The 230,686-nt window shown below is 41.1% G+C and carries 221 protein-coding genes, 4 pseudogenes, 5 riboswitches and 4 other annotated features (2 of these 234 only partly in view); of the genes and pseudogenes, 72 read left to right on the forward strand and 153 right to left on the reverse strand.

Features of this window, described 5'->3' with window-relative positions:
* From phnH to ABC374_RS18430, 4 genes are all read right to left on the reverse strand, one after another.
* On the reverse strand, positions 1-12 hold the 5' end (the start) of the coding sequence (gene phnH / locus ABC374_RS18415) for a phosphonate C-P lyase system protein PhnH (RefSeq protein WP_413019355.1). Its footprint begins 606 nt before the window's first position; the window shows 12 of its 618 coding nt (coding positions 1-12); its start codon is at positions 10-12; its stop codon lies beyond the left edge, outside the window.
* 14 nt (positions 13-26) lie between these two features.
* Positions 27-452: a phosphonate C-P lyase system protein PhnG gene (gene phnG / locus ABC374_RS18420; protein WP_350299774.1), complete on the reverse strand. Its 426-nt coding sequence runs from the start codon at positions 450-452 to the stop codon at positions 27-29.
* Positions 453-733: 281 nt separating this feature from the next.
* Complete coding sequence (locus tag ABC374_RS18425; RefSeq protein ID WP_413019356.1) at positions 734-1,435, reverse strand: GntR family transcriptional regulator; 702 nt, start codon at positions 1,433-1,435, stop codon at positions 734-736.
* A gap of 251 nt (positions 1,436-1,686) precedes the next feature.
* Entirely contained in the window at positions 1,687-2,544 is an 858-nt protein-coding gene (locus ABC374_RS18430; protein ID WP_413019357.1) for a PHP domain-containing protein, read from the reverse strand.
* Positions 2,545-4,251: 1,707 nt separating this feature from the next.
* Here ABC374_RS18430 and guaC point away from each other — a divergent pair.
* Positions 4,252-5,235, forward strand: coding sequence for a GMP reductase (gene guaC / locus ABC374_RS18435; protein WP_034309334.1), 984 nt, complete (start codon positions 4,252-4,254; stop codon positions 5,233-5,235).
* A gap of 53 nt (positions 5,236-5,288) precedes the next feature.
* Here guaC and ABC374_RS18440 read toward each other — a convergent pair whose 3' ends face one another.
* Positions 5,289-5,630 carry a zinc ribbon domain-containing protein YjdM gene (locus ABC374_RS18440; RefSeq protein WP_350299778.1) on the reverse strand — a complete coding sequence of 114 codons (342 nt, stop codon included), beginning with the start codon at positions 5,628-5,630 and terminating at the stop codon, positions 5,289-5,291.
* A 145-nt stretch (positions 5,631-5,775) separates the two neighbouring features.
* Here ABC374_RS18440 and ABC374_RS18445 point away from each other — a divergent pair, with 145 nt between their 5' ends.
* The 4 genes from ABC374_RS18445 (at position 5,776) to ABC374_RS18460 (ending at position 10,265) form a co-directional block, all read left to right on the forward strand.
* Positions 5,776-6,465, forward strand: a complete 690-nt coding sequence (locus tag ABC374_RS18445) for a response regulator transcription factor (protein ID WP_054400643.1) — start codon at positions 5,776-5,778, stop codon at positions 6,463-6,465.
* Positions 6,462-7,466, forward strand: a complete 1,005-nt coding sequence (locus ABC374_RS18450; protein WP_413019358.1) for a sensor histidine kinase — start codon at positions 6,462-6,464, stop codon at positions 7,464-7,466. Before ABC374_RS18445 ends, ABC374_RS18450 begins: the two co-directional genes overlap by 4 nt.
* 101 nt (positions 7,467-7,567) lie before the next feature.
* Positions 7,568-8,329: an ABC transporter ATP-binding protein gene (locus ABC374_RS18455; RefSeq protein WP_413019359.1), complete on the forward strand. Its 762-nt coding sequence runs from the start codon at positions 7,568-7,570 to the stop codon at positions 8,327-8,329.
* The gene (locus tag ABC374_RS18460) at positions 8,319-10,265 is read left to right on the forward strand and encodes an FtsX-like permease family protein (protein ID WP_413019360.1); all 1,947 of its coding nucleotides are present in this window, start codon (positions 8,319-8,321) and stop codon (positions 10,263-10,265) included. The genes ABC374_RS18455 and ABC374_RS18460 overlap by 11 nt, the downstream gene beginning before the upstream one ends.
* Before the next feature lie 60 nt (positions 10,266-10,325).
* On the opposite strand, the gene ABC374_RS18465 is transcribed toward ABC374_RS18460, so the two are convergent.
* The gene (locus ABC374_RS18465) at positions 10,326-11,390 is read right to left on the reverse strand and encodes an NAD(P)/FAD-dependent oxidoreductase (protein ID WP_350299781.1); all 1,065 of its coding nucleotides are present in this window, start codon (positions 11,388-11,390) and stop codon (positions 10,326-10,328) included.
* Positions 11,391-11,812: 422 nt separating this feature from the next.
* A complete protein-coding gene (locus ABC374_RS18470; protein ID WP_413019361.1) occupies positions 11,813-13,453 on the reverse strand; it encodes a PucR family transcriptional regulator in 1,641 nt (546 codons plus the stop codon).
* 400 nt (positions 13,454-13,853) lie between these two features.
* On the opposite strand from ABC374_RS18470, the gene ABC374_RS18475 reads away from it, so the two are divergent.
* The 4 genes from ABC374_RS18475 to ABC374_RS18490 all read left to right on the forward strand — a co-directional run bounded on the left by ABC374_RS18475 (position 13,854) and on the right by ABC374_RS18490 (position 16,683).
* Entirely contained in the window at positions 13,854-14,480 is a 627-nt protein-coding gene (locus ABC374_RS18475) for a Rossmann-fold NAD(P)-binding domain-containing protein (protein WP_413019362.1), read from the forward strand.
* Between the two features lie 26 nt (positions 14,481-14,506).
* Positions 14,507-14,974: a hypothetical protein gene (locus ABC374_RS18480; protein ID WP_413019363.1), complete on the forward strand. Its 468-nt coding sequence runs from the start codon at positions 14,507-14,509 to the stop codon at positions 14,972-14,974.
* 112 nt (positions 14,975-15,086) lie between these two features.
* Positions 15,087-15,353 carry a hypothetical protein gene (locus tag ABC374_RS18485; protein WP_413019364.1) on the forward strand — a complete coding sequence of 89 codons (267 nt, stop codon included), beginning with the start codon at positions 15,087-15,089 and terminating at the stop codon, positions 15,351-15,353.
* Positions 15,328-16,683: an APC family permease gene (locus ABC374_RS18490; RefSeq protein ID WP_413019365.1), complete on the forward strand. Its 1,356-nt coding sequence runs from the start codon at positions 15,328-15,330 to the stop codon at positions 16,681-16,683. Before ABC374_RS18485 ends, ABC374_RS18490 begins: the two co-directional genes overlap by 26 nt.
* A gap of 243 nt (positions 16,684-16,926) precedes the next feature.
* Here the strand turns inward: ABC374_RS18490 and phnX are convergent, their stop codons facing one another.
* The 5 genes from phnX to ABC374_RS18515 are packed head-to-tail and all read right to left on the reverse strand — an operon-like array spanning position 16,927 to position 22,226.
* Positions 16,927-17,742, reverse strand: coding sequence for a phosphonoacetaldehyde hydrolase (gene phnX, locus ABC374_RS18495; protein ID WP_413019366.1), 816 nt, complete (start codon positions 17,740-17,742; stop codon positions 16,927-16,929).
* Positions 17,739-18,833: a 2-aminoethylphosphonate--pyruvate transaminase gene (gene phnW / locus ABC374_RS18500; protein WP_413019367.1), complete on the reverse strand. Its 1,095-nt coding sequence runs from the start codon at positions 18,831-18,833 to the stop codon at positions 17,739-17,741. The genes phnX and phnW overlap by 4 nt, the downstream gene beginning before the upstream one ends.
* 25 nt (positions 18,834-18,858) lie before the next feature.
* Positions 18,859-19,851, reverse strand: coding sequence for an extracellular solute-binding protein (locus tag ABC374_RS18505; protein WP_413019368.1), 993 nt, complete (start codon positions 19,849-19,851; stop codon positions 18,859-18,861).
* A gap of 13 nt (positions 19,852-19,864) precedes the next feature.
* Positions 19,865-21,481, reverse strand: coding sequence for an ABC transporter permease subunit (locus ABC374_RS18510; RefSeq protein ID WP_413019369.1), 1,617 nt, complete (start codon positions 21,479-21,481; stop codon positions 19,865-19,867).
* Positions 21,474-22,226: an ABC transporter ATP-binding protein gene (locus tag ABC374_RS18515; protein WP_413019370.1), complete on the reverse strand. Its 753-nt coding sequence runs from the start codon at positions 22,224-22,226 to the stop codon at positions 21,474-21,476. Before ABC374_RS18515 ends, ABC374_RS18510 begins: the two co-directional genes overlap by 8 nt.
* 228 nt (positions 22,227-22,454) lie before the next feature.
* On the opposite strand from ABC374_RS18515, the gene ABC374_RS18520 reads away from it, so the two are divergent.
* The gene (locus ABC374_RS18520; RefSeq protein WP_413019371.1) at positions 22,455-23,213 is read left to right on the forward strand and encodes a DeoR/GlpR family DNA-binding transcription regulator; all 759 of its coding nucleotides are present in this window, start codon (positions 22,455-22,457) and stop codon (positions 23,211-23,213) included.
* 652 nt (positions 23,214-23,865) lie between these two features.
* Here ABC374_RS18520 and ABC374_RS18525 read toward each other — a convergent pair.
* The 4 genes from ABC374_RS18525 to ABC374_RS18540 all read right to left on the reverse strand — a co-directional run bounded on the left by ABC374_RS18525 (position 23,866) and on the right by ABC374_RS18540 (position 26,267).
* Complete coding sequence (locus ABC374_RS18525; protein ID WP_413019372.1) at positions 23,866-24,342, reverse strand: methylated-DNA--[protein]-cysteine S-methyltransferase; 477 nt, start codon at positions 24,340-24,342, stop codon at positions 23,866-23,868.
* A gap of 29 nt (positions 24,343-24,371) precedes the next feature.
* Positions 24,372-24,944, reverse strand: a complete 573-nt coding sequence (locus ABC374_RS18530) for a bifunctional transcriptional activator/DNA repair enzyme AdaA (RefSeq protein WP_350299791.1) — start codon at positions 24,942-24,944, stop codon at positions 24,372-24,374.
* Between the two features lie 24 nt (positions 24,945-24,968).
* Positions 24,969-25,739 carry an isocitrate lyase/PEP mutase family protein gene (locus ABC374_RS18535; RefSeq protein WP_413019373.1) on the reverse strand — a complete coding sequence of 257 codons (771 nt, stop codon included), beginning with the start codon at positions 25,737-25,739 and terminating at the stop codon, positions 24,969-24,971.
* 177 nt (positions 25,740-25,916) lie between these two features.
* Positions 25,917-26,267, reverse strand: a complete 351-nt coding sequence (locus ABC374_RS18540) for a hypothetical protein (RefSeq protein ID WP_101223034.1) — start codon at positions 26,265-26,267, stop codon at positions 25,917-25,919.
* A 525-nt stretch (positions 26,268-26,792) separates the two neighbouring features.
* Between ABC374_RS18540 and ABC374_RS18545 the strand changes: the two genes are divergently transcribed.
* Positions 26,793-27,014 carry a DeoR family transcriptional regulator gene (locus ABC374_RS18545; RefSeq protein WP_034309346.1) on the forward strand — a complete coding sequence of 74 codons (222 nt, stop codon included), beginning with the start codon at positions 26,793-26,795 and terminating at the stop codon, positions 27,012-27,014.
* 84 nt (positions 27,015-27,098) lie between these two features.
* Here the strand turns inward: ABC374_RS18545 and ABC374_RS18550 are convergent, their stop codons facing one another.
* A complete protein-coding gene (locus tag ABC374_RS18550) occupies positions 27,099-27,821 on the reverse strand; it encodes a pseudouridine synthase (protein ID WP_350299793.1) in 723 nt (240 codons plus the stop codon).
* 124 nt (positions 27,822-27,945) lie between these two features.
* Positions 27,946-29,547, reverse strand: coding sequence for a putative polysaccharide biosynthesis protein (locus ABC374_RS18555; protein WP_350299794.1), 1,602 nt, complete (start codon positions 29,545-29,547; stop codon positions 27,946-27,948).
* A 205-nt stretch (positions 29,548-29,752) separates the two neighbouring features.
* On the opposite strand from ABC374_RS18555, the gene ABC374_RS18560 reads away from it, so the two are divergent.
* Positions 29,753-31,018, forward strand: a complete 1,266-nt coding sequence (locus ABC374_RS18560) for a BaiN/RdsA family NAD(P)/FAD-dependent oxidoreductase (protein ID WP_144477186.1) — start codon at positions 29,753-29,755, stop codon at positions 31,016-31,018.
* Positions 31,019-31,264: 246 nt separating this feature from the next.
* On the opposite strand, the gene ABC374_RS18565 is transcribed toward ABC374_RS18560, so the two are convergent.
* The 3 genes from ABC374_RS18565 to ABC374_RS18575 all read right to left on the reverse strand — a co-directional run bounded on the left by ABC374_RS18565 (position 31,265) and on the right by ABC374_RS18575 (position 32,570).
* Positions 31,265-31,579, reverse strand: coding sequence for an MGMT family protein (locus ABC374_RS18565; protein WP_413019374.1), 315 nt, complete (start codon positions 31,577-31,579; stop codon positions 31,265-31,267).
* A 19-nt stretch (positions 31,580-31,598) separates the two neighbouring features.
* Positions 31,599-32,159: an MEDS domain-containing protein gene (locus ABC374_RS18570; protein ID WP_413019375.1), complete on the reverse strand. Its 561-nt coding sequence runs from the start codon at positions 32,157-32,159 to the stop codon at positions 31,599-31,601.
* Between the two features lie 240 nt (positions 32,160-32,399).
* On the reverse strand, positions 32,400-32,570 hold the full coding sequence (locus ABC374_RS18575) for a hypothetical protein (protein WP_170971649.1): 171 nt from the start codon (positions 32,568-32,570) through the stop codon (positions 32,400-32,402).
* 148 nt (positions 32,571-32,718) lie between these two features.
* On the opposite strand from ABC374_RS18575, the gene ABC374_RS18580 reads away from it, so the two are divergent.
* A complete protein-coding gene (locus ABC374_RS18580) occupies positions 32,719-33,648 on the forward strand; it encodes an SDR family oxidoreductase (protein WP_413019376.1) in 930 nt (309 codons plus the stop codon).
* A 116-nt stretch (positions 33,649-33,764) separates the two neighbouring features.
* On the opposite strand, the gene ABC374_RS18585 is transcribed toward ABC374_RS18580, so the two are convergent.
* The 6 genes from ABC374_RS18585 to ABC374_RS18610 all read right to left on the reverse strand — a co-directional run bounded on the left by ABC374_RS18585 (position 33,765) and on the right by ABC374_RS18610 (position 39,254).
* Entirely contained in the window at positions 33,765-33,950 is a 186-nt protein-coding gene (locus ABC374_RS18585; protein WP_048682016.1) for a sporulation protein Cse60, read from the reverse strand.
* Between the two features lie 64 nt (positions 33,951-34,014).
* Complete coding sequence (locus tag ABC374_RS18590; RefSeq protein WP_350299799.1) at positions 34,015-35,097, reverse strand: tartrate dehydrogenase; 1,083 nt, start codon at positions 35,095-35,097, stop codon at positions 34,015-34,017.
* Between the two features lie 265 nt (positions 35,098-35,362).
* Positions 35,363-35,674, reverse strand: coding sequence for a rhodanese-like domain-containing protein (locus tag ABC374_RS18595; protein ID WP_034309364.1), 312 nt, complete (start codon positions 35,672-35,674; stop codon positions 35,363-35,365).
* A gap of 161 nt (positions 35,675-35,835) precedes the next feature.
* Positions 35,836-36,864, reverse strand: coding sequence for an NADH:flavin oxidoreductase/NADH oxidase (locus ABC374_RS18600; RefSeq protein WP_413019377.1), 1,029 nt, complete (start codon positions 36,862-36,864; stop codon positions 35,836-35,838).
* A 166-nt stretch (positions 36,865-37,030) separates the two neighbouring features.
* On the reverse strand, positions 37,031-37,873 hold the full coding sequence (locus ABC374_RS18605) for an aldo/keto reductase (RefSeq protein ID WP_413019378.1): 843 nt from the start codon (positions 37,871-37,873) through the stop codon (positions 37,031-37,033).
* A gap of 175 nt (positions 37,874-38,048) precedes the next feature.
* Entirely contained in the window at positions 38,049-39,254 is a 1,206-nt protein-coding gene (locus ABC374_RS18610) for an MFS transporter (RefSeq protein WP_413019379.1), read from the reverse strand.
* Positions 39,255-39,442: 188 nt separating this feature from the next.
* On the opposite strand from ABC374_RS18610, the gene ABC374_RS18615 reads away from it, so the two are divergent.
* Both ABC374_RS18615 and ABC374_RS18620 read left to right on the forward strand, forming a co-directional pair.
* Positions 39,443-39,814, forward strand: a complete 372-nt coding sequence (locus tag ABC374_RS18615; RefSeq protein ID WP_063232600.1) for a winged helix-turn-helix transcriptional regulator — start codon at positions 39,443-39,445, stop codon at positions 39,812-39,814.
* 504 nt (positions 39,815-40,318) lie between these two features.
* Positions 40,319-41,470: a CAP domain-containing protein gene (locus tag ABC374_RS18620; protein ID WP_413019380.1), complete on the forward strand. Its 1,152-nt coding sequence runs from the start codon at positions 40,319-40,321 to the stop codon at positions 41,468-41,470.
* Positions 41,471-41,560: 90 nt separating this feature from the next.
* Here ABC374_RS18620 and ABC374_RS18625 read toward each other — a convergent pair whose 3' ends face one another.
* Positions 41,561-42,754 (reverse strand): nucleoside transporter C-terminal domain-containing protein, encoded by a 1,194-nt coding sequence (locus ABC374_RS18625; RefSeq protein WP_101223498.1) that lies wholly within the window; start codon positions 42,752-42,754, stop codon positions 41,561-41,563.
* Between the two features lie 165 nt (positions 42,755-42,919).
* Positions 42,920-43,020, reverse strand: a riboswitch (purine riboswitch).
* A 255-nt stretch (positions 43,021-43,275) separates the two neighbouring features.
* On the opposite strand from ABC374_RS18625, the gene ABC374_RS18630 reads away from it, so the two are divergent.
* A complete protein-coding gene (locus ABC374_RS18630) occupies positions 43,276-43,980 on the forward strand; it encodes a DUF421 domain-containing protein (RefSeq protein ID WP_413019381.1) in 705 nt (234 codons plus the stop codon).
* Between the two features lie 103 nt (positions 43,981-44,083).
* On the opposite strand, the gene ABC374_RS18635 is transcribed toward ABC374_RS18630, so the two are convergent.
* Entirely contained in the window at positions 44,084-44,830 is a 747-nt protein-coding gene (locus ABC374_RS18635; protein WP_350299804.1) for an alpha/beta hydrolase, read from the reverse strand.
* Between the two features lie 310 nt (positions 44,831-45,140).
* On the opposite strand from ABC374_RS18635, the gene ABC374_RS18640 reads away from it, so the two are divergent.
* Positions 45,141-45,461: a PadR family transcriptional regulator gene (locus ABC374_RS18640; protein WP_413019382.1), complete on the forward strand. Its 321-nt coding sequence runs from the start codon at positions 45,141-45,143 to the stop codon at positions 45,459-45,461.
* 361 nt (positions 45,462-45,822) lie between these two features.
* On the opposite strand, the gene ABC374_RS18645 is transcribed toward ABC374_RS18640, so the two are convergent.
* Both ABC374_RS18645 and ABC374_RS18650 read right to left on the reverse strand, forming a co-directional pair.
* Positions 45,823-45,972, reverse strand: a complete 150-nt coding sequence (locus ABC374_RS18645; protein ID WP_413019383.1) for a hypothetical protein — start codon at positions 45,970-45,972, stop codon at positions 45,823-45,825.
* Positions 45,973-45,993: 21 nt separating this feature from the next.
* A complete protein-coding gene (locus ABC374_RS18650) occupies positions 45,994-46,536 on the reverse strand; it encodes a VUT family protein (RefSeq protein ID WP_413019384.1) in 543 nt (180 codons plus the stop codon).
* A 50-nt stretch (positions 46,537-46,586) separates the two neighbouring features.
* Positions 46,587-46,629: riboswitch (PreQ1 riboswitch) on the reverse strand.
* 284 nt (positions 46,630-46,913) lie between these two features.
* Between ABC374_RS18650 and ABC374_RS18655 the strand changes: the two genes are divergently transcribed.
* Together ABC374_RS18655 and ABC374_RS18660 are read left to right on the forward strand one after the other, a co-directional pair.
* Complete coding sequence (locus ABC374_RS18655) at positions 46,914-47,363, forward strand: SRPBCC domain-containing protein (RefSeq protein ID WP_413020393.1); 450 nt, start codon at positions 46,914-46,916, stop codon at positions 47,361-47,363.
* A gap of 28 nt (positions 47,364-47,391) precedes the next feature.
* Positions 47,392-47,832: an SRPBCC family protein gene (locus tag ABC374_RS18660; RefSeq protein ID WP_413019385.1), complete on the forward strand. Its 441-nt coding sequence runs from the start codon at positions 47,392-47,394 to the stop codon at positions 47,830-47,832.
* 179 nt (positions 47,833-48,011) lie between these two features.
* Here the strand turns inward: ABC374_RS18660 and ABC374_RS18665 are convergent, their stop codons facing one another.
* On the reverse strand, positions 48,012-48,983 hold the full coding sequence (locus ABC374_RS18665) for an HD domain-containing protein (protein WP_350299808.1): 972 nt from the start codon (positions 48,981-48,983) through the stop codon (positions 48,012-48,014).
* A gap of 45 nt (positions 48,984-49,028) precedes the next feature.
* The gene (locus ABC374_RS18670; protein ID WP_350299809.1) at positions 49,029-49,313 is read right to left on the reverse strand and encodes a hypothetical protein; all 285 of its coding nucleotides are present in this window, start codon (positions 49,311-49,313) and stop codon (positions 49,029-49,031) included.
* A 237-nt stretch (positions 49,314-49,550) separates the two neighbouring features.
* Between ABC374_RS18670 and ABC374_RS18675 the strand changes: the two genes are divergently transcribed.
* A complete protein-coding gene (locus ABC374_RS18675; protein ID WP_413019386.1) occupies positions 49,551-50,120 on the forward strand; it encodes a TetR/AcrR family transcriptional regulator in 570 nt (189 codons plus the stop codon).
* Between the two features lie 50 nt (positions 50,121-50,170).
* Positions 50,171-50,518 carry a DUF4260 domain-containing protein gene (locus ABC374_RS18680; RefSeq protein WP_413019387.1) on the forward strand — a complete coding sequence of 116 codons (348 nt, stop codon included), beginning with the start codon at positions 50,171-50,173 and terminating at the stop codon, positions 50,516-50,518.
* A gap of 44 nt (positions 50,519-50,562) precedes the next feature.
* Here the strand turns inward: ABC374_RS18680 and queE are convergent, their stop codons facing one another.
* The 3 genes from queE to queC are packed head-to-tail and all read right to left on the reverse strand — an operon-like array spanning position 50,563 to position 52,419.
* The gene (gene queE / locus ABC374_RS18685; RefSeq protein ID WP_350299812.1) at positions 50,563-51,291 is read right to left on the reverse strand and encodes a 7-carboxy-7-deazaguanine synthase QueE; all 729 of its coding nucleotides are present in this window, start codon (positions 51,289-51,291) and stop codon (positions 50,563-50,565) included.
* Complete coding sequence (gene queD / locus ABC374_RS18690; protein WP_101223055.1) at positions 51,284-51,754, reverse strand: 6-carboxytetrahydropterin synthase QueD; 471 nt, start codon at positions 51,752-51,754, stop codon at positions 51,284-51,286. The genes queE and queD overlap by 8 nt, the downstream gene beginning before the upstream one ends.
* Entirely contained in the window at positions 51,754-52,419 is a 666-nt protein-coding gene (gene queC, locus ABC374_RS18695; RefSeq protein WP_350302923.1) for a 7-cyano-7-deazaguanine synthase QueC, read from the reverse strand. The genes queD and queC overlap by 1 nt, the downstream gene beginning before the upstream one ends.
* Positions 52,420-52,474: 55 nt before the next feature.
* Positions 52,475-52,517: riboswitch (PreQ1 riboswitch) on the reverse strand.
* Between the two features lie 185 nt (positions 52,518-52,702).
* On the opposite strand from queC, the gene ABC374_RS18700 reads away from it, so the two are divergent.
* The 8 genes from ABC374_RS18700 (at position 52,703) to ABC374_RS18735 (ending at position 61,368) form a co-directional block, all read left to right on the forward strand.
* On the forward strand, positions 52,703-54,382 hold the full coding sequence (locus ABC374_RS18700; RefSeq protein WP_413019388.1) for a methyl-accepting chemotaxis protein: 1,680 nt from the start codon (positions 52,703-52,705) through the stop codon (positions 54,380-54,382).
* Positions 54,383-54,823: 441 nt separating this feature from the next.
* On the forward strand, positions 54,824-55,039 hold the full coding sequence (locus ABC374_RS18705; protein WP_214770800.1) for a hypothetical protein: 216 nt from the start codon (positions 54,824-54,826) through the stop codon (positions 55,037-55,039).
* A gap of 789 nt (positions 55,040-55,828) precedes the next feature.
* Positions 55,829-57,010 carry a poly-gamma-glutamate synthase PgsB gene (pgsB, locus tag ABC374_RS18710; RefSeq protein WP_048687556.1) on the forward strand — a complete coding sequence of 394 codons (1,182 nt, stop codon included), beginning with the start codon at positions 55,829-55,831 and terminating at the stop codon, positions 57,008-57,010.
* Positions 57,011-57,025: 15 nt separating this feature from the next.
* Positions 57,026-57,475, forward strand: coding sequence for a poly-gamma-glutamate biosynthesis protein PgsC (gene pgsC, locus ABC374_RS18715; RefSeq protein ID WP_048687555.1), 450 nt, complete (start codon positions 57,026-57,028; stop codon positions 57,473-57,475).
* 10 nt (positions 57,476-57,485) lie between these two features.
* A complete protein-coding gene (locus tag ABC374_RS18720; protein ID WP_413019389.1) occupies positions 57,486-58,769 on the forward strand; it encodes a CapA family protein in 1,284 nt (427 codons plus the stop codon).
* A 74-nt stretch (positions 58,770-58,843) separates the two neighbouring features.
* Positions 58,844-60,427 carry a gamma-glutamyltransferase family protein gene (locus tag ABC374_RS18725; protein WP_413019390.1) on the forward strand — a complete coding sequence of 528 codons (1,584 nt, stop codon included), beginning with the start codon at positions 58,844-58,846 and terminating at the stop codon, positions 60,425-60,427.
* 69 nt (positions 60,428-60,496) lie between these two features.
* Entirely contained in the window at positions 60,497-60,646 is a 150-nt protein-coding gene (locus ABC374_RS18730; protein ID WP_157831026.1) for a CapE family protein, read from the forward strand.
* Positions 60,647-60,729: 83 nt separating this feature from the next.
* Entirely contained in the window at positions 60,730-61,368 is a 639-nt protein-coding gene (locus ABC374_RS18735) for a poly-gamma-glutamate hydrolase family protein (protein ID WP_413019391.1), read from the forward strand.
* Here ABC374_RS18735 and ABC374_RS18740 read toward each other — a convergent pair.
* The 5 genes from ABC374_RS18740 to ABC374_RS18760 all read right to left on the reverse strand — a co-directional run bounded on the left by ABC374_RS18740 (position 61,365) and on the right by ABC374_RS18760 (position 68,431).
* Positions 61,365-62,567 (reverse strand): C40 family peptidase, encoded by a 1,203-nt coding sequence (locus ABC374_RS18740; RefSeq protein WP_350299817.1) that lies wholly within the window; start codon positions 62,565-62,567, stop codon positions 61,365-61,367. The two genes, ABC374_RS18735 and ABC374_RS18740, sit on opposite strands and share 4 nt — an antisense overlap.
* A 687-nt stretch (positions 62,568-63,254) precedes the next feature.
* Entirely contained in the window at positions 63,255-63,920 is a 666-nt protein-coding gene (locus tag ABC374_RS18745; protein ID WP_413019392.1) for a DUF2642 domain-containing protein, read from the reverse strand.
* Positions 63,921-63,943: 23 nt separating this feature from the next.
* The gene (locus ABC374_RS18750) at positions 63,944-65,299 is read right to left on the reverse strand and encodes an arsenic transporter (protein WP_413019393.1); all 1,356 of its coding nucleotides are present in this window, start codon (positions 65,297-65,299) and stop codon (positions 63,944-63,946) included.
* A 249-nt stretch (positions 65,300-65,548) separates the two neighbouring features.
* Positions 65,549-67,630 carry a methyl-accepting chemotaxis protein gene (locus tag ABC374_RS18755; protein ID WP_413019394.1) on the reverse strand — a complete coding sequence of 694 codons (2,082 nt, stop codon included), beginning with the start codon at positions 67,628-67,630 and terminating at the stop codon, positions 65,549-65,551.
* Between the two features lie 282 nt (positions 67,631-67,912).
* Positions 67,913-68,431: a DJ-1/PfpI family protein gene (locus ABC374_RS18760; protein ID WP_413019395.1), complete on the reverse strand. Its 519-nt coding sequence runs from the start codon at positions 68,429-68,431 to the stop codon at positions 67,913-67,915.
* A 136-nt stretch (positions 68,432-68,567) separates the two neighbouring features.
* On the opposite strand from ABC374_RS18760, the gene ABC374_RS18765 reads away from it, so the two are divergent.
* Entirely contained in the window at positions 68,568-68,963 is a 396-nt protein-coding gene (locus tag ABC374_RS18765; RefSeq protein WP_350299822.1) for a winged helix-turn-helix transcriptional regulator, read from the forward strand.
* A gap of 248 nt (positions 68,964-69,211) precedes the next feature.
* Here the strand turns inward: ABC374_RS18765 and ABC374_RS18770 are convergent, their stop codons facing one another.
* From ABC374_RS18770 to ABC374_RS18790, 5 genes are all read right to left on the reverse strand, one after another.
* Positions 69,212-69,409 (reverse strand): hypothetical protein, encoded by a 198-nt coding sequence (locus tag ABC374_RS18770; protein WP_350299823.1) that lies wholly within the window; start codon positions 69,407-69,409, stop codon positions 69,212-69,214.
* Between the two features lie 126 nt (positions 69,410-69,535).
* Positions 69,536-70,786, reverse strand: coding sequence for an MFS transporter (locus tag ABC374_RS18775; protein WP_413019396.1), 1,251 nt, complete (start codon positions 70,784-70,786; stop codon positions 69,536-69,538).
* Positions 70,787-71,400: 614 nt separating this feature from the next.
* Entirely contained in the window at positions 71,401-71,886 is a 486-nt protein-coding gene (locus tag ABC374_RS18780; protein WP_413019397.1) for an SRPBCC family protein, read from the reverse strand.
* A 23-nt stretch (positions 71,887-71,909) separates the two neighbouring features.
* Positions 71,910-72,446: a GNAT family N-acetyltransferase gene (locus tag ABC374_RS18785; RefSeq protein WP_413019398.1), complete on the reverse strand. Its 537-nt coding sequence runs from the start codon at positions 72,444-72,446 to the stop codon at positions 71,910-71,912.
* Positions 72,447-72,448: 2 nt separating this feature from the next.
* Positions 72,449-72,967 carry a YfiT family bacillithiol transferase gene (locus ABC374_RS18790; protein ID WP_413019399.1) on the reverse strand — a complete coding sequence of 173 codons (519 nt, stop codon included), beginning with the start codon at positions 72,965-72,967 and terminating at the stop codon, positions 72,449-72,451.
* 254 nt (positions 72,968-73,221) lie between these two features.
* Here ABC374_RS18790 and ABC374_RS18795 point away from each other — a divergent pair, with 254 nt between their 5' ends.
* From ABC374_RS18795 to ABC374_RS18810, 4 genes are all read left to right on the forward strand, one after another.
* Positions 73,222-74,322, forward strand: a complete 1,101-nt coding sequence (locus ABC374_RS18795) for a GerAB/ArcD/ProY family transporter (RefSeq protein WP_413019400.1) — start codon at positions 73,222-73,224, stop codon at positions 74,320-74,322.
* Positions 74,297-75,781, forward strand: a complete 1,485-nt coding sequence (locus ABC374_RS18800) for a spore germination protein (RefSeq protein ID WP_350299829.1) — start codon at positions 74,297-74,299, stop codon at positions 75,779-75,781. Before ABC374_RS18795 ends, ABC374_RS18800 begins: the two co-directional genes overlap by 26 nt.
* Positions 75,782-75,784: 3 nt before the next feature.
* Positions 75,785-76,930 carry a Ger(x)C family spore germination protein gene (locus ABC374_RS18805; protein ID WP_350299830.1) on the forward strand — a complete coding sequence of 382 codons (1,146 nt, stop codon included), beginning with the start codon at positions 75,785-75,787 and terminating at the stop codon, positions 76,928-76,930.
* A 326-nt stretch (positions 76,931-77,256) separates the two neighbouring features.
* Positions 77,257-77,694: a GNAT family N-acetyltransferase gene (locus ABC374_RS18810; protein WP_350299832.1), complete on the forward strand. Its 438-nt coding sequence runs from the start codon at positions 77,257-77,259 to the stop codon at positions 77,692-77,694.
* Positions 77,695-77,753: 59 nt separating this feature from the next.
* Here ABC374_RS18810 and abrB read toward each other — a convergent pair whose 3' ends face one another.
* Positions 77,754-78,038 carry a transition state genes transcriptional regulator AbrB gene (gene abrB, locus ABC374_RS18815; protein ID WP_350299833.1) on the reverse strand — a complete coding sequence of 95 codons (285 nt, stop codon included), beginning with the start codon at positions 78,036-78,038 and terminating at the stop codon, positions 77,754-77,756.
* A 490-nt stretch (positions 78,039-78,528) separates the two neighbouring features.
* Between abrB and ABC374_RS18820 the strand changes: the two genes are divergently transcribed.
* Positions 78,529-79,500 (forward strand): DMT family transporter, encoded by a 972-nt coding sequence (locus tag ABC374_RS18820; RefSeq protein ID WP_350299834.1) that lies wholly within the window; start codon positions 78,529-78,531, stop codon positions 79,498-79,500.
* Here the strand turns inward: ABC374_RS18820 and ABC374_RS18825 are convergent.
* The gene (locus tag ABC374_RS18825; protein ID WP_413019401.1) at positions 79,424-79,831 is read right to left on the reverse strand and encodes a sensor histidine kinase; all 408 of its coding nucleotides are present in this window, start codon (positions 79,829-79,831) and stop codon (positions 79,424-79,426) included. The genes ABC374_RS18820 and ABC374_RS18825 overlap by 77 nt on opposite strands.
* Positions 79,832-80,833, reverse strand: a complete 1,002-nt coding sequence (locus ABC374_RS18830) for a tyrosinase family protein (RefSeq protein WP_413019402.1) — start codon at positions 80,831-80,833, stop codon at positions 79,832-79,834.
* Between the two features lie 179 nt (positions 80,834-81,012).
* A riboswitch (guanidine-I (ykkC/yxkD leader) is annotated at positions 81,013-81,117 on the forward strand.
* A gap of 72 nt (positions 81,118-81,189) precedes the next feature.
* On the opposite strand from ABC374_RS18830, the gene ABC374_RS18835 reads away from it, so the two are divergent.
* Entirely contained in the window at positions 81,190-81,531 is a 342-nt protein-coding gene (locus ABC374_RS18835; RefSeq protein ID WP_063232562.1) for a DMT family transporter, read from the forward strand.
* Positions 81,531-81,845 (forward strand): DMT family transporter, encoded by a 315-nt coding sequence (locus ABC374_RS18840; RefSeq protein ID WP_350299841.1) that lies wholly within the window; start codon positions 81,531-81,533, stop codon positions 81,843-81,845. The genes ABC374_RS18835 and ABC374_RS18840 overlap by 1 nt, the downstream gene beginning before the upstream one ends.
* Positions 81,846-81,937: 92 nt before the next feature.
* Here ABC374_RS18840 and ABC374_RS18845 read toward each other — a convergent pair whose 3' ends face one another.
* The 18 genes and pseudogenes from ABC374_RS18845 to pruA all read right to left on the reverse strand — a co-directional run bounded on the left by ABC374_RS18845 (position 81,938) and on the right by pruA (position 101,358).
* Complete coding sequence (locus ABC374_RS18845; protein ID WP_350299842.1) at positions 81,938-82,735, reverse strand: DUF817 domain-containing protein; 798 nt, start codon at positions 82,733-82,735, stop codon at positions 81,938-81,940.
* Positions 82,736-82,814: 79 nt separating this feature from the next.
* Entirely contained in the window at positions 82,815-83,036 is a 222-nt protein-coding gene (locus tag ABC374_RS18850; RefSeq protein WP_377437659.1) for a helix-turn-helix domain-containing protein, read from the reverse strand.
* 10 nt (positions 83,037-83,046) lie between these two features.
* The gene (locus ABC374_RS18855; RefSeq protein ID WP_350299843.1) at positions 83,047-83,529 is read right to left on the reverse strand and encodes a DUF2975 domain-containing protein; all 483 of its coding nucleotides are present in this window, start codon (positions 83,527-83,529) and stop codon (positions 83,047-83,049) included.
* Positions 83,530-83,737: 208 nt separating this feature from the next.
* Complete coding sequence (locus tag ABC374_RS18860) at positions 83,738-86,944, reverse strand: SNF2 helicase associated domain-containing protein (protein ID WP_413019403.1); 3,207 nt, start codon at positions 86,942-86,944, stop codon at positions 83,738-83,740.
* 169 nt (positions 86,945-87,113) lie between these two features.
* A complete protein-coding gene (locus ABC374_RS18865) occupies positions 87,114-87,344 on the reverse strand; it encodes a YczF family membrane protein (protein ID WP_413019404.1) in 231 nt (76 codons plus the stop codon).
* Positions 87,341-88,480, reverse strand: a complete 1,140-nt coding sequence (locus ABC374_RS18870) for a GerAB/ArcD/ProY family transporter (protein WP_413019405.1) — start codon at positions 88,478-88,480, stop codon at positions 87,341-87,343. Before ABC374_RS18870 ends, ABC374_RS18865 begins: the two co-directional genes overlap by 4 nt.
* Positions 88,481-88,501: 21 nt before the next feature.
* Entirely contained in the window at positions 88,502-89,728 is a 1,227-nt protein-coding gene (locus tag ABC374_RS18875; RefSeq protein ID WP_413019406.1) for a Ger(x)C family spore germination protein, read from the reverse strand.
* A pseudogene (locus tag ABC374_RS18880) lies at positions 89,718-91,428 on the reverse strand (spore germination protein). Before ABC374_RS18880 ends, ABC374_RS18875 begins: the two are co-directional and overlap by 11 nt.
* Positions 91,429-91,609: 181 nt before the next feature.
* Positions 91,610-92,221: a DedA family protein gene (locus ABC374_RS18885; protein ID WP_413019407.1), complete on the reverse strand. Its 612-nt coding sequence runs from the start codon at positions 92,219-92,221 to the stop codon at positions 91,610-91,612.
* Between the two features lie 83 nt (positions 92,222-92,304).
* Positions 92,305-92,955: a phosphatase PAP2 family protein gene (locus ABC374_RS18890; protein ID WP_413019408.1), complete on the reverse strand. Its 651-nt coding sequence runs from the start codon at positions 92,953-92,955 to the stop codon at positions 92,305-92,307.
* A 319-nt stretch (positions 92,956-93,274) separates the two neighbouring features.
* Complete coding sequence (locus ABC374_RS18895; RefSeq protein ID WP_413020395.1) at positions 93,275-94,510, reverse strand: cytochrome P450; 1,236 nt, start codon at positions 94,508-94,510, stop codon at positions 93,275-93,277.
* Between the two features lie 781 nt (positions 94,511-95,291).
* The gene (locus ABC374_RS18900; RefSeq protein WP_350299851.1) at positions 95,292-95,471 is read right to left on the reverse strand and encodes a DUF4083 domain-containing protein; all 180 of its coding nucleotides are present in this window, start codon (positions 95,469-95,471) and stop codon (positions 95,292-95,294) included.
* 124 nt (positions 95,472-95,595) lie between these two features.
* Positions 95,596-96,267 (reverse strand): DUF975 family protein, encoded by a 672-nt coding sequence (locus tag ABC374_RS18905; protein WP_350299852.1) that lies wholly within the window; start codon positions 96,265-96,267, stop codon positions 95,596-95,598.
* A gap of 457 nt (positions 96,268-96,724) precedes the next feature.
* A pseudogene (locus ABC374_RS18910) lies at positions 96,725-96,901 on the reverse strand (amidohydrolase); the annotation flags it as partial.
* A gap of 117 nt (positions 96,902-97,018) precedes the next feature.
* Positions 97,019-97,273: a biotin/lipoyl attachment domain-containing protein gene (locus ABC374_RS18915; protein WP_063232537.1), complete on the reverse strand. Its 255-nt coding sequence runs from the start codon at positions 97,271-97,273 to the stop codon at positions 97,019-97,021.
* 37 nt (positions 97,274-97,310) lie between these two features.
* Positions 97,311-98,576 carry a Glu/Leu/Phe/Val family dehydrogenase gene (locus ABC374_RS18920; protein ID WP_260358427.1) on the reverse strand — a complete coding sequence of 422 codons (1,266 nt, stop codon included), beginning with the start codon at positions 98,574-98,576 and terminating at the stop codon, positions 97,311-97,313.
* Positions 98,577-98,598: 22 nt separating this feature from the next.
* Positions 98,599-99,792, reverse strand: a complete 1,194-nt coding sequence (locus ABC374_RS18925; RefSeq protein ID WP_034309472.1) for an ornithine--oxo-acid transaminase — start codon at positions 99,790-99,792, stop codon at positions 98,599-98,601.
* A gap of 18 nt (positions 99,793-99,810) precedes the next feature.
* Complete coding sequence (pruA, locus tag ABC374_RS18930; protein WP_413019409.1) at positions 99,811-101,358, reverse strand: L-glutamate gamma-semialdehyde dehydrogenase; 1,548 nt, start codon at positions 101,356-101,358, stop codon at positions 99,811-99,813.
* A 384-nt stretch (positions 101,359-101,742) separates the two neighbouring features.
* Between pruA and ABC374_RS18935 the strand changes: the two genes are divergently transcribed.
* Complete coding sequence (locus ABC374_RS18935) at positions 101,743-103,155, forward strand: sigma-54 interaction domain-containing protein (protein ID WP_350299855.1); 1,413 nt, start codon at positions 101,743-101,745, stop codon at positions 103,153-103,155.
* Between the two features lie 487 nt (positions 103,156-103,642).
* On the opposite strand, the gene ABC374_RS18940 is transcribed toward ABC374_RS18935, so the two are convergent.
* The 18 genes from ABC374_RS18940 to ABC374_RS19025 all read right to left on the reverse strand — a co-directional run bounded on the left by ABC374_RS18940 (position 103,643) and on the right by ABC374_RS19025 (position 125,422).
* The gene (locus ABC374_RS18940) at positions 103,643-104,329 is read right to left on the reverse strand and encodes an FMN-dependent NADH-azoreductase (RefSeq protein WP_413019410.1); all 687 of its coding nucleotides are present in this window, start codon (positions 104,327-104,329) and stop codon (positions 103,643-103,645) included.
* A gap of 32 nt (positions 104,330-104,361) precedes the next feature.
* A complete protein-coding gene (locus ABC374_RS18945; RefSeq protein ID WP_413019411.1) occupies positions 104,362-105,210 on the reverse strand; it encodes a VOC family protein in 849 nt (282 codons plus the stop codon).
* Between the two features lie 4 nt (positions 105,211-105,214).
* Positions 105,215-105,619, reverse strand: coding sequence for a DoxX family protein (locus ABC374_RS18950; RefSeq protein WP_413019412.1), 405 nt, complete (start codon positions 105,617-105,619; stop codon positions 105,215-105,217).
* Positions 105,620-105,757: 138 nt separating this feature from the next.
* On the reverse strand, positions 105,758-106,576 hold the full coding sequence (locus ABC374_RS18955; protein WP_413019413.1) for a nicotianamine synthase family protein: 819 nt from the start codon (positions 106,574-106,576) through the stop codon (positions 105,758-105,760).
* Positions 106,554-107,891, reverse strand: coding sequence for an MATE family efflux transporter (locus tag ABC374_RS18960; protein ID WP_413019414.1), 1,338 nt, complete (start codon positions 107,889-107,891; stop codon positions 106,554-106,556). Before ABC374_RS18960 ends, ABC374_RS18955 begins: the two co-directional genes overlap by 23 nt.
* Before the next feature lie 73 nt (positions 107,892-107,964).
* Complete coding sequence (locus ABC374_RS18965) at positions 107,965-108,729, reverse strand: ABC transporter ATP-binding protein (RefSeq protein WP_413019415.1); 765 nt, start codon at positions 108,727-108,729, stop codon at positions 107,965-107,967.
* Positions 108,726-109,523: an ABC transporter ATP-binding protein gene (locus ABC374_RS18970; protein WP_413019416.1), complete on the reverse strand. Its 798-nt coding sequence runs from the start codon at positions 109,521-109,523 to the stop codon at positions 108,726-108,728. The genes ABC374_RS18965 and ABC374_RS18970 overlap by 4 nt, the downstream gene beginning before the upstream one ends.
* Positions 109,520-110,359 (reverse strand): nickel transporter permease, encoded by an 840-nt coding sequence (gene nikC / locus ABC374_RS18975; RefSeq protein ID WP_413019417.1) that lies wholly within the window; start codon positions 110,357-110,359, stop codon positions 109,520-109,522. The genes ABC374_RS18970 and nikC overlap by 4 nt, the downstream gene beginning before the upstream one ends.
* The gene (gene nikB / locus ABC374_RS18980; protein WP_413019418.1) at positions 110,350-111,303 is read right to left on the reverse strand and encodes a nickel ABC transporter permease; all 954 of its coding nucleotides are present in this window, start codon (positions 111,301-111,303) and stop codon (positions 110,350-110,352) included. The genes nikC and nikB overlap by 10 nt, the downstream gene beginning before the upstream one ends.
* The gene (gene nikA / locus ABC374_RS18985) at positions 111,304-112,833 is read right to left on the reverse strand and encodes a nickel ABC transporter substrate-binding protein (protein ID WP_413019419.1); all 1,530 of its coding nucleotides are present in this window, start codon (positions 112,831-112,833) and stop codon (positions 111,304-111,306) included.
* A gap of 709 nt (positions 112,834-113,542) precedes the next feature.
* Entirely contained in the window at positions 113,543-114,685 is a 1,143-nt protein-coding gene (locus tag ABC374_RS18990) for a mannitol-1-phosphate 5-dehydrogenase (protein WP_413019420.1), read from the reverse strand.
* 5 nt (positions 114,686-114,690) lie between these two features.
* Positions 114,691-116,781 (reverse strand): BglG family transcription antiterminator, encoded by a 2,091-nt coding sequence (locus ABC374_RS18995; protein WP_350299866.1) that lies wholly within the window; start codon positions 116,779-116,781, stop codon positions 114,691-114,693.
* An 86-nt stretch (positions 116,782-116,867) separates the two neighbouring features.
* Positions 116,868-118,811, reverse strand: a complete 1,944-nt coding sequence (locus ABC374_RS19000; protein ID WP_350299867.1) for a PTS mannitol transporter subunit IICBA — start codon at positions 118,809-118,811, stop codon at positions 116,868-116,870.
* 201 nt (positions 118,812-119,012) lie between these two features.
* Positions 119,013-120,305 (reverse strand): CitMHS family transporter, encoded by a 1,293-nt coding sequence (locus ABC374_RS19005; RefSeq protein ID WP_350299868.1) that lies wholly within the window; start codon positions 120,303-120,305, stop codon positions 119,013-119,015.
* 216 nt (positions 120,306-120,521) lie between these two features.
* Positions 120,522-121,403, reverse strand: a complete 882-nt coding sequence (locus ABC374_RS19010) for a helix-turn-helix transcriptional regulator (RefSeq protein WP_413019421.1) — start codon at positions 121,401-121,403, stop codon at positions 120,522-120,524.
* A gap of 132 nt (positions 121,404-121,535) precedes the next feature.
* Positions 121,536-122,225, reverse strand: a complete 690-nt coding sequence (locus ABC374_RS19015) for a response regulator (RefSeq protein WP_350299870.1) — start codon at positions 122,223-122,225, stop codon at positions 121,536-121,538.
* Positions 122,219-123,814, reverse strand: a complete 1,596-nt coding sequence (locus tag ABC374_RS19020; RefSeq protein WP_350299871.1) for an ATP-binding protein — start codon at positions 123,812-123,814, stop codon at positions 122,219-122,221. The genes ABC374_RS19015 and ABC374_RS19020 overlap by 7 nt, the downstream gene beginning before the upstream one ends.
* A 681-nt stretch (positions 123,815-124,495) precedes the next feature.
* Positions 124,496-125,422, reverse strand: coding sequence for a DNA-3-methyladenine glycosylase family protein (locus ABC374_RS19025; RefSeq protein ID WP_413019422.1), 927 nt, complete (start codon positions 125,420-125,422; stop codon positions 124,496-124,498).
* Positions 125,423-125,601: 179 nt separating this feature from the next.
* Between ABC374_RS19025 and ABC374_RS19030 the strand changes: the two genes are divergently transcribed.
* Both ABC374_RS19030 and ABC374_RS19035 read left to right on the forward strand, forming a co-directional pair.
* Complete coding sequence (locus tag ABC374_RS19030; protein WP_413019423.1) at positions 125,602-126,198, forward strand: bifunctional transcriptional activator/DNA repair enzyme AdaA; 597 nt, start codon at positions 125,602-125,604, stop codon at positions 126,196-126,198.
* Complete coding sequence (locus ABC374_RS19035) at positions 126,188-126,712, forward strand: methylated-DNA--[protein]-cysteine S-methyltransferase (RefSeq protein ID WP_350299873.1); 525 nt, start codon at positions 126,188-126,190, stop codon at positions 126,710-126,712. Before ABC374_RS19030 ends, ABC374_RS19035 begins: the two co-directional genes overlap by 11 nt.
* A gap of 61 nt (positions 126,713-126,773) precedes the next feature.
* Here ABC374_RS19035 and ABC374_RS19040 read toward each other — a convergent pair whose 3' ends face one another.
* The 5 genes from ABC374_RS19040 to ABC374_RS19060 all read right to left on the reverse strand — a co-directional run bounded on the left by ABC374_RS19040 (position 126,774) and on the right by ABC374_RS19060 (position 129,043).
* Positions 126,774-127,217, reverse strand: a complete 444-nt coding sequence (locus tag ABC374_RS19040; protein ID WP_350302927.1) for a DUF2690 domain-containing protein — start codon at positions 127,215-127,217, stop codon at positions 126,774-126,776.
* An 82-nt stretch (positions 127,218-127,299) separates the two neighbouring features.
* Positions 127,300-127,761: a DUF2690 domain-containing protein gene (locus tag ABC374_RS19045; protein ID WP_350299874.1), complete on the reverse strand. Its 462-nt coding sequence runs from the start codon at positions 127,759-127,761 to the stop codon at positions 127,300-127,302.
* A 372-nt stretch (positions 127,762-128,133) separates the two neighbouring features.
* Positions 128,134-128,322, reverse strand: a complete 189-nt coding sequence (locus ABC374_RS19050; RefSeq protein WP_413019424.1) for a hypothetical protein — start codon at positions 128,320-128,322, stop codon at positions 128,134-128,136.
* Positions 128,316-128,618 (reverse strand): NUDIX hydrolase, encoded by a 303-nt coding sequence (locus tag ABC374_RS19055; protein WP_413019425.1) that lies wholly within the window; start codon positions 128,616-128,618, stop codon positions 128,316-128,318. The genes ABC374_RS19050 and ABC374_RS19055 overlap by 7 nt, the downstream gene beginning before the upstream one ends.
* A 158-nt stretch (positions 128,619-128,776) precedes the next feature.
* Positions 128,777-129,043, reverse strand: coding sequence for a transporter suffix domain-containing protein (locus ABC374_RS19060; RefSeq protein ID WP_230176643.1), 267 nt, complete (start codon positions 129,041-129,043; stop codon positions 128,777-128,779).
* A gap of 261 nt (positions 129,044-129,304) precedes the next feature.
* On the opposite strand from ABC374_RS19060, the gene ABC374_RS19065 reads away from it, so the two are divergent.
* Positions 129,305-129,985 carry a copper homeostasis protein CutC gene (locus ABC374_RS19065; RefSeq protein ID WP_413019426.1) on the forward strand — a complete coding sequence of 227 codons (681 nt, stop codon included), beginning with the start codon at positions 129,305-129,307 and terminating at the stop codon, positions 129,983-129,985.
* A 201-nt stretch (positions 129,986-130,186) separates the two neighbouring features.
* Here ABC374_RS19065 and ABC374_RS19070 read toward each other — a convergent pair whose 3' ends face one another.
* The 9 genes from ABC374_RS19070 to ABC374_RS19110 form a co-directional block, all read right to left on the reverse strand.
* Complete coding sequence (locus tag ABC374_RS19070; RefSeq protein WP_413019427.1) at positions 130,187-130,609, reverse strand: UPF0715 family protein; 423 nt, start codon at positions 130,607-130,609, stop codon at positions 130,187-130,189.
* Between the two features lie 148 nt (positions 130,610-130,757).
* Positions 130,758-131,612 (reverse strand): putative protein N(5)-glutamine methyltransferase, encoded by an 855-nt coding sequence (locus ABC374_RS19075; protein WP_413019428.1) that lies wholly within the window; start codon positions 131,610-131,612, stop codon positions 130,758-130,760.
* Positions 131,613-131,749: 137 nt separating this feature from the next.
* The gene (locus ABC374_RS19080) at positions 131,750-132,487 is read right to left on the reverse strand and encodes a MerR family transcriptional regulator (RefSeq protein WP_413019429.1); all 738 of its coding nucleotides are present in this window, start codon (positions 132,485-132,487) and stop codon (positions 131,750-131,752) included.
* Positions 132,488-132,778: 291 nt separating this feature from the next.
* Positions 132,779-133,627, reverse strand: a complete 849-nt coding sequence (locus tag ABC374_RS19085) for a pentapeptide repeat-containing protein (RefSeq protein WP_350299881.1) — start codon at positions 133,625-133,627, stop codon at positions 132,779-132,781.
* A gap of 54 nt (positions 133,628-133,681) precedes the next feature.
* A complete protein-coding gene (locus tag ABC374_RS19090; protein ID WP_350299882.1) occupies positions 133,682-134,137 on the reverse strand; it encodes a VOC family protein in 456 nt (151 codons plus the stop codon).
* Positions 134,138-134,313: 176 nt separating this feature from the next.
* Positions 134,314-135,303, reverse strand: coding sequence for an ABC transporter substrate-binding protein (locus ABC374_RS19095; RefSeq protein WP_413019430.1), 990 nt, complete (start codon positions 135,301-135,303; stop codon positions 134,314-134,316).
* 29 nt (positions 135,304-135,332) lie between these two features.
* A complete protein-coding gene (locus tag ABC374_RS19100) occupies positions 135,333-136,100 on the reverse strand; it encodes a heme ABC transporter ATP-binding protein (RefSeq protein WP_413019431.1) in 768 nt (255 codons plus the stop codon).
* Positions 136,097-137,170 carry a FecCD family ABC transporter permease gene (locus ABC374_RS19105; RefSeq protein ID WP_413020396.1) on the reverse strand — a complete coding sequence of 358 codons (1,074 nt, stop codon included), beginning with the start codon at positions 137,168-137,170 and terminating at the stop codon, positions 136,097-136,099. Before ABC374_RS19105 ends, ABC374_RS19100 begins: the two co-directional genes overlap by 4 nt.
* A gap of 192 nt (positions 137,171-137,362) precedes the next feature.
* Positions 137,363-137,549: riboswitch (cobalamin riboswitch) on the reverse strand.
* 106 nt (positions 137,550-137,655) lie between these two features.
* Entirely contained in the window at positions 137,656-138,165 is a 510-nt protein-coding gene (locus ABC374_RS19110; RefSeq protein WP_350302928.1) for a GNAT family N-acetyltransferase, read from the reverse strand.
* Positions 138,166-138,455: 290 nt separating this feature from the next.
* Between ABC374_RS19110 and ABC374_RS19115 the strand changes: the two genes are divergently transcribed.
* The 3 genes from ABC374_RS19115 to ABC374_RS19125 all read left to right on the forward strand — a co-directional run bounded on the left by ABC374_RS19115 (position 138,456) and on the right by ABC374_RS19125 (position 141,780).
* Entirely contained in the window at positions 138,456-139,022 is a 567-nt protein-coding gene (locus tag ABC374_RS19115) for a sigma-70 family RNA polymerase sigma factor (protein ID WP_413019432.1), read from the forward strand.
* A complete protein-coding gene (locus ABC374_RS19120; protein ID WP_413019433.1) occupies positions 139,019-140,158 on the forward strand; it encodes a DUF4179 domain-containing protein in 1,140 nt (379 codons plus the stop codon). Before ABC374_RS19115 ends, ABC374_RS19120 begins: the two co-directional genes overlap by 4 nt.
* Positions 140,159-140,391: 233 nt before the next feature.
* Positions 140,392-141,780, forward strand: coding sequence for an L-cystine transporter (locus ABC374_RS19125; protein WP_072273439.1), 1,389 nt, complete (start codon positions 140,392-140,394; stop codon positions 141,778-141,780).
* A gap of 139 nt (positions 141,781-141,919) precedes the next feature.
* On the opposite strand, the gene ABC374_RS19130 is transcribed toward ABC374_RS19125, so the two are convergent.
* The 3 genes from ABC374_RS19130 to ABC374_RS19140 form a co-directional block, all read right to left on the reverse strand.
* A complete protein-coding gene (locus ABC374_RS19130; RefSeq protein ID WP_413019434.1) occupies positions 141,920-143,122 on the reverse strand; it encodes a hypothetical protein in 1,203 nt (400 codons plus the stop codon).
* Positions 143,123-143,276: 154 nt separating this feature from the next.
* Positions 143,277-143,933 carry a phosphatase PAP2 family protein gene (locus ABC374_RS19135; RefSeq protein WP_413019435.1) on the reverse strand — a complete coding sequence of 219 codons (657 nt, stop codon included), beginning with the start codon at positions 143,931-143,933 and terminating at the stop codon, positions 143,277-143,279.
* Between the two features lie 227 nt (positions 143,934-144,160).
* Positions 144,161-145,510, reverse strand: coding sequence for an amino acid permease (locus ABC374_RS19140; protein WP_413019436.1), 1,350 nt, complete (start codon positions 145,508-145,510; stop codon positions 144,161-144,163).
* Between the two features lie 60 nt (positions 145,511-145,570).
* Positions 145,571-145,807 (reverse strand) — a binding site (T-box leader).
* A gap of 385 nt (positions 145,808-146,192) precedes the next feature.
* Between ABC374_RS19140 and ABC374_RS19145 the strand changes: the two genes are divergently transcribed.
* Positions 146,193-146,570, forward strand: a complete 378-nt coding sequence (locus ABC374_RS19145; protein WP_350299892.1) for a hypothetical protein — start codon at positions 146,193-146,195, stop codon at positions 146,568-146,570.
* Between the two features lie 394 nt (positions 146,571-146,964).
* On the opposite strand, the gene ABC374_RS19150 is transcribed toward ABC374_RS19145, so the two are convergent.
* The gene (locus ABC374_RS19150) at positions 146,965-147,198 is read right to left on the reverse strand and encodes a hypothetical protein (protein WP_350299893.1); all 234 of its coding nucleotides are present in this window, start codon (positions 147,196-147,198) and stop codon (positions 146,965-146,967) included.
* A gap of 200 nt (positions 147,199-147,398) precedes the next feature.
* Between ABC374_RS19150 and ABC374_RS19155 the strand changes: the two genes are divergently transcribed.
* On the forward strand, positions 147,399-148,562 hold the full coding sequence (locus ABC374_RS19155) for an MFS transporter (RefSeq protein WP_350299894.1): 1,164 nt from the start codon (positions 147,399-147,401) through the stop codon (positions 148,560-148,562).
* Between the two features lie 485 nt (positions 148,563-149,047).
* Here ABC374_RS19155 and ABC374_RS19160 read toward each other — a convergent pair whose 3' ends face one another.
* The 6 genes from ABC374_RS19160 to ABC374_RS19185 all read right to left on the reverse strand — a co-directional run bounded on the left by ABC374_RS19160 (position 149,048) and on the right by ABC374_RS19185 (position 153,961).
* A complete protein-coding gene (locus tag ABC374_RS19160; RefSeq protein ID WP_413020397.1) occupies positions 149,048-149,686 on the reverse strand; it encodes a response regulator transcription factor in 639 nt (212 codons plus the stop codon).
* Positions 149,679-150,725, reverse strand: coding sequence for a sensor histidine kinase (locus tag ABC374_RS19165; RefSeq protein WP_413019437.1), 1,047 nt, complete (start codon positions 150,723-150,725; stop codon positions 149,679-149,681). The genes ABC374_RS19160 and ABC374_RS19165 overlap by 8 nt, the downstream gene beginning before the upstream one ends.
* Positions 150,722-151,468 (reverse strand): cell wall-active antibiotics response protein LiaF, encoded by a 747-nt coding sequence (gene liaF, locus ABC374_RS19170; protein ID WP_350299896.1) that lies wholly within the window; start codon positions 151,466-151,468, stop codon positions 150,722-150,724. The genes ABC374_RS19165 and liaF overlap by 4 nt, the downstream gene beginning before the upstream one ends.
* A 157-nt stretch (positions 151,469-151,625) precedes the next feature.
* The gene (locus tag ABC374_RS19175) at positions 151,626-152,261 is read right to left on the reverse strand and encodes a PspA/IM30 family protein (protein WP_137018631.1); all 636 of its coding nucleotides are present in this window, start codon (positions 152,259-152,261) and stop codon (positions 151,626-151,628) included.
* A 19-nt stretch (positions 152,262-152,280) separates the two neighbouring features.
* Positions 152,281-152,628: a lmo0954 family membrane protein gene (locus ABC374_RS19180; RefSeq protein WP_063232490.1), complete on the reverse strand. Its 348-nt coding sequence runs from the start codon at positions 152,626-152,628 to the stop codon at positions 152,281-152,283.
* A gap of 718 nt (positions 152,629-153,346) precedes the next feature.
* Complete coding sequence (locus ABC374_RS19185; protein ID WP_350299897.1) at positions 153,347-153,961, reverse strand: TetR/AcrR family transcriptional regulator; 615 nt, start codon at positions 153,959-153,961, stop codon at positions 153,347-153,349.
* 171 nt (positions 153,962-154,132) lie between these two features.
* On the opposite strand from ABC374_RS19185, the gene kynU reads away from it, so the two are divergent.
* The 7 genes from kynU (at position 154,133) to ABC374_RS19220 (ending at position 161,223) form a co-directional block, all read left to right on the forward strand.
* On the forward strand, positions 154,133-155,410 hold the full coding sequence (gene kynU / locus ABC374_RS19190) for a kynureninase (RefSeq protein WP_350299898.1): 1,278 nt from the start codon (positions 154,133-154,135) through the stop codon (positions 155,408-155,410).
* Positions 155,411-155,499: 89 nt separating this feature from the next.
* Positions 155,500-156,921 (forward strand): amino acid permease, encoded by a 1,422-nt coding sequence (locus ABC374_RS19195; protein ID WP_413019438.1) that lies wholly within the window; start codon positions 155,500-155,502, stop codon positions 156,919-156,921.
* A gap of 60 nt (positions 156,922-156,981) precedes the next feature.
* A complete protein-coding gene (gene kynA, locus ABC374_RS19200; RefSeq protein WP_413020398.1) occupies positions 156,982-157,827 on the forward strand; it encodes a tryptophan 2,3-dioxygenase in 846 nt (281 codons plus the stop codon).
* A 39-nt stretch (positions 157,828-157,866) separates the two neighbouring features.
* Positions 157,867-158,493, forward strand: a complete 627-nt coding sequence (gene kynB, locus ABC374_RS19205; RefSeq protein ID WP_413019439.1) for an arylformamidase — start codon at positions 157,867-157,869, stop codon at positions 158,491-158,493.
* Between the two features lie 164 nt (positions 158,494-158,657).
* On the forward strand, positions 158,658-159,290 hold the full coding sequence (locus ABC374_RS19210) for a LysE family translocator (protein ID WP_413019440.1): 633 nt from the start codon (positions 158,658-158,660) through the stop codon (positions 159,288-159,290).
* 750 nt (positions 159,291-160,040) lie between these two features.
* Positions 160,041-160,703, forward strand: a complete 663-nt coding sequence (locus ABC374_RS19215) for a hypothetical protein (RefSeq protein WP_350299901.1) — start codon at positions 160,041-160,043, stop codon at positions 160,701-160,703.
* A 175-nt stretch (positions 160,704-160,878) separates the two neighbouring features.
* Positions 160,879-161,223 (forward strand): hypothetical protein, encoded by a 345-nt coding sequence (locus ABC374_RS19220; protein WP_350299902.1) that lies wholly within the window; start codon positions 160,879-160,881, stop codon positions 161,221-161,223.
* A gap of 97 nt (positions 161,224-161,320) precedes the next feature.
* On the opposite strand, the gene ABC374_RS19225 is transcribed toward ABC374_RS19220, so the two are convergent.
* Both ABC374_RS19225 and ABC374_RS19230 read right to left on the reverse strand, forming a co-directional pair.
* Positions 161,321-162,172, reverse strand: coding sequence for an MBL fold metallo-hydrolase (locus ABC374_RS19225; RefSeq protein WP_413019441.1), 852 nt, complete (start codon positions 162,170-162,172; stop codon positions 161,321-161,323).
* A gap of 131 nt (positions 162,173-162,303) precedes the next feature.
* Complete coding sequence (locus tag ABC374_RS19230; protein ID WP_413019442.1) at positions 162,304-163,731, reverse strand: phospholipase D-like domain-containing protein; 1,428 nt, start codon at positions 163,729-163,731, stop codon at positions 162,304-162,306.
* A gap of 222 nt (positions 163,732-163,953) precedes the next feature.
* On the opposite strand from ABC374_RS19230, the gene ABC374_RS19235 reads away from it, so the two are divergent.
* Positions 163,954-164,400, forward strand: a complete 447-nt coding sequence (locus tag ABC374_RS19235) for a hypothetical protein (protein ID WP_413019443.1) — start codon at positions 163,954-163,956, stop codon at positions 164,398-164,400.
* A gap of 496 nt (positions 164,401-164,896) precedes the next feature.
* Here the strand turns inward: ABC374_RS19235 and ABC374_RS19240 are convergent, their stop codons facing one another.
* From ABC374_RS19240 to ABC374_RS19260, 5 genes are all read right to left on the reverse strand, one after another.
* Entirely contained in the window at positions 164,897-165,457 is a 561-nt protein-coding gene (locus ABC374_RS19240) for a peptidoglycan-binding domain-containing protein (protein ID WP_413019444.1), read from the reverse strand.
* A gap of 273 nt (positions 165,458-165,730) precedes the next feature.
* The gene (locus ABC374_RS19245) at positions 165,731-167,242 is read right to left on the reverse strand and encodes a PH domain-containing protein (RefSeq protein ID WP_413019445.1); all 1,512 of its coding nucleotides are present in this window, start codon (positions 167,240-167,242) and stop codon (positions 165,731-165,733) included.
* Positions 167,239-167,673 carry a PH domain-containing protein gene (locus tag ABC374_RS19250; RefSeq protein WP_413020399.1) on the reverse strand — a complete coding sequence of 145 codons (435 nt, stop codon included), beginning with the start codon at positions 167,671-167,673 and terminating at the stop codon, positions 167,239-167,241. The genes ABC374_RS19245 and ABC374_RS19250 overlap by 4 nt, the downstream gene beginning before the upstream one ends.
* Before the next feature lie 120 nt (positions 167,674-167,793).
* Entirely contained in the window at positions 167,794-168,699 is a 906-nt protein-coding gene (locus ABC374_RS19255) for an ABC transporter ATP-binding protein (RefSeq protein ID WP_413019446.1), read from the reverse strand.
* Positions 168,699-169,388: a hypothetical protein gene (locus ABC374_RS19260; protein ID WP_413019447.1), complete on the reverse strand. Its 690-nt coding sequence runs from the start codon at positions 169,386-169,388 to the stop codon at positions 168,699-168,701. Before ABC374_RS19260 ends, ABC374_RS19255 begins: the two co-directional genes overlap by 1 nt.
* A 157-nt stretch (positions 169,389-169,545) precedes the next feature.
* Between ABC374_RS19260 and ABC374_RS19265 the strand changes: the two genes are divergently transcribed.
* Both ABC374_RS19265 and ABC374_RS19270 read left to right on the forward strand, forming a co-directional pair.
* The gene (locus ABC374_RS19265) at positions 169,546-170,244 is read left to right on the forward strand and encodes a response regulator transcription factor (protein ID WP_413019448.1); all 699 of its coding nucleotides are present in this window, start codon (positions 169,546-169,548) and stop codon (positions 170,242-170,244) included.
* Positions 170,231-171,955, forward strand: coding sequence for a sensor histidine kinase (locus ABC374_RS19270; protein ID WP_413019449.1), 1,725 nt, complete (start codon positions 170,231-170,233; stop codon positions 171,953-171,955). The genes ABC374_RS19265 and ABC374_RS19270 overlap by 14 nt, the downstream gene beginning before the upstream one ends.
* A gap of 182 nt (positions 171,956-172,137) precedes the next feature.
* Here ABC374_RS19270 and ABC374_RS19275 read toward each other — a convergent pair whose 3' ends face one another.
* Positions 172,138-172,308, reverse strand: a complete 171-nt coding sequence (locus ABC374_RS19275; protein ID WP_413019450.1) for a hypothetical protein — start codon at positions 172,306-172,308, stop codon at positions 172,138-172,140.
* A 192-nt stretch (positions 172,309-172,500) separates the two neighbouring features.
* Between ABC374_RS19275 and ABC374_RS19280 the strand changes: the two genes are divergently transcribed.
* Positions 172,501-173,274 (forward strand): alpha/beta fold hydrolase, encoded by a 774-nt coding sequence (locus ABC374_RS19280; protein WP_413019451.1) that lies wholly within the window; start codon positions 172,501-172,503, stop codon positions 173,272-173,274.
* A 55-nt stretch (positions 173,275-173,329) separates the two neighbouring features.
* On the forward strand, positions 173,330-173,962 hold the full coding sequence (locus ABC374_RS19285; RefSeq protein ID WP_413019452.1) for a DUF2238 domain-containing protein: 633 nt from the start codon (positions 173,330-173,332) through the stop codon (positions 173,960-173,962).
* A gap of 28 nt (positions 173,963-173,990) precedes the next feature.
* Here the strand turns inward: ABC374_RS19285 and ABC374_RS19290 are convergent, their stop codons facing one another.
* The 4 genes from ABC374_RS19290 to ABC374_RS19305 form a co-directional block, all read right to left on the reverse strand.
* Positions 173,991-174,443, reverse strand: a complete 453-nt coding sequence (locus tag ABC374_RS19290) for a DinB family protein (RefSeq protein ID WP_413019453.1) — start codon at positions 174,441-174,443, stop codon at positions 173,991-173,993.
* A 450-nt stretch (positions 174,444-174,893) separates the two neighbouring features.
* Positions 174,894-175,043 (reverse strand): FbpB family small basic protein, encoded by a 150-nt coding sequence (locus tag ABC374_RS19295; protein WP_095393069.1) that lies wholly within the window; start codon positions 175,041-175,043, stop codon positions 174,894-174,896.
* A complete protein-coding gene (locus ABC374_RS19300; protein WP_084786080.1) occupies positions 175,036-175,203 on the reverse strand; it encodes a Fur-regulated basic protein FbpA in 168 nt (55 codons plus the stop codon). The genes ABC374_RS19295 and ABC374_RS19300 overlap by 8 nt, the downstream gene beginning before the upstream one ends.
* On the reverse strand, positions 175,124-175,735 hold the full coding sequence (locus ABC374_RS19305) for a flavodoxin domain-containing protein (RefSeq protein WP_413019454.1): 612 nt from the start codon (positions 175,733-175,735) through the stop codon (positions 175,124-175,126). The genes ABC374_RS19300 and ABC374_RS19305 overlap by 80 nt, the downstream gene beginning before the upstream one ends.
* Before the next feature lie 348 nt (positions 175,736-176,083).
* Between ABC374_RS19305 and ABC374_RS19310 the strand changes: the two genes are divergently transcribed.
* A complete protein-coding gene (locus ABC374_RS19310; protein ID WP_413019455.1) occupies positions 176,084-176,446 on the forward strand; it encodes a hypothetical protein in 363 nt (120 codons plus the stop codon).
* A gap of 218 nt (positions 176,447-176,664) precedes the next feature.
* Positions 176,665-177,303: a hypothetical protein gene (locus ABC374_RS19315; RefSeq protein WP_413019456.1), complete on the forward strand. Its 639-nt coding sequence runs from the start codon at positions 176,665-176,667 to the stop codon at positions 177,301-177,303.
* Between the two features lie 150 nt (positions 177,304-177,453).
* Here the strand turns inward: ABC374_RS19315 and ABC374_RS19320 are convergent, their stop codons facing one another.
* From ABC374_RS19320 to ABC374_RS19350, 7 genes are all read right to left on the reverse strand, one after another.
* Entirely contained in the window at positions 177,454-178,104 is a 651-nt protein-coding gene (locus ABC374_RS19320; protein ID WP_413019457.1) for a DsbA family oxidoreductase, read from the reverse strand.
* Between the two features lie 247 nt (positions 178,105-178,351).
* Positions 178,352-181,387: an efflux RND transporter permease subunit gene (locus ABC374_RS19325; RefSeq protein WP_413019458.1), complete on the reverse strand. Its 3,036-nt coding sequence runs from the start codon at positions 181,385-181,387 to the stop codon at positions 178,352-178,354.
* Between the two features lie 725 nt (positions 181,388-182,112).
* Complete coding sequence (locus ABC374_RS19330; RefSeq protein ID WP_413019459.1) at positions 182,113-182,811, reverse strand: polysaccharide deacetylase family protein; 699 nt, start codon at positions 182,809-182,811, stop codon at positions 182,113-182,115.
* Between the two features lie 102 nt (positions 182,812-182,913).
* Positions 182,914-183,363 (reverse strand): ASCH domain-containing protein, encoded by a 450-nt coding sequence (locus ABC374_RS19335; protein WP_350299923.1) that lies wholly within the window; start codon positions 183,361-183,363, stop codon positions 182,914-182,916.
* A 44-nt stretch (positions 183,364-183,407) separates the two neighbouring features.
* Positions 183,408-183,878, reverse strand: a complete 471-nt coding sequence (locus tag ABC374_RS19340) for a VOC family protein (protein WP_350299924.1) — start codon at positions 183,876-183,878, stop codon at positions 183,408-183,410.
* Positions 183,879-183,936: 58 nt separating this feature from the next.
* Positions 183,937-184,257 carry a hypothetical protein gene (locus ABC374_RS19345; protein ID WP_350299925.1) on the reverse strand — a complete coding sequence of 107 codons (321 nt, stop codon included), beginning with the start codon at positions 184,255-184,257 and terminating at the stop codon, positions 183,937-183,939.
* A gap of 122 nt (positions 184,258-184,379) precedes the next feature.
* A complete protein-coding gene (locus ABC374_RS19350) occupies positions 184,380-184,832 on the reverse strand; it encodes a GNAT family N-acetyltransferase (RefSeq protein ID WP_350299926.1) in 453 nt (150 codons plus the stop codon).
* Between the two features lie 192 nt (positions 184,833-185,024).
* Between ABC374_RS19350 and ABC374_RS19355 the strand changes: the two genes are divergently transcribed.
* A complete protein-coding gene (locus tag ABC374_RS19355) occupies positions 185,025-185,597 on the forward strand; it encodes a hypothetical protein (protein ID WP_413019460.1) in 573 nt (190 codons plus the stop codon).
* A 98-nt stretch (positions 185,598-185,695) separates the two neighbouring features.
* Here the strand turns inward: ABC374_RS19355 and garD are convergent, their stop codons facing one another.
* The 5 genes from garD to kdgD all read right to left on the reverse strand — a co-directional run bounded on the left by garD (position 185,696) and on the right by kdgD (position 192,760).
* Positions 185,696-187,231, reverse strand: a complete 1,536-nt coding sequence (gene garD / locus ABC374_RS19360; RefSeq protein WP_413019461.1) for a galactarate dehydratase — start codon at positions 187,229-187,231, stop codon at positions 185,696-185,698.
* A 144-nt stretch (positions 187,232-187,375) separates the two neighbouring features.
* Positions 187,376-188,695 (reverse strand): MFS transporter, encoded by a 1,320-nt coding sequence (locus ABC374_RS19365; RefSeq protein WP_350299928.1) that lies wholly within the window; start codon positions 188,693-188,695, stop codon positions 187,376-187,378.
* Positions 188,696-188,907: 212 nt separating this feature from the next.
* The gene (locus ABC374_RS19370) at positions 188,908-190,257 is read right to left on the reverse strand and encodes a glucarate dehydratase family protein (protein ID WP_413019462.1); all 1,350 of its coding nucleotides are present in this window, start codon (positions 190,255-190,257) and stop codon (positions 188,908-188,910) included.
* 88 nt (positions 190,258-190,345) lie between these two features.
* Positions 190,346-191,809, reverse strand: a complete 1,464-nt coding sequence (gucD, locus tag ABC374_RS19375; protein WP_413019463.1) for an alpha-ketoglutaric semialdehyde dehydrogenase GucD — start codon at positions 191,807-191,809, stop codon at positions 190,346-190,348.
* Positions 191,810-191,827: 18 nt separating this feature from the next.
* Positions 191,828-192,760 carry a 5-dehydro-4-deoxyglucarate dehydratase gene (gene kdgD, locus ABC374_RS19380; protein ID WP_413019464.1) on the reverse strand — a complete coding sequence of 311 codons (933 nt, stop codon included), beginning with the start codon at positions 192,758-192,760 and terminating at the stop codon, positions 191,828-191,830.
* A 319-nt stretch (positions 192,761-193,079) separates the two neighbouring features.
* Between kdgD and ABC374_RS19385 the strand changes: the two genes are divergently transcribed.
* The 3 genes from ABC374_RS19385 to ABC374_RS19395 all read left to right on the forward strand — a co-directional run bounded on the left by ABC374_RS19385 (position 193,080) and on the right by ABC374_RS19395 (position 196,683).
* Positions 193,080-194,441 carry an MFS transporter gene (locus tag ABC374_RS19385; RefSeq protein ID WP_413019465.1) on the forward strand — a complete coding sequence of 454 codons (1,362 nt, stop codon included), beginning with the start codon at positions 193,080-193,082 and terminating at the stop codon, positions 194,439-194,441.
* A gap of 31 nt (positions 194,442-194,472) precedes the next feature.
* On the forward strand, positions 194,473-195,831 hold the full coding sequence (gene gudD, locus ABC374_RS19390) for a glucarate dehydratase (RefSeq protein WP_350299933.1): 1,359 nt from the start codon (positions 194,473-194,475) through the stop codon (positions 195,829-195,831).
* Between the two features lie 150 nt (positions 195,832-195,981).
* On the forward strand, positions 195,982-196,683 hold the full coding sequence (locus ABC374_RS19395) for a FadR/GntR family transcriptional regulator (protein WP_063232459.1): 702 nt from the start codon (positions 195,982-195,984) through the stop codon (positions 196,681-196,683).
* Positions 196,684-197,073: 390 nt separating this feature from the next.
* On the opposite strand, the gene ABC374_RS19400 is transcribed toward ABC374_RS19395, so the two are convergent.
* Positions 197,074-197,832, reverse strand: coding sequence for an SDR family oxidoreductase (locus ABC374_RS19400; RefSeq protein ID WP_350299934.1), 759 nt, complete (start codon positions 197,830-197,832; stop codon positions 197,074-197,076).
* Between the two features lie 190 nt (positions 197,833-198,022).
* Here ABC374_RS19400 and ABC374_RS19405 point away from each other — a divergent pair, with 190 nt between their 5' ends.
* Positions 198,023-198,637 (forward strand): TetR/AcrR family transcriptional regulator, encoded by a 615-nt coding sequence (locus ABC374_RS19405; RefSeq protein WP_413019466.1) that lies wholly within the window; start codon positions 198,023-198,025, stop codon positions 198,635-198,637.
* A 681-nt stretch (positions 198,638-199,318) separates the two neighbouring features.
* Positions 199,319-200,527: a glycosyltransferase family 2 protein gene (locus ABC374_RS19410; protein ID WP_413019467.1), complete on the forward strand. Its 1,209-nt coding sequence runs from the start codon at positions 199,319-199,321 to the stop codon at positions 200,525-200,527.
* Positions 200,528-200,793: 266 nt separating this feature from the next.
* Here the strand turns inward: ABC374_RS19410 and ABC374_RS19415 are convergent, their stop codons facing one another.
* Complete coding sequence (locus tag ABC374_RS19415; protein WP_413019468.1) at positions 200,794-201,705, reverse strand: LysR family transcriptional regulator; 912 nt, start codon at positions 201,703-201,705, stop codon at positions 200,794-200,796.
* Between the two features lie 120 nt (positions 201,706-201,825).
* Here ABC374_RS19415 and ABC374_RS19420 point away from each other — a divergent pair, with 120 nt between their 5' ends.
* The gene (locus ABC374_RS19420) at positions 201,826-203,829 is read left to right on the forward strand and encodes a YhgE/Pip family protein (RefSeq protein ID WP_413019469.1); all 2,004 of its coding nucleotides are present in this window, start codon (positions 201,826-201,828) and stop codon (positions 203,827-203,829) included.
* 332 nt (positions 203,830-204,161) lie between these two features.
* Here the strand turns inward: ABC374_RS19420 and ABC374_RS19425 are convergent, their stop codons facing one another.
* Entirely contained in the window at positions 204,162-205,610 is a 1,449-nt protein-coding gene (locus ABC374_RS19425; protein ID WP_350302931.1) for a DHA2 family efflux MFS transporter permease subunit, read from the reverse strand.
* A 254-nt stretch (positions 205,611-205,864) separates the two neighbouring features.
* On the opposite strand from ABC374_RS19425, the gene ABC374_RS19430 reads away from it, so the two are divergent.
* Together ABC374_RS19430 and ABC374_RS19435 are read left to right on the forward strand one after the other, a co-directional pair.
* Positions 205,865-206,764 (forward strand): TetR/AcrR family transcriptional regulator, encoded by a 900-nt coding sequence (locus ABC374_RS19430; protein ID WP_413019470.1) that lies wholly within the window; start codon positions 205,865-205,867, stop codon positions 206,762-206,764.
* 146 nt (positions 206,765-206,910) lie between these two features.
* On the forward strand, positions 206,911-208,584 hold the full coding sequence (locus ABC374_RS19435) for a ribonuclease J (protein ID WP_413019471.1): 1,674 nt from the start codon (positions 206,911-206,913) through the stop codon (positions 208,582-208,584).
* A gap of 58 nt (positions 208,585-208,642) precedes the next feature.
* Here the strand turns inward: ABC374_RS19435 and ABC374_RS19440 are convergent.
* The 4 genes and pseudogenes from ABC374_RS19440 to asnA form a co-directional block, all read right to left on the reverse strand.
* Positions 208,643-209,979, reverse strand: a pseudogene (locus ABC374_RS19440) (amino acid permease).
* A gap of 183 nt (positions 209,980-210,162) precedes the next feature.
* Positions 210,163-210,794, reverse strand: a pseudogene (locus ABC374_RS19445) (LysE family transporter).
* Positions 210,795-210,939: 145 nt separating this feature from the next.
* Positions 210,940-212,172 carry an MFS transporter gene (locus ABC374_RS19450; RefSeq protein WP_413019472.1) on the reverse strand — a complete coding sequence of 411 codons (1,233 nt, stop codon included), beginning with the start codon at positions 212,170-212,172 and terminating at the stop codon, positions 210,940-210,942.
* A gap of 397 nt (positions 212,173-212,569) precedes the next feature.
* Positions 212,570-213,565 carry an aspartate--ammonia ligase gene (gene asnA / locus ABC374_RS19455; RefSeq protein ID WP_434547798.1) on the reverse strand — a complete coding sequence of 332 codons (996 nt, stop codon included), beginning with the start codon at positions 213,563-213,565 and terminating at the stop codon, positions 212,570-212,572.
* 257 nt (positions 213,566-213,822) lie between these two features.
* Between asnA and ABC374_RS19460 the strand changes: the two genes are divergently transcribed.
* Both ABC374_RS19460 and ABC374_RS19465 read left to right on the forward strand, forming a co-directional pair.
* Positions 213,823-214,449 (forward strand): LysE family transporter, encoded by a 627-nt coding sequence (locus tag ABC374_RS19460; RefSeq protein WP_350299944.1) that lies wholly within the window; start codon positions 213,823-213,825, stop codon positions 214,447-214,449.
* Positions 214,450-214,598: 149 nt separating this feature from the next.
* Positions 214,599-215,051: a hypothetical protein gene (locus tag ABC374_RS19465; protein ID WP_413019473.1), complete on the forward strand. Its 453-nt coding sequence runs from the start codon at positions 214,599-214,601 to the stop codon at positions 215,049-215,051.
* A 178-nt stretch (positions 215,052-215,229) separates the two neighbouring features.
* On the opposite strand, the gene thrS is transcribed toward ABC374_RS19465, so the two are convergent.
* Positions 215,230-217,137, reverse strand: coding sequence for a threonine--tRNA ligase (thrS, locus tag ABC374_RS19470; RefSeq protein WP_413020400.1), 1,908 nt, complete (start codon positions 217,135-217,137; stop codon positions 215,230-215,232).
* Between the two features lie 61 nt (positions 217,138-217,198).
* Positions 217,199-217,420: a binding site (T-box leader), on the reverse strand.
* A 31-nt stretch (positions 217,421-217,451) separates the two neighbouring features.
* Positions 217,452-217,673: a binding site (T-box leader), on the reverse strand.
* Positions 217,674-217,702: 29 nt separating this feature from the next.
* Positions 217,703-217,924: a binding site (T-box leader), on the reverse strand.
* Between the two features lie 121 nt (positions 217,925-218,045).
* Here thrS and ABC374_RS19475 point away from each other — a divergent pair.
* Positions 218,046-218,321: a hypothetical protein gene (locus ABC374_RS19475; protein WP_413019474.1), complete on the forward strand. Its 276-nt coding sequence runs from the start codon at positions 218,046-218,048 to the stop codon at positions 218,319-218,321.
* 44 nt (positions 218,322-218,365) lie between these two features.
* Here the strand turns inward: ABC374_RS19475 and ABC374_RS19480 are convergent, their stop codons facing one another.
* The 12 genes from ABC374_RS19480 to ABC374_RS19535 form a co-directional block, all read right to left on the reverse strand.
* Positions 218,366-218,968 carry a DUF7010 family protein gene (locus tag ABC374_RS19480; protein WP_413019475.1) on the reverse strand — a complete coding sequence of 201 codons (603 nt, stop codon included), beginning with the start codon at positions 218,966-218,968 and terminating at the stop codon, positions 218,366-218,368.
* A gap of 409 nt (positions 218,969-219,377) precedes the next feature.
* Complete coding sequence (locus ABC374_RS19485) at positions 219,378-220,874, reverse strand: amino acid permease (protein ID WP_413019476.1); 1,497 nt, start codon at positions 220,872-220,874, stop codon at positions 219,378-219,380.
* A gap of 98 nt (positions 220,875-220,972) precedes the next feature.
* Positions 220,973-222,298 (reverse strand): peptidase, encoded by a 1,326-nt coding sequence (locus tag ABC374_RS19490; RefSeq protein WP_413019477.1) that lies wholly within the window; start codon positions 222,296-222,298, stop codon positions 220,973-220,975.
* Positions 222,299-222,309: 11 nt separating this feature from the next.
* Complete coding sequence (locus ABC374_RS19495) at positions 222,310-223,491, reverse strand: thiolase family protein (protein WP_413019478.1); 1,182 nt, start codon at positions 223,489-223,491, stop codon at positions 222,310-222,312.
* Between the two features lie 19 nt (positions 223,492-223,510).
* Positions 223,511-224,173, reverse strand: a complete 663-nt coding sequence (locus ABC374_RS19500; RefSeq protein WP_350299951.1) for a 3-oxoacid CoA-transferase subunit B — start codon at positions 224,171-224,173, stop codon at positions 223,511-223,513.
* Entirely contained in the window at positions 224,158-224,856 is a 699-nt protein-coding gene (locus ABC374_RS19505) for a CoA transferase subunit A (RefSeq protein WP_413019479.1), read from the reverse strand. The genes ABC374_RS19500 and ABC374_RS19505 overlap by 16 nt, the downstream gene beginning before the upstream one ends.
* Before the next feature lie 10 nt (positions 224,857-224,866).
* Positions 224,867-226,234, reverse strand: coding sequence for an aspartate aminotransferase family protein (locus ABC374_RS19510; RefSeq protein ID WP_413019480.1), 1,368 nt, complete (start codon positions 226,232-226,234; stop codon positions 224,867-224,869).
* A 75-nt stretch (positions 226,235-226,309) separates the two neighbouring features.
* Positions 226,310-226,540, reverse strand: coding sequence for a ferredoxin (locus tag ABC374_RS19515; RefSeq protein WP_061464616.1), 231 nt, complete (start codon positions 226,538-226,540; stop codon positions 226,310-226,312).
* A 13-nt stretch (positions 226,541-226,553) separates the two neighbouring features.
* Positions 226,554-227,417, reverse strand: a complete 864-nt coding sequence (gene ablB / locus ABC374_RS19520; RefSeq protein ID WP_413019481.1) for a putative beta-lysine N-acetyltransferase — start codon at positions 227,415-227,417, stop codon at positions 226,554-226,556.
* A gap of 65 nt (positions 227,418-227,482) precedes the next feature.
* The gene (locus ABC374_RS19525) at positions 227,483-227,749 is read right to left on the reverse strand and encodes a YokU family protein (protein ID WP_063232442.1); all 267 of its coding nucleotides are present in this window, start codon (positions 227,747-227,749) and stop codon (positions 227,483-227,485) included.
* Positions 227,750-227,751: 2 nt separating this feature from the next.
* Positions 227,752-229,194 carry a lysine 2,3-aminomutase gene (gene kamA, locus ABC374_RS19530; RefSeq protein ID WP_413020401.1) on the reverse strand — a complete coding sequence of 481 codons (1,443 nt, stop codon included), beginning with the start codon at positions 229,192-229,194 and terminating at the stop codon, positions 227,752-227,754.
* A gap of 509 nt (positions 229,195-229,703) precedes the next feature.
* Positions 229,704-230,686, reverse strand: the 3' portion of a protein-coding gene (locus tag ABC374_RS19535) for a sigma-54 interaction domain-containing protein (protein WP_413019482.1). Its footprint extends 499 nt past the window's final position; the window shows 983 of its 1,482 coding nt (coding positions 500-1,482); its start codon lies off the right edge, out of view — the gene reads right to left on this strand; it ends in the stop codon at positions 229,704-229,706.

A 230,686-nucleotide genomic window follows, 5' to 3' on the forward strand; every position in this document is an offset into this window, starting at 1 on the left:
ATCCAAATTCATTGCTTTCCCCCCTCTTATTGAACATCCATTGTTTCAAAATTAACCTTGGTTCTTAAGATTGATCGATTCAGCTCTTGAAGATTTTTCTGTATATTCTTCTTCTCATTTTCTAAAACATGTGACCATAATCTTGTTTCGCCAAGGTCAGCCTCATAAGCGGCATCAATGATCGCTAAACTATGCGCCAGTTCTTCCCGATGTCCCTTAACGATACCAATCCCGATTGAATCCTGGATTTGTACCGTGCATTCAGTCACCAGCATTTCCCCTAGATAAAACAAGCTCTTTTTTGCCGTTTCCCTTGTCTTTAGCAACACGAGGGCACTCTCTGGCTTTTGAATGACGGTAACTTTATATTTCATTGCTATTTCCTTGGCAAATTCCTTCGCAATGTCCTCAGAGCCTTGAATCAAAATCTCGGTTCTTTCCCTTCTTCTCATTCCAATGGCCTCCAAATGTTTTAGTTTCAAGCTAACATCTTCACTGTATCTTGTTGCCAAGTGAACGTACGTTAAGAAAGAGTAAATCTTTGTATGAAATTTGTTAAAGCCGGGCCTGCACTATTCAAATTTCGTGCTTCACACGTGAATTCGGAGCATTTACTCGTGAGTTCCGTACCTTTACTCGTGAATTCGGGACATTTACTCGTGAGTTTCGTACTTTTACTCGTGAATTCAGGGCATTTACTAGTGAATTCGACCGATATCTAGAATGGAAGTTTTTATATAACATATGTGAAACAATTGCTCCGATAGATTATGTTCGTGTGCTCAAGGACTTGATTGCTCCGCTTATCCCGGCATAATGATTCCACTTCCAAAAGTGGAATTAAACTTGAACACTGCAAAATATCCCGTTCGAATAGTGTGGGAAAAATCACATTCAGCGTGCTCCTGCTGGATCCGAATTCTACAAAGCCACGCTGCCGATAATATTGAAACATGGAGGTTATATCCGGACCGTCCTTTTCTATTTCAGGAAATGTTGATTTTGCTACAAAAGATGTATGAAGAGCAATCGGGAAATCGTCCATTAACCTAAGCCTGCCAATTTTAAAGACCTTGTCATCACTTTCCACCCCAAGGCTTTGAAAGATCTTCTGATCATAAAAAATTTCTTCGCAAAAAATAGTACTCGTTTGAAAGGAAAACTGAAATTCTTTCATTTTCTCGGTGAAACTAACATCTCCGGATAGAATTAACGGAATTTGTTTTTTTGTTTCCTGGACATAACTTCCCTTACCTTGCTTTGAATAGATAAAGCCTAAATCTTGAAGCTGCTCATATGCCTTCCTGACAACCATTCTTGGTACATTAAATTGATCGGCGAGTATATGCTCTGAAGGTAACTTTTTATCCAATTGAAAGGTCCCACTCTTAATTTCAGATATCAAATGATCCACTAAAAAGTTTTTTTCCGCCAACAGAAATCCCCCTTTACATATTCGATCTGCATAATACCCATTTTTCCTTGTTAATGTCAGTGTAATGAGAAAATATGAAGCTACCATGATTTTCTTGTAAAAAAAAAGTCCTGGTCAATTACCAGAACAAAAGAAATACTTATCATATGAATCTTTTCAATACATCCTCCTGCATTGTTCAGTCTTTCAAATGGCTTATCCAGCATATTTAGCAGGCCGCTTTCACAGCAAGATTCCTGGTTTAATGAACATCATTTAATGGCCATGCTTTTTTTCCTTAATTTCAAAGCATCCACACATTCCCTTCCTGGGCTCATACTGCCAAGACGAATCGACTTCTCCCCATAATCCCCATGAAAATCCGAACCACCTGTCTTAATGAGATTATATTGATCTGCATATGAAATCGCTCTTTCCTCTTCTGCATGCCCATGATGAGGGTGAAGAACTTCAATCCCTTCAAGCCCTGCTTCTACAAGCTCAGGAATAATTTCGAAGCTCCCGTATTGACCAGGGTGAGCAAGGACCGGCACGCCTCCGGCAGCACGAATCGCCTTTACAGCAAGAATGGCATCCACATACTCCATAGGAATGAAGGCAATGCCTGGCTCTTCTCTATTTTGGCCGCGACTGAAGATCTTCTTATACAAATCTCCATAGATGGAATCCGTATACCCCGATTCCCGCAGCGCTAGCATAATATGCTGTTTATAAACACCGGTTCCTCCCCTGAATTTAGTAACCTGATCCCAAGTTATTCGATAGCCTGCATTGATTAGTCGTTCCACCATTTTTTCAGAAGCTGCATTCCTTTTTTCAATCAATGGACTACAAAGCTCCTCAAGTGCCTTATGACCAGGCTCAACAAAATAGCCCAAAATATGTACACGCCTGCCTCTTGCAAAGTCATAACCAGAAACTTCTATACCAGGGATGATTTCAATTCCTATTTCCTTTCCCCGTTCCACCATCTCTTGCAATCTTATCGTTGTATCATGATTTGTAATTGCTAAATGACCAATGCTCTCCCTTTTTGCCACCTCCAATAGTTCTTCAAAAGAACTGGAACCATCTGAAATGTTCGTATGACAATGCAATTCAACCTTCATGCCAATCCCCCCATTCTTTTTTGTTGCCCATTATCATTTTAACTTAGTGCCATGTCGGTCTCGTTAAGAAGATGTAAAAAAACGTAAAGGTGTAAACGTCATACAAATTGGTGAAAATACTTAAGTATTTCAGGCTGTAGACAAAAAAATCCAGTTGATTTCAGAAATCCGCTCCCTTACCGCCGACTGTCTGCCAAGCCGCATCAAAGTAAACGTCTCCGGGGTCTCGGCTAGCCAGTTATTCGGCAGGAGTGTCGCGAATTTCTTCCATCCATTAAGGAGTACAGGAAAAAAACATGAAGGATAAACTAGTCTTAAACATGGTTTAGATGAGCCCGGCCTGCAGTTTTTTCTTTTAAAAATTCCAGTTGATTTCAGAAATCCGCTCCCTTTCCGCCGACTGTCTGCCAAGCCTCCTCGACGCAAGCGTCTGTGGGGTCTCGGCTAGCCAGTTATTCGGCAGGAGTGTCGCAAATTTCTTCCATCCATTAAGGAGTACAGGAAAAAAACATGAAAGATAAACTAGTCTTAAACATGGTTTAGATGAGCCCGGCCTGCAGTTTTTTCTTTTAAAACACAAAGTTGATTGGAACGTAAGGCGCGAGACTCCTGCGGGAAAAGCGTGGCATGGGAGACCCCGCAGGCGCGCGCCGAGGAGGCTCCCGCCCGCCCGCGGAAAGCGAGTGCCTGAAGTGGAAATCAACGTTCCCATTTTACAAACCCAAAAAAAACTTTTGGCAAACAAATATTATCTAGTTTGTAGACAAAGAAGACCTATCTTTTTACACAAAGTTGATTGGAACGGAAGGCGCGAGACTCCTGCGGGAAAAGCGTGGCATGGGAGACCCCGCAGGCGCGCGCCGAGGAGGCTCCTTCCCGCCCGCGGAAAGCGAGTGCCTGGAGTGGAAATCAACGTTCCCATTTTACAAACCCCAAAAAAACTTTTGGCAAACAAATATTATCTAGTTTGTAGACAAAGAAGACCTATCTTTTTACACAAAGTTGATTGGAACGTAAGGCGCGAGACTCCTGCGGGAAAAGCGTGGCATGGGAGACCCCGCAGGCGCGCGCCGAGGAGGCTCCCGCCCGCCCGCGGAAAGCGAGTGCCTGGAGTGGAAATCAACGTTCCCATTTTACAAACCCACAAAAAAATGTTGGCAAACAAATATTATCCAGTTTGTAGACAAAGAAGACCTATCTTTTTACACAAAGTTGATTGGAACGTAAGGCGCGAGACTCCTGCGGGAAAAGCGTGGCATGGGAGACCCCGCAGGCGCGCGCCGAGGAGGCTCCCGCCCGCCCGCGGAAAGCGAGTGCCTGAAGTGGAAATCAACGTTCCCATTTTACAAACCCACAAAAAAATGTTGGCAAACAAATATTATCTAGTTTGTAGACAAAAGGGTTCTAAATAAAACAAAGTTAATTGGAACGGTAGGCACGAGACTCCTGCGGGAAAAGCGTGGCATGGGAGACCCAGCAGGCGCGCCGAGGAGACTCCCGACCGCGGAAAGCGAGTGCCGGAGTGGAAATCATTTTCGTTGTCTATTTCGCTTCCTATCCTGTTACGGATTTTCCATCTAGCTGAAATAAAATCAAAATAAAACCAATAAAAATTTTGACTTACTGTCAAAAATGATGTACATTACCTAATGGGCGAACAATTTTTATTAAAAAAGACAAAAATATTCGTATATAGAGGTGCATAACATGGAAAACGTGTTTGATTATGAAGATATTCAATTAATTCCTGCAAAATGTGTAGTAAATAGCCGTTCTGAGTGTGATACATCCGTTACTCTAGGTAAACATACATTCAAGTTACCTGTAGTACCTGCCAATATGCAAACGATCATTGATGAAAAGATTGCCATTTACTTGGCTGAAAACGGTTACTTTTATGTAATGCATCGTTTTGAGCCAGAAAAACGACTGACTTTCATTAAAGACATGCATTCAAGAGAATTGATCGCTTCAATCAGTGTCGGCGTTAAAGAAGAAGAATACGGATTCATCGAACAATTATCGAATGACAACATTGTGCCTGAATACATTACGATAGATATTGCACACGGACATTCCAATGCCGTGATAAAGATGATACAGCATATTAAAAAACATTTACCTGAAAGTTTTGTCATTGCAGGAAATGTGGGAACTCCTGAAGCGGTACGTGAATTGGAACATGCCGGTGCAGATGCTACAAAGGTGGGCATTGGACCAGGGAAAGTATGCATCACTAAAATCAAGACTGGATTTGGAACAGGCGGCTGGCAATTAGCTGCACTTCGCTGGTGTGCAAAAGCGGCAAGCAAGCCAATCATTGCTGACGGCGGCATTCGCACAAACGGTGATATTGCCAAATCAGTTAGATTTGGAGCTTCGATGGTCATGATCGGATCACTATTTGCCGGACATGAAGAATCTCCAGGTCAAACGATCGAGAAAGATGGAAAAGCCTTTAAAGAATACTTTGGTTCAGCTTCTGAATTCCAAAAAGGTGAAAAGAAAAACGTTGAAGGCAAAAAGATGTTTGTCGAGCACAAAGGATCTTTGGAAGATACGTTGAAGGAAATGGAACAAGATCTTCAGTCTTCCATTTCATATGCAGGCGGAACCAAGTTGGAAGCCATCAGGAACGTGGATTATGTGGTCGTAAAGAATTCAATCTTTAACGGTGACAAAGTTTATTAAGAAGGAACGTAATAAAGAACGGCCTAATCAATGGATTAGGCCGTTTTTTATCATTATACCTTTTTAACAAATTGGGATTTTAATTTCATTGCACCAAAACCATCAATCTTGCAATCAATATCATGATCTCCATCAACTAGACGGATGCTTTTGACTTTAGTGCCCATTTTTAAGACGGATGAGCTCCCTTTCACTTTAAGGTCCTTGATTACCGTAACGGTATCACCATCATTCAAGGTATTTCCATTAGCATCTTTGATAACCTTCTTTTGATCACCATTTTCGTTTTCCGCTTCCATCGTCCACTCATGGGCGCATTCCGGGCAAACAAAAAGACTTCCGTCTTCGTATGTATATTCTGAATCACATGCAGGGCAATTAGGAAAATCAGGCATAAATTCACTTCCTCCATTCATTATGCCAATTTTAATATAATAATGGTTTACACACAACCAGTAGTCTATTACCTCCCCTCCTCTAGAACCTATAAAGGTTTTACTATATACTTTTAAGAAAAAGCTGGAAAGTGCGGTGAACCCATTGTTTAAACTTCTTTTGATAGAAGATGATACGACGTTATTCAATGAAATTAAAGATAGATTGGCGCAATGGTCTTATGATATTTACGGAATCGGCGATTTTAGTAAAGTGGTTCAGGAATTCACGGACATAAAACCTGATTTGGTCATCATTGACATACAGTTGCCGAAGTTTGATGGATTTCATTGGTGCAGAATGATCCGGGCCCATTCCAATGTTCCCATCATCTTTTTATCATCACGCGATCATCCAACCGACATGGTGATGTCCATGCAGCTTGGAGCCGATGATTTTATCCAGAAGCCTTTTCATTTCGATGTACTCATCGCGAAGATACAGGCCACACTTCGCCGTGTCTATAATTACAATACCGAAAAGATCGAGTTGAAAACCTGGTGCGGCGCAACTGTGGATTATGAGAAGAACACGGTATCGGCCGAGACGGGCACAATCGAATTGACGAAAAATGAAATTTTCATTTTGAAAAAGCTCATTGAACAGAAAAACAAGATCGTAAGCCGCGAAGAATTAATCAACAGCTTATGGGATGACAAACGTTTCATAAGCGATAACACCCTTACAGTGAATGTGAACCGTTTACGAAAGAGGTTGGATGAACTGGGCTTAGGGCATTTTATCGAAACGAAGGTCGGACAGGGCTATATCGCCGTGGAAGAGGCAAATGCATGATCAGAAAATATCTCGTGGAAAGGTTCAGCTGGATCACATTCTACATACTTCTTCATCTATTCATTATCTTTGTCGCCTATCTTGATTCAGCCATTCCGTTAAGGCCAATACTGTATATTGTTTTTTTATCGTTGCTCATATTCAGTATGTTTCTGATATTCCGCTATAAAAAAGAAACATTTTTTTATAAAAGTTTAGAAGCGCGGGAAGACAACCTGGATATTACGAATATAGCCGAACCAGAAAGCCCTTTCGAAAAAATCATAGAAAACAGCATCATTAACCAAACCGAAATATTGAAGCAATCCGCAGCAATCGGCCGAATGACTTTAGAGCAGGAGAAGGATGAATTATTATCTTGGATTCATGAAGTGAAGACACCATTGACGGCGATGCATTTAATGATTGACCGCTTGGATGATGAATTGCTGAAATCACACTTGACTTATGAGTGGCTGCGCATTCATCTTCTTCTTGATCAGCAGCTCCATCAAAGGCGCATGCCTTTTATCGAAAATGATTTGTATATAGAGAAAAACGATTTGGAAACAATAATCTTTGATGAGATTAAAACGCTGCGATCATGGTGCATTCAAAAAGGGATTGGCTTCGACATCCAATTGGACGTAACCGAAGTGCTTAGTGATGCCAAATGGCTGGCCTTCATCATGAGGCAGCTCTTGACCAACTCCATTAAATACAGTGAAAACTCAGATATCACGATTTATAGCCATGAGCGAGCCGGACAAACGGTTCTTGAAGTGCAGGATTCCGGACGGGGCATTGACCCAAAGGATTTATCCCGCATATTTGATAAAGGATTTACATCCACGACCAACCATCGTGACAATGCGGCAACCGGCATGGGGTTATATTTAACCAAGAATGCGGCAGAGTCCCTATTCATCTCCATTGATGTGAAATCAGAGCTTGGAACCGGGACGACCGTTACCTTGACCTTCCCAAAAAGAAATGATTTCGTGAATATCACAAGCATGTGACAAAAGTGTCACATGCTTTTATTCTTTGTTCGTCCAAACGAAGGAAAAGAAATACATGGCCTTTTATAATGAGGATATAGAAAAAAAGGAGTGTATCCAAAATGAATATATTAGAAGCGAAAAAAATCCATAAAAGCTATGGTAATAAATTCAATAAACAAGAAGTATTAAAGGGTCTTGATATAAGCATACAAGAAGGTGAATTCGTAAGTATCATGGGTGCTTCCGGTTCAGGAAAAACGACTTTGCTGAATGTCCTTTCCTCGATCGATAAAATCAGCAACGGCACCATTACGATCGATGGTAAAGAGATTTCAGGGATGAAAGAAAAGAATTTGGCCGAATTCCGTAAGAACCACTTGGGCTTCATCTTCCAGGAATATAACCTATTGGACACACTGACTGTCAAAGAAAATATCCTTTTGCCCTTATCCATTACAAAAACGCCCGCTAATGAAGCGGCACAAAAGTTTGATAGCGTGGCGAAGGAACTGGGCATATATGAAGTGAAGGATAAATACCCAAATGAAATTTCCGGTGGTCAAAAACAGCGTACTTCTGCAGCACGGGCTTTCATCCATGATCCAAGCATCATATTTGCGGATGAACCGACTGGGGCGCTTGATTCAAAATCAGCTTCCGATTTACTGAACAAACTGAGCGAAATGAATAAAAAGCACAAAGCGACCATCATCATGGTAACCCATGATCCCGTGGCCGCCAGTTATTGCAGCCGAGTCATTTTCATTAAAGATGGACAAATCTATACACAATTGAATAAAGGTGAAGAATCCAGACAAACCTTCTTCAAGGACATCATGAAAACACAAGGTGTATTGGGAGGGGTTCAAAATGAGCATTAATCAACTCATCTTGCGAAATCTGAAGAAGAATCTGAAGAACTATTATCTGTATGTGTTTGCCCTGGTCTTCAGCGCTTCCCTTTACTTTGCTTTTGTCACCTTGCAATATGACCCATCGCTGGATGAAGCGGAGGGTACGGTGAAAGGGGCCGCCTCCATCAAGGCTGCATCAATCCTGCTTGTTGCGATTGTTTCCATATTCCTTTTATATGCCAATAGCATTTTCATAAAAAGACGCAGTAAAGAAATTGGCTTATTCCAATTGATAGGCATGACGAAGAACAGGATATTCCGTATTCTGAGTGTAGAAAACCTGATCCTGTATTTCTGTTCCGTATTCCTGGGAATCTTTGTAGGGTTTGCCGCTTCAAAATTGATCATCATGATACTATTTAAAATAATGGGTGTCGAGGCAATCGCGACTCTTAAATTCTCTTTTCAGCCGCTAGTGCAAACCGTGCTCGTTTTTAGCGCCATCTATCTTTTAATCATGTTGATGAATTATGCCTTCATTAAGAGGCAAACGATTCTATCATTATTTAGAGTGACTTCAATGACGGAAGGAAAAGTGAAAAAGGTTTCGATGTTCGAAATGATCATCGGGATATTCGGGATCATCCTGATCATTGCTGGCTATGTCGTTTCATCCAAATTATTCGATGGAGCTTTTACAGAGATGACTGAGCTTTTTATGGCCATGATCTTCATTCTGGCAACTGTCATCATCGGTACCTACCTATTCTATAAAGGATCTGTAAGCTTCATCTTTAATATCATCCGTAAAAAGAAAAATGGCTATTTGAACATCAATGAAGTATTGTCCCTTTCATCCATCATGTTCCGGATGAAATCGAATGCGATATTATTGACGATCATCACGACCGTTTCCGCACTAGCGATTGGATTATTATCATTAAGCTATATCTCCTACTACTCAGCGGAGAAAATGGCACAAAGCAGTATCCCCACCGATTTTTCGATGACGGATAAGGGAGATGCGGATACATTCAAAGAAGCTTTATCAGACAGTAAAATTGATTATGACGAAAAGGTGATCGATGTCATTCAAGTGGATGTCAATGTAAAGGAAATAATGGAAACGAGCCTCGAAGGAATGAACTTCGATCCGGACATCATGACCGTTCCCGTCATCAGTGATGAATCCGTTAAAGGAATCAACCTCGCTGAAGATGAGACCCTTTTCAGCGGATACAGTAGTATGATGGAGAAGGTCATATCCTTAAAGGATTCCGGAAAGATTGAACTGAAGGGCAAAAATGAAGTGATTCCACAAACATATATGGGTTTGAATGATGATACCTTCCTGTCCTATTACTTCACGAGTGGCGGATTGCCCGTTGCCATTGTAGACCAAACGATATTCGACCGTTTGAAAAAGGATGTCGACCCGAAAATCCAAAAAGTATCATCCGTTAATATCGGCATTGATGTGAAGGATGAAGCTGAACTTGAAAAAGCGAATGATCTATTCAGTAAAATGAATTTTAAAGAAGAACATGTAAATGATTCCCAATTAGAAAATTTCACCAACCAGAAGAAGAATATGGGGCTTATGATGTTCATCGTCGGCTTCTTGGGATTAACTTTCCTCATCACATCCGGATGCATCCTTTATTTCAAGCAAATGGATGAAAGTGAAGGGGAAAAATCCAATTATACGATTTTAAGAAAACTGGGATTCACGCGTGGTGACTTACTAAGAGGAATCCAAGCAAAACAAGTTTTCAATTTCGGCATTCCTTTAGTCGTCGGGCTGCTTCACAGTTATTTCGCAGTCCAATCAGGATGGTTCTTTTTCGGGACCGAAGTTTGGACACCGATGATCATCGTCATGGCATTATACACGGCATTGTATTCGATCTTCGGGATCCTATCCGTATTTCATTACAAGAAGGTCATCAAAGAATCTCTATAATTTCGAAGATACTAAAAGCTCCAGGGCCAATGAGGCCCTGGAGCTTTTTTCCGTTTCCCTTTAAAGTACCCCAGCCGGTTTCATCATTTCCTTGATCAATTCCCTATTGCGCTTTTTAAAGATTTCATTATGGGAAGAAACCATTCCTACTCCGTGAGCGTCAGGCTGGATATATTGTTTTGCCTTGTTTACGGCATTTGCTGCATCTTGAAAAGTGCCTGCTATCAGGTTCAATTTACCTTCATGCTTTAAGATATCACCGGCAGCGTATATTCCATCCATCGAGGATTGACTTGCAGAAGTACCTTCAATATAATAATTGTCGGCAATGGCAATGTCCACTTTACTATTTCGAAGCAGCGATGTATCACGCTCATAACCATGATTGATGATGACCTCATCGATCGGTAAGTAAGAAACCTCTCCCGTTGCTTGATTCGTCAGTTCAACATGTTCAATTGATTCATGATCATCGCAGGCGATCAATTTTGTAATCGTCGTATTCAAGAAACAAACAGCAGAGCTTTCCATCAATTGCTTTGCTTGTGATTCATGTCCTGCTAAACTATCTTTCCTGTATGTCAGATACACCTTTTTGGCGATGGGCTCCAATTCATTTGCCCAGTCTATTGCAGAATTCCCGCCGCCTGAAATGATCACCGTCTTATCCTTGAAACGATTGAAGGACTTAACAGTATAGTTTAAATTGGAGACTTCAAACCTTTCTGCTCCGTCTATTTCCAACTTTTGCGGATTCAGGATTCCCCCGCCAACCGCGACAATGATCGTCTTGGAATAGTGCGTTTGACCTGAAGCCGTATGTAAAACGAAGATCCCCTCTTCATTACGTGTGATTGATTCCACTTTTTCATTCAAGACAACTGTTGGATTGAATGTTAAACCTTGCTCCACTAGCTGCTCAATTAATTTTTCCCCAGTAGTGGGTGTCAGCCCTCCAACATCCCAAATCATTTTCTCCGGATAGACATGAATTTTCCCGCCTAGCCGTGGCTGGTATTCAATCAGTTTAACTTTCATTTCTCTAAGTCCGCTATAAAAAGTGGAGTAAAGGCCTGCTGGCCCTCCTCCAATAACCGTTACATCAAATAAATCTTGCTGTTCCATTTCCGTCCACTCCCCGGTAATCAAGTGTGATTGATTATCATTCTCATTTAATCGTACACCCTTTTCTCACTTTTTACAATATGGATTTATTAAAAAACTCTGTTCATTTTAAAAATCAACAGAGTTTTTTATTTCCAATCACTATAACTTACCATTCATTAAGTGCGTATGAATGATAAACTGAATATTGGAGTACGGGTATGGACATTGATGAATATTATTCCTAAATTACTTTTATCCTCTGTCTTAACCTAATTATTGATAGTATTAATAAGGGAAATAAAACTTGCAAGTGATGGCTGCTACGAAATACTCCTGCTTGTAAGTATCATTATGCCTTTAAACGTATCACATCAGCTGTTATCTCAAAATAACGTATTAGATTTTATTACTGTAGGTGTAATGTGGTTGGCGGTTGATAACTACTTCGTAGCTACTTCCCCTTGCTGTATGAGTTGATATGCTTTCAAAGCCATTTCAACGTTTAATCTGTTCTCCGGCATATCAAAATCAAGATCAAGAATCTTTTTTATTTTTTCCAGCCGATGATAGAGTGTTTGTCTTACAACATGCAATTTTTGAGCAGTAAGCTTCTTTGAGCGATCAAGCTCAAAGTATTTTGCTAAAGTCAAAAGCAATTCCGTTCCATATTCCTTATCATAGGATATTAAAGGAGAGAGATAGTCTTCAATAAAATGGACTGTATCTTGATCATGCTGAATTAATTGTATCAGCCGAAAGATGCCAAGGTCTTCGTAAAAGGCACTTGTTGAAAACGTACGATAATTTAAAGCTAACTGCGCTTCTCGATAACCAGTATGAGCATCCAAAAGTAACTGGTATTGTCGCCCAACGCCTATACGGATTTGGCTAGATTCACCTTCTTTAACATATAGCAAGGCATTGATCACTTTCAAGAAGCGGGCCTTAGAGGAATCGGCAGTTCCAAGATCAATAGCTAATACAATAATCTGGTTTCTCACTGATGTGATATAGGGTGTAAAAGAATGTTTTGCGAACCCAGATCGAATTTTTAAAGAATAATGATAAATAGCGGATTCATTTTCTTCATCCGATAAACTTAATGTAGACGGATGAAAAACACCTTCGATATCAACGATTACAATTCGATAACGTATAGAAGCGCGCTTAGATTTTAACGAAATAAATCCCCTTGCTTGTTCCTCATTATTGATGCGTCTATAAAGTAAATCATTTAGCCATGTAGATTCTAACCGTAATCGTTTTTCATCCAAATAATGTTTGCGCAATAAGTCTTGTGAGATTGCTAGAGAAGCACGATCAAGGATTAGGAAATCAAATTCATCCGATTCACGATCTAAAACCATAACAAGGTACGCCCAGATTTGATCCATTGCTCCGATCGGTTGGAGAAGAATAGTATGGTTTAATGCCTTCCATTCAACGGGCGAATCATTTGTAATTCGGTCATGCCAGTGTTCTTTATCTTCATAAATGGTTTGAAGTAGCTTTTCCATGAATTCATTTTTCAATCCTGGAATCGAAAAAGGTGTTCCATCTATAGGAAGATAGATAATTGGTGCTTCTGTCTTCTGTTGCAACAACTTTAAAATATTGGATAACCCATGAGTTGTGAGTGACAATGAATGGAACTTTCTTGAAATAGAATCTAATGTAACCAACTTCTCATGATGAGCATTAATGATATACGAATGTAGATCCTGTGCTATTTCGACGAAATTTATGAATTCTTTGAAAATAATAATCGGAAAGTTATACTCATTTGCCATCTCGATCATTTCTTTAGGCACCTTTTCGAAGTGGTGTCCAAGTTCTATACATAAACATGAAGCGTTGCGTTCAATAAGATTTAACAAAAATGAAGTATTAGAGGAGTCTCTCCATTCAAACCCAAATCCGGTGGAGAGTATTAGTTCCCCTCCCTGAAAGATGGTATCATCAAAAAACGGAATTTCAAGGACATGTGTCCATTTGACTTGACGATGCAACCCGTTTGTCCCCGCAACTACCTCCGTCTTTGAAAAGAGTGGGCGCTTAAGAACATCTTGTACTGTAAGCATATGTACCTCCTCATTTTATAATAGTTAGCTGTATCATCTTATTATAACTATACTAGAAAGTCTAAGCCCATAAAATATGGAACCCTATCTCTGTTTAACCCCAAGTTATGCGTTCTTTTACGTGCTTTGATGAAAGACCTTAATCAATTTCATAATTCACACTATATTTCATCAGTTATATGTGTGCAGTACTGAAACTTAAAATGACCAATAGAAAACAATGGAAAAATTATTATTTTTCCCCAATGCTATATTCCTAAAAGTTCAAGAAGACCAAAAGTGCTTGGTTAAAAAAAAACTAATATAAATTTAACCCCGTGTCTAATGAAAGGGCTATCATTTCCCTGTAAGATTTTAGAATGTTCAATAAATTAAATGCAATTAAAAAGGAGAATGAACAATGATAGTAGGAGTTCCTAAAGAATTAAAAACTGCAGAGACTAGAGTGGGATTAAATCCAACATGGGTAAAAAAATTAACAGCTTACGGTCATGAAGTACTAATACAAAGCATGGCAGGTGAAGCTAGTGGTTTTTGTGACGAGAAATATGTTTTGGCTGGAGCAAAAATAGTAAACACGATTGACGAAATTTATGAGAAGGCAGAATTTGTTGTTAAAGTGAAGGAACTTCAACCCTATGAATACGGCCTTCTTAAAGAAGATCAAATGATAATGGCATGGTTTCATTTGGCGGAAGATGTAAATCATGAAATGACACAGGCATTACTAGATAAAAAAGCAATTTCATTATCAATGGAATTAATCGTTTTACCTGACGGGACAAGACCTACGATTAAACCAATGAGTGAAATTGCAGGAACATTAGCAATGCTTGAAGCAGTCAAATATGCTCAATATGGTTATGGCGGAAAAGGAATACTTCTCCGGAAACTGGCCGGTTTACCTTCGAGCAATGTACTCATACTTGGTGGTGGCAATGCTGGACTCAATACTGCGCAAGTTGCTGTGGGTCTTGGATTGAATGTAACAATCATGGAAGCATCAATGAAACGCATGATTATTTGAACAATCAGTTGCCACAGGTGGACATTTTGGGTTGGGATAAAGATATGATGTTCGAAGAACTTATTCAAAGTGATGTTTTAATTAATACAATTTATCCGATGCCAGGGGTAACCGAGCCTCTCATTACACGAGAGATGGTCAGGAAGATGAAACCTAATTCCATTATTATTGATATTGCAGGAACGGGTATAATTGAAACCTCACGTTATACGACTTTAGAGGATCCAGTTTACTACGAACAAGAAGTCCTACATTACTGTGTCCCGAATATGCCGGCTCTATGTCCACAAACCTCGACAAACATGATGCTGATGACAACCGGCCCATATATTATGAACATTGCGAATAATGGTTTGAAAGAGGTTGTAGAAAATGATGTAATAGTAAGAAATTGTATCAGCACTTTGAACGGTGAAATTGTTCATCACGAAGTTGGGATCAATCATAACATGCCTTATACAGATATAAAAACGGAGTTACTATTGTCAAAATAATAAAGCGTCCTTAGAGTCATCTCATATTCTACGTTTCATTTCGATTGATTAGAAATTGGTGTACACGTTATTGAACAGGTCGCTATTAAAGAAATTCCAGGAGTCAGTAAAGATGCCGGCGAGAAGATTTTTGCAGGAATTATCTTTGTTATTCTGCAGACGGAATTCCTTACGAGGAATGGGGAAACAAGACAACAAATTCATGGATAATTCAAAGCAGGCTCCGCATCTTACTGACTTTTTTATGATTTCTAGAAAACCACGTATTAAAAATAAAAATAGCTATGGAAGTAAAAATTCAGATCCCATTTCTTGTGAAAGGTTAAATCAGGTAAAAGAGGAGAGTATTTTACATGTCAAAGCTAATGAAAACAGATAGAACACTGACACTCATTCCAGTTGTGTTGTTTGGTTTTTCATTTATGGGGTTAACCACAGCTTTTACTACATATGGTATTGCGACTAATATTTCTCACGGTATGGTTCCGGGAGCAATGATAGTTGCTCTAGTGGTAATGATGTTTACTGCTTACAGTTATGGGAAAATGGCAATTGCGTTTCCATCTTCCGGTTCTGCTTATGTTTATACGCAAAAATCGATCAATCCCTCTGTTGGATTTCTTGTCGGATGGGTGATCTTAATGGATTATTTATTTATGCCAATGGTGAATTATTTAGTATTTGGTATTTTTTTCTCAGCAGCCTTTCCAACAATTCCAAGTTACATCTGGATTTCAGGTATGCTGGTGCTCGTCACTTTTATTAATATTAAAGGATTGAAGTTTGCCACAAATGTAAACGCATTCATAACGATTTTCGCTTTACTTTTTATCCTTATCTTTATAGGTTTTTCTATTAAGGAAATTTTTATGGGCGAAAGCACAGCAACTCTTTTATCTCTTGAGCCATTCTATAATTCGAAAGAACCCTTTTCTTATACAATAGCTGGAGCAGCATTATTATGCTTTTGTTTCCTTGGGTTTGAATCAGTTACAGCGTTTGCGGAAGAAACAGTCAACCCTAAGAAAACAATTCCCCGAGCAGTTATTTTAATTACTCTTGGTGGTGGTTTAATCTTTACAAGTGTTTCATATTTCTCGTATCTAGTATGGCCAGAGTATAACACATTTAATAATCCTGATTCGGCTGCCTACGAAATTATTAAACTTGTTGGTGGAAAGGTGATGTACTCAATATATCTTGCGCTTTACGCATTAGCTGTATTGGGTAGTGCCATGTCGTCCCAGGCAAGTGCGTCACGAGTCCTCTATACGATGGGGCGAGATGGACAGTTTCCTAAAAAGTTCTTTGGCACCCTGCATCCGAGATATAAAACACCCGTAAATAATATACTGATCATTAGTTTTGTCTCTTTGCTTGCTTTATTTTTAAGTTTAGATCTTGTAGCATCATTTATTAATTTCGGGGCTTTTCTAGCTTACACTTGTGTTAATATTGCCGTAATTGCTCATTATTATATTAGAAATAGAGAACGTTCGGTAAAAGGAACTGTCTTATATTTATTTGTTCCTATTATTGGAGCTGCTCTTGATATTTTACTTCTTGTGAATCTTGATGCGCACTCAAAAGTGCTTGGAGTAAGTTGGTTAATAATAGGCTTCATTTATTTACTTGTATTGACAAAAGGACTTAAAAAACAGCCGCCAGTATTGAAAATCGAAGAAAATTATAGTGTAGATTTAAAATAAAGTCACGATGTTTATAAAAAAGATGAAAAACGGATTTAGACACAAACTATTGTCGGTATGAGACCTACAGGTCATTACTGAATTAATCTATCGAATGGTTATCTAACGAAATTGATGTCGTAAGTCAATCCTCAAAATTCTAATAAGAAATAAAGAGAATCGGGATAGAACTCAGTGAAAAAGTGCAGCAATCCTTCATCCCTACTCAAGGATGAAAGATTCTGCACTTTCTTCGGATGAAAGTTAGCTTGAACGAGGTCTTTTCCCGTCTGCTATAAGAAGGTTGATGCGATCTATGAGTTCAGGTAGTTCCTCCATCGTTTTGATGGTGAAGTCTGCGCCGTTTTTCATAAAGGTATCTGCCGTTTTAGAGATGAGTTCTTGTTTATCTCTATCTGGCAAACTTGTATACTCATCCAAACTCAATCCCATCTCAGAGCTTCCGACAATGACTCCGACCGACCATACCCCAGCATTCACTCCCTCTTGCATATCGGAAATGGTATCGCCTACCTTCACTACCTTCCATGATGCCGCTAATTTCAATTTTTCCATATTCCGATAGATCATGTAAGGATAAGGCCTGCCAATCGAATCGGTTGCATCCGGGGTTACATGGAAATCCGGCCCATACCCTTTTTGCAAAGCATTTGCTACGACGACCTCCATCATTGTATCCGTATATCCCGTTGTCGATCCAATCTTCAGGCCGCGATTCCTTAGTGCTTCCACCGTCTCGATGACCCCTGGAATGGGATCTGTATAATCCGCCAATGACATCATCAATGCCGGTTCAAATTCAGCATATAGTTTTTCAACGTCTTCCTCATTGAATGGCTTTCCGTATTGTTCCTCCCATAACGAAGATATCCTTGGCATGTTCAGCATCGCACGAATATGGTCAATTTTCAGCATGCCCATCGGAGCTCTGGCTTCCTCCATCGTCACGTCCAGTCCAGCATTCTTAAAAATATCCACAAAAACATTCACTGGTGCAAAACATCCAAAATCCACTGCTGTTCCAGCCCAATCCAAAATGATTCCCTCTACCTTATTCATACTGTCACCACTTTCATATATTTTTCTACGATCCTGCCAAGTTCCTCGATATCTTCTTCATGGATTTCGCCAATATTGCCGATCCGGAATGTATCTATGTCAGTCAGCTTTCCGGGGTAAATTACGTAGCCCCTCTCTTTGATGAAATTGTAGAAGTCCTCAAAATCAAAGGTTTCAGATGGAAAAAGGAATGTTGTAATGATAGGCGATTGTTTATCAGGTGAGATATATGCATGAATGCCCAATTTCCCCATCAGCTCCCTCAGCCTATCATTATTATTTTTATAACGGGTGAATCTCGCTGGGATGCCCCCTTCTTCCGTTAATTCTTCCAGCGCTTTAGCAAACGCGGCCACTACATGTGTTGGAGATGTGAAGCGCCATTTCCCATCCTTGTCCATCTCTTTCCACTGATCATATAAATCCAGGGACAAACTGCGGGCATTGCCTTCACAAGCCAACAATTTCTCAAGCTTTGCAATGACGAAACCAAAACCGGGGATTCCTTGAATGCATTTATTCGCACTGCTGATCAAATAATCAATTCCGAGTTCAGGCACATTCATCTCCACTCCGCCAAAGCTGCTCATCGCATCAATAATCAAGGATTTCCCTTGTTCGTTTGATATCTTCGAAACCATCTCTATCGGATTTAAAATCCCTGTCGTCGTTTCACAATGAACCATCGCTATATGTGTGATGTCACGATCATCCAGTAAAATGTTCCGGATTTCAGCTTCCTTTGGATATTCATTGTACTCAACGCCATATTCAACATGATTCAGACCGATGCACTCCGCCATTTTCACAATCCGCTTTCCATATGCGCCATTCGTAATGATCAGCACTTTATCGGATTTTGAAAGTGCTGTCGTCAGCACAGATTCTACAACAAACGAGCCGCTTCCCTGCATAAGTACAGCCGTATATTCTCCGTTTGCAGCATATGCCAATTCAAGAAGCTGGGATCTGATTTTTTGTGTGATTTCTTTATAATCATTTTCCCACGTACAGCGGTCAACAAGCATTTCCTGTTTCACCGTACTTGTAGTGGTCAGCGGTCCAGGCGTTAATAGTTTATAGGTATTCATTTAACTTCACTCCTCACTATATTTATCATTGTGCTGATTTAAAGAACTCTTGATGCTGTTTTAATAATTCAACCGTTAGGGGCTGCTTGTATTTCATAGGGTGAGCCGGTTTGTTCTTTTCCGTTACCTTTTCACCTTCATAAAGTGCGACCGGGTAATGGTTCAGCAATTCTTCTCTAGCATCTTTACTGATTGTTTCTGCCATTTTCATTGCTAAACTTGTTTTAGCTTCATTATCTTTATTTACGACAGCAACGGATTCCGTGTAGGAGAAATTCCCCTCAATCGGATCGACGAACTTGATCGGTAAGCCCGACTCTTTAGCCATCACGGCTTGGTAGCGTAAACCAAAACCGGCAGCCACTTCCCCTGCTTGAACTTTATTGATTGGGCCTGAACCTGAGCTCTCAAGATGCGGACCGCTATTTGCTATTAAGTCATGGAGAACCTTTTTCCCCTCTGCGTCACCGTATTGACTGATTATTGCTTGAACTAACAGCCACCCTGTTGAAGAGTCCAGGATATTAGGAATTGAAACGAACCCTTTATATTCCGGCTTTGTTAAATCCTTAATCGAAGTAGGCATCGGCAGGTCTTTTTGTTTAAGCACTTCCGTATTGACAAAAATGGAACCGGTATTTGCCAAAATCGGCGTATAATATGCTGGATTTTTTTCCAATGCTTTTGTACTGAACGATAGGTCCTTGAACATGGCGTGCTGACCTTGGGCACTTTCGATGAAATAAGAACTCATCGTCACGACATCTGCCTCGATTTCAGCGCCTTCTGCGAGCAGTTTCCCTCCTAATTCTGATGTGCCTAATGATTGAAGGACATATTTCCCTTCGTATCCGGCATCTTTCAGGGAAGTCTCCATTGCTGCAGTGGCTTCTTCATCGCCATTCGTATAAATGACCACCTTTTCCTCATCCGCTTTGCCGCTGTTACGGCCCACCAATACAAATACCAAACTTAGAGCAACTAAAGAAAGTAAGGCTATCTTCAACGTTTTAGACATAATATCCCCCTCATTAATGTTTGAATTGTCTTTTTTGATAATGATCACAAAGCAGTTTCACGACTAGATTTGTAAAAAAGATAAGCAAAGACAGGATGAATATTTCATTGAATTTGGCAAAATGCTGAAGCTCTTTAATTTTACTGGCCACTAATGTGGTTTGGGCCGTGACCAAAAAGATGATTCCGCTGATCGTCACCATACTATTGATGAAATAGTAGCTGAACATCTCGATCACCGTAGATGCCGAATTTGGCAGAATGACACGATAGATTGTCCTGATCCAGCTATCCCCCAATAGATTCCCGGTGGTTTCCCAACCAGGGTTCATTTTGGATAAAGAGTTCTTCGCCATTAAATAGGGTGTTGTAAAGAAGTGGACAATGTTACATAGAATGATGATTGCAAAGGTCCCCTTCCAGCTGCTGCCGTTGAACAGCAGCAAATACGATAAGCCCAACACCATTCCCGGTACTGTATTCGTCAGCATCGAAATGACATCCATTGACGATTTCCCCTTAAGGGGCGTCCGGACATTCAAAACCGCAGAGCTAAAGGCGATGAACGTTCCCATTACAGCCGTCATCAAGGCAACGAATAAGGAGTTTTTATAAACTGACGTTAAATCGCCTGATTGGAATGTGTCGATAAAGTGCTTTAAGGTGAACGAGAGATCGTAAGGGAAACTAGTTAAAAATGGTGCAATGAACATGACCGCAAATACAGAAAACATCCCTATCAAGACCAGCAGCGAGATTCCCCCAAAACATATATCCCTTCCTATGTGCTTCGTCAATTCGATATCGCTGAACTTGTCATAATGAAAATTAAGTTTTTCCAGATAGTTTAATAGAAAAACACTGAATACTACCGGAATGAGCATGAGAATGGCAATCACTGCACCATTATTGAAATCAGGAAGTGAACCTAGCATGACTTGATAAAGCTGCGTCGCAACGACGGAGTAGGTCCCGCCTACTGAAGCCGGTATCCCAAAGTCGGTGAAACTCAAGATGAAGGAAAGTACAAAAGCTCCACCCAAAGTTCCCGACAATGGCCGTATGATCGTATTCATGAAACTTCTTATCGTTCCGTCACCCATTAATTTTGAAACGATGATGAACTTTTTATCCATGTACTTGAAGGAATTATTAATGAGCAGAAAAGCTGATGGCAATGTATAGATCACATAACCTATCAATAATCCATTAAATCCGTATATATCGAATAAATTCCTTCCAAAAATCTTCGTTATGATTCCTTGATTGCCGAAAGAGTAGATAATCGCAAACCCGAACGTGATCGTCGGAAGCAGCATCGGAATAAGGATCCCGGTTTTAATTACACTTTTTAATGGCCTATATAATCGGGTGCAATGGATGGAATAGGCCAGGAAAAAGGCTAAAACGGTCGTAATGACGGCTGTGAGCCCTGAGATTTTCACGCTGTTTCCAAATGACATCATCAGCTCTGCATTTGAAAGGACCGTTAGATAATTCGAGAGATCGATTCCATCAGCCGTTTCAAAAGAACGGACGAACAATATCCCAAGCGGCAAGAAAAGAAAAGCGGCAAATAGCAGTAAGATAGGTATATAAATGACTCTCATTGCCGGTTTTACATCAGGCATACTTTTCACCGAATAAGTTGTAAATATTTTCTCTCTTGATCTCCAGTTGTTTAAGAATGAATTCCTTCACAAAATCATTGGCTGGCTGATTGATGATTTCTTGAGGCGATCCAAATTGAGAAATACTCCCTTGATTAATGATCAAAATCTTATCGGACATCGTCAAAGCCTCTTCCGGGTCATGTGTCACTATGATTGTCGTCAGCTTAAATTCTCGGGCGATGGATTTGATGCGTTCCTTTATCGATTCCTTGATCACACCATCCAAAGCACTCAGCGGCTCATCAAGTAATAGGATCTTCGGTTTCATTACAAGAGTCCTTGCGATCGAAACCCTTTGTTTCTGACCCCCGGATAATTCGCTGATCCTTTTTTTCAAATGCGGCGTTAATTCCAGGAAATCAATGTATTCCTGAAGCTCTTCCTTGGAAACGGATCCCTTCCTGTTCCTCAATCCATAAACGATATTTTCATAGGCATTCAAATGCGGGAAAAGAGCATAATCCTGGAAAACGATATTAAATCCCCGGTCTTTCATGGGCACGTTACTCAAATCGGTATCATTGAAAATGATTTTTCCATGATTGATACCCGTCAAGCCCAAAATTATATGCAATAAAGTAGTTTTGCCGCTTCCACTTGGTCCTAATAGTGAAACGATCTCCCCCGCTTTAATTTCAAGATTTATATTATCCAAAACTGATTTTCCATCGAATTGCTTGCTAATATTTTGTAATTTTAGCAAACCGTTCACCTCCTTTAATACACCCTTAGTATAAAAGCCCTTTGTAAAACGAATTTGAGATTTTTGTAAATACTCTGTAAATATTGAACACTTTCTTACCAACTTAATACTAACTTTTGACTAACTATTGATATTTTTATCATCTATATGTTGAATATGTTCGCGGTAAACAGTACACTTAAACTGAATATCAGGAAGATAGATATGAAGAATAGGCGGGTGTAACTTATGCTTCCTCTTGAAAGGCAAAAGAAGATCATCGAGTTATTAACGATTAGAAAAGTTATGAAGATTGCCGAGCTTACTGAAGAAATGCAAGTTTCCATCGAAACCATCAGAAGGGATATTAACCTTCTTACAAGGCAAGGAAAAATTGAAAAGATCTATGGCGGCGTTAAGCTGGTTCAATCGAAGTTTGGAGAATCGACGATAGATGAACGGATGTTCAGTCAATTAGAAGAAAAGGAATCCATCGCCCAAAAATGCAGTGAGTATATCGACGATGGTGATTGCATTTATATCGATAGTGGTTCGACAACCTATCAAATCGCTAAATATATAAAACAGAAAAAGAAACTGACCGTGATAACCAGTTCGATTCCCGTTGTAAATGAGCTCATTCATAGCGATATCGAGATATTGATCATTGGCGGGAAAGTCAGGCGAAATGAACAATCCATTGTTGCATTTGACTACTTATTCAACTTTAGTGAATTGAATATTTCAAAAGCATTCATTTGTGCGAGTGGCATAACCGTTGAAAAAGGCATATCCGACTATAATTTAGAAGAAGCGAACACACGAAAAAAAATCATCGATCTATCCCAAGAAGTCTATGTAGCCGCTGACAGCACAAAGTTCGGGAAAGACGTGACCATCGGGATATCATCACTGGATAAAATCGATTACATCATAACGGACGATCATCTGCATAAAGATTTCATCTCTTCGTTTAAAGAGACCGCAACAAATTTGATTCTTTCTTAAATACAAGAAAGAAACGGGAACTATACAATAGTATAATTCCCGTTTTTCAGATTCGGCGAATGCCAAGTGTATTCGGAATAAAGGACGTTTAACCAGTCTAATTTTAGCGATCACCTTCGGGAAATCAATAACTGCCGGACTAAATGATGTTCAGGGACCAATTAGCCCAAAGCGTCACCTTCATCACAACGTTGATTTCTACTCCAGGCACTCGCTTTCCGCGGGCGGTCCGGGAGCCTCCTCGGCGCTTTTGCGCATGTGGGGTATCCCCTGGACTCGCTTTTCCCGCAGGAGTCTCGCGCCTTCCGTTCCAATCAACTGGAACGTGTTTTAAAAGAAAAAACTGCAGGCTGGTCTTATTCCGAATTATGTTTAAGACTAGTTTATCTTTCATGTTTTATTCCTGTACTCCTTAATGGATGAAAGAAATTTGCGACACTCCTGCCGAATAACTGGCTAGCCGAGACCCCACAGACGCTTGCGTCGAGGAGGCTTGGCAGACAGTCGGCGGAAAGGGAGGGGATTTCTGAAATCAACTGCAACTTGAAATAAAAAAACTGTGTCCTCCATCAATGGAGAGTGAAACTCAGGCTAATTTCTGGTTTTGACTCTGACCGGGTCCGGCGATTCCCATAAAGTTGAGCCTAGTACCTCAATTAAAATTCCTTTCATGCTGAAGGAGCCATTCCTTTCTCCATAAGCCACCCGCGTAACCAGTTAATTTCCCATTTGAACCTATTATTCGATGACAAGGAATCACGATGCTTAACTTATTTCTGCCATTAGCGCTCCCTACTGCCCTAATGGCTTTTTCATTACCGATTGAAACGGCGATGTCTTTATAGGAACCCGTGTTAGCGTACAGGATTCCTGTTAAAGCGTTCCACACGTTTTTTTGGAAGATGGTCCCTTCAAGTATATAAGGAAATGTAAATTCCCTGCGTTCACCTTTGAAATACTCATCAAGCTGACTAAAGCACTCCACCAAAACCTTGGGCGTTTGATCTTGCATAATATTTATCTCTGTATCCCTTACAGCAAACATTATGGAACAGATGGCCTCATTCGTTCCTGATATCTCGATAACTCCAATTGGCGATTCATAATCTAATTTATGTAATTCAGTCATATAAGGACCTCCATTTCTGTATATGTGGATTACACTCGATTCTTAAGATTCATGTTGCGATATTCACTCGGAGAACAATTTTTCAATCGGCGAAATACCTTATAAAAGTTTGAAGGGCTTTGGAAACCCACTTCAAGGCAAATCTCAAGATTCGTTCGACTTGTGCTTGTTAGAAGGTATGCCGCTTTATCCACTCTGATTTTTTCCAAATAGGAACGGGGAGTTTCTAACGTTTCCTTTTTGAATAGCCGCTCCAGATAATAGGAACTTACACCGACATGATTGGCAATATCCTTTAATTCCACTTTTTGATTATACTGATTTACCAAGAAAGCGATGACATCTCTGACAAGTCCCATCTTCGGGGAATCATCAACTTCCGGTTGGCATCTTTTGCAAGCACGGAAACCAGCCTTTTCGACTTCATCGATGTCATGATAGAATTTCACATTTATTTTTTTCGGCTTCCTTGACCTGCATGAAGGGCGGCAGTATATTTTAGTTGTCTTTACTGCCGTAAAGAATAATCCGTCATATTTTGGGTCGCAGTCAATGATCTTCTCCCACATTTCTTCAAAAGAAAGATTTATAGCAACAGCCATTATACTCCCGCATCCTTTCACGTTTTAGTTCCCATATAAATGTGAGGTGTCATTTAGCTCTACTATTCGTGCTGTATCTTGTTCTAATAAAGCAATGATTTTATCAGATAGGGCATTTCCGAAACTGAATCGTTTCACTCCTAATCCTTCAAGCTCCTTACCATTCGTTAATCTAGGCAAAGATAATACATTAAGGGGAGCATCTATATTCAAAGTGATTTCCTTTATTTCATCATGCTTCGTTAATCCAGGGATGAATATTCCGCTGGCACCACTCTCCACATACGCTTTTGCCCGCTCTACTGTTTCCGGGAAAGGATTTTCTTTTTGAAAATAAGTATCTGTTCTAGCATTGATGTAAAAACCTTCATACCCATTATAATCCAACGCTTCTCTTATTTTTAATAGTAGGCTGCAGTGTTGAGATATATCTCTTAGACCTTTTTGTTTTTTGAGCGAATCCTCAATATTGATCCCGGCTACACCGACGTCTGCCGTCCTTAACACATTATCGACAATCTTTTCTTCGGTTTCACCATAGCCTGATTCAATGTCCGCAGTGACGGGAATTTTCACATTATCCGTAATTAGTTTAATGATACCTAAATGTCTTTCAAAATCAATCAATTCGCCATCGGAATAACCAAGGGAGTTGGCAATTCCCCAGCTTGTCGTTCCAATCGCCTTGAATCCTGATTTCTCGAGAATCAAGGCCGATAATAGATCCCAGGCGTTCCCCAATATCAACAGGTCCTTCGAAAAGTGTAATTCATTGAATTCCTTAATGTTAGTCATTATAGTTGCTCCTAAAATTTATTTATCCTCATTTTAACAATCACCCCAGCTCCAAATCGTCCTCATTCTTGCTCTTATGGTCCATTCAAACAATGATTGTGCTGGATTCCCGTTTAACGGTTCCAGACAAATAAAAAAAATGCCCATTCATACCAGGGCATTTTGATGATCAATTTATTAATTTACAAATAGATATAACTTCCTATGATATTCCTCAAATGCCTGCTGGTCCTTTTCCGTGTAGTCCATCCACTTCACTTTCTTGCATCTTTCCTCTAATCTCTCATTCAGTTCATCTTCTATTTCATTCATGAAACGAATGATTTCCCCATAAGGCATATTGAAATGACGGGCTGCGAGCCTGGGCGGAGAATGCTTTACCAGCAATCTCATGAATTGATCGACCGTGTCCGCCTTCGATGCAAGATAATCTTCTTCGTTCACGATGAATTCATACACTTGTTTTTTGACGCCAGAAAGTCTGGTTACTTCGTCGCGCAATAAAAACTCCATTAATCTTTCGTTCATATGGCTCTACCTCGAATTGGTTTATATTTAAATCCTTTTAGATATGTATGAAAAGTCTGTACTGCCCGATACCTCATTATGACATCGTAACCGCAAGCCATCAAGCAATTCCTGTATCAATACACAAAGCGTAATTGTTACGATTTACGATCCGTTTTAAGTAAAATAACATGTATATGCTTTAAAAGTCAACGTTCGTGTTGTGTGCATAGTAAGCATCCTGTATTGGCAAAATATGAGCATGAACAAATGGAAAAGCTCTTTATTAATTTTGTATAGGTAAAGAGAATAATTTTGTTAAAATTTGATATAATAAATGTAATATTTAGTAAATTAGTATCTTTTCCTAGAATTTGCTTTTGCAAAGGGGTAGAATGAATCTAATGACATCTTATTTTTTCTAAATGTTTCCGAGGAGTTATAGGGTGGGTATAGCAAGTACATAGTGACAGCTGAAATGCTGTCCGACATATCGGTTGTTTTCATTTGTTCAAAATAACAATGAAAAGAATAAGGAGTGATTTTTTGAAACCTTCAACAAATCGCATGTTAACCCGTATTAAATCCGTTTATATGTTCATTAGTAATAACGGTACGGTTTCTACTCAAGAGCTTGTAGAAGAATTTGGCATCACTCCTCGAACTGTGCAGCGCGATTTAAATGTCTTAGCATACAATGACCTTGTTCAAAGCCCAAGCCGAGGCCTTTGGACGACAACAAGTAAAAAGGTGAAGATGTCATCGTAAAAAGAACGACCACCCGAACAAGATCGATATGTAAAATACTTTGAGGAGGACAATATTGTCCGCCTCATTTTTTGTATCCAGCTATCATTCAGTCGGTTGGCCTGCCTTTAACTGTTCAAGCTCCTCCGCCGTCAACTCACGGTATTCACCAAGCTCAAGTTCCTCATCAAGCTGTAAACTCCCCATGGAAAGACGCTTTAGGTAGACGACACGTTTGCCAACGGCCTCAAACATCCGCTTCACCTGATGGAACTTTCCTTCCATGATCGTTAGCTCGATATCCGATGTCAGACCTGATTTTAAAATGTTCAATTCACCTGGTTTTGTTTCGTATCCATCATCCAAGGTCACGCCGTTGCGGAATGCCTCGATATCCCGTTCAGTCACTTCGCCATCAATGACCGCAAAATATGTTTTAGGGACATGTTTCTTTGGAGAAAGCAGTTGGTGGGCAAGCTTTCCGTCATTCGTGATCAGCAATAAACCTTCCGTGTCCTTATCAAGACGGCCTACAGGAAATGGCTCGAATACCGAATCTTCGGGCTCCAAGATGTCGATGACCGTTTCTTGATAGTTGTCTTCCGTTGCCGACAATACGCCTGGCGGTTTATTCATCATTAAATATATGAATTCCCTGTATTCAACCCGTTCACCATGAACCGTAACGATTTCCGTATCAGGGTCCACTTGTTCCTTCGGGTCCTTAAGCAGTCTGTCATTGACCTTGACGGCGCCGGATTTCAGGAGTTTTTTCACTTCTTTCCTGCTGCCATAACCAATATTGGATAAAATCTTATCTATTCTCATCGTTTCCTCCTAAAGCCTTTTTCAGTAAAAAGCCTTGCCCACTTTAATGACAGGCAAGGCCAATATATTTTAATCTGGGGATTCACCATTCAATACCCTTTATTTTACACATCAAACTTCCAGCTTATAATCCTAATTTAGCTTTTAACCGATCGATCCGGGTACCGAACAAACGATGGGCAAGTTTGCTTTTCAAGGAAAGCGCCGCATAAATGAGCGCTCCAAAAATTGCACAAACGGCCACGATCAAAATCGCCTGGAATCGCCCTTCCGTTGTAAGCCACAGCGATAATAAACTGTTCATGCCCCATGCAGCCAGTCCCATGATAATTGAAAAAACAGTGATCAAAACAGATCTTCTGATGGTAAGGCTGTAACGATATCCAGTAAAGTAGGTGATGACATACAAATTCAGCAGCACAGCAGCCAAGTAGCCGAATGCCGTGGCATAAACGGATCCTTCCGTTTCAAACAACTTGATCATCGGAATATTCAAGCTCAATTTGATTAAAAAGCCCACAAGCAGGCTGAGCACCGTATATTTTTGCTGATTGATGCCTTGTAAAATGGCCGCCGAAACGGAAAAAAGCGCAAATAAGATGGAAACGGGCGCATATGCCTTCAGGACACTGATTCCAAGTGGATCATGGCTGTAAAAGGCACTATAGATTGGATCGGCTAGCACCGACATGCCAACGACAGCTGGAATCGTAATGAACAACAAAATTTGGAAGGCTTGGTTCAGCTGGCGGTTTAACTCTTCCGAATCCTCACTTACATATGCCTTCGTCACCGAGGGCAGAAGCGCCATTGAAAATCCGGTTGCAAGCGTCATCGGAATCAAGACAAGCTTCTGGGCATATACATTCAACACCCCAAGTGCATCCTCAGCAACATGCTGCAAACCGATTGAAGACATCGCCTTATTGAAAGATAGCAAGTCCGCAAACTGAAACAATGGCATCGCGATTCCGACAAATATGAAAGGAATCGACGAAAGAAATATTTCTTTATAGATCTCCTTCAGGGAAATTTCCATCGTCCCCCGGTCTTTCTTCATCAAGCTGTCCAAATGGGGTTTTTGTTTTTTCCAATACCAAAATAACACCACTAAACCGCCGACAGCCCCGACCGTCGCCGCGAAAGTAGCTACTTGGATGGCTCTTACTAACTCTCCATCCATGACATTTAAAACAACATACACACCAGCCAAAAGGAACACGATGCGGACAATTTGTTCGATAACCTGAGATATGGCCGTTGGTTCCATCGCTTCATGACCTTGAAAGAAGCCGCGGATGATGCTCATGAACGGTACAAAAATCAAGGCGAAGCTGACTGCCCGTATGATCTCCGTGACATCACTGACATCTTCCTTCTTGACCCCAAAGACTCCAGTAAACAGCGGGGCCATCGTATAGAGAATCAAAAAAGCGAGAAAACCGGTGACAACCATTAATTTCAGGCTCGATTTAAATAACTTCTCACCAACGGCGTATTCCTCGAGCGCATTATACTTCGAAATGAATTTAGAAACAGCAAGCGGCATGCCTGCCGTTGCAAAGCTAATGAAAATGGTATATGGAACGTACCCATATTGATAGAGGGTAGCCCCTTTATTCCCAACCATATGTTCAAATGGGATTACGTAAAATAAACCAAGTATCTTGGATATGATCGCTCCCAGCGTTAATATAAAAGCCCCTTTTAAAAACTTAGATGACATCTAATCCCTTCCTGCCTCTGTCAGTTACGTTTCACACGCTCTTTATCTTATCATATTAAAGTATTTTTTCTATAGAAAACTACACTCAAGTTTATCGTTTTCGATGATAATACACAAACAAATAATTCCTTTTCTTCTACATTCGCAATCTGACGGGCTCTTGCTATATAATGAAGGGACTGAAAATGATAAAGTGGTGATCAATTTGAAATATGATGTAGTGGTAATTGGCGGCGGCCCTTCCGGATTGATGGCAGCAATTGCAGCCGGTGAAAAAGGTGCCCATGTCTTGTTAGTGGATAAAGGCGAGAAGCTTGGCAGGAAACTTGCAATCTCGGGCGGCGGACGCTGCAACGTGACGAACAGGCTCTCAATCGATGAAATCATTCAGCATATCCCTGGAAACGGGCGATTTCTATACAGTGCTTTCTCAGAGTTCAATAATGAGGACATTATTCAATTCTTTGAAAAATTGGGCGTGGCTCTAAAAGAAGAGGACCATGGACGGATGTTCCCTGTCAACGATAAAGCGCAAAGTGTCGTGGATGCCCTGCTGACGCGCCTATCGAATTTAAAAGTAACGATCTATAAGAACTCTCCAGTTGCGGAAGTTCTCTATGAACATGGAAAAACCAGCGGTGTCCGGTTAAAAGATGGCCAGACCATTGACACGGATGCAGTTGTTATTGCAGTCGGCGGGAAATCAGTTCCCCACACCGGTTCAACGGGAGACGGCTACGCATGGGCTAAAAAGGCGGGACATACGATTACCGAGCTGTTCCCAACTGAAGTTCCCGTACTTAGCCATGAAACATTCATTAAAGATCGAACACTTCAAGGTCTTGCACTTCGCGATGTTTCATTGAGTGTCCTTAACCCAAAGGGCAAGGCCCTGATCACACACCGAATGGATATGCTCTTCACCCATTTTGGCGTCTCCGGTCCAGCTGTTCTAAGATGCAGCCAATTCGTCGTGAAAGCGATGAAAAAATGGAACCTGTCGGAAGTGACCATGAAACTCGATGCCCTGCCGGACCGAAACAAGGAAGAGGTTTTTCAAGATATCATGAAGGAAATCAAAGCCGAACCGAAAAAAGCCATTAAAAACACCTTAAAAGGCTTAGTTCCTGAACGATACCTTCACTTCCTGCTTGAGCGAAGCGGCATCGACCTTCAAGAACAAGGAGCGACGATATCAAATGAAAAAATCCGCCGTTTTGCAGAATTATGCAAGGACTTCCAATTCGGAGTGCACGGCACCCAGCCGCTGGAAAAAGCCTTCGTCACGGGCGGCGGCGTATCCGTCAAAGAAATACATCCAAAGGAAATGGCATCCAAACTAATGGACGGACTGTATTTCTGCGGTGAAATTCTGGATATACACGGATACACAGGCGGCTATAATATCACATCGGCATTAGTAACCGGCAGACTCGCCGGAATGAATGCTGCCATGTATGCCCGTTCATAATTCGTAAAAGAGGCTGATCCGCTTGGATCAGCCTCTTTAATGCGATTTCGTAAGCCTTCACATCCATTCGGTGTTTGTTAGGCATTAATTCAGGTGTTGGCGCCGGCTTTTCAGCCGTTGGTACAGTTTATTCGACCGTTCTCATACTTAATTCGACCGTTGGCGCATTTTTTCGACCTACATGGAACTTAATTCGGCCACTCTCTCAATTATTTCGGCCGCCGCCTATTTTATCCGGCTTTCCGTTTAAAACATTTCTGGATGATGGCGAAAAGCTTCGAGATCAATGGTATTCCGTTCCGTGAATGTGACGCCTTCACTCTCGAGCATCGCCTTCTGGTGTTCTGCGGCGCCCTCCGCTTTTATGCCGATTTCTCCTTTGGCATTGATTACCCGGTGCCAAGGAAGGTCATGTTTTTTGCTGCTTGAATGAAGGATCCTTACGACCTGCCTTGCACCGCGCGGACTTCCGGCGAGCTGTCCAATTTGACCATATGTCATCACTTTACCGGAAGGGATTTGTCGTATGATATTAATTACCCGTTCAGTAAAACTTTCCAAATAACTTGCCCCTTCCATTCTATCCGTTTGCTAAAATCGTGATTTTTTCATCTGTTATCAGGACCCCATGATGCTTGATCAAGTTTGTCCTAAGCTCAGCAGGCACTCTGCAGTCATCGTACGCACAAACCGAAATCAATCCTCGTTCCTTGATCAGTTTGTCGATTCCTTTTTCATATTCGCCTATCGCAAAGCAGGCTTGATCGTCATGGCCCCATTCAACATGACCCCAAGTCCGCACGTGCTGATTGCGTCCAGTGTATGAATCGATATTTTCCAAGAAATAATTAACCATCGTCGAAGGATGGAAGTCTCCATGAAAGCAATAAAAATCAAAATTATTCATAAGATGCACTTGCTCCAATTGCTCCTCATTTAAATGAAGCTGCAATTTCTTGTACACGAAAGGAAAAATACGGTCATTTTCGACGACCAGAATATGGTCTCCCTGTTCAACACCGGCAATGATGAACGTTGCCTCATTTTCAATGTATGTCTCCAATTCATTAAAACAGTATAAGATATGTCCACCATCCGATTGCTGTAGATTTTCTATTAGTTGTTTCAGATTGTTATCCAAAATGGATCTCTCCTTTAAATACACCAGTCCGCTCTATGTATTATGTATAACTTTACCCATTATCTCCGTGTTTGTAAAATTCATAGAAAAATATAATCAGTTATTCTTAATGACATCTGTTATGATTGGGAATTTAGTTGAATCGGATTGAGGCTGCTTTTAGTCCACTCATCGAAAGACCAAGGCAGCCCATTTCAGCAAACTCCGTTCTTCATGCATTTTCCCTTAGTATGTTCACCCTTAAATTACGGGATAATACGGCACATAGCGCGGGTTATAATAATATGGCGGTCTCGGTCCTATAAGCGGCAATTCAAAGGTATTTGGGTTGGAATCATATAACAACTCCACCTTTTCATCAGATTGATCGACCAATAACAATTTCACTTCTTCGCTATAATAATATGGCATATTAAGGCCTCCAAAAACAATTTTTCTACACTTCAGCATATTCTAGCTGTACGGCAACGAGCCCGTACCCATACATGTTCTTCATGCACGGCATATACCTGATCGTCATAGAGTAATCCGACTAAATTCTTTTTTAGGAGGACTCCTCATGGCAGAAGATAAGAAAAAGAAATCATCATGTGAAGGCTATCCCATGCATCCGAATTATGGAAAGATCACTCGTTATCATGACGTCCCCATCACGGTTCCGGAGCAACGGCAATTTCGCCAACCTGGTGTAGAAAAATTAATGGTGCCCCGGCCCATCATCGAAAATCCCAATTATAAGGGCAGTGGGAAATTAACAGGTAGTGTCGCATTGATAACTGGCGGAGACAGTGGAATTGGCGCTGCGGCTGCCATCGCTTTTGCTAAAGAAGGGGCAGATGTTTCCATCGCTTATTTGGATGAACATGAGGATGCCAATCGGACTAAAACGAGAATTGAAGAGCTTGGGCAACGTTGCTTACTGCTGCCTGGGGACTTAAGGGATAAGCAGCAATGCATCAATATCGTGGAAGACACCATCGAAACATTTGGAAAGCTCGATATTCTTTGTAACCACGTGGGCATTCAATTTCAGCAATTAAGCTTGCTTGATATTACGGATGAGCAATTCGATGATACCTTTAAAGTGAATATCTATTCCCACTTCTACACGACGCGTGCTGCCCTTCCCCATTTAAAAGCTGGGTCCTCCATCATTAATACATCTTCTGTCGTGACGTTCAATGGGAATAAGCAATTAATTGATTATACGGCGACTAAAGGGGCCAACATTGGTTTTACCCGTGCCTTGGCAAACAGTCTTGTCGATCAAGGCATCCGGGTGAACGCCATTGCGCCCGGAAGGTTTTGGACACCTCTCATCCCGGCAAGTTTCTCGGCAGACGAAGTGACACAAGTCGATAATCCGATGGAGCGCCAAGGCCAGCCATTTGAACTTGCTCCCACCTTTGTCTATCTCGCCTCTGATGATTCCCGTTTTGTGACAGGACAAACACTTCATGTCAATGGCGGGGAAGCGACATCGTCCTAATTTCCACAACGAACATGCCCCCTTCCCAGGACGTCAAGACGGAAAAAAGACTACCTTTGATTGCCCGTCAGCAAGCAATAGGTAGTCCATTATTTGATTATCGGGCCATCCGGCCTTTATTTTTTTTTATAGATGATCATCGCACTGAAACAATAGATCTGTTCCTCTTCCTCTTCACCTGTAGTGGCGACATTGTATTTGATATCGACGATTTGATTATCACGAATGTCTTCAAGGAAAAAGTTCATTTCATCCTCTAGATCCTTTTCATGCTCATAATCAAATAATTTCACTTGTATCATCGGCTCTCCCCGCCCTTTTACTATAATGATAGTTATTGTGCAGGATGCCCATTTTTCAAAAATCTTATACTTGATTTGTTTGTAAAGCGGATATTAATGCAACCACTTCATCCCCGACTTCTTCTGTAGAAGCTGTCCCGCCCATATCAGGGGTTAGCGCCTTTTTATCGACCATCACCTGTTCGATCACGTCCAACACTTTAGCACCCCAAACCTCATGCCCAAAGAAATCGAGAATCTGACTGGCGGACCATATGGCCGCAAGTGGATTGGCGATGCCTTGATGTGCTATATCCGGGGCTGAACCATGGATCGGTTCGAACATCGAAGGATAAATCCGTTCCGGGTTTAAATTGGCACCGGCCGCCAGTCCCATCCCCCCTGCAATCGCAGCACCTAAATCGGTGATGATGTCACCAAACAAATTGGAGGTGACAACGATTTGAAACCGTTCGGGCTGCTTGACAAAATACATGCTCGCCGCATCGACCAGATAGGAATTCGTTTCTACATCCGGAAACTCCTGTCCAATTTCTTCAAAAACCTGATCCCAAAAAACCATTGAATAATTCAATGCGTTCGCCTTGCTTATACTCGTTAGCGTCCTGCCCGTCTTACGTGCAAGTTCATACGCATAACGGATGATCCTTTCCGTTCCTTTTCTTGAAAAGACCCCCGTCTGCAGGACGACTTCTTCCGGCTTGCCTTTAAAAAGCCAATCACCGGCACCGGAATATTCCCCTTCACTGTTTTCACGTATGACAACCATATCGATTTGGTCACGAGTCACGTCTTTTAATGGACAGGGTGCACCTTGAAGCAATTTAACGGGTCGAACATTCACATATTGGTCAAATCCCTTTCTGATTTTCAGCAGAAGTTCACGTAAAGAAATATGGTCCGGGACACCAGGATAACCGACTGCCCCAAGATACACAGCGTCAAACTTCATCAGTTGTTCAAGTCCGTCGTCGGGCAGCATTTTGCCGTGCTCAAGATAATATTCACAGCCCCATGGAAAATAGGTGAACTGGAAAGAAAAATCTCCGGCAATTGAAGCCACTTCTTTAAGGACCTTTACACCCTCATCAATCACCTCAGGGCCAATCCCGTCACCCGCAATGACCGCTATTTTATGAACATTCATTATCCAACTCTCCTTTTCTATATTTTCTGACTTCAGCACCCTAATTTTAACATATAACTTTTGCGTCCCCGTAAGGAGAGGTTCATACAGAAAAAAGAGCCCTTTCAGATGAAAGGACTCTTTTTTTCACGCCTTCAAATATGCGCGTCTTCCGCATATTCACGGCATTGTGAACAAACCATGATCTTTTTTCTTTCTTCATTCAAATAAACCGTCACATTCCTGGATTTACGCTTACAAAAGTAACAGGTCTTTTTGAGGAACCTCACTTAACGATGACTTCGCCGTCCCATTCAAGCATTCCGCCAACCATGTTTGCCACTTTATATCCTTGTTCCTGAAGATAATGGCATACATTTTCACTGCGGCGTCCTGAACGGCAGATAAAAATATATTCTTTTTCTTTATCAAAATAGTCAAGGTTTGCCGGGATATCATTCATGCGAATATGTTTCGCGCCTTCGATCATTCCCTCTTGCACTTCTTCGTCTTCACGAACATCGACAAGTTCCATCGCTTCTCCTGCCTCAAGCTTAGCTTCCACTTCTTCAGTTGTAATGATTTTGATTTCTTCCATAATTAGCACCTCGAATTATCGTTTGATTTATCTTTTTCATTATAGCAAAATTTCCAGTTAAACATCACGTAATGGATTTCCTGATGAAAATTCCCTCATGCCTGATTGTAAAAACGCCGGCGAATATAATATTCGCCGGCGTTTTAAAGCATGAATTCGTATTAATGCTTGAATCCCAGTATATATTGTTCAGGTATCTCCGTTTTTTTATTCAAAGTCTTAGATGCTTCCAATGCCCAATAAGGGTTTCGCAGCATTCCTCTGCCGATGGCAACCAAATCTGCTTCTTCATTGCCAATGATGGAATTTGCAAGAATCGGATCATCTAATCGACCTACAGCAATAACCGGAATATCCAAGGCATTTTTGATTTCCCTGGCCAACGGAGTTTGATAGCTAGCATGGGTACCAGGTCTTCCGTCTGCTCCAATCGGGCCTTCTCCTCCAGAGCTTACATGGAACATATCGACGCCTGCTTCTTTAAAGACTTGTGAAAATGCAATACTTTCTTCAATACCATATCCGCCTTCAACGTATTCTTTTGCAGAAATGCGCATGATTAAAGGCATGTCGGCAGGCATTTCGCTTTTCACTGCTTTAATGACTTCCACTCCGAATTTTGTCAGGTCTCTTCCATATTCATCATCACGTTTATTCGTAAGCGGTGATGTGAATTGGTGAATTAAATACCCGTGTGCACCATGTACTTCGATTACGTCAAATCCTGCTGTAACAGCCCTTCTGGCCGTTTCCCGGAATTTATCGACCATTTCCTTCACTTCTTCCGTTTCTAAAGCTCTTGGTGTTTTGAACGTTTCATCAAACGCAATGGCTGATGGGGCCACCGGAGTTTCGGCATCCTCCGCTTTACGGCCTGCATGGGCAATTTGTATCCCGATTTTTGCACCGTATTGATGAACTTCCTTAACGATGTTGGAGAAAGCTCCAATTTGGTCGTCGGACCATAATCCAAGATCGCGATTCGAAATGCGACCATCAGGCTCCACATCGGTCATTTCCACTATAATTAATCCCGTGCCGCCTACTGCCCTGCTTACATAATGTTGCTGGTGCCAGTTTGTTGGTATACCATCTTCCGCTTCGACGGAGTATTGGCACATCGGCGGCATGACGATCCTATTTTTAAGTTCAAGTTCTTTTATGCGATAAGGTGAAAATAAATCATTCATAATTTTTTATCTCCTTTTTCATATAATGCATGCACATGCATTTATATCATCTCAGTAATACTGTGTCAACTAATCAGATTCCCGAAGCTGTCAGTGTAAAAATGCCGGTGCGGGACTCAAATAAAAAAAGAAGAACGGGTATCCCGTCCCTCTCCTTCCTACGTGATTAAAAGTCGAAATTATCAGGATCTGGACCAACACGAAGATTCTGGTTCAATCCATCAATTTGGTTCATTTCTTCTTCCGTCAATTCGAAATCAAATACAGATGAGTTTTCTACAATACGATGTTCCTTAGTGGATTTAGGAATCGTTACAATCCCATTTTGTAAATCCCAGCGCAAAATAACTTGTGCAACAGATTTGCCATGCTTGGTTGCAATAGCTTGTAAAACCTCATTATCAAGAAGTTCACCTTGCATCAAAGGAGACCATGCTTCAAGTTGTATTCCTTGTTCCTTACAGAATGCCTGAACTTCTTTTTGAGTTAAACGCGGATGGCATTCCACTTGATTGACCATCGGCTTCACTTCTGCATCTTCCATTAAATCTTTTAGGTGGTGAATCTGGAAATTGCTCACACCGATCGCTTTCACTTTTCCTTCTTTATATAGAGTTTCCAACGCTCTCCAAGCTTCTTTATATTTTCCTTCCACTGGCCAATGGATAAGATATAAATCCAGGTACTCCAAGCCAAGTTTCTGTAAGCTTTTTTCGTAAGCTGCAATTGTCGATTCATAGCCTAAATCGGCATTCCAGACTTTGGATGTTACGAATAAGTCTTCCCTTGAGATTCCAGCTTCTTTTAAGCCCTCACGAATCCCTTGTCCAACCCCTTCTTCATTTTCATAGATGGCAGCCGTATCGATGCTGCGATAACCATGTTTAATGGCCACTTTAACTGCATTTACCAGCTCCGGTCCTTCTTCCACCTTAAATACGCCCAATCCGAACCAAGGCATTTTGACGCCGTTATGCAATGTAGTTGTATCTTGTAAGTTTTTCACCATAATACTCTACCTCCAAATGATTGTTTTTATAGATTGTAATGCGCTTTTAGTATCAGTATCATTACATCCCTTCAAGGAACCTTCCATCATTCGCTGAAGGGATGCAATGATACTTATGTTATCGATACTCTATACGCATAGCATGCTTTTTCTAACATGCATCACTTTTTTAATCCTATGCTATCTTGTCCGTTCCCTTGGTCCGGTCTTTACTTTCCAAGGCCCGGCTCCAGCCTGTTAAAATCACTGCTGCAAACACCATGACTCCACCAATCCACGCTGTATGGATCAATCCGATCGAATCGGTAATCACCCCTCCTAAGTAGGCACCAATGGCGATTCCCGCATTGAAGGCGGCAATATTGATGGCTGACGCCACGTCCACTGCACTCGGCACGAAACGCTCCGCTAACATGACGACATACACTTGAAGCCCCGGAACATTCATGAATGCAAACAATCCCATTAAAATGATCGTAATTAAACCAGCTATCTTAAACGGTGCCGTGAAGGTCAAGACCACCAGTACAATGGCTTGTATAAGAAACATATAGAATAGGGCATTAATAGGATTGCGATTGGCCAATTTCCCGCCAAGGGTATTTCCTATTGCTATGGCTACTCCATATACTAGCAAAATCAAGGCCACAGTTCCTTCTTTAAACTCTGTTACTTCCTGAAGTAATGGCGACAGGTACGTGAAGACAACGAATGTACCTCCGTATCCTAACGCTGTAATGATGAATACTAACAGCAAACGTCCATTCGTCACCAATTTGATTTGGTCACGGAACGTCGTCCGTGCAGCTTTTCTTAAATCGGATGGGACAAGGATGCCATTTCCGATGAAAGCGATCAGGCCGATTGCCACAATGATGATGAAAGCGAATCTCCAGCCGAATTGCTGCCCGATGAAGGTTCCAAACGGAACTCCGGTCACCGTTGCCACCGTTAGACCTGTGAACATGATGGCGATGGCACTCGCCCTGCGGTTTTCAGGGACCAAATCAGCCGCAATCGTAGCGCCGATCGACATGAAAATACCATGTGCAAGCGCTGAAATGACACGTGCGATCAATAATACACCGACCGTGGTCGCAGAAGCCGCCAATGCATTTCCGATAATGAACACGACCATTATCCAAAGCAATAAAGTCTTTCGCGACATATTCGATGTAAGGGATGTCAGGATAGGTGCCCCGAACATGACCCCCAAGGCGTATAGTGATACCGTCAATCCCGCCGTCGTGACTGTAATGTGTAAATCTTTAGAAATGAGTGGTAATAATCCCACGCTGATGAACTCAGTTGTTCCAATTGCAAAGGCGCTGATCGCTAAAGCGAGCAATGCCCATGTACTTCTATTTTTATTTGAAATCATATCCTCTTCTCCTTCTTGTTGTTTTGTACTATCATTGAAATTGCCTAAGCAACTTTTTTTATAAATGGTACAGTGGAATTCGGTGTGCAAATGTTATTATGAGATATATTACAAATAAAAAACAGTACGTACTTTAAAGTAATATAGGTACCTTAAAGTTCCTATAAAATAAGGAGAGTATGCAAATCATGCAAAAAAAGAAGTACAATATATCCGTTGAAGCAACACTGGAAGTACTGGGCGGGAAGTGGAAATGCGTAATCCTCTGCCATCTGACCCACGGAAAAAAGCGGACTAGTGAATTGAAGCGCCTAATGCCGAACATCACCCAAAAAATGTTGACTCAACAATTGCGGGAGTTGGAACAGGACGGTGTCATCAATCGGATCGTTTATAACCAAGTCCCCCCAAAAGTGGAATATGAACTAAGTGAGTATGGACAAAGCCTCGAAAGTATCCTATCCGCACTATGTACATGGGGGGAAAACCACATAACAAGGGTGTATGGTGATAAGTTTTCCGTTCTAGAGGAAAGTGTCTTGAATGATCAATTAAAGTAATCCTAAATGAAAAAGATTAGCGCAATGGCTAATCTTTTTTTGTTTATAAAGAATTCTCCTGATTTAACTAATAATGAAAGCTAGCCCCAAAATCCCATAAATTTCACCTTCGTAAGGCACCTGTTTTATCCTTCTTTCTTTTTGGTATAATATGTAATATTACATCATTTAAAGTGTTTATTTTTTAATCGAAGAAGTATAATGGTGTAACCAAGGAGTGTCGGGATAGCCGGAACAATCATTTCGAGCATTGTAAACGGCATATATATAAACATAGGTGTGAATCAGTATGGCTGGCTAGGATCGATTGCGATACTGATTTTATTATTCGTCTGGTATAGAAATAAACTTCAGTTCAGTGGCTGGTACTCGGAAAAGGGAAGGAAAAGCTTCCAAAAACGGCCTCACAAATACTCATTCTGTGTTCACTATTTTTGTTATGTGCCCCACCTGGTGCCGATGACCTTTCATTAAACGGGATTTTATATCCTGGATAGAGCAGGAGTGAACGATTTGCGGAAATTGTTTAATATTGTGGTCCTCATACTCCTACTCTCTGGATTATGGTATGGATATGGTAAAGATATTCAGGAGTCTGGATTCAAAGCGGGGGTTAGTGCCTTTGTATCAGATGTTCGTTCCTTTATAAACGGGCCCGAGGTTTCAACCGCGTTGGAAAAACTGAGTACTGGAGTCAGCAGCCTGATTGGTTCGCTGACGGAAACATTGGATACCGCTTCTGAAAAAGAATCGCAGGAAACGGAAAAAGTGAAAAAACCCGCTCTGGAAGCACCTGCTGATGCATCCTTCTCAGTCCGTAATATCGAAATTGGCGACACGAAGGATGATGTAGAAAAATTGGCTGGTAAAGCTAAACGGAATACGCGAAATGAATATGGCGTAGACTGGTTTGCCTATCACGAAAATTATCAAAACTTCTTCATGGTTGCCTATGATAACAACAATAAAGTTGTTGGTTTATATACGAACCAAGATTTGATTTCCTCAAAGGAAGGCATTAAACGCGGAACTCCCAAAGAAACCGTGACTGGGAAAATGGGGGAGCCTGTAACAAAACTGCTTAAAGGAAACGTCTATTACCAGATTCGAAGTGACAGCGGCGAATACGATATGTTTGAAATGGATAATAGCTATGTGACCATTTTTTATGACAAACATGAGAAAAATACAGTCACGGCAATCCAAATCATCGACGCAAAACTCGAAAAGCAAAAGAGCGGCTATTTTGCAGAAGCCGGTCCCGGATTAAAGAAGGGCTTTGAATATCAATTATTCGATTTGACCAATGCCTCACGGGTCAATCATGATCTCTCCGTGCTATCATGGGATAAACAAGTGAAGGTCACTGCACAGGATCATAGTTCAGATATGGCCGTGAATCAATACTTCAACCATACAAACCTTGAAGGCGAATCCCCTTTCGACCGGATGGAAGATGACAAAATCAATTTTCGAATGGCTGGGGAAAACCTGGCTGCCGGTCAGAATAGCAGTATCTATGCCCATGAAGGCCTAATGAATTCCATTGGACACAGGGAAAACAAATTACAGAAGGATTTTGAATCGCTCGGTGTCGGAGTTGCCTTCGATGAGGAAGATAAACCATATTATACGGAGAACTATTTGACGAAATAAACGAAAAAGCTGTGCATGGGAAAATCCTGCACAGCTTTTTTCATACAAGTGAGGGCATCCATTTATAAAAATGGATGCCCATGTTTTAAATCACCAAACGAATAATCCAACGACCATGGCACTTAGCAAGGAAACAGCCATCCCGCTAACCAACAGCTTCCAAACATTCCTTCCGATAATGTTCGACTTCTCATCATTGAGGATGGAATTGAATGTTCCATAGATCATGCCCACTGTACTGAAGTTCGCAAATGACGTCAGATAAGTGACAGCCACAGCGACTGTATGCGGAGGCAGTGTACTGACTTTATCTTTTAAATCGAGCAAGGCAACGAACTCATTCGTTGCAAGCTTGATTCCCATCAATTGAGCGACATACATGGCATCATGTCCAGATAATCCAAGCAAGAATGCAAATGGACTAAAAATGACAGAGAAAATCTTTTGAATGGTCAATCCATCCACGAAGAAACCGAAAATGCCGTTTACGCTGGCCGTTAGCGCCACATAGCCGATAACCATTGCCATGATGACGAAGACCATTTTTGCACCAACCAGCATACTGTTGGAAATGGTGGAAAAGAAATCTTTACGTTCTTCTTTAGAAGGTACATAAACGACGTCTTCTTCTTTACTGACATCGACGGGATTCAGCATGTTAGCTATCAGCAAGGCATTTAAGCAGTTCAAAGGTATCGCTACAAAAACATAGGTTGCCGGTACCATGGACAGGTAGGCTCCAATGATTGAACCGCTAATGCTGCTCATGCTCATGATTCCAAATGTCAAAAGACGCTGATCCTTAATCGCACTGAGTTGAAGGCGGAGTACGGCAAGTGCCTCAGTATTTCCTAGGAACATCATCTGAATCGAAAAGAAACTCTCAAGTTTTGGCAAGCCGGATACTTTTGAGATGAGCCATCCCACTTTATCAATGATCCAGGTAAGTATACCGAAATACGATAAAACATCAAAAAACGTGATAATGAAGATAATTGGCATCAATGCGCTGAAAAAGAAATCCACTTGTTCATTTGCCATAAGCGAAGGAAAGACAAAAGAAATCCCTTCATTCGCACATTCAATCAACCAGGTGAAGAATGAAGCGATCAGATTGATGACCCACGCCCCTATTTTTGTCGATAACATGAACCATGTGATAAGCAATTCAAGAACCAGCAAGGTAAGAATCGCTTTCCACTTTACGTTCCTTTTATTAGGTGAACAAAGGTAAACGATGCCCATTACAACTAAAACACCTAGTATATTCAATAAGAAATACATGCTTTCATCCCCTTTGGCTATATCATTTCCCATTCGTTTTTTTTATATAAAAAGCCCTCACCTTTTTACACCTTCAGCCGCAGGAAGAAAGTGTGAAAAAGTAAGAGCCTTCATTCAAACATGTTATTTGGATCACAAGCGAACCAACATAAACCTGTCCATCTCTTCTATTTCATACTTCCTTGTAGTCCGGCATTACGGCTGCCAGGTAGAAACTATCAGACCATCGTCACTGATATTATACAAGGATATTTTTTAAATAAATTTCTTAGGAAAGATATCATTTTAAATCAGTTTAATTTTAATTACAATACGTTATAAAGTTGTTATATTAATATAAATTTTTTGAAAACAGTCAAGAAAGTCTTAGAAGGACCGATGTTGGGTAATACTTAAGAAGGAGTTGGCTTAAATTATAAACGGCCCATCTAAAGAGGTCTTTAAATAAGCTTCCCAGTTGTTTCAATTCATCCTACTGACCATTACATCTCCTTTGCAGGAAATAAGGACGTGAATTTTTTGTGGACTTTTTTAATAGCCAGGAAACTCTTACTGCAATCCAGTGGACTTTAAGAGCCATTATATCCTTCTTCTTCTTACTTTTTTCGGTTAAATTAATGGGGCAACGGTCCATTTCCCAGTTAAGATTACTTGATTTCATAATGGCATTAATTATTGGAAACATTCTTGCCCACCCTTTGTCAGATGAACAGTTAGGTTTGAAGGGCTCAATGATTACGACCTTTGTTTTAGTGATTTTATATATAATTAGTGTGTTTACGGGTCTTAAGTGGGGCAAAATCCGAAGGTTTTTTGACTCCGCCCCCTTTCCACTTATCGAAAATGGACAAATCATTTACAAAAGCTTAGCAAAAGCCCGAATCTCCATCGATTTTTTATTATCGGAATTAAGAAAAGAAAAAGTCGAAGATATTCAAAAAGTGTCCCTCGCACTATGGGAACCGGGTGGTACCATTTCATTGTTTTTATACGCTCAATATGAAGCAGTAACCCCAGCAGATATGCACCTAGAAACAAATGCCTTCGCTTTTCCTAAAACGATTATTAAAGAAGGGAAGATCGATTCTAAAGAATTGAAGCGGGGCGGCAAAGACGAAGCATGGCTTAAAAACAGAATCAAGATAAAATATAATGCCGATGTGAACGATATTTTATTGGCAACTCTTGATAATAACGATAACTTAAAGGTCTTTTTCTACAAATAGATTTTCAGCCAAAATAAAATCCCCTCAAGCATTGTGTTAAAGCCTACATATGAATGCAGGCTTTACACAGGTTCAACTTAAAGGGGATTTATAAACTCGCTTATTACTCCGACCAATTCAGTGTATTCAAGAACTTATACACATCTTCATACACCTGTTCACGTTCTTTGCCCAATGTGATAATATGACCTGATTTTTCATACCATATCAAGTGTTTATGCTGCGTATCGACTTCATTGAAAATCGCTGTTGCACTCTCCGTATAGTCGGGATCATCCAAGCGCCCTTGTAAAACAAGAGTTGGTGATGTGATTAAATCTAAATTTTCACCTGTCTCATTAATAATATTCAGCACATCTTTTAGTTGAGGCATAGGCTCTTCTTCCAGCAGCTTCACTTCTGCAGCAATTTGGTCTGCATCTTTGCCCTCAAATTTCTTATAAGCCTGTGCATAATTGAGCAAGCGGTTCTTTTGTCGATCGATACTTTTCCCTTGCGTCGGAGCGCACATTGAAACTACGCCTTTTACAGGCAATTCAATTCCCACTTTTAATGAGAACACTCCTCCTAAAGAAATTCCTACAACAGCAATTTCTTCATATCCTTCTTCTTTAAGGAATTTATAGCCATTAACTACATCTTCCCACCATTCCTTTGGACCAGTCTTAACGAGTTCCTCACCAGACACTCCATGCCCTCTATAAAGAGGTCCGTGGCAAGTATAGTCGAGATCATTCAAGTATTTCCCTAATTTCTTCATATCTCCTGTACTTCCGGTAAACCCGTGAAGTAAAAGAACAGCTCTCTTTCCACCAATATATGTGAATGGCTCTGGTGCTTTCACTTTCATCTATCTAGGACCTTCTTTCTTTGCTCTTGTTGATAAATAGAATCTAAATGATTTTCGAAAAAAAATCAATTAATACCCCTTGAGTAGGGATTCTTCTATCCTATTCCGTATTTTCATTAAAACAATTAAATCATGTATATAGTATCCTTACCACACTCTTCACAACTCATCCGTTCCGAAGCACATTTTACTATGATTAAATTTATTTAGCAATCGTCATTTAACCATTTTTTTTAAGAAAAGTAAAATGCACCTTGTGATACGATGTACAACGTATTACACTTTAAAAATGAAAAGGAGGAGAATTTATTTGGATAAAGAATTAATGAAGGGAAGCATTGACCTCCTTTTGCTTTCACTTCTTTCACAAAAAAAGCTATACGGCTATGAAATCACGAAGATCTTGAAGGAAATGAGCATGGGCAAATATCAAATAAGTGAAGGCACCCTCTACCCCGCCCTTAAACGGTTAGAAAAAAAAGAATTCATAAAAGGCCATTGGCAAGAGTCCGAGTCAGGCCGCAGGAAATATTATCATGTCACCGAAAATGGACAAACCGAACTTGAGCGGAAACGAGAATGCTTTTACTTCCTCGAAAAATTAGTTCGGAAAAGCACAGAGCAATTTTAAACAAAATACAAAGCTTCCTAGCCCCATTAATGGAATGGTGCAGGAAGCTTTTTTGATGTTTACTCGGGAATTCGGCCTGCACTCATAATTTCGCACTGTTTATTGGTGAAATTCGTGTTGCTCTCTTGATTTTGCACATTTACTCGTGAATTTCGCACTTTTACTCGTGAATTCGTTCTGCATTCTTAATTTCGTGTCGTTTACTTGTGAATTCCGCACTTTTACTCGTGAATTTCGCACTTTTACTCGTGAATTCGTTCTGCATTCTTAATTTCGTGTCGTTTACTTGTGAATTCCGCACTTTTACTCGTGAATTTCGCACTTTTACTCGTGAGTTACTCCGTTCACGCAAAAAAAGGACCTAATTTGGTCCTTTTTTGTCAATTCCTTTATGCTTGCGATAATTGGCGCAGGAGAGCTTCATACATTCCCCTTGAACATGCGCCCCATATTTTTCACGAAAGGTCTCGAGACAATAGCATTTATCTTTTTCTTTTTTGGTTCCATCCATGTAGTGCATCCCTCCTGGCATTTAACTGGAGACTACACGTTTCTCCAGTTCTACGTTGATTCGTCCCAAAAGTACGGCACCTATTGACTGAATGACGGTTTTCACGATGATTTGGCCGGTAATCGCAGCGGGTACTGCTTCCCATGGCAATATATTGGCACCCAATGGACTTAGACCAATCACGACAAATATCACCGAATCGAAAAACCCTCCAACGATTCCGCTGTAAAACACCCTCCAACTCATCGGGAGCTTTAAACGGGTATAAATTTCCGTGTCCGTCGTTTCTGCGACCATGAACGATAAGGCAGAAGCAAATACAATCAATAACGTATCCCCTAATAAAAATGATACACACGCAGATAAAATAAGTGCAGTGACGATACATATATAGGTCTTTGCGCGGCCGAATTTATTCTGGACCAGATCTCGGAAGATGAAGGTTCCCCCGATGAGCAATGTCCCCATCGGAATGATGAACATGCCAAAATGTAATGGCGCAAAAGCTGCTGTAACCACATTCGCCGTGATGATGGATACTAAATACAATAAAATTCTTAACATTTCTTAATTCTCCTTATACAGAAAAAACAGCACCCTAAGAAAGAGCACTGTTCTCCTTAGTTTTTTTGAGAGGGTAGCTAGAACCTCTTCCGCCCGAGCGGATTATCATTTTTCCTTATTTATCGTAGCTTGAAAGCGATTGGAAATCAAGAAGTTTCCATACGGCCCTTTTATGTCACGGAGAATCCGGTTTTAGCAATGCACTTCAACTCTTCTTCAATGCAATGACTTTGCCGATTTCTGTCGCAAAAAACTGCTTGACCGGCTGTATATGAAAGCCGACAATCAATGATAGAGTTAGGTTACGATCTTGATATCTTATTTGGCGAGGAGGAAAAAGAATTATAAAAAAAACTACGTTTGTCTATCCTATTTATATCGCAACCACACCAGAGAAGCTTTGGGAAGCCCTGACGAGTGGTGAAGTCACGAAGAAATACCACTTTGGATTGCAAGTACAGTCTGACTGGCAAAAAGGTTCAAGCGTCAAATATATGCTGGAAGATGGGCGGATTACTGATCATGGGAATGTACTTAAGTGTGAGCCGTTGCACCTGCTCTCGTATACATGGAACATGGCAGGAGACGAAACACCTCGCGAGCAGCCTACACGGGTCACTTTTGAATTACAGAAAATGGATGATTCGACTTTAAAGTTAACGCTTAGGCATGAGGAGCTTTTGGAGACAGATTTCGTATATGATGACAATACCTTTGAAGGCTTGAATAATGGTTGGCCAGCCATTCTGAGTAACCTGAAGAGCTTGCTTGAAACTGGAAGGACCCTGCCGCCAATATCAGTAGATTGGGATAGTGGAATACAATAAAAACAAATCGAAAGAGAGTTGATTTAGTATGGATACCCAAATAATTACGAAATTTAAGATAATCAAGCCAGCTAATGAAGTGTTTGAAGCCATAGTGAATCCTGAAAAAATCGGGAATTTCTGGTTCTCATCGAGTTCGGAAAGATGGGAACAAGGCCGGACGCCTACATTGAGATACAACGAATACGATGCTGAAGTGGTTATTAATGTAATGGAAGTCGAGGAAAATAGGAAAATCGTGTTTGCGTGGGGCGGAAATGATCAAGAAACGGTTGTTACCATTACACTAAAAGAGTTGGATAATACGAGTACAATTATTGAAGTAAACGAATCAGGTTTGAGTGAAGACGACCCTGAAATAATAAACAAAATGATCGGACAAAAGGAAGGTTGGGTTTATACATTAACCTGTTTAAAGGGTTATTTGGAAAATGGCGTTAATACTTTGAGAGCATCATTAGTTTTTTAATTATTAAAGGATGCTGGTTCAGATATATAAGGCATCCGTTAATCAAGCTCCTTCCTGGATGTCGATTGTCTAAATCAACTAATTTTTAAACGGGAGGAGACTTAGATGTTTCCGGAAAAAAACTCAAGGATGAATAACACCCTTGAGTTTTTGACTTTCCGTATGGTTTGACACGAAATTCAATCGGAAATCACTTTTAGATACATGCCCTTTGAAGCTTTTTTGTAGGCTTCAATTCCCATTTTCTTGACTTTGTCTGATAAACTGGATGCTCTTATTAATTGGGTTCCTTGAATAACGGAAGGATCAATGAGCCGCACTTTATTTTTCAGATAAAAATCGTAGTCCACTTGATTTTTTTTCACCTTTACGTTACCATGGATCCGTTTTAACAGATTTTGCACTTCATGGTCTTCAGTCAAGCTTAACAAGGACATGACTTCCTCATCTGTACCAAGTAAGTCATCAAGGCTGATCAGTTTTTTAGCCAAAGCCAATTTTAAGGTCTTTGCCAAAATTCCATAGCCATATATATTAAGCGGTTCCATGAAAAAATCAATAACTTCGCTATAATACGTTTTCACAAACCATTCAGCCGATTCAATATTATCCAGATACATCCTTCCATTTATTATGATTACATGGTTTAGAAAGTCATGAACGGATTCCAGTGTGATATGTCCATATTGATACATATCCCGGAGAGTATAATCTACCCGATCGGCACATAACTCAGGTGCTGGCTGTTCAAGCAATTCCCATTTTGATTGAAAAACATCTTCACATTCATATCCATACCTCTTCAGTATTAAGGGGATTTCGGATTCCATAATGACTTGTTCATATATTTTTTCATGATAATCTTCATCCTTACAATCCAGAACGAAATCAATTACATGTGAGAATGCAGTGTGGGATACGTCATGCAGCAAGCCCGCGATTTGTTCCTCCAATGACCCACCAAGCTCTTTTATTAAAAGCATCACACCAATTGAATGGTCAAATCGTGTGACATCCCACTTCTCATTAACTAAATAACTTGCCCCGCCTTGATGTATCCCCTTCAATCTTTGGACCGGTTTGCTTACTATCAGCTCTTCCAGAACTCCCTCTACAATGTGTTCCCCATAGATACTATCCAAAACTATCAATAACTGCCGCCTCCCCCATTAGTTACTCATTACAGGTAGGTGATTTCACTGATTTTTTTCTGTAAAAATTATTTCCCCCTTTTGATTTTGCTCATATTGCTTTTTTACCAATTTTTCCAATTCCTCTTCATCATTCAAATCGATATCACCCGGATTGTCCTCATCAACTCCCTCTATGATCATCATTTCATTTATTATTACCTGATCTCGTGGATACACTTTAAAAAAGTCTTCTACAGGTTTCTTTTTATCTTTATACGGTTTAGTGAATAAAAAATAGCCGGTCAGGACTATGGTAATTGAAGCAAAAATACCGAATTTCTTTTTCATTTATTCATCCCCTCAACGCTCTAATAATACCCTTATAATACCATATAAGGGTATTAAAGGTACAAAATAAGTCAAACACTGCAATGTCCTCAATCCTCCCCTTTGCAACACTGGTGGAATTCCGCTTCACCGAATGGTAAAGTTTAGGGATTTATCATTCGATCTAATATTTGACATTTGGAAATCAGTGAGCTATCATCCTAATTAACCAGTGGTCAATAAATAGGAGGTGTCAAGATGTCGCCAAGGAAATCGGCAGGTAAAGAATTATCCAGGGAAATGGTGTTGAATGAAGCTAGAAACCTTTTCGCAACGTTAGGGTATTCGAATGTCTCAATGAGGCAATTGGCTAAATCATTGGATTGCAGCCATGGAGCCATTTATTATCATTTTAAAAATAAGGCGGAAATATTTTACAGTTTGGTAAAAACGGATTTTTCCGTTTTAAATAATTTAATCGATGATATCATCATGTCGGAAAATGACCCTTCTATAAAAATGGAAAAGATTTTATTATGCTTCTTGGAGTTCGGTTTAACCCAACAGAATCATTATTCCATCATGTTTTTATCGAAGGAAAAAGAAATTCAGCAGTTACTTCAATTTGATTCTAATAAAACATATGAAAAGCTAATCCAGTCCCTGACGGACCTAACGGACAACAAATTGAATCCTGCATCCATATGGTCGATTTTTCTTTCTCTTCACGGATTCATAACTTTTTATATTAATTCTGAGCTAACTTATCAAGATGTAAAAGGCTTAGCTTATTTTCATGTAAAAAATATCATCAGGAACATCATATAATTTTTTGAATATTATTGACCATTGGTCAAATAAACTTTGGAGGTTTTAATATGGTAAAGAAATACCTTCATATTGAAGGGCTCATGGTCTTTTTAGCGGTGATTTACATCTATTCGTTATATGAATTCAGCTGGTGGATTTTCCTTCTATTGATTTTATCGCCTGATGTTTCCATGCTGGCCTATCTGATCAATGATCGGATTGGAGCAAGGGTTTATAACTTATTTCATACTTATATCCTGTCCATCTTCACGATTTTGCTATCCATTTTCCTAAAGTCGGATGCATTGATGCTGATTGGTTTAATTTGGACAGCGCATATAGGAATGGATCGCTTATTTGGATATGGCCTTAAATACACATCATCCTTCAAAGCTACACATATACAAAGGTTGTAATATGCTTAAAAGGCAGTGTGATTAAACATCACACTGCCTTTACTTTACACGCCCCGCTTGTTTCCCCATATATAGGTATGCAGCTGGGGCAGGACTTTCACATCATTCAATTCATCATCTACTATCACTTTATCAATTAACTCTTCGTACTTCTTCAATAGGCCGCTGATCAATTGACGATCATCCGCCGTCCGGCTGTCGTCATTGCCGACCTGCAGATAAAAAGGAATATCCGGGTAACGCCCATGTACATGTTTGGCATATTGATAATCTTCCTCGTTAAAGACGACGATCTTCAATGAGACATGGTTTTCAGGATTTCGATTGGCAAGGTTCGAGATGATTTGGTCGAGCACCGTAAAGTCCGTGTTCATTCCAGAGCTCGGCGGCTTAGGTGAAATAGTCAGTTCATCAATATCGAGAAACCAATCCTGCCATCTGCTCCCTTGGGTTTCGACACCTATTTTCATTTTATTTTCATGTAAGATCGCTATCAAGCCGTTTAGGTTTTTCAGCAGAGCCGGGTTTCCTCCTGATATCGTCACGAAGGAAAAACCAGAACCCCCAATACGCTTCAGCTCATCCCATATTTCTCTAGCAGTCATCTGGACGGTATCTTCCTTACCGGTGCCATCCCAAGTAAATGCGGAATCACACCAGGCACACGAATAATCGCAGCCGGCCGTCCGAACGAACATGGTTTTTTGGCCAATGACCATTCCCTCTCCTTGGATGGTCGGCCCGAAGATTTCCATAACAGGGAGTTTACTCACTTTCCATCCACTCCCTTCTGGCTTCGGCATAGCTTGTCGGCGTTTCGTACAGTCGAACAAATTCGACTCTAGCACCCTCATATTCTTTTAATGAAAGGGATTCGGCCATTTTTTCATAAATCCAGACAACCATATTTTCAGCTGTTGTATTCATGAGCGGCAGGGTTTCATTCAAATAACGGTGATCCAGGTGGATTTCAATTTCATTTTTCCATATATCCTTGATGTCCCCAAAATCTATCATCAACCCTCGTGAATCTGTATACCCGCTTAATCCGAAAATGACCTTATACGTGTGGCCATGCAGGTTCTTGCATTTCCCTTCATAATCATGCAGATGGTGTGCCGCATCAAAGGTGAATTCCTTACTCACGAGAACCCTCTTGTTTGTATACTTCAATTGGCTGCGCTGAATATCTTCATCTATTTTTTGGAGTTTATCCACTATCGTAAAACCGTACATCATGAAAGCACCTTCCGTCTGCTTACATAGTCATCCAGTCCTTTTTTCCGCAGATTACATGCCGGACAATCTCCACAGCCGTCGGAGATGATTCCGTTATAGCAAGTCAGGGTCTTTTCGCGGACAAAGTCGAACGCGCCTAGCTGATCCGCTAGCTCCCATGTTTCCTCTTTATTAAGCCACATTAGCGGCGTATCAATCACGAATGACTGGTCCATCGACAAGTTCAAGGTCACATTCAATGATTTAATGAATACATCGCGGCAGTCCGGATATCCGCTGAAATCCGTTTCACAGACACCGGTGACAATATGTTTAGCGCCAATCTGACTCGCCAGCACTCCGGCAAACGAAAGGAACAGCAAATTCCTCCCTGGTACGAACGTCGACGGCAATTCCCCTTCTTCTCCGTCCGTCACCGCAATATCACTTCTCGTCAGCGCATTTGGTGCCAGTTGGTTCAGCAGCGACATGTCAAGGATATGATGGTTCACGCCCAATTCCTTGGCAATGTTTTGAGCACATTCGATTTCCAAGCTATGCCGCTGATTATAATCGAACGTCACCGCTTCCACTTCCTCAAATCTCTCCATCGCCCAGAACAGGCACGTCGTACTGTCCTGACCTCCACTAAACACAACCACTGCCTTTTCTTTCTTCTTCATTTCTATAAAACTCCTTTTTACGGAAAAAAACAGCACCCTAAGAATAGAGCACTGTTTCTCCTTAGTTTTTTTGAGAGGGTAGCTAGAACCTCTTCCGCCTTAACGCGGAATATTATATTTTTCCAAGTCAATAGTAACTTGAAAACGATAAGAAATCAAGATGTTTATATTAAGAGAACATTAGACCTGATGGAAAATTTGGTTAACTTTTCATTGCTTAAATATCCTTTTATTTATCCGATAAAACAGTGTGAATAAAATATCGATAAAGGGGTCCAATAATTTGAAAAGCATTAAAGCAAAGGTATTGGTGGCATTTTCACTCATCATATCTTTATGTGTCATCTTAGGAGCATTCAACATTTATAGCAGCAACAAGTCACTGGTTTATTCCCAGGATATCATCGAAAAGGAACTTCCGCTTCTTATCCAAGACGAAAAGCTCCTATACAATCTAGCACAAAGAACCGCATACGCCCGGGCCTATATTCTTTATGGTGACGAGAGTTATAAAGAAGGGTTCTTACAATATACTGAAGAAAGCCAGGTCATCCAGGAGGAACTCCTAGCCTTAAGCGATTCTGATAAAGCGAAGGAATTGATCGAGAAAAGCGTGGATTGGAGGACGATGATTGTAGATCGGGTATTTACACAATATGAAAAAGGAAATGAAGAACGCGCTAAAGAGATACTCAAAAATGAAGTGGCGCCAATCAGCAATGAAGTAATGGAGGGTTTCAAGGAGCTTGCTTCGGAACGCGAGGAATTGATTGTCGCTTCTGGTGAAACCGTCATCGCCAGCGGGAAATCGGTTAAGACGACAAGTATCATCATATCCATTGCGGCAGTCCTTATTGGCCTTGTCCTTGCGGTTGTTACAGCCAACCTCATTACCACCCCCCTCCTTAAAATCAGGGATAGGATGAAAATGGTGGCTGCAGGAGAGCTGAATCATGAGCCCCTGGAGCAAAAGTCAAATGATGAAATGGGCGAACTAACGGTATCCGCCAATCAAATGCAGAAAGACCTTCGTGATACGATCGAAAAAATGCTCAGTGTTTCGCAATCCGTTTCCAACCAAAGTAAAGATCTGACTCAATCAGCAAATGAAGTCCAGCAGGGCAGCAAACAGATAGCGACTACGATGTATGAACTTTCGGAAGGTTCGGAGTCACAAGCCAACCGGGCATCTGAAATGGTTCGCATCATGGATGATTTCACCGGCAGGATTAAGCTTGCCCACCTAGAAGGGGTGGATGTAGCTAACAGTTCAACCGAAATCCTTTCCTTGACCAAGGAGGGCACCACTTTAATGCGCAGTTCGGTCCAACAGATGCAAAGTATTGATGGGATTGTCAAAAATGCCGTAGAGCAAGTGAAAGGGCTCGATTCTCAATCACAGCAAATTTCGCAGCTTGTGCAGGTCATCAAGGATATATCCAATCAAACCAATCTATTGGCGCTGAATGCAGCCATAGAAGCTGCTCGTGCTGGTGAACATGGCAGGGGCTTTGCCGTCGTCGCCGATGAAGTGCGGAAACTCGCTGAAGAGGTCACACACTCCGTTGGGGATATCACCAGTATTGTCTCCGCCATTCAAACAGGTTCAAAAACGGTCGTCCACTCCCTGGAAGATGGTTACACACAAGTGGATGAAGGCACAAAACAAATTACGCTCACAGGCCGAACCTTTGAAACAATTAATCATTCTGTCGGGAATATGGAAATGAAAATACAGCATATAACAGACGAATTGAACTATATCTCCACAAATAGCCAAAAAATCAATCAGGCTATCGAAGATATCGCAGCCGTTTCTGAAGAGTCCGCGGCAGGAATCGAACAAGTCTCCGCCTCCGCTCAGCAATCCAGCTCTTCGATGGATGAAATCACGAATCATGCCAGTGAAATTGCATCCTCGGCAGAACTGCTCACTGAACAGGTTAAGAAGTTCCAATTATGACACTAGCAATTTCCCGAATGCGGGAAATTGCTTTTTCCCTTCCATTATAATGTTGTTTCATTTTCGTTTATTCGGGGAATAAATAACTATACACAATAATAAACCATTAAAAAACGAATCTATCAGAAGCGGCTGGAAGTGGATATTTCCCTTTGTTTTCAGAATATTTAGTGTATAATTGATTAAAGGAATATTTTAACTTAAATAATCATTGCTTCCAATACCTGCTACTGCAAATCCCGAAATTTCCTTTCAACACCATGCACGGGCACTTATACTCAGTAAGGATCCATTGCATGCTTTCTCTTGAATCAAACCATTTACAACTTTATTCTCAAAAAAACACGATTTCCATTCCAAATTTGTAAAAAAAGGTTAAAATCAACTAATGATATGTTACTATTAAACCAAGACCTTTTAACCCCATAAGGAGGAATTCATATGAAACGTTTTTTCAAATTCATCGCAGATTTTAACGAAAGAAAAGCACTGGAACGGGAAACCGAAGAGTTCTTTCGCAAAGAATACGAAAATTATATGAAGATGAATCCTGACAATCAAGGAAAAAGAAGGAGATTAGCTCCTAGACTTTATGTGATTGATGGCGGTAAAAAGGGCTCCAACCTTGAGATTTCTGACAGAAAGAAATCCAGTTAATCTGATTCCTTCCATAATAAGCTACGCATGCTGTAGCTCAAGACCCACAAACGTTAAATCTCCAGGATGAACGGAGATCCGTGACCATTCCATTCATTTACAATATATAAGCCGAAAGCTCAGAAATACTTCTGAGCTTTTTTTATTTTTCATTCTTCTATAAACACTATATCTATAGAAGAAACTAGGTATTTTTTTAAAAAAATGGGTTAACTTTAGTTTATTTCATGTTTTAGGTAAAAGTTCAATTATAGGCCCATGGGTATTTCCGAAGAGAAAACCGAAAAACATTAAAAAAAAGAGATGTGTGCTTTTACTCATCTTTATCCATATTCAAAAGAGTTCAACTAATTGAGTCGTTAGATGCAATATTTCACATTGAATGACAAATGCATAAAAATTATTACGTTTATGTCAAACAATGGGTATAAACAATTAACAAACTGTAATAAACCTCACTTTTCAAAAATAATTATTATTCAAATATAGCCATTATGAATTAGGTTCAAATGCTCATGAATCTATTTTGATTCTGACCAAAATGGGTTTTTATTAAACTTCCCATAATTTAGTGTAAATAAACCGAGGATTCTCTTGATTTCCAGCCATATCTTTGTACTCATAAAACAATTTATCCCATTAGATACTATTACACTCCAATATACATTTATTTGAAAAAGCTAATAATAACTATATTACGATAGAATAATTGGCTCTTGCCTATTAAGTTTAAAATCATGTAGTGTGTATTCAGTAATTCAAATATTTGAAAAAAAGAGAGGTTAAAAAATGGCACCAATATTTATTTGTGCGATCTTTTTGCTTGGTTATGGCATTTTTGAACAAAAACGCCATCAGAAGCGTCTCGACTCCATCCCGGTACGTGTGAATGTGAATGGGATTCGAGGGAAATCCACTGTAACGCGTCTAATTACAGGAGTGATCCAGGAAGCTAAATACAAAACAGTAGGTAAAACAACCGGAACGTCAGCAAGAATGATCTATTGGTTTACCGACAAGGAAAAACCGATTGTACGCCGCCCGGAAGGACCCAATATAGGAGAACAACGGCGTGTAGTTAAAGAAGTTGCCGACTTAGGCACAGAAGCACTGGTTTGTGAGTGCATGGCCGTACAGCCTGACTATCAACTAATCTTCCAAAACAAAATGATACAGGCAAACATTGGGGTCATCGTGAATGTATTGGAGGACCATATGGATGTCATGGGACCGACTTTGGATGAGGTTGCTGAAGCCTTCACTGCTACCATTCCCCATAATGGTCACTTAATAACCATCGAAAGTGAATATTTGGACTTTTTCAAGCAAATTGCCAAAGAACGCAACACAAAAGTGATCGTTGCAGACAATTCCAGAATTTCGGAAGAATTCCTGCGTGAATTCGATTATATGGTATTTCCTGATAATGCATCACTGGCCTTGGCCGTTGCTGAAGCTTTGGGCATTGATGAAAAAACGGCTTTTCGCGGCATGTTGAATGCGCATCCCGATCCAGGTGCCATGCGGATCACCAAATTCGGAGATCCCATCCAGCCAACTTTCTTTGTCAATGGCTTTGCTGCAAATGACGCGTCATCTACTCTGAACATATGGGAACGTGTCAATACGTTCGGATACAGCACAGAACCTCCTATCGTCATCATGAATTGCCGTGCCGATCGTGTGGACCGTACTGAGCAGTTTGCTAGAGATGTATTACCTTACATAAAATCTGAAATCGTCATTGCCATTGGTGAAACCACATCACCGATTACAAGGGTATTCGAGCAAGGGAAATTGGATACTAAAGAATATTGGGATTTAGAAAACTGGTCAACTGAAGAAATCGTGGCCCGTCTCCGCCCATTGATGAAAAATCGCATCGTCTACGGTGTCGGGAATATTCACGGTGCAGCGGAACCATTAATTGAAGCATTCATGAAATCTAAAACAAAGCAAAAAGCAAGTTAAGTAGGAGGAACCTTAATGTTTGGATCGGATTTATATGTAGCCCTAGTACTTGGAGTAACGCTTAGCCTTATATTTTCAGAAAAGACGGGTGTCGTACCCGCAGGACTTATCGTGCCAGGTTATTTGGCATTAGTATTTGATCAATGGGAAATCATGCTGACCATTTTGATCATTAGTGTGGTAACTTATTTAATCGTCACTCACGGCCTTTCAAGATGGGTGATTTTATATGGAAGAAGAAAATTCGCCGCCATGATGGTGACCGGGATTTGCTTGAAACTACTATTGGACTTAGTCTACCCCGTCATGCCATTTGAAATATTCGAGTTTCGGGGAATCGGTATAATCGTACCTGGATTGATAGCGAATACCATACAAAGACAAGGAATGCCATTGACACTTGGCAGCACGCTTTTATTATCCGGCTTAACTTTCGGTTTAATGAACGTGTACTACCTATTCTGAGGTGCAAAAAATGAAACGGACTTTAAATGCAAAAGAAAAAACACTTATCTTTATTAAACGCACGAAGAAAAAGAATCTTAAATACACTGGAATCATACTACCTATATTACTAATCGCATTAGTCATTACCACTTGGATGGGACGGGCTGAGGAAGTGAAAACAACCGCTCCAAAATCCGATCAACCATTGACAATGACAATGGTCGGTGATGTGATGATGGGACGTTATGTTGAAGAAGTTACGGAAAGGCACGGGTATGAATACCTCTTCCGGTATATGAAGCCATATTTCGCCAATTCAGATTATGTCAGTGGGAATTATGAACATACCGCTTTAAAAGAAGAGGTATCTAACTACAAGGAAGCAGATACGCCCATCCGATTAAACTCGAATACTAATGGTGTGGAAGCCGTTAAAGATGCTGGCTTCTCTGTGGTGTCTTTAGCCAATAACCATATGATGGACTATGAAGAACAAGGACTTCTTGACACGATTGATGAATTCAAAAGTGCGGATATGCACTATGTCGGTGTTGGATCAAACACTGCCGAAGCAAAAAACAGCATCGACTATGCGGATGTTAATGGCGTACGTGTCGCAACACTTGGCTTCACAGATATTTACGGTAAGGATGCCGTGTCAAAAAATGATAAAGCCGGACTATTGAACTCCAACCCTGATATATTATTTGAAATGATCGGCAAAGCAAGGAATGCCAAGCAAGGCAACGCAGACTTGGTTGTGGTGAATATGCACTGGGGACAAGAGTATTCAACATCAACAACCGCTCGTCAAAAAGACTTGGCTAAGGCTATCATCGATGCGGGGGCTGACATCATCATCGGCCATCACCCCCATGTGCTTCAATCGTTTGATGTTTATAAAGATGGAATCATTTTCTATAGCTTAGGAAATTTCATATTCGATCAAGGCTGGACACGCACAAAGGATTCAGCTATGGTTCAATACCATTTAGCGGTAGACGGAAAAGCTACAATCGATGTCGTACCACTGCAAATTGAAGAAGCAACACCAAGGCCAGCTACCTCTTCAATTGACAAATCACGTGTTTACCGACAGTTGACGAAGGAAACGAGTGAAAAAGTCCAGTGGTCGAAAAAAGAGGATCGCATCGAGATTACCTTGGATCACAAGAAGGTAATCGACCATAAGGCACAACGTGAACAAGAGGAAAAGGCAGCAATGGAAAAGAAAGCTGCACTGGAGAAAAAAGCAGCACAAGAGAAAAAGGCCGTACAAGCTAAACAACAGGAAATGCAACCCATTCAATAAGGAACGCTTTGTCACTACTATTTGAAGAATGAAGACACACAACTTAGAAGCTCAACGAAAAGGGGGAACAACCGATGATTAACCGTATGACGGGAAAAGTGCTCATATCCCTAAGCTTGCTCATATATATTGCTGGATGTTCGAAGACACCCCCTATTTCTGACACGAATGATCCGATAAAGAGTAAAACGGAACAATCATATGGGGTCAGTTCTTCAAACCCAATCGCAATAGATGTCGGTATGGATATATTGGAAAACGGCGGAACGGCGGCTGATGCCGCCATTGCGGTATCGTATGTATTAGGTGTAGTTGAACCTTATGGATCTGGCGTGGGTGGCGGCGGCGGTATGCTGATTGCCCCGGAATCCGGCGATCCCGAATTTATCGATTATCGTGAATCCTCTCCGGAAGACCCAAGTTCAAGACACGATACAGGGATTCCTGGCTTAGTGGCCGGCATGCAGGTTATAAGTGATAAGTATGGGAGCGTTCCAATGGCAGATCTTCTTCAGCCGGCGATAGATTTGGCTGAAGACGGATTTGAAGTCGACGAATCGTTATCATCACGATTAGAAGCGGCTCAGCCAAGGATATCTTCCGATGCGACTTCACTTTTTTATCCTGATGGTGATGCCATTAAACCAGGCAAAACCCTCGCCCAAGAAAGACTTGCCGAAACATTGAAGAAGATCCAGCAGGAAGGTCCTGATGGTTTTTATAAAGGGGAAATTGCGCGGGATATTAAAAGAGAATCAGATATCGACTTGATGGATTTAAAGCGCTATGAGGTGAAAGAACGGAAGCCGGTCCAAGGAGCATTTGCCGGTTATGATGTTTTTACCGCCCCTCCGCCCTTTTCAGGAATTACAGTTCTTGAAATGTTAAAGCTAGCCGAGGAAATGAACCTAGGTGATTCTTCAAGTAAATCAGCTTATATGAAAGTCTTGGGGGGCATCACGGATACTGCTTATCAAGATCGGTCCGCCCATGTTGGAGATGGAATAAGTCACTCCAAGGCGGAAAAATTGCTCTCCCCCATTCACTTGGATAATCTTAAAAATAAGATCAAAAGTGAAAAATGGGAAGATAAAGAATCGAATGGTTCCGAAGAACATGAAAGTACGACACACTTTGTGATAATGGACAAGAATGGCACTGTCGTTTCCACAACAAATACGCTCAGTAACTTTTTCGGATCTGGGGATTATACGAATGGATTTTTCCTTAATGATCAATTGAAAAATTTCAGGTCCGGCTTGAACTCTCAAGAGGCATATAAACGGTCAAGAACTTTCACCGCTCCGACCATTCTCAAGAAACCTGGGCGGGAATCGATTGGGATCGGCTCACCAGGCGGTGATAGGATTCCGCAAGTATTGATGCAGGTTCTTTATTCTTATACAGAAAATGAAGGAACATTTCAGGATATCGTCGACCGTAATCGGTTCGTCTTTGATGGAAAGAAGATTTATACAGAAGCCAAGCTTTCGGATGAAACAATATCCGACTTGGAAGATTCAGGATATGAAGTCATTCAGAAGATTTCCCCCATGTATTATGGCGGGGTTCAAGCACTCGTTAAAAACGAGAAAAATGGACAAATATCCGGAGCTGGGGATAAACGAAGAAATGGAAGCTGGAAAGCTCAGCAATAAACGAGCAATCCAGCTCCTCCTTTTCTAAATATCACATGAATTTTAGCGATGTATAAGGGGACTTAGAATATGAATATCGTAAAAAAAATAACAAGCTGGGTCATACCCGTTTTTATAATAGCTGCCCTGCTTGTGACAATGAATACGTTTAAACGGACAGAAACGTTAACACCCGACGAGCAAAAAAAGATAGAACAATATACGACTGTCGAAAAATGAAAAAAGCCGGGGCATCCCCGCTTTTTTTATTTTTGCCGTCAAAGGGCGAAAGATTAAAACCAGTACAGATACGGAGGCTAACCATGAAGGAAAATAACTATACTGATTTTATTGAACTAGAGCAAAATGAACAAGAAGACCTCGATTACCGCATCATCGTTCATCACAGGAATCCTGATATTGCAGTTCTAGCCATACATGGCGGGAACATCGAACCAGGAACTAGCGATATTGCAGCCGCTCTTGGAGAGAGACTTTGTGCAAGCACCTATCTATTCGAAGGTCTTAAACCAAGGGGCAACCAGGTCCTCCATATAACATCCCACTTGTTCAATGAACCGGTCGGCGTTTCAATGGCAGCGAACGCACAAACCACCCTTTCCATTCATGGCCACTACGACGTACATAATGCGCTGGTTTACATTGGCGGAAGGAACGAACCCTTTAAGAAACTTCTTCAGCAATGCCTTAACCAAGCTGGATTTCAAACTGATCATGCACCGCAGCACCTTTCAGGGATGAAAGTAAACAACATCACCAACAAATCCAAAACGGGTGCAGGCGTGCAATTGGAACTTTCCACTAAGCTTAGAAAAAGCTTTTTCAAAGGTGATGACTTTACCAGTAAAAACAGGGTAAATCACTGTGATCTTTTTAAACGGTTCGTTACTGCCATTGAAAAAGCGACTCTTGAATATAAACAGATTGAATGGCCTTCTTAGTCCATAAGGCTTTCAACTTGACCGAAGCTTTCGAATTTCTCGGCAAAATAATCTGACGAAAGATTGGAGATATGAACGCCCGTGTTTTCCGTTGTATGGAGAAAACGGCCATCACCTAGATAAATACCTACGTGGGTCACACCCAGCCTTGTTCCTGTGTCCCTAAAAAACACTAAATCCCCTGCCTTTGGATTTTCGATTTTGGGCAGCAATGAGAAGTAATCTGCTGCAGAACCCCGTTTTACTGAAAGCCCCTGTTCCTTCATGACCCAATAAATGAATCCGCTGCAATCCATTCCGATCATCGGATCTTCTCCACCGAAAACATAGTTGAATCCGCGTAGAGTGTATGCATACTTGATGACATCATATGCTTTATCATATGCAGCCTCCTGGTTTACATAAAACGGATATAACGGGTTGCTGTATAGTTGAAGATACTGCCCTTGCATCAACTCATCCGTAGTTAAAGCGTTACGACTCTTGATCGTACTCATGGAAATGCTGTAATTCTCCGATATACTTTTAAGCGTTTCTCCCGTTTGGACGATATGCTCTCCTTTAGGCGTATATGTTTTGTAAGCCACTTGGAATTTTGCAAAGTAATCTTCTGTAGTGGATCTCACCTGAACCGTTTCTGCACCGTATCCAGAATTGACAAATTGGTTTTTGCCGACATAAATACCCGCAGTCACGACTTTTAAGCTGTCTTTTTCCAGAAAGAATATAATATCCCCCATTTTCGGAGTGGCTGTATCCATCCCTTGCTTATAAAAACCATCTACTGTCAAACGGTCGACCGGCACATTTTGCCGGGAAAGCACCCAATGAATCAATCCGCTCGAATCAAATCCTTTTTCAGGCGTCTCCTCTCCAGCTGTCTTTTTAAACCCTATAAAGGATTTCGCATAGTTTGCAATTTTTTTTCCTCTCTCCGACCATTGATAGATGGAGGGAGTATACGCCGTTTGAATGATTGTCAACCTTTGGCCCGCAAATAACTTATCATCCGGTAAACCATTCGTTTTCATTAATTGCTCAGCCGATATCTCATATGTCTTGGCAATCGATTCAACCGTTTCGCCAGAGGTTACAGTATGCACAGGATCTGCTGCCTCGGCCTTTAAGCCAGGTAAAAAAGTGAAATTGACCATGAATACCAATGTAAGTATCATACCGCTTAATTTTCCATTAAACATTTTAACCCTTCCTTTATAAGCTGAAATATTTTTAAATATACGATGTTCAAGTAAACTTCAACATATGAATCTTTTATCCTATCATCCACCCAATCAGATGAACCTTAACTCTCATCCCAACAATATTATCGGCGAACCTTATAAAACATTTAGCCTATTTTTTACAAATGATCATCAATCCGATTCAATAAAACACTTTCAAAATAAACCATTATTCCTATATTATGTTCTTTTACCGTCACAGTGTGACTTTCCCTGGAGCTACCCAGGTCATGGAAAAATGTTCATGGTTGGAATCGAAGAATTACTAGAGGATTTTATTTTTTTTTACAGAATGGGTAAAGTTAGATTAGGCCAGTGATGATAAAGTCGTACTAACGATATAGGAGTGAAGATGTTCAACATAGTTTAGGAAGGACAACGTATTTGAGGTTTGGCATAAACAGACGTTGCTGTAACAGGATGAACTACACATTAGGCTTAGCAATCTCTAAAAAAAGAGCTCGTTTTTTACATGATTAAAAATATTGATGGCCCCATCGGACTCCCATATTACAGATCAAACGGAAATTTATTATGAAGGCGATGGATTTTTGAACAGGAACCCGAATCCATTGGTATCATCCATCATCTAGCAGAAGAAAATAAGGGGAAAGCTTAAAGCGCCTTCCCCTCGTTTCTATGAATCTATGGCATGTACACCGTTTTAATATGTGAAAGCTTCAAAAACACATGATCCCCATTGGCTGTCGTTAATTCAACCAAGTTGTTTTCCGCTTTTTTAAGCATACCGATTTTCATCGGGTCCTCTCCCCCATCAAATACTACTAGCTTTCCTGCATTTTTCTTTAATTGGTCTTCCAAAGAACGCAGCATTGGCACATCTGAAGGGTTAACGGGAAAACTCTCTTTACTGAGTGTATAGGGTGTGGCATTTTGATTGTACGGAGTAAGCCATTTAAGGTGATGCAGCGAGACATACATCATTTTATATACAGGCGAGAAGAATGCAAAGTAATCATTGAAAACGTTGGTGATATAGCCGTGTAAAGGAATGTGTCCAGCTACATGGATTTCTGAAAAAACCCCTTTTGCGTTCATTAGTGTTTTACGATAGGAAATCGACGCCATGTCTTCCATCATGGGGGACTCCATGGGAGTTTTAATCTCGTTATCTACCTCTGTACTCAGATTGAATCTATGGACGTGCAGCATAGGAAAATACAAAAACTGCTGTCCATTGAACAACACTAGAATATCCGTGCTCAGATCAGTTAGAATTCCTTTGAAAGTTTTTTTTCCTGAGATTTGGACATCAATCTGTTTACCCAGTAATGCAAAAGCATCACTCATTACTATCTCCTCCTAGGGGTTATTCAGCTAAAAATCATTTGCACCCAATAAAATAACAAGAGCAGTGTCACCACTGTCGCTATTGGTATGACTATCAGGGATACACTTAAATAATCTTTCCACTTAATTTTCACTTTGTTTTGTTTCAGGATATGCATCCAGATAAGTGAGGCAAGAGTACCGATGGGCAATAATAATGATCCCATGTCACTACCGATTATATTAGCTAGATAGATAGTTTTTAATGTGATCGGATCCAGTCCCATTTCGGTTAAGGTAATGGTACCTATCATTAATGCTGGATGATTATTGAAGATGTTTGATAGCATCGAAACCAATCCTCCCATGACAAAGCTCGCACTCAGTAACCCTTGATTTACAATCGGTTCGCATATCTGTACGAGCATGGCTGTAAGGCCTACATTATCTAGACCATAAATGATCACATACATGGAGAATGCGAATATCAGGATGTGCCATGGGGTCTTTTTTAAAATATCGACAGGGTTTGTCCGTAAATGGTACCACCTCCAGATCAGTAAAGATAAAGAGCCAAGTACAGCAACCCACTCGATTGGAATGGAAAAATAAGAAGCTACAAAGAGTAAACAGCGCACCACGAACACATAGAGCAATACTTTCAACATGAATTTTGTGCGTTGCCTTTTTGTTTCAACCGTCATTTTCCCCTTTAAGGGGTGGAAATTCTTAGTGAAGAAACTTTCCTCTATGTCATAAGAAATATTCGGCAGTTTCTTGGGCAATTTTTTCTTGACCACTACGAACATCAACCATGACATGAAGACCAACCCCAAAGTTGCAGGTACAAACATCATGGCAGTATGCATATAAAGCGTCATGTGCACAATTTTCAAAGCGATTAAATTAACAATATTACTCACACCAATTGGCGCACTTGAAGCTGTTGCAATCAATGCTCCACTCAAAAGATACGGGATGGCTTCATGCGGTTTTAATCTGAGATTTTTCAAAAGCAAAATCAAGATGGGGGTCGTAATCATGATGCTGCCGTCGTTATTGAATAACAAGGTCATTAAAAAGCACAATAATTGAATATACCAATACAGACGATACCCCGATCCTCGGGCAAGGATCGCAAGTCTCGCAGCCGCCCAGTGAAAAAAGCCGAAACTTTCCAAGATGACTGCCATGACAATCGTTGCCATGATGGTGATCGATGCGCCCCCGATTTTATTGATGATATCCAAAATATCGCCTTGGGATACTGTGCCATTCAGTAAAATTATCACTGCACCGATTGAAGCTGGCCATGCTTCATTGATACCTCCTGGCCTCCACAATATAACTATCATTGTCATGACGAACACAAAAATAGTCATTCCTATTTCGAAATGCATGTTGTTCTCCCCTTTTTGGGCCTTGAGCCATTGGACCCTACTTGTCCGATTCCTATATATTATTCCCCTTTGTAAAAAAAGCATGGATACTTGACCAGCCCCTCTAAATTGTACTTTTGTACTTCTAGTGATTTTGTCCACTAAAGAGAGATGCCCAGTTCACAGAAATCAGGGTCAATGCAATACAACAAAAAAGGGGAAACCACTTAGTGGCCTCCCCTTTTCGCAACGCTTATGTTTTCCATTCCTCTAATTCTTTATCTGGAATTCCCCAAGCGTATGCTCCAAATCATTTATTAACTGTGTTAGCTGCTGTGTATATTGAGCTAGTTCATTGGATGAAGCTGCTTGTTCCTCCATCGATGATGCAATTTCTTCTGATGAAGCAGTCGTTTGCTGAGATACGGCGGTGATTTCTTCTATTACTTTAATAACCGTTTCTTTCTGTTGATTGATGCTTTCAATTGATCGTGTTTCTTCCTGGATCGAATTGGATATTTTCCCGACGGAATCCTCCAGCTCTTTCATGGCTTCACTTACCGTGATCACGGCATTTTTCTGATCCTTGCTGATTTGATTCGTTTCATTGGTCGTCCTCAGCAATTCCTCTGTATCTGACAGAATGCTTTGGATGATGGCTTGAATGTTTTTTGTAGCTTCTTTTGAATCATCAGCCAAGCTCCTTACTTCATTCGCCACGACAGCAAATCCTTTGCCGGACTCACCTGCCCTTGCCGCTTCTATGGATGCATTCAAAGATAACAAATTGGTTTGTTCCGATATTTTCGAGATGGCATTCGTGACATCGGAAATGGTTTTTGATTTTTCCACAAGTCTTAAGCTCATGCTGTTGACTGCAGCAAAAGCCATTTCTAGCTTATGGTACGACGTTTCCAAACCACTTACCTGTTGTTTCCCTGACTCTATTTTTTCAGATGCAAGCTCCAATACGGTTTGGGTCTCCCTCGATTTTTTTGATAACCCATCGATTTCTCCACTAAGAACCTGGATCGTGCCCGCACCATGCTCCACTTGTTCAGATTGATTCGATGCTCCCGTTGCAATCTCTTCTATCGCGCGTGAAACATCAGTAATGGCCGCACTATTCTCAGCAGCTATTTGGCTTAAGCCGGAATTGGCCTTTGTCACCGATTCCGCATTTCCGTTTACCTTCTCAACCAATCCTCTTAATTTCCCCAGCATCGAGTTATAGCTTTTGCTTAAGTCCCCAATCTCATCATTGGATTTAATGGCAAATTCGGACACTAAATCCCCACTAGCTGTCTTTTCTATGATTTTTTGGAAGTCGGCCATGATCTTCGTTAACTTTCCTGCTAGATAAAGAGCACATGCCGTCCCGAATAGAAGACCTAAAACACCTGATATCACTACGATTCTATTAATGTCATCCAGCTTTGATTGCAGTATTTTTTCTGGAGTGAGCGCCAAAACCTTCCAGTTCACTTCAGGGACCGTACTCAATTCACCTGTATAATCTTCACCATCCAACGTCAAGGCCTGATTCGCCTTGACGTCCCCGTTATACATGTCGGCCACCCACTTGAACTCTGAATTGAATCGGTCAGAATCCGCCATGAAATCCTCCACACCTTCTTCCATGCCGCTTTTTTCAGGATTCATATTCTTCCCGTCCATACCCTGCATGAATGAACTCACGATAAAACCTTGTGAATCCAATATAACCAGATTGCTAGTAGACTCTTTTTCGATGGTTGTCCTCATTTTCCCGATTGTCGAAAGGTCGATGTCATAACCAAGGGCTCCTGCCATTTTCCCGTCCGATAAAACGGGCGTGACAACGGAAGTCATGATCATCCCTGAAACTCCATCTCTATACACATCCATCCATTTCGTTTCTGGTCTTTCAGTCAGCTGCGTATAAGTCTTAGTCTCCCTAGCATCCTGATTGAAATCCATTTGGGGCGAAGCATACAAGGAACCATCCGATCCATCCATATAATAAACGGAAATTAAATCCTCATTGTTCTTTTGAAAAGCCTCTAACGTTTTTTGGATATCCTTGATTGAATCACCATTCTTGATTTGATTGGAAACCAGCTGTGATAATTGCTCTAGCGAATTTTCATACGTTGACATGCTCAAATTGATTTGTGCTGCCGCATTTTGGGCCGAGCTTTTGTTGATGGATATACTATCTTCTTTAAAAATGGAGGTCACTTTTACCCCCATTATCGAAACGGATACGACTATAGCGAGAAAAACGGATGTACATATAAATAATAACCATTTTATCCGGAGTGATATCCTCCTCTTCACTTTTTCTTTCTTTTCAATCGATGAACTTCTCATTAATAATTTCCCCTTTTTATTTGACCTGCAAATGCTCTCGCTTACCTGTGTGAAAACAAAGATTCAATTTATGCTCAAAATGGATCCTTCCTTATTTACGATCACTTACTTTATTTTTCCACATAAACATACTATATACCTAATTAAACCTTGTCAATTGCCAATTAAGGATAAATACGTAGGCATAAAGAACTTATCGCATTTTCAAATTCAAAAAACCCTTGGATTACATAGAATCCAAGGGTTTCACATGGGAAAATTAGGTCAGCAGTAAAAAGAGATTTAGCGTAATGCTGCGGCTAAGCTTTCTCCGAATTCTTTTGCACCATCCGGACCATCACCTGTAATGATATCATCATGCGCAACGACATGCTGTTTTGCATATTCAACGGAATTGGCTTTCAATTCGTCAATTTGAACATCAACTGGGTAACAAGCAGCTTTGCGGCCAGAAAGTAAACCCGTTTTAGCTACAGTTACAGAACCTGCACAAATTCCCGATACAAGAACTTTTTGTTCATGTGCTTGTTTCAAAAAGCTTTGCAATTCTTGATTGCCCCATAGGTGATCATTCGTGCCCGATCCCCCAATTACAGCAACTGCATCATAATCACTTGCTGATACCTCAGAAAAGATCACCTCTGCCAACGCCTTGCCTAGATAGTCTCCAGTTATTTCACCTGTTTTCGTACTTGCTACCGTCACTGCCACTCCTGTATTTTCCAAAACTTCTTTCGGCTGAAATAATTCATCTTCATTAAAACGTTCCGGTGGTATAATTAGTAATGCTTTTTTACTCATATATATTGCCTCCTGAATTGAATTGTCTGATGACTACTCAAATTGTAACGCTGGAAATCAGCGCTGTGAAGAATGCACTTTTTTGTGCGGAGGTTACCTAAAGGTTACTGGTAAAATTAAAAAGGAGCTAATGTCCATGTCAGAAACATTAAGAGATGAAATCAAAGAAAAGATCTTAAACGGCTATTATAACTGCGAAAAAGAACTTACGTTATCCATATTCAGCGGCAAATGGAAAATCGTCATTCTATGGCATTTAGGTGTAGAAGGCCCACACCGATTCAGTGATCTCCAAAGGCTTTTCCCAAAAATATCCCATAAGATCTTAACGAATCAATTACGTGAACTTATGGAAGACGGCGTCGTCCATCGGGAGGTATATCCCGAGATCCCTCCAAAAGTCGAATATTCCATGACTGACCTTGGAATGACCTTGCTGCCAATCGTTGAAATGATGTATGAGTGGGGGAAAAACAGGATGAATGAAATTAAACAAGAAATGCACGTCAGTGAAAATGATGTGAATAAATAATGCATTCGTGACCCGAAAAACAAAGCCCATTGTAAAATGTGAACGTTGCCTCCAGGCACTCGCTTTCCACAGGCCTGGACCCCACTAATGCATGCTTTGAAGGCTTGGCAGACTGTCGGCGGAAAGGGAGCGGATTTCTGAAATCAACTGGAACATTTTTTAAATAAAAAACTAGACCGACATTAGAATATCTCGGTCTAGTGAATTCGAAGCTGATTCTTTTCATGAAAAGGAAAGGTGAACTCATTTTACTTTTTACCCGGCTTGGTGAATTGCTGACCAATTGCACCTATTATTAAAATGATGATCGAAATGAGACTGTAGTCCTTAAAAAAGGTCGTAAATGGAATTTCCAGAAATAAAAACGCCATCGTAAGCAGTCGTCCTATAAGTAGAATCATTCCGATAACTACCATCCAATTAAATACTTTTCCCAAAAAATCCATCTTTTCCTCCTTAGCAAATCTAATGATGACTTTCATGGAGTTACAGGATAAATAACTGGAGTGCTGCCTAATATCCCATACCCTTCTGGCTCCAGATTTTCATCTCACATGGCATTCCGTGTACCATTACTCGGGGGCATTTTTCGAGATTGGTTTTCCGGCTTCGATCAACACTTTGCTGCCCAGCAGGAAAAAACCTTGAATGAACAGCAATAAACCAGTTCCTATAAGCAGCCATTCAATTTTAATGATGTCGGATATCGGTCCGAATACTAGCATTCCCAGAGGCATCATCGAAGTCGAAATCATCCCTAAAACACCAAATACCCTCCCAAGAAGATCACCCTCGATTTTCTCCTGTAACAAGACCATGGACGGCGTATTAAAGATGGGCATCGCCAATCCGACTACTCCCATGATGATCAAGTAAATCCAGAAAACGGGGATGATACCAAGAGCGAAAGTACAGGCCCCAATTATCAGGCTCGCAAGTGTCATCGTATGGATCTTGTTTTTAAAGCCTCCCCACGAAGCCATGAAAATCCCGCCTAGCATCATTCCGATGGCAAAAGTGATCTCTATCGCAGTCAACCGCCAAACATCATTCCCGAAAGAGCGTGTGACCTGAAGCGGTGTAAGAAATGCAACAGGTGCGGCAAGCACGAAGAAAAATGCGAAAAATATAAAGAACTTCTTAAGAAAGTCATGATTCCTGATATAACTGAATCCTTCTTTCAAATCGGTGAAATAGCTGGTTGTTTGCTTTTGTAATGCCTTCGCATGTGCTGGAATTTTCAAAAATGCCAGCAAAGTGAAGATGGCAATTGCAGCTGTAATCACATCAATGAAGAAAATGGTTTCGATTGAAGCCATCGTAAGCAGCGCGCCGCTCACCATGGGGGAAACGAGCATAACCAGCGCTTGAATGCTTCCATTTGTCCCATTCACCTTCGTAAGCTTATCCTCTGGCACAAGCTGTGGAAGAATGGCCCCGACCGCAGGAGTCTGGATTCCGGTTCCAATCGCCCGGACAGCGGACATGACGAAAAGCAGCCAAAGCTCATCGTAGCCGATTAAAAACAAGATGGCTAATATCAGCGTTGAAATGGCAATCAATGAATCCGAAAGAATGATCAGCATCTTCCGATTATAGCGGTCTGCCCATACCCCCGCGATTGGGGAGAGTATAAAGGTAGGCACGAAACCACAAACGATGGATATCGTCATCATGACACCCGACTGTGTATTCAACGTGATATACCACATGATGGCATACTGAACCAAGGACGAACCAAAGAGGGATATGGTCTGACTGCCTAGAAAAAGAGTGATATTCTTTTTCCAATTGTCCTTTACTTGTTCATTTAATGATTTCATCTCTTAAACACCTCATTCTATTTTCAATATTTTTTTCTTAATGCCCTAAAAAAAACACAGGCTATCTGCCTGTGTTTAGAGTAAATGGATCAGAACCTATCTAAAGAAACCTGATAGGATGATTATTTTCACGATGGAAAAATAATCTTCCCGCTGGCCTTCGGTTTGGTCAATACAATGGGGAATCCACCACTTTACACTATGACCTCCTTGGATAGGTAAAGTATTTCTCCCGTTAATAATTCTTCTATTTTAAAGTCAACTGGCAAAGCGTAACCCTTTGATCACAAAGGTTAACGCGGCTTCAGCTGGACACAAAAAAAGAGGTTGAAATCGTCTCTTTTTTTCACAAAAGCGTAAAATGAAGGTTTCCTTAAAAATAGACAGACCATTCCCATTTACCCTGCGGACATGCAGAGCCCTTGAACGTATTCAATTAACGGTTCAAAGATTGGAAACGCAGTCTGATAAATGTCACAAGGAAAACCTCCATTTCTTAAAAGTTAAAGTCATCTTAACATGGAGCCAACTGGAATATCAATAAAAAACTTCCTCCATATGGCAGAAGCATCACTTCGGTTTAAGGCCTTCTAATGTATCCACCTGCATTCGATTCATCCATCAATTCGTTTGACGGCGGCCGTATATTCCTTATGCCATTTTTCCCATTCATCCATCGGGAAGTCCTGATGATTACCATCAAGTAAATCACTAAACATATCAAGGCATATATGCCAGCCTGCCAAATCCTTTGATGTATGATCATTAACTGGCGTGATGGATTCTTTCAATACTAATGAACATCCATCCTTTTCAGGGGATACCTCGAAACGAACCCAGCCGTCTCCCCATTCAAAATCTAAAACGGCAGATTCATGGAAGTCCCTGATCTTCATATCAAAAGATTTCCCTGACCCATCATTGAAATTGAATTTTATGGTCCCGTCTTTTCGAAGGTCCTTCATCTCCAGGTTGGACATCCACTTTTCAACCTTATCATTCTCCGTTAAAGCACCCCATACCTTTTCAACCGAATGATTGAGCAGGCGATCGAATCTTGCGATAATCCCATTACCTTCTTTTTCGATGACAGCTTGCACTTGGATTCACCCCTTTTAATTCGTTACCCAATCTTATTTTTATAATAAAAAATGGTCGGATGTAATTCACCATTTGCAGATTTCGCATAATCAGGAATCCTGCCTGCCTGAATATATCCCAATGATGTATACAGGGAGTTAGAAGGATCTCCTTCCCTTGTATCCAGGACCAATAATGTCCGTCCCTCTTGCTTGACCCTTTTCTCAGCCTCTAACATGAGTGAACGTCCTATTCCATTTCGTCTATAACCAGTATGCGTCATTAATTTTGCGATTTCCGCTCGATGGCTGCCGTTCCGCTTTGAACATAAATGCAACTGTACACTCCCGACTATCTTACCCTGTAACTTAGCGACAAACAGAATCACATCAGGATTTATGGCACTACTCCAATAATCAATCGCCTCAGACCGTTCCTTGGGAGGTAAAAAACCTATGGATGCGCCATCATCCACAACCTGCACCAAAAGGTCGGAAAGTTCATTAAGATGGTATTCGATTGATGTTATTTCTTCGATTTTCACATCGGCGTTCACAGTAATCACACCTTTCTCAGTCATATTCACCATCCCTGGCGCTTTGATAAAGAAGTAATATGAGCCAGATGATGGCGTCCGTGCCATGCATAAATGCCTATATTTTCACCGACAGTTACCTCTCCTGAATCGGGATGGATGAATGTTCGGCTCAGGTCGTATGCATGAAGACCCGATAAAAGTTTGCCCAAACGGATATGTACAGCTTCGATTAGTGATAGAGAAATTTCAATCGGCAAATCATAATCAGGCAGCTCTGCCCATTGCCCCTCTTCGTATGGTTTAATGACCGGACTTTCTTCCGTAAGGGCCAATTTGAAGCGAATATACGCATTCATATGACTATCAGCAACATGATGCACCACTTGGCGTACCGTCCATCCTCCAGGACGATAAGCCGTATCAAGCTGTTCATCATCCATGTTACCTACCGCTTCCCGCAGCATCCGAGGCAAAGCATTGATCTCGTTGAGCCACCCCTCGGCTACACCACTAGTAATCTCCCCGTCAAACTGAAACTTTCCAATCGGGTATCTTAAATCCATCTTCATTCCCCCTTGATGTTCAATAAAAATAGCATCCAGTACATATTCTATATTCTATATTCTTTATTGATTAAGACAAATCCTTTTTACCGGCAATTCTTTGTTTTGCAAGCCTGTTCATGCTTTCATTAATCCTCAGGAATATTAATCCAATCATTATCACGTATACTATTTCCACATTTAGCAACCATAACAAAAGAATGGCATGTGCATCAATCCACTCTTTAAACAACGGAAATGGGGATAGGATCATCTTGAAGAAAATCAGTTCGATACAAACCCTTAGCATCTTCTTTTTATCAATCGGCCTTCTTAATCACGTTATTTTGATCCCTTTCCTCCTATCCACCGGTGGAAGGGATGCTTGGATTTTTTCTATCATTATGATTGGGTTGATACCGATTTGGGTCTACATATTATCGAGGATAATCAAGAATATGAATAATCAATCCCTGACGGATTGGCTTGAATATAGATTTGGAAAACACATTAAAAATATCGCTTTATTCTTTATAGTGATTTATCTGATCAGCCTTGTTTTGGCCACCACAAAGGAAACGATTGATTGGATCACGACAAGCTTTCTTTTTGAAACCCCAAGTCTGGCGATTATCATTCCGTTTACACTGCTATGCATCTTCCTTGCCCATTCAGGTATGCGCTCCATCGCCATTTGCTCTTCTGTATTATTACCCATTGTCGTCATTCTTGGCATTTTTGTTGCGACCGGAAATATGCCGACTAAAGACTATAGCCACCTCCTTCCCCTTTTCGAGAATGGCTATTTTCATGGCGTTAAGACCCTGCAATATTCTGGTTATGGTCTTGCCGAACTGATTTTAATCGCCTTTTTCCAGGAAAAGCTTTCTGATAAAATCAGTCGGAAAGCATTGGTTTTCATATGTCTCGGTTTAGTGTTTTTACTTCTCGGCCCATTAACAGCTGCACTCGCTGAATTCGGACCGACCTTAGCCGAAGCCATGAGGTACCCTGCCTATGAACAGTGGCGATTGCTGACTATTGGAAAATATATTGAACATACAGATTTCTTTTCGATTTATCAGTGGCTTGCTGGTGCCTATATCCGTGTTTCGCTGGCATTATTCTTAATAACGGAAGTCTTTAATAGGAAAACGGACAAAATGAAGGTCGGAATTCTTTTTGCTGTAGGCTTTCTTATGGTCGTCATCTCCATCGTACCATTCAGTAATTTCAAGTTTTTGCATGTAACCCAAACTTTTTATTACCCTGGTGCTTTTTATTTCCTATTACTTTTGTCCGCCTTTTTGTTTATCGGCACTTTCATTAGTTCGAAGGAGGATAAAAAACATGAGAATGAAACGATCCAAAAATGAGCCACCCCTGCCTGAATTAAGGGAGGAGACATTTCGCGAGTTATTTAGTTCAAGTTCAGATATCAAGTTTGACACGATTTATATCGGAGAAACCGAAAGACCCATTCCTGTCCTTATTTTTTATTGCTCGGGTATGGCCGATATCAGCTTATTGAACGAGGGAATTTTGGAAAAGTTAAACAAGATGATGGAATTGGACGAGAGAATCGATGAAGAAGAAGCAATCAACAAGCTAAAACCCTTGATAGATCTGACGAAAGTAACCATTGATAGCGAATTCAATAACGTCCAACAGCTGATTTTCTCTGGGTATGCCTTATTATTCATACCATCAACCCAAGCTTTATTTTCAATAAATTTGTCCAATGTTCCGAACCGGCAGCCTGAGGAGTCTTCCTTTGAGGTCTCGGTAAGGGGGCCAAGAGATGGATTTGTCGAAGATTTATCCATGAATACAGCTTTAATCAGAAAGCGGCTAAAAACCAAATCGCTTGCCTATGAAGACTTTATCGTTGGCAGGCGCAGTCAAACGAAAGTCGCACTAATGTACATGGATGACATCATCAATAAAGAACTTGTTAAAAATGTAAGATCGAAAATCAACTCCCTTGATATTGATATTTTGGTGAGCAGCCAACAATTGGAGGAATTGATCACTAACAGTAAATATAGTATATTTCCACTCACTCATTATACGAGTCGCCCTGATTTTGTAGTCGAAGCACTCAATCAAGGAAGATTCATTCTAATCGTGGACGGCATGCCAACGATAATCGTGGCCCCTTCTACCTTACTATTGCAAATAAAAACCGCAGAAGATTCGAATCTTCCTTTTCTATTTGTAAGCCTTGAGCGACTTCTTCGCTTTATGGGGCTTGGCATTACCGTTTTATTGCCGGGGTTTTGGATATCCATTTCCGCTTTCAATATTGAACAGGTGCCGTTCCCGTTACTAGCCACGATTACCCTTTCAAGGCTGGGACTTCCCTTATCTGCCACGATGGAATTCATACTCATGCTCATTTTATTTGAATTATTCCGTGAATCCGGAGTCAGGTTACCTAAAGCGGTTGGGCAGACAGTTGCCGTTGTAGGAGGACTAATTGTCGGTGATGCGGCGATTAGGGCAGGACTGACCTCACAAACCATGCTTGTGGTCACTGCCGTAACCTCTGTTGCATCTTATACACTTGTAAACCAGTCTTTAACAGGTGCCGTTACCGTTCTGCGAATGTTTGTGCTGTTACTAAGCTGTATTTATGGAATCTACGGCTTGATAATCGGTTTCCTTTCCATTATCACTTTACTATCCAGGCTTGATTCATTCGGGGTTTCATATATCGGCGGAATGAACCCGCTTAGGTTCACAAAAATACTGGATTCATTCATAAAGAGGCCATGGAATTCCATTAGTAAGCGATCTTTGGCAGCTGATGATAAGACGAGAAAGGGGCAGTAAGGCATGTTCCGCATCTGTAAAATTTGGTTGACCCTACATTTAATCCTATTACTTTCAGGCTGTTGGGATGAAAAAACGATCCAGGACTTTCATTATATAACGGCCATCGGGATAGATTTCAAAGATGGGGAATACATTGTTTATACGCAACTTGTAGACTTCGCTGCGGTAGCTAAAACGGAGGCAAAGCCGACGCAAGCACCTCCCGTATACGTAGGGAAACAAAAAGGACGGTCCATTTCGATCGCCATTAATAAACTAATGCGCAATACTCAACAGTCTCTCTATATAGGACATGTATCCACATTTGTAATCAGTGAAAATGTTTTGAATCGGCAAAGCGCAGAAATAGTGGATTATATATACAGAAACCAATTACTCAGATACTCAGCCAATATCTTTGCCACAAAAAGTTCCATGGAACAGCTTTTCTCCATTAACGGTTTTTTTAATTTGTCACCTTTATACACGACTTTATATTTTCCGGATGATGTATACCGGATTAGATCATTCATCCAACCCATTACGGTCCAAAGGTATTATTCTATCCAGCGAGAAAAAGCATATACAACCATTTTACCCTCCATTTCCTGGAACGATAAAGTTTGGAAGGAAAAAGATAAAAATCGAAAAAGCCTCTATATGGATGGTGCATTTGTCATTTACTATAAAGTGACCCAGCCCTGGTTCTCTGAAAAGGAACTGAGCGGTGTACGCTGGCTCACTAAAAGGACCAACAAAACTCCAGTGAACATTACAATGAATAAGCAAGACATCTATGCCTCATTCTCCCATCCGGATCATAAAGTAAAACCTGTTCTCAAGGATGGAAAGTACAAATTCGATATTGAAATTGACGTATCCGGCAAAATACTGGGGCTTGATACCCAAATCGATATCGAGAAAATAAAACGCAAATTCGAAAGTCAAATAAAAAAAGAAATCCAAACAACGTTTAATACAGGGCTCCAAAAGAACGCAGACCCTTTAAACTTTGGCAAAATCCTTTATATCAAAGAAACAAAATACTGGCAAAAGAATCATATAAAAGAGCCTAAGGATTATTTAGATAAGGATTCTATACATGATATAAACGTAAAGGTACATATCCTTAACACAGGCGGATTAGAAGCTAAACCACTGCGGTAATGAAGGTTTGGCTTGTGATTTTAAGGGCCAATTCCTGTAATGCATCATTCACGAGTAAATCGGCTAAACTCACGAGTTTTTACTCTAAACTCACGAGTATTTTGCCCAAACTTACGAGTATTTGCTCTAAACTCACGAGTAACGCTTATATCTCGTGAGTTTAACTGATCAACTTGGGTTTAAAAGCCCTCTACATGATGAAAAAAATCAGGATGGTGGCTTTTTGAGCTCCATCCTGATTTTCGGCCGGAAAATGAGTTCCAGAATTTGTCGAAAAGCATAATTAAATGGTAAATTTAGAGTATTCTAAAATTGGAGGTCCATTTATGAGCATACAAAAGGCTACATTACATGAGCTGGAATCACTGACGGAACTTTTTGATTTATACAGAGTGTTTTATGAGCAAACCTCTGATCCTGGTCGTGCAAGCGAGTTTTTAAGAGAAAGGCTGACAAAAGGGGAGTCTGTGGTTTTTATGGCCTTTGATGAAGGAAATCCAATTGGTTTTGTACAATTATATCCTTCTTTTTCATCTGTCAGTATGATGCGGTCATGGGTATTGAATGATTTATTCGTGAGGGAGTCCGCCCGCAAAAAGGGATTTGGCGAGGAGTTATTGAACGCGGCCATCACTTTTGCACGGGAAACAGGTGCCAAAGGGGTTTCACTGGAGACAGGTAAGGATAATGTTAAAGCACAGAAGCTTTATGAAAAAATTGGTTTCGTCCGTGAATCGAATCATTTTTATTATTTCACCATTTAATATAAAAAAGTGTAGGGAAAACCTCCCTACACTTGGATGCTATTTATCTAGCATATTAATTATTTAGCAGTTTCCATGCTGGCTTGAATTTCTTTAATTAGAAGTTCGGCACCTTCAGGGCTAAGTATTAATTTACCGTCAACAAGTTTCATATTGTCATCGGAAACTTCACCTGTAACCTGACAAGTCATATTTGGTTTATATTTTTGAAGGATGATGCGCTCTTGTTCTACATAAATCTCCAGAGCGTCTTTCTCATTAATTCCTAATGTTCGACGTAGTTCAATTGGAATGACTACCCGTCCTAATTCGTCAACTTTACGTACAATACCTGTAGATTTCATTTAATTTACCCCACTAACTTTCTTGCGAATGTTGCATCTATATATTTCGTCACCATTCGACATTATTTGCACTTCTATAAAGATACCACTACCTACCATATTCGTCAATTCTCGTATCTTCGTATATTATCTGAATCTATATGATTTTTATATAAATTATTAGTAATCCCTTCAAAACAAGCGTCATAACAACGTTTTTCGCTTGCAAAGTTGGTACATTTTGTTAATTAAAACATTAAAATGGAAACATCTTCATTTAATTCCAACAAGCATTCTTTCATTCCATGTCGAATCATAAGAGAATGAATTTCGCTAGCCTAAAAGAATCCTGTTGATTTTCTTTTGCTTTTGAAGGACAATTTAAATTGATCGCTTATAATATTGCGAAAATTGACACAGTAGATATTTCTGATAAATCTTCCAGAAAGCCGAAACGATTGCCATCCTTCCAGAGTCTTACTGACTCATAAAACAGATTGAGGTGAGTCAATTGCGTCCGATTATATTAGGTATTTGTTCTGCTTTCTTTTTTGCATTTACGTTTGTTTTGAATCAGGCCATGGAGTTGTCTGGCGGCAGTTGGATATGGAGTGCTTCGCTGCGTTATTTCTTTATGGTGCCTTTTCTGTTTTGTATCGTATTAAGCAGAAAAAATCTGCGTCCCCTTTTACGAGTGATGAGAGAAAAACCAGGTCCTTGGCTGCTTTGGAGTTTTGTCGGTTTTGGGTTATTTTATGCTCCTTTATGCTTTGCATCCGCCTACTCACCTGGATGGCTGATCGCCGGCACTTGGCAAATCACGATCATTTCGGGTGCGCTGCTTGCGCCGCTGTTTTTTGAAAATGTCCAAACGAAAGATGGGCTCGAAAGGCAAAGAGGAAAGATTTCTGTGAAAGGTCTCCTCATGTCCATGATCATCCTGCTAGGAATCATCCTGATGCAGCTGGAACATACCAAGCACATTTCAATGGCCGATCTTTGGTTGGGAGTGATACCAATCGTCATCGCCTCGTTTGCATATCCATTGGGAAATCGCAAAATGATGGAAGTATCCGAAGGACGTTTGGATGCTTACCAGCGTGTATTGGGAATGACTTTGGCGAGTCTGCCATTCTGGTTCCTGCTTTCATTGTACGGTTTCTTTACAGTAGGGGCGCCGACGAAGATGCAGAGTTTCCAATCCCTTTTGGTCGCACTATTTTCAGGTGTCATTGCCACGGTCCTTTTTTTCAAAGCGACCGATTTGGTAAGTGGAAATATGCAGAAATTAGCTTCAGTCGAAGCTACACAATCGATGGAGGTCCTTTTTGCCCTAGCCGGCGAATTGCTATTCCTATCTTTACCGATCCCTTCTCCGTTATCGTGGTTCGGTATCTTTATCGTCATCATGGGAATGATCCTGCATAGCTATGTATCACATAAAAAAGAAGGTTCATCCCGGAAACGGACAGTGAGTGCCTAAATAGCAAGTCAAAAAAGCCCCGGATAAATATTTCGGGGCTTTTTCGACCTGAAAACAGAAACTGACTACGTTCTATTTTCCATTGACAGGTCATGATAAATTGATGATTTTTTAAAGTGGCAAAAAGCTCACCATCCATTTTTATCATTAAACTTTGCGCAATGGATAACCCTAGTCCCGTTCCTTTTTTATTTCTTGCTGTATCTCCTGTATAGAACCTATCAAAGATTCTCTCTACATCTTGTTCTGTCATTACATCTGTTTTATTACGAATAGTAATTTTATCGACAAATTGACGCAGTGCTTCACACTGCGCCTTGTTGACCTTCATTCAATGGTGTTCTCCCTTCACCATCTTCCTTTCCATATCGTATATATAGCCCAATTTCCTATGATTGATCATCTCCTTGGGGGTTATATCCCACGGAAACATCGGATCATTCAAGTTATGGCTGAAGGGTCCCCCTCTTCTTGGGAGATATTTCTCCTCCCGATGCAGGATTTTCCACATCGCCCATATCCGATCGACATTGGCATGGTGTAAAAAGAAGACTGGATCGTTAGGTGAAACAGGTACAGAACCCATATGTCCCCCGACCCACCCATGCACTAGATTATGAAGGGCCGGTCCATCGACAAATCCTTCAAGCTGATTTCGGAAACTTGGATTGCTTGCGGAATTCCACGGTGGTGCATCGTAAGTAGTGACTTTCAATACGTTTTGAACGTCTTGTTTCTTCGGCAGGTTTGCAACTTGTTCACTTGATCTGAAGTTCCGTTTCAATCCCCCTGAAGGTTTCCCCTCCTCATCAAGAACTTCCCAGCGCCCAGCGGCAAAAGGTCCTGAATCGACAAGGTTGTTTTTCCTTTTATTCCCGTTTCCGCCCATGAAATCGCTATCCCAGATTGGGGATGAAGCTGGATCATCCAATTCTGAATCCGCTGCCCAATCCCAGTAGGGAATGGTCACACTGGGGTCAACGGATTGAAGATCGCGTTCGAACAGCCAAAGGAAATAGCGATGCCAAGGTAAGAAAGCCGGCCCTCTATGAGCTGCATTTCGCTGATCACCATGGCTTCCATGGATATTGTCATTGTCAGCCCCGGTCCGCTCCCCTTGATCATTATGACTGCGGGTCGATGCTGATGGAGCGTTCCCTGCTTTCGGGAGCTTAACGGGAGGGGTTTGAAATCTCCCTGCAGCAGCATGCCACGCTACGTACCGATCATATATCCCTTTTTCCTTTAAGACCAAAACAGCATTGATATATTTCCTTTTTTCCTTTTCAGAAAGATGAAGTGCATTTTTTCTGATGTTATATTCAGCAGTCATGATTTGTCCTCTTTTCCCAATGTTCAATTTAACTAAAAACCTTGGGATATATTAAGTCATCTCTGCTGCAAACGTTACGGGACATTTGCGGATATTAGGCTAAAATGGGCATGGTCTTGCCAAAACTTTTACCTTGAGTAAGTTCAAAAAGTATGTATAATGAAAGGTAATTGCATATGTCAAAGGTTTTCTAGGGTTCCGCAGCGCGTCTTATTGCTGGTCTGGTCCGAGAGAAAACTCACAGCAAGCATGCTGTGTCACGGAAGGATAAAAGCCTGGGAGAAACTGTTTAACAGTTATCTCTTGGGCTTTTTTTGTTTTTTTGGTAAAGAATAAAATTGGAGGTGCGATATTTCATGAGCACAAACTGGATTAAAGTATTCATTGCAGCTTTTTTTGAAGTATTTTGGGTGATTGGCTTAAAACATGCAGATGACTTTTGGACTTGGTCTGGAACGGTCATTTCGATCATCATCAGTTTTTACTTGATGATAATGGCTGGCAGGAAGCTTCCTGTCGGAACGGTATATGCCGTTTTTGTCGGTATGGGGACAGCCGGTACCGTTTTTTCCGAAATCATTTTCTTTGGAGAATCCTTCAAGCTGAGCAAAACGCTATTGATCCTCCTCTTATTATCAGGGGTGATCGGCTTGAAGCTAGTGACTGATGATAAGGCTGAGAAAGGGGATGAATCATAATGGCTTGGGTCTCTTTAATCTTAGCGGGGCTATTTGAAATGTTTGGGGTTGCGATGATAAATAAATTGCACAGGGACCGTAATTGGCAATCCTTGCTGCTGTTATTCATCGGATTTGGAGCAAGTTTCCTATTTCTTGCTTATGCCATGAAAACCTTGCCGATGGGGACGGCTTACGCTATCTGGACAGGAATCGGCGCTTCAGGCGGAGCGATAATCGGGATGCTATTATATGGGGAATCCAAAGATTGGCGAAGGGTCGTTTTTATAGCCATGGTCCTTGGCGCGGCAGTGGGATTAAAACTTGTTTCATAGGAATAATATTTAAGCATAGAAAAACAAAGACGACACAATTTAGATATAGCCATTAATGTGTCGTCTTTACTTATTTATTTTCTTGTGTGAAGTCATTTTATAAAAATTGAACCCGCATCCATCACAGCGGAATCTTTCCCCTTAACCAGCTTTAGCGTCGCTACTATAAGAAAGCTGACGATCACTAATAAGAGCCATGAGCTTACCTTTCCTAGATGAACGAGACTCCATGCATCGGTTTGGTTTGGATATTCCCATGCTCCAAAGAACGTTGCGATATTTTCGGCTATCCAAATAAAAAATCCGATGAGTACAAAAGAAAGTGCGATTGGCATACGATACCGAGTTCCACCAACCTCATATGTGACCCATGACCGCCAAAAGACGATGATGACTAGTCCAGATAACCACCAACGAACATCAATCCAATAATGGTGGGTGAAAAAATTCAAATAAATCGCAGCTGCAAGAGATACAACGACCAAAAACGGCGGCCACTTGACCAGTTCAACCTTTAACCTCCTCCACGCCTGGCAAAGATAACTCGCTACACTTGCGTACATGAATCCGCTATACAGAGGCACTCCAAAAATCTTAAAATATCCTTCCTCTGGATAAGTCCAGGAGCCCATATGTACCTTGAAAAGTTCAAGAGCAAGACCAATAAGGTGGAACAAGGTGATGACCTTTAGTTCATCCCGTGTTTCAAGCCCGGAACGCACCATCCACCACTGCATCAGAAGGCAGATGATGAGGAGCCAGTCATACCGCGGCAGAAAGGGAAGCGGAATGAATTTTGTAATAGCCAAAGAGGCAAAAATAACGGCAGGAAACAAGCAGGATAGGGCCTGCTCCCAACCAAACCGAACGAGTTGTTTTAGTGCTCGCATGATTGGTGTCTCCATTTTTTTATCGTTAAATTCATGAGTAACTCCCCTTTGATGAAATCTTTCTTTTTCTTTCACTTTTTTAATCTTGGGTGTCTTCATCATTCCGGTATTCTAAAATATCTCCGGGCTGACATTCTAACGCCTTGCAAATCGCCTCTAAAGTTGATAATCGAATCGCTTTTGCCTTGCCGTTTTTCAATATGGAAAGATTAGCCATCGTTATTCCAACCCTCTCAGAAAGTTCTGTAACACTCATTTTCCTTTTAGCCAGCATCACATCAATATTGATTATAATTGCCATGTTATTCACCTCAGACTATTAAGTCATTTTCTGATTTTATATCGATGGCCTCTTGCAAAAGCCTTTGAAGAACAGCAGCAAAGACTGCAATCACCATTGAAGCAAAAATGACGACCAATCCGATTACTATGATGCCTGGGGCGTCGTCCATCTCCGCCATGAGATAAAAGAGCGGCATTCCTACCACATAAAAGCTACTGATTGTGATTGCACAATTTTTTATAGTCTTTAAAGCTCTTACAGATAATTCCGAGAAAGCTTTGTTCTTGTCAATATAGCTTAAAAGTTTAAAGGCTTGATATAGAGCAAAGTAAAAAGGTATTGCCGATGCATACAAATCGATTAAAACGAGATATTTCAAATAAGTCATATCCGGATATAATTCTGCTGCAAAATTCGCAATCTCAGGCACCACAAAGATGCACATAGCAAGAACCGGCATTCCAATAAGAATAACGGCTATCTTCAAAAAGATCGTTGACACTTGTTTCATAAAAAGCACCTCATTTATTTTTTATCAATTTGAATTTAACACATATTTTATCGTTTTACAATAAAACATTGTTGTTTTTTATTATATTATTATTGTTACCTAAATATCCTTTTCTTTTTAAAAATAAAAGAAGCATTCCTCATTAAAAAGGAATGCTCCATAACTGAACTATTCATTTCATTACTAAGATTACCTTCAGATGAAACCCTTATATCATCAGGATTTCCCTGATATCCTCTTCTGTAAGCGCAGACGACGACTTGTCTCCAGGGTCGATGATTTCTTCAATAAGATGTCTCTTTTTCTCTTGAAGTTCATTCATTTTTTCTTCGATTGTGCCACGGGCAATAAGTTTGATGACTTGAACCGCATTCTTCTGTCCCATTCGATGGGCACGGTCCGCAGCTTGTTCTTCAACTGCCGGATTCCACCAAAGGTCATATAGAATGACTGTATCGGCACCCGTCAGGTTGAGACCCGTACCGCCCGCTTTCAATGAAATGAGGAATATATCCCGCTCTCCTGCATTAAATCTATTGCAGATTTCCACACGTTCCTTTGATGGGGTTTGTCCATCCAGGTAGAAAAAAGGTTGTCCCTTAATGGCCAAATCCCTGCCGATAATTTGAAGCATTTTTGTAAATTGCGAGAAAACCAGCACCCTTCTTCCAGAATGCTTCGATTCCTCGACAATTTGCATCAGCTGCTCATATTTAGCTGAACTGCCTTTATATCCGTCCACAAACAAGGCGGGGTGACAGCATATTTGCCGAAGCCGGGTCAAGCCAGCGAGGATCCTGATCCGATTTTTCCGGAGGGTGTCCTTATCCAGGTGCTTCAGCGTATCATGCCGCAGCTTCGCCAGATAGGCACCGTACAGTTTCTTCTGATCAGGAAGCAGTTCCACCGATTCCAGCGACTCGATTTTTTCCGGAAGTTCACCTAGCACGTCCTCTTTCATTCTCCGCAGCAAAAATGGGCGGATCCTGCGGGAAATCTGCTTCCTTGAGAGATTGCTATACTCCTTTAACCCCATGAATAATTCAGGGAATACGACGTGGAAAAGGGACCAGAGCTCTTCTAGTGAATTCTCGATAGGCGTACCAGTCAACGCGAAGCGATGTGCCGCTTTTATCTTCTTGGCCGCTCTTGCCGTTTGCGTCACTGGGTTCTTAAAGGCCTGTGCCTCATCGAAAAACACCGTATGGAAGTCCTGCTTTTCAAACGAAGCGATGTCTTTCCGGAGCAATGGATAAGAGGTGATCACTACATCCACATCCTTCGCTTCCTTAAGCAGCTTCGTCCTTTCCGTCTTGTCGCCATCAACGACGACGGCTTGTATATCAGGAGCGAATTTAGTGAATTCGCTCAGCCAATTGTAGGTCAATGATGATGGGCAGACAATAAGCACCGGCACCCTTTTCTCACGGATGTCAGGCAGCTCGGATAAAATGTACGCGATGCTTTGCAGTGTTTTTCCCAGTCCCATATCATCAGCAAGAATTCCGCCAAAACCGTATTGGGCAAGTATTTTCATCCATTTATAGCCGTTTTTTTGATACTCGCGCAAGATCGGGACTAGACTATTTGGCACCACGAACTCCAAGGAGCCCGGATTCCCGATGTTATCCAAAAACTGACGGAATGACTCCTCCATTGTGAATGTCTGGCTGTCATTCACGGAATCAAGGAGCTGAAGCCCTTTTACGATTGGCATGTTCAGCGTGCTCTCCAGGTCTTCATCCTGTACCGGCAATGCATTCAGAAAACGATTGATTTCCTCGTATTCCCTTGTTTCAAGGGAAAGCATCGATCCATTCCTTAAACGATAGTACTTCCTCTTTTCTTCAAGCGCTGCTAAGACCTCGCGAATTTGTTTATCTGGGATATCATCCATTTCAAATTTGAATTCGAGCCAATTAGTACGTTCTTTTTTGATATTCACCTTAATGCGCGGTGCAGCATTTCCACGGGAAATCCGGTTTCTTACTGCCGTCGTGGCATAGATTTGTACCAGCTTTTGGAGTTTCGGAACGATGTGGTACAAAAACTCATACTCCAACTCTTCATTATGCAAGAAATAGCCGCCGTCCGTTTTGGCAAACTGGCTATCCTCCATCAGCTTTAGTATCTCCGCCTCCTTCTCAACATCCCTTATAACCTTGGATTCCTGCTTTTCCAAAGGGTTGATCACGATATTTTCATAATGGAACTCCAGCCCCGCTAGCAGCCTGTTTTTTACTCGATCCAAGTATAGCTTTGCAACAAGCGGTGTCTTCAAAAATAATTCGGTGATGGATCTTGCTATATGGACTTCACCGAGTTTTTTCAAACCTGGTACCACTTTGTCCAGGAATAATTCCAGCTGGTCATGATGGATTGGAATTTGATTCATTCCCGAATTCTCCATCATTTGCTTTAACTCAGAAAGGCGCTGGCAATCCTCATTTTCGAGCTGAACCAATTTCCCTTTAAATAGAACCAGTTTGTATGCATTCATGACAATCATCTCATGCAATCCATTAATTTTCAGTTGAAACCCTTTGCCCTCGCTTTCGGTAAAGTCAAACTGTAAAGGAAGAGGTCCGTTTGATAAACGAAAACCATTGAATGTATGGTCCCCATGGGAAAGCTTCACCAATGGCGCTACTTCAAGGATGGGGACAAGCTTTTGAAAAGAAGATGGTGGCAAAAGTAATAAGTGATTGTTCAATGTATTTTCAGTTTTGTCCGCTATGGCATCCACATAGACTTTTTCATCCGATATCACTGTAATGAGCTCCTGAAGCACGGAATCATTTTCATTCTGAAAACAATGCAGCACCGGGTCATATATAAATGAAAGGGATACTTCGGCAGGCTTTCCGTCTTTAACGCGCTTCAGGAAATCCCGAATATTCGACACATTGAAAGATCCGATTTTCATTTCCAGTCCTAACATATATAGTTCCGTTCCCATCCATACTGGTTTACACGTAAACTCTGCTTCAAGCATCTTTCTTTTTTCAAAATGGCGCTGATGACCGCTTTTGCGGACAGGCTGATTATTGAAAAGGGTCAGCAAGCCCTCTGACAACTTCTTATTGGCTGAAGCAACACCGGTTGCTTGCAGGCCATCAGGTATCGTTCCATCTTGCTGATGGTCGTAAACCGACAGCAGGACGGATGCAATATGCTGGCAATCCCGATGGAAGGAAGCTAGCGTAGGACAGCTGCATTTTGTCTGAAAACTGCCGACAGCATCCGCCTCAATCGTGACATGAAAGTCTTCCTTGCCTTTAACCGTTGCTTCACAACCATCATGACGGTAGCTTTCAAATTTCACTTTATTGGCACGCTGAAAAGCTTCCCCTCTTTTGAAGGAGACGGCCCCGCACATGTCTTTTATGATTTTTTGATTCAATTTGAAATCCAAATTGCCGTCCTCCTCCCGAGGTTTTGTTTGAGTGATTTTACATTCCGCTGAAAAGTAAGCTCATTTTATCATCATACTATGAAATGGGTTTACGGGGGTGGAAAAAAGCAAAAAGACAAACTCCCATATTCGGAGTTCATCTCTATTTCAGCAAGAGGAATTTGTACCATCATTGTTGTCCTTTGGTGTTGCCTTTCTTTTTTTTTCGATAAAAGAAGCTGAATACAAGGAATGCAAGAAGAATGTAAAAAAGGATAAGTTCAGCGGGGTCCTTCACCAAAAATGGGTTAAAGGCAAGCTTGATTGAATTATCCAGATCAAATCCCAATAGAATATCCATACCTAAAGATATGACCACTAAAGGGGTCAGAAGCAAAAGCGTAATACCGAAGAATTTCATTTTTGATCAACTCCGCCTTGGAACTTATTTTGGTGCTGGCCTTTCCTTTTTTTCCGATTCTTAAAAAAGGCAATGATCAAGAGAACTAACGGGATGATCACCTGAAATGGCAGATGGATGTAATTTGGTACGACATCTAGCCCTTCATAGATATGTTCCGTATAGCTGCTTGACATAATGATCGAAATCAATAAAATGACGATGCCAACAGGGTATGCAAGTCTGGAGGGCTGTTTAACATTGAAAACATTCGCCGTACCCGTTACCGCTACATAAGTTAATACACTTATCTTGATGAACCCGCCAATCAACAACAAAAACAAGAAGTACACATCGAGACGTTCAAGAAAGCCAGCGACCTCTATGGACTGTATGAGGGTAAGAAGAGGGTATTGCGAACGTGTCGTAAGGTCCACACCAAGTACAGCAATATTCACAGCCATTATTACCGCGAGAAAAATACCGCTTGTCGCCAAGCTCCCTATCCCAATTTTTTTCAGTCGCTGAGGTTCGTTCAAATAAGGAAAAATCATTAAAAACACTATGATCTCGCCAAATGGAAAAAATACGGTTTTAGTGAAGCCCATTTTCACCATCTCTGTCCCGCCCATTTCAAAAATGGGTTTTAAGTTGTTTAAATGGATCATGCCTGAAGCAATAATCAGAAGCATGAAGGTCATTAAAAGTAAATTCTCCAAGACAAAGAATAGTTCCCCCGTCCTCGCCAATACTTCTATCCCTTTACGGACCGTATACACCACGACTAAAATGAATGCAGCGTTAGCAACAAATAACGGAATATGAGGATAGGCAAAAGTAAGCAGTGTATCTCCGAAATCCCTAAGACACCTTGCAGCAAGATAGATGAAATAAAGGATGTATAGAAAAGCTACGATCCTGCCTAGAAAATTCCCCAATATATGTTTTACAAACTCTGTTAACAGCTGCTCAGGGTAGTATTGAAAAAGGCCATAATAAACGAAAAATAATAAAAATCCGCCTATCATCGCAATAAGGATGACTAGCCAAGCAGCCTGCTTGGCTTCACCTGCAAGCGGAACCAAAAGTGCACTGCCCATTTCAAACATGAAAATAAGGACGAACAGCTGGTAACCGCTGATTTTTGCCTTTTCCATGAGAATGCCACTTCCTTTCCATTATTGATCTTTCTTTTTTAAATTTGAAAGAAATGGCTTATTACGTAATCCGGTACGGCGAATGAAAGTTTCTACCTGCACATCAACTTCCAGTTTAGGAAAAGTATCGTCGTCCCAGTTTTTCTCTAGTCTCTTCCATTCTTTCGGATGGGATTCGTGCATGAGCTCCCCAAAGCCAAAAATATCGGATTTATTTTTTTGTGCCCGAACGATCGCACCTTCCATCTCCTTCTTCAATTCTTTCGCTAACTTCTTTTCAATATCTATCAGAACATGCATATCGGTTAGATTCAAAGGAACATTCACCTCCCGGACATCTCCCTCTGCACGGACCTTTATCGATATTTTCGGTTTGCCGTTTACCAATTTTACCCCGACGTTGGTTTTTTGCCGAATAACTGAATAGGTGATTGCGTCTTTTTTACCCTCCCAATCAAGGTTTAAATAGGTATTTTCGATCCTATCCAATACCCACATTGATCCTATTGCCTTATCACCATCCAGCCAGTCAATCAATTTTCCATCTTTAAAAACACCTATCCCTGCTACAGTAGGGTTTGCCTCAATATCCGAGGACATAGTATTCTCCATTTTATTTTCCTTACCCGTGTTTCCTTTCACGGTAAAACCGCTTATTATCGGTTCTTTTCCGGTACTAAGCAGATTCTTGATCGTTTCTTGGAGATTGATGCTAATACTTTTCCCCTGGGTTTTTTCAGTGGTTTCAATCGTCCTAATGACTTTTTCAGCAGATACCTTATCGATTGCAGTTAACGTTTCGACAATATCCCTTGCTTTCACACCCCGGGCAATCACGATCCTCGTAGTTGCCCTGAATTCCGGTGAGCGCTCAAACGCATCGAAAATATCGTTAAGGCCCTCCTCTTTTGCTAGTTCCTCACCGATGACAACCAGGTTGGCATGAGCAAAATACATATCTCGTGAAATCTTGGTTGAAGCGAGACTATCCAGTTCAAGCACATTATTTCCTGTGGCCCTATAAATGGATATCGGTGGATTTGTCCCGCCGCCGCCCTGAAGAGCTCCCGCTACATTGCTTGGATTGATGATTTGGAACGTTCCCACTAACTTTCCTTCTTTATTTCTATCGAGTCCGACCGCCGAGACGATGGCCATTTCGTTTAACTCTGTTTTATCCCAACAGCCTGTGGTGAATGTTGCGGCGATTAACATCATCAAGAGCGGAACTAATCTTTTACGATTCATTGCCTTCACCTTTTTTCCCGTCAGAAGTTTTCATTCCGCGCGATTCAGGAGGCAATGGTCTTTGATTCTCGCCTTCCCTTATCAGATTATTTTCGTTGGTTAAAAATTTAGGCCTTTCCTTGAATGCCCACATAGGTCTTCTGAAGAATGTATCGCCCAGCCCTTCAGGATTCAGAGGAGCGAGCGGTGTCATATAAGGAACTCCAAGTGAACGCAGGCTGCATAAATGGACGATGAGAATGATAAAGGCTAAAATCATCCCATAAAAACCTAAAGTGCCGGCACAAACGATGAATCCGAACCGCACAATGCGGGCAGAAATCGCTATGGAATAAGAAGGGGTTGCGAAACTGGCAATCGCCGTGATCGAGACGATGATGACCATTGCCGGCGATACGATACCAGCCTGGACGGCCGCCTGCCCAATGACCAGTGCCCCGACAATGGACATCGTCGAACCTACAGCCTTTGGCATCCGAAGACTTGCTTCCCGTAATATTTCAAAGGTCATTTCCATAAGAACCGCTTCAACGACGGCAGGCAAAGGAACCGTTTCCCTTTGGGCCGCTACAATGACCAGCAGCTTCGTTGGAATCATTTCCTGATGAAAAGTCGTGGCTGCAACATAGACAGCCGGCCCGACTATCGAGATGATGAAAACGATGATCCGTAAAAAACGTGTAGCTGAAGCAATGTCGAAGCGATTATAGTAGTCTTCGACAGATTGAAAAAACTGTACGAATATTGCCGGGGCCACCAAGACGAAAGGCGTTCCATTAACGAATATCGCCACTCTTCCTTCCAGAAGATTTCCCGCAACCATATCCGGTCTTTCTGTATGGTTTAGGGTTGGGAATGGGGTCATGACCTGGTCTTCTATCAATTGTTCAATATATCCTGATTCAAGAATGCTATCGATGTTAATTCGATTTAAGCGCTTCTTGACCTCCTCGACAATCCCTTCCATATCCTGATTCAAGAATGCTATCGATGTTAATTCGATTTAAGCGCTTCTTGACCTCCTCGACAATCCCTTCCTTGACAATTCCATTTATATACATGATGGAAACGTCCGTTTTTGTCACCGTGCCTATTTTCATCGACTCTATCCATAAATCCGGGGTATTGATGATCCGGCGTAACATGGCGATGTTCGTTCCATTCGATTCCGTAAACCCTTCCCTTGATCCCCGGACAGTCAAATGCGTGCTTGGCTCCTGAATCGAGCGCTTCTCTCCTCCTCTTGTACTGGCAACCAGGGCGACGTTTACTCCATCAACAAAAATGATGCTGTCCCCTGATAATAAGGATAAAAATAGCTTTTCCCAGTCCGTGACCTTTTCTACGCCACCGAGGGAAACCACGTCCTCAGAGATAATTTCCATTGCTTCCAGTGGAAGTATGTTTTTTGACAGGTGGGGATTTTTCATGATTGATTCAATTATAAAGTCCGTAACGCTAGGATTATCAATCAGACCCTGCACATACAAAATAGTTGTTTTTATCTCCGGGTTTTGCCCGATTTTCAACGTTCGGATAATAATGTCGGGACTTTTTCCCGTCTTTTTCTTCACGATTTCCAGATTGGCAGAAAGGGAACTTTCAATATAATCAGGCGTTTTGCTTTTGGATTGACTTTCATCTTCCTTTTTCTTTTCACGTTGCTTCACTTGTCTCTTTTGCTTGAAAAAAGAAGCCATAGCACCGAACCTCATTCCTTTTTCGTTTCACTCATTTTGTCCAAAGCATTCCCCCTTTATTCTGAGTTCAGCCTACTTCCTTCCATAAGAAAAAGGCTGTCGCAATGACAGCCTTTGGCGGTTATTTTCCGTTATGTAATGAAAGTGCCGATTATAACGGCTCCATCAACTAAACTCTAGATTATACTTTGCCTTTATTCCTTCTAAAAATCAAAACAACGAAAATAATGAATAACAAAGCCAATATCGCATAAACGATGTTTGAATAAATGTCCATATATCCTACTATATCTTCCCACGAAGATCCTACAGCTGCCCCGATATTCACTAAGATGATGTTCCAAATTAATGTTCCGGATGTAGTGTAAAGCAGAAAGAGCCAAAAGCTCATATGGGACATGCCTGCAGGAATTGAGATCAAGCTCCTGATCAGCGGAACCAGCCTGCAGAAAAACACGGTCCATGCTCCGTACTTGTCAAACCATGTATTCGCCTTATGAACGTCCGAAACTGTTAACCGAAGAATATGTCCCCATCTTTCCACGAACTTTTCAATGACCTTAACGTCAAGAAGTAAACCAATTCCATAAAGGACGACTGCCCCTGCCACTGACCCTATAGTCGCAGCGATCACGACACCGATAATCGTCATATCCGCTTTTGTTGTCATGTAGCCGCCAAAAGTAAGAATGACCTCTGACGGGATCGGCGGGAAGATATTTTCCAATGCTATTAATAGAAAGATTCCTATATACCCAAAATCATTCATGAATTCCGTAATCCAGTTTTCCATTTAATACGCTCCTAACTTTCTTGAATCAACAGCTGACTTGTTACCCGCCGGCTGCTTATCTTGCAATAATCTTACTTTCTTTATTAACGATCTTTGTTCTTCCGGCGGTCTTGATATCTTTGAAAAAACCAAATGGCAATCGCGATCCAACAACCACCCGCCAAATATCCGGCAATGATATCACTAGGATAATGGACCCCCAAGTATATACGGCTAATACCTATCGAGAGAATCATCATCATGCTGATCAGAATCAATAGAATCCTTGCCCATCTAGCCGTAATGTGACGCCAAAGCAAAAATGTAAGAATACCGTATAAAGAAAATGCATTCATGGCATGTCCACTAGGGAAACTGTACCCCCCTATTTCGATGAGTCGATGTAAATCGGGCCGGGCGCGTTGAAACAATAGCTTAACCATCAAATTGAGAAGAGGTGAACCAACCATGACTGCAGTGAATAAGACCAGTTCCAAACGATGCTTCAAAACCCTATATAAGAAAAACAAAATAATCAAGGATAGGATGATCAGGGAAACGGTTGAACCTATGTAGGTAAAGAACTTCATGATGTCAGTCAGAAGAGGCGACTCCCATCCCTGCACCAAGGAAATCACATTTTCATCAAATTTCAGGTATTCATTTGCACTTATGGTAAATGCCATGAAACTGAACCCTATTAAAGAAAGTACACTTACTATAAAGGCAATGGTTAATTGCTGCTTTAATTTCATAATAACATCCTTTCACTTATTTAAAACCGATTCATATGGAAATTTCTATTTTATCATATCTTCTTCATTGCATGGTGAGTGTAATTGCTTCATCGCCTGCCAACCTATTTCGGGGAACATTCCTGGGCACAAAATTTCTCCTTTATCATACTACTTCATTCTTCATTGTCACCTCAACTTCGGGTTACTATAGATTTCCTCTCGAACGTTTCAGGAGTGGCAGGAATATTTTTAACCATTCCATTCAACATGTATGCCATGCGTCCCGACTAAAAAGAAAAAAACCTTATGCAGGTTAGTGCACAAGGTTTTTCTTTTATTAAATGCGGCTTGCCTTAAGCGGTAGTGATGTCAAAGTTTGCCCGGTCGCTGAATCGGTAAGATTCTCTTCTAACTGGAACGATGGCACCGCTTCAATACGCTTGAATTTCTTCAGGAAGGCAGTAAGCGCAATCTTTGCCTCCAGCCTGGCTAGCGGCGCTCCCAGACAGAAATGGGGGCCATTTCCGAAGGTTAGATGTTTCTTATTATTATGGCGGTGGATATTAAGGGTGAAGGCGTCTTCAAACATCTCTTCGTCCAAATTAGCTGCACTCATCCAAACAACCACGTTATCCCCTTCTTTCAATTCCACTCCCAATAGATCGTTATCTTCCTTTACGGTGCGATCCAATTTAATAAGATTGAATCGGAAACGAAGCATTTCTTCGACCGCCTGGGGAACCAAATCCAGGTTTTCATGTAACTCTTGATAAACATCTTTGTCATCATATAGCAGGGAATAAAAGCTATTGGCCAGTAAATGACTTGTTGTCTCGACCCCCGCTCCTAAAATCAGCATGGTCGTCCGGACAACCTCATCATCCGTAAACATTTCCCCATCCACTTCTGACTTCAATAGATCTGAAATGATATCATCTGCCGGGTTTAATCGTTTTTGCACAACAATCGGATACAAATACTGATAGTATTCTTTTGCTGCCACTTGCTTTAATTCATTTACTTCTTCTTGTTTTTCTCTATCAAAAGGAAGAAATAAGATATCCACCCATTTCTTAAACAATAAACGATCTTTCGAGGGAACGCCCATTAAATCCGACATGACAATGATCGGAAGCGGACTCGCCAATGATTGCACAATATCGATTTCCGTTTCCTCATCCATTTGTCCAATCAACTCATCTGTAATTTCCTGAATGCGAGGTTCCCAGTTTTGAAGACTTCTAGGTGTGAATGCTGCGGCCAGCAGTGAACGGCGTTTTCTATGCTCAGGTGGATCCGCTTCAGTGATTTTGATTTTATCAGGCACAGAGCCTTCATCACTATCCGTTCCTACCGATATGGTAGTCCGTTTCCGTACACTTGAAAAATGTTTATAATCACTGAGAACCCGCTTCACATCTTCATATTTAAAAACATTCCACGTATCCGTTCCTTCGTGATAACTCACCGGGTCATTTTCTAACATCCGTTTACACCAAGCGTACGGACTAAATTCCTCCGTCCGTGTTTTAAACCTAGTAATTTCTTTTACTGCAATAACTTCTTTCATGATACCGACTCCTCCCACTTCTTAAAAGTTACCTAACAAAAGGATCGAATGTTCAGCATTACCATCTCAGTCGATTTGTTAAAGGGTCGAGCATTCCTGATAGACTTTTTCACCAAATCCTTAAATACACATCTATTCCATTATAGGGTAAAATCCCGCAACAAGCCATGCATCTTCCATACCAGCAGCCCTACACGAAATTTGCCCCACAATCCCAACAACCCTATGTAAAACTGCTTATTTTTTACAATTCCCTTTCTTTTTCTATTTTTTTATGTCTCTCAATTGAAGCTTAAAATCCAATCCTCATTTTCAAATTTGGTGAAAGTCCTTTTCACTAAGTTATTTCAGTATAAATTATTTTACGTAGATTTCCACTCCAGGCACTCGCTTTCCGCGGGCGGTCCGGGAGCCTCCTTGGCGCTCTTTGCGCCTGTGGGGTCTCCCTTGGCCACGCTTTTCCCGCAGGAGTTTCGTACCTTCCGTTCCAATCAGCTGGAACGTTTTCAAATTAAATAACTGCAGGCCACATACGGTTGGTTATACTCCATGATTTTTTTACTCTTTCATATGGAATGATATTCTTACTGGATTGAAGAAATTTGCGACACTCCTGCCGAGTAACTGGCTAGCCAAGACCCCACAGCCGCTTGCGGTGAGGAGGCTTTGCAGACAGTCGGCGGAAAGGGAGCGGAAATCAAGCTGGAACGTTTAAATAAAAAAACTGCAGGCAACTCGCTTTTCTTCGAGTTTGTCTACAGTCTGAACGGCTGCACTGTAGCCGTCAATTTTTGCCCCTTTTAATCAGTTCATGCAAATCATCCATTTTCTTTTCCATGATATCCAGTCTGGTTTTACGGTCCTTGATGGAACGGAAAAGGGATACGGTCCCAACGATGATTAGGATTAGAAATACAAGGCAAAACAATTGGTATACCAGATCCGCAATATTATACCCACTCACTATGTAATCCCCCTAAATGGCATTCTCAATATTCTATTATACACCAGGCAAAATGAACAATTTAACCTTTTTAAGGGGAATCGGGAATAAAAAAACCGATAGCCAGTTGCTATCGGTTGATCTTTTATACTTCTAATTGTTGATCGTCATCTTGAGGCACGATTAATTCATTATAAAATGCAGCCATTGTTGTTCCTGCATAAGGAATCAACCATAGTAAACCAATTCCCAGCGTGAACATGCAAAGGATGCCCCATCCGATGAAGCTTAGGTGCATGAGGAAATACTTCCATTTCAAACCCTTCATCCTTTTTCTGCTTTCTGTAATGCCTTCAAGCACCGTGTATTCAGGATGATCCTTCAATAAGAAAAACAGCTGCGAATAGGCGATGCCTTTAATGATACCCGGAATGATTAATAATAATGACCATAAAAAAATGAAAATACCTTGTAAGATGGATGCACCAATTAGCTTGAAAGAGGTTTTTCCTTCTTTATAGATAGCAAATACTTCTGGAATATCAGGGTTTCCTTCCCTAACCAAATTCAGGTAGAACCAAGTGGTTGAAATGGTAAGCGGGATTAAGGCGATGGTTAAGACGAGGCCGAAGATATCAGACCATATCGGTGTTTCTTCCTGCATGAGCCATTGTGAAAACCCACCACTTCCGATCACTTCGACAATTAAAGGCAAAATGATGTTGATCAAGAACAGAAGCAACATCAGCGATACAGTTACTCCCCATTTACCTCCCAACGACTGAAGGGCTTTCCTTTTTAATTCTGAGATTCTCATACTCCTATTTAACTCCCCTTTTTTAAACAGCGGAATTCTGAATATTCACCATTTTATTGTAAAATCTGGTTGAATTAAGAAAAACCACTATTTTTTTGATGTTTAATTCTCATATTGTATTTTAACATAATATTTCTTGCCGTGGGCTTAATTTCCTAGAAAGCACAAACGATAAATCGTTTTCGAGCAACCATGTTCAACTCCTTTCTGGCCTTGGTTATTGGCTTGTAACAGTTTATGAAAGCGAAAATGACAATATGCCATCAATCATTCTCAGTGCCACAAACCATTTAATTCCTTTCATTTGAAAAAACCTTCGCGTAACATACCCTTTAGCGTACGGTCAGCGAAGGTGCTTTCAAATATCTTGGGTAATGTACTCTCTAGTTCTTTTTTCATTCCCGGCAAGGATTTCTAATGTCTCCAGTGATTTGCCCCTTGGATTCTATCCTAAAATCTAACTAACACCATGGATAAAAATATTAACACCGTATTCCATGGCATCTTCGTCAAAAGTAAAACGCGGATGATGGTGGGGATAGGTGATTCCCTTTTCCTTATTCCCAGCTCCTATCAAGAAATAATTGCTAGGTGCCTTCTGTTGGAACGCCGAAAAGTCCTCATCCCCCATCGTTTTTTCTTTTCAAACTTTTTCCTGGCTTTGTCATCACCATATAAAATGATCACAACAAAAAAAGAGCATCCCAAAGCAGAAATCGCTTCCGCCTTTGGAACACCCTCTTTCCTATAATCAATCAGAGCCAGTTATAATAAAATCGTCTTGGAGCAAAGCTAAAGGAAGCTTTCTATTTATAGGATCCCCTGCCGAAACATTAATTTCAGTAATGTGACCACTGGCACCTATTGAAACATCAATCAATTTCCCATCCTCCGTTTTCACTAAAAAGAGCCTCTCCCATTCATAAACATAGGAATTCTTTTGAACGTAAACTTGTTCGACGGTCCCATCCTGAGCACACTCGATGGTATGAATCGGTTTTAACACGGAATCACTCCTCCACTCTCCATTATTTGACTAAAGCTTACACCCAGCCACGGAATATCGAGGCTTCCGCCATTTTTCTGACACCCACCATATATGCTGCCAGCCTCATATCCACTTTTCTTGTCTCGGACATTTCATATACTTGATTAAATGAATTGACCAATAACTCTTTTAATTTGGTTTGGACTTCTGCATCTTCCCAATAATAACCTTGATTATTTTGAACCCATTCAAAGTAAGAAACTGTCACACCGCCTGAACTTGCCAATACATCAGGTACGAGAAGCACATTGCGTTCCGTCAAGATCTTCGTTGCCTCCAAAGTGGTAGGTCCGTTCGCTGCCTCCACGACAATTTGGGCTTTGATAAGATGTGCATTTTCTTTGGTGATTTGATTGGAAATGGCAGCAGGCACTAAAATATCACAATCTTGTTCCAGAAGTTCCTGATTGGTGATTGTATTATCGAATAGTGTCGTTACCGTTCCAAAGCTATCCCTTTTATCAAGTAAGTAATCGATATCCAGACCATCCGGTTTATAGATGGCACCATATGCGTCCGATATGCCAATCACTTTCGCACCAGCATCATGCATGAATTTGGCCAAAAAGCTTCCTGCGTTCCCAAACCCTTGGACGATGATGCGTGCACCTTTCAATTCTATGCCCTTACGCTTTGCCGCTTCCTCGATACAGATGGTGACACCTTGTGCCGTCGCCTTTTCCCTACCGTGTGAACCACCCAGTACCAGTGGCTTGCCTGTAATGAAACCAGGCGAATCGTGTTCTCTTATTCTACTGTATTCGTCCATCATCCATGCCATGATTTGTGAATTCGTATAAACATCCGGGGCCGGAATATCTTTAGTCGGCCCCACTATTTGGCTGATTGCCCGAACGTATCCACGGCTAAGCCTTTCCAATTCACCGATGGACATTTGGCGCGGATCACAGATGATGCCGCCTTTTCCTCCGCCATATGGCAGATTCACGATTCCGCATTTCAAACTCATCCACATTGAAAGTGCCTTGACTTCTTCCTCATCGACTTCAGGATGAAAACGGATTCCGCCTTTCGTCGGACCGACAGCATCGTTGTGCTGTGCACGGTATCCAGTGAAAATCTTCGTCGAATTGTCATCCATCTTGATTGGAATCCGGACGGTCAGCATCCGAAGAGGTTCCTTCAAAAGCTCGAACACTTCTTCAGAATAGCCAAGCTTATCCAGCGCCTCCTTGATTACGACCTGTGTTGAATCAAGCAAGCTGGCAGTTTCTTTTTCTTCTTTGACTGTTGTACTCAATGGAATTCACCTCATAGGTATATTAGGATAAAACTTTTTTAATGCGTTCGATTGCCCAATCCAAGTCTTCTTTTGTAATCACTAATGGCGGAGCAAAACGGATAACTGTATCATGTGTTTCTTTACATAGCAATTTTTCTTCTTTAAGCTGCTCACAATAAGGTCTTGCTGCTTCCGTTAATTCAACTCCGATGAATAAGCCTCTGCCGCGGATATCTTTAATCATTGGATTCTTGATTTCTTTTAAACTATCCATAAAGTATTGTCCAAGCTCCAATGAACGTTCAGCTAGCTTCTCTTCTTCAAGGACTTCCAATGAAGCGATGGAAACCGCACATGCCAATGGATTGCCGCCGAATGTAGAACCATGGGAACCAGGATTGAATACGCCAAGAATTTCACGGTTTGCAGCTACGCAAGAGATTGGGAAAACCCCGCCGCCCAGCGCTTTACCTAAAATGTACATATCCGGAACTACTCCATCCCAGTCAGAGGCGAACATTTTTCCTGAACGTCCAAGTCCTGACTGAATTTCATCAGAAACGAATAGGACATTATTTTCTTTACATAAGTCGTAAGCTTCTTTTAAGAATCCTTGTGGCGGTATGATGATTCCCGCTTCACCTTGAATCGGTTCGATTAAAAATCCAGCCGTTTGCGGTGTAATCGCTTCTTTCAAAGCATCAAGGTCGCCGTAAGGGATAAGCTTGATCCCTGGCAGCATCGGTCCAAAGCCCCTTCTATATTCATCATCGGATGACAAGGACACGGCTGCCATCGTCCGGCCATGGAAGTTCCCGATACATGCAATGATTTCAGCTTGGTTTTCTGCGATTCCCTTAACATCATAACCCCAGCGTCTAACAGCTTTAATTGCAGTTTCAACAGCTTCAGCACCTGTATTCATAGGCAGTGCCATGTCTTTTTGCGTAATGCGTGAAACCATTTCATACCATGGTCCTAATTTATCACTATGGAATGCACGGGATGTCAATGTTACGCGATCAGCTTGTTTTTTTAATTCGTCGATGATTTTCGGATGCCTGTGGCCTTGGTTCACTGCTGAATAGGCACTAAGCATATCCATATATTTGTTGCCTTCAGGATCTTCCACCCAAACTCCTTCTGCCTTCGAAATGACGATTGGAAGTGGATTATAATTGTTTGCACCATATTGTTCTGTTTGCTCGATTAATTTTTCCGTTAATGTTGTCATGTTGATTCCCCCTAAAATTTATAGCGTTTCAGATGTTGTTTTACCTTGAAGATGAAGAACTAAATAATCAGGACCGCCCGCTTTTGAATCTGTACCTGACATATTGAATCCGCCAAATGGCTGGTATCCTACAATGGCTCCAGTACAGCCGCGATTGAAGTACAAGTTACCTACGTGGAAATCCTCACGCGCTTGTTCGATATGTTCAATGTTGTTAGAGATGACCGCACCCGTTAATCCATAATCCGTGTTATTGGCAATCTCGATTGCATGATTGAAATCTTTTGCCTTACAGAATGCAACCACTGGTCCGAAAATTTCTTCTTTCATGACACGTGCATTCTCATCCACATCGGCAATGATAGTTGGCTGGATGAAGAAACCTTTTGAATTGTCTCCTTCTCCCCCTGTAACAATTTTCCCTTCTTCTTTACCGATTTCAACGTAGCTCATGACTTTGTCGTAAGCTGCTTGATCGATAACCGGACCCATGAAATTGTTTAGGTCTGTTGGTTCCCCGACTGTTTTTTCTTTCGTTAATTCAATGGCACGATTCAAGACTTGGTCATATACATCTTCCACTATTACGGCACGTGAACAAGCAGAACATTTTTGACCGGAGAATCCGAATGCAGAAGCGACGATTGATTGTGCCGCCAATTCCAGATCAGCCTCTTTATCAACAACGATCGTATCTTTACCGCCCATTTCAGCGATGACACGTTTTAACCAGATTTGGCCTTCATGAACTTTTGCCGCACGCTCATAAATACGGATTCCAACATCACGAGATCCGGTAAAGCTGATGAAACGTGTACGAGGATGATCTACCAAATAATCGCCAACCTCGGCACCGCTTCCTGGAATGAAGTTCACAACTCCTGCAGGCATGCCCGCTTCTTCCAGCACTTCGATGAATTTAGCTGCAATGACCGGTGTTGTACTGGCCGGTTTCAATAAGACCGTATTTCCTGAAACAAGAGCTGCCGTCGTCATGCCTGCCATGATCGCAAACGGGAAGTTCCAAGGTGAGATGATGACACCGACACCAAGCGGAATATAATTGAAAGCATTGTGTTCAATCGGACGGCTTTCCACTGGCATGCCGTCTTTAAGCTTCAGCATTTGACGTGCATAGTATTCCATGAAGTCGATCGCTTCCGCTGTATCTGCATCCGCTTCATTCCAAGGCTTTCCTGCTTCTTTCACCAATAGAGCCGAGAAATAGTGTTTTCTTCTCCGTACGATGGCTGCAGCCCTGAATAAAATATTTGCACGCACTTCCGCTTTCGTTTTTCTCCAAGTTTGGAATGTCTTATCTGCCGCTTGCATCGCTTGCTCAGCAAGATCCTTATTCGCTTTGGATACCATTCCAATAACTTCTTCTTTATTTGCTGGGTTTACAGAGGTAATGACTTCATCAGTAAACACTTTTTCACCATTAATGATCAGCGGATATTTCTTCCCTAAATCATTAGCTACATCATTCAATGCCGCTTGAAAAGCTTTATTGTTTTCTTCGATTTTAAAATTAGTAAATGGTTCGTGTTTATATGTTTGGACCATTATAGCTCATCTCCCTAAAATTTTATGTTTTTTTCTTCACCCTTACTTAACAAGCAAGTTCCGTGCCAACTTTTCATTTTCTTGAAAAAATAATGATATTTCATTAAATATGCAATGAAATTCAGCACTTTAAGGGCAAAATTGACATAGTATGCCATTATTTTTTGCTCTAATCCCTATTTATGTCGCTTAAACCTTACACTTTTAATCAATGCAAGATTCATGCCAACTATAAAAAACATAAAAAACAGCGTTTTTCCACTTTTTCCGCAAAATATTTTTGCACTTCGATGCAAAATAATCTTGCTGTGCAAATTTTATTTGCACCTTTACTTTAATTCCTCTACAATAGCTCTAAGAAAAGAAGAAAAATGGGAGGCATTCATGAATTTAGATCAAATCATTAAAATAGATGGTTTCCAATCCATCCTCTATTCGCTTGTGGATGTAATCGATACAGGGATACATATAATCGATATAAAAGGGCGGACCATTGTATATAACAAGAAAATGGCAGAAATTGAAGGAATGGATTCAGAAGAAGTGTTAGGAAAGAAGATTCACGAAATCTTTAAATTCAAGGAAGAAACGGAGAGTACATTAATAAGGGCACTTCATTCGGGTAAGACAACCGAGAACTCGAAGCAGACTTACTTCAATAATCTTGGTCAGGAAATTACTACAATCAATAATACGTTTCCGATTTTGGATCAAAAACAAAATATCATCGGAGCAATTGAAGTGGCAAAGGATATAACGAATCTGGAAAGAATCATTAAAGATAATATCTTAAATAAGGGCGATACCAAATATACGTTTGACAGCATCATCGGAACGAGTGAAAATTTCCTGGAAGTCATAGAAAAGAGCAAGCGCTCGACCAGAACGGCATCCTCCATCCTCATCGTCGGGGAAACGGGCACAGGAAAAGAGCTCTTCGCCCAAAGCATCCATAATGGCAGCAGCCGTTCGACACATCCTTTCATCAGCCAAAACTGTGCTGCCCTGCCGGATAGTCTAATTGAGGGAATACTCTTCGGCACAAAGAAAGGCGCCTTCACCGGATCGATTGAAAGGCCTGGATTATTCGAACAGGCACAGGGCGGTACCATCCTGCTAGATGAAATCAACTCATTAAACCCGAACATGCAAGCGAAATTATTACGGGCCCTTCAAGAAAGGACGATTCGCCGTGTTGGGGATACAAAGGATAAAAAAATTGACGTTAGGGTCATTGCAACGATAAATGAAGATCCGATAGATGCCATTGCAAATGATCATTTACGCAAGGATTTATACTACCGATTAAGTGTCGTTTCGTTATTCATCCCGCCTCTTCGTGAACGGAAAGAGGATATTCCTTTGCTGGCGCAATCCTTCATCGAGAAATTCAATGCGCTGTTCGAATTGAATATAGAAGGAATCAGCGAAGAGGTCTACTCGCTTTTTTATGATTACGACTGGCCCGGGAACGTAAGGGAACTTGAACATATCATTGAGGGGGCCATGAATTTAATGGAACCTGGCGATACAAAGATTGCCATCACCCACCTTCCGGCTCTATTTAGGAAGAAAGCCCATTTGGAAGACATTCGTCCCGATAGAAAAGAAAATCATGAAAATGGAGATTTACAGGAGTCGACCTTATCTCTTGATGATTATATCGCCCATACTGAAAAGCAATACTTGGAGAAGATTTTAAAGGAACATGGGATGAATATCTCCAAAGCAGCCAAGGCCCTGAATATTAGCCGCCAAAGTCTTCAATACCGCTTGAAAAAGTATCAGGTCAAATAACACAAAAAAGCCCCCATTATTATGGAGGGCCTTCAGTTTATCGGCGGAAAGGGAGCGGGTTTAATGCGTATACCCTAAAATAAATGCCCAAATTCCGAATAGGGAGGTGAAGGTCGAAAAAATTCGTGAACGGTTGAATTAAGTTACATGTAGGTCGAATAAATGCACCACGGTCGAATTAAGTGCCGTGTAGGTCGAATAAATGCATCAACGGTCGAATTAAGTGCCGTGTAGGTCGAATAAATGTACCAACGGTTGAAGTAAGTGCCATGTAGGTCGAATAAATGCATCAACGGTCGAATTAAGTGCCATGTAGGTCGAATAAATGCATCAACGGTCGAATTAAGTGCCATGTAGGTCGAATAAATGCGTGAACGGCCGAATAATGCCGTGTAGAGCAAACTCACTTTCTACGAATTTGTCTACAGTCTGAAGGCCCTCATTGATAATGAGGGCCTTTTTTGCTTCTATTCATTTCACTTCGCGATCAGAATGCTTCAGCCGCTTTTACAACGTTTTCCAAACCATCCGCGACGATTTTTTGTGTCCGATCCGGATACTGATTATGGCCTTCAATGACCACGACATCCGGATTGTTAATTCCCCATAGGCCAATGATATTTTTCACTAAATTCACGGCCATTTCAGCAGAAGCCATTCCTTCTAATGCATAATCAGAACCGCGGGCATTCAAGAGCATGACTTTTTTATCACCAGCATACCCGACAGGACCTTCCGCCGTGTAATTGAACATTTTACCTGCTTGTGCCAAATAGGAAAGATATGTGATAAGCGGCGCAGGAACCGTTGAGTTCCAGAGAGGGAAAGCGAATACCACTTTATCCATGGCCAGGAATTGATTTAAATATGTGTCAACCAGTTCGGCCGCCTTTTCCTCTTCGGCTGTCAGTTCAAGACCTTGGTTACGTTTATACAAACCGGTAATTGCCGTATTTCCATAGTAAGGAAGCTCTTCTTTAAATAAATCCAGCTCTGTCACTTCATCTGTACGGTGTGTCTCTTTATATGCTTGTAAGAAGGTGTCATACATTTTCGAGCTGATTGCCTGTTCTGCAGGACGATCGTTCACTTTTACGAATAATACTTTTGTCATTTTTCCATTCTCCCCTGCAGCGGTTTCTTTATTTCTAAATAATCTACTTAAGAATCCCATTATCCTCTCACCATTGCTTTCTGCTTTATAATTTAGACGACTAAATGAATCTCATTGCCTGATGGATCTGTTACAGCGAAAAACCCTTCTTTTTCCGTGACGACTGCCCCGATTCCTTTCAGTTGTTCCGTTACTTTTTTTCTCGCTTCTTCGTCTGCAAAAACGAGAGTATACCAGTTTAGCCCCACACTATTTTCCTTAGGAGCAGGGGCGCCAACGCCATTCCAAGTGTTTAACCCGATGTGATGATGATATCCACCGGTTGAAGTAAAGAGCGCTCCTCCATATCGATTCACGACGCTAAACCCAAGACCTTGCATGTAAAACTCCTCCGTTTTACGTAAATCTGCTACATGCAGATGTATATGCCCCATTAAGGTACCTGCAGGCAGTTCGCTCCACTCACCATCGCTTTCTTTCAGAAGGTCATCCCCATCTAGCGGATCCGTGCCCATTGCGACTTCCCCTCCGGCCCATCTCCAATCAGTGGATGGCCGGTCATAGTATACTTCAATGCCATTGCCATCCGGATCGGTAATGTACAGCGCTTCACTCACTTCATGATCAGCCGCTCCAAATGGATATTTCGTTTGAAGTAAATGGCGTAAAAAAATCGATAAGTCAGCTCGGCTTGGCAGTAAAAGGGCAAAGTGATATAAGCCCGTCGTCCGCCCTTCTTTCGGAATCACATCAGCAGGCTGCTCAAGTGTCAGCAACGGGGTTTTACCGTCTGTCGTCAAAACGGCTTGCCGATCGGTTTTCTTCAATACTTTAAGACCGATGATTTCTTGATAAAACAGAATGGCCTTATTCAAATCCAAAACATTTATACTGACTTCGCCAACAAAGGTAATTGGTTTTTGATGAAAATTTTTATCCATATTGTCACTTCCCTTTTTTATTGAAAATCACATGATCCAAAGAAAGAACCGTGCGGTTTGCACACGCTAGATAGACAGACATGGCAAGCAGTGCCAAGTCCAGTTCGTAGCCCGCCGCTTGCCCGTTCCCAAGAAAACCAGCAGGTAATTTAGCCGTGAAAATCGCCCCCGCCATAATGACCGCAAATAGGACGGAAACGATTCGTGTTCCCAAACCCAGTATAACCGCAAGTCCTCCGATCAATTCGATTACTGCAACGATGTACGCCATGAAGCCAGGAATGCCAAGGCTATCGAAAAATCCCGCCGTATTTCCTATTCCCCCTTGAAACTTTGAAACGCCGTGAATGAAAAAAGTAAAACCTAAAATCACCCTTAAAAAAACTTGGGCTGCAGCATTTTTATTCATGTATGAACTCTCCTTTTGTTGGTTACTTTATGTTAGTAATTATATTTTCATAAGCTTATATTGTCAAGTAAGTTTATTGGAATTTCTTTTTTCCCTAAATAAAAACGAATTGCCGAAGCAACTCGTTATATGGTGTCACTATTTAAATGTGTAATAAATGGTTGAATTGATGATGAAAGAATCCGCGATCGTTCTCCCGACTTCCTCACATGCCACTTTACTGAATTTTGTTGCATCAACGGGCTCATATAATAATTGATGAATGCCGTCCACCGACCGTATTGCGACAGTTGCGTAAGGGTTTGTCTGAAATATCCGTTCCAGAATTTCTTCTTTATTAGGAACCAGGCTGGCAATCCATACAAGATCGAACTCCGTGTAGTCATGAAGAGCGCCATCATTCAAGATATAGTCTGAATTCCCTTCGTTATCCAGTTCTTGGACGATGCGCCGGCCAAGTGAATGGGCTTGTTCATCTATATCGAGACATGTCATTTTCGCACCCAACTCCCGTTGAAGCAGCAAAGGACTTAATGGGAGAGGACCCGTCCCTACAAATGCAAATGATTGAATATCATTTTTCACCTTTTTCAATTCATTGATTTCCGTTTGAATCAGTTCTTTGTAGTTATCCCAATAAATGAAAGAACGGAAGTCATCCAGGGAGTTCACACAGCCAACAAATAATTTGGCATAATGATCCTCCATCAATGTTTCAGCAATCTTCAGCTTATCAAGCATGGTATCCCGAATCGATCGGATATCATCATGGTTGAGAATTTCTTCTGCCATATGCTGGTCTAACGGTTTCGAAATCATCGAAACCAATTCGGTTAAAACGCGATTGATGATTTCGTTATTTGGTGATAAATCATCTTCTTCTAGTAAAATTTTATAAGTATCCATATATGTATGAATGATTTTTTCCTGGTTTCTAGACCATTTGATCGTTTTCAAGGCGCACACTCCTATTAGGAAATAATTTTTTGCTTAACCGTGGTATATACAATGCCAAAAATACCGAACGTCCTAGGCTGAATACAGTAAAGGCCAGCCATAATGCATGGTTTTGATAGGCCGGCAGAAAAATATAAAGTGTTATCACAAAGGCAATCAAGGAATAGATCATCGAGTTACGAATCGGGGCAGCTTCTGTTGCCCCAGTAAAAACACCGTAGAAAACGATGCCTACACTGGCCGATAGAGGAAACAAAATAAGCCAGATCCCATAAATGTTTGCCAGTTCAATGACACTTGGTATCCGTGTGAAAAGCGATAGGATGGCATCACCGCATAAATAGTAAGTGACAGCAATCATCAGGGAGGATAGAACACCCCACTGCAACGACAGGATCAGGGTCTTCTTATATAAGCGCTTATCTCTCGCACCAATCGCCTTTCCAACAAGAATGCTTGAAGCATTTGCGAGCCCGTCAAAGAAGTAAGCCATCATATAGTGAATTTGGATGAGTACGGCATTCGCCGCCAATATCTCCGTCCCATATGCGGCACCCTTTGCCGTGAAGATATTAAAAACTGCCAATAGGCAAAGCGTCCTGATGAATAAATCCCGATTCACCGACATCATTTTCTTGATGGATGACGGATCGAACATCTCTTTCAAAGGGGGCATTTCCATCCGATGGGGCGACACCTTCACAATAATGATCATTCCAATGAAAAAGGCCGTCACTTCCGAAAGGAGGGTTGCTATCGCTACCCCTGGCACACCCCATTGGAATCCATGGACAAATAACAAATCCAGGGCAATGTTCATCAGGTTCATGAACACCTGTAAAACTAGCGAAACCTTGATCTTGGACATCCCCATCAGCCATCCCAATATGACGTAATTCATCAAAGTGAATGGGATTCCCCATATTCGAATGCTGAAGTATTCAGCCGCATATCTTCGAACGTCAGCATCGGGATTCATCAATGTTAAGGAAACATGTTCAATAGGCCCCTGAAGTAGGATGAAACCTCCCCCTGCAACAATCGCCAGTATAAACGGCCTTAAAAAGGCTAAAATGCCTTGCTTCCCGTCGTTTGCCCCAAGTGCTTGTGCAGCAAATCCCGAAGTGCTCACCCGCAAAAAACCAAACAGCCAATACAAGGTATTGAAAATAACCGTTCCAATAGCTACGCCGCCCAAATAAGCAGGGTTTGGCAACTGCCCCACAACAGCGGTGTCCACCGCACCGATCAATGGCGTCGTTATCGTCGATATGGTCAGAGGAATGGCCAAGGCCAAATATGATCGATGGTTCACCTTACACTTCCTCCTTAAGTATCAAACTAAATCGAAATCATCACGATTTAAAACTCAAATAAACACAACTTCATTATTCAAACATCGAAATCAGTTCTTTTGTGTATGAATGGCGATCGCTGCAAAAAAGCTGTTCTTTTTCGAAAGAATCCACAATTTCACCCCCTTTCATCACCATGATCCGTTGGCTCATCTCCTGTACAGCCGATAGATCATGAGAAATAAAAAGGTAAGAAATGTCCAAAGTCTCCCGCAGCCCGCCTAACAATTTCAGAACCGCCGCTTGAGACAGAACGTCCAGGCTTGAAGCCGGTTCATCCAATATAATGAGGGCCGGTTCAATGCTGATTGCACGCGCAATGGTCACCCGCTGCTTTTGTCCGCCGCTAAGCTCATGCGGGTAACGTTCAGCAAAACTCCTTGGAAGCTCCACAGTTTCCAGCAGCTGTCCGATAAAGTTCGCTTCACTTGTATACGTAAAATATTTCAGATTTACCTGGCTGCCAAATTGAAGATATGGATCCATTAGTGAATCTTTTATCCTTAGTTTTGGATTCAAAGCCGATGCAGGATTCTGCAAAACAGCTTGGATGTTCTTGCGATACGGTTTTAAACTGCGTTCGCTTTTGTTTTGCAGCGCCGTTCCTTCAAATAGGATTCTGCCCTGGTCAAAAGATTCAACCTGAAGGATGAGTCTTGCCAATGTGCTTTTTCCGCAGCCGCTCTCTCCCACTAACCCGAGGCATTCCTTCCTTTCGATGCTGAAATTCACGTTCCTTAGTATTTCCACTCCGTTTTCATAGCTTTTATGGATATTTCGCACGTCTAATAAACTCATCCTGACACTCCTTCAAGCTTAAATGGAATTCTGCTCAATGATGGCGATGATTGAATCAGTTCATTCGTATAAGCGTGCTGCGGATGATTCAATACCTGATTTTTATCACCGGTCTCAATGATGGCCCCGTCTTTCATGACCGCAATGCGATCCGCATACTTCCTGACATGGCGTAAATCATGGGTAATGAACAAGATCGCACATCCGGTTTCTTTTTGGAGCCTTGATAACAGCTGTAAGACCTTAAAGGAAGATACACTGTCCAAGGCTGTGGTCGGTTCATCCGCTATCAATATATCCGGCTCAAGCAGCAGGGCTATTGAAATGGATACGCGTTGAAGCTGCCCGCCGCTTAATTGAAAAGGGTATCTGCTGTAGATATCTTCATTCAGGCCCAACGAAATGAGCGCCTTGACCGCTTGCTTGCGCCTCTCGTTTTTGGAAAGGTTCAAATGTGTTCGCTGATATTCGTCGAAATGTTGACCGATGGTAAGGAACGGTGTAAATGAACCCTGGTAATCTTGAAAAATATAAGCCAGGCGCTTTCCGCGAATCTTCCTGATTTCTGTGGAAGATAGCGTCAATAAATTCTTATCCCCGTACCATATTTCCCCCTTCGCTTGGAGATTGGGTGCAAGCAGCTGACATATTGCCATGGCCGTCATGCTTTTGCCGCTCCCGCTTTGTCCGACAAGTGCGAACCACTCACCCTCCTGCACATCTAATGAAAGATCCTTGACGATATGATTTTGCTTCCCCATGATATGCAGATGCCTCACGGATAAAATGCTCATGATCCCACCTCCTTTTTCACATCAAATGCATCGCGCAAATAATCACCGAGTATGTTGGATAGAAGTACGACGAATACGATGGCGAGCCCTGGGTATATCATCAGCAACATATTGGATTGAAAGTATGGACGGGCATCATTCAGCATGGCTCCCCACTCCGGTGCCGGCGGCTGCGCCCCGAGCCCGATATATGATAAGGAAGATATGAGCAAAATGATTTTTCCTAAATCGAGGCTAGAAAGGACAAGCACATTCCCGATAAGGTGCGGAAATAGATGCTTCCGCATGATCCCAAATGAACTTAATCCATTGATTTTAGCAACTGTGACATAATCCTTCTGACGTTCGGTGATAACCGTACTTCGCACAAGCCGGGCATAATTCACCCATTTCACTAAAACGATCGCCAATAGGAGATTTTCGATTCCTGGTCCTAATAAACCACTAAGCACAATGGCAACGATCGTATCAGGGAATGCGAGAAACGCGTCTGCAATGCGCATGAAAATCCGATCGATCAGTCCTCCTTTAAAACCGGCAATCACCCCGAACGGGACGCCGATGATAACCGCTGCAAACAGAGATAAGAGACCATAGCCAACAGTCAGCTGTGCGCCAAGCAGAAGACGTGTCAATACATCACGCCCTAGATGATCCGTCCCTAACGGATGTTCCATGCTTGCCGGCCATAGCCTTTCTCCCAAATTGACCAGTGCCGGATCATGTTTCAGAATAAGAAAGGTGTAAGCCGCAACGGCAAGGACTGTAGCCATCACCGTAAAAAGGACGGTCATTCTCCAGCGCCTTTTGGATTTTTTTTTGATAACTAACTCCATTTTCCATGATTCCTTTCCTTCAGTCTTAGCTCCGGATTTAAATAGCGATAAGATAAATCCACGGCACTATTAACCATGAATACAATGATGGCCATGACCAACAGGTACCCTTGGATGACTGGATAATCCCGTGACCGAATCGAGTCCACGACCATCTTACCTATGCCTGGATAGGCAAAAATCACTTCGATCACCACTACACCGCCGATCAGGCTGCCAAGGCTGACACCGAATACGGTAATGACCGGGGGCAAGCTATAACGAAATGCGTGGGCAAAGAATATTCGTATTTCTGATATCCCCCTAGATCGGGCAGCCCTGATGAAATCATGACTGAGGGAATCTATTAAACTCGAACGCAGCAAACGCACGTACACACTTGTGATGGCCAGCCCCAGCGTGACCGACGGCAAAATCAAAGAACGAAATCCGTCCCTGCCCATCGTTGGAAGGGCTCCCCATCGTACGGCAAATAAATCTATCAAGAGCAACCCCAGCCAAAAGCTAGGAATGGCTGCCCCCAATAAAGAAACGGCACGGCTTACCTGATCAATCCAGCTTCCCCTATACAAGGCAGCAAGCGAACCTAATGGAATGGCTATACCAAGCATGACAAGCAATGCGCCAACCGCCAGCTCAAGTGTTGCAGGCAGCCCGCTCATGACCATTTCCATCACAGGCTGATTCGTCAGATAGGAATGCCCGAAATCCAAGTGGATAAAGTCCGCAAACCAATCGCAATACTGCACTAACAGCGCATCATTGAACCCCAATTCTTCACGAAGCTCATTGACTTGCTCGTTTGTGACCGACACATCATCCACTTGAAGTATCGAGAGAACCGGGTCCCCTGGAGCAAGCCGAACAAAAAGGAAAGAGATGAATGTAATCACAAGGACAAAAATCACTACCTCAATGAATCGCCGGACTAAGATGCGAAACATTCACTTCACATCCAGTTCATTCGTCAGCATGTAGTATTCGCTTCTTGAAGTGATCCAGTTTTCAACTTTATCGGCATCATAAGCAACAAGTGTATTCGGATGTAAAATGAATGAATTATACACCTGTTCATCCACATACATCGCAATCTCCTCAGCTAAATCCGAGCGCTTCTCCTGTCCGACCGTTACATTCAGCTCATCAATCAGGGACGTCAGGTAATCATCATCGGCCCCACTGAAGTTCAATGCTCCCTTTGGATGATAAGTAGCATTTAAATAATAACCGGCATCCCCGCGCGGAGCCGTTAAATTACTGTAGGTCGTTAAATCCCAATCTCGATTGGCAGCCATATACTCTTCAGGGATTTCTATTTGCTTGATTTTCACATCAATCCCCAACTGGCCGGCATCCGATTGAAAAACTTGGGCAATTAACGGCAGGTCGGCACGTGAACTGTATGTAAGAAGTGTAAACGTTAACGGTTTGCCGTCTTTTTGCATGACACCATCCACTTTCTTATATCCCGCCTGATCAAGAAACCCCTTAGCAGCTTCCATTCCATTCTCTTTTTTCGGATAGTCCGGAGCAAAAGAGAATGTGGATGGAAATGGCCCTGTTGCCACTTCTGCATGACCATGTAAAATCGTATCCGCAATGGATGATCGGTCGATCAAGGCATCTATCGCCTTTCGGACGTGTATGTCCTGCAATGCTTTACGTTCCAAATTCATCGTCATTTGATGAACACGGAAAGTGGATGTCGATTCAACCTTCACACCATCTATCGCCTTAAAATTTTCCAGGCTTTCCACTTCCGGACGGAAAACAATATCGGCGTCACCCGATTCAAGGGCAAGAGACCGTGCATTGGCATCTTCATTAAACGAAAACCTGGCGCTCTCAAGCTTTGCGGCTCCATCCCAGTAAGACTCATAACGTATTAAATCAACAGCCGTACCTGGTATGAATTTCGAAACGGCAAATGGCCCTGTTCCTATCGGCTTGTTTATATAGTCACTTTCCTTCACGTCAATAATCGATGTATTTGGATGAACCAATTCAGAAGGAAACTCAGGAAAAGGAACCTCCGTCTTAATCGTCAGCGCATTTCCGTCCGCTTCAATCGATTCAATGCGCAAGGCATTCTTGATCGCCGGACTATCATTCATCGCCCTCTCCAACGAAGCCTTCACCGCTTTGCCATCCATCGGCTTTCCATTCTGAAACGTCACACCCTCCCTTAACTCAAAATTCCATAATTGACCATCCTTGCTATCCCAGCTTTTGGCCAGCCAAGGTTCGATCGTCAAATCCTCATCATTGAGATGCACTAATGTCTCAGTGATGCCAGCCCTTAGTGACACATAACTAGTATCAACATTCGGATCAAGCGAGCTAGTCGCAAAATTAAAAAGCAAGTTCACTTCCTTCTTCCCTCCCAATTGATCTTTCGCAGACTCGGTGGAACAAGCAGTCAAAAGTAAGAATGCTAGACATACAATAAAAATCGATCTACATTTTCTGAACACGATTTATTTCCCCCATTACCTCAACTATTTTTAATGGCTGCCATAAAATCGTATTGATTACGATTTAGATTCCAGCCTTACCATCATGACAAACCACGTAACACATTGCCGAATGCTTATCCGGAATCAAACTATGTAATGCTCCTCAACGAGAGTAAACACCATTTTACGAGTATTTGCTCCAAACTCACGAGTATTTGCTCTAAACTCACGAGTATATGTGCCAAATTCACGAGTATTCGCTTCAAATTCACGAGTATTTGCTCCAAACTCACGAGTATTCGCTCCAAACTCACGAGTATTTGCTCCAAACTCACGAGTATTCGCTTCAAACTCACGAGTATTTGCTCCAAACTCACGAGTATTTGCGCCAAACTCACGAGTATTTGCTCTAAATTCGTGAGTAACGGCTCTAAATCTCTTGAAATAGCACCAAAATTTTAAGTAAATGCACCAAGCTCTCGATTTGTTGCACTAATCCTCCTTTTTTAAGCAATTCCTCATATTTTCTGCGCTTTTCACCAAACAAATCAAAACGATTACGATTTACACTTCAAAAAAACCCTCTTGTCTTGACTGTCTTTCATTATAAAACGTAATGATTACTGTTTACAAGGTTTTTTTTGAGTTTTAAAGATTAACGGATGCCAGTTCCTTCTTTTTGAGTAAGAAAAAACTCCTGAAAAAAGATTTCAGGAGTTCTCGGCTTTTACTTCAAGTTGTTGTAGTGGTTGATAACTTCTTTAGTTATTTCGCTATTTTCATCCAATCCGCTAACTTCCTTAAGTGCTGAAGCTACACCGTGTTCTTTGATCATCGTTTGCAGTTTAAGGGCTTCTTCATCTTCGTTAAAATCAAAGAGTAAAGCGGCCGCTATCGCTTTCGCCAGATTAGTATAGGAAAGTCCGGCTTTCTTTGCTTCTACGGCAGGGCGGACGAGACGGTCGTTTGGCCCTAGCTTACGCAGCGGTGAACGTCCGACTCGATTCACCGAGTCATTCAGGTAGGAGTTTTTAAAACGATTAATGATTTTTTCGATATACTGCTGATGCTCACCTGCGTCCAAACCGTATTGCTTTATTAAATAAGCGCCCGTTTCCCCTAGGGTTTTCTTGACTTGCTCTACAATTCCTGCGTCCTCCAATGACTGGTCAATCGTAGATTTTTTATTTTTGAGATAACCGAGGTAAGCAATGACGGCGTGTCCTGTATTAACGGTAAACAGTTTTCTCTCAATGAATGGAGCGAGTTCTTTTACAATGGTCATCCCTTCAACGGCGGGAATGCTTTCCTTCGTTTCAACGACCCATTCATAATAAGGTTCCACCAAAACATCGAGTGATCCTTCGTTATTTTGGATAGGAACGATGCGATCGACCGCTGAGTTAAAGAAGTAGACTTTATCGGCTAGTTTTTCTTTTGTATCTTGATCCAATTTTTCTAGAATGTAGCCTTCTAAAAGGTCTGTTGCCGATATTTGGTTTTCACAAGCGATCACATATAGTTTTTCATCGGTTTCCTTCACTCTTGACGCTAACCCTTTTGCAATTAAAGGAGCGATATGAGGCAAAATATTGGGACCGATAGCAGTGGTGAGGTAGGTTGCTTCGGAAATTGCTTTTATGATTTCCTCTTCCTGCTTTAAACTGTTTAAACCCGAAACATTTTCTACTGTGACGGATTCTTGTTGATCAGTGGCCAGTTTGACTTGATATTGCTTTTTATCATTTAACTGGTTGATTATTTGATCAGCTATATCTACAAATGTCACATGATATCCAGATTGTGAAAAGAGCGCTCCGATAAAGCCTCTTCCAATGTTTCCTGCACCGAAATGTACTGCTTGTTTCATTACAATCATCCCTTTATCAAGTTAGTATATAAATAATCCAAAAATATGGCTTCCAGCCTTCTGTTAATCATTTCTTCGTCCGAAGATGAAAAAATCATGATGGATTCATTGCTTTCAATTAAGCTTGAACTTATTAAACTGACGATTTCCTGCTGCTTCACACTTAATTCTTCAGGTGCCAGCATCAGCAGTAAATTTTTCATATGGACGTCATTTCCGTCCATACCTTTGACCAGACGATAGTCCTCCAGGTGGGCCACCTGGAATATCAGTTCTTTTACATTCTTATGTCTCGTATGGAAAAGGCCCATTCCAGTGCCAGGAATGCCTAAACCACCTTTTTTTTCCCGTTCCTTCAAAGATCCGACCACATCATCCGCACCCATTAGCAGTTCTTCCGCTTCTGCCATCCTGACCATTTCTTCAATGATTTCTGGATGTCCTTTCAGATGCGGCAGCCGATAAAACCGGAAATTATCCATGATCGACTCGATGCTCTGCTGGGCATCCTTCAATTCCTGCAGCACTTCTTTCAATTCGCCATCCTCTTTTTTGGTCACGGTATCCTTATGGGCTGAATGACTGCCATAACGCTTATTCTTCGTGAAGTTTTCGATATTCTTCCTTAAATAATTCCTGATGTTCAAAATATTCTCTTCACTCAAAAGAGGGGATACAAGGATATAATCACTATCGATATATGGAAGCCGGACGGTAGAAATGATCACATCGTAGTTTTTCAGGCTGCCCTTCTGTTGGATGTCTTTGATCGTCTTGATTTCTACAGTCTCGATTTCGATGATTTCTTTTTTGATCCGGCTTGCAAGCATCTTCGACGTACCGATACCTGTCGGGCAAACGATGAGTGCCCTTATTGATATTTCTTCCTCCCGCAGCACTAATGCAGATCCGAAATGAAGGACGATGAAGGCTATTTCATCTTCAGGAAATTCTTTTATTTCTATGAAGCCCTTTTCCAGACTGGTCTTCACTGCCAAAAAGAGAACCGGATACTTTCGCTTAATATCTTCAGTTAAGGGGTTGTACAATCCCATTTCCTGTTTGATCCGGAAAAGCGATGGTTCCATATGGGCAAGGAGCCCCTGATACAATGGGAAATCCTTGGTCAAATCGATTTGCAGTTGTGCCGAAACATCTTTTATCAGGTTTCTTATCAGCTGGCCAAGCAACACACTGTCATATGGAATGGCATCCGCCGCATGAAGCTTGGAACCTTTAAGGATGGCTGCAAGGTAGCTTATATCATCGATGGTAAAAGAGACTTCCAGCATTGTGCTGAGTTCCTTGCCTATTTTATTCATGAGATTATTCTCATCGGAAAGTTCGCTTATTTTCTTGAAGTCCTTCTCCAAAAAATATTGGCTTTCATTCCTTTGCAGGGTTACATAAATATGTACAATTAACCCTATATACCCGCTATCCGCCAAACGAGAATGGACACTGTTAAAAGTGGAAAACAGCACCCCATCGATAGCAAGAAGATATTCGGGATCGAAATAGTCGAGGATTTTCGCTTCTGGAAATTTTCCTTCTTGCAGCAAAAATAAACTTTCAATCAGCTCTTCATTAAAGAAGTGCAAGAAATAGGCTGCCTGGGCTTTCCGTTTATTTTCTTCGTTGCCGGCAAGCTCTATTCCGACTCCCCTTTTTCTCGTAATCATGATATTAAAATTCTTTAACCATTCAGTCAGTTCGTCCAAATAGGTTGTAAGAGTCGTAATGCTTATACCGAGATCCCCCGCAAGAACTTGAGTTTTATATGATTCTTCCTGCAGTAAAGCTAAAAGGAGATGCAGCTTTCTTTCTTGCGGCGTTTGATCGATCGGATGATTGCCCATCAGGTGCTGTACAAGCCGAAAGACTTGCTCATTCTTCCCGTCGATGGACAGTCCCTCATGTGTATTGCGTGTTAAATGCAACTCGAATGATTGCAGGATTTTTTCTATGGACTTCAGATCGCGTTGAACCGTCCGGACACTAACATTCAATTGTGTCGCAATGGATAAGGCTGTATGTTTTCCTGAAGTTTTTATGATCAATTCTATGATAGATTTTTCCCTTGAAGTAATATACATGCTACCAACTCATTTCAGGTGGAGTAACACGAGAAAATACTGAATAGAAAAGCGTAAAACGCTTTTCTATTCTTGGTTAAGAGTATTTAATTATTTTCTACATTTATAATATCCATCAATTCCCTGGCTGATGTGGCTTTAACCATCTTTTCAATATTCTCCATGTCAGAGCAGGTAACTGCAATGCCAGATAGAATTTCAAGATGTGTCCCGTCCTTGCCGGCAATACCGAATATCAATCGTGCCTTTTGGCCGTCAAAGTCGACACCATCAGGAATTTGTAAAACGGTAAATCCAGATTTAAGGACATCTTTCTTAGCTTCCTCGGTTCCGTGCGGAATGGCTACATCATTCCCCATATAGGTTGAAGTCAATTCATCACGAGCAATCATCGCTTCAATATAGCTTTCCTTAACGTAACCTGCATTGACCAAAGCTCTCCCCGCAAAGCGGATCGCTTCTTCCTTATTGGCGAATTGTTGATTAAGGAAGACGTTTTCTTCGCGAAGCAATTCATTATCATCTTGCTCATCCTCGTTGATGCCAGGCTCGATTGAATGTTCACGAACACCGGGAACCTTCTCTTCAGCATCTTCGACGATTTCATGCAACACATCGGTACCGTCATCCTGAAGCCTTGCAAGCAATGAATCGTATTCAGGGCTCGATAGGAAATTATCGACGGATACATGATAAGCATTCGGAACTTTATTCTGTGCTCTTGGTGTTAACTCTTCCTGTGTTATGACGATTTGTGCATCTGCAGGAATGTTTGAGATCGCCGTATTAGTAACAGTAATACTCAATCCGGCTTCCTTCACCTTCTTGCGAAGGAGCGAAGCCCCCATCGCACTTGATCCCATCCCGGCATCGCAGGCAAATATTATTTTGCTGACGTTTGCTGGCATCGTACCCGGGTCTGAAGCGAATACATCGGCAACAGAGCTTTTCTTGCCTTTCATTTCTTGCATTTTTTTCGCGGCATCTTCAATATTCTCTTCAGATTGCTTTCCTGTTTTCAGGATGAATGCACCGACGATGAATGAAACGATGGCCGCTACGATGACGCCTGCAAAGTTAGCAATATATGCACCCGCATTATGCGGAGTTACTGCTGTAATGGCAAGTATGCTGCCTGGAGAAGCAGGAGCGAACAATCCTCCGCCTAGTAGGACCAAAGTGAAGACTCCACTCATGCCTCCAAGAATGACGGCTAAGAATAACATCGGCTTCATTAGGATATAAGGGAAATAAATTTCATGGATCCCGCCGAAGAAATGAATGATGGCAGCTCCTGGCGCCGATTTCTTCGCCGTTCCCTTTCCAAAAAAGCAATAAGCAAGCAGTACGCCGATACCTGGTCCAGGATTCGATTCCAGAAGGAACAGGATTGAAGCCCCTGTTTGTTTAACTTGCTCCACACCGATTGGTGATAGTACACCATGATTGATGGCATTGTTCAAGAACAATACCTTGGCAGGCTCGATCAGGATACTTGTCAACGGCAGTAAACCTGTACCGACAAGCCAATCGACTCCTGCTACAAGCCAGCCTGTAAATATGTCTACTGCAGGCCCGATGGCCAAGAAGGATAGAATGGACAGTAGGCCGCCAATTATCCCCGCCGAGAAATTATTAACAAGCATTTCAAATCCGGCTTTTATTTTCCCTTCAATCAATTGATCGAATTTCTTGATGACATAACCGCCGAACGGCCCCATTATCATGGCTCCAAGGAACATCGGGATGTCAGATCCGACGATGACGCCCATTGTCGCAATGGCACCGACTACGCCGCCGCGGTGGTCATGGATTAGCTTACCACCCGTATACCCGATTAAAAGCGGCAATAAAAACGTAACCATCGGTGTAACCATTTTGGCAAGGCTTTCATTTGGCAGGAAACCAGATGGGATGAATAGGGCAGTGATTAGCCCCCATGCTATGAAAGCTGATATATTCGGCATGACCATTGAACTTAGAAAGTTACCGAACTTTTGAACTGCAACTTTTATATTAAAGTGAGCCATTTTGCTCTCTTCCCTTCATATTAATATAGTTTCCTTTAATCTTAAGGTACGTACATTCCTCATTCAATAAAAGAAAAAGCTAACTTTGTCGCGAAAGAGAAGACAAACATAATGTATCTCACTTTTCCAGATTTATTCAGCGCTTTATACAGACAGAAAAGAGTCCCGTTCGCATCGTGACGAACGGGACTCTTTTGCGCTTTATAGTGGGATGATTCCCAATAGGACACAAACCACTATCATGACAAGCGTCGATCCGCATGCCCATTTCAGGAAAGTGCGCTGCAATGCACCGAAATCTTCCCCTACCATTCCAACCAATAAATAGGTAGATGGAACAAGCGGGCTTAATAGATGGACGGGCAGCCCCAATAGTGAAGCTCTGCCGATCAGGGCAGGATCAATTCCATAAGCAGCTCCCGCTTTAGCAAGTAATGGGAGCACACCATAATAAAATGCGTCATTAGACATGAAGAACGTAAAAGGTGCTGAGATGATGGCTGTGATGACAGCAAAATGTGCGCCCATTTGATCTGGAATATGCTGAATCAAAGAGTTTGCCATGGCATCGACCATTTCCGTACCGGCTAGGATTCCAGTGAAAACACCTGCTGCAAAAATCATCGAAATTACAGATAAAGCATTGTCCGCATAGTTTGCCACACGTTCTTTCTGATCACTGACTTTCGGATAGTTAACGGTAATGGCAATCGCGAAACCTACCATGAACAGAACCGCTGAAGGCATAAGTTCCATAATCAGCGCAACCAGCAGTGTAAGAGTCAATGCGTAATTGAATATTATCAATTTAGGCCGTTTAATATAAGCATCTTCCGTTGCAGCTGCCTGCTGTGCCACAACATGATAATCGACCTCTATGATCCCGATTCTCTTTCTTTCTTTTTTACCCAGGCAATATGCCATGAAAAGGACGAATAGGACTCCGCCAATCATCGCTGGAATGACAGGGGTGAAAACATCGGACATTTCAAGTTTTAAAGCTGTCATCACCCTTGCTGTAGGGCCTCCCCAAGGAAGAAGGTTCATGACTCCAGATGACGAAACGGCAATGCCGGCCAATACAAGCGGTCTCATTCCAATCCGTTTATATAGCGGAAGCATGGCAGAAATCGTTATCATATATGTAGTCGTACCATCTCCATCCAAGGAAATCAGCAAAGCCAGGACTGCCGTACCGATGGCAATTTTCACTGGATCACCTTTTACAAGCTTAAGAATCGTATTGATGATCGGGTCAAAAACCCCAGCATCAATCAAAATGCCAAAGAAAAGGATCGCAAATAAAATCATGATTCCCGTTGGCGCGACGTCTTTGATCCCTTCCAGCGCCATCTCACCCATTTCACCGCCAAACCCGCCAATAAGTGCAAATGCACTTGGTACTGCAATCAAAGCTATCATGGCTGAAAGTCGCCCTGTCATAATTAAAATCATAAACACTAATATCATCAAGTATCCTAATAAAGCGAGCATATCTGTCACTCCTTATCTTCTAATAAGATAAAGTGTATATGAAACCGCTTCATTTGTAAGCGTTCTCAATTTATTGTGTTTTAAAACTATTTAGTTAATTGTGTTCATTGTGTTCACGGAAACGTTTTTTCGAGGCTGAACCGAACGCCACTCCCCGGGTTGAATGGCGGGTTCTTTAAGGAAATCAGCGATTATTTAAGCAAACAATCCGCGCATTTATTCTTCAAATGATAAATTTGCCGGTCCATCCAAAAGGTCACAGCCGTAGTCTATATTGGTAGTTGGTGTATCGATGCTGACTTCCTCGAATTCCAGTTCATCGATCCATACTTGGCCACGCCCTGAAAGAAGGACCCCGAATGAAATGATGGCACTGTTTTCGGGTACATCCAGGACGATATAATAATGGTTCCATTCCGTATCGTTGACGATGGGCCGATTGCCCATATTGTCGAATTGCAAAACATCCTGAAGGGCATTATCCACCCTCATCCATAAACCACAAAACCCATCAACATCTTTTGATTTTAAAAAACCCGACAGTTTCATTCTTTTACCAAGGTAATTTTCCGCCTTGAATTGCTGCATCATCGTTGCAAATTCCTCCTTGGATTCCTTAGTGACGGATTTCAGGAAACCTGATGCCTGGCCTTTATGGAAGGTCTCCCGGTCAATTCCAATTTTATAATTGAATGGATGACTCCCGCTTAAATTCCATCCTTTTAATAATTGTTCGTTTTTCATCGTCATTTCCTCCTTTTGCAAAGTTAGTTTACTTACGAGTTTCCGGTATTGCCCTGGCGGCAGGTCATAATATTTCTTGAATGAACGAGTAAAGGATTCCTGTGTTTCAAAGCGGTAATATAAAGCAATGTCGATTATTTTTTCATCGGTATAAAGCAGCATGTTAGCTGCATTGGCGATCCTTCGATATCGAATATATTCAGATACGGTCACGCCAACCTCCTTTTGAAAAATACGATGATAATGAAACTTCGAAAAACCTGCGAATCGTGCGATGTTCTCTAAAGACAATTCATCTTGTAAGCTATTCTCTATATATTCAATCGTTTTTTGGATGATGGGGCTGTATCTCATTTCCTAACCTCCTTAAAAAAAGGATAACAGAAAAAAATATCGTTTTTTTGACATATATTGCTTTTTTATAATCTTATAAACCAGCATGCATAAAAAAACACCTCCAATCTTGAAGGTGTTTCACACTTAATTCTATTGAATTTTATAATATCTTCGCTCAGGTCTCCCCACTACCCCGTATACGACTTCCGCTTTACATTTCTTAACGGATATCAAGTATTCCAGATAGCGTCTCGCGGTTGTCCTGGAAGCACCGATCTGTCCGCTCACTTGCTCAGCTGACAAACCGATATCGCTTGCTTCGAGTACCTCGATCACTTTCGCCAAAGTAATTTCGTCGACCCCTTTTGGTAAGGACAGCCCATCATTCGTTTCCAAAGCGGAAGAACCCTTTTTCAAAATGAGGTCAACAAAATCCTGGTCTATCTCTTGTTTGGATTTCATCAGATGGACTTTCTTCAGATACTCTTCGATAACTTGGTTGAAGCGCTTCATTTCCACTGGTTTAATTAGATAATTCTCTACACCATAGTGAAGTGCCTTTTCAAGTTGTTCTTTATCCGTTGCCGCGGTAATCATGATGATATCCACATTCGGGAATTTTTTCCGTATGTCCGGAAGGAGGTCTGTACCAAGCTGATCTGGCATATAAACATCAAGCAAAAGCAAATCCGGGCTTTTTTGTTCCAAGATCCGAAGCGTTTTTTTTGCATTGACGGCTTTTCCGACCACTTCTATTTCATCAAAGTTTTTCAAGAATTTTTCATGGATTTCCGCTACACGAAAATCATCTTCTGCGATGACTGCTCTTATCTTCAGCATTCTTTCCCTCCTCTCTGTTCTTTAGGAAGATACACGGTGAATATAGTATTGCCATCCTCGCTGTGGACTTCGATGATGCCGCCTAGCTCTTTTACGACATGATCAGCATTCGAAAGTCCATAACCACTCGGACTTCCGCTGTTTTTTGAAGTGAAACCCCGATCGAAAATATGGGCGATCGCATCCTCTGGTATTCCTTTTCCGTTATCACTCACTTCAAATACCATATCATTTCCGATATCTGTGGCGAAAAATTTCACGAGCGGCTCTTCCATGCTTGAAACCGCTTCAAGTGCATTATCGATAATATTGCCTAGAATCAAAGTTAGTTGGGACAATTTTATATGATCAGGCAGTTTCTCTAGGTAACTTTGTGCGTCTATTTCAAAAAAGATCTTCTTCTCCGATGCTTTCCCTATCTTGCCTAGTAACAAGGCTTGTACCTTTGTATCCTTTATCTGTTCGAACACGACACGGTTCAGGGAATGCAATTCGGATGTTTCGCTTTGAATCATTTCTATCGCTTCATCGTATTCCCCTAATTGTATCAATCCTGAAAGGACGTATAGTTTATTGGTAAATTCATGGGTTTGTGCCCTTAAATCCTCTGAATGCATCTTCACTTCAGATAATGTGTTTACCATTTCCTCAATTTCCGTTCGATCACGGAACGAAGCAACAACACCGCTTACCCCTTCACTATCGAAGATTGGCGTACAATTAACAATGATGGATTTGTCTTTCCATGAAATCTCCTTATCCATTTGCGGTTCACCGGACTTTAGCACTTCGAATAAATATTTCGAAGGAAATAGTCCGTCCACGTTCAAATGGCGAACGGACTCTTTAATATCCAGCAATTTTTTCGCCGGCTGATTCATCGAGGTAATCAGCCCATTTTGGTCAATGGCCAGAATACCTTCTTTTACCGATTGAAGCACTGCATTTTTTTCTTTATATAAATTGGCGATTTCAAATGGTTCCAGCCCCAGTGTATCTTTACGGATGCTTCTTGCCAGCATATAACTGCCAATGATCGATATCATGATGGCCACTAACGATACAACCATCTCTTTGGACAAATCCTTGAAAATTTGGGCGCGGACATCGTCCACTAAAAAACCGACGGAGACGATTCCAATTATTTTTCCATCCTCATTGAATACCGGTGACTTCCCCCGAATGGAAAGACCGAGTGATCCTGCCGCTTCGGAGACATAATATTCACCTTCCCGAATGGCCCTGCTATTATCCCCGCCTTCCATCCGCTTCCCAATTTCGGAAACCAGCGGATGAGAATAGCGAATTCCCTCTGCATTTCCTACAACGATGAACTCAGCACCTGTTTCCCTGCGGATCTTTTCGACAATCGGCTGAATTATGCCAGCGGGATCATCCGTTTCAAAGGCCTCTGTAACGGTAGGCATGAAACTAATCGTCTTTGAAAGTTCCAACGCCAATTGACCTTTATCCTTAGCTATTTGTCTTCCTTCCATATAGGAAAAAGTAGTCGTCAATAATAGAATCAAAAACAGGCTCAACGATAAGACTAACCCGAGAATCTTTGTTTCCAGCGATACTTTCCTCATATTCAACAGCATCCTCTATTTTCATTTTCATTCACTATATTTTATAGGAGCATAATGATTTTACCATTTCTATTAAATATTGAACATTGTTGGCCGTTTATTTCGCCACATTCAAAAATGAAAGGATTTAAGCAACAAAAAAGGGAGTGCCAAATGATATTCTTGAATCCTTTTCAAATGCTATCATCACCCTTTTGCTGATTTACGATTTTTTTCCAGACTTTTTTCTTTCTGGATAACGTTTCACCTGAGGTACAATCGGTTTATTCTCAGTGTCCTATTTAAGAAAGATGGTCACGCCGAACATGGTGGGAGGTTCAAGGAGCAGTTGCTACCATATCTTTTCGTATTGGAAGAAAGCAAAACAAGCTGAAACATTAAATGCTCAGAGGAAACATCTCCTTTGAGCATTTTTTCAAAAACAACTATATGAATTGATTTGTCTTGTACCGATGCCAAAAATCGTCCAGAACCTGCCTTTCCACCTGAAGCCGGCAACAGAACGCGGACCGACGAAGATGGGGTAATACCAGAAACGCGCACCATTGTTTAGCCATATAAAAGTATTCCTGAACCTGTTTTATCTCCGAAATTAGTGATATATCAACGATACTTGCAGGTTTATCTCCGAAATTAGTGATATATCGACGATACTTGCTGTTTTATCTCTGAATATAGGATTCAATATAGCAATCTCCATAAATAGAACGTCGCGTAGGATTCCCAATCGGCCCACGCTTCCGAAAGTTTCAGGATTTCCGTTTTCGTTGGTTTTGCTTCCGTTTGCATGACCAGTTTCATGGAATTATGCAGCCCGACGTCATCGATGGGAAAGGCTGCTGGAAAACGCAAACAGCGCATCAAGACATAGTTCGCTGTCCACGGACCGATTCCCCGTATTTTGGTCAGCATTTTTTCAGCCTCTTTTACATTCTTTGCATTCAACAGCTTTTCTTTAGTAAGTTCCCCTTCTGCAATCAGTTGAGCAACACCTATTAAATATTCACACTTCTTCACCGTCATCCTCAAATCGGCAAAATCTTCGACCGTCAATTTCGCGATCACCTCAGGCGCCGGAAACAGCCAATATTGCTTTCCTTCGAATTCAACATATTCACCAAATCCCTCCACAAGCCTCCGTTTCAAGGTATAGGCATAGGTCAAGTTTATCTGCTGACCAAATATTCCCCAGGCAATCGCTTCAAATAAATCAGGGATGCCCATATTTCTCAAACCGAAGAATTGGCTTACCGGCTTTTGCAATATAGGGTCATTTTGGGCGAGCTCATAAAAAGGAAGCAGATTTGTCTCAAAATCGAACCAGTGACGAACGTATTGGGAAACAGCATCCTTTACCTGATTATCCATCGGTGCAGTTCGTGCTGGAAACCGAACGGTCAGATCCGTTTCATTCACCGCACTGATTTCTATTAAAAGTGTCTCATTTTCGACAACAAGTGCTCGATAAATTTTTTGATCAACAATATCGAACAGACATTCATTGGAGGATCTTGATAAGTATTTAAGATTTTCCGAAAAACTAAACTCTTTTGGTGCACGAATTCTCAATTCAATCATGCCTTCATCATTTGATAATGCCTCTTTCATTCTGCTCCTCCTTTAGTATTCTTGCTCTTCCCTTCAAATAGCACTTCATTCAACTTCCTTATTTTAACAGAAAAATAGTCATCTCCCCTAACTCGAACAATTACGTTATCTTGCTTTTACATTCCCAAAATGTTTGTATAGAAACCCTTTCTTGTATACTAAATGGAGAGGTGAATGCAGTGAATCCGAAAAAAGCAGATTTCCCGAATGAATATTGGAAAGCTATTATAGATTGTGATACAGCATATGATGATCATTTTTTATACGGAGTAATTACGACGGGCATCTTTTGCAGGCCCTCCTGTAAATCCAGGGTGCCGAATAAGGAAAACGTGAAGATTTTCAAAAATGCCATGGTGGCTTTGGATGAAGATTTCCGGCCTTGTAAACGATGTAAACCGGAAGGACTGAATTTACCGACGGAAGAATGGGTTGAACAAATAGCCGAATGGATCGACACCCATTACAGCGAACCCCTCACTTTGAACAAATTGGCGGATATTTCCCACGGCAGCCCATATCACTTGCAACGATCATTCAAGCGTGTGAAGGGGATATCGCCCACTGAATATATTCAACGGCTTCGCCTTGAAAAAGCGACGAGGCTGCTGGAAAACTCCGAACTGCCGATAACTGAAATAGGCTTCGCTGCCGGGTTCTCTAGTACACCCTACTTCATGACGTTATTCAAAAGGAAAATGGGGAATACCCCTTCAGGATATCGGAATGCATATCTCAAAACTCAAGCTTTGGAGCGTGAAGAAAATGAAGAATGATAAAGAACAAACCATTGACTGGGCCATATTGCATTATGATAAGTGGCAATTATATGTGGCCAAGACGGAAAAAGGGCTTTGCTATGTAGGCTCTCCCGGTCAAACGTATGAAGAACTGAAGTCCTGGATACAAAAACGCTTTCCAATGGCGAGCCTTGTTGAAAATGAAAAAGCATTAAATCCCTATCTAAAAGAACTACAAGAATATTTCGAAGGAACCAGGCAGACTTTCTCTCTTCCCGCAGATGTAAAAGGCACGCCCTTTCAACAAGAAATTTGGGCGGCGCTGAATCAAGTACCCTACGGAAAAACCTGTTCCTATTCCGATATTGCCCAAATCATCCAAAGACCTGCAGCTGTTCGGGCGGTTGGTACGGCCATTGGTGCCAATCCTATTCTGATCACGGTGCCATGTCACCGGGTCATCGGAAAAAACGGGGCCATTACCGGTTACCGGGGAGGTACGGAGATGAAACGATATCTACTTCAATTGGAAGCGGAAATGAAACCGTGAGTACAATCTGACCGCAAAAAAAAGCACCCCACTATAAGGATGCTTTTTTTGCCTTTGTTTTTCAGTACCAAATGGTCACCGCTTTATTATATGCATCACTATTAGGGATCGCATGTATCCCTTGGGCCTGTGCTTTGCGCGGGTCATAATCATATACCATTGGTGTATAGCACGCGGTCTGCCCGATATTCACAACACCATTGCCCCCGGAACTGGCGCATGTATAGGCCTTACCATCAGTACTTCGGACGATCCTGGCATCCGCTTCATGGTTGTATACCGCGGGGCGTGTTACGGTCACTTTTGCCCAGGCTGTTTTACAGACAGTGCTGAATTTCAATTCTACATACGAATTGGAATCGATCCATTTTTTATCCTTCGTTACCGCCGAACTTGCACAACTATTATAGTATGGACTTTTTCCATCATAGGTGTGTGTTTCGGCCAGGGCTTGATTTTTTCCAAAAGCAAAGTCGACAAGAAACATCGACAGTGTCATCACCATGGATAAACCTATCATTTTAAGCTTTTTATTCAATTCATTCATCCTTTCTTTGCAAAAATATAGATGAAGGTTTTTCCTTTTTTTAATACCAATCGGTTTCACCTGCTGTATATGGCCAAAAAGCGACCGCTTTTGCTTTTCGCGGATCTAAATCATATACCATTGGTGTATAGCATGATGTTTGGCCTTTATTTATTTCACCATTTCCTCCAGGAGATGCACAGCTAAATTGTTTATTATCAGTATTGCGGACAACCAATGCCGTTGCCTCCCCATCTGTTTGAGCCGGCCTGCTTAGAGTGATCTTCGCCCAGGCGGTTTTACAAACAGTGCTGAATTTCAACTCCAAATTGGCAGAACCGCCATTGGCATAAATTTTCACGGACTTCTTCGTGACAGCGCTATTCGCACAACTATTATAGTAAGGACTTTTTCCATCATAGGTGTGTGTTTCTGCTGAAGCTTTGCTTGCAAAAGAATCAAGGGAGCCAAAAAGGACTAAAGAAGCTACAAAAAATGAAATGCATAAAACCATTTTTTTCATTATTTCACTCATCCCCTTAACAAAATTTATACACTGTTCATCTTACAATTTTGTAATATTCTTACAAGTGATAAAATCCCTAGTTCATGAAAAACTACAGCCCCGCCTTTAACTTGCAGCCTGCCATCACTATTACAGTCTGGTATGTCACGCTTTATCAACTGAATCAGCACAGAGCCAAAGTCATTATCCCTATGAGCAATTCAGGACAAATAAGGTAACAACTAAGGACATATGCGTATCGAGCTGAGACAAAACGAGCCAATAGGCTGCCGTTGATCGGTAAGGATACAGGTCGATGTACTTAATGTTTTTTTCAAGAAAAAAGAAAAGCCCCAACAAAACTCGAATCGTTTTGTTGGGGCTTTATTTTCATTTAGCGAGGTTTTCTCTGATCAATCTAATGGTGCTTTCATAATAGGAAAGATCATGCGGAACGAACTCATCCCGTCCAACAAATCGATGGATATTTATCCTAAGGCCTTCGTGATTCATTTCAAATTCCTTAATATTCACTTTGTCCTTCGCTTCGGTCCAAAGCTCTTCGAAGTCATTCAGCACAACCTTGAAACCTCTTCTGGCTGCAGGGTGAAATCATCGAAGCTATGTGCAGTTTCATATAGAAAGACGTTTGGCAGTTCTTTGTCGATGAAATCCTCTTTCGTTTGATAGTATTGAATGATCACTAATGGAACCAACTCGTCAAATGCAGCGTCAATGTCTATTTCTTCTTTAATCTCCCTGACTCCGTCATATACCGTTTCATAAGCCAGTAAATGGCCGGCAGCCGTAATATCCAATAGATTCGGATAATCTTTTTTTATCGCACAACGATGCTGAAGATATAGGAAATCCACACCCGCTTCCGAACTTGCGAACCAGCAGGCCAATGTCCCAATCTATGTACTTCCTCACGCGAAGCCATGCCGGTTTGAATGCGATCGGAATCGAAAACTTTCAACAATTCAGTTTCCAATGGAGCTTCACTCCTAGCCCTTTTTTATAAAAAACAGCTTCATCCTTTTTCTTTTCTCCAATTTTTCGGGTTTAAATAACCTTTATATTTAGCAGCCACTTCTTTCCCGACCAAAAGCGCTCCTGCCCAAAACATCACTTCCGCAAAGACGATCGCACCTGTTATGACCCCCGCTTTAACCGCAGTCGAAAATGGCGTAAAAGGAGCTACGACTGGAATGATCCAAGTGAGAAGGGAAATGATCAGGAATCCCATCCCTACTTTGTAAAACCTCGATTTCTTTATTTCCTTACTTTCTTTATCCAATTAAATAACCTCCGTCATGATGATTTTCATTTAATTACCCTGCCGAACATTCCACTTTCAAATATACCATTGAATATATTCTTTTTTTATACGTATGAATGTTCATTTCGTTTCATAAATAGTGAAATAAAGATATTCCATTTGAGGAAAACTAGAGCAAGTATTTGATTAGACGTCATTGTATCTATTAATGAATTGACTTTACGATTCTTAATGGATTTAATAATCTTATAACACTTGCATGCAGGAAAGGAAAATCCAATGTACATTGAATTCATTGCCACAACGATAGAAGATGCCATTATAATCGAAGAATCGGGCGCAGACCGAATCGAGCTTGTCAGTTCTTTAGCCGAGGGGGGATTAACTCCCAGCCACGCCCTGATAGAAGCTGTCGTCAATTCAGTAAAGATACCAGTCAACGTGATGGTAAGGCCTCATAGCCAGTCGTTTTGTTATACGCAAAATGATTTGGAAATCATGAAAAAAGATATCCAAATCATTCGATCACTGGGAGCGAACGGGGTCGTATTAGGTGCATTAAATGAAAAAAATGAAATCAATCGACCATACCTCGAAGAACTATTGACAGTATGTGAAGGTTTGGAGATTACATTCCACCGAGCCATCGATGAAACAAACGACCCAGTCATTTCAACTGAAATGCTAGCACAATATCCAGAAATCACAACGATATTGACCTCAGGTGGGCATGGGGATTTCCCCAGCCGCATGAAAACGATTCAACAAATGAAAAGAGTCTGCGGCGACATAGCAATACTGGTTGGAAGCGGGTTGAATAAGGATAATATCCTTTCTATCCATTCCGAACTGCATACCGGTCACTATCATTTCGGTACGGCTGTTCGAAAAAATAACAGTATCATTGAAGGAGTTACATTAGAAAAAGCTAAAGAAATCGTAAACTTGCTAAAGAAATAATGCCGGGAAGGGACCATTTAACTGGTCCCTTCTGTTTGTAGACAAAAGGGGTTCTATCTAAATTTTTAAGCAAAGTTGATGAAACGGAAGGTACGAGACTCCTGCGGGAAAAGCGCGTCCAGGGGAGGCGCCGCCCGCGGAAAGCGAGTGCCTGTAGAGGTTATCAACGTTCAAATTTGTCTACAGTCTGAAGGTCCCTTTTTATGATGCAGAGCTCTTTTTTTGTAAAAAGACCGAGTCCCAAAACCAAAAAAACAGTGCCGCTAAAAGGCTGATTGCATAGTAATTCTTTGTAGTTAAAATATCCAAGCTGAAGTCAAAATTAAGCACCGAACTATAAATGAATACGGCCGGCAAAGAGAAAAAAATATAAAGGCAAAAATAGTTTAAACTGAATTTTTTAGGATGTTTATTGAAAAGGACCTGTACCGGAACAGCAAATAATAAATAAGGGATAACGACATAAAAAGAAATCACGATAATGCCAATCACCCCCCAGGTACCCAGGCTGAATACAACCAACACCGTGGAAAGCGACAGACAGGAAGAAACTAGACTAAAAAAATAATAAGGAATCACATCGCTTAGCTCCGAAACCTTTTGACTGATTTTCCAAAGTTCCATTTTAACCCATCCCTCGAGATGACTTGAATTTTTTTTATTCCCATTTTGTTGAAAAAAAAAATTTAATTTTTGAAGGTCACGGTTTTTTCCCTAGACATAACTTCTTTGTTCCAATCGTTATAAGAAAAAGCGCCTCCGAAACATTTCTTTAGAGTGCGGGCCTGGTTCCAATTACGACAGTGGCGTCCAGTTCTTCACACTTTACCACCCGTGGCATCACCCCGTATCTAGCAAAGATTTCTACGGTCTGCATCGTTTGCCGCTCACTGGTCTCGACTAATAAATGGGAGCCCGGTGCCAGCCAAAGTGTTGCCGAAGCCGCCACCCTTCGCTGGACATCAAGCCCGTCCGCCCCGCCATCTAATGCCACCCTCGCCTCATGCATGCGCGCTTCATGGGGTAAAAGACCGAGTCCCTCAGTAGGGACGTATGGTGCGTTTGCGACCAGTACGTCAACACGTCCCTGTAAATTGGCTGGAAGCGGTTCATAGAGGTCCCCTTCGTATACCTGACCATTGACTGAAGTGACGTTACGACGCGCGCACCGCACCGCGGCTGGGTCAATGTCGACGGCGTACAACTCGATATCTTCGAGAACATCGCCCATAGCGGAGCCAACCGCGCCCGTGCCGCAGCACAAGTCCACCACGACTGCTCCTGGCATAGCGAGTGCTGCCGCTTGGCGGACTAAAAACTCGGTCCGTCTGCGCGGTACGAAGACTCCGAGATCAACCTCTATCCGGATACCGCAGAATTCCGCCCAGCCGATGACGTGTTCAAGTGGCAAACCTGCTATCCGTCTATCCACCATCTCTGCCAGTTCGGCCGTTGTCCCTGCCGCGATGATGAGCAACCGGGCCTCTTCCTCGGCGAAAACACAACCTGCGGCCAGAAGTTTAGTGACGATGCTTGTATAAATGGCATCTCCATTAAAAACAGCCACTTTAGTTCCATCAACATCATTGATTTTCCCGAGGTTAAAGAAGGCATTCCTAAATTCCATAAGTTTCCCCCTATTCTCTATAAATTGGAATATTATAAATATTACCATAACTATAGTATACAGCTTCTTAAACTGACCGTCCCTTTTGCTCCAAAATAAGAAGGTTGCCGGAGCAACCTTCCATCTAATCTTGAGATTCAATTTTTGTTAGCATCAGCAAAGTGACTCATCGCATCACACATGAATTTTGCCAATCCTTCACCATATTTGTCGATATTTTTGGTGAAGCGTTGATCGTCCACGTACATTTGACCTAATCCTATGAAAGCATCCAGCGAGTATGTGCCGAAGTTATTGTTCAAACAATCATACCATTCTTTAATGGCCTCCTGTGCCTCCTCCGACTTGGGCGAACCATTTCGGATTGACGCAAGTTTTAAATAGATCTCCGATACAACTTTCTGTGCATCTTTGGACATGCCCTCCACTTTAGCCTTCGACTCATCGACAGCTTTATCCCCCCAAAGCTTGCGAGCTTCCTCTTCATATGGATTCTGACTAAAGTCAAATCCTTCAAATTTTTCTTTATTCGTCATCTGAATTTCCCCTTTCATATGCTTAATCGATTTTTCGACCGTCTTAATTAATTTATCGAGCTGACTGCGTTTCTCCAGCAACATTTTTTGATGTTGCATTAACGCATCTTGTTTATCAAACGAAGAGCTTTTTATCATTTGTTTTATTTCCTTTAATGGCATGCCAAGTTCCCTGAAAAACAGGATTTGCTGCAACATCTCAAGATTATCATTCGAATAAAGGCGATAACCTGCATCGGTTATTTCCTCCGGCGATAATAACCCGATTTCATCATAATAATGCAGTGTCCGCACACTAATGCCAACCAAATCGGCTAGCTCCTTCACTTTCATTGCCACTGCTTCTTACCTCCTTTCGATATCATTTACATTAAGGTATTACGCAACGTCAGAGTCAAATGGAAAAATGAAAATTTTCCGCCCAATTTTAAAAGACGATCCTTCCTAATGAAGAATCGCATATTAGTAGAGTTCACTCTTTGTAAAAGCTTCGGATTAAAGCAATTTTTACGCTTTTTCTCATGAAGTTTCGCACTTTTACTCGTGAGTTTGACGCTTTACTCGTGAATTAAACAATTATCTTATTCGTTTGCTCTTTCATGAAAGCTAGCTTCAATCTTGGCTATCCTTCTACCTCCAATGATCGGGAATACTTAATGAGAACGGTAATTTTGTCTTCGTGTCGCCTTTAGCCGAGTTAATCTGTGCTTGTGTGATAAAGAAGCTTCCGGTGAGATCGGCACCGCTTAAATCAGCGTCCCTAAAGTCTGCACCGATAAGGTCCGTCACTCTCATGTCGGCTTCTCTGAGGTCAGATGCAATAAGCAAAGCCCCTCTTAAGTTCGCTCCCCTAAGATCAGCACCTCTCAACTTTGCACCAATCAGGTCACTACCCCTACCTATTTTGTTCTGCTTTTTTTTATTTTTCTTGAATGAAACCTTTGCACGTACCAGTTCACTTGTGCGCAGAAGTAAATCATTAACGATCTCTCTATGAGCTGGTACATTCAGGTCCATGATAGACTTTGGAATTTGCTTAGTGAGATATTCCGTGTCTTCAAAAGCCGCCTGCAATTCTCGGTAAAGAGGTTGTGCATCTTCTAAATTCAGTGCTTCATTTAAGTAGCAAAGCATTTCATGAAGTTGTTGCATAATAGGAAAAACTTCGAACATTTCCTTTGCTGACTCTGGGTTGTTCCTCCAATCGTTTCCATTATAGGTGAGTTGAGATACCTTTTGACCGGCACCGAAACATTCATATACCGTGCAGCCTTTATACCCTTTTGCTCTGAGTTTTTCATGGATGCCGCAACGATAATCGGATTGCAGGTTTGAACATGGTGTACCTCCATCTTTATCAAATGCAAAATCAGCAGATTTTGCATAAGGCAAAGCTACACAGCACAAACCAAAACAATTCTCACAGTCTGCACGTAATTGATTAAGGATACTATCGTTATTCGTTAATTGATTAAACAATACTTACACTTCCTTCTATAAAACCTTCATACTGGTAGATTTTTTTGTTATCATTTAAGAGTTTAGTTCTTCCCATTCTTCAAGTGATAGTTTTTCGGTCATATGCTTATATGCATCAGGGACTTTTATCGAACACATAAGTTCCAGACTATTGCCATCGGGATCATTGAAATAGACGGAAGCGTTTCCTTGGTTCGGACGCACAAAAGGTTCAATCGTTGTCCTTTTTCCAAAAGGGACGACTTCAATTTTTAGGGATTTTAGCCAATTTAATGAATTTTTCATATTATCATAAGTTACCCGAAAGGCGATATGCCTTAGTGAAGGGTGGTATGGAGTTTGATATTCTTTCCCTTCCCATAAGCCGACCCAGCTTTTGTTTTCCTCTATCCAAAAGAAGGCAGTATCTTCATCCCTCCAAGCTAGTTTTAAGCCTATTTTCTTATAAAAATCCATTGAGATGGCCAGGTTCTTGACTGGTAAATGGGCTTCATATAAACCTTCTATCATATTACATTCTCCTTTCTCCTGAAATCTTCATTCTTACGAACTATGATCTGCCATACAAATAATTCAAGAAACCGATCCTATTATCCTTCTAATTGGATATAGTAAAACCCGAACAAGGACACGTTTCATTCGTGTCGATTATTCGGGTCATTTGTTCAGCATCCGCCTGGTCGGGTTCAAAACTTCTCGGGATAGAGTCCTTCGGCTACTGTCCGTAAGGCTAGTGGTGCACGAATCCCTTCCGCGCCCGCTGAAAGAGGAAGCACAATGATCGCTTTATTTCGAATGGCCGGTACATCCGCCAGTTCACTTTTATTTAATAAGAATGCTTCTTTTTGCTTTATGGGGATATCTCCGTAATCAATGATGGCAATGACATCCGGATTCCGATCGACGACTTCTTCCCAACTGACCTCAGGCCATCCCCCTTCCGTATCGCCAAAAATGTTCTGGCCGCCAGCCATGGAAATGATCCCTGTCATGTAATTATTTTTCGCTGCCGTTCTCGGGACTTCTTCACCGCTGTCATATACGAAAACATTTTTGGGCTTGCCTGCACTTTCGATTTTTGCTGTAGTTTCTTTTATATCCTGTTGCATCTCTCCGATGACTTCCGCTGCTTTTTTTTCTACATGAAAGATGCGGCCAATATTCTCAATATCTTTATACACATCTTCCATAGTCGGTGTTGACGTATTGGAAGACTCTTGGATATATGTATTGATTCCGGCTTCTTTCAGCTCTTGGACGGTTCCTAATGTTTGTTCCGTAAAGGCGCTTTTCCAGCCAGCATATGCAAAATCCGGCTCTGCTTCAAAGAAAACTTCTTTTGAAGGGTATTCCTTGGAAAGCACTGCCACCGTTTCATAGGCATCATTATACTTTGGCAAAATTTCGTCATCCAAATAAGCCGTACCTGCCATTGAATCCTGCAACCCCAATGCAAGCATGATTTCCGTCGCATGCTGATTTAGCGAAACCGCACGCTTTGGGGCCTCTGCATAGGTGAATTCATGATCCAGATTCGTGATGACCACTGTTTCTTTTCCACTTTTTTCACTCTGTTTGCCTCCGTCCTTTGAAGCTTCCTCGGAGTTATTGCAAGCGCCCAATATCATCATTGCCAAAAAACTGATGCTTAACAAAATCTTTCGGTAACCAGTCATATATTTTCCCCTCATATCTATTGTTTTTTTTATATATGTGCTAAAAAGGTGATATGCGTCTTTTGCGTGATGGGGTGTATGCCGATTTCCGTTTCCACCCCGAACACCTTCCTTATCATTTTTGTCGTCAATACAGCTTCTGGTGTTCCGGATGTGATCACTTTGCCATTTTGGATGACATATATATGATCACAATACATGGCTGCCAAATTTATATCATGCAGGGCCGTCAAGACGGTAACGTCCAGCTTTTTAACAAGGTCCAGCAATTGGAGCTGATGCCGGATGTCTAAATGATTCGTTGGTTCATCCAGGATGATGATGTTCGCTTCCTGGGCTAGGGCGCGTGCTATGAGGACACGTTGTTTCTCACCACCCGACAAGCTCATGAAACTCCTGTCTTCAAATCCACTCATTTCGACGCGAGCTAATGCATGATTGACGATTCGTCTATCTTTCTCCGAATCTCCCTGAAATAATCGCTTATGAGGATGCCTTCCCATCCAAACCATCTCTTGTACACTAAAGTCAAAGGTCAGCGATGTTTCCTGACTGACAACCGCCATTTCCCGGGCTGTTTGTTTCTGTGAAAGCCGGTAAAGGTCACGGCCGTCGAGGTGAACAGATCCCGTATGCGGCTCCAAAATCCGGGAAGCATTTTTTAATAGTGTTGATTTCCCGCTCCCATTCGGGCCGATCAGCCCAACGAACTGCCCAGTTTTTATATGAAGGGTTATATCCTCAATGATAGGAGTGTCCAGAATTGAATAGGATACTTCTTCAATAGCTAATCTCACTTGCCCCCACCTCCAAATGAATATGAACTTCGCCGCAAAAGCCAAATGAAGAATGGCCCTCCGCAAAGTGCGGTGACAACGCCAATCGGAAGTTCTTGAGGTGCCAGGACCAGCCGGGCACATACATCTGACCAAATGACGAGGATCATGCCAATCAATATGCTGCATGAAAGAACACGTTTATGGTCTGTCCCGGCCAATAGCCGGGCTAAATGCGGTACTACCAGACCGATGAACCCAATCGAACCGCTTACAGCCACAACTGTCCCCGTAACAAGGGACGTAATGATGATCAGAACTTTACGGAAGGCTTCCATATTGACTCCGAGCGTCGCGGCGACTTCTTCGCCCATCAATAAGATATTAAGGGAGCGGGATTGTACGATAAGGAACAATGAAACCACAAGCACCACAACCGCTGGAATCGGTATGTATTCCCATTTTGCACCCGCTAAGCTACCCATCATCCAAAACATCGCTTCACGGATGCCGGAATCTTTTGGTGCAAGAGTGACAATGAAATTAGTGACGGCAGACATGATCATCGATATGGCTACACCCGCCAATAACAGCCTTGTCGTTTGAATTCTCCCTCCCACTTGAGCCAATAAATAAACGGAAAGCATCGCAGCCATGGCCCCCAGGAATGCACCGAATGATAACGCATATTGTCCGAATATAGGCAGCGCCCCAAAAAGAATGACAAGGGTTGCCGCAACAGAAGAACCAGATGAAATGCCCAGGATATACGGATCTGCAAGTGAATTGCGCACCAAGGCCTGGATGACGACACCCACTACGGATAATCCCGCACCTACCACCGCACCGAGCAATACACGGGGCAGACGGATATCCCAAATGATCCGCTCTTGTGCGATACTCCAATTCACCTCCAGAGAATCACCGATAAAAGGAAGATGCCCTAAGGCGATCTTCCAAACCGTTATTGCTGACATCTTAACTGGCCCAAGGGTAACAGCGAATGTAATCGATAATAAAAGAATGCACAGCAAGAAAAATATCAGGAAACGAAACCTGCGCTTGGCATTTCTCTCAAAATGGTCAAGCATATCCTCATTCTCTTTCAATGAGCTTCTAACCAATGACTCTTCCAATGATGATATCCTCCTTCAAAAAAACACACAAAAAAACCCCAATCCTTTTAACAAAGAATGGAGTTACGAGTATAGGCCAAAAAATACGGAAGGACCTAAGTCCGCCTTTTCTTAATCTCGAACACCTCTCCTCTCAGCGAAGGAAAAATTGGTGATGCTCACTGGGTAGGTCTCCTGGCTTCCAAATCAACATTTCCTTTCGTCTTCCCTGACTGAGTCAAGTGACATCCTGAAAGAAAACTCCTTGGTTACAGTGGCGCGACCACTCGGGATTTGCACCCGATTCCCTGTTACCCTTTGTTCACACAAAGGCACCCAGCGGCAAATATATGAACTTCGCAAAATTTTCCAAACATTAAATACAACGTTAGTATAGTATACTCCCCATCTTTTCACAATTAAAAAAATGGGAATGCGGCTATTAATAGAGGAATATGGATTTATAGATTCTTTCTATAATGGTAGAAAGTTAGCTTTTGACCAGTATCCGCACTAATTTCCTCATTAATCGAAATCCGTTCAAAACCGTTTTTCACTAAAACCTTTTGGGAAGCGATATTGTCGCTTGTCGTTTTGGCATGTATTTGAGTCACATTTAATTCCGGCGCCAGATTGACCAAAAGCTTTAAAGCTTCGTTCGCAATCCCTTTTTGCGTAAACGCTTCACCGATTCTATAACCGACATGAGCCGTCCCCTTAATAGGGTCGATATCCACAAGATTAATCCTGCCGACGATTATGCCTGAACCATCCTTAATCAAATAAAAAGAGGAGATAGCATCTTCTTGCTCTTTTAATAATTCCTTATGCCTGATTCCAAACGTTCCAGAGCTATAATAATCATCTCCCCGGCTTGGAACTGTTTGCTCGAAAAACCTTCTATTATTGCATTCAAATGCAAATAACGCTTGTGCATCCCGTTCATTAAGCCTTTCAATGTATATATCCATCATTCTTTCATCCTTTCAAAAAAACGCTAAGCATATGCGGCCTGATATATCATTCAAGAAAACCAAGGGCTTATCCTCCCTGATAAATATATATTGAAAACCGTTTATATGGATAACACTGTCGCATACTGACAAAATTTGATACCCTCTATACCATATCATTCCAAATTTTAATGGAACCACCGTATCTACTAATTTCTATAAAAACCCCAAAAAAGTTGAGAATAAATATTTTTATATACGTTGTATAAAGTGTAAAAGCTTTTACAAAAAACAAGGGGAATCATGTCATGAAGTCTACGAATAAAAATTTTATCGAGCGGTTGCAACGCCATGAAGAAGACGCATTGGAATTTATAGTGGATACCTATTTGCCACTAATCAAGGGGGTAACATATAAGGTTCTCTCTCCTCTTAGGAACGACGGTGTCATGGAAGAATGCATCAATGATATTTTTCTTTCAATCTGGAACAATTCAATAAAGTTCCATGGGGATACAACTGATTTCAGAAAATGGATTTGTGCGATCGCTAAGTTTAAAGCGATTGATTATTACCGAAAAGCCATGAAGAAAATGGAGCTTACATCAGGTTACACAGAAGTAGATCCAGAAAAATCTGCAGAAGACGAACTGATTATACTGGAAGACAGAAAAGAACTGCTTCAGTTAATTGACCTTTTAGAACCTGTAGATCGGGATATTTTTATCATGAAGTACTTTCTTGGTTTAAAAAATGAGGATATCTCGATAAAACTCGGGTTGACCAAAGCATCAATAGATAATCGAATTTATAGGGGAAAAAAGAAGCTAAGTCAAAAAGCTACGAATCTTAAGTTAGGAGGCAGTGTCGTATGAAGGATATTTATGAATTATTAAATGATATAGACATAGACGAAACTGAATTTAAGGAAATAGAAGTCAGCGAACTAGAAAAAGCTAAAGTCAAAAGAACCCTAAAAAAATCAATAAGCAAGAAGAAAAAAATGAAACGCTGGCAAAAGAATGTTCTGGCTGCTTCTATTATATTCGGGTTATCCACCGCAACGATTGGACTCTCGTTTACCGCTTCTGCTAAAAGCATTCCTTTGATAGGAGATATTTTCAGCTATTTTAGTAATGAAAACTCAGGTCTCTCCGATGATATCAAGAATAATGGAAAGGGTCTTTATAGTGATTATAAGGCCTACTCTAACGAAATTGGCCTTACTGAAGAAAGCAATGGCCTTACTTTCACGATAAATGACGCCATTTATGACGGAAAAACGGTAACCATCACTTATACTATAGAAAGCGAAGAAGATTTGGGTGACGGATCATTCTTTATTCCCAGCCCGAATATAAAAGAAATGAAAGCCCAAGGAGGATCGGATGGAATTTCAAAAGTAGCTGATAAAAAATATGTAGGCTTATTAACGGTTAGTAACTTAGAAGATCTTAAAGTAGATAAGGTAAATGTAGACTGGGATATAAACAGCATTAGTATTACCGACACGGATAAAGAGATAAAAGGAAATTGGGACTTTGCCTTCTCTCTAAAGGCAACTGAAAGCAACGAGAAGGTCATCAATAAAAGTGTGAATCAACACGGTGTAAAAGTATCCGTCGAAAAACTATCGATCTCGCCAATGTCCTTTGTGGTTGATTATCATCAAGAAGTGTCCGACTCAGTCAAAAACAAATGTGATGAAGCCTATGTGGAGTTGTCCATTAGAGATGACTTAGGAAATGTGTATGCTGGTCAAGGTAACGGAGGAAGCGGTATCGATTCTTATAATTTGAACTTCAGCAAAACATTTCAAAAAATCGATCCAAACGCTACGAAACTGATTGCGACACCACATGTAACATTACGTAATTTCACTTCAGAGAACCACGGAGAAGCAACCATAACGGAAGATGGTGAAGAAAAGGTGTCATCCTTCCCAACCAAACCAAGTAGTGCTCCAAAAGAGTTGGTATTGGATGATATCGTGATTGATTTGAAGAAATAACAATTTTACCTACAAGAGGTATACTGAACCCTAGATCCCAGAGTGGAGAAAGGTTCATGTATATCTCTTTTTTGTGACTTCTTATTCAGTCCATGAATATGGATACATACATGAATTACTTGAAAAGTCAAAAATAAATTATTTTCTTCTGGTAAAAAATCAACGGATGATGTATCATAGTCTTCAGATATTCATTATTCTCATTTGGTTAATCGGAATTAGGAGGAATATATATGATTGGTTATGTGTTTTTAAATCTTGCCATAATGCTCGTTCTTTTAGGCGTTTTATTTTACATGAATAAGAAGCATATTTCCTTTACAAAAAGGGTCTTTACTGGACTTGGTTTAGGGATTGTATTCGGACTTCTTTTGCAGTATTTCTATGAACCTCAGTCAGAAGCGATCGTTAAATCGGTCGATTGGTTTAACATTGTAGGTTCCGGCTATGTCAAGTTCCTGCAAATGATCGTCATGCCGCTTGTCTTCATTTCAATCTTATCCGCATTCACAAGATTGAAACTGACTAGCAATATTGGAAAGATCAGTGTCCTGATCATCGGAATCCTGCTTGGAACGACTGCGATTGCAGCAGCTGTCGGGATCACCTCGGCAACTGTATTCAATTTGGAAGCCGTACAAATTGAGCAAGGGGAAGCGGAGTTAAGCCGCGGGGATCAAATATCGGAAACATACGGTACGATTCAGGATAAAACGATGCCGCAGCAAATCCTTGAGTTGATTCCGTCCAATCCGTTCCTTGATTTAACGGGTGCACGTCCGACATCAACCATTTCCGTTGTAATTTTTGCTGCATTTCTTGGGATTGCCTATTTAGGGGTCAAAAGGAAACAGCCTGAACATGCTGAATTTTTTGCTAAAATAGTAGATACATTGCACAGCATTATCATGCGCGTAGTAACATTGATCCTGCGTTTAACACCTTATGGGATCTTGGCGATCATGACGAAGACTGTAGCTACGAGTGATTTGGATGCCATCCTGAAATTGGGGAAATTCGTAGGTGCCTCTTATGTCGCCCTGATTGTCATGTTCCTCATCCATTTGCTATTGCTGATGCTTGCAGGATTGAATCCAATCGTATATTTGAGAAAAGCTTTCCCGGTATTATCGTTTGCCTTCACTTCAAGAACAAGTGCAGGAGCTCTGCCATTGAACATCCAAACACAGAAACAACTAGGCGTGTCCGAAGGAATTGCCAACTTTGCCGGATCCTTCGGCTTGTCGATCGGTCAAAACGGATGTGCCGGAATCTATCCGGCCATGTTAGCGGTCATGATCGCTCCAACGGTTGGGATCAACCCGCTAGATCCTTCCTTTATCGCCATGTTGATTGCCATCGTGGCCATTAGCTCTTTCGGGGTTGCAGGTGTAGGCGGAGGAGCAACATTCGCTGCCATCCTCGTATTATCTGCAATGAACTTGCCAATCGCCTTGGCCGGACTGTTGATTTCCGTCGAGCCATTGATCGATATGGGAAGAACGGCTGTGAATGTCAGCGGAAGCATGACTTCCGGTATTCTGACTAGTAAAATAACGGGCGACCTTGATAAAGAACAGTTCAGCGAAGAATCATCTTTGAAAATTGAAGCTGAAATGTAAAAGAAAAAAGCATCGGACTTCCTGTCATGGGAGGTTCGATGCTTTTTTACATGGGCTGTACATTCAATTCAGCCAAAATCCTTGGTGCAAAAAGTAATAAGGGAATGTTGATTGAAACCCAGTTAAGATAAAATTCATTTTAAATAAGTACATGCCAGATATTTTCTTGTTTCTTATATCTTCCCTTTATTTCTCCAACGCCATCAATGGTTAGCGAATCATTGGTTTCAGAGGGTTCATTCTCTATTATCAGATGTAATTTATTTATGTTTTGAATTCCATGATCAACATGGGCAATAACCGGTTGCTGAATAATAAAATCTTCATTGTTCATTCTTACTATTATAAAGCTCTTATGTAACAGTCTATCTTCTAATGGGATCATATTCATTGGGTCAAAGGATTTAGCAGTTATTTCCCCTTCAATATATAAATGAATGCCTGCTTGTTTATTAAACTCTTCAAATGCTTTCATTCTCTTTTCCATAGCAAAATTAATGACTTCCTCTGTTTCAGGACTTATGTTCACATCAGCCATTGAATGCTCCATATAGTCACCGGACTGCTGTTTTAATAGGTCATATAATGTATCTTCTCTATCAAAAAAACTTTCCATCCAGCCTGGTGAAAGCTCCTCCAGTAACAAACACATAAATAAACCGGAACTATAACAACTTCTTCTAATACTGGAAGTAGATTCATATTTGTTTGTTAGCTGTTGTGCATACTTTTTTAAAACTGAATCGTAATCAAGCGGGCTTTTTTCCGAGTAAGCCTTCAATTCGACATACCACGCAGGTCCCTCAATGGTTTCAATCAATTTTTCATATGTTAGGTACTCTTCAATTTTAGCTGCTCTTTTTTCCCTTAGGTCAATGAAAGCATTAAGGTATTGTTTCTTCTTAATTAGGTGATTTTCCAACAACGCATGATAAAGATTTATTCTTTCCTGATTTCGCAATTCCACATTTTCTTTTGACAACGGGTATGTGATTCCCATCATTTCATCAGAAAACCGTTTTTCATCCTTTATATATTGATAGCCGTGAAATAATTCATGAACCAGTATTGAATACAAATCTTCATATTCCTTATAGTAATCCATATTAACAATTGCAGTAGGATATTCTTCATACATAATGATTGTGTCACCAGTAAACTGTACATCCCAGCTTAAAGTATGATATGTACATTGTGGATTGTTACTGAATTTAGGATGATTGAATAGGTAAACCTTGCTCTTATCATATAATGCATATGCAACAAGTTCAAAGCCCGGCCAATAATTTTCCAACTTCGCTTTAACCAAGTCTTCAGCAACCCGAATAAGATGATGAGGCATTCTTTTCCTCCTCTCCACTGTTACATTAGGTTAAAAACATAATACCATATATGATTTAACATAAATATCCAATTTTTTGATTGAAACAAAAAAAGCCACTGTAACATATCAGCTCATGGGAGCGAATATTCTTACGGTGGCTTTTTTCATATGGTCACTTTTTAATTTGCCTTGCTGTGTAATGATTGGCCTGAAAAGCCGATAGCGCTTGGAACGTATACTGGACAGCTGCATATACCCCACATGCAAGGAGTATTCCAGCGAGTACATCCAATACAGCATGCTGTTTCGTAAAAAGCGTGGAGAGGATGATCAGTGTTCCGAATGCAGTGACACTGGCATACTCCCATTTGTGCTGTTCTTTCCGCTTATGGGCGACGATCATCATGATGAATGTGGTCAGTACATGTATGCTGGGAAGGCAGTTGACAGGTTGATCATGACTATAGATGAATCGCATTAACTGGGCAAAGATATCATTGCCCACCACTTCTGGACGCGGAACTGTCGTTTGCCAAAGGCAATATACAAGAAAACAGAGAAGCTTCCCCGATATCAAACTGCCTAACCCTACGAAATAGTGCTTTCGGTCAACAAAACAATAGTAAATCAGCAATCCATAAATATACGGATACCAAAGTAAATAAGGAACGGCAAATTCTTTAATAAAGGGAATCTCCCCATCTATTATAGTCGTAACATCGACAGCATGACCTGAAGATTGATTGATGATTGAATAGATGGAACTAGTAATCACCAAAAGTATTAAATAATATAACGGGTGAAAGGATAGTATGGTATTGTTTTTCATAGCTCGCTCCGGCTTTCAATATATTGGTTTTTTTCCAAAGATTATTATACAACATTTTTCACTAGATTAACTCTTTAATTGCTAAAGTTAATGATTCCCATGAACTAGTAAAATGGATATCTCTTACTTTTCATCCGACCAAGAATGCATAACAAAAGCCATGGCATATACCACGGCTTGATACGAAACTTATATGCGAGAAGGCAAAAGTGCTAACTCTGCCATCTCTAGATTTTGTTATGTCGTTTTTTCCATACAAACGTTAAGGAAATGAAGATGTAGATGCAAAGTGTAATGACCGTAACGATTATGGAAGTCGTGAAAATGATTCCGATCAGGATCGTTATTAAAGCGATGATCGCAGCCCAAGTCGTATACGGGAACCATTTTACCGAATAGGCACTTGTTTTTCCGGACTGTTGTTTACGTGATTTCAAATGGGCGAAAGCAATGATCAACCAGATGAATAATACGGTATATCCCAGCGAACCCATTAGGAAATCGAAGGTCTTGCTTCCAGCAAATAAGGAAATCAATACACCGCCATATAAAGCGGAAGTACACATTAATATTGCGGGAACAGGTACTTTCTTCTTGGATAAACGGGAAAAGATTTTCGGAACGCGACCATCCACGGCTTGAGTATACAGAACGCGGGATGAACCATACAACCCGGAGTTCATCGATGAAATGATCGCTAATAGAACTACGGCGTTCATGATATGGTCGGCACCTGGAATACCGATCATTTGAAAGACCATTACAAACGGACTTTCCTTCACCCCGTTTACTTCGTTCCAAGGAATTAAGCTAACGATGATGAAAAAAGGAATGATATAGAAAGAAATGATCCTGACCAATGTACTGCGAACGGCTTTTGGAACCACTTTTTCAGGATTTTTCGTTTCTGCTAATGTAACCCCGATGATTTCCGTACCGCCATATGAATAGATTACCACCAGCATCGCCGTGATCAAACCTGTCGATCCATTCGGAAAGAAACCGCCATGTTCGGTCAAGTTAGAAAAACCGACCGCTGTATGATCACCAAAAGTAACGAGCAGCAACAATAATCCAGCCATGATGAACACAATGATGACCGTAATTTTAATTAAAGCAAGCCAGTACTCCGTTTCAGCAAAAACCTTTACCGACAGCAAGTTAACCGCAGTAACTAAAACCGAAACAGCTAATGCCAGTATCCAGATTGGATATCCGGGCAGCCAATATTGAATGAAAATCGCCGCAACCACTGATTCGGCCGCGATATTCAATACCCACATTTTCCAATAAATCCAATCCAGGAAATAGGCAGGATACTTTCCTAAGATCGATTGGACCAAATCCCTGAATGTTCGTGCACCGCTATTGCGGACCGCCATTTCAGCTAAACCTTGCATGATGAATAATAGGATGATGCCTCCTATCAAGTACGCAATGATTACGGAAGGGCCTGCCATATCAATGGCTGAACTGCTTCCTTTAAATAAACCTGCCCCGATGGCACCGCCTAATGCCATCATCGTAATATGCCTTGAAGTCATTGTCCTCTGTAAATTCCGTTTGTCCGTTTCCATATCCTTACCTCCCAAAAAATCAAAAAAAGCATATCGTCTCTTCCTTCATAATCAAATGAAGAAAGAGACGATATGCCTTAAGCTTACCGCGGTACCACTCTTATTGGCTCTTTTTAGAACCCTGCTTTAAAAACCTTGTAACGAAGGTCAATCGTTAAAACAAAAGAATGGAATCATTCCTATCTTTCGCTTCACCACTCCCAGGCAAGTTCAAAGTATCATTGGACTGCGTTGCACCAACCCGCAGCTCTCTTCACCGAATAATGAGCTTTTACTACTCCTGTTCATTGCGTTTAAAAAATTATATCTGAATATTTTTAATAATATCCAATACTATACGGACTCAAAGTAAATTTGTCAATAACTTTCTTAGGATAATATTTTCAAAGAAACAAATTAGGGGAAATCAACGTGTGCCAGCTATTACGATCTTGTGAGGATGAGTGGTTCTATTTCCATTTATCGGCAAACACAAGCGATAAGACTGGTTGCTACGGCAGCTTATCTGTTAGAAATGTATCATGAGGTCACCTCCTTCCCCGTCTATAATTAGATGGAAAAGCAAAAACGTGACCTTCTTCCTGCACTCGGTTACCTCTATATTTTTCCATATATTCAATGTTATAGTATTTATATAGGAAATAAATCTAACGAATAACTTACTATCTGTTTGGAGGACATAATGAAAAAAACGTTAATTATTATGATTTTTTTATTATCTGTTTTGGTTGGGTGTAGTAACGGTGATAAATACATGAAACTTTCTGGGGAGAGCGATCATTGGAAAGGAGAGTATGTTGCAACCGCTACCGAAGATTCGGAAAATGGAACCTATACTTTTAAATATAAAGATGTAGCCAGCGATGTATTTTTCAAGACTTTGGAGATTTCAATTAATGATGGTGAAACTAAGCAGAATGAAACAAACCATGAAGGACCAACCATTGATATATCGACTGCATGTAGCGGGTGTTCAGTTACTAATGAAAGTATTCCTATAAATGTAACAATCAAATGGGATGGTAATACAGAAATCTTTACTTTAGAGCAAAGCAAATAAAAAGAGGGCGTATTTTGCCCTCTAGCCCAAATTAATTCCCTTTGTTTACGAGTGCAGCTAACATCTGAACTAGATCACCGAAATAAGTAGCCAACGTATAAGCAATGACGAAAAAGCTTCCCGCAATAACAACTAATGACACCGTTCTAATTAGCTCAAATTTCTCTGGGTCAATTTTAACAAATTCATTTTTATATAATTATAGACTAAATACCCTCTAATATCCTAACTAACAAAATGGAACCGATAAATCGGAATGACGGCGGCTTTTAAAGGTTTTTTTCATCAATAATTCCGGCTGGAAAAAATCCACAATTAACACAGCTCCTGTTTTACCTAATCAAAGCAATATTTTCAAATAAGCTTCTCGATTTTCCGAGACTCTCCTAAACGATTAAAATTCCATCCCTAACCAGGATGCAGCCACCATCAGAACCCCAACGACAATCACTATAACCGGTCCTACAACAATTAATCCAAATAGCAATGAGACTACTGCATCCAGGAAGATTCGAAATGGTCCTGCTTTTTCCTTTTTATTCTGTTGCTCCGTTAATAAGTCTTCAAGATGAACGACTTTTTGCTTCAATTCCTGCAACTCTTGAATCACTTTTGTGTCTTGATTCATGAAATACCACCCTCTTCAATTAACAATAAGTGTTAACTCTATCATTTAAATCCATTTTTTAAAAGTGAAATTTAACCTCGAAACCAAATCTATTTTCATCCATAAAATTAAAACTATTTTTTCAAATTCTGTCATCAATGATACAATAACAGGGTTGAAAACAATCCATTCTATAGAACACGTGAGGTATCATACTTTTTATGAAAGCATTACGATTATTAAAGAGTTTTAACTTTTTATATTTTGGACTGCTTGCCATTTTCATTCCGTTTCTCCCAGTCTATCTGGCTGATCAAGGTTTGCGTCCAGCCCAAATTGGATTCATCGTCGGTACAGGAGGTTTTGTCACCCTCATCACCCAGCCTTTATGGGGAATGATCAGCGACAAAACAAGGACTATACGAAAAGTCCTGTTGTTACTCATCTTTTTCTCGAGCGTAATCGGTTATTTCCTCTATGATTCAAGCAGTTATCTTCAGCTCATCCTGTTTGCCATGCTGCTATATTTCTTTCTGATGCCGATCGATCCCCTGACGGAAAGCCTCAATTTTACGATTGCAGAGAAATCCGGGATCAGCTACGGCTCCATCCGGACATATGGTGCATTGGGTTATGCGGTCATATCGCTAATCACCGGCTATGTTATGTCATATTTCGGAGCGAACAGCCTTGCCTTCCTTTTTGCGGGCATAGGTTTGATCAGTTTCATTGTCAGCTGGATGATGCCTGATGCACCCGTTTCAGGAAAACCTGTCACCTTAAGCAGCCTTAAGCATTTTTTCAGCAATAAAGAGACGCTACTCTTTCTGTTATTGGTCTTTATCTGTGCTGTTCCAGCAAGGATGAACGATACTTTCCTCGGAGTGTATATCCGGGAACTTGGAGGAAGTGCCAAGCTTGTAGGCTTGACCTGGTTCTTAGCGGCGGGAAGTGAAATCGTTGTGTTCGCCCTAAGCTTCTGGTGGCTTCGCAAGGGTAAGGAAATCATCATCATTTCGTTTGCAGCAGCGTTTTTCTTTATCCGTTATTTCGTCTCTGCATGGATTACCGATCCACAGCTATTAGCTTATTTGCAAGTCATGCAGCTATTGACTTTCCCGATTTTCTACTCGGCGGCCATCCAATATCTGTATCGGATCGTTCCGGTGGAATGGCGTGCCACAGGCCAGACCGTACTGGCGCTGCTATTCTTCGGGGTTTCGGGAATCATTGCTTCTTATATAGGCGGAGCCATATATGGGGCTTACGGCGGGAAGACCCTTTACTTGTTCATTTCCTCCATCTCCTTTATGGGAATGGTATTCGCTTTGGTTCTTTATCGGATATACGGAAAGAGGCTCGATACCGCAGAGGAAGCTGTATAATTAAAAAACGGCATAAAAAAGAGCATGTTTTGATCAAAACATGCTCTTTTTGTATTCAGTTAGCGAAATAAAGGGGCAACCGTTAACATTAGCACAGAAAAGCAAAGCAGTATAGTAGTTGTCCTGTTTGAGAGTTTTACTTGTTTGCCATTTTTATAGAACCCTGAAAATTGAAGCCGGTTTTTATAGAGTACAAAAAGTAATGGAAAAATTGCCATACCAACAATCCACCCGCCCGTGGTATTCTCTACGGTTATACCAAAAATCGCATAGATTGAATTAATGATGAACCCAATTATCATTCCTATAACAAAAATAATGATGATTATACGAAATAATTCTAAGATAACTCTTAACATCATTTCACCTGCCTTTTTCCCGTTATCCAAAAAGGCTGCAATCAGCAACCTTGAAAGTACTTTACAGGATGGGATATTCCCCTAAATATAACAAAGTTTCCTCTATTGGTAAATAGACGCTCTTTACTACTCTTCTTGAACGAGCGAATGCTTAAATGCGTAAATCACTGCTTGCGTGCGGTCCTGCACGGCAAGCTTACTTAATATATTGCTGACATGTACTTTGGCTGTTTTCAGGGCTATGTATAGTTCATCCGCAATCTCCTGATTCGTTTTTCCTTGTGTCATCAGCAGCAAGATTTCCATTTCGCGGTTTGTCAATTGATCATGAAGCTGGGTAACCTTTGGGCGACGCAGCTTTTCCATCATTTTTCCCGTCACTTCAGGTTCAAGTACGCTTTGCCCCTGGAAAGTGGAACGGACGGCTCTCGCAATCTCGCTGGCCTTTGATGTTTTCAACATATAGCTCGTCGCTCCGGCTTCCAATGCCGGGTACACTTTTTCATCATCCAGGAAGCTTGTCACAATGATGATCTTTGCTTCTGGCCATTTTTCGATAATTCGTTTCGTTGCTTCTATGCCGTCCATTTCCGGCATCACCAAATCCATCAAAATGATATCCGGACGCAATTCCATTGCCAGTTCGACAGCTTTCAAGCCATTATCCGCTTCCCCTATCACTTCGATATCCGACTGTGCGGATAAATACGCCGATACCCCTATCCTTACCATTTCATGGTCATCGACAAATAATACTTTAATCATCATGATCACCTCCAGCATTTAATAATGGGATTTTCACTTCAAGTTTCGTTCCTTTATTCAGAATGCTTACAAGTTGCATCGTTCCGCCTAATTCAACAGCCCGTTCATGCATGTTTTGCAGACCATATGATCCCGTTTTCGACTCCTCGACGTTAAAACCGATGCCGTCATCCGTTATTCGTAAAATGATCATCCCATCACGAACGATCAATAGCACTTCAAGCGAGTTTGCTTTTGCATGTCTAAGTGTATTGGAAATCGATTCTTGTAAAATCCGAAACAGATGGTCCTCAATCCCCTTATCCAGAGTGACAGGCTCCATCTTCCAATTTATATCCATCGTCACTTTTTGGGCCAATTCCAAAAGGAGCTCTTTCATTCCTTCATGTAAAGATTTTCCCTTTAATGCAACAGGTCTCAAGTGAAGCAATAACGCCCTCATCTCAAGCTGGGATTGATGGATCATTTCTTCCACTACCTTGAATTGTTTCATTTCCGTTTTTTCCATATCGGATTGTGATTCGGTGATGGCCGACATGAACATCGAAGCGGCAAACAATTGCTGGCTTACCGAATCATGCAGCTCCCGCGCCAAACGGTTTCGTTCCTGGGAAACGATTTCCTGGATCTGTTTCTCCTGATCAACGGCCTTTTCATTCGCCATTTTTTGCGATAATTTTGTCTGCTCATTGATTTGCTTATGGATCAGTTGCATCCGTTCCGCCATTTTAGCCATCTCTTGGACTGGATACGTTTCCTGTTGCGAAGGTAAGCGACCCTGTTCAAGTAAATGCAGCCCTTCATCCACCCTTTCGAGCTGCCTCTTCCAAAACATTCCCGAAACGACTCCATAAATCAGCCCTACCGTCATGACAAGGCTTGGCAGGAATATGACGAAGGGTAATCCCATGACCACTTTCTCCCACAATAAACTCCAGTCGGATAAAGGGAAGATGAAGAAAACCGTCGCCGGCAAGGTGAGGGAAAGAACGAAAGCAACACCAAGGGCAGTCAATATCTGACGTGTCAGTATGCTCATATCCGCTTCACCTCTAAATCCCCAACTAAGATTGAAGTGATGATATGAACCTTGTGATCCGTTTCATTGAACCCTTCCGTTTGGTAGGAATAAATTTGATTAAAGACCCTGGATTCAGGCTTATTTTCAAAGATCCGCGCTCTGCCTGCAATGACAGAATGATGGACCCTGATTTCGATGCCATACGGGACAAGCACAGTGATATTGCCAATGATATTCCTGATGGAAATGACAGCGTCGCCTTTCGGTAAAATCGTTTTGCTTAAATCGATAACCGTATCACCGACCCCGCCCTGAACATTCACGGAATTCCATTCATATACATGTTCGGCCGTTTGTTGATGACCGAACAACTTATTTTTAAATAGATAATCGGTTTTCAGCAATCGTTCCTTATTGATCCGTTCTTCGTCAGAATCATCATTGGTTAAAATGGGACTAACCCAATCAGGATTCTTTTTGGACTGATAATATAAAAGCAAAAGATAAATGAGGATCGCCATTAGGAAAAATCTAAAGACGAACATATTCAAGACTGTGATGATAAGAGAAATCAGCCCTATAAAAAATAGGATTTTCCCGATTGTCCGTTTTGTGAATTTCCTGCCTAAATAGATACATCCTATTGAAAAAGCGATGGAAAAAAGGAGACCTCCACCCGTAAATGAAATCTCTAAAAAAAGCAGGACGACTCCGATGAGAAGTATCCATCCCATATAGTCCGTCTTCATCTTGTTCAACATCGGTTCGCCTCCCCTGTATATGATCATGATATTCTTAAAAGGCACAGGAACCCGTGCCTTTTAAGAATACCATGAAATTATCTCGTTCTGACAGCCTGTTTTCCCCCGCCCTCCATTCCAAAAGACCAGGGGATAACAGCGATGCCTTAAAAAGTCTTTACGCTTCTTTCTGTTCCAATTCTTTTTCAAGCTGGACAATCCTGGCATCGATCGTATGCCGATTATAATCTGTATGAACCTGGTGCTCGATGCGATCGATATAATGCTCCATTTCTTCAAACATCGCTACCGGTTTGGCTTCGGAACTGCCCCCGTCCAAAACCCGATTGATCCGGTTGTTTGCCCGGGCAATATTTTCCCTGCCCATCAGTTCCAACCGCTTTAGATGCATATCCTTCAGCTTATGTTTCATTTCTTCATATTTCCGCTCCAGTTCAGCTAACTGAACCTCTGCACTTTTATGCGCCTCTTTCAAACTTAGCGCCCGATCTTCATAGTGCAGGCTTTCCTTGACGGCAAATTCCATTAAATCGGTTTCTCCCGACTGCTTGGCGATCTCAGCCTGATGCTTACGTTTTTCAGCCAGATTTTGCGCTTGATTATATTCACGCGTAAATTCTTCTTTCAAAAGATATTGACGTTCAAGCAACTTACCGACCTTTTCTGTCTCCTGCTCACATTGACGCAAATATTGATTTAACATCCCAATTGGATTTTTTTGCTCCTTTTTATCCAACAAGTCGTGAAAATCAGCCGAAATCGTTTGTTTCATTCTTGAAAATAAATTACCCATTCCAATTCCATCCCTTCTATTAGTTCTTATTCAACTCTTTCCACTCTCTTTCAAAATTTGAGAATGGGTCATTTTCTTTCGATGATGCACTTTCATCATTTTCATTCCATTTTTTATAAACCAGGTAAAGAACATAAGCTGCCACCAGTCCCAATATTGCCGGGATATGGGAAATAGAAACGATCAGCACGATAATGGAGACTGATCCCCACGCAATCTTCGCCCCTGTCGATTCGGACTTCATGAACTGCTTGAATCCAAAGTATAGGATCGCCAAGCAAATCGCCAGGCTGATCAGTGGACCAACGTTCGCCAGTAACAGGAAAAGTGCGATCAGTCCTACAATAAATAAACCAAATTTCTTCATTGTTTTCGTCCTCCTTTCTATGTTTATATCTTATCTACTTTTACAAGTTCGTATAATGAGCCTTAGCTATATTTTCTAGTAAGACTTAAGGCGTAGACGCTGTAAGTCCGATGCTAATGAGGGTGTTTATTAGTGTGTTTGGGCGGTTTACTCGGGAATTCTGCGGTTTTACTCGTAAGTTTGGGCACTTTACTCGTAAGTTTACGCTTTAACCGTGAGTTTTAGCAGTTTACTCGTGTATTCTGCGGCTTTACTCGTGAGTTTGGGCACTTTACTCGTGAGTTTGGGCACTTTACTCGTGAGTTTTGCTGTTTTACTCGTGAGTTTCGGTACTTTACTCGGGAATTCTGCGGTTTTACTCGTGTGTTATGGCGGTTTACTCGTGTATTCTGCGGTTTTACTCGTGTGTTTAGGCGGTTTACTCGTGAGTTTGGCGGTTTACTCGGGAATTCTGCGGTTTTACTCGTAAGTTTACGCTTTAACCGTGAGTTTTAGCAGTTTACTCGTATATTCTGCGGCTTTACTCGTGAGTTTGGGCACTTTACTCTTAAGTTTGCGCTTTACTCGTGAGTTTGGGCGGTTTACTCGTGAATTCTGCGGTTTTACTCGTGAGTTTCGGTACTTTACTCGTGAATTCTGCGGTTTAACTCGTGAGTTTTGAAATAAAAAAAATCTTCCGATTGGATATAAGCGGAAGATTGGTGAATTGTCATTATCATTACACATACAAACCTTCAACGTAAACTGAGGTTATGGTTTGAGAAATTTCTTCTACAGAACTTTGGTGTTCGTTTCTGACGATTTCCCACAGATACATTTCATTTGTGAAAAACCACCCTCTTGCCACAAGCTCATGGTTTAGTTCAGCTCTTGCCAGCCCATTTTGCTGTGCGTAGGCGACGTCCTTTGATATTCGCTGAATGAACTTCATGCGGATCGCTTTCCATTTATCTGAAATAATGGTTGATATCCCGATGGCCTGTTCGAAAACCTGCATCATATTGCGTTCAGCTTCTGCCATTTTCAAAAATGCATTAGCTTGTCTGTTTATGATATGTTTTGCTTCGTCTTTTGATTTTGGAAAGAAAGAGGTCTCGGCAATTTCATAGAATTGCTCCATTACATTCTCCATTAATACAATTAACAGATCCTCTTTCCCTTTAAAATGAACATAGGCCGTTCCATAACCGATGTTTGCCCTTTTGATCATTTGGGAAATAAGCGCAGCTTGATAACCTTCTTCAAGAAATGTTTCCTTTGCAGCTTCCAATAACTTTTGTCGTGTCATGATCGAGCGTAAGTGCCGTTTATCCCCTACTTTGCCATTCTCCATGCTTATTCCTCCCCTTATCTTCTAGCATAAAGGATTTCCATAAAATAAAAAACATTTGTTGGAAAGATTGATTCAATGTTTATAATTTTCTGAATTAACTTATTGACATCATGTCATATTCTTTGGTACGATTCTCCTAGAATTTTAAAAAACTAAAATAGGAGGATGATTATGGTTTCTGAATATACATTGGATCACGCTAAACAAATGGATGAGAATGATGCGCTTAAAGGTTTTCGAGAAGAGTTTTATTTAAAGCCGAATTCCATCTATATGGATGGGAACTCATTGGGGCTTCTTTCGAAAAGGGCTGAACGCACTCTTCTGGAGTCTTTGGAAGATTGGAAAGAGCATGGGATTGATGGATGGACGCAAGGGAATCACCCATGGTTTTTCATGGCTGAGAAATTGGGCGAGAAGATGTCCCAATTGGTCGGAGCTTCTCCCGAGGAAGTTATTGTAACCGGCTCCACAACTGTAAATCTGCATCAGCTTGTAGCTACTTTTTATAAGCCCCAAGGAATGCGCAGAAAAATTTTGGCTGATGAATTAACCTTTCCGACTGATATTTATGCTCTTCAAAGTCAGCTGCGTACACATGGATATGATCCGGAAACCGATCTAATCCGCGTGAAAAGCCGTGATGGGCGATTTCTTGAAGAGGATGATATTATCGAAGCAATGACCGATGACATCGCTTTGATCATCTTGCCAACGGTCCTGTATCGCAGCGGTCAAATACTGGATATGAAACGATTGACTGATGAAGCTCATAAAAGAGGAATTGTAATCGGATTTGACGGATGTCATTCCATCGGTGCCATCCCGCATTCATTCAGCGAATGGGATGTGGATTTTGCGTATTGGTGCAATTATAAACATTTAAATGGCGGCCCTGGTGGTGTTGGCGGTTTATATGTAAATCGAAAACATTTCGGAACGATGCCTGGATTGGCTGGATGGTTCGGCTCCAAAAAAGATAAACAATTCGATATGGAACATACCTTAACACCAGCTGAATCAGCAGGTGCGTATCAAATTGGCACGCCGCATGTGTTAAGTTGTGCACCTTTGATTGGGTCTTTGGACATTTTTATAGAAGCTGGAATTGAGAATATTCGCGAAAAATCCCTGAAAATCAATCAATATTTAATGGATTTAGTCGAATTCGAATTGGAAGACATGGGATTTTTCATTGGAACTCCTAGAGAAGACATCCGCCGCGGAGGTCATGTAAGCCTCGAGCATAAAGAAGCTGCACGGATATGCAAGGCATTGAAAGAGAACGGTGTCATTCCAGATTTCCGAGCACCTAACATCATTCGTCTCGCTCCGGTTGCACTATATACTTCCTACGCAGAAGTTTGGGAAGTTGTACAAATACTCAAGAAAATCATGTCAGAAAAACAATATGAAAAATTCAAGAATGAGCGTGAAGTGGTCGCATAACATGGAATTCCGCCAGATGGGGCTCATCCCTCAAATGGTTAGTTAATTAGGGCAGGATAAAATCTTTTTTGATAAAAAGGGGATGAACTATGGAGAACAAAAATACTCAATTGAACTTTAAAGATGAGCCAGAAAAAGGATTAAAACGTGAGCTGGAAACAAATCAGCTTTCCATGATCGCAATGGGCTGTGCCATCGGGACAGGTTTATTCCTTGGCAGCGGGCTTGCCATTCAAGCGGCAGGGCCAAGTGTATTGCTGAGCTATGCACTCGGGGCGTTCGTCGTTTTACTGTTGATGGGCTGTTTAGCCGAAATGACGGTTGCCCATCCTACTTCCGGATCTTTTGGGGCCATTGCTGAAAAGTACATGTCTCCAATGGCAGGCTATCTTGTTCGCTATTCTTATTGGATTGCCAATGTTTTGGCTGTCGGGGTTGAAGTAAGTGCAGTCAGCGTGTATATGAAATATTGGTTTCCGACCGTGCCGGGAATCGTATGGATTTTGCTGTTTGCAGGTGCCCTGATTTATGTAAATGCTACTAGTGTGAATACATTCGCTACATTTGAGTATTGGTTCTCCTTTATTAAAATAAGTGCCATTGTTGGTTTTATCCTTCTTGGAGCCTATGTACTATTCGGTTCATCCGATCAGCCGCATATAGGACCTGAGAACTTTGTAAATGAAGGCGGTTTTTTCCCATTTGGCTGGTGGGGAATGTGGGTGGCCGTATTTATTTCTTTATTCAGCTTTCTCGGAACCGAAATGATAGCGGTTACATCAGGGGAAGCAAAAGATCCTGATGCAGCAGTTCCAAAAGCATTAAAAGCGACCGTGTTCCGTTTGTCCACCTTCTATGTGTTGACAATCGGCATCATGTTGATGATCGTTCCGTGGAAAACGGCTGGGATCGAGGAAAGTCCATTCGTAAAAGTAATGGAAATCTTGAACATTCCTGGTGCATCCGGGATCATGAACTTCATTATTTTAACGGCCGCTTTATCTGCCATGAATGCCCAGCTCTATGCTTCAACACGTATGATGTTTTCATTAGCCCGCGGAAAGCATGCACCTAGCTTTTTAGGAAAGTTAAACAAAAGGGGCGTTCCGGGAAAAGCACTTGCTGTCTCTACAACGGGGATTTTCATTGCTGCAGGCGTTCATGCGTTACTTCCTGGTTCATCCTATGCATTCATGATGGGGATTTCCATGTTCGGTGCTATGTTCACATGGCTCATGATCTTCATTTCCCACTTGTTTTTCAGGGTTAAATGGGAGAAAACCGGCGGTCGCAAATTACCTGTAAAGATGATCGGTTTTCCCTATTTAACGATACTAGGAGCCCTTCTTCTATTCAGCTTAATGATTACAACATGGTTTACAGATTTCAAGATCATGCTTCAATTCGGGATACCTTGGTTACTATTTTTAGCTGTTGCTTATTCAGTTTCAAAAAGAAAAAATATTAACCATAATGTAATGGAAGAACCTCTGGAAAAGAAGATAGAATAGAATGACGGAATAAATAGTTTTTTGCATATGGAAAAGTGAGGAGATAGCAGAATGAAGAATATGGATAACAATGAACAAACAATAACGGGTCTAGAGAAAGAAATTCAAACCGACTTTCAAAAATCGATGTCCTACGGAGATTATCTCCACCTTGATAAGATTTTAACCAGTCAACATAGATGTTCCGATCATCATGATGAAATGCTATTCATCATTATCCATCAAGCGAGTGAGCTATGGATGAAGCTCATTTTACATGAGTTGACTGCAGCAACTGAGTCCATCCGCCAAAACAAGTTGGAACCTTCGTTTAAAATGCTGTCGCGCGTTTCGAGGATCCAGCAGCAATTGATCCAGTCATGGAATGTCCTTTCAACTTTAACACCGGCTGAATACATGGAGTTCAGGGATAAACTGGGACAATCTTCCGGATTCCAATCTTATCAGAATCGTTTGATTGAATTTGCATTAGGAAACAAAAATGTCCATACGCTATCAGTCTATCAGCATCAAACGGATTTATACGAGCAAATGCAGCAGGCCCTTCATGAGCCAAGTATTTATGACGCGGCGATTAATGCACTTGTGGCGCGCGGATTACCTATTGATCAAGAAGCCCTCAGCAGGGATTGGTCACAAAGATATGAATCAAATGCCAGTGTAGAAGAGGCATGGCTGACAGTTTACCGCGATGTTGAGCAATATTGGGACTTATATGAGCTGGGCGAGAAGTTAGTGGACATTGGCCATCAACAGCAATTATGGCGTTTTAATCATATGACCACAGTAGAAAGGATTATTGGTAATAAACAAGGAACTGGCGGATCATCAGGTGTAACGTATTTAAAAAGAGCACTGGATCAACACTTTTTCCCAGAACTATGGAGTCTAAGAACGAAGCTATAAGATATTCAAGAAACAGCCGGAAGAAATGGAGGTAAATGCATGGGGACATGGATTGATATTTCACAACGTCTGGATGATAACGTTGCAGTCTGGCCTGGAGATACACCTTTCTCTTATAAAGTAAATTGGAGTAAAGAAGAAAGTGGATCTGTCAATGTAGGTCAAATCAATATGAGTATCCATACCGGTACCCATATTGATGCACCTTTTCATTTTGATGATGATGGAAAAAGAGTGATTGATTTGGATCTCGATTTATATATGGGAAATGCCCGAGTTATCCATTTACTAAACAAGACAAGCATCGGAGTCAATGAATTATCCAATATTGATCTAACAGGCGTTACCCGTCTGTTAATTCGGACGGATGCATGGAGGGATCGAAGTGTGTTTCCACAAACCATTCCTCATATCCAGCCAGAATTAGCGGCATATCTTTCAGAAGTCGGCGTCCGCCTTATTGGACTTGATTTACCATCAGTAGATCCACTGGATAGTAAAGAGCTATCTGCCCACCATGAACTTGCCGAACATGGCATTCACATTTTGGAAGGACTTGTATTAGACGGTATCGGACCGGGTAATTATGAGCTGGCAGCCCTCCCTCTTCCATTAGTTGAAGCAGATGGAAGTCCGGTACGTGCTGTGTTGAAAAAGTTACCCTAACAAAATTTTTCAAAAAAACGAGCCAGATCAAAAAATGATTTGGCTTGTTTTTTTATTGCCTCCTTTCTATTGAGGTAATCATTAACTATCAAATTTATCTCCCTAAACCAAGTGTATCTATGTTATAATTTTCAGAATTCATCACTAAGAGTGGAGGTCCGAATATGGAAAACTTTTATTTGTTCATCATCATGTGCATCCTTCTCATCATCTTACCCGGTCCAGATACAGCAATAGCCACAAGGAACACTGTTACCGTGGGGACTTCGGGAGGTTTTAAAACGATGTTCGGCACATGCTGTGCCCTGCTTATTCATACATCAGCTGCCGTGTTCGGACTTTCAGCAATCATTGTGAAATCCGCTTTATTATTTTCCATCTTCAAATATGTCGGTGCCGTTTACTTGGTATATCTAGGCTTCAAGACCCTATGGGGATTAAGGAATAAGCAAGTGGCCGCAGCGGCGGAAACGACGGTCAAAAGCAAGTACGAAAACCAGTCATGCTTTAAGCAAGGGTTCCTTACCAATCTGCTGAACCCTAAAGTGGCCGTCTTCTTTTTAACGTTTCTGCCTCAGTTCGTGAATCCGGGGAATGATACGTTTTTACCGTTCCTGATCATGGGCATGACGTATACCGTTTTAACTGCGTTCTGGTTTGTATTTTATATCTATCTGCTGAACCAAATCAGTGCTTTTATGAAAAAGCCTAGAACCCAAGCGATATTCGAGGGGATAACCGGGACGGTTTTGATTGGTTTCGGGATAAAGCTAGCTCTGGAAAAAGCTCATAATTAATCTGAACTGCAGATGTAGGGATATAGGTCCTTGCTGAGTTATGTCACAATACATGTTTTGATACCTCAAAATGGTCATTAGCAAATTTCCGAGACTTAGACGAAAGTTGGGAGAAGCAGCCTAAATCGAGGAATGCGAATTAAGCCGAAAGGGATAAGCCCCTTTTGGCTATTTATCGTGGAAACAAAAAAAGAACCTCAAGAGAGATTTATAAGTTTACTTCACTATTTTCCCCTCGTCATCGAACAACAGTATGTACGGTTTACCAGAATTCCAACATTTGCATTGAATATAAGATACAAAATATAAACTCCCCTAAGGGAGCCTTAGCAAAATCCAATTTTTCCTAATCCACGTTTTCCTTCCATCTTCAAATCTTACTATGTAATACCGATCATTACCGATACCAACAATTCGACCAGGTTGATGACTATTCCATTTGTTCTTTGCCTTTCCAACAAATACGTGTTTATTAATAAGACCAAAATCATAATAAATTCCCCCTTTATATATATAGGTGGATTTTATTCTATTAAACTAAAACGGTTTAAGGGTCTAGCCTATAAAAATTTATATTTTTCATTTTTATTGCTAACCGCTTATGAAATAGATAAATAAAAAAACTCCCTTAAGGTAGCTTTTTAAATCCTTTGGTCATTCAATTGTTTGTTTAGGGTTGTCCAAACATATTGGGGAATTTATGCATTTATTAATCATGTGGGAATTTTATAAACAAAAAGGATGAATGCTGTGTCAAAGAATAAAGATAAGAAAACCAGTAAGAATAAGAGGCAAAAATCCAGTAAGAATAACAGTCAGAGTACTCGGTATACGACCGATGTTTGTGTTTTCATTTTAGGTAACGCTGCTGAAGTAAGAGAAGAAGATATAAGAACACAATTTAAATACGCCAGTGACATATGGGGAATTTATTTTCGGCCTAACATTTGTGATTTAAGAACTAGAGAAGGCGCACGGAAGTGTGGTTTGAAAGCTGATGCCACCATAGCAAGGATCTTCGTACCTTTGCAGATGAGGCAACGGGAGAAAGTTTTTAGAGCCTTAAGAAAAGGTAATTGTGGCCGTCAAACTGGACTTGCTGTGTTTTACATTAATGCACAAGACCTTAAAGATGGAAAGGCTATTGGTAACGTCAGCTGGGATAATAAAGGAACTCTGGGCAATATCGTCATGACATATGATACATTCCAACAAAAAAATATTGATATCTTAGCTCATGAATTCGGACATGCCTTGTTAGTCAATGCACGTCATTTAAATGACAAAAGCAACATTATGTATCCCTCTGGAACAATAATCGTACCACCAATCTCACAAAGACAACTAAGGGCTATGACTACCTCCAAACAAAGAGCAAAAGCCTATAAAAGACCTTATATTTATAGAATTTAAAAAGAAGCCCTTTAGAAATGATGAATCCTCACTCGCGATACATGTACAAGCTATATGAAACTCCCCTAAGGGAGCTTTTTCATTTTAGTAATAATGAACGGGTCCAGAAATAAGGCTATAAATGTTACAATATAAAAAAGCATAATTTGTTATTTTTATACAGGGAGGTAAAGAAATGAAAACTATTGAAGTTAGGAAAACAAAGGATATCGGATTAGGTTCCCTTTCTTTCGCGCTGTGTTTAATCGGAATATTGTTTACCATTCAATTTGGCGATAAACCTTGCATTGGAGATAATATTTTAAATAATATCGGACTAAGCGCCTGGTCAAATGGAGATTCAGGTATTCATTATACAATGTTCTATTCGGCTATATTTTTCATCCCTTCCTTTATCATTGGTCATATGCATCCCGATAATAGAGGAGCAAAAGCAGGAAAAATTATATCAGGTTTCCTATCAATTCTTATTGTTTCAGTACTATTAACGATTATTATCGATTTGGTGTGGGGACCATGAATGAGCTTGTGAGCACTGTTGCGGAAATAGGCCAAATTAAAGGGTATGAGCCCAGTATTACCGACCTCATACCCCAAGCCAACCCTATGGTGTTCAATCACTCAAAGTAACCATTCACGAAAAATCCAATTGTTTCAAGTTCGTCCTCAGTTAGATCCCGCTTTAGTTCATTAGCCAGTTCCTGCTCCATTAAAGCTCGGTTTCCCCGGTGTTCGACCACCGCTCTGGCACATTCTTTCATTAGCTTAAGCTCAGCCTCCATTTCCAGTCTTGTGCAGGGCTTATCATGATGGGAAAGTATGTATGTTTCGGCATCATAGGCTTCAATTTTCTTAATGAGCATCGAAGCCTGTTCAGCCGTATAATTCCATTTTTCAGCATAAAGATTGGCATAAAGGCAGTCTCCCAGAAATAGTGTTTTTTCCTCTTGTACATAGATGATGCAGGAATCTTTGGCATGATCGCCGCCTACATGTTCAATGACACAGGTTATATTGCCGAGATCGATCGTCATCGTTTTTTCAAAGATGATATCGGGCAGGGGAAAGGTAATCTCTCTATTCGTCCCATGTTCCAATTTGATTGCATCAGCGCAAAAGGGAATCTCCGTCCCTTCTTCGACCCGTTGATCAAGGTCCTGATCTTCCCATGAAAGCTGCTGCATATCTTTAATGTCGGTGTATGTTTTTTCCTGACAAATGACCGGAATCCCGATATTCTCCAGTCCGAATACATGGTCCCAGTGTGAATGGGTAAGAACGAGGAAATTCCCGCTTATATCATTCCGAAGCAATTCGTCCTTAAAGAGCTGGGCATGCCGGACAGAGTTACCGGCATCGATGATGAGCGTTTTCCTCTGTCCCGTCACGGCGGCAAGTACCGGGCGATCCGTTTCCTGAACTGACGGCAGGTAGACAATATGTTTCGATAGATGTTGTAATGTTTGCATGTTTTTATTCTCCTTATGATAGTTGTGATTAGCTTGCTCAAGTATAGCAAATTACACATGTATTCATAAGATAATCTCCGCGAAAGGCTAAAAAGACAACAATCACCGTGATTGCTGTCTTTCGTCATCATTCAAATGAACCTATTCCAATATACCGTGATTTTCGAGAGGGCATTTAAAAAGGTGGCTTTAAAAAAAGACTCTTCCCTTTTCTGATCTTCTGGCGGTTCTATATATTTTTTATTGTCGGCAACGAGTGTACTTTTTGAGATTTTCGATTCGATGGCCCCTATCAACTGTGCCGCAAATGCTTCACTATCAATGAGCACCATCGATTCCGTATTCAAAAAGGCAGATCGTGAATCCAAATTATAGGAACCTACTGCACTTAATCGTCGATCATAGACAACCGATTTACCATGCAGAGAATAGGGCTTTGAATACTCATAAAGCCTTGCCCCCGTCTCAACGATACTATCCCTAAGCGCCAAGTAACCAGAAAAAGCGATCATATTCGGGGTTGATGCCGCCGAGTTGGTAAGTATCGTCCAATCAGCCTTTGTATCCATTTGCTTCGGTACATATTCCTTCAAGGCATCCGCAGGAACAATATAGGGACTTTGGATAAATACCGATTGATTGGCGTTCGCAGCTATATCCAATAGAGATCTCCACACAATAGGGTGTTTGTTGAAACGTTCGATTGGATTATGAATGAAGGACACTTTTTTAGTAGGTGTTGTAGCCTTGCTCCAATCGACGACTGGGTTCACGAAATCGATTTCAGTGCGTAAAGCTTTTCTGTATTGTTTCGCTAATGCATCTCTTTCACGTTTACCTTTTTCCGTTTGCCTTTTCGAGAGGTCCGAAAAAACATCACTCGTATACGGATGATTCCATAATTCATTCAAATAGTCCTTCATTTGAACGATTACACTATCTTTCTCCTCTTTAGCATTGAAAATGAGAACATCCCTATCATAGACAAAATTCTTCGGCGGCTTGCTTGCTAAGTACTTATCGGCAATATTCCTCCCGCCGATTATGCCTAACTTTCCATCTACAGTGATGATTTTATCATGAAGGCGATTATGCCAGGTCCCCGGCTTAAATGGCTTAAAGGTTTCGTAATATCTTAATTCAATGTTTTCATGCCCAGCCAATGCATAACGGGCACTGCTTAATTGACCTCTGAGTCCATGAGATATCCCATCCAGAAGGACTCGAACTTTGACACCTCGGTCAGCCGCATCAATCAAGGCTCCAAGAAAAAGCTCGGTTGTTTTGCCTTTTCCAAAAGCATAGTAGGCGATATCGACTGAATGCTGGGCTTCCTGGATCATTCGCATTCGGGCGAGTCCCGACTCATAACCGTCCTCGAAAAGCAGAACACGATCCACGGTGGCTTCCCTTTCTCCCATATATTCACTTACCTGTTTAATCGGCCTGTTTTCTTCTTTTTCTGTTTTAGGGAAAAGAACAACAGCCGTCACCACTACATAAAGGACATATAATAGAAGAACGAGCAGAAATCCTTTAATTGCCGTTTTTACAGTCATTGAGCACTCCCCCCCCTTTGAGCGATATTTTATTACTATTCGTAATATGCAAAGACTCTATTCAACATCTGCAGCTTGATAAAGCTGACTAGTTATCGAGCGGTGCCATTTACCCATCTGCTTGATTCCGGGTGGTACTTGGAGCATTTATTTTCCTTTTAAATGTGACAAAGTGGTGAACATGAAAGCAGTTGCATAATATGATATAGAAGGAGGGATTTCATGCTTAAACAACCTGATAGAATAAGTATCTTCAATTATTGTTTTGCATTAGGCGTATCAGAAGTATTCTTTTTATCCAGCTTTTATCTTTCCATTCTTGACGTTTCATTATTTGCGATCGCTTTACCATTTTCCGCTTTATTTCTAATGTACTCTTTGTACCTATTCCTTCGAACGCACAAAGCAGTAAAGACCTTATCCAACCAAGATGAAAAAAGAAGGGAAATTCATGCATTCTATCATCAATCTTTCGGGATTTTCACGATCATTTTTTTCACTTTACTCTTTGTTGCTTTAGCCTATATTCCCTTACTGGACAACGGAGGGCATTACTATCTTTTTTATTGTTTACCGATGGCCTTGCTTTGTATGATTCCTTCGATTGTATCTTATAAAGGAATGAAATCATTTAAGCTGGAAGCCGGCAGGAATTTAACGAAAATCTAAGAATCAGTGCTCCCCCCATGTTTTTTAGTTGAATGTATCGGCAAAATGAGGATATAATAATGATAACTAACAAATAAAAAAAGACACTGGTTAAACCAGCGTCTCAATGAACAGCAAACTGCATAAAGAGCAGCGGCTTTCTGTGGTAAGTCAGTTGCTACTCGATCATGAAAGTAACCCTTTTCCTACATACATCTGGCCGGATGGTATGGAGGGGGTTACTTTTTTAATGTAACCGCGATTATTGCGACGATTAATGAGGCGAATGAAATCATTAGCATCAGTCCGTCCATAATAGAAATCACCAGCGACACCCCCTTTCTGAAAAGGAGTGACCGCTGCCCACTATACCAAATTGCTGTCCATTTACTATTATATCTGTATTTACTTGTTATTTATAGCCAAAAATAGATGTATTTAGTCTTCTTATTATATCCAAGATTTACATAAAAAAAATCCCACTAAAAGTGAGAACATTCTTTGCATGTATACCCCTTTATTGTTCCACTACACGGCCATCTTTATAAATGTGGAACCAGCCAATCGTTCCTGTGCCCCCTTGATCCATCCAATCTTTATTAGCCGCTTTATAGTTGTAATATGATTTTCCTTTGCCATCTTTCAGCAATCTGCCATCACCGCTGAATACGATGTTGTTACCCAGCTTCTTCTTCCCTAACGCGATTGCGTCTTTCTCCGTGAACTGTCTTCTTTCCACCTTATTTTCATCTAAAGCAGCCCATGTCTTCGGTCCGACGATACCATCTGAAGCTAAGTTATGATCCACTTGAAACTCCCTTACCACATTTTGTGTTTGGGTACCGAAAATCCCATCAACGCCTACATTATATTTAACATCTTTAAGGCTTTGCTGTAAGTCTCTTACATAACTCGAACGTGAGCCTTTCCTGAGGGTCGGGCGTGTTTCCGCCTTCGTTTCGATTTTCTGGATTTGACTGCCCTTTGATGCTGCGTGGGTAATTGAAGTTCCCGTTCCTAGAGGGGCCAACATCAGGGCAACTGTTGGAATCATGACCAATAAATTTTTCTTCAACACATAAAACCTCCATTCATATGATTACTCCTGCAGGTTTCTGACACTTCCCTTGGAGCCCATTCATTATAACGTATGGAGTTATATTATTGGTGTTTTATTACTTTAATTATAAAAAATGGTAAATATTATCCACAGGAAGTATATTACCGAAAAGGAATCCCAATATTGACAATACACTGTCCTCATACAGGCTTTATTCATATATATTGACAGTAATCATGATTTGATCGAACACTTATCCTGATGTTGGTCCTATCTTTAGGTTATACCCATTCATTCAACTTTGATTTCATTTTTACGTTCCATATACCATTTGTAAAACGAATCAGCCATCTCAAAAGACACATGGTCAATACCAGCATGATGCACCGGTTTAGCCCGGTTGATTGTCCCAATGGAGGCAAGGCCGAGCATTTTTTGAATGATATTTCGGGTTACGTTCACTTCAATGATCTTATCTCGTTTTGACACGAATAAAGATGTGGTGAGACTCCCGGTTTTGAATTGAATGAAGTCATTGTTCAAAATGTAGAAGGTATTGAAGAAATCTAATAACCTTGAAACAACAATAATAATTAACAGGATAGCAGATAGAATCCACCAAGCTTCCTCCACTTCCAGAACAGTTGGCTTGAAATAAAATAAGAGAATTGTTGCTATGATCCAGAACCAGCTTGGCCACAGTATGCGCACCCAAAAGGATTTTATCGGAAGGGGAGTCATCTTCTGTGATATTTCATAAAATGGCAATATTTCCGAGACTATTTCATATGCCCGTTTAACAGGTAGATAGGGATAGAGTGAGTTGATTTCAAGCATATCTTCGTCAGAACTCAAACCACCTGCACTTGTCAGTTTCACTTCAGCAAGTCCAAGCAACCGTTTCATGAAGGACTGTTTAATTTCAATTGCCTGCACTTTTTCTTTGGCTATAGAAAAGGCAGTTTCATCGATTAGACCTTTCGTAATGTAAATTCGATCATGGTCTGAGGAAATTTGATAATTCCCATATTTTAAAAAAGTCCTCACTATTCCGAATGTGATAGAAGCAATGACGAAAACGATGATGATGATCGTCATCATCCCCCAAGAGCCTATTAGCTTTTCAAAAATCCCCACTGCTTTACTTTCCACATGAAAGATATCATTGATTTTGAAATAAAAAGAACTAATAAAAGGAATAAGGACCAGAAAACTAAGAGATGTAAAGGAAGCTTTTATAATTTCCTTTTTTGTCGGCTTATAATGATTGGTTCGATTTGAAATCTCTTTATTAACTTCCCCTTCAACAGAAAGAATATCTTTATATTCGCTAGCATGAATGGTGGCCAATTCTTCCTGAACAGTACTTTTCATATGCATTTCCATTCGATTTGCTTCCTTTTGAGAAATGACTTCGAATCTAACAGCAGCATCCTCACCTGCTATACCTGTTTCAAAATTAACGGAAGTCACTTTAAAAATCCGATGGAATAAAGACGTATGACGGTTGACGTTTTGAATTTTAGAAAAAGGAAGGGTTCGTTCAGATTTACTGAAAATACCTTTGTATAGATGAAAGGAACGATAATCAAGTTCGTATTTATGGGTGAACCATTTTATAATGATTGAAATAAGTGTTAAACCGAAAACTATAAAAAAAACAACCCTGCCATATGTGATGAAGGTGGATTCAGAACCAGCTTTGATCACAAAGAAATAAATGACAAAGAAAATGGAATTCCTGACTAATTTACAGAAATTAAAAAGCATAAGAAGTGGATTGTACCGTTTTGCTGTCGTCATTGCTCCACTTCCTTAATTTTTGCATATTGAGCAATCTGATTCCTTAACTTGATAGCAACCTCTTTTGGTAGAGCTGGTATCGAGTGAGAGGAACCCATCGTTTCAATTGAAACTGAACAGAGTCCGTATTTTCTAAGTAACGGTCCTTGTTTAGTTGCAACCGATTGAATTTTTGTCATTGGGACAAGTTCATGCACTTCATTTAGTACACCAGATTTCAATTGTAAAAACTCTTCATCTACATCAAAGCGCCAATTTTTATAAAGAAGAAAAGGACTGATCAATGACCAGGCCGCACCTAGCACAGAGATAATTGTAATCCCAATCAGAATCCAACCGATCCACTCTTTCCAAGAAAAACGATAATCTAGGTAAAGTAAGACTCCAAGAATGATGAATGCGATTATATTCGTAATCGTTTCACTTAACATCCACACTTTTATCGCATCCTTGGATAATCTTTTTTGAGGTAAGCTCATTATAGAATTAATAAAATCACCGCCTGTATTTTTAATTCAAAGTGCTTTATAAAAAACTTATATTCATTTAACCTATTCGGCCAAGAAGATTTCTTCTAGTGATGGTTCTTTTACTTTTACCCGCAAGACATCAACCTTACACTGATTGAAAGCTCGGATCATGTCAGCAATCTTTTTCTCATCATCAATATTGATAGTCATGTAAGGTTCTTTCATTTCCAGTTCTGTACCTACTGACTCCAGCCACTGATGTAATTTTACTTGTTCTGATTTCGGCACCGAAGAATGCTTAAGCTTGACCGTTATCGTCGACCTATATATTTTCCTGAGTTCTTCCATTGTGCCAATATTAACAATCTGACCTTCTTTCATAATGGCTATTCGGGTGCATATTTTCTCTACTTCATAAAGATTGTGGGATGTCATGAAAATGGTCACGCCTTTTTTTTGCAGATCCTTGATCAGCTTTTGAATATGGATTGCGGATTCAGCATCCAAACCTGAAGTTGGTTCATCAAGAAAGATCAGCTCAGGTTCATGGATGATGGCTTGTGCAATTCCAAGCTTCTTTTTCATACCGAATGAAAATTTAGCGGCTTTTTTATGAGCATGAGATTCAAGACCAACTAACTGCAGGACTTCCATACACTTATCTTTTCCTGCTGGATTTCCTGAAAGAGCTGATAAAAATTTCAAATGCTCCACTGCCGTTAACGAGCCATATAATGTCGAGTAATCAGGCATTACCCCAATCCTCTTCTTTACTTGATCATTTGAACCTTTTACACCTAGAAGCGAGTATGTTCCATAGTTGGGTTGAATAATGCCGGTTAACATATTGATGAAGGTTGATTTACCAGCTCCGTTACGGCCTAGAAAACCAAAGATTTCTCCTTTTTCCACGATAAGATCAATTCCTTTTACGATTGGTACCGCTCCATACGATTTCTTTAACTGAGTTGTTTCTATCGCGTTCATCAGCATTCCCTCCTTTTGAAAATCAGATTGGCTATAACGAGCATGATACCTGCTAATATGAAAATCACCAAAAAGGTATAGTCTTCCCTAATTAAATAATAATAGGGGGTTATGAATTTCATCCAACTCACCCATACATTCGACGTAAAGGAAACCCATAATCCAATGATAGGAAAAGCTACCCCAACCATGATTCCAAGGAACATTGTAAATCCAGGCTTAGGAATGAGAACGGAAAGTAAAATTGTTAAGCCTATTTGGTAGGTTAATAAACTCATTGTCTGAGTAAAGATAAAAACATCAATCTTCTGGGAAAAGATGCTGGTAAGCAAGAAGGAGGTCGTTAGGCAAATAAGCCAAAATAGCCAAATACCTAAAAACTTCCCCAGTATAATGGAGGTTCTTGACGTTCTTGTCACTAAAAATCGGATAGTGCGTTCGTGTGTTTCTCTGTTTAGGCTATCGTGTGAAAGGCCCATAACAAATAATTGGCCAAAAAATAATATAAGGATCAAAAGACCAACTGTGTGTATATTTTCAGCTTCCCTCGCTGTAAGTTCAATCCCAGTCGTTAATAAATCGGAAAACTTGGCTGAATAATAGGAGGTGGCTAATAACATCATTACAATAATAACTGATTTAATTCCTTTAAATAGACTGATAAATTCTCTTTTTCCAATAATATACATACTAAGTCTCTTCCTTCCTGTTCATCACTTAAGGACTATTATAGGTGTTCTTTCTTAACCTACCAGAAACTTCACCTTAATTTTTCCTTAATTATTAAATAATTGGCAGACGAATGATATGATAATTTATATATCATAATAGAATGGGAGTATCCAAATGCAAGAGACACAAATATTAATTGTAGATGATGAAAAAGCAATATTACATATGTTAACAACGATTCTAAAAAGAGAAGAATTCAAATATATAGATACAGCATATACTGCTGCGGATGCTTTGACCTTATGTCAAACAAAACGATATGACTTAATCCTTTTGGATGTTATGCTCCCAGATCGTAGCGGTTTTGAAATTTGTCCGCTCATTAGAGAAACCACTGATGCCCCCATTTTCTTTCTTACGGCACGTTCAACAGATTTGGATAAACTTTCTGGATTTGCATTAGGCGCAGACGATTATATTACAAAACCCTTTAATCCACTTGAGGTTGTCGCAAGGGTAAAAGCACATTTACGGCGTCATTCAGGAAAGACGTTTTACCAATACGGACAAATCCAAGTAAACACTCTATCTGGAGAAGTGACCGTGAATGGCAGGAAAGTAGAATTGCCTGCACAGGTTTACCTGCTACTGCTATTCTTCTGTAAATATCCAAATCAGCTTTTTAGTAAAAGCCAGCTTTATGAAAAAGTGTGGGGCGAAGAATTTTTAGGTGAGGATAATACTGTTATGGTCCATATTAGTAAACTTCGGGAAAAGATTGAGGACAATCCAAGTAAACCACGTCATCTTATTACTGTAAGAGGACTTGGCTATAAATTTAATTCTGATGGTAGTAAACATGAACATTCATAAACGCTTTATTGTACAGTTTTTTATCCAATTAATTCTTGTTTTCATCATATTTTTCTTTATTCTATTGTCCATTTGGGCGATCATTGGCTTTTCCATCATGAATGATGAGGTTACACAAGACTTATCAAAGGCAGATAGCACTTTCTTTTCTGATAGGATTACGATACAAGGTAAAAAAGTGACATTCGATGACGAATTAAAACAGCTGGCAAAAAATCAGAATGGCTGGCTCCTAGTCCTGACAACAAAAGGCGATGTCATTGGAGATTACAATACTTCAGAAAATGCACCTTCACATTTTAATGAGAGCGAACTTGCCGGTTTAATGCTGCAAAATAGCTCTGACCCTGTGGAATACTTCCATTGGAAATTAGATGAAGCGTATCCGCAGCCACAGTTGCTTATATTCGGTAGAAAAAGTTCTGAGACTAGTCTGTTAAACGAGGTTAAGACAAGTGTCGATTGGAAAAATCATCATCTTAATCTTTCCGCTGCTACTCTTAAGCAAATAGATGAGGAAGAAGGATGGGTTCAATTAATCAATTCGACCGGTAAGGTATTGGATGGATATGGCAGCGAAAAGGAAGGAATCTCATACACGAATCAGGACCTTCAAACCTTATCAGAGAGTGAACATGATTCAGTTGATGCTTTCTTTGATGCAGAGACAGAACAGACAATAATTGTGGGTATAAACCATTCAGGTTCGACCTCTATTGAAGAAAACTTGTTCAAAAGGATCAGTAAAAGTGTATTAGTCATTTTTATAGTGTTATTTCTTCTGTTGTTAACGGGTACTTTCTGGTATGCACGTAAATTCGGGGTTCCTTTGATTACGATGATGAAATGGATTCAAAATCTTGGAAGTGGTTTATATGAACAGCCACTCGATCTTCATCAGAGCCCTATCTTGTTAAATAAAAAAGGAAAGTTAAAAAGGAAATATCGGTTATATAAGGATCTGATTACAACACTTTTACAGTTAACCGAGACCCTGCATCAAAACGAAACCCAACGAAGGAAAATGACTCAAACCAGGGATGAATGGATAAGCGGTCTTTCGCATGATTTAAAAACGCCTCTTGCTTCCATATCAGGTTATGCTCAAATGCTTGAATCTGAAAATTACTCGTGGACAGAAAGAGAGACAAGGGAATTCGCCTTAATCATTGCCGAAAAGTCAGGATATATGATGGAATTACTTGAAGACCTAACATTAACATACCGTTTAAGAAATCAAGCTCTGCCCATTGTAAAAGAAGAAGTGGATATCATTGAATTCATACGCAGAACCATGATCCATTTCATAAATGATCCGGCTAACAACTATATGAAATTCGTCTTCCAGCCGAAAAACGAAACAGCTATTGCATCTATCGATACCAAATGGTTTCAACGGATTATTGATAACCTAATTGCGAATGCTATCCATTATAATCCTTCAGGTACTACGATCACAGTATCCATTTCGCCTATTGAGCAGCACCTTCTCATTATTACGATTGAAGATGACGGCATAGGTATGGACAATGAAACTCTAGATAGACTCTTCCAGCGCTATTACCGTGGTACCAATACAAGTGATTCCGGGCGTGGAACTGGTCTTGGGATGGCGATAACGAAACAATTGGTTCACCTTCATGGAGGATCCATTAATGTAAAAAGTTCACCGCAAAAAGGCACAACCGTTCGAATCATTCTCCCAGCCTAAACTAGATGAAAAATAGGATAGCCAGAAATTCATAAGGGTGTACATTTGAATCATAGTTAAAATCAGATTGGGTAACGTCAGGATTTCGAAATGTTGGCGTACCTTAAATACTTTTTTGTTCGTAGGCAGGAAGAAACACTTGAATAAAAACAAAATCATCCCCTAAAGGGGATGATTTTGTTTTATTGATTTTCTGGCTGTTGTTGATTCTGCCCTTGCATTCCAGATCCCATTCCCATCAAGTTAGTGGCAAGCGGCACCATATTATTCATTTTCCCGCCATTTCCACTCAACATTTGATAAGTCGCAATACCTACTCCGACCGAAGCGACAACTGGTAAAATTTTATCCATGTTTGCTCTCATTTAAATCACCTTATTTTATATATTTTTGTTCATTTCCTGAACTCTAATATCTTGTTCAAAAAAACCCAAAAAATTCAAGATGTTTGTTACCAAAACAATTAGTAATAAAAACATGTTAAATAGGGAAAATTCTTTCAGGAGGGATATTATGCAAGTACTCTTCGAATGAGGTGAATATTCATGTCAATGTTAGATGTGGACGGTATCAGCTTGTATTATTCTGTTAAGGGAAAAGGGGTTCCTATTGTTTTTATCCATCCTCCTGTACTGACTAGTGTGAATTTCGAATACCAAATGGAGAAATTATCACAAGAATTCAAAGTTATCACTTTTGATATTAGGGGTCATGGAAGAAGTCAGTATTCAAGACAGCCAGTAACTTATCCCCTGATTATAGAAGATATCAAACATCTGTTGGATCATTTCAAAATTAATAAAGCAATCATATGCGGATACTCGACCGGCGGCTCTATCGTATTGGAATATTTGCTGAGTTGTGCCGATAGGGCTCTAGGTGGCATTGTAATAGGTGGAATGTCTGAAGTGAGGGATAAATCTTTAAAGCAAAAGATTTCTTTAGGAATATCACTTGCCAAGAAAGACGCAGTTCCAATTCTTGCGCTTTCCATCTCATGGAGCAATTCAAATACCATAAAGTTGTTCAACAAAATGTTTAATGAAGCCCTAAAAGGGGATGCCCGAAATATCGAGCAGTATTATCATTATAGTTTGCATTATAACTGTACCCATCAGCTTGAGAAAATCAACCTTCCAACTTTACTGATCTATGGTAAAAAAGATAAACCATTGTATCGCTATGCCAATTTATTGCATGAAAAATTGCCATGTACGGAATTAAAATTCATTGATCATGTAAAGCATCAGATTCCTACAAAAGCGGCTAATGATTTAAATGAAAGCATTAAGCATTTTATCCATTCACAATCTGATTGATTTTTCCGATTGCAAATTTCAATCTATTACTATGTACATATCATAAATTTATGGAGTGAAAAAATTGGGTAGAGATAAAAGTAAACTGATTCATTTAATATTACTATTGCTAGTCACTGCAGTTTTTATTTGGTCAGTTATTAAGCCTGAAGGATACTTGATATGGACAATGGAAGTACTTCCTGCCGTTGTGTTTCTGATTTATGTAATGGCTACATATAATAAATTCCGCCTTACTACATTATCCTATTTCATTATTGCCGTTCTTTCAATCACCATGTTCATCGGTGCCCATTATACATACACAAAAGTCCCCCTGTTTAATTGGATAAAAGATCATTACGACCTAAACCGGAACCACTATGATCGGTTTGGACATTTTCTAAAAGGTTTATTTGCGATTGTGATTAGAGAAATAGTAATACGCAAAACCCCTCTATCAAAAGGACCGTGGTTATTTGCTGTTACATTAAGTTTTGCGCTTGCCATTGGAGCACTATATGAAATCATCGAATGGATAGCTGCCATCATTTCAAAAGGCAGAAAAGCTTCAAAGGACTTTTTAGGAACACAAGGTGATATTTGGGACGCACAATGGGATATGGCGTTAACATTAATTGGCTCTATCCTTGTATTGTTCACCTTGTCCAAACTTCATGACAAGCTGTTACGAAAAGTGAAAAATTGAATTAAAAAATAGTGATCGATATCGATCACTATTTTTTAATTAGGATTTGATTGTTAATATGATGTTCCATATGTTCTAGATAATCTTTTATTAGCCACTCCAATGATTTTAGTTGATTATTTCCTATATCACAAAGATTAGATAATCTATCATTTGGTGTATTCGTTATTATATGAATGATTTGCTTATTTAAAGTACAAAAAAGGTTAACGATCTCATCCAATGGTCGCTCTTGGTAATTCTGGACCAATACCCATTGGTTTTGATTATATGATTGTATAACATATGGCTGTTCTTCGTACTGAATCTTGATAAACCTATTCATATTATTCAATGCAGAATCGCATAGATGTCCTAAAATCTCTTTTTTGGACCATTTGTGTGGCATTGGTCGATGATTTAATTCTTTTTCTGTCATCCGGTTGAACTCTTCGGGTATAAAACCTATCCAATGATTGATTCCATCTATTACATTTTTCAATTTGCACTCCCCCTAAGTTTTACCTAAAGGATTTTTATTCGGCAACCAACCGGAAAATACCTTTTTATTTTCTTCAACTAACTGCACGATTTTTTGAATATGGAAACCAACAGCATTCAATAACAGACCCAAAAGAAAAAACCGAAATCAAAAAGATTTCGGTTCAGACTTCAGGCAAACTTGAAGAAAAGTCAGTTTTCTTGAATTTCCAAATAAGTTCCAGTTGATTTCAGAAATCCGCTCCCTTTCCGCCGAATGTCTGCCAAGCCGCATCAAAGCAAGCGTCTCCGGGGTCTCGGCTAGCCAGTTTTTCGACAGGAGTGTCGCATATTTCTTCAATCTAGTAGGGGTTTCATAAAAGACCCACAGGTGCAAAAAGCTCCGAGGGCGGGACCACCCGCGGAAAGGGAGGTGGCCCTACGTTTCAATCACCGTTTAAATTTTAACCAGTCATGATTGTACTTGCTTACTGCCCTTTTTTTCATTAATGGCTTTTTGATCGATTTTTGTATAGATGCGTTCCACTTCAATTTTGTCATGCAACAGAAGTTCGCGGTTTTCTTTTAGAAGTTCAGTATAAGATTTCCTTCTCCTAGACATTTTTTAATTCACCTCTCAAGTGATTGAATTCCTTCTGTAAAACTACTATCGGAAGCTCGTAAAGTTGTTTATTATATTTTTTAAAAATCCCGAATTTCAGTAGTTCTTGTATAAGTTCCTCTTTTTTTGCTTCTCCCTTTGTACTTAATTGGGTAATCATCAAGGACCCTCCTTAACAAAAATACAGACTTTTGGTATTTGGGGCTGCTTAGCATCCGATCCCACATGTAGAATCTCCACTTCTTCCTATTGCTTCCCCATATAAGGGCATGCTCTGCAAAGTCTTCGCATTTCCTTAATTGTTCGTATGTACTGCTTTCATGTTGTATTTTCAATACTCGATCATATACATCAAATCCAAATTGCTTCATTTTATCGGAAAGGATATCTATCGCGGCGCACGGTTTCGAATGGGTCAGGTCGCCGGCACCAAAGAATGCAACTTTCACTCCAGCAAAGTCCACTTGATCAATTTCTTCATAAAACTCGTTTGCTTCATACGGTAACTCTTCTAGATTCCATGTATATAAACCAATAAAGGCCAAATCAAAATCCTTTAAAGCATCAACTTCAACAGTATCCAATCTTTCCATATATACTTCACAGCCGACAGCCTTCATTCTTTTCTTTATGTTTAAAGCCATTTTCTCGGTATTACCGGATAAACTGACATAACCAATGAATACCTTCATCTATATCACCTTCCTAATTGAGAATTAATTTCATTACACATCTCACTATAAATGAAAATGATTCTCATTGTCAATTATTTACCTCCGGTAATTATATTAAACAGTCCGTTCCTCATCTTAAAAATAATATAAATGTCCTAAAAATTAAGTGAAAAAACCAAAATATTTAGGTAAAAAAGCCTATATTTTCACAAACAACCATGATACACTATGTAATAATTTAACTATATAGGTATATATAACAAAACAAAAAACACCTTCCGATGATCATATCTACCTTTTTAGTTTTTGTAATAAATCCATAAATATATGATTTTATTATGGAAAATAATTATTTAGGAGGTTATTATGATGAGAAAAGTGCTTTTTCTATTTTTATTTTCAGTACTTTTGTTCGCTAGTTTTCCTAATCAAACAAAAGCAGAAGAAACAGGTCCATCTAAAGAATTAACAGAAGTAATAATACAAGAGGCAGAGCCAACAATAGACTTGGATTCACTACCAAATCTTGCAAACACTGATTATTCACCAAATTGCCTTTCTTATGGAAATGAATCAGTTATCACTCCATACGGACTTTCTTTCGCACGCGGAACGGTTGGCTGTTATGTCACAAGTAAATCTGCCTATTGCCCTTGGACAATACAAGTTGGTGGGGATGTAATAGCTTATAGCAATGTAAAAGTTACAAAAACATCACGGATTTCTTAATGGCGGTTGGAAAAATTATAAAACTCACAATTTCAGCTATCCTATAAACCGACCAACTTCCACAATTAGAAATGAATCATCTGACCGATTGTCTGCTGGAAAATACCGTGCAAAACTAGGTGGAACATTCAGGACAGTAAAGAATGGCACTTATTCAGCCATTGCAAATGGTTATAGTTATTTTGAGGTTAAATAAAAAAACACTAGGTGGGCTACTAATGGAATGGTTGAAACCTTTTGAAGCTAATAATCAGTTCTTAGACAATACAGAAAGTTTTTCAGATTTCAAGATCAGGGAATTTATCCCCAATTCCAATGTCCCAAAAAAATATTCACTATTAACTCAATTCTTTTTACTGTTGGGTTGCCAAGATGAAAATAGTGTTACTTCGTTATTTGTCGATACTAGAATTGATCATCAAGTAATCGAAGAAATTATTATGCATTTTGACAACACGAAGATTGTATTAGAAAACGAATTACCATCGGAAATAATGTTAAATAAGCCGAATCAAGAATCTCTCTCCTTGATCAGGTCGAGTCACATAAATCCAATAATAAAAAATTTATATGGGACAATTAGCAAATCACAATATGAATGGAAACAACAAAAATCATACAAGATAATACCTGAATTTATAGAGAAATACGAAGATATGGAGTTCGATAAGGTGTTAGATTGTTTAAAAAACACATCAAAGGGGCCAATAATCTCGCTCTCATTATACAATTGGACTTTAAAAGATTATTTAAAAGATACTATTGCCATTAGATATTTCACGCATAAATGTAAAAATGCTTATTTATGGGTTGATGATTCTAATATTGTTACAACAATTCAACTAGAATTACATTAAAATACCCCTTTTATATTAAACAGTAAAAGAAAAGGTTTTATTGTTTGATAAAAGGGGTTTTTCTGTAAGTATTCTAATCAAGCCCTATTTTAAGTAGCTTGAAATGACCTTACTGTTGTAAATTCGCATTTCCCTGACAGTAACAAGTTATTAACAATTCCCCTTGCCATCACATTGTAAGCCATCAAATTCATTCCGTTTATTTTTTGCTTCTTCCTTCTCAATGACTTGCGCAATCCTTTCTTTGCTGGCTAGTCCTTGAATTACTTCATCACCAATAATAAACGTTGGGACAGCCCTGATATCTGCTTCTTCATAAGCATGTTTGAGTGCTTGTTGGTGCACTTCCCGATACTTTCGTGACACTAACGCTTCTCTAAAGGCTTCTACAGGAAGCTCAACTTCACCCGCTAATTTTGTCAATACTTCAATATCTTCAATATTTTGTTCCTCTTGAAAAAACGCAGTAAATACTCTGTTGTGGAATTCATTCCCTTTTCCGTGCTCCTTTGCAAAATGGCAACCTTCGAACGCCAAATGTGTATATGGATGCGGGGAGACACGGGGTAAACGCATATCAACCCCTAGCTTTTTCGCAGCAGGAAGAATGTATGAATCCCATGAATTCAACTTATCGGGTTCCTTCCATGGATCGATTTTGGTATATGGACTCGGACGCAATTCAAATGGCATCCATTCAACTTCTACATCCTTTTCCTTTACGATTTCGTCCAAAGGCCCTTTACCTAAAAAACAAAATGGACAAATAAAATCAGAATACGCTTTAATTTTCACTGTCATAATATATTCCCTCACTTTTCATTATCAGCTAAACTTGTAACCGAATTAGTTACAACACAGAGCAAAAAAAATTAATATAAGAACATTACATTGAGTAACTACACAGTCGATTGCTTTCTGCGATTGTATCGAGTCTGTTGTAATCATTTTAGTTACAGGTTGAAGGAAAGTCAACTATTATTTTAAAGAAAAAAAAGTTTGTAAAGAAAATGTTGCATTCTCTACAAACTTTTTTATTTAAACTTCCTTACATCTCTATTTGTTCGTTAACGGGTTCTCTCTTTTTCTTTCTCTGTTTTTTCGATTTTTTGTAGTACAACAATTCGTATATACATGGAATGACGATAAGTGTGAGCAGTGTAGACACAGCTAGCCCGCCAATGACAACGATCGCTAAACTTTGTGAAACCAAGCTTCCTGTTTCCGCCTTTTTATATAAAAGCGGCAGCATGGCACAAATCGTTGCTACAGCCGTCATTATGATCGGACGGAATCTTGTGGCTGTCGCTTCGACGATTGCATCACGGATGATCATTTTTTCTTCGTTTTGTTTCACTCGATCCAGAAGCACAATCGCGTTTGTCACAACAATTCCTATTAACATGAGAGCACCCAGCAGTGCTGTAATATCAACTGGAATTCGACTGATAACCAATCCTAATACCGCTCCAATAGCAGCGAATGGCAAGGAAAATAGAATGGCGATCGGTGCTTTGATCGATTTAAATGTTATAACCATGATTAAAAAGACAATGCCGATCGATATTAACATCGTAAGGAACAAATCGGAAAAATCATCTGTCTGCTGAGCACTCGCTCCCCCGACTAAAATTTCTACATCATTCGGAATATCAAGGCCTTTATCCTCTTTATCTCCAAATATCTCAAGATTTATTTTGCTTGCAATATCGGAAAGCTTAGTCGGATCGACCGTTGCCGTTAATTGAAGATACGTTTCTCCATCTTTATGGAACTGCGTTGTTGCACTCTCTTCGCTCTTTAAAGAAGCAACCTTAGACACCGGAGCTAGACCGCCGTCTGTCATAATCGGAATACTTTTTAAATCCTCTGGTTTTTTAGGATCCAAGATGGGTTCAAGGACGACAGGTGTCTGCTTATCCTGCAAGGTTATATGGCCGATAGGTGTTTTATTAAGCATGATACCTAATTGTTGACCGATTTGTTCTGTATTGCCTTTAGCCGGATCTACCTTGAATGAATAAATCGTTTTCTTTTCGTCTTGGTTTGTTGTAACATCTTCAATTCCCTTAATATCCTGAATGCTTTCCTTGACCTTATTGGCCGTCCGTTCCAAATCTTCAACATTACTGCCGATCACATCTATCGTAATGTTCGTCTTTGATGCCCCCATCATAAAGGAAGAGGCTTGGGCCGTAAGCTTCGCATCAGGATAGTTTTCTTGTTCCTTTTCCATTTTTTCCAGGATTGAATCTACATTTGCTTTATCCTTTACGAGGATGCCGAAAGTTGCTTCTGTAGGTGATGTGACTGCACCATATTGGGCCGTCTCGGCTGAGTTTCCTAATTGCATGAAAATATTATCCACTTCACTCATATCCTGCATCGTTTCTTCGAGTTCAACCGCTTTTTCCTTTACTTTCTCATAAGGCTGATCATTTGGATAAGTTAATGTCACGGAGACATAGTCTGCTGAAGAATTATCAATCGCCCCTTTTGGCATGGCAAAATATGTACCAACGGAACCGACAAACAACAGCAAAGCAACAATCAAGACTACCCATTTATGGTTTAATGACCAAGTAACCAGTTTGGTAAAACGCTTGGCCGGTCGATGTTTTGGCAGCTCCGTCCTTTTCAGCAACCCTGCGCTCATTAACGGAACAACCGTCAATGCCACAATCAGAGAAGCCAGCAAAGAATAAGTGACAGTCAAAGCGAAAGGAAGAAGAAACTCCTGAAGCCCTCCATTCAATAAAGCAACCGGCAAGAAAACAGCTACAGTAGTAAGGGTTGAAGCGGTTATCGCCACTCCCACCTCTTTAGTTGCATCCATCACCAATTCGACTGAAATCTTCTCCTGCTGCATTTTCCGGAAAATATTTTCAATAACAACAATACTATCGTCCACCAAGCGCCCGATCGCTACAGCGACACCGCCCAGCGTCAAAATATTCAGCGTCACTCCCGACAATGACAGCAAAAATAACGTAAAGCCAAGAGATAGCGGTATGGATACGATTGTAATGAATGTAGATCGTACATTCCGTAAAAAGACCATGATTACAATCGTAGCGAATAGCGCACCTAGCAGAACTTCTTTTACCATCGTCTGAACGGAAGTCTCCACCATATCAGCTGTAGATAAATAAATGGTCGATTTCTGGTCACTATACTTTTCATTAATTTCTTTTGCTACTTTTTCAACCTCTTTACTGATTGTGACAGCATTTGATTGACTGTCCTTGATAATGCTTAAATCAATGCTTTCCTTTCCGTTAAAGCGACTGATGAGGTTGCCATCCTTCGCTTCTTCAACTTTTGCTATCTCTCCAAGTGCGACATTCGGAGTGACCTTTAGCGCTTCTAATTTTTCAATACTTGTTAAATCCCCGATAACCTTGATGTTACTTGCCTTCCCATCAATCACTTTTTCGCCTACGGCCAGAGCTGCATTCTGACCGTTAAGGACGCTCATGACATCTTGAATGGAGACTTTCTTTTTAGCCAATTCTTCATTATCCACTTTGACTGAAAGAATGGATTGCGAAACTCCAAATGTCTGTACATCCGAAACCCCTTTAATATCTTTATACAAAGGCTCTAATTCTTTCTTGGCAAAGTCTATATTTTCAGCTGTTAATCCATCCTTAAAAGTAACAGCTACAAATGAAATGGGAATCATTGATGTATTTAACTGTGTAACAGTAGGCTTTGCCATGCTTTGCGGCAATGCTACACTGCTTAAAGCCTCTTGAACATCAAGTTTCGCTTGTTTCATATCCGATCCGGCTTCAAAGAATAGATCTACTTTAGAAAAACCATCTCCAGTGGTGGAGTATATTGAACTCTTTCCTTTAACTCCCGTAACTGCCCTTTCAATCGGATCTGTAACTTGTGCTTCCATCGTTTTCGAATCGGTGCCCTGCCCCATTGTGATAATCGTAACTTGTGGATTATCAGCAGATGGTAAAAATTCCATCGGCAGCTTAAAATAACTGACAACTCCTATCAACAAAATAAATATGGTTACCAATGAAACGGCAGCCTTGTTCTTAAACGCCCACTTAGTAAAAAACTCCACGCAATAATCACCCCTGAATATAATTTATAAGAAAATAATCCCATTTCAAATATTACCATATATTACTAACACCTGAGTGTTAATTTTTTATTGATTTTTATATTTTTTTATGTCTATTGGTTCGGATAGCTTTTTCCACATAAAAAAGGCTGCGTAGCAGCCTCCAGTTTTTAGACAAAAGGAGTTCTTTCTAAATTTTAAAACAAAGTTGATTGGAACGTAAGGTACGAGACTCCAGCGGGAAAAGCGTGTCCAGGGGAGACCCCGCAGGCGCAAAGGCGCCGAGGAGGCTCCCGGACCGCCCGCGGAAAGCGAGTGCCTGGAGAGGAAAGCAACGTTCAAATTGTACAAACCTATTTATATCCTTTGAAAAAAAGCATAACGATAGCCAAAATCATTACCCCGATAATCAATAACGGGCCGATGCCCGAGCTATATACGAAGTATACCGTGATATGGCGAAAAATGAGCACCACAAGAAATAGGAATAACAGGAAACACAAAATCATGATCAGAGCGGTATTTTTATTCCGATACAAGTAACCAGCCCCATTTTAATAGCTTTATTTCCACTAAGGAAAAATTCATGCGAATGCATGCCCTAACAACAACCTTCCATTAAGAAACAATATGCAGCCCATGTTTTGTACTATTCTGTAAATCACATAAAAAAGGGCTGCCGCAGCAACCCGATTCTTCGAAAATCGTCTGGACGAAAAATGAAACTACATTTCCTGAAGTTCATTGACCGTTACAAACGTATACCCTTCATTCGTTAACTCTTGTAAGATCCCTTCAATCGCTTGAAGCTCTTTACCTGTATCATCGTACATCGGATGCATCAGGATGATTGAACCTGGTCTTATATTTTCCTTCACATACTTCACTTTGTCAGAAGCGGTAGTGTAATAGCTATCTGGTTCCAGATTCCAGGTAATGGTCTCTCTATCATTTTCATTTAAATAATAAGGCAAACCTAAGATTTTTTTCCCGTTTGGCGGCCGAACATCAATTTCACCCTTATATCCGGAGTTTTGAATTAATTTATCCGTTTTCTCGATTTCCGCCTTGATATAAGAGGGCGATTTAAAAACCATTCGCCTGTGGGAATACGTGTGATTGCCAATCTGATGTCCTGCTTCCGCTATTTTTCCCGCTTCCTCTGGATACTTTTCGATTTCATTACCAATCAGGAAGAATGTAGCCTTTACATCGTATTTATCCAATAACGGAAGGATTTGATTTACATTCTTTGATGGGCCATCATCAAAAGTCAAAGCGACCACTTTTTCATTCGTCTCGACATTATCCGTTAATCCACCGAATACCTGATATGTTCTTGAATTCATTAATTTATACGTACCAAACAATAGCAGGAAAACAACCAGGATTCCCAATCCAATGAATATCAGTTTCTTTTTCATGCAAATACCTATCTTTCTATAAGTTTTTCAATCCAATGACCTATTATATCAAATCACTGAAAGAAAACACTTATTGCTATCTTCCGATCAATCCGGCTTCATTCACTTTACATGTATCAATTCAAAACGCTCACACACTAGCAGCATATCTACTTGAAAGGTGTGTCCGATTTTGTCCAGTTCTTCTTTAAAAAATTTTTCATGTGCGTCCCACCAGTATGTATATGTTCGATCGCCTTCCCCTTCTGCAATCGCAAACTCTTCACTCACTTCATTCATGGGCAATACTTCGACTTTCACTGTTTGGATGATGGCTAAGGGCTCATCCTCACCGCTTAAAATAATGCTATAATCACCCACGGATGGTAATGGTTCAGTTTCTTCCTCATAAAAAACATACCCCGAGCATGTAGCGGTTTTTATCCCAGCCATCACTAATTGAGCCAATTGATCGGGATCGGCCCCGAATTGCCACGCACTGACTGAATGGGGTTTTTCTTCTTCTTTCCCTTGCCAAAATGCATTCCAATATAATTCCGCTTTGACATTCATTCTATGACTCTCCCATTCTTATTCTTAAAATTTCCGCCCATTTATCATTCGTTTTTTTCACTTCTGTATTCATGTTCCCATTCACTTAAATACATACGATTCTTGATTTTTTTTGGATTATCCAGTTTACTAATTAACTCCAAACTGTTTCCGTCTGGATCATTAAAGTGAATTTTAGCGTGGGCATATTCCCCGTGAGGCATCACGAAAGGTTCAATTGGTTCAAATCCAAAAGCCTCTCTTGGCGCATAGCCTCTATCTTCAAGCCATGCGACTGAGCACTTTAAATCTTCCAATGATACTTGAAAAGCGATATGCCGTAGGGAGGGATGATACTCAACTTTCACTTTTTCCGATTCCCAAAGCCCCAGCCAACTTTTATCCTTTTCAATCCATAGAAAAGCCAGGTTGTCTTCAACTTTATGATCCAACTGCAAACCAAGCCCCTCATAGAATTCGATGGAACGTTTCAAATCACGAACCGGTAAATGTGCTTCATATAAACCTCTTATCATTGAACCGCCCCTTTATAGTCAGACCCCATTAGCTTATACCTACATATAACCCCTTTATCTAATTTGTTCTACGGGGCATTTCTATTTCACCAGTTAACAGCAAAGTGATGACGATAACCCAAAATATAAAGAAAGATGAGGAAAAAACCAAAGAAATGATAGAAATCACTTTTTTCTCCGTTTTCTTCAAAATTCCCATGACAGATAGGACGATGCCGGTAATCGTAAGGAAAAGCGTTATATAATCACCCGTCAGACTCCCGATATTTTCCATATTGATAGGTGTAATAAAAACAGTAAAAAAGCAAATGATTCCAATGATGAATGAAGTAAAACTAATTACACCGTATCTCTTCTGAATACACGCTTCGTTTTCCATCGAGCTCACCCTTTCAACAGTTTTTAAATCCTATATACATCTATTAATATCTCACAAATAATTTTAACATATAATACCAGACAAGTTGTTGTGCACAAAAAAAGGGGACAAAAGACCGTGAATTAAAGTTTCATTTTCATGCCTTCATGAGTGGATTTGAATCCTAAACGTTCATAAAAACGCAGCGTTTCTTCCCGCTTTTTATCGGTAGTCAACTGAATGATAAGGCAGCCCCGCGCTTTTGCACGGTCAATAGCATATTGAATCAACTTGCTTCCAATACCTTTCCCTCGTTCTGTAGATGCCGTCCGAACCCCTTCGATCGTAGCTCTCCAACCGCCTTGATGGGTAATATAAGGAGTGAAAGTGATTTGCTGCACCCCAACGATTTCCTCACCAAGACATGCAACGATCAATTCATTATTCTCATCTGCATCAATGGATTCAAATGCTTTTATATAGCTGTCTGGAAGCGGATTTTCATAGCGCTCCCTTTCCCTCCCCAAAACATCATCCGCAAGCATCTGTACGATTTCACTTAAGTCTTCTGCTGTCGCATTCCTGAATGTGACCATACTATCCCTCCTCATATGTACTTCAGTATTCCCCTGATGAAAATCATTCGTTCATTAATAACTTCTGCCAATAGTCCGGCGGTCCTCTTTTCTGGAGGAAAAATAATGACAGTGATTCAACCAAAATCCTTTTCTTGTAAATTCCAAGAATATTTATGGTAGAGTAGGATTGGACTGGGGTGATATTAACCGTTGAAAATAATAATGAGTGGAATGAAACGTACAATATGTATATTTTTCATTTCAACGGCAGCAGTTTATGCGCTTCTTAGGCTTGTTATGATAGTCCTTTCATTTATAGGATTTGTTTTAGTGTCTCCATCCGATGGGAAGGAATTTATATTTATATTTGGTACAATTCTACCCGACTTCCTTTTTCTATTTATCTTTTGGTTTTTCTCATACATATACTTCACTAACAAAACGGTAACAACAATTATAACCAATGTTATATTTGTGCTATTAGTCCTTACTATTATCCCTCGGTTACTTTTAGGTCATGAATACTATGTAATTGAGGGAGAAGGGGGAAAGGGTGATTATGTAATCCGATTCGAATCGTATAAGATTGCTGGCGAGGCATATGACGGATACACTTTATATACGTATAAAGAAGTATCACCCTTCGTTTATCAGCCTCGGGATGTTTATACCTATACAAATAACCTAAACAGCGATGTCCTCAGTGACCTGTACAGGAAAAGGTATACAGTGATAGATGGTAACGTCCTTATTTTAGGGGACTTCAAAATTTACTTAAAATAGAAGGATTTTGAAGTCTTTTTACTTTTCAATCAACCCATAAAATTTGGACCAACAAAAAAAGGACCCCTATAAAAGGAAGTCCGTCAAGTGAATCATTATTAGGTAATTGGTGCAGGATTGAACAGTGCCAAATCATTATGCAGACCCCAATGCTCTGCCCAGGTTTTCTTTTTACCACTGGCCACTTCCAGAATAAGGTGAAATATTTCCCACCCAACTTCCTCTATGGTTGCTTCACCAGTAGCGATGGTTCCAGCATTTATATCGATCAGATCTTTCCATTGCTCTGTCAGTGTATTTCGTGTAGATACTTTGATGACGGAAGCCATTGCGAGATTATAAGGTGTGCCTCTTCCAGTTGAAAAAACTTGAAGGTGCATGCCGGAAGCGAGCTGAAGCGTTCCGCAAACAAAGTCACTAGCTGGTGTAGCGGCAAAAATCAGCCCTTTTTCCGCTGCTTTTTCACCTGGAGCCAGTACGCCTGAAATGGGGCTGCTTCCGGATTTGGCAATGGAGCCTAATGATTTTTCCACTACATTGGCCAATCCGCCCTTTTTGTTTCCAGGCGACGGATTGGCACTTCGATCGGCATCACCCAATGCAAGATAGTTATCATACCAATCCATTTCCTTTATTAAAGCTCTCCCCACTTCTTCATTCACTGCACGAGGCGTTAATAGATGAATCGCATCCCGTACTTCTGTTACTTCAGAGAATAGAACGGTTGCCCCTGCCCTGACTAACAGATCTGTAGCATATCCTACGGCAGGGTTAGCTGTGACACCAGAGAATGCATCACTTCCACCGCACTGCGTGCCGATGACTAATTCGGAAACCGGAAATGTCTCCCGCTGCCGGCGGTTCAACTTGATTAAACGTTCCTCTGCCATTTCCATAATGGATTGGACCATACCCGCAAATCCCTGCTGATCCTGAAGTGAAATGATATCTGAATCGTCCCCGCTTGGATTTATTCTCATTGGAGATAGTTTTTCACACCCCAGTCCAACTACCAAGGCTTCCCCGCCGAAATTCGGGTGTTTCGCGAGGTTCTGTATCGTGCGAATGGGAATGACCGCTTCTGGTGCATTGATAGCGACTCCGCATCCATAATTGTGATTTATGGCGAAAACATCATCAACATTGGGATACTTCGGGAGAAGCTCTTTTTTTATCCGGTTCACGACGAAATCCAGCACGCCCACTACACATTGAACGCTAGTTGTAATGCCCAATATATTCTTGGTTCCAACACTGCCATCTTCATTGCGGAATCCTTGAAATGTATATCCTTCAAGCGGGGGTAAAGTTTTCGGAATATCATTTGCTACCGGCAATTCCTTTAAATCCGGAGAAGACGGAAGTATCACCAGTGATTCGTCAATCCAACAGCCCTTACTGATTGATTCTGCCGCATAACCGATAACTTCCCCATAGCGTATGATGGCTTCATTCTGGACTATATCCATTAAAGCCACTTTGTGGCCTTGTGGCACTCTTTCTTTCAATTCAAGCCCACACGGGAAAACGGTTCCTTGATCCAAGCCCCCCGTATTAACCACGATGGCGACATTGTCGATCCCATTCACCTTAATATAAAGCGGTACCTCCGTCAGTTGCGTTTTCGTATCCACTTTACCACCCCTTTCAATATAATTAAGCTAGCATGCTTGTCTGATATAAAGATTGCTTTTCCAATGGCTTCAATTATATTCCTCATGCTTTTAGGGAACTTCGTTACAACTTTAAACATACGTATTTTATTTTCTTTTCTTCTGTTAATTTTTGTCTATTAATACGATTCTTTCAGGTTTATTTACTATGAAAATGTAGGATAGAGCACCTATGAACAATACACTGGCAACAAAGATCAGGGCACCGCTAAAGGAATTTGTTTTGGCTAAAATAAAGCCAATGACAAGCGGCGTTACAATACCCGCGATATTCCCAATGGTATTAAAAATACCCCCAGTTAATCCAATAAGTTCTTTTGGAGCCATATCACCGACAAGAGACCATGTAAGACCTGCCAAACCTTTTGCGAAAAAGGCAATGGACATGATTAGGATAAGAAGAAAAATATTTGAAGTGAAGTTAGCTAAAACGATACTGCTGGATAAAAGAAACCCAGTGATAATCGGTGTTTTACGTGCAACAGCGAGCGATTTCCCCTTTTTCAATAATATGTCGGAAATGATCCCGCCAACGATACCTCCAAAAAATGCTCCTATATAAGGTACCGATGCAGCAAATCCTGTTTGAATTAGAGATAAACCCTTCTCCGTTACGAGATATGTAGGGAACCAAGTTAAGAAAAACCAAACAATTGTATTCAACGCATACTGACCAATATAAATTCCGACCATTTGTCTGTTTGTCAACAAAAGCCGGATATCAGACCAGTTCACTTTTCTTTTTTCTTCTTTATTTGCTAACCCTCCACCTGAATTAATATAATCGATTTCTGCTTGATTTACACGTGGATGGTTGTATGGTTCACGTACAAATGCAAACCATAATATTGCTACAAAGATACCTGCTCCTCCTGCAACAAAGAAAACATCGTGCCAGCCAAACTCTTGTAAAATCCATGCCATGACCGGTGTGAAAAGTGCTAATCCAAAATATTGTGCTGAGTTATAAATCGATACTGCTCGTCCACGTTCATGTTGTGGAAACCACATCGTTGTCAATCTGCTATTTCCTGGAAAAGATGGAGCTTCAGTAATACCAACCAAGAATCTTAAAATGAATAAACCAAGTAAGGTACTAATAAATCCTTGAAAAAAGGTAAATGTGGACCATAATAATAAAGCAACACCATAAACTTTACGTGCTCCAAATCTATCTAATAACCAACCTCCAGGAATGTTAAATGCAGTATATGCCCAGTTAAAGGCTGAAAAAGCAACACCTAATTTCACTGCATCGAAAGCAAGGTCTTCTTTCATTACTGGAGCAGCTATACCCAACGCAGAACGATCAATATAATTAATAACGGTCACGATAAATAACATTGCAAGTATGGTAAAACGCACATTGGTTTTTTTAGGATGTTCATTCTCATTGCGGATGCGTTGAGCAACGCTACTGTTCATTAAGCTTCCTCCTTTATCTCTTAATTTTTCAGAGAAATACGGTTTCTATTTAATACCTTTTTTTGTTATTGAATTGTGAATTTAATAAAGTAAGGGCTTACAATTAATTTTTTTTTGGCAACTACCATGAGTAGAATATTAATAATTTCATCTTTACTAGATTGAGATATTAATTTTACTCATGGTAATTACCCATTCATTTAATCCGAAGTTTATCTCACCATACATGGTTTTTTAGAGTTATATTTCCACTCTTTAATTAGACATTGCATAGAAGTTGAATCATCACGATCATGATAAGGCAGACTTCTATACAATTCATTTGCTTTCATAACTTTGTCCATATTTATTTCCACACCTAAACCTGGTTTATCAGGTAGTTTAATTACTCCATCTATAATTTGTAATGGATCATCACATAATTCTTGGCCATCTTGCCAAATATAGTGCGTATCGATTGGTGAAATATTCCCTGGCGCAGCAGCTGCTACTTGTGTAAATGCTGCTAATGTAATATCAAAGTGATTATTGGAATGCGACCCCCATGTTAAGCCCCAATCGTTTAATACATGTGCCATACGGATACTACCATTCAATGTCCAGAAATGAGGGTCAGCTAACACAATATCGACCGCTCTAAGTGTTGCTGCATGATGAAATTGACGCCAATTTGTAGCAATCATATTTGTAGCAACAGGTAATCCGGTTGCAATCTTAAATTCAGCCATTATTTCACGGCTAGAGAATCCCGCTTCAGGACCACACGGATCTTCAATATATGCAAGTATATCTCCTTTACCTTTGCAAAGCATAATGGCTTCTTCCAATGACCATGCTCCATTTGGATCAAGATTAATTCTTGAATCAGGGAATGCTTCATGTAAAGCTTGAATCGCTTCCATTTCTTCTTCCCCTCGAAGTACTCCACCTTTTAATTTGAAACTCTTAAATCCATAACGAGCTTCAGCTGCTTTTGCTTGAGCTACAATTCCTTCAGCTGTTAACGTTTCAATTCGTCTAACACGATCCCAATCATCCTTAAATTGTGTTTCACGTAAATAATTAAGATCGAGTTTTTCCATATCTGCGATATAGAATAAATAGCCTAAGAAAGGAACTTCTGTACGTTGAATACCTCCATCGCCAAGCAATGCTGCAATTGGTTTATTAACAAATTTACCAAGCAAGTCCATCATCGCGCATTCAACAGCAGCCTCTGCTTGCACAACAAATTTTAAATTGGCTAAATTTAATCCTTGCAACCCTTCACCAGAGTCACCTTTTATACTCAAACCACCTTTACGTATGGCAGTAATACAACCTCTATAATCGGCAATCTCTTGTCCTACAACAAATGGACGATAACTTTCTATCATTCTAGTAATATCATCGCCGCCATGAATCTCACCGATACCTGTATTCCCCGTTTCATCTTCTAAAATAACAATATTACGAGTAAAATAAGGAGCATGACAGCCACTTAATGTGAGCAGGGCACTATCATACCCTGCTACTGGAATAACCTTCATATCTGTAATAATTGGCGATCCCTGCAATTTCATTATTTAACTTCCTTCCAGATTTATTAACTTCATAAGTTCTTTAATCATTAATTCGAAAGCGTTATCTATTGATCGCATTTACTTTATATTATTTTACAAACACCGTTTTAATGGATGTGAAAAACTCTTTTGCTGCTTCTCCTTGTTCCCTTGAGTGGGAGCTGGAGTTTTTCATGCCGCCAAACGGCGCCTGCAATTCAACGCCTGCGCTCTCGGCGTTAACCCTGATCAATCCCGCTTCCATATCGTTAACAAATGAAAGCAAATGTTTGATATTGGCTGTGAAAATCGAAGCACTAAGGCCGTATTCCACGCTGTTCGCAAGTTGCAGAGCCTCTTCAACTGAATCAGCTTTCAATAAAGCAATCACCGGACCAAAAATTTCTTCCTGTACAATTGTCATATCTGACGTGCAATTATCAAAAATCGTAGGCTCTACATAAAAGCCATTTGCCTGAGGGCCTTCTTCAGCACGCTTTCCGCCAATCAGAAGTGCAGCGCCTTCTTCCACTCCTTTTTCTATATAGGAAAGAACCGTATTCAATTGATTTTCGCTAGCACATGGTCCCATCCATGTCCCACTGTCCAATCCATCTCCGATGGAAATGCCTTTCGTTTCTTTCACCAACAGCTGTTTGAACTCTTCATAAACTTCAGCTGCAACGATGACACGGCTTGTCGCGGTACATTTTTGCCCCGTTGAACGGAAGGCACCTGTAATGACGGCTTCTACAGCCAGATTAAGATCCGCATCCGCTGCAACGATTACCGGGTTTTTCCCGCCCATTTCAAGCTGATATTTCGCTCCTCGTGCTAACGCCGCTTGTCCAATCCTTTTTCCAACGCCGTTCGAGCCGGTGAAGGTAATGCCGTTTACATCTTCATGATCGGCGATGCCCTGCCCGATGACACTGCCCGGCCCTGTGACCATATTGATTACACCCGCCGGTAAACCGGCTTCTTCAAAACACTCCATGATCTTTGCACAGGTGATGGCCGTCTCGGTGGCTGGCTTGACCACAATCGTATTCCCATATACTAGAGCAGGAGCCATCTTCCAGATTGGGATGGCGATCGGGAAATTCCAAGGTGTGATGACGCCGACTACACCAAGCGGGACGCGCGTCGTGAACATAAGCGCTGAACTGTCGGTGGATGGAATGACATCCCCCACCTTACGCATTCCTTCTCCTGCATAGTATTTCAGGATCGCAATACCGCGTGCCGTTTCCCCTTTTGTTTCAGCAAATGTCTTTCCCATTTCCCTTGTTGCACATTCTGCAATTTCATCAATCCGCTTTTCAAGAATTTGCGCTACCTTATACAGATACTCCCCGCGCTCTGAACCAGCTAGTTTACGCCATTTATCTTTCGCCTTTTTCGCAGCTTCCACAGCCAGGTTCAAGTCATCCTTGGTAGATTTTTGTACATATCCGACGATTGCCTGTTTATCTGCCGGGTTTAAACTTTTTTCAACTTCATTTGAAATGGAAGCAACCCATTCACCGTTAATATAGTTAAGATACGTTTTTGTTTGAACTGTAGTTATCATATATAATCCCCACCCTTATTAAATTGATTGAATTGGTGTTTCTTTTGGAAAACGATTTAAAGCATTCTCTAATATCGTTTGCATCTCTGCATAATGTTCTTTTTCCACCGGTAGAATTGGTAATCTGACTGTTTGCCCAACCGGCATTCCCATAATCTCCATACCTGCTTTAATGAGAGAAACGGCATATCCTTTTCGCTGACGGCGAATGTTGTTGATTGGTATGATGACCTGCTGGTAAATTTCATTGACCGTTTCTTGATCTCCGCTCAAAATGCCATTATAGAATTTTCGTGAGATATGCGGGATGTAATTGGAAATCGCCGATGAATAGGAATCAAAGCCAAGTGGAACGTAGGCCGACATGGTAACTTCCGCAAGCGGCATTCCGTTCAGCCAGCCGAAACGTTTTCCGAAGGTTTGTGTAAGGAGTCCATTCAGCTCCATATTGCCCAGACCGTCTTTGACGCCGACCACCTGCGGGACCTCAGCAAGCGCTTCCAAAGTTGAAAGTGAAAATGCTACATTATCACGCTGATATACGATGGAATTTAAGTTTGTACTCTCTGCGATGGCTTGGAAATAAGCCGCCAGACCTGCCTGTTCTCCAGTAACGAGATATGGAGGTAATATTAAATAACCATCTGCCCCTTTATCCGCAGATATTCTGGCAAGTTCGAGGGAAGTTTGAATATTCCCGCCTACCCCTGTATATACAGGTACTTTTCCAGCGGTGACTGATACGGCTACCTCAACCATCGCTTCATATTCCTCTTTACTTAACGATGGATATTCCGCTGCTGCACATGCCACGAAAATTGCCTCTAGTCCCTCATCTAATAAAAATTGGATATTTTGGGCGAGTGCTTGTTCATCAAGCTTATTACTCGTTGTGAATGGTGCCACGGGAAATCCGAGAATTCCTTTAGGTGCCTTGCGAATCTTATTCATTTTTATTCCCCCTTGTGTATTATTGTTTTATTGTAAGACAAATACACCGTCTGGTCAATCGTATTTTTTTTATTTTCTGAAAAATGAAGCAGGACTTCATCCCTCCATAATTTCGCTTCTAATATATACAAAAAAACACGATAATGAAGGAGCTAAAATGAAAAAACTTCTAAGAAAAAAAGCCATTGACAAACAATTTTATTTGTCTTACCATTGGACAAAACTAAATATTAAGAATTTTCACGAAGGAGGAAACAGTTAACATTGTAAGCGGTATCAAATAAAAAATATAATTAAATACGATGAAGGAAGTGAGTATATGAACGCTGAAGAAAAAGTTTTTCAACCATCTCCTAAACTGCCAAGTGCCCAGAAAAAAACACGCACACGATGGTTTATTGTCTTTATGCTCTTTTTGGTTACAGCCCTGAATTATGCGGATCGTGCGACGCTATCCATTGCGGGGACGGACATGTCTGGTCAGCTTGGTCTCGATTCAGTCATGATGGGATATGTTTTCTCCGCTTTCGCTTGGTCTTATGTAGCTGGACAAATTCCAGGCGGATGGCTTTTAGACCGTTTTGGCTCGAAAAAAGTTTACTTTTGGAGTATCACGTTATGGTCTACCTTTACGCTTTTACAAGGGTTTCTCGGTTTTTTCGGTTCTGCGGGAACGGCTGTCATGGTATTGTTCGGACTGCGTTTTTTAGTTGGATTGGCAGAGGCCCCTTCCTTTCCGGCCAACAGCCGCATCGTTGCTACCTGGTTCCCAAGCCATGAACGCGGAACCGCGGCTGCCACTTTCAATTCCGCCCAGTATTTTGCAACCGTTCTCTTTGCACCGATCATGGGTTACATTACGTATAAATTCGGTTGGGAATACGTCTTCTTCTTTATGGGTGCTTTAGGAATCGTCGTTGCTTTCATCTGGCTGAAAACGATTTATGGCCCAAAGGAACATCCTCGCATCAACAAAGCCGAGCTTGAATATATCGAAGCCGGCGGCGCTTTGATCAATATGGATCAAACCAGTACAAATAAGGAGGAAAAGAAAGGCGTCAACTGGAATCATATTAAGCAGCTTTTATCAAACCGCATGCTGTTAGGTGTTTATCTCGGACAATATTGCATTACGACGTTAACTTACTTTTTCCTGACATGGTTTCCTGTGTACCTTGTACAAGAAAGGGGCATGACCATTCTTGAAGTTGGATTCGTCGCTTCCCTTCCGGCCATTTGTGGATTTTTTGGCGGCATTCTGGGAGGAACATTCTCGGATTTCTTATTACGGAAGGGATTCTCATTGACTGTCGCCCGAAAATTCCCAATTGTTGTTGGGATGATTCTATCGATGAGCTTAGTAGCAGCAAACTATGTAGATACGGAATGGGTTGTCATTTTCGTTATGGCCCTTGCGTTTTTCGGTAAAGGATTTGGGGCACTCGGCTGGGCGGTAGTGGCCGATACCTCACCCAAAGAAATGTCCGGTGTCAGCGGGGGGCTTTTCAACACATTCGGTAACATTGCCGGCATTACAACACCGATTATCATCGGTTATATCATTGCCACGACAGGGTCGTTCAATGGGGCGCTAGTCTTCGTATGTGCCAATGCTCTTGTCGCTATTTTAAGTTATTTATTCCTGGTTGGTGAAATTAAACGTGTAGAGTTAAAGTCATAGTCAACTAAATATTCTGGTAGGGGGAAAAATCATGAACAATCAATTACTTAAGGATAATGTAAAAATCGGCACACCGGTAATTTCTGAAATGAGCGTCATTCCAGTTGCGGGCCATGACGGCATGCTGCTGAACTTGAGTGGTGCCCATGCTCCTTATTTCACCCGGAACATCGTCATTCTAAAAGACAATGCTGGTAATACAGGTGTAGGTGAAGTTCCTGGGGGCGAAAAAATCCGCCAAACACTCGAAGATGCCAAACAATTGGTTGTCGGCCAGTCCATTGGGACATACAACAACATTCTAAATACCATCCGCAAGCAGTTTGCGGACCGCGATGCTGGAGGGCGCGGCCTTCAGACTTTCGATCTTCGTATTGCCATTCATGCCGTAACAGCATTGGAAGCTGCACTTCTTGATTTAGTTGGCCAACATTTAGGTGTTCCAGTCGCAGCCCTTCTCGGCGAAGGACAGCAGCGTGATAAAGTGGAAATGCTGGGCTACTTATTTTATGTAGGTGACCGAAATAAAACAGATCTTGGTTATTTAAGCGAACCGGAAGCGGAAGATGACTGGCTTCGCCTCCGTCATGAGGAAGCGCTGACACCCGAATCGATTGTCCGCTTGGCAGAAGCCGCCCACTCTCGCTATGGATTCAATGATTTTAAATTGAAAGGCGGGGTTTTGCGCGGGGAAGAAGAAATCGAAGCGGTGACGGCACTTGCGGAACGCTTCCCTGAAGCCAGGATCACCCTTGACCCAAATGGCGGCTGGCTGCTTGAGGATGCGATTAAACTTTGCCGGGATCAGCATCATGTTTTGGCTTATGCGGAAGATCCATGCGGAGCGGAAAATGGCTTTTCCGCCCGGGAAATCATGACGGAATTCAGGCGCGCAACGGGCCTTCCAACCGCTACGAATATGATTGCAACGGACTGGAGGCAAATGGGGCACTCCATTCAACTTCAATCCGTGGACATTCCTCTTGCCGATCCGCATTTTTGGACGATGCAGGGCTCCGTCCGTGTCGCTCAAATGTGTAACGACTGGGGATTGACTTGGGGATCACACTCGAATAATCACTTTGACATTTCACTTGCCATGTTTACACACGTTGCTGCAGCCGCACCAGGAAAAATCACTGCGATCGATACCCACTGGATTTGGCAGGATGGGCAGCGTTTGACGAAAGAACCTTTTAAAATTGTCGGCGGAATGGTCGATGTCCCTTCCAAACCCGGACTTGGAATTGAAGTGGATATGGAACAAATCGAGAAGGCACATCAGCTTTATAAACAAAAAGGACTTGGTGCCCGTGATGATTCAATGGCTATGCAATACCTGGTCTCCGGATGGAAGTTCAATCCAAAATCACCTTGCCTTGTTAGATGATTTTTTAAAGGAATGCATGCGTCACTCTCTTAAGAGCGGCGCATTTTACTTTTTTTGGACATAGGTCTACATGCAAATAAGTGTATTATATTATATAATTAGTCTTACAGTATGAATACATATAGGATTTAACAGAAAAGGGGTTACACAATGGAAGAATCGTCAAAGAAATTAGGCGTACAATCGGTACATCGCAACACTCTTTCACAACAAGTCGTGGATCAAATTGTGCATCTGCTCGTCAGCGGACAAATGAAAGCGGGCGACAAACTGCCTCCTGAAATGGAACTTATGAAAGAACTTGAAGTAAGCCGGCCTGTTTTACGTGAGGCGCTCAGTGCACTTGATACACTAGGGGTCATTACACGGAAAACGCGTGAAGGAACATTTTTTAACGATAAAATCGGTACACATCCATTCTCTGTCATGCTGGCGCTGGCTACGGATAATTTACCAGCGATCATCGAAGCGCGAATGGCATTGGAGTTGGGATTAGTAACAATGGCTGCCGAGAAGATCACAGACGAACAACTGGAAAAACTGCAAGTTACGATTGACACGATTGCCAATAGTGAAGACAACGATTATGGAGAGGCCGATAAAGAATTCCACAAGATCATTGCTTTAAGTGCGAACAATCCCATAATTGAAGGCATGATCGATTCCTTATTGATCACTCATAATAAAATAAATAGCCTGATTCAATTCAGAGAACGGGAACTGACTGTGAAGTATCATAAAGCCATCTATGCGGCACTTGCAGCACATGATCCACATGAAGCATTCAGCCAAATGTACAAGCACCTTGATTACGTCCGTCAGAAAGTCCTTCAATATTCTCACGCCAATTAATATATCGTTTGCGAGGTATCGCAGTAAACTAATGGATCACTCAATGATCCAATTTCATAGGGAAAGTGGATTTTTTCAGGGAACCTATTTTGCTTCCGAGATTTCAGAGTTCAACTTATCTTTTTAATCCAATTGATAGCATAATTCTTTTTGAGAAAAACTGGATAGTAGTGGAACTATCCAGCCCCCACTAATCCACTTTCGATTGAAATGACAATGTCAGGACTACCGAATGAAGTTGAAACGTCCTCTAGCAAATTGTCTGGCTAACCAAATTCCCCATCCAATGAACCTGCCAATGCCTCACTCAAAAAAATGCATCCCTGCTTACTGGCAGGAATGCATATATCAGTCACCAAGTACTTGACCATTCTCTATTTAATTTACGGCTTAATATGCACTCCAACCAGCATCTGCCGTGATGACAGTACCATTAACAAAACTGGAATCGTCTGAAGCAAGGAACAAAGCCACTTTAGCGATTTCCTCAGGTTTGCCATTGCGTGGATTGATCGCCATACCCAATTGTTGGCGAGAGAAGCCAAACTCATTGATATTCGTCATGCTGGAACCAATATTGGTTTCAACTCCGCCTGGTGCTATTGCATTGCAGCGAATCCCTTTATTGGCATACATGAAGCCCGTGTTTTTTGTGAACCCAACGACTGCGTGTTTAGAGGCAGTGTAAGCCGCACCAGCCCGAGCACCGTATAAACCGCCAGCTGAAGCAATATTGATGATAATCCCTTTTTGTTTTTCTAAAAAGATTGGCAACACCTTTCTAGTCGAACGCATGACGCTTGTCGTGTTAATGGCAAAAATCCGATCCCATCTAGAATCTTCAACGTCTCCAGCTGGTTCCATGCCGTCCATGATACCCGCGTTATTGACCAAAATATCCACCGTACCATACGTACTGACCGTGGTATCGATCATATGTTGAATATCTTCCTCCACCGCTACGTTCGTTTTAATGGCAAAGGCCATTCCGCCATTCGCTTTTATTTCTTCTACCGTTTCGTTCGCACCATCAAGATTTAAATCCGATACGACGACTTTAGCTCCTTCTCGAGCGTAATCTATAGCAATTTGTTTTCCCATGCCTGATGCTGCGCCTGTCACTACTGCAACTTTGTCTTGTAATTTCATTTGAACTCCCCCATTCATTCTAGTGAAGTGATACTTATTGCACAGATGTTCATTAACTAACTTCCTTTATAGTATAATTAGTTTCGGTAGGCTTATACAATCAGCAAATGATGACCTCGATGTTGAACAATGAACAGAAAGTGATCATTATGTTTATTAAAAGCACAATAACGAACAAAGGGTGAAGAAAATGACTGAAAATAACACTGGGATTGATAGAAGGATCAGGAAGTCTAAAATGGCTTTGAAAGAATCCCTCACATCATTAATGCAAAAAAAGGATTTCAGGGATATATCGATTACTGACATTGTAGAACTCGCCGACCTTAATCGGGGTACATTTTATAAACACTATCAGTATAAAGAGGAACTGCTTGAAGAGGTCATGGAGGATGTAATTGCCGATTTGATCATATCTTACCGGGAACCTTATAAGAACGTCGAAACTTTCACCATCAATGAACTAACGGCTTCAGTCATCAAAATATTTGAACATGTAGCTAACTATGCAAACATTTATACCCTCATCCTAAAGTCGAATGCATGGCCTACGTTACTGGAACGGATTTGTAATGAGTTAAAGAAACTTCCATTGGAGGACCTGGAAGATTACCGTCCGAACCCTAAGATCAATATTGAACTTGCCTCCAGTTACCAAGCATATGCGATATTAGGCATGATCATCGAATGGGTCAACACTGGCTTTAAATATAGCGCTGACTATATGGCTGAACAGTTGCTTGAAATCCTGAATAATAAATCGGTAAATTCCGTCTTTAAAATAAACCATTTAAAGCAGAAATAAGAGGGCTGCATCGGCAACCCTCGAAAATCATATGAAGAAAAACCTCTTATTGAATTTAATAAATATGAAAATCTACATTTTCTTCACTTGAACGAAGATTACTTTAAAATCAACGTGACATTTGTATTATCAAGAATAATATCTTTTATCCAATCGAATATAGTTGAACCTTTGTTCATTTTAGCATCCTTTACTTTTTGAATTAATTTTTCTTCATTACCTGTATGGCTATGACATCTCTTTTGAGTTTGAGGATTGTTCCCCCGTACCCCAAACTTTAGATTTGGTGAATTTCTCCAAGTAATTATATATACTTCATCAACTACTATTTCACAAAAACCAACTAATAAATATCATTAAGAGCATCGAGATTGCCTTTCCAATCGTATTGTCCAGAGGTTAAAAAATTAACAGAGCCCATTAAAATTGGAAAAATTTCCACCATCCAGAACAAAAACCTTGTTAAATTCACTCACCTCGAACTCCGTTAAATCGCGCCTTTTTTCTTTTCCTCTTGCCTGGAGTAAATAAAAAAAATTATCTAATAGGTGAATGTCTTATTTTTTAGTATAAACAATAGTTTAATTTATTTTATTATCGATAAGTATAGATAACAGCCTACGCTGTATGAATGTATGTTGAATAGTCTATATGAAAGTAAATTTGAATTGGAGGGATAATATGAATGATATAGGAGTAGTAATGCCTGTTTATAATCAAGTTCCGTCATATCTAATAACAGCCATTCAATCCATTCTTAACCAAAGTTATTCCCACTTTCAATTGGTTATAGTTATTGATGGGGCATCAACGGAAACTGTCACAATAGTTGAACAAGAAACTAAAGAAGACAAGAGAGTTAAAATTATTTATAAAGAAAAAAATGAAGGAGTTTCTAAGGCATTAAATACTGGGTTCGATTATCTAATGAATTTTTCTGACATAAAGTATTTTACTTGGGTATCAAGTGATAATATTTATTACGATGTATTTTTAGAGGAACTTAGAAAAGTGTTGCATGAAGGACCGCCTAACTTAGGACTGGTTTATAGCAGTTTCCGTCATGTTGATGAGGACGGAATGCTAACAAAAGGCCACCCTATTTTTGAAGATTTTCACAAATTCCAGGACCAACCAAAGGAGAAGCTTCTCGATGTGTGTTTAATAGGTGTTTCTTTTATGTACAAGAAGTATTTTGCTCAACAATTAGATGGATATGTAATGGAACCTATAGAAGATTATGAATACTGGTTAAGGTTAACGGAAATATGCGAAGTAAAATACATTCCTCTTGAATTGATGGATTATCGTGTAGACTCCCCTAAAAGTATTTCATCACAATTAAAAAGTTCTATAAAACAGCATAGGAGATGGAGATATGCATTTAATTTGGCAAGACAACAAGCGCGAAATAGACGCAACATCCCCTTTGAGCTTACAATTTTATTTCCTGTAAAAGAAGGTTCCGCGGAAACAATAAAAAAGCTAGAGGAATTGTATGACCAATCCTTCAGTAATTTTAAAGTATTGGTTTTGGATATTTCCCCCAATAGTATTGCGATCCCGAAACTTAATCAAATTTCTGATCCTAGATGCGCATTTTTAAAATTACCAAACATGGAAGAAATAGAAGCTATAAAATTGGGTGTGAAAGCAGCAGATACCACATACACCATCCTTTTAGGAAAGGGAGTCTTTCCTTCATCAGTAAGTGTTTTATATAACCTTATAACTTTTCATCAACAATTGGAAGATCGATTTCCTGGTCATTCAGCATTTGATAATGATGGGGGAGCAGTTAGTTATCGTAAAGATTGTTCATTAGATGAACCTACGTTTGGGCAAGTTTATAAGACTGTCACATTATTAAAAGCTTTGAATAACCATTAGGCATTTGAATTATACTTCTTGAAAAAAGATCAGCAAATATTTAGCTGATCTTTTTTATTCTTAGTATCACAATTATTTAAGAATACAACTTTTCGTCAAATTCTAACTTCCAAGAACCAATTTTTCCAGAACGTAATTCGTGCACAAACATGGCTAACTCGCTAAAATTAAATGACGCTCTTTAAAAGTACCTATTAATTCGTCCTTCAACCGTTTAATTCGTCCTTCAATCCATTTAATCAGTCCACAACCGTTTAATCCGTCCCTTAATCGATTAATTCGCTCTTCAGCCTAGCCGAGTTGGCGGCAGCGAAGTAGTCCATGACAAATAACCGAAATTGCTTGGCTACTGGGGTGAAGTAGCGTTTTTCTGACCAGCCGAGCCCTATTGTTCTTTGACAAGCAGGTTCTGTTATTCGGATTTTATGGGATAATGATCCGGTTTGATGAAGCCATGTCAATTCGGATACGAAGGCGACCCCCAACCCTTTCCTAACAAGGTCCGAGATGACAGCGGGTTCATCTCCTTCGAAGGCAATGTGCTGGACGAATCCCGCTTCGAGGCAAAATTGGTCGGTTAGGCTGCGGAACCCGAAGCCTGTATTCATACTGATGAATGGTTCATCTTTCACTTCTTGGAGTGTAATGCTTTCCCTGCCTGCCAGCCGATGATTGGGAGGCACGATCAAGTATATTTCTTCGGTGATCAGCGGTTCCCACTTTAAGTCCGGGCCTTCGATCGGAACGGATGATATGCAATAATCGATTTCTCCTTCAATTAAAAGCTGCTTCATGGATGATATGGATTTTAGGAATTGTTGAAAACGGACATCCGGGTATTGAGATAAAAATGTACCCAATAAATCAGGCAGGACCCTGGGAATGGTAACGGCCAAAGTGATGTTCTTTTGGTCTTGATCTGCTAATTCCACTATTTCGCGCCTTCCTTCATTCAGTTCCGCAAAGGCGCGTTCGACCCGGTTCAAGAATATTCGGCCGGCTGCATTGAGCTTGATTTTCCGGTGTTCCCTATCGAACAGTGCGACACCCAAATCCTCTTCAAGCCGGGATATGGTTTTACTGAGGGATGGCTGAGCTATTTGAAGTTGTTCCGCAGCCTTCGTCATATGTTCCATTCGTGCTACGGTTTGAAAGTACTGCAGCTGTAATATTTCCATATTCCCACTCTTTTCACATAGATTTAAATCTATTATTACATAATAAATTATGTATTATACAGTATCTAAAAAAGCCATTATCATGAAATAATCTCTTAGTTAGAAAGGGCAGGCTCAATAATGAATGGTTTACAACTTGTATTTCAAGATATAAAAGCAATGTGGAAACATAAACACGGGAGAATCGCCTTGATTTTCCTTTTGGTCGTTCCATTGATTTACTCTGGTTTCTTCTTGGCTGGATATTGGAATCCTTATGGAAAGTTGGATCAGCTCCCTGTAGCAGTGGTCAATCTCGATAAGGGTTCGGAAATGGATGATAAACCAGTCCAAGCTGGAGATGATTTCGTTAAACAATTGAAGAAGCAAAAAGGATTGGACTTTCATTTTGTCACGGCAAAGGAGGCTAATACAGGCCTTGAAGAAGGTACCTATTATATGGTTGTCACGATCCCGGAGCATTTTTCGGAAAATGTCACGACTTTAATGGATGAAAAACCGGAAAGAGCTAAACTTTTGTATACTGTTAATCCAGGTAAAAACTTCGTTGCCTCACAGATCAGCTCAACTGCTGTTGAAAAGATGACTGCAAAAATCAACGCAAGCATTACAAAAGTCTATTCTGAAGGCATCCTTTCAAAATTCCAGGAGGTTTCTAAAGGCTTGGCGGATGCCGGGGATGGAGCGGAAGAGCTTCATCAAGGAACGGCGGAAGCGAAAGGCGGCAGTGAGAAATTGGATGATGGCATTCAGGATTTGAATGATGGCGCCCAGAAACTGCAAACAGGAAGCGCCAAGCTCTTGGATGGACAAGAAACCTTAGCAGATGGTGCGAAAGGATTAACATCAGGTTCCCAGAACTTGTATTCCGGCATGAAGCAGCTATCGGATGGACATCACTCATTGGAAAATGGGATGAATGAAGTAAGTCAGGGTATTGAGGACTGGTCAGCCGGAAATGAAAAATTGACGCAAGGGCAAGAACAGGCTGCCGATACAGTGAATACCCTTAAGAAAAAATTGGATGCTTATATGAAAAGTCATCCTGATGCAGTAAAGGATCAAGACTTCAAGCAAATCATTGCCCTATCAGAAGGTTTAACCAAAACAGCTGCCACGTTAAATGCCGGTCAAAGGCAATTGGGCGAAGGTGCTGAAAAAGTGGCTGATGGACAAGAGACCCTTCAAACCGGGATGAATGCCTTTGGTGATAAAATGGCACTAGCTACCTCAGGTGCTAAGCAATTAAACGAGGGATCTGAAGAATTCGCGAATGGTTTCTCTAAATGGACAAATGGTTTCTCCACTTTAAATGCCGGAATCGTTTTGCTAGCTGGCGGAAGCGGCCAGCTAGCCAGTGGATCGACGGAACTACAAGACGGACTGGCTTCGCTGGAAACGGGCTCAAGCAAGTTATCCTCCAAGCTTAATGAAGCTGCCGATAAAACGGCTAGTCTTCAGTACGACGATTCGACCACTTCAATGTTCTCTGAACCCGTGCAATTGGTCCAATCCAATTTTTCTGAAGTTCCTAACTATGGAACCGGAATTGCCCCTTATTTTCTGTCATTGGCCTTTTATGTAGGCGGCATCATGGCTTCCAATATCTTGCCGCTTGGCCGCAGGCAGAATCTTAAGGTTACCGGAACCGTTCATTTCACGAATAAATTAATGCTGGTTTATGTAATCGGCTTGATTCAGGCACTTCTAGTGGATGCAGTGGTCCTGCTTGGATTCCATTTACATGTAGCAAGTGTCCCTGTATTCATTCTATCTAGCATCATCGTTTCATTTACCTTCATGACGTTCATTCTTATGCTGGTGACCGTATTCGGAGTGGTCGGAAAATTCGCAGCCGTGACCCTTCTCGTGTTCCAATTGGCAACATGCGGCGGAACATTCCCAGGCGAACTGGGCATGTCATTATTGACGAAAATCGGTCAATTTTTACCTATGGCCCACTCACTAAAGGAACTTCAAGAGGTCATCTCCTTAGGCGGCTGGGAAAATTTGCAGGCGCAGATTTGGATTTTACTTGCCTATCTCGTTTCTGCGGCGATCATTTGCTGGATAGCCAGTCATATCCAGCATGCAAAAGTAACTTCAGAGGAAGTGACATCTTGATGTAAAAAAAGCGCAGTGCAAATGGCACTGCGCTTTTTTGTATACAAGTGAAATCAACAGGTAAAACATACTGATTGATTCGTGGGTCGAATTAATTCTTGCGTGGGTCGAATTATTCGGTGGTAGGTTGAATGATTCGGTGGTAGGTTGAATTACTTCTTGCGTAGGTCGAATTATTCCATCGTGGGTCGAGTTAAATCGGTGGTAGGTCGAATGATTCCGCTATAGCCTAAATTATTTCCGCTGTAAATCAAACTAGATGGCTGAAGTTATAAAAAAATGCCCTATGCTTCCTGACGATTCAGGTGGCATAGGGCTTTTTATTGTTTCATTTAAGCGGTTTGGTCTTTTTTCATAGCTGGTTTTTCTTCAGCTGGCCATGCGCGCTTAATGAATAATGCCAGAATCAGCGCCACACCGGCAATGAAGGTAGATACAAAGAAGGAGAAGTTAATTCCATCCAGCATTGCCTGCATCCCGATTTGGGCTTTCATTTGGCCCATCATCTCAGCTGTGGGCTGGCTTGTTAATTTGCTCATCGCTTTCGTCATTAAATCTTCGGCAGTAGAAGCTGCACGGTTAGACATGACCGTAACGAGCAATGCCGTACCGATCGCACCGGAAATTTGGTTCAGTGTGTTATTCATGGCTGTACCGTGCGGGTTCATGCGGGCTGGCAGCGAGTTCAAACCATTTGTCATGATCGGCATCATGGACATTGACATCCCGAAGGAACGAACGGAAAACAGGATTACAATTTCTGTATACGTAGTTTCCATTGATAATTTACTAAGCAAATACGTAGTTACCACGGTGATAAGCAAACCGATTGAAGCAAGGATGCGGGCACCGAACTTATCGAAAAGCTTACCGGTAACCGGTGACATGAGGGCCATTAATAACGCACCTGGAAGCATCAGTAATCCAGAATCGAATGGTGAAATGCCACGTACTGTTTGTGTGTACATCGGAATTAAGATCATCCCCGAGAACATCGCCATGTTCAGTACGATTGAGATCGTTGCGGATAAAGCGAACATCGGGTGCTTGAAGATCTTGAACTCAAGCATTGGTGTTTCCATTTTAAGCTGGCGTGTTATGAAAAGGATCAGGGAGATGGCACCGACAATCAGTGTTCCGTATACCTCAAGGCTATCCCAACCCTTGCTGCCTGCCGAACTGAATCCGTAAAGCAAACCGCCGAAGCCTAAGCTTGAAAGGATGACCGATATTTTATCAATTGAGATATCGACTTTTTCCTTGTGGTCTTTAAGTTTAAAGAAGCCGAAAATAAGCACTAGTAAAGCTAGCGGAGTAATGAAATGGAATAGCATTCTCCAATCATAATGTTCAATGATCCAGCCTGAAAGCGTCGGCCCTATTGCAGGGGCAAACATCATGACCAAACCGAATAGTCCCATTGCCGAGCCACGTTTTTCAACAGGGAAAGAAGTTAAAAGTACGTTCATTAATAATGGCATCATGATTGCCGAACCGGCAGCCTGAACCATACGTGCGCTCAATAATAGCGGGAATACATGCGCTACACCTGCCACGATTGTCCCGATTGAGAATAGGAGCATGGCTGTCAGGAACAGATTACGTACCGAATATTTTCTTATTAAGAAGGCAGTTGTCGGAATCATGATTCCGTTCACGAGCATGTAGCCAGTTGTCAGCCATTGAACTGTGGAAGTCTCTATTCCCAGGTCTATTTGAATTGATGGCAGTGCAATATTTAAAAGGGTTGAATTCAGTATCGATATGAACGCCCCGACCATCAGTATGGCCAAAATGCCATACGAACCCTTTTTCTCATTTATTTGTGCAGTACTCACTTTTTATCTATTCCTCCATTCAAACTATTGGTTCATTTAATTAGACGAGCGGTATATTCCAATCTCACAAAATCAATAATATACCCCTAGTTCATTTTTTGCAATAAAAATTTACTGGTTTAAATAAGGGTTTGTGCTGCCATGAAAAATAGAGTACGATTAAATTTATACAAGCAGTATAATGAAAATTAGGTGATATGATGAATAATCGAAGGCAGAATGTCATCGATACGGCTCATAAGCTGTTTATTGACAAAGGCTACCAAGCCACGTCCATCCAGGACATTCTAGACGGCAGCGGTATATCAAAAGGTACATTTTATAATTATTTCCCTTCGAAGGGTGAATTATTTATAGCCATTTTCCGTTCCGTTTATACAAAGATTCGCCATGAACGGGAAAAACTGTTGATTGGTCAAGATTCCGCCGATATTGAAATTTTCATCCGGCAGCTCGAACTGCAATTGATGGTGAACAAGCAAAGCAAATTGCTTATACTGATCGAAGAAGTCCGTGTTTCCAACGATGAAGAATTAAAACAATTCATCAATAAGACGCTATTGTTGAGCTTACGTTGGATGTTTAACCGTTTTATCGATATCTTCGGGGAAAGTAAAAAACCCTATCTTTTAGATAGCGTCATTATCTTTCATTCGATGATGACCCACATGAGCCATTTTAGTTACCGTGCTAATCCCGCTGGTATACCGGACATACAAATTATCCGCTATTGCATGAACCGTATTGTCCATTTAGTCAATGAAGTGGCTGAAAGCGGCGAACAGATCATTGATCCGGAATTAATGGATACGTGGTTTCCAAAATTCACAAACCAGCTTGATGCTTGCCATAATGATTTGCTTCATTCCACCACGGAATTGAAAAAAGCGATAAACAAAGCTATTACTTGCGATGAAGATCGAAGAAGAGCCATTGAATTGGTCGATTTCATCCAAGATGAGCTGATGCAGTCAGACAAACCGCGAGAATTCTTGATAGAAAGTCTACTGGCCACTTTGAAAACTGGATATGCTTCACAGATCCAAGCATACATGGAGTCTTTTGAAGAAAGCATCACCTCTTGTTTGAGCCGATGAAGATGGAGACACACGCACCTACCGAAAATGGCAGGTGTTTTTTTTTATGGCTTCTTGAATTGCCCCTGATTTTATAAAAGAGTTGGTTTTATAAATGGGACCTAAGGAAACACTATCCTTATCATAATAAAGGGAGGTCTATCTACTTGAGTGTGAAAGAGAAAGCTTTATCCATACTGGCTCTCGGCGGAGTGAATGAAATCGGTAAAAACATGTATGTGGTTCAATATTCTAACGATATCGTCATTATTGACTGTGGTGCCAAGTTTCCTGATGAGAGTTTATTAGGAGTCGATTTGATCATTCCTGATATCTCCTTTCTTCAGGAGAATAAGGAGAAGATCCACGCTTTGATTGTGACTCATGGTCATGAAGATCATATTGGCGGTATCCCCTATTTCTTAAAAAAATTGAATGTACCCATTTATGCCACACGTTTAACACTTGGTTTGATTGAATTGAAATTAAAAGAACATAACCTTTTGGGTGATACGAAGTTAATCCAGATCGACTCTGATTCAAGATTGGAATTCGGGGAGATGGTTCTCGACTTTTTCAAAACGAATCATAGTATACCCGATTGCCTAGGGGTCACCATGCGTACGCCAGAAGGCACGGTCGTTCATACAGGGGACTTTAAGTTTGACTTGACTCCCATGAATAATCAGTATCCCGATATTCATAAAATGGCCAAGATCGGGAGTGAAGGTGTTTTGGTTTTATTATCGGAAAGCACGAACGCTGAACGTCCCGGGTCCAGCCCCTCGGAGCATCTCGTTGGCAGCCATATCGAAGAGGCCTTCATGCAGGCAAAACAGAAAGTCATTCTTTCGACCTTCGCTTCAAATGTCAATCGCGTTCAACAAGTCGTGAACGCTGCACAGAAGACAAACCGGAAACTTGCCCTAATAGGACGTAGCATGGTGAACGTCGTATCCGTTGCCATTGAACGAGGCTACCTCGAGGTACCTGATGGGATGCTTATCCAACCACATGAAGTCGATAATTATGCTCCTGAAAGGGTCGCGGTTTTATGTACAGGAAGTCAAGGAGAGCCGTTTGCTGCCCTTTCCCGCCTTTCCAGTTCAAATTATCGGGATATGAGTATATTGCCTGATGATACAGTGATTCTTGCCTCCACTCCAATACCCGGAAATGAACGGGATGTTTCACGAATCATCGACAACCTGTTTCAACTTGGTGCCAAAGTCATTTACGGTTCTGGGACTGTAACAGGCATGCATGTATCCGGACATGCCTATCAGGAAGAGTTGAAGCTCATGCTTACCCTGATGAAACCTAAGTATTTCATTCCCATTCACGGTGAATATCGGATGTTGCACCAGCATCGATTACTAGCTGAGTCTGTCGGGGTAGAGAAGGGCAATACTTTCATTATCAGTAATGGCGATGTGGTGGATATTGAAAACTCCGTTGCCCGTCAAACGAGAAAGGTGGCTGCCGGCAATACCTTTGTTGACGGTGTCGGAGTTGGTGATGTGGGAGAAATTGTTCTGCGTGACCGTAAGCAGCTTTCCGAAGATGGCATGCTCGTAATTGTCATAACACTAAGCAAGACGGAACGAAAAATAGTATCAGGACCCGATACCATTTCCCGTGGATTTGTATATGTTCAAAATTCCGAGGACCTCCTTAAACATGTGAATCGTCTTGTTACGAAAACGGTCAACGACTTACAAAGTGAAAAAATATACCGTTGGAACATCATCAAACAAACCATAAAGAAGGAATTGGGGCACTATCTCTTTACTCAAACTAAGAAAAAACCAATGATCCTTCCGATCATCATTGAAATTTAGCACCAAATCAAATGCACACAAAAAGGGACTCGACTTCGTATAGTCGAGTTCCTTTTTTTCAATCAAGTTCTGATTTACTGGCTTTTGCGGCCATCGCCTTGTTCTTATTCCAAACCTTGAATTTCATGAAAACGGCGGCAAGACCGATGATCACGATGAATAAAAGGCTGATGAAAAAACCTGGACGTATTTCTTTTTCAAGCAGAGTGCCACTGACCGCCGCTAAAATTAAAAGAAGTCCGAAAACGGCCGTAATCTTACTCCAAATCTTATTTTCCAAGATTTTGAATGAAGAAAGAATGATGAATGCCCAGTTATACAAAAGCAATATACCAGCAGATGTTGTAATGTATTCATAAATCTTGCCTGGCAGGAGCAAGGCAGTTATTATTGACCCTAAAAGTCCTAAGGCTCCAAGACCCAGTGAAGGAAGTGGAAGGTCCTTGAATTTCTTGATCTTTTGCATGAATAATGAGGGTGCGTTCCCGTCATTGGAGAGCGTTACCAATAGATTGGTTACACCAAATAGTGAAGCGGTCATCGTCGAGAAACCGGCAATGATGATCGCACCATTAAAAACGTGCGGGAAAAATGTCAGATGATAACTGTCCAATGCCGAAACGAATGGACTTTCTTTTTCACTGAATGCCCCTAACGAAATCATGGTTACGGCTAACCCTAATGAAACCACATATATGATGGTAAGAACCAAGAGCATGATTGTTCCTGCCTTTGGCGCATCTTCTTTCTTTTTAAGCTGCATCGCCATCAGTCCGATGACCTCAATGCCGCCAAACGCATAAAAAGCATAGATAAGTGATGTCCAAAACCCTTTTAGCCCTTTTGGGAATAATTCATTGAACTTATTCGGAAAGGATGGCGGTTTCGCTCCATCAAGACCAAACCAGCCGAAAACGGCACATATTGCAATAATGATAAACATTACGATTGCTGCTGTCTTAATTACAGCAAGGATATTTTCCACCCTGTCGAACCCTTTTGTCCCAGCAATACCACCACGATTGAAACAATGGCAAAACCGGATGCAAATAGCCAAAGCGGCACTTTCGGGAACCAAAATTGAGATAATAGCGAAAGCGCAGTAAGCTGGCTTCCCATGATCAATATATTGGAGGACCAATAATTCCAGCCACAGCTAAAGCCAGCCCATCGTCCAAATGCTTTATTGGCATAATAACAAAAAGAACCTTCTTGAGGATCGGCAGCCGTCATCTTGGCAAGCAGATTATAAACGATATAGGTACCTATTGCGGCCAATACAAATGAAAATACAATGGATGGCCCAGTCGTTTTAATCCCTATGGTCGATCCGAGGAAATACCCTGTCCCGATCGTACAGCCTACACCGACCAATGAGAGCTGCCACCATTTCATATCGCCCTGTTGTTCACCCGATGCATTGGAATCTTGACCAGTCTTTCCTTTCGCTGAACTGCAATTGGCTTTTGTCGTCATAACATTACCTCCTTCCATCATTCATAGTGTTGATAATGCCACAATGAATTATGCAAGGAAGAAGTTTTCAAATACCTATGTATTAATCTGAAGCATTCTCCTTTATGATAGGATGGCAGAAATGCCTTGATAAGCAAAATAAACCCCAAAGCCGACCAATGATAATCCAGAGATGATTGAAATGGCCATTAAGCTTTTTTCATTTAAGAACCTGCGAAATCCATTCGTTAATGCCGCTACAAAAAATCCCAGCAGGTAAGACCAAGAAAGATCATCCCGCTATAAATGAAAAGTTGTGATGTCCCATAACTTGAAGCTGTTTTAGCTAAAACAGATCCATATATCCCCAACCAAAATAAAATGGACAATGGACTGGTCACAGACATGATGAACCCAGTCAAAAAACAGGAAATTAAAGAATCTCTATTCCTGTATTCATTTAATAATATCGTATTAACCCGTAATACACTTTCGACTCCCGAATAAATAAGCACGAATCCCCCAAAAAGCCACAGAAAAATCTGGACGACCGGAATTTCTAAAAACCGTACCATACCTACATACACTAAAATCATGAACAAGGCATCTGCGATCATCGACCCTGCCCCAACGATCCAGGCATGCCAAAACCCGTTCTTGATTCCTTTATCGATACGAGCGGAGTTCACCGGACCGATCGGTGCTGCAAGGGTAAGTCCTAAGAAAAAGTAACTCAGCAGTAAATGTACACTCAAAAAGCATCACTCCTTCGAGCTAGTTCATGACTTGTACATTTTATGTGACAACCCTCTGCCTATAACCACATGCCAAAAAAATTTCCCGAGTTACAAAAAAAAGCCGTGGGAATGCCCGGCTTTTTGATATGTTATTGAAGCCGAATTAAGCAGCCGCTTCTTTTTTGTCTGAACTAATGAATTTCATAACAATCAAAACGATGCCTATACCAATGATCCCTGAAATGATATAGGTCAAATTGATATGATTTTTCATGACAAGAGACATGACCGGAGGGCCTGCCGCAACGCCGATGAACCTTGATGACATGTAGAAGGAGGTTATCGTCCCCCGCTGTTCCTTTTTTATATTTTGAGTGATGATTGCGTCGAGTGTCGGCAATAACGCACCAATTGCTATGCCCACCAAGCTTGTTATTACCAATAGAAGGAAGACCCTGTTTTTTGTAAAACCTACAAATACAAGGCTGATTGAAAGGACAGCTAAACTGATCATGATGATCTTTTTCATGATTGGTAATTCTCCCTTGATTTTTTTCCCTGCAACATAAGAGGATACGCAAAGAAAAAATAGCGGGATCGCTATCACTAAACCTTTTTTGATTCCATGCAAATCATGGATTTTTTCCAGATTATCAGACAAAAAGAAAAGAACACCGAACAAAACCAACATGACAAATACACCAATCAGGAAAACCGTATATAACCATTTTCCTTCCTGCTTGAATATTTTTTTCGTATCATGCCAGAAATCTTTGAATTTCTTCGGCTCATCCTTCTCCTTTGGTACCTTTATAAAGAAAAAGACTAAAACAATAGATATTAAACTGAAGAATGAAATCGAGAAGAATGGTAAAAACCAGATAAATGCAGCAAACAGGGAACCTAATATTGGACTAAGTACTTTCCCAAATGTATTCGAGGTTTCTATGATTCCCAAACAAGAACTAGTTTTTTCATCATCATCTTTGTATAAATCTCCCACCAGAGGCAAAATGATGGGCGAGGCCCCAGACGCCCCAATCCCTTGCAATACCCTCCCAATGATGATCCATGTATAGGGATTTTCCATTTTCCATGATGCATAACCAGCTATCAATCCGCCGATTAGGGCTAGAATCAGACTGGGCAGGATTACCATTTTTCGTCCAAATCGATCTGATAAATAACCAGCAATGGGAATTAAAAAAATGGATGCTACGGAATAGCTTGTTATCACCATGCTTGATTGAAATGAAGATATCCCCACCTTTTCCTCGAAAATGGGCAAAACCGGGATAAGCATTGAATTTCCAAGTGTCATTACCAATGGAATCGATGCCATACTGATCAGGCACCACACGCTTACATCTTTATTTTGCTTCTCATGACCTTCCATACTTACACTCCTCATCCATTATAAAAGCAACTTATTGCATAAAAAGTAAACATTGTGAAACCAATTTGTTTTGCATCATATATTAGATGTCTTCAATTATTATGTTATAGCTCAGATAGATTTATTCAGTTGCGCTTCACCCAAAATTACCCCTATTGACCGTTAAAATAAAAAACCCATTCTTTTTAAGAATGGGTCAGACTGTAGACAAATTAAAAGAAGAGCAGTTTGCCAAACCTCATCAAAGCTAGCGGCTTTGGTATCTCAACTAGCCAGTTATTCGGTAGGAGTGTTGCAAATTTCTTCAATCTAGTGAGGGGTTTAATCCATATAAAAAAACCTCCTCTTTCGATAAAATCTCCATTTCTGTTTAAAAATGGATATCCCGCTTTCGTCTTTATAAAAGAGTAATATTCCTCTTTTTACAGTCGTTTAAAATTTGGTCATTCCATACCGAAACCTGAACCTCGCCAATATGTGCTTTCTTTAGCAAAAACATGCATAATCTGGATTGCCCTATTCCTCCGCCTATTGAATACGGAAGCTTTCCTTCCAATACGGCCTTATGATAATTGAGCACCTTACGATTTTCGTTTTTGGATAATCTTAATTGTTTTAACAGTGACTTTTCATCTACTCGAATTCCCATTGAAGAAACTTCAAAAGCACATTCCAAGAGTGGATTCCATAAAACGATATCTCCATTTAGGTCCCAATCATCATAATCCGGTGAACGTCCATCATGCTTTTCCCCCGATTGTAACTCTCCGCCAATTTTCATGATGAAAATTGCACCATATTTCTTCGCTGCCACATTCTCTCTTTCCTTCGAAGTCAGATTCGGGTATAAATCCTCCAACTCCTGGGTCGTAATGAAGTGAATGTCATCAGGTAACACAGGCTTAAGCAGATGATGGAATTCAAACATATAACGTTCGGTCGATTTAATGGCTCTATATATTTTTTCCACTTCAGATTTTAATGTATCTACGTTACGTTGTTCTTTCGTTATGACTTTCTCCCAGTCCCATTGATCCACAAATAACGAGTGTAAATGATCCAGTTTTTCATCACGTCTTATCGCATTCATATTTGTGTAAATGCCTTCATCACACGCCAAACCATACCTAGAAAGAGTGATTCTTTTCCACTTTGCCAAAGATTGAACCACTTCTATTTGTTTATTCTTAATATCCAGAGCTTCAAAGGTAAGAACCCGCTCCACACCATTTAAATTGTCATTTATACCATTACCTTCATTTAAAATGATAGGTGCTGATACTTTAATCAGGTTTAACGCATTTGAAATTCCTTCTTCAAAATGACCCTTAATTTCATTTATCGCAATATCCGTATGCATGATATCAAGAATGGTTTTGTATTTATTCGGCATCGATAATTCAGGCATAATTATCCTCCAATTCCGCTTTGAATAGCGCATGCATTAAAATTGGCGTCTTTCCATTTGACTAAATTACATTATGAAGGAGTTTTCTGTGTTGTTACAAAACCCCCATGTCACGACTAGGTACATCCATAAGCACCAATCCGCAATTATCACCTCAAAAAAAGGGTCAAAAATGTGGTACAAGTCCAATTGTCTGAATACATTCAAATAAGTGAAGATGTAACAAACGATGAGGTGATGAATTGGGTGTTTTTTTCAGCTATGTATTATTAGGCTTATCACTGGCGGCTCCTATCGGTCCCATAAATGCTGCTCAATTGGACAAAGGAATCAAGAAGGGTTTTTGGCATGCCTGGGTTTTTGGCTGGGGTGCCATTTTAGCGGATTTTGTATTTATAGCCCTAGTCTTTTTCGGTGTCGTCCACTTTTTGGACAACTCTTTCATGAAGACATTTTTATGGCTTTTTGGATTTTTCGTCCTGACCTATACCGGAATTGAAAGTCTGTTAAGTGCAGGTAAGATTGAAGTGAATGCACGAAAAGCGAAAGATTCCCTTCTTTCTTCATTCCTGACAGGATTCATCATGTCCCTTTCGAATCCTTTATCCATTTTGTTTTGGCTTGGGATTTATGGATCCATTCTCGCAAACTCCGCTTCAAAATATGATATGGAACAATTACTTTTATACAGTTCAGGTATCCTTGTCGGCCTCTTAACCTGGGATTTCGCTATGGCCATCATCGCCAGCACCTTTAGACGCTTTTTATCCAAACCCATTTTAATGGGCATCTCGATCATTTCAGGAATATCCCTTATAGGGATTGGCATTTACTTTGCCATCCAAGCAGCCAAGGTTTTATTTACATAAAGAGTTTAGAAAATGTAAGAGTTTACTCGTAATTCGTTTAAATTATAAAAATAGGCTGCCCATTTTAGTATCCATCTTTGTCCATGTCGGACACTTATCCCCCTTTGTTCATAGCCTGAAAGGGTAAACAAAAAGGGAGGATTTCTTGAATGTATAATAATTACGGTTATTACTCTTATAATGATCCATATTATAATGATCCATATTATAATGATCCATATTATTACGATAATTCTTATGCCGATTTGCCTTATTGTGATAACAGACTGCCAGTACAAACACTGGTTCCAGAAGCCACTATTCAGAGCCATTTGAACGCAGGCCGACAAGGTCATTGTTTCAGAGCATTTTGGGGTAACAGCCAGCATACCTTTATTTTGATGGGCCTCAATACTGCCACTGGTATGGTACAGATACTAGAAGGTGGCATCCCAAATGAGGTTCATCGTACAGATATAGTCGGATTGCAATACCTAGGATTAACCTGCCCTGTCGGTGGCGGCGGCCAAGGCGGCGGTCAAGGTGGCGGTCAAGGTGGACCGGGCGGTAACTGTTTCCAACAGTTCATTCCGGGCGTTGGCTGGGTATGGATTTGTAGATAGAAAAAAGGCAGCCGAGCTATTTCGGCTGTCTCTTTTTATAAAAACATAATCCAAGGGGCATTTACTCGTGAATTTCATGCTTTTACTCGTGAATTTTGTACATTTACTCGTGAATTTTGTAATTTACTCGTGAGTTTTGCGTTTTTACTCGTGAATTCCGGATTAAGCTGCTTTTTTATTAGATGCTGCGTTCTTTTATTTGCTGAACCATTTTCTTGATGAACGTTTCTATTGCGACATTTTCAAATTCTTGTTCCCCGTATTTCCGGACATTCACTTGATTTTCTTCCTCTTCTTTATCTCCAAGAACCAGCATATATGGGATTTTCCCCATCTGTGCTTCCCTGACTTTATACCCCAGCTTTTCATTCCGATCATCAATTGTCACTCTTATGCCTTGATTCTTCAGTTCTTTTTGAACCTTTAAACAATAATTCAAATGAACCTGTGAGACAGGGATGATCTGTACTTGCACCGGGGCGAGCCATACCGGAAAAGCACCGGCAAAATGTTCTATCAGAATTCCAAAAAAACGATCGATCGATCCAAAAATGGCACGATGAATGACGACCGGACGGACTTTTTCATTATTTTCATCGATGTAAGTCAGATCAAATTTGTCGGGCATTTGAAAATCAAGCTGGACTGTTGCACATTGATGGCTTCGTTTTAATGCATCTTTAATATGAAAATCAATTTTCGGTCCATAAAATGCCCCGTCCCCTTCATTAACTTGATAATGTATCCCGATGCTTTCCAGTACATTTTTCAAGGCTGTTTCAGAAGCTTCCCAAAGGGAATCATCTCCCATTGAATCCTCTGGACGAGTCGAGAGCTCCACGGAATACTCGAATCCAAAAGTGCGATACACCTTATCAATCAGATGAAACACTTGTTTAATTTCACTTTCGATTTGATCCTGCCGTACATAGATGTGGGCATCATCCTGGCAAAATGTACGTACACGCAGCATCCCGTTCAATGCACCGCTATATTCATGACGGTGGACTTGACCGAATTCGGCCATCCGGATCGGTAAATCCCTGTAAGAATAAAGACTGTTTTTGAAAATAAGCATATGACCCGGACAGTTCATTGGCTTCATCGCAAATTTTGTTTGATCCACCTCTGTAAAGTACATATTCTCATGGTAATGATCCCAGTGACCCGATTGTTCCCATAAGCGCTGGTTCATCATGAAAGGAGTCCGAACTTCGTCGTAATCAGCCTCAGTCTGAAGCTCCCGCGAGAACTTCTCCAATTCATTTCTAACGATTTGTCCTTTCGGTAAATAAAACGGCATTCCAGGGGCTTCCTCCGAAAACATGAATAACTCCAACTGCTTCCCTAATTTACGGTGATCGCGTTTAGCCGCTTCTTCCAGAAATTCAAAATGCTCCTGTAAATCTTTTTTCTTTCGGAAAGCCACGCCATATACCCTTTGAAGAACTTCATTTTGATTGTCTCCCCGCCAATAGGCACCAGATACACGAGTCAATTTGAACGATTTTACAAATAATGTGGATGGAAGGTGCGGCCCTCTGCAAAGATCGATGAACTCCCCTTGTTGATAGAGCGTTAATTTTTCACCATTAGGGATGTTCTTTGCTATATCCAACTTGAAAGACTCCCCTCTGTCCTCGAATAACTTCACAGCTTCTTCATAAGTCACTTCGATCCTTTTAATTTCCAGATTTCCACTTATGATATGCTCCATCTCTTTTTCAATGGCTTGTAGATCTTCTAAACTCAAAGGATGGTCTAACTTAAAATCATAGTAAAAACCATCTTCCACGACTGGCCCCATCCCTAATTCCACGTTTTGGTATAACCTTTTCACAGCCTGCGCCAAAACATGTGCCGATGTATGTCGTAATACTTGTAATCCTTCATCCGAATCCAGAGTCAAGATCGACAGTTCGGCATCCTTATTAAGCTTGTGACTTAGATCAACCAGTTGCTTATCCAGTTTTCCTGCTACTGCCTTTTTCCTTAAACTTGAGCTGATAGACCCTGCCACACTTTCCACTGTCACCCCTTGCGGATATTCCCTTTTCTGCCCATCCGGAAATTGAACTTTAATCATTTTTTCACCCATCACATAAACACTCCTTTTTTAAATAATAAAAAAACGCACTCATCCCTATGCAAGGGACGAGTGCGTTTACCCGTGGTTCCACCCATTTTCCCATAAGCAAAAAACACTCATGGCTCTGGAGCTTGTAACGCAGCTTAGACGATATCAGTTACTTTTGTTCACCGATATAGCTCAAAGGCGGTAAATCAGTTTCCTAAGCCAGGAAGTTCGCAGCTACCCTTCCCTCTCTGCAGGCCGTAAAAATGATTCATGTCCTCATCATCGCAATATTTTTATATATAAAAAAACGCACCCATCCCTATATAAGGGACGAGTGCGTTTACCCGTGGTTCCACCCAATTTCCCATAAGCAAGAAACACTCATGGCTCTGGAGCTTGTAACGCAGCTTAGACGATATCAGTTACTCTCTTTCACCGATATAGCTCAAAGGCGGTAAATCAGTTTCCTAAGCCAGGAAGTTCGCAGCTATCCTTCCCTCTCTGAAGGCCGTAAAAATGATTCATGTCCTTATCATGGCAATATTATAATAATAAAAAACGCACCCATCCCTAAATAAGGGACGAGTGCGTTACCCGTGATTCCACCCAATTTCCCATAAGCAAGAAAACACTCATGGCTCTGGAGCTTGTAACGCAGCTTAGACGATATCAGTTACTCTTGTTCACCGATATAGCTCAAAGGCGGTAAATCAGTTTCCTAAGCCAGGAAGTTCGCAGCTGCCCTTCCCTCTCTGCAGACCGTAAAAATGATTCATATCCTTATCAATGCTTCTAAAATGTAAATGGATTTTTATATTGTTATATATATTACAATATATTCCCATAAGTGACAACCTCAAATTTATTTATTTTATTATAAACACTAAATTGGTATAATTAGTAAAAAAGGAGTCTCTATGAAAAGTTTAAGCAATTGGTCTATCGTATTTGCCGTGATTGGTACACTAGCATTTTGCTGTTCCCTTGCTTTACCAAAAGCCTCCGAGCTGCTTATGATTTCAGGATTCGGTGCGTTACTTATTGGTATGTTTTGCAGTTTCGGGGCCATGTATAAAAAGGAAAAAGGAAATTTGAAATTTTTGGCTGTGGCTGCATTCTTTCTTTTAAGTTTCATTCTCGTTTGGAATGAACCATTTCAAATTGTCAGGCTCTTGACCTGGATGAAGAATTAATTAAAATGAAAAACCCGTTCACCATGACGGGTTTTTTGATTGATTCAATTTTCATCGGCCATCGTTCGCCTTGAATTCTTTATTCCAAGCCATAGCGTAAGTCCAGTGGTCCAGAGAATTAGCGCACATCCGAAGCCGAGCAATGATAACGGTGCAAGGATTTGATGCTCCCTCAACATGACGGTGTCTGGCACAATAAGCAATGTGATCAGCGCCAATAAACAGAGAAGCACTCCTGTTGCATAGTAGATCTTGATTTGGAAAAGTGAGGCCAAAGGTAAAAAATGAATCCCGACAATAATGGCGATGACACCCGGTATTAGATCGGTCTGATCGATCAAATTACAGATGGCAATGGCAATCCCGATAAGCAAACCTTCGGCAATGAAGACCATATTAAACAAAAATCCGATACGCTTAAGACGCCTAGCCCCATTTTCTGAAACTTGATTGGACATTTTTTGTGATGCATGAATTAATGATATGCCTCCGATAACCATTATGATTCCGATCAATATGGCTGCGAGTTCCACGTAGGGAAACCCCCACCCCTGCAATCCCATTACACCGGTACCTGCCCACATTGTACCGAAGAACGCCATGAAAATGACTCCAATTCCAGAACCGCGAAACGACTCTTTCATCATCAGTTTCCTTTCATCCAAAGTATTATCATACATAGAATAATAGTATTGCGCACCCTTCCCAATTATTCAGCTGCAAAAAAATGATTTAAGATGGATAATTGCCGTTTCGGAGATATAATTCGATTTTCGCAGATATAACTGGATTTTCGGAGATATAATTCGATTTTCGCAGATATAACTGGATTTTCGGAGATATATTCCGATTTTCGCAGATATAACTGGATTTTCGGAGATATATTCCGATTTTCGCAGATATAACTGGATTTTCGGAGATATATTCCGATTTTCGCAGATATAACTGGATTTTCGGAGATATATTCCGATTTTCGCAGATATAACTGGATTTCGATACAAATCCCCATAAAAAAACCTGAGTCCCCAAAGGGGTCTCAGGTTTTTTCCATTGATATCAAGCCACATCTGATTTATCGAATTGACAATCTTTTAATGATATTAATTTGGTCTTGTGATAAATCTTGTATCCTAACCAGACTACCAGGAATATCGGTAATCCGATATAGGAGACGGCGACGCCATACCAGTCGATGCTGCCGCTTAGGAATGCTCCATAGTTCTGTCCTGCTATGACGAGCATGCAAAGGGTGAATGAAAGAATCGGACCGAATGGAAACCATTTTGCTTTATATTTCAGTTCGTTTAGGTCACCACCCTGTGCAACATAGGCACGTCTAAAGCGATAATGGCTTATGGCGATTCCAATCCAGGCGATGAAGCCGGTCAGCCCGGATGCATTCAATAGCCATGTAAATACATGGTCCCCGAAAATGGAGGTCAAGAAGGCGAGTCCTCCAATTAAGGATGTCATGATCAAAGCATTCATCGGGATTCCCCTGCGGTTGACTTTAGCCAGGAATTTGGGAGCTTGTTTATCTTTTGCCATCGACCATAACATCCGCGTTGATGCATATAGCCCCGAGTTCCCTGCGGATAGTAAGGAGGTTAACACGACCGCATTCATGACGGATGCCGCGAATGCCAGTCCTGCCCGTTCAAAGACAAGTGTGAAAGGGCTTACAGAAATGTTTTCGACATCTCCGTTCAACAAACTTGGACTCGTATAAGGTATTAAGAGGCCGAGTATCAGGATGGCCCCGATGTAAAATAAGAGGATGCGCCAAAATACTTGGCGGATCGCATTCGGAACATTTTTTTCGGGTTCTTCACTTTCTCCGGCAGCAATACCAACAAGTTCAGTTCCTTGAAAAGAAAATCCCGCGATTAGAAAGATTGAGATGATCGATAAAAATCCTCCCTTGAATGGTGCCTCATCCATGGTGAAGTTTTCAAATCCGATCACCTTTCCGCCAAAAACCCCCAATATGGTCAATAGACCAATAATGATAAAGAAAATGATGGCGATGACTTTTATTAGTGCAAACCAATATTCAGATTCACCATAGCTTTTAATGGATAGGGCGTTGAGGGTGAAGACGATTCCAAGAAACAATGCGCTCCATATAAGGCTGGGTACATCAGGGAGCCAAAATTTCATGATGATGGCTGCTGCAGCTATTTCCACGGCAAGGGTGACTGCCCAGTTAAACCAATAATTCCAGCCAAGTGCAAAGCCGAATGCGGGATCAACAAAGCGTGTGGCGTAGGTGGAAAATGATCCCGACACAGGCATATAAGTCGCCATTTCCCCTAAGCTCGTCATCAAGAAATAAACCATGATTCCAATGCAGGCATATGCAGCCAGGGCACCACCAGGTCCTGCACTCTGGATGGTTGCCCCGCTTGCCAGGAATAATCCGGTTCCTATTGAACCGCCAATGGCAATCATGGTCATATGCCTTGCTTTCAGTTGCCTTTTAACTGTCGGTTCTTGATTATCGGGATGCCTTTTAACTGTCGGTTCTTGATTATCAATGAGATTCATATCCATATGGTTCCTACCTCATTTTCTTTTATAGTTAAAAGTTCAAGAAATATAAGAGTTTTTAACAACCGCTTTGTGCTTTACTTGCTGGGTTACTATCCAGTTTAATTGCCATTGCCTGGTATCGTCTCCCTATTCCCGGATTGGGTGACCCCATCCTGCTCAGTCTCCATTCCACACCATTGAATTAAAGTAAGGGCAATGATCTCGGCTGTGGAGAACACGTTGTCGAGCAGGATGTATTCATTTGGATAGTGGGCAACCTCGGTTACTCCTGGCCCGAACACGATTGCAGGCGTTTCACCGACATGTGTCAGCAATCCCCCATCCGTTCCCCAAGGAGATGCTTCAATGACAGGGTCCTGTCCGGCCACTTGCCGATATTGATGAACAAGCGCATTCATCAATTCATGCTCTACGTCGATTGCTCCCGGAACCCAGCGTGCCCCGAACCATTCCAATACTGGTGGGTTTTCCTTGAACCATTGGTCCACTTCCCCCAGCTGCAATAACCAGGCAGCCATTTCGTCTTTCGCCTGCTCCATCGTTTCCTCCGGCGCAACGCCCATCCTTCCTTCGATTTTCACAAGGTCGGGGACGGATGACGGCCAATTGCCGCCTTCAATGACACCTAGATTGATAGGAATCGGAATAGGCGTGTTCTGATAAAGCGGATCACTGATACGTGCATTTCGCTTGTCTTCCAAGGCACGGATATGATTGATGACAGCCATGCTTTTTTCAATCGCACTAACGCCTTCATACCTTGTTCCGCCATGTGCTGACCGTCCTTTTACATGGATCCGGAACCACATCGAACCCTGCTGTTTCGGAAAGATCCTCATATTCGTCGGTTCAGGTATCAGGGCGGCATCGGCTTTATATCCCCTCAGGACGGCCGCTAATGTTCCGGCTCCGCCGCTTTCTTCTTCAATCACACTTTGAAATATGACATCTCCCTTTAATTGGATGCCATTTTCCTTCAATGCCTGCATCGCAAGGATCAGCGATACATTTCCACCCTTCATATCGGTTACTCCGCGTCCAAACATTCTTCCATTCTTAATCGCTCCGCTATATGGGTCGTCGTCCCACTGATCCCGGTCTCCATCCGGGACCACATCGATGTGTCCGTTCAAAATGATGGAACGTCCGCCTCCAGTCCCTTTCATGATACCTACCACATTGGGGCTGTTGGAAAATTCACTGCGTGGAGAATAGAAATATGAATGCTTTTTCAGCTCTCCGCCGTCAGGTTCCCAACTATCGATCTGCAAACCCATTTCCTGCAGCTTTTGTGCGACGATGGCTTGTGCCCCTGCTTCATTTCCTTGCGTACTCGGGGCTTGTACCATTTTTTGCAATAGGTTTGTTCCTTCTACCCGATGATCCTCTATCCATTGGTTTATCCGTTTTTTTATATCCGGCACATTTATCCTCCTTAAATACACATATTCTCATAGATTACTGAAAGTCCCATTCCACCTGCCATACACAACGTTACCATTCCGTACTTAACTTGTGAACGCAACATTTCATGCATCAGTGTGACTGTCAATTTTGCACCTGTTGCTCCTACAGGGTGACCAAGTGCAATTGCCCCTCCATTGACATTGACAATATCCTGATTCAAATCTAACTCCTTGATCACTGCAAGTGCTTGGGCAGCAAAGGCTTCATTAAGTTCAATCAGTCCGATATCCTCTAACGATAGACCTGCTTTTGCCAATGCCTTTCGAGTCGCTGGTACGGGTCCAATCCCCATAACTCCAGGTTCAACTCCTGCACTGGCGAAAGCCTTTATTTTCAAGAGCGGTTTTAATCCCTTTTCTTCTGCTTGCTGTTTGGACATTAATAGTACAGCTGCAGCTCCATCATTCATAGGACAGGCATTTCCTGCCGTAATGGTTCCTTCATTTTTGAATACTGCTGGGAGGCTGGCTAGTTGATCTAGATGAATGTCCTCGCGTACCCCTTCGTCATGGTTGAAGATTTGAAGTCCTTTTCGATCCTTGATTTTAAGCGAAATAATTTCTCTATCAAAGCGACCTTCTACTATAGCTTTCCAAGCCTTCTTGTGGCTTTGATAAGCAAATTGATCCTGTTCTTCACGGCGGATACCGTATTTTTCAGCCAAGCGCTCGGCAGTTATCCCCATATGCTCATTTCCCAAGGAACATATTAATCCATCTGCCAGCAGAGCATCCTCCATCGTTACGTTTCCAAATTTACCGCCCCATCTATTTTTCACGATATAAGGCACATTGCTCATGCTCTCCACTCCGCCGGCAATAATGACGTCTTCTTGACCAGCAGCGATAGTTAAAGCGGCGTTGGTAATGGCCTTTAAACCTGATCCACATGCTTTGATTACAACGTGTCCTGGGACACTGTGTGGGAAACATGCCAGCTGCGACGAAATTCGTGCCGAGTTAAGCCCGCCTCCGTGGACATAGCCGTGTCCGAAAATCACTTCATTGACTTTTTCTTTTCCCAAACCGGAATTCTCCATTAAACCTTCCAATACTTGACGGCCCAATTCGGTAGCTTTAACATTCCTGAGTGATTTTCCAAAGGATCCAACTGCAGTTCGCGCCCCAGCAACGATGACAACCTCATTCAAGCTTTTTTCCTCCTCTTACCTATTCAATGGTGTTGACGGCAGCATGGATTTTCAACGTTGCCTCCGTATTCCTTAGCACATCATCCACGGTAAATGGCGCCATGACTTCCTTGAGCACCAATCCCTCTGATGTAACTTCCATGACAGCCATATCCGTAATGATTAAATTCACACTCTGCCTGGCCGTCAATGGTAGCGTACATGTCTTCAATATCTTCGATTCACCCTGCTTATTCACGTGATTCATCAGGACGATCACCTTTTTGGCTTTCTGGGCAAGTTCCATTGCCCCGCCCATCCCCGGCACCCGCTTCCCTGGGACAATCCAATTCGCCAAATCCCCTTTTTCACTCACTTCCAGGGCTCCAAGGATGGTGATGTCGATGTATCCTTTCCTGATCATTCCAAATGCTGTTGCACTATCAAAATATGAGGCTCCCATTACAGTTGTGATCGGGAAACCACCCGCGTTACAGAGGGCAGGATCTTCCTTTCCCGGATCCGGACTTGGACCGGTACCGAGAACTCCGTTTTCCGCATGGAACAGCACAGAGATATCTTGAGGTATATGGTCCGCCACCAAGGTAGGGATGCCGATGCCTAAATTGACGATCAATCCGTCATGGATTTCCTTGGCGGCGCGTTTCGCGATGCGATTTCGTACATCTACTGCCATGCCCATTTCCAATTCACCCCTTTTGTCGGAATCACCATATCTACATAAATGCCTGGTGTGGCAATACATTCCGGATCCAATTCGCCTGCAGGAACGATTTCCTCCACTTCCGCAATCGTGAAGGCCCCTGCCATCGCTACCAGCGGATTGAAATTACATGCAGTCTTGTCGTACACTAAATTCCCAAGTGAGTCGGCCTTTTTGGCATGGACGATGCTGACCTCAGCCATCAAAGCGGTTTCCACCAAATATTCTTTTCCTTCTATCACAATCTTGTCCTTGCCTTCTTCGGCTATCGTACCAATCCCGACATCGACAAAAATCCCGCCTAAGCCTACACCGCCGGCACGAATCCGTTCGGCTAATGTACCCTGCGGTGAAAATTCGACTTGCAGCTTTCCTTCAGTCATGAGCTTGCCGGCATTAGGATTGGATCCGATATGCGAGGCAATCACTTTCTTTGCCCTTTCAGCAGTCACAAGCCGGCCAATGCCGATATCAGGGAATCCAGTATCATTGCCAATCAAGGTCAATTCCTTAACGCCCTTGTCAAGGATACCCTGTACAAGCGTCGGAGGAGTCCCCACTCCTCCAAATCCGCCATACATGAGTGTGCATCCATCGGAAATATGCTCCAGCGCTTCTTCCATGGTCACAATTTTGTTTTTCTTCGTAATGACCTGCTTCATATCGTTCCTCCTAAATAGCCTGCATGTTCTCAATCAAACCTTCCGCGTGCAATTCTTGCTGCAATTCTTCGAGGGAAGCTTCCAGTATCTTGACGAGGCGATCGATTTCTTCATTCGTAATGATTAATGGCGGAGATATGATAACCGCATCACCAGCGATTCCTTCAATCGCACCTGCAGCAGGATAGATTATCAACCCCTTCGCAAAAGCCTTATTGACAAGCCTTGGAGTCAGGCCGATTTGCAAGTCGAATGGCGTTTTTGATACCCGATCTGAGACAAACTCAAGTCCAAGGAGAAGCCCTTTCCCTCTTACATCACCGATGATGTCGAATTTCTCGGCCAAGCCTTGAAGCTTCTTAAACAGATATTGGCCTTTCTCTTCCGCTGCGCGAACCAGGTCATTGCGCTCAATGTAGGAAAGCACTTCCAATGAAACGGCTGCAGATAGAGGGTTTGCACTATATGTGTGTCCAGCCATGATAGATTTTGAGCCTTTTAAAATGGGCTCCATGACACGGTCAGTAATCATCGTGGCTGCGATTGGAGTATACCCGGCGCTCATTCCTTTACCCAATGCGATGATATCCGGGGTGACTCCCCAGTGTTCCATTGCGAACATTTTTCCTGTCCGGCCGATTCCCGTCATTACCTCATCGGCGATAAAAAGAATGTCATAGGTTTCGCAGATTTCCTTAATCCTCTGATAGTAGCCATCCGGCGGTGTTACAGCACCAGCGGATGCCCCGATTATCGGTTCTGCGATGAAGGCTGCGACATTTTCGGAGCCGACCCTTTGAATCGCTGTCTCCAGTTCGTCTGCACACTTAAGCTTGCATCCTGAAGTTTCGTTATTATGAGGACAGCGATAACAGTAGGGAGCAGATATGCTAGGAAAATCCTCCAATAGCGGCACAAAACGTTTTCTTCTTGGTACATGGCCTGACATCGATAAAGCGCCCATCGTAATCCCGTGATAACTCGTCCACCTGGAGATTATGCGATTTTTTCGCTCAAACCCTTTTTCTTGCCAATGTTGAATTGCGATCTTCATTGCCGTTTCAGTCGCTTCCGATCCACTATTCACAAAAAATGACCAATTCAAATCCCCTGGAGCCAGCTCACTTAGCTTTTTGGCCAATGCCTCTGCGGCTCCGCTCGTAAAATGAGACCTATATGCAAAAGAAACCTTGCGGGCCTGCTCCGTCATGGCCTCGACAATATCCAAAACACCATGTCCAATACTTGCCGTGACCGCACCTGATGAGCCGTCTATATACTGTTTTCCATCTGTATCATAAAGATAAATTCCATTCCCATGAGAGATAGTGGGATAGTCATGATCTAAAGTAGGCTTAATTAAATAATTGCGTGTCATGTCATCTCTCCTTTTAACGTTCGTACCCACTGTGCAATATCTATTAATCAATTAAGTTCTTAAAAGGAACCGATCCTACCAACTAAAAGGCTCATCCTGAATCAGGATGGATTCTGTAGGGCAGCCTTCCATAGCATCTTGCATGTCATCATGCAGGATTTCAGGAACCTCGGCAATCCCTTGATTATCGTCCAAGATGACGAAAGCGATCCCTTGATCGTCATAGTCATAAATCTCAGGACCTGTTGAACCGCATGCCCCGCACGCAATACAAGTTTCTTTATCAACCCATGTGTATTTAGCCATAAAAACAATCCTCCTACTTGAGGGATAAATCTTTACCCCAAATATTCATGTCCTCATACTTATCCCAAATATTGCAATTCTTCGTTAATCTGCCACCATATTCATATCCCAGCTGATGAAAGACGGCGTTCATGCCCATTGACAATGAACGCGCTAATGAATAAGAGCAATAAATGTTTTTCCTGAACAATTCTTGTTCCAAGGCGGAGATGAGCACCTTCATGAAACCATGCTTCCGATGTTGGGGAATTGTTGCACAGTCCGTTAATTCAGCATTGTGATATATCTCATTCACTTCAGCGGATGCAGCACTCACAATGGTTCCTTCATATTCGATAACACTAAAGATCGTACCTTCCTCCATCACTTTCTTGATATATCGCTCATCATTCATCGGTGTAGGATAGGTTTCAAAGATGGCACCATATAAATACGCCAGCTCTTTTGCATCTTCAACCGTAGCAAACCGGAGGATATAATCCTTAGGTATTTGCTGAGATTCAATCAGTCTAGGAATCTGACTGACATCTTGGATTACTTTATCTTCCTTGACCCAAAAGTCGCTTGTTCGTCTTTCATCCGTTAAATAGAAGGCCATGCAATAGGCATCATTCCCTTTGAAATACTTGCTCAATATTCCTTCCAGCATGAATCCCTGACTCAATGCAGCGGATAAATCTTCATTCCTCGCTTTAAGTATCACTTTAGTAAAGCCCTGCTCCTTTGCGATGGCAAGGGCCCGATCGATCGCTTTGTTGATATTTCCCCGATAATCATCCATGCGTAAGCGCTGATTGGCATGATCATGATAGAGCTCCATCGTATAACAATCCCCAGTCTCCATTTGGGTGAAAAAAGGCAGCTTTTGAACAGGCATTATGTACCCCCCTTATTTAAAGAATTCGGGAGAAGAGATGCATATCATCCGCTTCTCCCGACATTCTATTTCCAATTGAATAATTTTTTGACAGGTGCCTGAAGAAGCTGATCATACGTAAACTCATCAGGATATTCACTCACATCATATATGGATAAGGCTTCATCCACCTTTTGATTCATCGAATCAGATACATAGATTCCACATTCAGGGCAGTTCAGGGCTGGAACTTGAAGGACTTTTATTGAGCGTTTCCCGTCAGGCATGATCCAGTAACAGTCCTTCTTTTCACTTTCTTCTACGTTTGGGGCATTGCACCATAAGCAGTCCATCTTCATTCCTCCTTGCCATCAGATTTCACCGAGCCACTGGCGGCCATGGCGTTCTTTTTTTCTTGGGCTAACCTTAATTTTTCCTTCATTTCATCCCGTTTATCACGGCGATCCTTCAAGGAAGCATGTTCATCAGTGTTTTCATAAGCTTTTCTCTTGTCAAGACGACGAAGGCCCTCCGGCACCAAGTTGAATTTCTCGTCCGTCATGAGAGCGGAAATCCCGACGGCTTCTTTCCTATCCGCAGTACCATACACTTCATCAAAGTAAGCATCCGCACTGCCGGCAACATAATTCTTCGGCTCCGGATAGCTTGTGATTACTCCTTCAAAGTTCCGTAAAACGACTTTATCCGGACTTTGCGAAAGAAGGTAATTCGGAGTCAAGGCAATCTTTCCGCCACCGCCAGGAGCATCCACCACAAAGGTTGGCACTGCATATCCTGATGTATGGCCGCGCAGCGCTTCAATGATTTCCAATCCTTTTGAAACCGGCGCCCGGAAATGGCCAATCCCTTCAGATAGATCACATTGATAAATGTAATAAGGTCTTACCCTTGCTTTAACACAGTCATGCATAAGCTTTTTCATAATATGGACACTATCGTTGATACCAGCCAGGATGACTGCCTGATTACCAAGCGGCACCCCTGCCATCGACAGCATATCACATGCTTTTTTCGCTTCATCCGTCAGTTCAAGTGAATGATTGAAATGCGTATTCAACCAAACCGGATGGTATTTTTTCAGAATATTACATAAATTTTCTGTAATCCTCTGCGGGAAAACGACCGGTGCACGTGTGCCGATCCGAATGATTTCCACATGCGGGATGGCACGTAAGTTACTCAATACGTATTCAAGGATCTTATCATTGATCAACAGACCGTCTCCTCCAGAGATCAGCACGTCCCTCACTTCCGGAGTGTTCCGGATATATTCAATCGCCCCGTCAAGCTGCTTCTTGGGAACACCCATGCCAACCTGACCTGAAAAACGGCGTCGCGTACAATATCTGCAGTACATGGAGCATTGGTTCGTTACAAGGAACAGAACGCGATCCGGATAACGATGCGTCAATCCTGGAACTGGGGAATCCTCATCCTCATGCAGCGGATCCTCCAAATCATATCTAGTCTTGTTCATTTCTGCCGAAAGCGGTACCGACTGTAAACGAATCGGACAGCGAGGATCATCGGGATTCATCAAAGAAGCATAATAAGGTGTAATGTTCAATGGAATCGTTTGAGTCGAAATCCGGACTCCTTCTTCTTCATCCGGTGTCAGGTTGACGACCTTTTTCAGATCATCCAGTGTTTTAATCGTATTGGTCAACTGCCAGATCCAATCATTCCACTGCTCTTCCGTTACGTCCTTCCACAATTCGATATCATTATAATGCCTGCGTCCACCTAGGTATTCTTTATGTTTTACATCAATTCCCATCAAATTCATTAATAATGCCCCCTTATTATAAGAACTTATCTATATACTCTCGCAAGAATGATGCCAACATTGATTACAAGGAAAACATAAGAAAAAGGGGGCAAACCGAGCTTGAAATCGCAAGATATTTTTCATAACGCATAATTTTTTGCAGCCAGATTCTTTGCGCCAGTCAATAAAAAAGAAGGCTCTCTTTACACAAGAGCCCTCCAGTTTGTAGACAAAAGGAATTCTATTCAAATTTTTAAACATAGTTGATTGGAACGAAAGGTGCGAGACTCCTGCGGGAATAGCGAGTCCAAGGGAGACCCCTCAGGCGCAAGTGCGCCGAGGAGGCTCCCGGACCGCCCGCGGAAAGCGAGTGCTCTACGTTCCAATCAACGTCCAAATTTGTACAAGCTAAAAAAATGTAGACAAACTCGATTTTCATCGGGTTTGTCTACATTCTGAAGGTTTCTTTACATTACATCATGATATGACAGTGACAGCGTTTCCAAAAAAACCTGAATTCACTTGGATGCCTTCGACCCTGCCGTATAAACTTTTTCAATGCCGTACTTGTTTAACTTATATTGCAGTCCCTGCCTTTTAATATTGAGGGCTTCTGCCGTTTTGCTGATATTCCCGTTATATTTCTCAAACATGTTGATGATCATTTCCCTTTCCATTTCTTCAAGAACAACAGGTAAATCAATCCTGTTTTTCAATGGGGTAGGATTGCTCTGCGCATTTGCTGTTGCGTAATTTCCTGAAGGGAAAAGATAGGCAGGAAGATGATGTTCATCAATCATATCTTCCCCTGCGTCCATGACGTTAAAAGTTAACTCGATGGCATGTCCCAGTTCACGAATGTTCCCTGGCCATGGATATTGAAGAAGACGCTGCATCGCCTTATGACTGATCCCGCGCACTTCCGTAAAAAATGATTTGTTGAATTTTTGAATAAAGTGATTGACGATTTCCGGAATATCCGTTTTACGCTCCGAAAGAGAAGGCATCTGGATCGTCACGACATTGAGGCGAAAGAATAAATCCGAACGAATGATTCCCCGCTCCAACGCCTCTTCTGGAGAAATGTTCATCGCAGCAATGATCTTCACATTAATCTTTTGCTCCTTCGAACCTCCAACACGGCGCACCTCACCTTCCTGAAGCACTCGCAGCAATTTGGCCTGCAGGCCGAGGTCGAGGCTATTCAGCTCATCAAGGAAAAGGGTACCGCCATTTGCCTGTTCAAAAATGCCCATGCGATCCATCGCTCCGGTAAAAGCCCCTTTTGTCGTACCGAACAGCAGCCCCTCCATCAATTCCTTGGGAACAGCGGCACAGTTTTGCGCTATGAATGGCTGATTTCGCTGAGCACTTACATTATGTATACTTTGAGCGACAAGTTCCTTCCCTGTTCCTGTTGGTCCATATATCATGACTGGGGAATGTGTACGGGCCGCTTTTTTCGCCAAGGAAATCGCTTGCTGAAAAGCAGGGCTATTAC

The organism is Peribacillus phoenicis (genome assembly GCF_047238085.1).
Classification (GTDB): Bacteria; Bacillota; Bacilli; order Bacillales; family DSM-1321; genus Peribacillus.

Excerpts from the sequence above, each read along its gene's own strand:
- phnG (WP_350299774.1), bottom strand. The coding sequence starts at position 452 with ATGAGAAGAAGGGAAAGAACCGAGATTTTGATTCAAGGCTCTGAGGAC.
- ABC374_RS18430 (WP_413019357.1), bottom strand. The coding sequence starts at position 2,544 with ATGAAGGTTGAATTGCATTGTCATACGAACATTTCAGATGGTTCCAGT.
- guaC (WP_034309334.1), top strand. The coding sequence starts at position 4,252 with ATGGAAAACGTGTTTGATTATGAAGATATTCAATTAATTCCTGCAAAA.
- ABC374_RS18440 (WP_350299778.1), bottom strand. The coding sequence starts at position 5,630 with ATGCCTGATTTTCCTAATTGCCCTGCATGTGATTCAGAATATACATAC.
- ABC374_RS18450 (WP_413019358.1), top strand. The coding sequence starts at position 6,462 with ATGATCAGAAAATATCTCGTGGAAAGGTTCAGCTGGATCACATTCTAC.
- ABC374_RS18455 (WP_413019359.1), top strand. The coding sequence starts at position 7,568 with ATGAATATATTAGAAGCGAAAAAAATCCATAAAAGCTATGGTAATAAA.
- ABC374_RS18460 (WP_413019360.1), top strand. The coding sequence starts at position 8,319 with ATGAGCATTAATCAACTCATCTTGCGAAATCTGAAGAAGAATCTGAAG.
- ABC374_RS18465 (WP_350299781.1), bottom strand. The coding sequence starts at position 11,390 with ATGGAACAGCAAGATTTATTTGATGTAACGGTTATTGGAGGAGGGCCA.
- ABC374_RS18470 (WP_413019361.1), bottom strand. The coding sequence starts at position 13,453 with ATGCTTACAGTACAAGATGTTCTTAAGCGCCCACTCTTTTCAAAGACG.
- ABC374_RS18475 (WP_413019362.1), top strand. The coding sequence starts at position 13,854 with ATGATAGTAGGAGTTCCTAAAGAATTAAAAACTGCAGAGACTAGAGTG.
- ABC374_RS18485 (WP_413019364.1), top strand. The coding sequence starts at position 15,087 with ATGCCGGCGAGAAGATTTTTGCAGGAATTATCTTTGTTATTCTGCAGA.
- ABC374_RS18490 (WP_413019365.1), top strand. The coding sequence starts at position 15,328 with ATGTCAAAGCTAATGAAAACAGATAGAACACTGACACTCATTCCAGTT.
- phnX (WP_413019366.1), bottom strand. The coding sequence starts at position 17,742 with ATGAATAAGGTAGAGGGAATCATTTTGGATTGGGCTGGAACAGCAGTG.
- phnW (WP_413019367.1), bottom strand. The coding sequence starts at position 18,833 with ATGAATACCTATAAACTATTAACGCCTGGACCGCTGACCACTACAAGT.
- ABC374_RS18505 (WP_413019368.1), bottom strand. The coding sequence starts at position 19,851 with ATGTCTAAAACGTTGAAGATAGCCTTACTTTCTTTAGTTGCTCTAAGT.
- ABC374_RS18510 (WP_413019369.1), bottom strand. The coding sequence starts at position 21,481 with ATGCCTGATGTAAAACCGGCAATGAGAGTCATTTATATACCTATCTTA.
- ABC374_RS18520 (WP_413019371.1), top strand. The coding sequence starts at position 22,455 with ATGCTTCCTCTTGAAAGGCAAAAGAAGATCATCGAGTTATTAACGATT.
- ABC374_RS18525 (WP_413019372.1), bottom strand. The coding sequence starts at position 24,342 with ATGACTGAATTACATAAATTAGATTATGAATCGCCAATTGGAGTTATC.
- ABC374_RS18530 (WP_350299791.1), bottom strand. The coding sequence starts at position 24,944 with ATGGCTGTTGCTATAAATCTTTCTTTTGAAGAAATGTGGGAGAAGATC.
- ABC374_RS18535 (WP_413019373.1), bottom strand. The coding sequence starts at position 25,739 with ATGACTAACATTAAGGAATTCAATGAATTACACTTTTCGAAGGACCTG.
- ABC374_RS18540 (WP_101223034.1), bottom strand. The coding sequence starts at position 26,267 with ATGAACGAAAGATTAATGGAGTTTTTATTGCGCGACGAAGTAACCAGA.
- ABC374_RS18550 (WP_350299793.1), bottom strand. The coding sequence starts at position 27,821 with ATGAGAATAGATAAGATTTTATCCAATATTGGTTATGGCAGCAGGAAA.
- ABC374_RS18555 (WP_350299794.1), bottom strand. The coding sequence starts at position 29,547 with ATGTCATCTAAGTTTTTAAAAGGGGCTTTTATATTAACGCTGGGAGCG.
- ABC374_RS18575 (WP_170971649.1), bottom strand. The coding sequence starts at position 32,570 with ATGCCATATTATTATAGCGAAGAAGTGAAATTGTTATTGGTCGATCAA.
- ABC374_RS18580 (WP_413019376.1), top strand. The coding sequence starts at position 32,719 with ATGGCAGAAGATAAGAAAAAGAAATCATCATGTGAAGGCTATCCCATG.
- ABC374_RS18585 (WP_048682016.1), bottom strand. The coding sequence starts at position 33,950 with ATGATACAAGTGAAATTATTTGATTATGAGCATGAAAAGGATCTAGAG.
- ABC374_RS18590 (WP_350299799.1), bottom strand. The coding sequence starts at position 35,097 with ATGAATGTTCATAAAATAGCGGTCATTGCGGGTGACGGGATTGGCCCT.
- ABC374_RS18595 (WP_034309364.1), bottom strand. The coding sequence starts at position 35,674 with ATGGAAGAAATCAAAATCATTACAACTGAAGAAGTGGAAGCTAAGCTT.
- ABC374_RS18600 (WP_413019377.1), bottom strand. The coding sequence starts at position 36,864 with ATGAATGATTTATTTTCACCTTATCGCATAAAAGAACTTGAACTTAAA.
- ABC374_RS18605 (WP_413019378.1), bottom strand. The coding sequence starts at position 37,873 with ATGGTGAAAAACTTACAAGATACAACTACATTGCATAACGGCGTCAAA.
- ABC374_RS18610 (WP_413019379.1), bottom strand. The coding sequence starts at position 39,254 with ATGATTTCAAATAAAAATAGAAGTACATGGGCATTGCTCGCTTTAGCG.
- ABC374_RS18615 (WP_063232600.1), top strand. The coding sequence starts at position 39,443 with ATGCAAAAAAAGAAGTACAATATATCCGTTGAAGCAACACTGGAAGTA.
- ABC374_RS18625 (WP_101223498.1), bottom strand. The coding sequence starts at position 42,754 with ATGTATTTCTTATTGAATATACTAGGTGTTTTAGTTGTAATGGGCATC.
- ABC374_RS18635 (WP_350299804.1), bottom strand. The coding sequence starts at position 44,830 with ATGAAAGTGAAAGCACCAGAGCCATTCACATATATTGGTGGAAAGAGA.
- ABC374_RS18645 (WP_413019383.1), bottom strand. The coding sequence starts at position 45,972 with ATGGATGGAACCAAAAAAGAAAAAGATAAATGCTATTGTCTCGAGACC.
- ABC374_RS18650 (WP_413019384.1), bottom strand. The coding sequence starts at position 46,536 with ATGTTAAGAATTTTATTGTATTTAGTATCCATCATCACGGCGAATGTG.
- ABC374_RS18660 (WP_413019385.1), top strand. The coding sequence starts at position 47,392 with ATGGATACCCAAATAATTACGAAATTTAAGATAATCAAGCCAGCTAAT.
- ABC374_RS18670 (WP_350299809.1), bottom strand. The coding sequence starts at position 49,313 with ATGAAAAAGAAATTCGGTATTTTTGCTTCAATTACCATAGTCCTGACC.
- ABC374_RS18675 (WP_413019386.1), top strand. The coding sequence starts at position 49,551 with ATGTCGCCAAGGAAATCGGCAGGTAAAGAATTATCCAGGGAAATGGTG.
- ABC374_RS18680 (WP_413019387.1), top strand. The coding sequence starts at position 50,171 with ATGGTAAAGAAATACCTTCATATTGAAGGGCTCATGGTCTTTTTAGCG.
- queD (WP_101223055.1), bottom strand. The coding sequence starts at position 51,754 with ATGTACGGTTTTACGATAGTGGATAAACTCCAAAAAATAGATGAAGAT.
- queC (WP_350302923.1), bottom strand. The coding sequence starts at position 52,419 with ATGAAGAAGAAAGAAAAGGCAGTGGTTGTGTTTAGTGGAGGTCAGGAC.
- ABC374_RS18705 (WP_214770800.1), top strand. The coding sequence starts at position 54,824 with ATGAAACGTTTTTTCAAATTCATCGCAGATTTTAACGAAAGAAAAGCA.
- pgsB (WP_048687556.1), top strand. The coding sequence starts at position 55,829 with ATGGCACCAATATTTATTTGTGCGATCTTTTTGCTTGGTTATGGCATT.
- pgsC (WP_048687555.1), top strand. The coding sequence starts at position 57,026 with ATGTTTGGATCGGATTTATATGTAGCCCTAGTACTTGGAGTAACGCTT.
- ABC374_RS18720 (WP_413019389.1), top strand. The coding sequence starts at position 57,486 with ATGAAACGGACTTTAAATGCAAAAGAAAAAACACTTATCTTTATTAAA.
- ABC374_RS18725 (WP_413019390.1), top strand. The coding sequence starts at position 58,844 with ATGATTAACCGTATGACGGGAAAAGTGCTCATATCCCTAAGCTTGCTC.
- ABC374_RS18730 (WP_157831026.1), top strand. The coding sequence starts at position 60,497 with ATGAATATCGTAAAAAAAATAACAAGCTGGGTCATACCCGTTTTTATA.
- ABC374_RS18735 (WP_413019391.1), top strand. The coding sequence starts at position 60,730 with ATGAAGGAAAATAACTATACTGATTTTATTGAACTAGAGCAAAATGAA.
- ABC374_RS18740 (WP_350299817.1), bottom strand. The coding sequence starts at position 62,567 with ATGTTTAATGGAAAATTAAGCGGTATGATACTTACATTGGTATTCATG.
- ABC374_RS18745 (WP_413019392.1), bottom strand. The coding sequence starts at position 63,920 with ATGAGTGATGCTTTTGCATTACTGGGTAAACAGATTGATGTCCAAATC.
- ABC374_RS18750 (WP_413019393.1), bottom strand. The coding sequence starts at position 65,299 with ATGCATTTCGAAATAGGAATGACTATTTTTGTGTTCGTCATGACAATG.
- ABC374_RS18755 (WP_413019394.1), bottom strand. The coding sequence starts at position 67,630 with ATGAGAAGTTCATCGATTGAAAAGAAAGAAAAAGTGAAGAGGAGGATA.
- ABC374_RS18760 (WP_413019395.1), bottom strand. The coding sequence starts at position 68,431 with ATGAGTAAAAAAGCATTACTAATTATACCACCGGAACGTTTTAATGAA.
- ABC374_RS18765 (WP_350299822.1), top strand. The coding sequence starts at position 68,568 with ATGTCAGAAACATTAAGAGATGAAATCAAAGAAAAGATCTTAAACGGC.
- ABC374_RS18770 (WP_350299823.1), bottom strand. The coding sequence starts at position 69,409 with ATGGATTTTTTGGGAAAAGTATTTAATTGGATGGTAGTTATCGGAATG.
- ABC374_RS18775 (WP_413019396.1), bottom strand. The coding sequence starts at position 70,786 with ATGAAATCATTAAATGAACAAGTAAAGGACAATTGGAAAAAGAATATC.
- ABC374_RS18785 (WP_413019398.1), bottom strand. The coding sequence starts at position 72,446 with ATGACTGAGAAAGGTGTGATTACTGTGAACGCCGATGTGAAAATCGAA.
- ABC374_RS18790 (WP_413019399.1), bottom strand. The coding sequence starts at position 72,967 with ATGGATTTAAGATACCCGATTGGAAAGTTTCAGTTTGACGGGGAGATT.
- ABC374_RS18800 (WP_350299829.1), top strand. The coding sequence starts at position 74,297 with ATGAGAATGAAACGATCCAAAAATGAGCCACCCCTGCCTGAATTAAGG.
- ABC374_RS18805 (WP_350299830.1), top strand. The coding sequence starts at position 75,785 with ATGTTCCGCATCTGTAAAATTTGGTTGACCCTACATTTAATCCTATTA.
- ABC374_RS18810 (WP_350299832.1), top strand. The coding sequence starts at position 77,257 with ATGAGCATACAAAAGGCTACATTACATGAGCTGGAATCACTGACGGAA.
- abrB (WP_350299833.1), bottom strand. The coding sequence starts at position 78,038 with ATGAAATCTACAGGTATTGTACGTAAAGTTGACGAATTAGGACGGGTA.
- ABC374_RS18825 (WP_413019401.1), bottom strand. The coding sequence starts at position 79,831 with ATGAAGGTCAACAAGGCGCAGTGTGAAGCACTGCGTCAATTTGTCGAT.
- ABC374_RS18830 (WP_413019402.1), bottom strand. The coding sequence starts at position 80,833 with ATGACTGCTGAATATAACATCAGAAAAAATGCACTTCATCTTTCTGAA.
- ABC374_RS18835 (WP_063232562.1), top strand. The coding sequence starts at position 81,190 with ATGAGCACAAACTGGATTAAAGTATTCATTGCAGCTTTTTTTGAAGTA.
- ABC374_RS18840 (WP_350299841.1), top strand. The coding sequence starts at position 81,531 with ATGGCTTGGGTCTCTTTAATCTTAGCGGGGCTATTTGAAATGTTTGGG.
- ABC374_RS18845 (WP_350299842.1), bottom strand. The coding sequence starts at position 82,735 with ATGCGAGCACTAAAACAACTCGTTCGGTTTGGTTGGGAGCAGGCCCTA.
- ABC374_RS18850 (WP_377437659.1), bottom strand. The coding sequence starts at position 83,036 with ATGGCAATTATAATCAATATTGATGTGATGCTGGCTAAAAGGAAAATG.
- ABC374_RS18855 (WP_350299843.1), bottom strand. The coding sequence starts at position 83,529 with ATGAAACAAGTGTCAACGATCTTTTTGAAGATAGCCGTTATTCTTATT.
- ABC374_RS18865 (WP_413019404.1), bottom strand. The coding sequence starts at position 87,344 with ATGAAATTCTTCGGTATTACGCTTTTGCTTCTGACCCCTTTAGTGGTC.
- ABC374_RS18870 (WP_413019405.1), bottom strand. The coding sequence starts at position 88,480 with ATGGAAAAGGCAAAAATCAGCGGTTACCAGCTGTTCGTCCTTATTTTC.
- ABC374_RS18875 (WP_413019406.1), bottom strand. The coding sequence starts at position 89,728 with ATGAATCGTAAAAGATTAGTTCCGCTCTTGATGATGTTAATCGCCGCA.
- ABC374_RS18885 (WP_413019407.1), bottom strand. The coding sequence starts at position 92,221 with ATGGAAAACTGGATTACGGAATTCATGAATGATTTTGGGTATATAGGA.
- ABC374_RS18890 (WP_413019408.1), bottom strand. The coding sequence starts at position 92,955 with ATGAAATTAAAGCAGCAATTAACCATTGCCTTTATAGTAAGTGTACTT.
- ABC374_RS18905 (WP_350299852.1), bottom strand. The coding sequence starts at position 96,267 with ATGAGAATCTCAGAATTAAAAAGGAAAGCCCTTCAGTCGTTGGGAGGT.
- ABC374_RS18925 (WP_034309472.1), bottom strand. The coding sequence starts at position 99,792 with ATGACAACATTAACGGAAAAATTAATCGAGCAAACAGAACAATATGGT.
- pruA (WP_413019409.1), bottom strand. The coding sequence starts at position 101,358 with ATGGTCCAAACATATAAACACGAACCATTTACTAATTTTAAAATCGAA.
- ABC374_RS18935 (WP_350299855.1), top strand. The coding sequence starts at position 101,743 with ATGAATTTAGATCAAATCATTAAAATAGATGGTTTCCAATCCATCCTC.
- ABC374_RS18940 (WP_413019410.1), bottom strand. The coding sequence starts at position 104,329 with ATGGGATTCTTAAGTAGATTATTTAGAAATAAAGAAACCGCTGCAGGG.
- ABC374_RS18945 (WP_413019411.1), bottom strand. The coding sequence starts at position 105,210 with ATGGATAAAAATTTTCATCAAAAACCAATTACCTTTGTTGGCGAAGTC.
- ABC374_RS18950 (WP_413019412.1), bottom strand. The coding sequence starts at position 105,619 with ATGAATAAAAATGCTGCAGCCCAAGTTTTTTTAAGGGTGATTTTAGGT.
- ABC374_RS18965 (WP_413019415.1), bottom strand. The coding sequence starts at position 108,729 with ATGAGTTTATTAGACGTGCGAAATATCCATAAAAGCTATGAAAACGGA.
- ABC374_RS18970 (WP_413019416.1), bottom strand. The coding sequence starts at position 109,523 with ATGAGCATTTTATCCGTGAGGCATCTGCATATCATGGGGAAGCAAAAT.
- nikC (WP_413019417.1), bottom strand. The coding sequence starts at position 110,359 with ATGGAGTTAGTTATCAAAAAAAAATCCAAAAGGCGCTGGAGAATGACC.
- nikB (WP_413019418.1), bottom strand. The coding sequence starts at position 111,303 with ATGTTTCGCATCTTAGTCCGGCGATTCATTGAGGTAGTGATTTTTGTC.
- ABC374_RS18990 (WP_413019420.1), bottom strand. The coding sequence starts at position 114,685 with ATGAAACAAGCAGTACATTTCGGTGCAGGAAACATTGGAAGAGGCTTT.
- ABC374_RS18995 (WP_350299866.1), bottom strand. The coding sequence starts at position 116,781 with ATGTATATTACTTCAAGGGAAAAATCTATCATAGAATTGATCATAAAA.
- ABC374_RS19000 (WP_350299867.1), bottom strand. The coding sequence starts at position 118,811 with ATGGCTCACTTTAATATAAAAGTTGCAGTTCAAAAGTTCGGTAACTTT.
- ABC374_RS19005 (WP_350299868.1), bottom strand. The coding sequence starts at position 120,305 with ATGCTCGCTTTATTAGGATACTTGATGATATTAGTGTTTATGATTTTA.
- ABC374_RS19010 (WP_413019421.1), bottom strand. The coding sequence starts at position 121,403 with ATGAGATACAGCCCCATCATCCAAAAAACGATTGAATATATAGAGAAT.
- ABC374_RS19015 (WP_350299870.1), bottom strand. The coding sequence starts at position 122,225 with ATGCTGAAGATAAGAGCAGTCATCGCAGAAGATGATTTTCGTGTAGCG.
- ABC374_RS19020 (WP_350299871.1), bottom strand. The coding sequence starts at position 123,814 with ATGAGGAAAGTATCGCTGGAAACAAAGATTCTCGGGTTAGTCTTATCG.
- ABC374_RS19025 (WP_413019422.1), bottom strand. The coding sequence starts at position 125,422 with ATGAAAGAGGCATTATCAAATGATGAAGGCATGATTGAATTGAGAATT.
- ABC374_RS19035 (WP_350299873.1), top strand. The coding sequence starts at position 126,188 with ATGAAGAATGATAAAGAACAAACCATTGACTGGGCCATATTGCATTAT.
- ABC374_RS19040 (WP_350302927.1), bottom strand. The coding sequence starts at position 127,217 with ATGGTGATGACACTGTCGATGTTTCTTGTCGACTTTGCTTTTGGAAAA.
- ABC374_RS19045 (WP_350299874.1), bottom strand. The coding sequence starts at position 127,761 with ATGAAAAAAATGGTTTTATGCATTTCATTTTTTGTAGCTTCTTTAGTC.
- ABC374_RS19065 (WP_413019426.1), top strand. The coding sequence starts at position 129,305 with ATGTACATTGAATTCATTGCCACAACGATAGAAGATGCCATTATAATC.
- ABC374_RS19070 (WP_413019427.1), bottom strand. The coding sequence starts at position 130,609 with ATGGAACTTTGGAAAATCAGTCAAAAGGTTTCGGAGCTAAGCGATGTG.
- ABC374_RS19075 (WP_413019428.1), bottom strand. The coding sequence starts at position 131,612 with ATGGAATTTAGGAATGCCTTCTTTAACCTCGGGAAAATCAATGATGTT.
- ABC374_RS19090 (WP_350299882.1), bottom strand. The coding sequence starts at position 134,137 with ATGATAGAAGGTTTATATGAAGCCCATTTACCAGTCAAGAACCTGGCC.
- ABC374_RS19095 (WP_413019430.1), bottom strand. The coding sequence starts at position 135,303 with ATGACTGGTTACCGAAAGATTTTGTTAAGCATCAGTTTTTTGGCAATG.
- ABC374_RS19105 (WP_413020396.1), bottom strand. The coding sequence starts at position 137,170 with ATGCTTGACCATTTTGAGAGAAATGCCAAGCGCAGGTTTCGTTTCCTG.
- ABC374_RS19110 (WP_350302928.1), bottom strand. The coding sequence starts at position 138,165 with ATGGATATATACATTGAAAGGCTTAATGAACGGGATGCACAAGCGTTA.
- ABC374_RS19115 (WP_413019432.1), top strand. The coding sequence starts at position 138,456 with ATGAAGTCTACGAATAAAAATTTTATCGAGCGGTTGCAACGCCATGAA.
- ABC374_RS19120 (WP_413019433.1), top strand. The coding sequence starts at position 139,019 with ATGAAGGATATTTATGAATTATTAAATGATATAGACATAGACGAAACT.
- ABC374_RS19125 (WP_072273439.1), top strand. The coding sequence starts at position 140,392 with ATGATTGGTTATGTGTTTTTAAATCTTGCCATAATGCTCGTTCTTTTA.
- ABC374_RS19130 (WP_413019434.1), bottom strand. The coding sequence starts at position 143,122 with ATGCCTCATCATCTTATTCGGGTTGCTGAAGACTTGGTTAAAGCGAAG.
- ABC374_RS19135 (WP_413019435.1), bottom strand. The coding sequence starts at position 143,933 with ATGAAAAACAATACCATACTATCCTTTCACCCGTTATATTATTTAATA.
- ABC374_RS19140 (WP_413019436.1), bottom strand. The coding sequence starts at position 145,510 with ATGGAAACGGACAAACGGAATTTACAGAGGACAATGACTTCAAGGCAT.
- ABC374_RS19145 (WP_350299892.1), top strand. The coding sequence starts at position 146,193 with ATGAAAAAAACGTTAATTATTATGATTTTTTTATTATCTGTTTTGGTT.
- ABC374_RS19150 (WP_350299893.1), bottom strand. The coding sequence starts at position 147,198 with ATGAATCAAGACACAAAAGTGATTCAAGAGTTGCAGGAATTGAAGCAA.
- ABC374_RS19155 (WP_350299894.1), top strand. The coding sequence starts at position 147,399 with ATGAAAGCATTACGATTATTAAAGAGTTTTAACTTTTTATATTTTGGA.
- ABC374_RS19160 (WP_413020397.1), bottom strand. The coding sequence starts at position 149,686 with ATGATTAAAGTATTATTTGTCGATGACCATGAAATGGTAAGGATAGGG.
- ABC374_RS19165 (WP_413019437.1), bottom strand. The coding sequence starts at position 150,725 with ATGAGCATACTGACACGTCAGATATTGACTGCCCTTGGTGTTGCTTTC.
- liaF (WP_350299896.1), bottom strand. The coding sequence starts at position 151,468 with ATGTTGAACAAGATGAAGACGGACTATATGGGATGGATACTTCTCATC.
- ABC374_RS19175 (WP_137018631.1), bottom strand. The coding sequence starts at position 152,261 with ATGGGTAATTTATTTTCAAGAATGAAACAAACGATTTCGGCTGATTTT.
- ABC374_RS19180 (WP_063232490.1), bottom strand. The coding sequence starts at position 152,628 with ATGAAGAAATTTGGTTTATTTATTGTAGGACTGATCGCACTTTTCCTG.
- ABC374_RS19185 (WP_350299897.1), bottom strand. The coding sequence starts at position 153,961 with ATGGAGAATGGCAAAGTAGGGGATAAACGGCACTTACGCTCGATCATG.
- kynU (WP_350299898.1), top strand. The coding sequence starts at position 154,133 with ATGGTTTCTGAATATACATTGGATCACGCTAAACAAATGGATGAGAAT.
- ABC374_RS19195 (WP_413019438.1), top strand. The coding sequence starts at position 155,500 with ATGGAGAACAAAAATACTCAATTGAACTTTAAAGATGAGCCAGAAAAA.
- kynA (WP_413020398.1), top strand. The coding sequence starts at position 156,982 with ATGGATAACAATGAACAAACAATAACGGGTCTAGAGAAAGAAATTCAA.
- kynB (WP_413019439.1), top strand. The coding sequence starts at position 157,867 with ATGGGGACATGGATTGATATTTCACAACGTCTGGATGATAACGTTGCA.
- ABC374_RS19210 (WP_413019440.1), top strand. The coding sequence starts at position 158,658 with ATGGAAAACTTTTATTTGTTCATCATCATGTGCATCCTTCTCATCATC.
- ABC374_RS19220 (WP_350299902.1), top strand. The coding sequence starts at position 160,879 with ATGAAAACTATTGAAGTTAGGAAAACAAAGGATATCGGATTAGGTTCC.
- ABC374_RS19225 (WP_413019441.1), bottom strand. The coding sequence starts at position 162,172 with ATGCAAACATTACAACATCTATCGAAACATATTGTCTACCTGCCGTCA.
- ABC374_RS19230 (WP_413019442.1), bottom strand. The coding sequence starts at position 163,731 with ATGACTGTAAAAACGGCAATTAAAGGATTTCTGCTCGTTCTTCTATTA.
- ABC374_RS19235 (WP_413019443.1), top strand. The coding sequence starts at position 163,954 with ATGCTTAAACAACCTGATAGAATAAGTATCTTCAATTATTGTTTTGCA.
- ABC374_RS19245 (WP_413019445.1), bottom strand. The coding sequence starts at position 167,242 with ATGACGACAGCAAAACGGTACAATCCACTTCTTATGCTTTTTAATTTC.
- ABC374_RS19250 (WP_413020399.1), bottom strand. The coding sequence starts at position 167,673 with ATGTTAAGTGAAACGATTACGAATATAATCGCATTCATCATTCTTGGA.
- ABC374_RS19255 (WP_413019446.1), bottom strand. The coding sequence starts at position 168,699 with ATGAACGCGATAGAAACAACTCAGTTAAAGAAATCGTATGGAGCGGTA.
- ABC374_RS19260 (WP_413019447.1), bottom strand. The coding sequence starts at position 169,388 with ATGTATATTATTGGAAAAAGAGAATTTATCAGTCTATTTAAAGGAATT.
- ABC374_RS19265 (WP_413019448.1), top strand. The coding sequence starts at position 169,546 with ATGCAAGAGACACAAATATTAATTGTAGATGATGAAAAAGCAATATTA.
- ABC374_RS19270 (WP_413019449.1), top strand. The coding sequence starts at position 170,231 with ATGAACATTCATAAACGCTTTATTGTACAGTTTTTTATCCAATTAATT.
- ABC374_RS19275 (WP_413019450.1), bottom strand. The coding sequence starts at position 172,308 with ATGGATAAAATTTTACCAGTTGTCGCTTCGGTCGGAGTAGGTATTGCG.
- ABC374_RS19280 (WP_413019451.1), top strand. The coding sequence starts at position 172,501 with ATGTCAATGTTAGATGTGGACGGTATCAGCTTGTATTATTCTGTTAAG.
- ABC374_RS19295 (WP_095393069.1), bottom strand. The coding sequence starts at position 175,043 with ATGTCTAGGAGAAGGAAATCTTATACTGAACTTCTAAAAGAAAACCGC.
- ABC374_RS19300 (WP_084786080.1), bottom strand. The coding sequence starts at position 175,203 with ATGATTACCCAATTAAGTACAAAGGGAGAAGCAAAAAAAGAGGAACTT.
- ABC374_RS19305 (WP_413019454.1), bottom strand. The coding sequence starts at position 175,735 with ATGAAGGTATTCATTGGTTATGTCAGTTTATCCGGTAATACCGAGAAA.
- ABC374_RS19310 (WP_413019455.1), top strand. The coding sequence starts at position 176,084 with ATGATGAGAAAAGTGCTTTTTCTATTTTTATTTTCAGTACTTTTGTTC.
- ABC374_RS19315 (WP_413019456.1), top strand. The coding sequence starts at position 176,665 with ATGGAATGGTTGAAACCTTTTGAAGCTAATAATCAGTTCTTAGACAAT.
- ABC374_RS19320 (WP_413019457.1), bottom strand. The coding sequence starts at position 178,104 with ATGACAGTGAAAATTAAAGCGTATTCTGATTTTATTTGTCCATTTTGT.
- ABC374_RS19330 (WP_413019459.1), bottom strand. The coding sequence starts at position 182,811 with ATGAAAAAGAAACTGATATTCATTGGATTGGGAATCCTGGTTGTTTTC.
- ABC374_RS19335 (WP_350299923.1), bottom strand. The coding sequence starts at position 183,363 with ATGAATGTCAAAGCGGAATTATATTGGAATGCATTTTGGCAAGGGAAA.
- ABC374_RS19340 (WP_350299924.1), bottom strand. The coding sequence starts at position 183,878 with ATGATAAGAGGTTTATATGAAGCACATTTACCGGTTCGTGATTTGAAA.
- ABC374_RS19345 (WP_350299925.1), bottom strand. The coding sequence starts at position 184,257 with ATGGAAAACGAAGCGTGTATTCAGAAGAGATACGGTGTAATTAGTTTT.
- ABC374_RS19350 (WP_350299926.1), bottom strand. The coding sequence starts at position 184,832 with ATGGTCACATTCAGGAATGCGACAGCAGAAGACTTAAGTGAAATCGTA.
- ABC374_RS19365 (WP_350299928.1), bottom strand. The coding sequence starts at position 188,695 with ATGAACAGTAGCGTTGCTCAACGCATCCGCAATGAGAATGAACATCCT.
- ABC374_RS19370 (WP_413019462.1), bottom strand. The coding sequence starts at position 190,257 with ATGAAATTGCAGGGATCGCCAATTATTACAGATATGAAGGTTATTCCA.
- gucD (WP_413019463.1), bottom strand. The coding sequence starts at position 191,809 with ATGATAACTACAGTTCAAACAAAAACGTATCTTAACTATATTAACGGT.
- kdgD (WP_413019464.1), bottom strand. The coding sequence starts at position 192,760 with ATGAATAAGATTCGCAAGGCACCTAAAGGAATTCTCGGATTTCCCGTG.
- ABC374_RS19385 (WP_413019465.1), top strand. The coding sequence starts at position 193,080 with ATGAACGCTGAAGAAAAAGTTTTTCAACCATCTCCTAAACTGCCAAGT.
- gudD (WP_350299933.1), top strand. The coding sequence starts at position 194,473 with ATGAACAATCAATTACTTAAGGATAATGTAAAAATCGGCACACCGGTA.
- ABC374_RS19395 (WP_063232459.1), top strand. The coding sequence starts at position 195,982 with ATGGAAGAATCGTCAAAGAAATTAGGCGTACAATCGGTACATCGCAAC.
- ABC374_RS19400 (WP_350299934.1), bottom strand. The coding sequence starts at position 197,832 with ATGAAATTACAAGACAAAGTTGCAGTAGTGACAGGCGCAGCATCAGGC.
- ABC374_RS19405 (WP_413019466.1), top strand. The coding sequence starts at position 198,023 with ATGACTGAAAATAACACTGGGATTGATAGAAGGATCAGGAAGTCTAAA.
- ABC374_RS19410 (WP_413019467.1), top strand. The coding sequence starts at position 199,319 with ATGAATGATATAGGAGTAGTAATGCCTGTTTATAATCAAGTTCCGTCA.
- ABC374_RS19415 (WP_413019468.1), bottom strand. The coding sequence starts at position 201,705 with ATGGAAATATTACAGCTGCAGTACTTTCAAACCGTAGCACGAATGGAA.
- ABC374_RS19420 (WP_413019469.1), top strand. The coding sequence starts at position 201,826 with ATGAATGGTTTACAACTTGTATTTCAAGATATAAAAGCAATGTGGAAA.
- ABC374_RS19425 (WP_350302931.1), bottom strand. The coding sequence starts at position 205,610 with ATGGTCGGGGCGTTCATATCGATACTGAATTCAACCCTTTTAAATATT.
- ABC374_RS19430 (WP_413019470.1), top strand. The coding sequence starts at position 205,865 with ATGATGAATAATCGAAGGCAGAATGTCATCGATACGGCTCATAAGCTG.
- ABC374_RS19450 (WP_413019472.1), bottom strand. The coding sequence starts at position 212,172 with ATGGAAGGTCATGAGAAGCAAAATAAAGATGTAAGCGTGTGGTGCCTG.
- asnA (WP_434547798.1), bottom strand. The coding sequence starts at position 213,565 with ATGCCGAATAAATACAAAACCATTCTTGATATCATGCATACGGATATT.
- ABC374_RS19465 (WP_413019473.1), top strand. The coding sequence starts at position 214,599 with ATGTATAATAATTACGGTTATTACTCTTATAATGATCCATATTATAAT.
- thrS (WP_413020400.1), bottom strand. The coding sequence starts at position 217,137 with ATGATTAAAGTTCAATTTCCGGATGGGCAGAAAAGGGAATATCCGCAA.
- ABC374_RS19475 (WP_413019474.1), top strand. The coding sequence starts at position 218,046 with ATGAAAAGTTTAAGCAATTGGTCTATCGTATTTGCCGTGATTGGTACA.
- ABC374_RS19480 (WP_413019475.1), bottom strand. The coding sequence starts at position 218,968 with ATGATGAAAGAGTCGTTTCGCGGTTCTGGAATTGGAGTCATTTTCATG.
- ABC374_RS19485 (WP_413019476.1), bottom strand. The coding sequence starts at position 220,874 with ATGGATATGAATCTCATTGATAATCAAGAACCGACAGTTAAAAGGCAT.
- ABC374_RS19500 (WP_350299951.1), bottom strand. The coding sequence starts at position 224,173 with ATGGGCATGGCAGTAGATGTACGAAATCGCATCGCGAAACGCGCCGCC.
- ABC374_RS19505 (WP_413019479.1), bottom strand. The coding sequence starts at position 224,856 with ATGAAGCAGGTCATTACGAAGAAAAACAAAATTGTGACCATGGAAGAA.
- ABC374_RS19510 (WP_413019480.1), bottom strand. The coding sequence starts at position 226,234 with ATGACACGCAATTATTTAATTAAGCCTACTTTAGATCATGACTATCCC.
- ABC374_RS19515 (WP_061464616.1), bottom strand. The coding sequence starts at position 226,540 with ATGGCTAAATACACATGGGTTGATAAAGAAACTTGTATTGCGTGCGGG.
- ablB (WP_413019481.1), bottom strand. The coding sequence starts at position 227,417 with ATGCCTGTTCAAAAGCTGCCTTTTTTCACCCAAATGGAGACTGGGGAT.
- ABC374_RS19525 (WP_063232442.1), bottom strand. The coding sequence starts at position 227,749 with ATGGACTGCTTATGGTGCAATGCCCCAAACGTAGAAGAAAGTGAAAAG.
- kamA (WP_413020401.1), bottom strand. The coding sequence starts at position 229,194 with ATGGGAATTGATGTAAAACATAAAGAATACCTAGGTGGACGCAGGCAT.